The sequence below is a fragment of the Niveibacterium microcysteis genome, from assembly GCF_017161445.1.
GTDB lineage: Bacteria > Pseudomonadota > Gammaproteobacteria > Burkholderiales > Rhodocyclaceae > Niveibacterium > Niveibacterium microcysteis.
In genome coordinates this window covers 1,832,687-2,063,372 of sequence record NZ_CP071060.1, presented here as the reverse complement: position 1 = coordinate 2,063,372, position 230,686 = coordinate 1,832,687, and the positions used below count along the sequence as shown (strand labels likewise).

The following is a 230,686-nucleotide window of genomic DNA, read 5'->3' as shown; positions in this document are numbered from 1 at the left end:
GATGTTGATCTAACCCAAGCCCCGCACCCCCACAAAACGCACTAGCCATTGATTAATAAAGACTTTTCAAAATCCTGCCTCGGCATTTTTTTGTTGCTACAAAGCAACACCTCTTGACCACTAAGCGCTGCCGCACCATCCGAGTGATCAGCGCACCAAGGCAGTTCCTTGAAAGCTTGTAGTTTTACTTCTTATACTTTCGCAAACATTGCAACGCCTTCTTCGTCGCGCAGCGCGAACGAGCTCAGGCAAAAGGACCGAACACATGTCTCAGATTCCAGCGCTTGACGTAGTGCTCTTCGGCGCGACCGGGGATCTGGTGATGCGGAAACTCGTCCCCGCGCTCTATCACCTCCATCAAGATGGTGTGCTGTCGCCGGACGTCCGCATCATCGGTGTTGCTCGCAGTGCGTTAACACGCGACGGATTCCGTGAGCGCATGCATTCGCAGGCCAGCGCATTTCTCGGCAGCGCTTACGATGAGGCAACCTGGCAGACATTTGCGGAGCGCATCGACTATCGTTCGGCCGACGCCACCCAACCGGATTCGTTCAAGGGACTGGCCGAGCTGATCGGGAAGTCGGCTCGGCCGTGCGTCTACTATCTATCCACCGCACCCCAGCTTTTCACCCCCACCTGTCGCAACCTTGCCGATGCAGGCCTGATCACGCCTGAAAGCCGCGTCATCCTCGAAAAGCCACTCGGAACGGATCTGGCCTCCAACAAGGCCATCAACGACGAGGTGGGCCAGTACTTCGGTGAGAAGCAGATCTTTCGCATTGACCATTACTTGGGCAAGGAACCGGTTCAGAACCTGCTTGCGCTGCGCTTCGGAAACGTATTGCTGGAGCCGCTATGGCGCGGCCAGTGGGTGCGCGACGTGCAGATCACAGTGGCCGAGCAGCTGGGCGTGGAATCGCGTGGCGAGTTCTACGAGAAGACCGGCGCAATGCGTGACATGGTGCAGAACCATCTGCTGCAGTTGCTCTGCATCACCGCCATGGAGCCACCGGCCTCACTTGAGCCGGACGCAGTACGTGACGAAAAGCTCAAGGTGCTCCGTGCGCTGAAGCCCATTACCGGCGCGGCGGTGGCCAATAACACCGTGCGAGGGCAATACCGCGCGGGAGCGGTGGGCGGTCAACCGGTGAAGGGCTATCTCGAAGAGTCGGGTATCGCTGCAGACAGCAGCATGGAGACCTTCGTCGCAATCAAGGCTGAGATCGGATCTTGGCGTTGGGCGGGCGTGCCCTTCTACCTCAGGACCGGCAAGCGAATGCAGGAGAAGCTTGCAGAGATCGTCATCAATTTCAAGCCGATCCCTCACTGCATTTTCGACACCTGCTACGTCGGCCGACCGGTAAATCGCCTGGTTATCCAGATGCAGCCCGACGAGACAGTGCATCTGCATCTGCTGGCCAAACAACCCGGCAACACCATGCGGCTGGGTGAGGTCGCGCTGGACATGGACTTCTCGGAAACGTTCAAGACGCGTCAACTTGAGGCCTATGAGCGCCTACTTATGGATGCAATGTTGGGCAACCTAACCCTGTTTGTACGACGCGACGAACAGGAGGCCGCTTGGCGTTGGGTGGAGCCGATCATCAACGCATGGGCCGAGAGCGGCGAAAAACCCAAGTCCTACACTGCTGGAACATGGGGCCCGGCGGCTTCAAGCGCCTTGCTTGGACGTAACGGCCATGCCTGGCACGAGGAGATCTGATGGCGCTACAAGTCCACGCCCATCAATCAGCAAATGCTCTTGACGCCACGCTCGCACGTTGGGTTGGCGCACGCCTGTCTGATGGGATCTCCCAACGCGGCCACGCGAGCATGGTTGTATCCGGCGGCAAGACGCCGCTCGGATTCTTTGAGCAACTCCGGACTCTTGATCTCGACTGGAACAAGGTCACCGTCACGCTTGCAGACGAGCGCTGGGTTGCGACGGACCATGCCGACAGCAACGAACTTCTCGTGCGTAAGCACCTCCTTGCCGACAAGGCCAGCGTGGCACGCTTCATCCCGCTCAAGTTCGAGGCGGACACCCCATCTGTCGGAGCGCGACTCGCCAGCAGGGCGTTAGCGGCACTGGACTGCCCGTTCGACGTTGTCATTCTCGGAATGGGCGAAGACGGCCACACCGCGTCGCTGTTCCCCGGCTCACCGCAGATCGCCGCAGGCTTATTCGATGCCTCCGGTGACGCCTGCCTTGCAACCGAAAACACCAGCAAGGCGCCGCGGTGGCGTATCACGCTTACAGCGCCGCGTCTCCTCCGCGCTCATAACATTGCAGTCCACATTACCGGTGCCGCCAAATGGTCACTGCTCGGCGACGCGCTCGCCGGCCACGACGTGGAACGGCTGCCAATTCGATTCGCACTTAACCAGGAAAGGGTCCCCTGTCATGTCTTCTGGTGCCGCTAGCACCTATCCTCGCCTCCTCGGCGACATTGGTGGCACAAACGCTCGCTTTGCGCTGATCCGCTCTGAGGGCGGGCCGATTGAGGACATTCGCACCCTGCCCGGCGCGAACTACGCTGGCCCGGCGGAGGCAATCGAGGCCTATCTCGCAGAGGTCGGCGGAGACCGCCCGACCTCAGGTGCGATCGGTATTGCAAACCCGATCGACGGCGATCGGATCAAGATGACCAACCACACTTGGGCATTCTCGATCGACGCCGTGCGCCAGCAACTCGGATTCACCCGACTTGTCTTCATCAACGATTTCACGGCGCTCGCGCTGTCCCTGCCCTTCTTGCCCGACAACGAGTTGCATCAGGTTGGCGGCGGCAAGCGCGAAGAGAACCGCGCCATTGCCGTGCTGGGCCCAGGTACCGGCCTGGGCGTATCCGGTTTGGTGCCATCCGCCGAAGGCTACCTGCCGCTTGAGGGTGAAGGCGGGCATGTAACGATGGTGGGCACAAATGCGGAGGAGACCGCTGTGATCGCCAAGGCGCGCGAGACTTTCCCGCACGTTTCCGCCGAGCGCCTGATCTCTGGCCCGGGCTTGGTCACGCTGCACGAATCGCTCGCTGCCGTTCGCGGCCTCCCCTCGCCAGGGCTGGACGCACCTGCGATCACCAACGGCGCCCTGGACGGCTCCAATGCACTCGCTTTGGATTCGGTCAACATGTTCTGCGGCATGTTGGGCACAATTGCGGGCAATCTTGCGCTGACGCTGGGTGCCAAGGGAGGCGTGTTCATCGGTGGCGGTATCATTCCGCGACTGGGTGACTTCTTCGACCGTTCGCCGTTCCGCAGCCGGTTCGAAGACAAAGGACGATTCCGGCCTTATCTGGAAACCGTGCCCGTATTTGTCATCCACTCCGCCTACCCTGCCTTTACCGGCGCCGCGGTAGCGCTTGAGCGCGCGCTGGCTCAGCACTGATCTGCTCAGCCAGGACGGCGCGTCGGCCCTGGTCGACGCGCCGTATCATTTTTGTGGGCGGTCGCAGTACCGGCCCAGCAGCAATCTCCCCCTAATCAATAAGGAGTTGTCCATGAATCCCTCTTCGACCGGCGCGTGGAAAGCGCTCGCGCAACACGCTGAACAGTGGAAGAAACTGCATCTGCGTGAAGTGTTCTCGGAAGATCCGGAACGTGCCCAGCGTTATGTTGCCGACGCATGCGGGATTCAGCTCGACTACTCCAAGAATCGTGTCAGCGACGAAACGCTGGCGCTGCTGCGTCAGCTTGCCGACGAAACCGGCGTGCAAGCCCGCCGCGATGCCATGTTCCGTGGCGAGAAGATCAACAGCACCGAAAACCGCGCGGTGCTTCACGTCGCGCTGCGCAATCGCAGCAACACCCCGATCACGGTCGATGGTGAGAACGTCATGCCGGGCGTGAACGAAGTGCTCGAGCGGATGTTTGCGTTCGCTGACACCGTCCGCAGCGGCGCGTGGAAAGGTCGCACCGGAGAATCGATTACCGACGTCGTCAACATCGGCATCGGCGGTTCCGACCTCGGCCCGCTGATGGTCTGCGAAGCGCTGAAGCCCTATGCGCACGACAGCATCAAGATGCACTTCGTGTCGAACGTCGATGGCGCGCAGATCGCTCAGACGCTGCGCAAGCTGAATCCGGCCACGACGCTGTTCATTATCGCGTCCAAGACGTTTACCACGATCGAGACGCTGACCAACGCACACACGGCACGCGACTGGTTCCTCGCGTCGGGCGCGTCCGAAGCAGATATCGCCAAGCACTTCGTCGCAGTGTCGACCAACGGTGCTGCGGTGAGCAAATTCGGGATCTCGACCGACAACATGTTCGGTTTCTGGGACTGGGTCGGCGGCCGTTACTCACTGTGGTCCGCAATCGGCCTGCCTATCGTGCTGTCGATCGGTCCGGACAATTTCAAGGCATTGCTGGGTGGCGCCCATGCGATGGATGAGCATTTCCGCACTGCGCCTGCCGAGAAGAATCTGCCGATGCTGCTCGGTCTGATCGGCGTCTGGTACGCGAACTTCCTCGGCTCGCCCTCTGTCGTGATCGCGCCGTACAACCAGAACCTGCATCGCCTGCCCGCCTACCTGCAGCAGCTCGACATGGAGTCGAACGGCAAGGGTGTGCGCAGCGAAGGCGACAAGGTTGACTACGCAACCGGCCCCATCATCTGGGGCGAGCCGGGCATCAACGGCCAACACGCCTACTTCCAGCTGCTGCACCAGGGCACGCACCTGATCCCGCTCGATTTCATCCTTGCGCTGGAGCAGAGCGACATGGACCCGAAGCATCACGCGGTGTTGATCGCGAGCTGCTTTGCGCAAGCCGCAGCGCTGATGCGTGGCAAGACCCCGGACGAAGTGCGTGCAGAGCTCGATAAGGCCGGCGTCACCGGCGAACGCGCTGACATGCTGGTCAAGCACCGCACCTTCGACGGTAATCGCCCGAGCAACATGATGCTGCTGGACAAGCTGGACCCGGCGCATCTTGGCGCGTTGATTGCGCTCTACGAGCACAAGGTGTTCGTACAGGGTGCCGTTTGGGGTATCAACTCCTACGACCAGTGGGGTGTGGAACTCGGCAAACAGCTCGCCAGCGGCATCGAGCGCGCGCTCAAGGGCGGCGGCGGTGAGCTAGACTACGACGCTTCGACCCAGCGCCTGATCGGCACCGCGCGTTCGCGCCTGTCGCTCGACCGCTGACCCCAGCGCAGCCCTTTGCATGGTGCGAAGGGCTGCCTGAAGCCTGAACTGGAGGAGTTTCACACGATGCAACACAAGCGCATGAAGTCGCGCTTCCTGGCGACACTTGCACTGGCGATGACCGCCACTCTTGTAACCCCGACAGTTCAGGCTGGCTGGTTTGACCAGTCTTTGTTCGGCCCGAGCGATGAAAAGCGGCTCAACGAGTGGGCCAAGAGCCCTGAGAAGAAAATGACTTGGGGCGAATGGGATTTCATTCGCCTTGCGACCCGCGGAGACGGCTCAAAACCTAACGCCCACCCGGTGCAACTGAACGTCAAGCAAGTTGCAGCTGCGCTCGCGTCGATCCAGGGGATGCCGTTCAAAGATGTGAAGTCCCTGTTCTCGGACAGCGAAGTTGAACGGCTGTCGCAGGCAGTGGTAGCCGGCCTTAAGAACGCCACTCCTGACCAAGAGCTGGTGTTCGTTAGCACGGGACAACATGCATGGACCGGGCTAGTTGCGCCTGTAGTGGGTAACTGCGGCAGAATATTCTTCGCCGACGGTAAATTGAACGTCTTGCTTGGCATGCACCATGCGGATTTCGTGGCCGACAAACAGAACGGTTCGCGCCTAGATCCCAAGTTCGACTTCGGCTCACGTACTCTGCCAGCGAAGAACGTAAACCTAACCGGTGTCACTGAAGGGCAAGCAACCTTGGTGCGCAATGACTGGATCGCGCTGACGCTCCAGCCGGACAACACTCCCGCCGCGGCAAGCGCGACGCCCAGCACCGCCCCGGCTGCCACAGCAGCCCCCATTGGCGACAGCTTCTACACAAAGCAGGAGAGCCGCCTTAAAGCCCTGCAACGTCTTCGCGATCAGGGCCTGATCACGGAAGCGGAGTTCCAGGCGAAGCGCGCCCAGATCATCAAGGATCTGTAAGGCTGAGGACGGCACCGACCGGTGCCCTTCGTAAAAAAAAACGACGCCAATCGGCGTCGTTTTTGTTTGTGCGGTGCGGATCAGTTGCATCACACCTGCATGTTCAGCAGTTACTTTGGAAAAACGTAAAGTGTTTTCTTGTTCAGAGACCAAACCAACGCATTGATTTTACGGCTTTCTTGTCGATATTTGTCCAATAGCGTCCAGCAGCATCCAACACTGCGAGACGGTACACTTGACGGTATACTGCGCAATACCGTCATCCGCACTCCGCTCTCATGCCGCTCTCCGACACAAAGCTCAGGTCCGCAAAACCCGCCGAGAAGCCCTACAAGTTAGGTGACAGCGATGGGCTGTACGCGTATGTAGCCGCAAGCGGACGAATCTCGTTCCGATACGACTACCGGCTCCACGGTCGCAGAGAGACCGTCACTTATGGCCGTTACCCCGATGTTTCACTGGCGGAAGCTAGAGAGCTGCACCGGGGGGCTCGTCGACTCGTGGCGGCGGGCAAGAGCCCCGCCAATGAGAAGCAACTCGCGAAGGAAGAGCATGCGAAAGCAGAAACGCTCAAGGAATTTGCTGCGCTTTGGCTTAACGAGAATCAGGTCAGTGAAGGCTGGCGAACTTGTCAGCTTCAGTGGTTGGAACGCGACGTATATCCGAAGATTGGCGCACTGAAGCTCCGCGAAATCGAGCCGCGCGACATCCTCAATTTAGTGGACGACATTAAGAATCGTCGCAATGCGCCCCATTCAGCGTTTCGCGTACGCGGCATACTGAACCAGATCTTTGACTACGCCGTCGCACGCCAAGCGACCACATACAACCCAGTGAAGGCCATTCCGGCGCGAATCATCGTTAAGCCTCAGGCGAGGACACGCGTTTTGGCCCCCAGCGAAATTCGCAACTTCATCGAGAAACTGGACACGACGGGCACCACACCGACAGTCAAGATCCTGTTCCGCTTACTGTTCCTAACGATGGTGCGGGTATCAGAGCTGCGATCAGCTCGATGGAACGAATTCGACCTCGATCGAGCGATATGGGAAATCCCAGCCGAGAAGATGAAGATGAAACGCCCCCATATCGTCTTTCTCTCTCGCCAAGCCACCGCCCTGCTCCGCGAACTCAGGGCACTCACCGGCAGATCCGAACAGTGCTTTCCAGGCAGAACCAGCACCCGAATGCCAGTCGGCAAACCGACCCTGAACTCTGTACTTTACGCACTTGAGGAACGGGCAGAGCGAACCGGAGAAGCCTGGGAGCACTTCACAATCCACGACATCCGCCGGACTGTTGCGACAATGCTGCATGAAGCTGGCTGGAGCTCTGACGTAGTCGAAAAAGCTCTTGCGCACGAAGTCGGGAAATCGAAGAGCGCGATTCCGTACAACCGTGCCGAATACAGTGAGCAGCGCAAAGCGATGATGCAGGCGCTGGCAGACATGCTGGACGAAATCAGCCCAAAACTCGCACGCCCCCCCCTTTCCCCGCTATTTTTGTCTAGGTAAAGCCGACTACCTCATTTTTCGTCATGCTGAAGAGTGCATCACGTCGACTGTAAAAAATCTACGTTACCGCAAAAACACTTTTTGGGGGACATCAGCCCACAATGCAAGACTCCAGTGGTAGTCTCATCAATACGGCAAAAATCGAAAGCCTCGCGTGGATCGCCAGTTCGGACAGCCCTTTAACTCCATCCAGCATAAGCAACGTTTTGGGTCGCAAGAGCTACTGAACTAACCACCGACACTCTAGAACATCAAGTTTTCAGTCCGCCAGCCAACACTTCCCGACAACCTCCCGCATAACGCTCCACCGTACGACAACACCGATGACCATAGCGATTCTTCATCTTACGGACATTCACATTAAGCACGCGGACGATGCAATTCTCTCACGCAGCAAACAAGTTGCGGCGGCCATTAAACGGCATCTAGAGGAAGCATCAAAGGTCATATTCTTGCTCTCCGGAGACATAGCTCAAGCTGGCCTGAAGACCGAATATGACCTAGCGGAGAATTTCTTAACTGCCATAAAGTCAGAAATTGAATCTGAATTCCATGACAAGGACATCGTATTTGTCATTGCCCCGGGAAATCACGATTGCGACTTTTCAAAAGCCAACCCGGTTCGGGAGGCCGTACTTAAAAGCATTGAGGACAGCCTTCCCGAATTGCCGGATGACTTTATAGATATCTGCACAAGCAGCCAGAGAAACTTTGAAGACTTTCGCGAGCGAATGAGCTCCGACGTTCCAAAATCGCGCGCAGACAAGCTCTGGCAGACCTACGACGTTGAAAGCGAAGGAAAGCATATCTACTTCGATGTGCTGAACGCATCTTGGATGTCCTCTCGTCACGAACAACAAGGGGGCCTTATCTTCCCCTTTGAACGCTACGAAGGCCTCAACGCAGGAGATGCAGACCTCCGCATCTGCGTTTTGCATCACCCATATGGCTGGTACAGTCAAAAGAATCAACTCAAGTTCCGCGCGTTTTTGCAGGGACTAAGCGACATAATCTTTACCGGCCACGAACATGAGAGCAACGCGCGCGTCGCGGAAGACCTAGTTAACGGCGAGTGCGCGTACGTGGAAGGCTCAGCTCTATTTGAACGGGGAACTGGCCAATCAGGCTTCAATGTAGTCGTGCTAGACCTCGCCAACGAACAGTTTCAGTACGTTGTGTACGGATGGTCGCGCGGGCGATATGAGCCTACTGACACACACAATTGGCGTGAATATCGCGCCATGCCTAAGCGCGCCTCAGGGGAATTCGACTTCTCTGAGGCATTTCAACGAGAGCTCACCGACGTAGGGGCGACACTTAGGCATCCTAGCGGTCGAGAACTCGCGCTGGACGACATTTACGTATTCCCAGACCTTGACAGCCGAAGCGAAGTCAGATCAGAGAGGAAGCGAGTCACGTCGGCCTTGAAGCCAAATTCCCGCCAATTGGTCCAGCAACCCAAGTCCGGAAAGAGCGTGCTAATCGAAGGAGAAGAGAATGCCGGAAAAACCCGTCTCCTATACCAGCTTGCACGCAGGTATCACCTCCAGGGCCTCGTTCCAATCTACCTGAAGGGAGATCGACTACGCGGCGGGGTAACAGAGACTCAGATCGACGGATTTATTAGGACCGCATTACAGTTGCAGTATAGACTCAAAGCTTATGAGTCCTTCTTGCAGCTTGAGCGCGACAAGAAGGTACTTTTGCTCGACGACTTCGACGCTTGTCGGATAAAGGGCGAGCACCGCTCGCATTTGCTCGAAAGACTGCTGGCTAGATTCTCATTCGCAGTCGTAACAGTAGGGGAGGATTATGAACTCTCCGAGATGTTGAGCTCTAGCGAGATGACAGTATTCAGCGGCTTTGATACATATCGCATCTCACCTTTCGGGTATCAGCGCCGGGGTGAGCTCATTAGAAAATGGGTGGCTCTTGGCGCAACTGAAGAGACCGGAAGGAACGAACTGTTAAGGATTGAAGATCATGCAGCGAAGCTCATCGAAGCAGCAAGGCTTCAGCATGTTGCTTCGACAGCCCCGATCTTTATCCTCTCGTTACTGCAAGGCTGGGCATCAGGGCTATCTACCGAACTGCAGAATTCATCGTTCGCGAGCTACTATCACTTTCTGATTGTTGGGGCACTTGAGAAAGCGAAGGTATCGCGTGATGCCATGCAATCGTATATAGCCGCGTGCACGCATCTGAGTTGGTTCGTAAAGCGCCATGGTATAGATAGGAGCATTACCGAATTCGAATTTCGACGCTTTGTTGAGGATTACTCAAAAACCTGGACCGCCACAAATGCGGACAAACTACTGGATGTACTGGTCGGAGCCAGAATACTAAACAAAGAAGGCGATAACATCAGCTTCGCTTATCCGTATGCCTACTACTACTTTCTTGGCAATTACGCCAAGATTTCTATTGGCACTGAAGAAGTAAGAGACTATTTGCAGTACTGCATGCAACACCTCTACGTCCGGGAGTGCGCGAACACACTACTTTTTTTGGCTCATCACACTGGAACAAGCGCGGTCTTAGATCACCTCGTTGAAAGCCTAAAACGCCATTTCTCAAATGTTGCCGCTGCGACGTTTTCAAAAGATGATGTCGCCAAAGTTCGTGAACTAGTTTCTGCCGCCCCTCGCTTGAAATATACCGAGAAACGGCCTGAAGAGTACCGTGAAGATCAAGCAAAGTGGCGAGACGAGAACGACAGCGGATCGGACGGTCTTCGCGACAAACCCCGCACAGACGCAGTCGGACAAGACTTTCCTGACGAGATCGTTAGCCTCACCAAGTCGATCGAGATTGCTGGCGCGCTCTTGTCGCACCAATTCCCGAACTACACTCGGGACACCAAGGAAGTCGCAATCAAGGAGCTTTTTGATGCCGCAATGCGTGCAGTACGCACCTTCTTTGGAATCTTCGAGCATGGAGAGGCAGAGCAGCTAGTGCAGGCGATGGTTGGTAGAATTGCCAAGAAGGAGGATGACACCAACCGCGCAAAGATCGAGAAACAGATACGACTCGTCGTCGGCTGGGGCCTCAGAGCCATTGCCACAGGTTTTGTATATCGAGCCGGAACTATCTTGACAGCCCCGGAACTAGAGGACAACGTAACAGCGGTTATCGCAGCAAATCCAACCAATGCGAACCGGTTGATACGTTTAGCACGAATCCTGTCAACGCCGGCTCCTTTGCCAAAGGTCGAGATCGAATTGCTTGTGAAGGAGGAGTCTGACAACGTCTGCGTGATGGGAGTACTGCAGAGCCTCCTGCTGCATCGCATCTACATGTACGAGACGAAGCATTCAGACCGCGACTGGGCATTTAGCGTGTTCGAGCTAGGGGGACACTCGAAGGCTATCGAGCTACGACACCTTAATCGCCCCGGCAACCCCAAATAGTCTTCTCTGGTCAAGCGAGAGTTTTGTGCGAACTCACCCCTCTCAGCACCTAACCATCTTGGCCAGAGTCATGTCTGCGTCAGCTCACCAGGCGCCTTCCGCCAGATTCCGCGATTAGTGACACGGCACATCATCGTAAGTCACGGGGAAACATATGAATGGCAGGTCACACGTACAACTTAGGTAGCAGCCTTCGGCCGACTACTTGACTGGACGACCTCTTGAGAACTCAACAACCTCTCTAAGCGCCCGGAACAATGTTTCATCTTTGACTTTCTTTCGTCCCCCAGGAACTAGATTCCTATCAATGCCCGGCATCACGTCCCTCAAAGCCATTAACAAATCGCTCTGACGAATTGCGCAATAGAATGGCCGTTCACTTGCACTAGGCTGACGAATCAAGAATTTGTCACGGGCATTCCGATCAGACTCACAAAGCGTCGACAATGCAACTCTCAACCTCTCCAGCCGATCCCTTCCAACAACGGCAGTCGCAGATCTTAACCGACCCCTCTCTGGAGCGCCAACCCAGCGATATTGGCCGTCAATTAGGTGGTCAAAATTCATTGGTTGAACCATAAACTCGATTGCAGATCTAATAGCTTCAACGCCATCAGGCCCGCATTTTCCTATATAGCAGCGATCACCACGCCGGCATAGCCAATCGAATAATTTAGATTTGAATCTAGGAGAGATCAGATCCCAAGCCAACTCCGTGGCTATTTTCGCCCAAACGACTGGATGCCGCCGCATCATTAACGAGGGTCCATCGTGGAGATGCATTACTAGCTTAGGCAAAGCAAGACGAATATTTTGACTCCATTCTCCATCTAGATCGCTGGCAAGTCCTCCGCGCTTTAGCACGTCTTGCACTTCGCCCATCCACAGCTTGCGGTCTCGTTCATTGCTAGTCGCGTAATTTCCAAAGATTCGAACGATCGCATATTTCGGGCTCCAATCGTCCCGCTCCTGCACCACATCACCATTCTTTCGTTTCACTCGCTCCTCCAACCTGTCATCACTCCGGTGGCGTAGCGTCCAATGTACGCAGAGCTAGACGTCGCCTCCAATCGTTCGCCCCCCGCCGAAGTGCGAACGGCCACATCGCCCCCCCGGATTATTCCCCCGATATCAGAGTATCAAGACGAACATCAGCATTTTCCCCCGATTTTGTCCCCCGAGATCTGCTGCATTCTGTGCCAACCCCTGCTGTCCGTGCCGCCCCCCCCGATTATTCCCCCGACTTCTGGCGAAACAAATCGCAGCTGTAAATGAGGGAGAGACGACGCAACCGCGAGTCTCATCAGACGAGGTGAAAGCCATGCACGACACACCAACCAAAGACGACTTGACGCAGCTAACTCAGGATCAACGCACGCTTCGCAAAGACACCCACACCGCCAACCAAGCCAACAGAGTAATTGAAGTGGTCACGATCCGCGAACTGGCTGCAGCTCTCAAGCGAAGTAGATCAAGTATCTACAACGACATCACACTCGGGCGCGTCCCGCACCCGATCAAGATCGGTCGCAGCACAGTTTTCATACGCACAGAGGTCGAGACGTGGCTTAAGGACAAAGCTACACAACGCAGGCATAGCGACATCTCATAACGCAGCTCACAGAAGAGCTGATGGGAAACAGCGTTTAGCTGTTCTCTTTAACTTTTACAATGGTGATCAAAATGATCAATTTCGAACGTAAAGCGACCTATCATCCCAATAGAACTGTCGTCGACGAAGTGCACTTCTCTTTGCCAGCGACAATCAAGACGAGGACCTCGACCGCCGTACTCTATGACGAGAATGGCTCGCAGCGTTGGTTCGCACAAAACTATGCCGTAGCGCCAGGCAAATTCGTCAAGAAACATCGGCTCTGTTATCGCATCATCGGCGGAACCAAACTCCAAGCACATGCAAGCATCAAAGTCCTCCACGGCCATAACATTTATGGAAGCGACGATCTAATTCTCACAACCAGGAAGCTCGCAAAACTACTTGAGGAGCATATTCAAAATAGCATTGACCCTACATGGCGGTTGCCCAGCTCACGCACGTGCAGAATCAATCAGGTCAGCATCGTTCGCCACGTACGCTTGGCAATGGAAGCAGACGTAAGTAACGCCATCAACGAGATAGCACTACGCACACAAGCACAAAAGCTATTTACGTACATCTATCCAGACGAATCAGTCCGCTTTTCCACCAACGAGCGGGACTATACGATCACCGCCTACGACAAATTCATTGAGTACAGCAAAGACAAGACCAGCAGTAAGCGATACAACCAAGACAAGCTACTCGATGCGACTCGGGGACTTCTGCGATTCGAGATACGCGTCAAGTATCCAACGCTAAAGAGGCTTGGGCTGACAATGCGCTCAGACTGGAGTCCAGAGACCGCCGATCTCGTATTCAGCGATCTATTCGCTCCGTTTGAACGCATACTAGGACTCCAACCGATCGTGGTCGGGCAAGAACCAGAACTACCAATATCGGCGTCGCCGAGCCTGCGCCGCGCCGTTAGCTACGCGGCGCATGGTGGATTGTTGCGCTCAGTCTATTCGGACGCCTCGATTCGGCGACTGCAAAAAGAGGCTAGTACTCTCGGCATCAATTTGTCAGACATAAGGAATGCTATCAAAGAGAGGGTCTGCCTTTCGTTCTCAAAAGAACCATGGGAAGTCGGCGTACCCAAGAGCGTAAGCCATTTATCCGGCTGCAAACTAAGAAAGTGATCAACGCCTCGCCATACGAGATCTCGTATGGCGAGGCGTTTTCAGTCTATACCATTCATTAAACGCCATCAGACGAGCGCGGACTTAATTATTGAGAATGCGACTAGCGTTCTGAGCGAAATGCATCAATTCAAACGACGATATCAATTGCATTGAATTAATCTGCAATTTGATATATAATTAACACGCGGTCTTTATTGCATCGCAATTCATCTCTCGGCTAGTTCGGCCAATTATAAATCGTCGCTACTTTGATCCGGCCTCCACTCGGAGGACTTCTCACGCCTATCGCTCGGAGATTTGTCATGAACGCCTTTCTGTTACCGCAACCACTATTTCCGCTCGGCCGAACATTAATCACACCGGGAGCACTTGATCTGCTGGCCAATTTCAATCAGTCACCATCCAGCCTGCTTTTCCGGCATGCGTCCGGAGACTGGGGCTGCGTTTGCGAAGAAGACGCGACAGCGAACACCTCTGCTGTAAATGACGGCTCAAGAATTCTCTCCGCGTTCTCTGTTGGCGGCTTCACAACTGTATGGATCATCACGGAAGCAGATCGCTCGTCCACCACGATTCTTCTTCCCGAAGAGTACTAATGATGAGTGATATTCTGCGTCATGAATTTGTCGGATCGCTAGTGCCCGGCGCAACTCTCCGCGCAGTGCGCGCGAACGGTGGGACCAGCAGGGTTTTCTACGGCCAGGGCGAATTGGACGGAGCCTGCGGAATTTACTGCCTGCTCACTGCGGCTAGAGCACACGGTTCCTCGGTTTCTTTTGAAAAGTGCAGACGCGCTCGCGACTCCGAACGCCGCAGCTTCTACGAGGCGAGCCGAGAACACTTTTTCGATGGCACCACCCTCAGCGACCTTGTACGTCTTGCAACGCAGCTCAATGTCTTCGGGTCAGTACAGCGCATCAGCGGCACGCCGCGGATACTGATCGAACGAACGATCAAAGCGCTCGAAAAAGGCAGCGTCGTAGCGCTCGCTTTCAAGAATCGTAGAGGCGAGGCGCATTGGACTTTGGCGGTCGGCGTCGAACATCGCCGGCTAAATGCTGGCGATCAGCCAACAGCGATTCTTTGCATCGACTCCGGGCAGGTTTCGCCAACACTTACACCGCACAACGCGCGAATCGAGCTCGCGTTGCGTGGTCAGTTCCTCCGCCCGACTGACTACGTCGCTGACGGTGGAGTGAATCGCCGCATTCATCTGTATGGCGCGGTCAAGCTGGCAGCGAGTTCAGAGACAAAACCAGTCGTGTAGTCACGCTAATCATGACTTAGCGCGACTAATTTCAAGCACCAATTCACAGCGGAGAAACAATGTGACCAAGTCATCGAGCGGAAACGATGCGCTAAGTCTATGTATTGCAGCATCGCTGTCCAACACTACGCGGCGCGCATACGAGTCCGATATGCGTCACTTCGTAGCATTCGGCGGTACAGTCCCGGCCTCAGGCAGCGTTGTAGCAAATTACATCGCAGAGTTTGCCGGATGGCACACCATTGCGACTATTCAGCGCCGATTGAATGCGATTCGCCATGCACACGCCGAGCTAGGACTACCCTCCCCCACCGACTCGGCCGAAGTACGTGCTGCATTACGGGGTGCAAAGCGGCGGTTTGGCTCGGCACAACGACAAGCGGAACCGGTCACGAGGACGCTCTTGTCACGGATCATCAAAACCATGGCGCGCACGCCGCTCGACTACCGCGATCGCGCACTGCTATTGCTGGGATTCGCCGGAGCGTTCCGGCGGTCGGAACTGGAGGCGCTGTGCGTAGCAGACTTGAAGCGCACTCCGGAGGGTATTCTCATCCGGCTGAAACGCAGCAAAACAGACCAAGAGCAGATAGGACGCTCGATTCCTGTCCCTGCGACGGGCGGCAGCCTTTGCCCCGTCAGAGCACTCGAATCATGGCTCAAACTGGCGAAGATTGACGCCGGACCTGTCTTTAGACGTCTTGCGCGCTCAGGCCGCGTGCGCGAACAGCGACTATCCGCGGCGTACATCTCTGAGATCGTCAAACAGCGCGTTTCAAGCGTTGGCGAAGATCCAGACAAGTACTCCGCGCACAGTTTACGCGCCGGACTCGTCACAGAAGCTGCACGAGCCGGCGTTCCGTCATGGAAGATCCGTCAAATAACGGGACACAGAAGCGACGCAATGCTATCGCGCTACATTCGCGACGCGGAACTTTGGCAAAACAACGCGGCAACCAAGGTACTAGGTGCGGCACGTTAGATCGCAGTTGTGTCTTCGAGATCCCGGACCTCTTCAGCATCCAGAAGAACACTTGGCGCGACATCAAGCGCTCGCGATCCGTTCGTTCAATGTTGTCGATGGAGATGTTCCTACGGCAGCGCTCTACGGAGCTGATGCCGTGCTGGCGGCACAGGTGTCCCGCCAGCAGCCCCGCTTCTCCGTCAAATGAGCTTACAGGTTTGCCGACCTGTCTGAATGATGTAAAAAACTCCTCGCGCAAGGGCAATGGGCTCGCGCCGCACTCCGTGCTCCGAATGCCTGAGCCCGTCGCAATCGTCGACCGCTTCAAGGAGGGCTTCCCGGATCTGGATGCGGGCAAGCTCTGGACTGACGCATAGTCGCCTGTATCGCTGCCATCAACTCCGCCCTCGTAGCGGAGTTGTCGTATGTGACTGGTGTAGGTTTTTGGTCGGGAGTGAAGGTTGGTTAAGGGGCTACACCAGGGCTGCGAGCCTTGCGCAGCAGGTCGCCCAAGTTCTCACCCGATGCTGCTACCCAGTGATCAGCGTTTTGATTCTGGCCCGCGATCACCGATGCCGCTGCCGACGCCGAGGAAAAGAACTGGTCCTGCATGAAGACGTAATGTGCGCCGTGTACTTGCAGAACACCGGACTCGATCAGCTCCCGTCGCTTGGCTGCGTAGCTGGCGCCGTGAATCTCGAAGTGCTGCTTCACCTCAAGCGTTGCTTGGCTGCCCTTGCGCACGATGACACCTGAATCAACCAGCTCCAACTCCGCCTTCGCTTCTGCAGTACTCTTGAAGGTGAAGCACATGCCACGCGGCAACGATGAGTACAGGTTGGCGCGCTTACCCAGTCGAACGCTGGCGACCTTCTGCTCTGCTTCTTCCTGAAAGGCTGCTTCGGTCTCTTCCTCGCTGTCATCATCGAACTGCCAGAACCCCAGCAGTGGCAGCATGATCAAAATTTCGCGCAGGAAATTTTCGGCAGAGGCGTATTCCTCTTCGCTCAGTGCCGGGATTGCGGGCTGGTTGCCGTTCTCCAGTTCCGCCAGCCCTGCATCCTTGGCGAGCGCGCACAGTCGGCTTTCCAAGTGTTGCACATGGGCCTTGTTGAGCCTGCCGCCTTCAGCGGTGAAGAAGATCGCTTTCTTCCAGAACGGTTTCTTCCGGGCATGGTCGTCCAGCCTGTCGCCTACCGGATCGCCTTCGCCGATATACAAGCGCTTACCACCTGAGAGCAGATACACGCCTGGCTGCTGGTACTCACGGCGCCCCTTCACTTCACCGAGCAGTTCGCGTGGAAAGACGATGGCCTTGCCGGGCCAGTCATCGCGCAGCACAACGCGAACACCTTCCGGGTCACCAGAGGGGACGAAAATCTTGATGGAAAATGGACGCATGACGGGATGCTAGTTGCTCTGAGCGAGTAGTGAGGAGAGGGCTGATTGCGCGGCAGGGAATTCCTTGATCAGCTTTTCAACCAAGAAGGCTTGGATGGCTTTTCGATCCGAGCCAAAGTGTGCTTCGCGGTGATCATTTGCGCAGATTGCCGCGACGTTCCACTCGGCGTCCGGGCCTTTTTCGGAAAGCGGGATTACGTGGTGAGTTTCCAGAAAAATCGATCCATCCTTCATCTTGAAGCCCATTGACCCGCAGCATTCACATTTCCCCTTCGCACGGTTCAAGACCGCTTTTCGCACCTCGCTTGAACGTGGGTAGGTAGTTCCTGATGTGCTGGTTTTTTCGGCCGGTTCCGGAATATCGAATTGGTCGACGAACTCCGGTTCGCTAGCTATTGAGGTTACGGCGGACTCTTGTGCCAGTGTCTGACGTCCGCGAATCAATCTGAACGAACCGGTGTTCATCTCGTATGAGTGGGCGTACCAAGCCTCGGGATCCAAGAGCCTGAAGTCGACTTCGGACGCATCAGTTCCCGGGGCTTTATCGTCACGAGTCTCTCCGGCAAGCAAGATGGCTCGAATCACCTTCGAGCCTTGGTAGGCCTTCCTGACTTGCGAGTCGAATTCACGAGCCCTCTTGGCTTGATTTCTTGCCCTGTTTCGGACGTCTGTTGGATTTCTACGGTCGATGGCGATAGGGTCTAGCGTCAAGGCAAGAGCGCGCAGATTTCCGTCGAAGACGATCTGCTCATCAACGATTGTCAGATGCTCGTGCCAAATGCATAGCGCTACGGGTTCATCCTCGCCGCCGAAGGTCCACTCATAGCAGAAGCTTGGGTTGGCGCGAGGTCTCGCGACTGGAGATCCGTCTGCCTTTGTATGCCATGGAGTGGTATCAATTCCTGCTTGATCCAGTAAATCCATCACAGCCGCAGCTTGCCGGGGCTGAAGAGTAGTAAGAATTCCTTGAGGTGTGAGCTTTGTTGTCATGGTGTTGGAACGTCTTTAAGCAGCGCTAGACTCTAAATGTCTTGTTCGAGTAGATTGCCGAACGACTGCAACCACATCTTCGCCTTTTCCATCGTCGGCGCTTGTGCCTTCACGATGTTCCAGAATCGCGGGGTGTGATTCTGTTCGATCAAGTGAGCTAATTCGTGGACGACAACATAGTCGATCACGAACATGGGCGCTTTGATCAATCTCCAGTTGAAGATCACATTGTCATTGGGTGTGCAGGAACCCCAGCGATACTTTCCGTCGCCAATCTTCGCTTCCTTGTATTCGACGCCTAGATTCTTCGCGTGGATGGCGACCCGGGGAAGAATCTTTTCTTCGGCTCTCGCCATGAGCCAAGTCCGGAACAAACTCGGTTTGCTTGCGACTGAACGTGGCACGAGAAATTTCTGTGCGAACTGGATGTGATTGCTATCGTCCACCAGCTCAATGCGATATTGCCGACCCAGATAGAGCAGTGACTCTCCTGTGACCAGCTCTTTGCCGGGGGCGTGTGGTAGCGGGTTGTATTTCTGAGCGTGTCGAGTCTTCTCGTAGAGCCACAGCTTGCGGGACTCCACTACCTGACGCACTTTCTCCAGTGAGGTGCCTTCGGGTGCCGTCACCACCACAGACCTGTCGCGCTCAACCGTAATGGTGAGCGTTTTGCGTTTGGCGAAGACGACCTTGTAATCCAGTTCCATCTCAGCTCGCGTAGAGAATGCGGTCGTTGTTCTTCTCGGCGATCTCCATCACGCGCGAAATGATCTGGTTGCGGTTGGCGATTACGTTCGGCAGCGCCTGGAAGGTTGCTGAAACCAGTATCTGCTGTATCTCCGCCTTCAGCTTGTTACGCGCCGGGATGCTCTCCCAGAAGCTCGTCAGCTTCAGCTCGCGCTCTACCGCCAGAAACACCTGTTGAGTCAAATCCACGAGCTGGCTGATCTGATCGTCGGAGAGTGGCGCCGCTCCAAAAATCTCGGTCTTGAACATGCGGAAGAATGGCATCTGCTTCTTCTTGTGCAGGCCATAAGTGGGTTCGTTCGACGCCTCGATGATGCGCTTGCGGAGCTTCTCCAGTTCATCGTGAATTTTCTGCCAGTTGTTCTTGAACTCCAGCAGGATCGCAGCGAGCGCTGCCGAGAACGAGGCCTGTAGCTCAGGGTCGTCATCCAGTTCGATGTCGAGGTGATGCCGGATGGCATGCTCCACTTCAGCCGCCTTGGTCTTCACGCGTTTGCGCTTGGCGACCTTGTTCTCGAAGTCCTCGTCCAGAATCGATATCGGTTTGACCTTCTGATCGATGCCTTTGGATTCGAGGTACTGGTCGGTGATTGCACGCAGTTTGGGTGGAATCCCCGCCATGCTCATGCGCTGGTCGTTGAGATGCCGCCCTGCCATCACATTGACCTCGGTGAGGGCGTTGTACGTCGAGAGGTAGTCCAAGGCTTCCTTGGCGGGGAAAACCAGATCCAGGCTGCGCGTGAGCTTCTTATAGGCCAGCATGAACTCGAAACGGATGTCTTCGTCGTAGAACAGATCGAAGAATGCGTCGTGGTCGAACAGGTCTGTCAGACCGTGTTTTTCCAGCAGGGCCATGATGGCTTTGAAATCTGCCTCCAGTTCGCGGATTTCGTCTTCCGGGAAGCTGAGAGTGTCGAGCACTTCCTTCTGCTCGCGCTCGTCGTAGTTGTCGATCGCCTTCTTGAGGTGATGGCCGATCCCGACGTAATCGACGATGAAGCCCTTCTCCTTCGCGGCACCGCCAACACGATTCACACGAGCGATGGCCTGCAACAAGTTGTGCGCGATGATGACCTTGTCCAGATACATCACCTGCTCAATGGGGGCGTCGAAGCCCGTAAGCAGCATGTTGTTCACTACGACGATCCCAATCTCACCGCTGACGCCTTCATCCTCTGCGTCGAAGGGCAGCTTGAAGCTCTTAATCGTGCGCCCGTGGCGGCCGCTGTCTGTGTACTCCTTAATGTGTGGCAAGTCGTTGTGGTTGCCAGAGATCACCACGTCAGTCTTGAGCTTCTTGAGACGCGGCAGATTGATGTTCAGTGGATTGGCTTGCGCAAGCTTCTCAATCGCTTTGGTGAGCGCATCATCAATTGCGGTTTTGTAACGCACGGCGGCTTCACGTGAGGTCGCTACTACCTGTGCCTTGAATCCGTTCGGAAACACGTGCTCCAAGTAGTGCGCCACCATATCGGTCGCTTTGGCGTCGATGGTGGTCTTTGCTTCCAGATAGGCATCGCGGGAGCCGTAGCCCAGAATTTGCAATCGCTGCTCAAGGTTGTATTCGCTGAATACATCTGCGAATGCTTTGTCCATCCCGGACTGGTTTGCCACCTCCGCGTTGTGCGTGCGGCCTTCATAGACGATTTCGAGCGTCACACCATCCTCGATGGCCTGACGCATGGTGTATTTGTCGATGTAGTCACCGAACACAGTTTCGGTCTTGTCGATCGGGGTGCCGGTGTAGCCGATGCGCGCGGAATTGGGAATCGCCTTGTCCAGATTGGCCCCGAGCAAGGAGTATTGCGAACGATGCGCTTCGTCCGTCATCACCAGAATACTCGGGCTCGTGTTCAGCTCCGGGAAGGTTTCGGCGAGGTCGGTTTCGCGGAACTTGTGGATCATCGCCATCACAAGGTCTGACGAATCGCTGCGCAGCAAATCCTTCAGCTTCGCAATGCTATCTGCAGCCTTTACGGTGAAGCCAATGCTTCCGCCTGTTTCGCCGAGTTGCTGTTCGAGTTGAGCGCGGTCGGTGATGAACACTACTTTCCACTTGGAGAGCTGAGCGTGCTGATACATCTCGCGCACCATGAACATCATGGTCAGCGATTTGCCCGAGCCCTGCGTATGCCAGACGATGCCGCTGCGTGCGCGGGGTGTTGTTCCGTTCAGCAAGCGTTGAACCGCCAACTTCACAGCACGAAATTGCTGATAGCGACCGACGATCTTGATTAGTTCGCCCTTATCTGATTCGGAGAAGATGGTGAAGGTGCGAATGATGTCGAGCAGGTTCTGCCGATCCAGCATGCCTGCTACAAGGCGCTGCTGGTCGTTGGGGCTGGTTCCCCCGTGGCTGAGATCCTCCACGGTGCGAGGATAGGGGTCTGACCAGCGATAGAAATGCTTTTCGATGTGAGTGGTAATCGTGCCGAACTTTGCTTGGTTGCGGCAGGTCGCGATCACGAATTGGTTGAAGTAGAACAGCGGCGCGCTACCTTCACCCTTGGCTCCCCGTTGCTCGCTGTAACGCAGCATCTGGTCGATAGCCTCAGGGATCGGCTCCTTCACCTTGGGCGACTTGCATTCGATCAAGGCAACCGGCAAGCCGTTCAGGAAGAGCACGATGTCGGGGATGATGTGGTGCTCGGTGCCAAGGATGCGCACCTTGAATTGGCAGATCGCAATAAAGCGGTTGTTCTTCAGGTTCGAAAAATCAATGTAGCGCACGGTCGGGCTTTTCTCGCCCGTCTTGCGGTTCTCTGAGACGCTGGTGTTCTCCAGCAGCAGATTCAGCACATAGCGGTTGTTCTCAAGCAGGTTGTTGCCCGAAAAGCTCGCCGTGATCCGCTTTGCCACCTCTTCAACCTGATCGTCTTCCAGCCAAGGGTTGACTACCCTAAGCTGCTCACGCAGCACCGGCCCCAGCACCACCTCCGCAAAGCTCTCTCGGAAGCTTTGCTTCGGCTCCTGCTTTAGCTCCAGGTCGAAGACCTCCCACTGGAGTTCCGCCAACTGAGCGAGCAGCGGCTTCTCGACGTGGTTGCGTTCGTCTAGGCGGATGTGGGCTGGAGTTTTGTCCTGGTAGGCCATGCGGGTGTCCTTGTTATTGTTGGACGGCTTGAGAAAGGAGCGGTGTTACGCGGCGCTCACCTGTGAGCATGTCGTGCATCAGCCCGGCCTTCAAATAGGCAAACTTTCTTTGACTATTTGATGCATCTTTCAAGGCAATAGCTACTCCATTTAGTACCGATGCGATGCTCTCCTGTTCCTTAACATCAATTGGGTGCGGAATAGGAAGTGTACGAATGTCACCCACTCGGATGTGGCCAACAGTCGAGCCGCCAGCCAGTTCGAGTAGCTTCTTTTGCACGCGATCAGATTGGATTGCATAGACAAAATAATCTGCGCGAACCTTGTTTGCAGAAGGCCGATACATCATCATCCTTTGGCCAAGGCAAGGTGCAAACAGGTTCTCTGGAATAATGCATGCCTCGCCAAATGGCGCTTCCCGCGTAATTACAACATCACCAGCCCTTGGTTGGCCCCTGGCCGTCCAAGTTTCATATGAAGCTGAGTCCGTAAATGCGAGGTCCGTCCAGACAAACTCGCCGTTCCGCACATTGGGGGTACGAATTACAGGATGGCCCTCTGCTGCTTCTGGGGGGGTTCGATTCTTGCAATCAATTACAGCTTCACAAAGACTGTCTGCGGGCGAAACATCCCACTCCTGCGGAATCCGCCCCAGCGGAGAGTCCTTGAAGGCGTGGGTGGCTTCGGAGCGGATGTTGCCGTGTTTGTCGATGCCCTTGGTGAGCAAGTCTTGCATCAACCCCGTCTTGATGCGCTGCTGCTTAGCGATGAGTGCTTCGGTTTGCTCGATGGCCTGATCAAGTGTTTTAAGTATGTTTGCAACAAGCGATTGCTCATCCGAAGGCAGAAGTAAGATTTCGAGCTTACCCAATACCTCTTTATCGACGTGCGGAATACCTGAGCCGGATGTTTGGCCCTTGAGATACGACTCCCAGCGTTTGGTCGCATAGCAGAAGTATTCCGGTTCAAATTCCTTGCTGTGTCCGAGATGGGTCATTGTGGAGGCCAGCAAGCCTTGACGCCCCCGGAAAAACTCGCCAGCGTTCGACCCGTCCCACAACAGAACGGTATCGCCGTCTTTCACTCTTACCGCATTGGCAGCAGGTTTCGCTGGCTCAGCGTTACCTCGACGACGCAAGTACTCCGGGCTGAGATAGGGCTCAGCGCCATCGCCGAAATACGGCATTTCCGCCGGGGGCTTGCCTTTGGTCGGAGTAATGCAGCTAGAAAGACTCACCATCTTCGCAGTCATTGCGCCTGCTCCAAGTAGCGCAGCCCAGTGAGGAAGCCGTTGAGCTCGGCCAGAGTGCGTTCCCGCTTAGCTTCCATTGTCTGGCTCGACACCGAGTACTTGTCCCACAGGTTCTCAACAATGGCGAGTAGTGAGCGTTTCTCTGCGTTGAGGTAGTGCAGCAGTTCCATGTTGGCGAGGTCGTGCAGCTTTTTCAGAATCAGGCGCTTGGCATCTGCTTCGTTCAATTGGCCGCCGATGGACTTGAGCAGATCATCAATGCGCGCCAGGCGAATCTCCAGCGTGGCCCTGTCCTTATTCAGCGCGTTGAGTTTTTTCTTCTCTTCCTTCACCGTCGAGTTCAAGCCTTCCATGGCGGCTGTAGCCTGTGCGATCAAGTCGTTTGTTTCAGCCTTGGTTTCATCACCGCCGACGCGCTTGAGTCGCAGCTTCAGCTCTAGCTCGTCCTGCTTGGTTTTCAGCACTGCTTTGTGGGTCTTGATGCGGGTCTCGATGGCGCCGATACCGTCGCGCAGGTCTTCGTATTTCTTGTGTTCGCTCTTGCCTGAGTCGCTCTTGGCATCGGCCAGATCGTCGATTAGGGCCTTGAGGTATTTTTTGAGCGCAGCAGCGGTGATCTTGGCTTCACCTTCTTCACCCTCTTCCGCTTCTGGCTCGAAGCTGGAGGCTTCAGCGGCAGCCTCGATCGCCTCGACCAGTTCGCCTTGCGCTTCGTTGACCGTGCACTCCTGTGCTTCGATTTCGTTGGCCTCGGCCTGGAAGTATTCAGTGATCAGGTAGTTGTCCGGAATCAGGGTATGGTGCCAGCCGGTGGAGATGACAGTCTTTAAGTCGTAGCGAATGGTTTGCCACCAGTTGACGAATACGCCCGCACTTTTGAATTCATCGAGCACTGCAAGGGGTTGCAGCTTCCGCTTGAGGGTGGTGAGCAGTTCGCTGCGCACTTCGGGCAGCTTGCGCCCTTCGCGTAGTTGGGCAAAGTCATGCTGGGCGACGTGCCACCAGTCGTCAAGCGCTGTGTGATGGGCTGCGAGCCTGGCCTGCAAGTTTGCATCGGCATCCAGCGTCGTCTTGATTGCCGGTTTGGCTTCGATTTCTGCGCGGAAAGCAAAATAGTTGGGGCGGAGTGGTGCGAAAAAGACCTCCGGCTTGACGCCGAACTTGGCAAACTCGGCATGCTTGGCACTGACTTCCGGCTCGGGGATACCGCCGATCAAGTGAGCCTGTACATCTTCCGGTTCGGGAGCTGGAGTGTTGTCCACATAGCGGCGAATAAAAAGGTTGTAGTCGTGTTGGCCGACGATCTCGTCCTTGTCTACGAGGCGGCTGTATTTGTCGATGGTAAGTTTGTGCGTGAAGACGTGGTCGATCTTTTCGATGTCTTCAGGGCGTAGTTTGTTCTGGTTCTTGCCTTCAGCGAATTCCCGGTCGGCGTTGATGAATAGCACCTTGTTCGTGAGCGCGTCGGGTTTGCTCTTGTTGACCACGAGTACGCAGGCGGCGATGCCTGTGCCGTAGAACAGGCCGGGCGGCAGACTGATGATCGCCTCGATGATGTCGTCTTCAATCAGCAGTTCGCGGATGAGCTTTTCCTTGCCTCCCCGAAACAGCACGCCATGCGGCATGACCGTCGCCATGTGGCCATCAGGCTTCAGGCTGGCAATCATGTGTTGCACAAACATCAGGTCGGCCTTTTTGCCTGTCTCCGGGCAGAACTCGCGGAAACGGCTGGTGAAGGTCATCGTCGCGCGGCTGTAATTCTGTGAGAAAGGCGGATTCGCCAGCACGCGGTCGAACTTGCGGGGCTGGTTGTTTTCCAGAATCTGCGGGTCTTCCAAAGTATCCCCGTTTTCGATGGTGAAACGGGTGATGTTGTGGAGGATCATGTTCATGTTGCAGATCGACCAGACTGTGCCGTTCGAGTCTTGCCCGTAGAGGGCGAGATCGTTCGAGTCTTGGCCTTGTTCTTCCACATACTGGTGAGCCTGGATCAGGAAGCCGCCAGAGCCCGCCGTGGGGTCGTATACGGTGTTCCCCGCTTGAGGCTTGGTCAGTTGCACCAACAAGCGCACAACTTCGGCAGGCGTGTAGAACTCGCCGCCTTTTTTGCCTGCGCTGTCTGCGAAATACTTGATCAAGTATTCGTACGCGGCGCCGAGCAAGTCGGGAAACTCGAAGTTGTCATTGACCAAGAGGAAGTGAGGCTGGTTGAAGTGATCCAGCAGGTCTTTCCATTTCTGGTCCGGAATCTTGGTCTTGCCTTTGACGGCGTTGAAGTCGATGTTGTTCTTCAGTACCCCCGCGAGCGCGTCATTCGCATCTTCAACAGCCGCAATAGCCTTGTTTAGCATGTTGCCAATGTCATGCTTCAGGTGCTTGATCGGCGGCACTTCGTTGCCGTCTTCGTCGATCCAACCCTCGTGCCAACGTGCGCGTGGGGGTACGAAGAAGGTGTCTCCGTAGGAGGTTTTGTCGTTCAACAGCTCTTCGATGAGTTCGGGCTGGTCCTTCAAATGTGCGAACGCGGTGTCGCGTAGCACTACGCGCTTGCGATCGAACTCATCCGAAAGGCGCTTGATGAAAAGCATGCCGAAGATGAATTCTTTGAACTCGCTGGCGTCCATCTTGCCGCGCAGGATGTCAGCGGACTTGAAGAGGAAGCCTTCGAGTTGCGACAGGGTGATTTTTTCAGTGGTTGCCATGTTTTATCTGTAATTGGGTGGTGAGCTGTGGTCTTGATTGCGAGCAGATCACAGCGTTTTCATTTCGCCGCCTTGTTCTTCGATGGCCGAGCGAACGATGTCGCGCACAGCCTTCATAAAGACGAGTGCGGGCTCGGAATTGACGGTTCCGGGGACGGGTGCAGCTAGTTCGTAAATGGCCCGGATATCTACCGCGCGGCGATCAGCAGAGCCTTTGCCCTTGTAGTCGTTGCCGCGCCGCCAATCGACGAGATGCTCGTCAACAAGGCGCGTTATTGCCAGAGTATGCAATTCACGGAAGACAGCTTGGCGAATCGGCGCAATGGCCTCCTGTGCTTCAGTGTCATCCGTTGGCGTGCGAGTCCAGCGCACGGGGTGATCCAGGAAGTTGGAGATTTCCTCTGTGATCCTGCCCACGAAGTCGGCAACAGGGCGCAGGGAGTCATATTCAATATCCAACTCATTGGCGATACGGCGATTCAAGGCTTTTACGCGCGTCCAATGCTCTTTGCTGATTTCTGCGCTGGCAGCGAAACCGAGGCGATATTTCCAAGCGCGTTGGAAACTATCGGCAGCTCGCTGCACCGCAAAGCCCAAACCAGCAGGGTCGTAAGAGGGTTTAGCGTCCGGTAGTGGTGGTGGCGTGATGGAGCGTTCAAACTGTTCGAGCAATTGCTCTAGTTGATTCTTAACACCGCCAGGCAATTTTTCCGAGGCGGCATCCAATCCGCCCAGCATGAAGCACTGGCTTTCGATGGTGCGTTCCATGGCGGTGACGATGGGCCCGTTCAGTACTTCGCGAAGGCGCGCGAGGTAGTTATGAACGGATGCCAAAACGTGGGCGCGCTTTGCGGCGAAGCTCGGCAAGTTCAGCCCTTTCACCTGATCGAAGTGGGTGAAGGTGATCGCGAGCTTGCCGTAGTTGCCGCTGGCTGCGACTGCTCTCAACACGGCCTGCGCAGCTGCCTGAATGGGTTGCTCTGCGTTATCGACCAGCATAATGGTGTCTACGTCAGCGAACCGTTGGGTCACGTGTGTCGTGACGCTACTGGACGAGTCGGGCGTATGCCCCAAACCTTGGCCATCGAGATATACGACTTTGGCGCGACGGTCGGTAAATACTGGGTGCAGAGGACCGCGCACACGAATGCCATCAACTAACGGAGTGAGTAGGCGGCCGAATGCTGGTGCGTAGTTGCTCGAAAACCAGCGAACGTGGCGCAAAAAATCGTCACGGTCATCTGTCTCGTAGGACCAGAGCTCGGGCCAGCGCGCGGTCTTGCTGCGTTTGGAAAGAGCTCCTACGTTCAGCGTGTCGAATCGCAGCTGGATGTCTTCCATGATGTCTAGGACCAAGTCGCGGAAGGCTTCATCTTCGAACAGCTCACTCTGGAAAATCTCTAGCGCGGCCTGCAAGTCTTCGGCCTGTGCTGTGGAAGGTTCGGGAAGAAGCTCAGCCTTGATTGTTGCGGCCTTCGCAGCAGCGATGGTCTTTGTGCGCTCGACATAGCTTGCGAGCTTTGCTTGTAATGCGGCAGCTTCCGCAGCAGGCACGGTTTCACGGTCATCACTTACGACGTTGGACCGCTGCACGTCAGCGCCTTCGAAGTCCCAGTCGTCATCGGCCGCATCGTCGCTCGTTTGCCAAGCGCCAAGAAGGTAGCTCAAGCGAAAGCGTTGATCTGCATGGTGAAGCAGCTTGTCGGCGATCTTCTCCTCACTCATTCCGTCCCATTCGGCCGAGCAAGCAGCAATCACACAGTCTTCGACGTTCGCTCGAATGGCGTGCTCTGAAAAAAAGGTGACGGCAGCTCGATAGGGGCCATCGTCAGGAATCACTTCAATATCAGATACCGTAGTTTTTGCGGTTGAAGTGGAGGGGAAGCGGTCCTTGTCTGGATCGGAGCCAATCAAGTGTCGGAGCAGCGAGGTTTTGCCTGCACCGGTTGTGCCAACGAACAGCACACGCGCATAGCCATCTTCTCGGCCCGGCAAGGGAATGATGTTATCGCGGAGCGCAACGGGGTTGGCTACGCTGGCTTGCAAGCCGTCGAAGAAAGCGTCCACGATGATCGGATCGAATGTTTGCAGAGCATCGTTGTAACGGCCGGCATTCCACCAGGACTCGTCGGCCAAGAGTTCGTTCATTTGAGCGACTAGGGCATCAGCCTCCTCAGGGTTGGCTGTTCCGAGACCTCGGCGAACTTTCAGTCCGGGCTTGCCTTTGGAGTCGGATCGACAAGGATGCCGAAAGCTAATACTGAAGCCCGGCCGATCTTTGGTTGGGGACTTCGACGCCGTATAACTCATAGACCCTCCTGTTGTTCCGTGATGTACCAAACTGTAGCGAGCGAAAAACTGGCCGTCAAGGTTTTTCTGGAACAACATGGAACAACATTTATGACTTGGCGAGACGCGAAGGAAAAAGAGCGAGCCTGCTTCCAAGGGATTGGTTTTACTGTTCTTCACGTTGTTGCGTATGGGATGGAGTGCGGGTCTTGGAGTGGGTTTCCCAAGACCACCTTGCCGAGGATGGGGCGAAAGCACGAAAAACTTGTGGATTGCTTGGTAGTGCTGCGACTGACTGCAACCAGAAATCGACCAGAAACGAAAAAGCCAAGCTCGGTAGCTTGGCTTTCTTTCATGCTCAATCGCTTTCGTGCAATTGATGTGGAGCGGACAAAGGGAATCGAACTCGCAGGTTTCCGAGTGAAAACTCGTTGACGCTCCCGATCTGCGACCGTCTGTACTGTGAGCAATGCAGGCTCTCCCAGACAGGCAAGCGATCGACCTTATTGGCCGATGCGCTTCCGTGGCCATCGGGCAGCTTTCAGTGTTGACTTGGCTTTCGAAGATCGTCCATCAGGCTGGGGTGGTGCTCGCGGTCCTCGCCGAGGGGCGCCAGGGCCAGTCCATCGGCGACCAAGAGCTGTGCAGGCAACCGTTATCGACCGTTGATCAACGGCACCAGCGTCCGCAGGATGGAGCCAAACCGTCGCGGGATCTGCAAACTCCGCATGACACATTGGCCCCTAACATGACAACCACTGCACTTGCAGGCCGCTACGTGGTTAGCGGAAGCACAGACGCCACTTCGAATTCGAAGTGGCGTCTGTGTCATGCGTAAGTACTGACTTAGTTGGCCGCACCAGCTCGTTGCGCCAACAGATTATGCGAGACGGTATTATTGTCGGTACACCAAAACAAAAAACCGCCAAGGCATTGATTACAAAGACAGTCAAACCTGCATGTTCATGATGTCCTGGTAAGCCGTAACCAGGCGATTGCGGACCTGGACCATTTGCTGGAACGAGAGGTTGGCCTTCTGCAGGTTGACCATCACGTCCTGCAGATTGACGTTTGGATCTCCGGCAGAGAACTGCTCGGACATCGCCTTGGCATCGTTCTGGGCTTGGCTGACCTGCTGAAGCGCGCCCTGCAGCACTTGCGAGAAATCGACACCTTCGCCGCCCTCGACGGACGCAGGCTTGCCCGCCGCTGCTTCTGCAGTGGCGCGCATCTGGCCAATCATCTGTTCAATGCCGCGCGTATCCATGGCTGTTCCTTTCCGTCACCTGATCCAGCAAGCTACATGCCAGATTCAGATGTCCGCCCCCTCCGCCCGATATTGCTGAAGCTTGTAGCGCAGGGTTCGCTCGGAGATGCCGAGCTTCTCCACGGCCAGTTTGCGCGAGCCGCCGACTGATTTCAAGGTATCCAGGATGTGCTGCCTCTCCAGATCCCGCATGTTGCTGGGCTTTTCGTCCGATGCGGGGGGCGAATCGGTCATCACCACCACCGCGTCAGAGGGCGGTGCGGCACTCGCCTGCGGCAGGCACAAGCGCATGTCCGCCGCTTCAACGACCTCGCCTCGCGCGAGAATCGCGGCGCGCTGCAATGTGTTTTCCAACTCCCGAACGTTGCCCGGCCAATGCCATGCGGCAAGAATTGCCGCCGCCTCCGGCGACAGGCGCGCGAGCTTGCCGATCCGCTCGCCATGGCGATGCAGGAAATGGTTTGCGAGCGCTGCCACGTCGCGGGGGCGCTCACGCAAGCTCGGGATTGCGATCGGGAAGACGTTGAGGCGGTAGTAGAGATCTTCGCGGAAGCGGCAGCTCTGGACTTCGCGCAGCATGTCGCGGTTGCTGGTCGCCAGCACGCGGATATCCAGCGACACCGGCTTCTTGCCGCCAACGCGCTCAACCTCGCGCTCCTGCAGTACGCGCAGCAATTTGGCCTGCAGCGGCAAGGGCATTTCAGAGATTTCGTCGAGCAGCAGCGTGCCGCCATCCGCCTGCTCAAACTTGCCTGCCTGCGAGGTCTGCGCGCCAGTAAACGCGCCCTTCTCGTAACCGAATAATGTGGCTTCGAGCAGCGTTTCCGGGATTGCGGCGCAGTTGATCGCGACGAATGGGCCGTTGGCCCGGCGGGAGTGACGGTGGATGTAGCGCGCAAAGACTTCCTTGCCGGTACCGGACTCGCCGGTGAGCAACACCGTTGCATCCGTCTCGGCCACCCGCGCGGCCAGCGCCAGCACATCGCGGGTCCGCGGGTCTTCGGCCACCATTTCGGACTCGTCCGGCGTGGCGGTAGCGTAGCGGCGCACTTGATCGAGCAGCACCGCAGGCTCGAAGGGCTTCAGAAGGAAGTCGCAGGCGCCCGCGCGCATCGCCGCGACCGCTGTACCCACGTCGCCGTAGGCGGTCATCAGCATGACCGGTAGCTGCGGATGCCCGGCACGGATGGCATCAAGCAGTTGCAAGCCGTCCATTGGTTGCATGCGCAGGTCGCTGACGACGAGGTTGAACGCGTCGCGATCCAGTGCAGCCAGCGCCGCCGGGCCGTCACCCACGGCAGTGACCGTGTGGCCCGCTGTCTCCAGCGTAAATGCGACGGCGTCGCGGATATCCGGGTCATCTTCGACCACCAGGATGTGCAGGGTTTCAATCATGCCGCGTCCTCCCGAACCGGCAGAGGTAGATCGAGCACAAACGTGCTGCCCTCTCCCGGGTTCGATCGTAGTGTGATGTCGCCACCGTGCGCGCGCGCCACGCCACGGGCGATCGCCAAGCCCAGGCCGGTGCCATCGGCGCGGGTGGTGAAGAAGGGTTCAAACAGTCGCGCCTGGAGTGCGGCATCGATACCGCGGCCATTGTCCTCGACGACAAAACGCACACGACCATCGGCGTTCGATGCGAGAAGGCTGATCTGGCCACCCTCACCCACTGCCTGCAAGGCGTTTTCCAGCAGGTTGGTCAGTGCCCCGGCGATGTCCTTGCGATGCCCAGCGAAACGTACGCCGGGGCACGCACAGCGGCTCGTGAAGCGCACCGCGCGACGTGCGGCGACGGGCTCGATCGTGTGTTCGAGTTCGGCCACCAGTTCGCACACATCGAAGTCTTCGGTGCCGAGCGCCTCGCCACGGGCGAAGCTGAGCATGTCGCGAATCAGGCGTTCCAGGTGACGCAAGCGGTCCAGTGTACGTTCAGCGCACCGCGCACGATCGGCCGGCGCGAGGCTCGGTTCGGCGAGATTGCCGGCATACAACAAAGCCGCCGCAAGCGGTGTGCGCAACTGGTGAGCCAGACCGGCGACCATCTCGCCCATTGCCGCCAACCGTTCGTTCCGCGCGACGTTACGGCGCATCAGCCACGCCTCGGTCACGTCGTGCAGCAAAACGATGCGGCCACCGGCGGAGTCTTCCGCCGTTTGAGACAGCGAGAGCCGGCGCAGCGAATCTGCCGCGCCACGTTCGAACTCGGCTGGCGCTTCGGTGGGGGTGAGCAAGGTGTCGCACACAGCCTGCCAGTCCTGCCCGACCAGGCCGTCGTCTAGCATCGCTCTGCCGGCTGCGTTCACCTGCTCGATGCGCCCCTGCGCATCAAGTAGCACGACGCCGGCGGGCAGCGCCGCGAGCAGCCCGGTCAGGCGCTCGTTCAGGCGTTCAACCTGGCGTTCCAGCCCGGAATAGGCCTGTGTGAGCTGTGCGGAGGCCTCCGAGAACTGGCGGAAGGCCTCGGCGAGCTGTGCGGCATCGAGCGGCGGCTGGATCGTCTCTTGCATGATCTGGTTGAGCGTCTCGGACCCTTTTTCCGGCCCTGCTCGCAGATTAATGGCAGGCGACCGGCAACAAGCGGCGAATAGGCGGCAAAAACTGCCGCTTAAACGGACTTTGCACTTGCGGCAGCGGCAAGACAATGCACCCATCCAGAAAAGGGCCTTTGCGCCCAAGAGGTCAAGATCATGGCCGAAGCCGAACTGACTGCCGACCAGCCCGCGCCGCCCACATCGCCGCTTGAGCTGATCCGCGACAACTTCAACCGCCTCACCGCGCGCCAGAAAATTGCCGGTGCAGCGGCGATTGCCGTTTCGATCGCACTGCTCACCGGCGTCTGGCTGTGGAGCAAGCAACCGAACTACGCGGTGCTGTTCTCCGGGCTGGCCGAGAAGGACGGCGGCGCCATCATTACGGCGCTGCAGGCGCAGAACGTGCCGTTCAAGGTCACCGACAACGGTTCGGCGATCCTGGTGCCGGCGCAGCAAGCCGCGGAATTGCGCCTGCGCATGGCCAGCCAGGGCCTGCCGAAAGGCGGTTCGGTTGGCTTTGAGCTGATGGAAGGCAACCGCATCGGCATTTCGCAGTTCCTCGAACAGGTTAACTACCAGCGCGCCCTCGAAGGCGAACTGGGCCGCACCATCGGCTCGATCAATGCGGTGCAGAACGCGCGTGTGCATCTGGCGATTCCGAAACAGACCGCCTTCCTGCGCGATGAGCAGAAGCCCTCGGCCTCAGTCGTGCTCACGCTGCATGCTGGTCGCGCGCTGGACAACGGCCAGATCGCCGGCATCGTCAATCTGATCTCGGCATCGGTGCCGCAACTGACCGCCTCGGCCGTCAGCGTCATCGATCAGAACGGCAACCTGCTGACGACCAAGGCCGACCCAAGCGGGCTCGATGCCACGCAGATCAAGTATGTACGCGAACTCGAAGATCGCTTCGTGCGCCGCATCGAGAGCATCCTGGAACCGATCGTTGGTCAGGCCAACCTGCGCGCCCAGGTCACCGCGGACGTGGATTTCGATCAGCAGGAACAGACGGCGGAAAGCTACAAGCCGAATCCGAGCCCCAACCAGGCGATCCGCAGCCAGCAGCTCTCGGATAACACCACGATGCAGCCGGCGCCGGCCGGCGTGCCTGGCGCGCTGAGCAACCAACCGCCTGTGCCGGCGACTGCGCCGATCACGACGCCCGCCGCCCCGGGCACACCGGGTGCCGCCAACCAGGCGCAGCCGCTTTCGTCGAGCAAGAACTCGACGACAAACTACGAACTCGACAAGACGGTGCAGCACACCAAGCGCGCGCTGGGCCAGGTTCGTCGCCTCTCGGTCGCGGTGGTCGTGAACCACCGCAGCGAGCGCGACGCCAAAGGCAACGTTCGCACCGTGCCGCTGTCTGAAGCCGAGATGAAGCAGGTCAACGACCTCGTGCGCGAAGCTGTCGGTTACAACGAAACACGCGGCGACACGGTCAACGTGGCCAATGCGCCCTTCACCGAATCGCTGCGCAAGGGCGACGAAGTGCCGTGGTGGAAGGATCCGGAACTGCGCGCGATGGCGCTGGATCTGGCACGCTGGCTCCTGTTGGGCCTGGTTGCAGCCTTCCTGTGGCTGCGCGTGCTGCGGCCGCTGGTCCGTACCGTCGCACCGCCGCCGGTGGTGGCCGAAGGCGCCGAAGCAGGCGAAGAAGGCGGCGAAGAAGAGGAGGAAGGCTACGTGGTCACGCTCAACGAGCAAGGCGAAGTGCCGGACGACCAGTTGCTGCCGCCGGAAGTGCGGATGGAAGAGATCGCGCGCATGAGCTTCGATCGCAAGATCGCGAAGGTGCGCGAGATCGCGGTGAAGAATCCGAAGGTGATCGCAACGCTGATGAAGGAATGGATGGGGAGCCAGCCGAATGAGCGACGCTGAAGAGGGAATCAACAAGGCCGCGTTGCTCCTGCTCACGCTGGGGCCGGACGAGGCGGCGGACATCCTCAAGCACATGTCGCCGCGTGAGGTGCAGAAGCTGGGCCTCGCAATGACCCGGCTGACGCCGCAAGGCCGCGAAGTGATCGAGGCCTTGATCAACGAGGTTGCGATCTACGCCGCGAAGAGTTCGCCGGTGCAGGCCGATGACGAGAAGATCCGCATCATGCTGACCAAGGCACTCGGCGACGAGCGCGCCGCCAACCTGCTCTCGCGCGTGCTGCAGGGCTCGGACACGGCGGGTATCGAGTCGCTCAAGTGGATGGATGCGGCGACTGCGGCTGACCTGATCAAGAACGAACACCCGCAGATCATCGCGACGATCCTGGTGCACCTTGAGTTCGACCACGCTGGCGAGATCCTCAAGCATTTCTCCGAGCGCCAACGCAACGACGTGCTGCTGCGCATCGCAACGCTCGACGGTGTGCAGCCGACTGCGCTGAAGGAACTGAACGAAGCACTCACCCGCGTGCTGTCGGGCTCGACGCAGCTGAAGAAGACGTCGATCGGCGGTGTACGCCATGCGGCGGACATCCTCAACTTTGTCGGCAGTGCGGCGGAGACCGCGATCCTCGACAACGTGCGCGAGTACGACCCGGATCTGGCCCAGCGCATCCTCGACGAAATGTTCGTCTTCGATAACCTGATGGACGTCGACGACCGCGGCATCCAGACGATTCTGCGCGAAGTGCAGTCCGACCAGCTGGTCATCGCACTCAAGGGCGCCAACCCGGAGATGCGCGAGAAGGTGTTCAAGAACATGTCGCAACGTGCGGCGGAAATGCTGCGCGAGGACCTGGAATCGAAGGGCCCAGTTCGCCTCTCGGAGGTCGAAGCCTCGCAGAAGGAAATCCTCAAAATCGCCCGCCGCCTTGCCGAGGAAGGCCAGATCGTCATCGGCGGCAAGGGTGGCGACGACTTCGTCTAAGGCGGAACCGCATAAGCCATGGCAAACGAACTCGTCATCCGCGCCAATCAGGCCACCGGCGCCTACCGCCGCGTGCAGTTCGAGGATTTTGCGGCGCCGCAGGTTCTCGACGAGCCCGAACCAGCGATCGACATGGCGTCAGCGCCGGAGCCCGTCGCCGAGCCGATCATCGAACCGGAGCCGGAGCTTCCCACCGGCCCGATCGAGATCGCACCCGGCGTCCACTTGCCGACGGCCGATGAGGTCGACCAGATTCATCAGGAAGCCTACAAGGCCGGCTACGACATCGGTTACGAAGAAGGCAGCGCACGCGGGCGACTGGAGGCCGCTGAACTGCACCAGTTGCTGGGTCAGTTCAAGGACACGCTTGATCATCTCGACGAGTCGATCGGCGCGGAGATCCTTGCGCTGTCGCTTGAAGTGGCGCGTTTGGTAGTGCGGGAGCAGATCAAGCAAAGGCCCGAGAGCCTGCTGGTCGTGATTCGCGAAGCGCTGGCGCAGTTGCCGCAGCAGCATGCGGTGCTGCATGTGAATTCGGCGGACGATGCGCTGGTACGGCAATACCTCGGCGAACAGCACGCCCACGCGGGTCACCGCATCGTGGAGGACGACTCGGTCGAGCGCGGTGGCTGCCGCATCGAAGTTGCAGGCACGCTGCTCGACGCAACGGTCGCAACGCGCTGGCGCCGGGTGGTCGAGAACCTCTCGCGCGAACATCCGTGGGAGGATGAGTGATGCCGCGCCTCGCCGACTCCTGGCGTGATTATCTGGAAGACTGCCGCAAGATGGCGGCGGTCGCCTCCCCCTACCAGGTCGCCGGCCGCCTGACACGGATCAACGGCCTCGTCATGGAGGCCTCGGGGCTGAAGCTACCACTTGGGTCCGGTTGCCGAATCCTGATCCCGGGCGGCGGGTCGGTGGAAGCCGAAGTCGTCGGCTTTACGGGCGACAAGCTGTACATGATGCCGACCGACGATGTGTTCGGCCTCGCGCCCGGCGCGCAAGTGGTACCCAACGATCCGGCACAGCCCAAGCTGAGCACCTCAGAACGCGTCGAACCCCGGCGCCGCGCGTCGGACCGGGCGAAGCATCTGCCGGTGGGCAATGAACTGCTCGGCCGCGTCGTCGACGGCGCCGGCCGGCCGCTCGATGGTCTCGGGCCGCTCGAAGTGAAGCACACCCGTTCGCTGCAGAGCCGGCCGTTCAACCCGCTGCTCCGCGCCCCGATAGCAGCAAGTCTCGACGTCGGAATCCGCACCATCAACGCGCTGCTGACGATCGGGCGTGGTCAGCGGATGGGTCTGTTCGCAGGCTCTGGCGTCGGCAAATCGGTGCTGATCGGCATGATGGCGCGCTACACCGAGGCCGAAGTCATCGTCGTCGGGCTGATTGGCGAACGGGGCCGCGAGGTCAAGGAGTTCATCGAGCAGAACCTCGGGCCAGAGGGGCGCGCGCGCTCGGTTGTCGTGGCCGCACCGGCAGACACCAGTCCGCTGATGCGGCTGCAAGGGGCGGCCTATGCCACCACGGTGGCAGAACACTTCCGCGATCAGGGCAAGCAAGTGCTCCTGATCATGGACTCGCTGACCCGCTACGCGATGGCACAACGCGAAATCGCGCTGGCGATCGGCGAACCGCCTGTGACGCGCGGCTACCCGCCGTCGGTCTTCGCGCGCTTGCCGGCGTTGGTCGAGCGCGCCGGTAACGGGCCAGAGGGGGGCGGGTCCATCACGGCCTTCTACACCGTGCTGGCCGAAGGCGACGACCAGCAGGATCCGATTGCCGACTCGGCCCGCGCGATCCTCGACGGCCACATCGTGTTGTCCCGCGCACTGGCGGATCAAGGGCACTACCCCGCGATCGACATGGAGCAGTCCATTTCGCGGGCGATGCACAACCTCATCAAGCCTTCGCATTTCGAGCTGGTAAGGCGCTTCAAGCAACTGTTCTCGCGCTATCAGCGCTCGCGCGACCTGATCGCCGTCGGTGCCTATCAAGCCGGGTCGGATGTGCTGCTCGACGAGGCTGTGCGCGCCTATCCGCAGTTGGAAGCCTTCCTCCAGCAAGGCATCAACGAGCGCGCCGGCTATGAGCAAAGCCTGGCTGCCCTGCACACGCTGTTCGGTGTCGAAACCTGATCGCCCGTGATAGCCGGATCAGGTCAAACCGATGCGTGCTTTTGCGCGCGCGGCCTTGTCGGCGTATATATTGAAAGCCGGCACCCCGCCGGATTCGCTGCATCCCGCGCATGTCCAACGCACTGCAAACGCTGATCGAACTTGCCCAGAGCCGCATGGACGATGCGGCCAAGCGCCTTGGCGCACTGCTCGCAAGCGGCCAGGCGCATGAGCAGAAGCTCGAAATCCTCGTCCAGTACCGCGAGGAGTACCACAACCGCTTCCGCGCCGCCGCGCAGACCGGCATCTCGCCCGAAGCCTGGCGCAACTACTCCACCTTCATTGCAAAGCTCGACGAAGCGGTGTTCGAGCAGGAACAGATCGTCGCGCGCGCCCGCGAGCAGGTCGTGGCCGGCAAGCAAGCCTGGGTGGACGAACGCAACCGCAAGAAGGCCTTTGACACCCTCGCCACACGCCAGCAAGCAGTTGCCCTTCGCAAGGAATCGCGGGCCGAACAACGCATTACCGACGAGCATTCGGCCAAGCTCTTTCGAACCAAGCAGGAAGAAGCCCAGGACGATTCCGACAGTACACCGGGCAACGGCTCGATCACGCCCGAAGGGCCCGCGGACCCGACCTGAGCCGCTGGCACGCGCCTTGCTGAAAGCTGGCTGACACAGCCGGCGGCAACCGCCCCGAGGAGCAGAACATGCCAGCAATGAACGTGAGCCCAAGCCCAATGCCCGCCCCGGTGAGCAACACCGCGCCGGCGCAGGCGAATCTGCCGGCAAATGCCGCCGAATCAAGCACCGACAACGGCAAGCCGGCGAACTTCGCCAATGCGCTGGATGGCGCCAAAGCCAAGACGCAAAAGGCGGAGAGCGACAAGGCGAGCGACCGCTCAGACACCGATGCGACGGCGGCCACCGACGATCCGGCGCGGCTCGCGCAAATCGCCGCTGCATTGCTTTCGTCTTTAGCACCGTCGTCAGCCAGTCAAACTGTCGACTCTTCTAACCAGCCCGCGCTTACCGAGGCGGCAGCGAACGGGGTCATAACGTCCGTGGAAGGGCGCTTTCTTCCGCGGCAGAACCAAGTACCAAGCAACGAGGATTCAGTCACACGCGTGAATAGGCTCTCTGGTTCTCCAGGATCAGCGACAGCCGTTGACAGTTTGCCGCTGGACGGCAAAGCGCTGCCGGCTGCGGCAGTTCCTGCCGCGCAAGGCAGCAATGGCGAAACCTCGGCTGACACATCGGACAAGGCCGCTGCGGCGAATGCACTTTTGGCCCAGACCAGCAATCGCACGGCCGCGACAGCGAGCGACGAAAAGCCCAACCCCGCCTTGACCGCGCTTGGCGATTCGGCCAAGCAGCCCATCGCAGCGGTTGTCGCGGAAGCAAGCGGCAAAGCGGCGCAAACCAAGGCTGTCATCGTGGACACGGCAGCTCAGGCAAGTGCCCCGACGCAACCGACGGTGTCACCTTGGGCGGATACGCTCGCCAACCGTACGGCGGAGGCCGCACGCACCGAAGCCCCGCAGTTCCCTGTCCGCACGCCGGTTTCGCAAAGCGGCTGGGCAGACGACGTGGGCAACCGAATGGTGTGGATGGCCGGCAAGGAACTTGGCCGCGCGGAGTTGATCCTCACGCCGCCACACTTGGGCCGCGTCGAGATCACGCTGAACGTAAACGGCGACCAGACCACGGCGCATTTCGTTACTGCTACGCCAGCAGCACGCGAGGCGATCGAACAATCGATCCCACGACTGCGCGAATTGATGACCGACGCTGGGCTCAACCTGGGCCAGGTCAACGTGAGTGCGAACGGCACCAACGATCCGTCGCAGGAACAACGCAGCTGGGGTGGCCCCCAACGCGGCGCGCGCCAGGTCGCGGCGGACGACACGGCCGAGGTTGTAGGCTTGGCCCGCCCGGCCTGGTCGCAGTCAGGCCGCGGCATGGTTGATACGTTTGCCTGAATTACCGGTCCGGAAGGCCTCAGTTCGGCGCTTTGATGGCCGTAGACAGAGGGAATAATCATCCCTAGCGGTACCTCAGTCCGGAAACACTCAGGTACCGTCAGGCCTCACCGACTGATCGAGAAGGATTTCTGTAATGTCCAGCAAGCCCGCCAAACCTGCAGCCGAAGGCGAAGCCGCCCCGAAGAAGAGCAAGAAGATGCTGATCATCATCGTCGCGGCGGTGGTGGGGCTCGCGCTTGCCGGAGGCGGTGCTTTCCTCCTGCTGGGCAAGAAGAAGAAGGCTGCGGCCGAAGGTGAAGAAGCTCAAGCCGACGAGGAAAAACCCGCTGCCCATGCCGATCCGAAGGCACCGCCGGTGTTCGTGCCGCTGGAACCCTTCGTCGTAAACCTGCAGCCGGAAAACGGCGAGCAGTACCTGCAGGTGGTGCTCTCGTTCCGCGTGGCGGACACACACACCGGCGACCAGATCAAGCTGCTGATGCCCGAAATTCGCCATCGCATCCTGATGCTGCTGTCGGGCAAGAAAGCGTCCGAGATCGCCAACCCCGAAGGGCGCGAGGCCCTCGCCGCGGAGATCCGTACGGAGGCGAACACCTCGCTGGGCTATGAGCCGCCCAAGAAGAAGAAAAAAGGCGCTGATCACGACGAGGGCGGGCCGATCGTGTCCGTGCTCTTTACTTCTTTCATCGTCCAGTAAGGACAATACGGGACAGACCGGGACTCGACCATGGCTCAAGACTTTCTCTCGCAGGAAGAGGTCGATGCGCTACTCCGTGGCGTCACCGGTGAAACCGATGAAGTCGACCAGGGCGACACCGACACCAGCGGCATACGCAACTACAACCTTGCGACGCAGGAACGGATTGTTCGTGGGCGCATGCCCACGATGGAGCTCATCAACGAGCGCTTTGCGCGCAACCTGCGCATCGGGCTTTTCAACTACATGCACCGCAACACCGAAGTATCGGTGGGGCCGATCAAGGTGCAGAAGTACAGCGAGTTCGTACGCAACCTGGTGGTGCCGACCAACCTGAACCTGATCATGGTGAAGCCGCTGCGCGGCACCGGCCTGATCGTGTTCGATCCGAACCTGGTGTTCCTCGTGGTGGACAACATGTTCGGCGGCGACGGACGCTTCCACACCCGGGTTGAAGGGCGCGATTTCACTGCGACCGAACAGCGCATCATCCGCGGCTTGTTGCAGGTGGTATTCAGCGAGATGGAAAAGGCCTGGGCGCCGGTGTTCGGCATCCAGTTCGAGTACGTCCGCTCGGAGATGAACCCGCAGTTCGCCAATATCGCGACGCCAAGCGAGATCGTGGTGTCGATGAACTTCGCGCTGGAATTCGGCGGCACGCAGGCGGACATGCACCTGTGCCTGCCCTACTCCACCGTCGAACCGATCCGCGATCTGCTCTACAGCACGATGCAGTCTGACCACCTCACGCAAGACAAGCGGTGGGTTGGCCTGATGACGAAGCAGATCCAGAGCATCGAGCTCGACCTCACGGTGGACCTCGCGAAGACAACGGTCAGGCTCCGCGACGTCGTGCAATTCAAGGTGGGCGACATCATTCCGCTCGACATACCGGAGCTGGTGCAGGGCCATGTGGATGGCGTACCGGCTTTCGAGGGCAAACACGGCATCAGCCACGGCTATCACGCCGTGAGAATCGAACGGCTGGTGCCGCCGGAGGACCGCGAGATCAACCTGATCGCGGCCAAACTGGGAGGCCATGATGGCTGAAGACGAACAAATCAGTGAAGACGACTGGGCAGCCGCAATGCAGGAGCAGGCGGTTGCGGATGCGGCGATGGCCGAACCGCCACCGCCAGAGCCCGCTCGTGCCGCATTTCCGGAATTCGGCGCAGGAGAAAAACCGACGTCGATGAACGACTTCGACATGATTCTGGACATCCCAGTCCAGATCACCGTCGAACTCGGTCGCACGAAACTCTCGATCCGCAACTTGCTGCAGTTGGCCCACGGCTCGGTTGTCGAACTCGATGCGCTGGCGGGCGAACCGATGGATGTGCTGGTCAACGGCACGTTGATCGCGCAGGGCGAAGTGGTCGTGGTCAACGACAAGTTCGGTATCCGTCTCACCGACATCATCACGCCGTCGGAGCGCATGCGTAAGGTTCGCGGCCTCTGACGGTCAGCAAGCAGTCCTGTCCATGATGGGTGCTGGCACGATCTGAACGCCGGCGAACACCCAGGCCAACGGAAAGCGCGCCCGCCAAGCATCGGAATAGGGCCCGCTTTCCCGCGCTAATCCGCGGGCCGGCAATTCTTGCCGGCCGCAAAATGGCATCGCATATCCAGCCGGTGATACCGCGATGTCCAAACCTTCAAGCCTGTCTCTTCCCGCGTTGCTCGCAGCCCTGCTTGCGCCCGCTTCGGCGTCCGCCGCAGTCGCCGATGCAGGTGGCAGTCTGCTGTCGATGCTGTTCGGGCTCGCCGTGGTACTTGCCAGCCTCTACGGCCTGCTGCATGTCGTCAAACGGCTTCAGGCGCGTAGCGGCAGCGGCCAGGCAACGCTGCGCATCATCGGAGGCACCGCGGTCGGGCCACGCGAGCGCGTCGTCTTGGTCGAACTGGGCGAAAAGGTTCTGGTGCTGGGCGTTGCGCCCGGTCGCATCACCGCACTGCAGACACTCGACACCGCCGAGGTCCCTCGCAGTGCGCCGCCTGCCCCGATCGAGGGTGACTTCCAGCGCAAGCTTGCATCCCTGCTGAAAGGGGGTCGCCATGAAGCTTGACCTACGCCGCGCATTGCTCGCGCTGCCCCTTGTTTTCACTGCGCTGCCCGCGCTCGCCCAGGCTTTGCCCGCCTTCAGCAGCACCCCCGGACCGGGCGGCGCGCAGACCTATTCGATCACCGTGCAAACGCTGGTGATGATGACCTCCTTGGTCTTCATCCCCGCGATCGTGCTGATGATGACGAGCTTCACCCGGATCATCATCGTCTTCGCGTTGCTGCGTCACGCGCTCGGCACCCAGACCTCGCCGCCGAACCAGGTGATCATGGGGCTGTCGCTGTTCCTCACGTTCTTCATCATGAGCCCGGTTGCGGACCGGGTCTATGAGGACGCCTACAAGCCACTGGCCGAGGGGCGCATCGAGTTCGACGTTGCCTTGCAGCGGGCCTCGGTGCCGGTGAAGGGCTTCATGCTCAAGCAGATGCGGGAGGCGGATCTTTCCCTCTTCGCGCAACTTGCCAAGACACCCAAGGTGAACAAGGCCGAAGAACTGCCGATGCGCGTGATCATCCCGGCCTTCGTTACCAGCGAGCTGAAGACTGCATTCCAGATTGGCTTCATCGTGTTCCTGCCCTTCCTCATCATCGACATGGTGGTCGCGTCGGTGCTGATGTCCATGGGCATGATGATGATGTCGCCTGTGATCGTCTCGCTGCCATTCAAGTTAATGCTGTTCGTGCTGGTCGATGGCTGGAATCTGGTCGTCGCAACACTCGTCAATAGTTTCGCGTAGGGGAAGAACATGACACCCACGACCGTGATCGCCCTCGGGCGCGACGCAATCGAAATCGTGTTGATGGTCTCTGCGCCACCACTGCTGTGCGCGCTGGTGGTTGGCCTGGTGCTGTCAATCTTTCAGGCGGCCACGCAGATCAACGAGATGACGCTGACCTTCGTACCAAAGGTGATGGCGATGTTCGTGACACTGCTGATCGCCGGCCCCTGGATGCTGACCACGATCACCGACTACATCCGGCGGCTGTACGCGTCGATCCCCGGCCTGATCGGATAGCACTTCAGGCATGTTCACCTTCACCAGCACGGACTGGGCGGGCTGGCTCGCGATGTACGCGTACCCGGCGTTCCGTATCCTGGCCATGCTGACAAGCGCACCGATCTTCAACAACGTCGGCATGCCTCGGCATATCCGGCTCGTCACCGGATTGGCAATCACCATGGCGATCGCCCCGGTTTTGCCGCCCTCGCCCGCCGTTGCGCCCGGTTCCTTTCTGGTCGTTGGCGCAATCGCCACCGAGATGATGATCGGCTTCGCAATCGGCTTCACGATTCGGCTTGTCTTCGTCGCCATCGACCTCGCGGGCGACTTGATCGGTCTGCAGATGGGCCTGTCGTTTGCGATGTTCTACGATCCGCAATCAGCCGGCCAGACCACGGTGATTGCTCAGTTCCTCGGCCTGATCGCGTCGCTGATCTTCCTTGCGCTCAACGGGCATTTGCTGGTGATTGAAACGGTGGTGCGCAGCTTCGAATGGCTGCCGGCAGGTGGCGTTGGTTTTCCTGGCGACGCAGCCAAGATCATCGTGCGCAGCGGCGGCAGCATCTTCGTCACCGGGCTGATGCTCGCACTCCCGGCGGTCACAACGCTGTTGATCACCAACATCGCACTCGGCGTGCTCACGCGAGCCGCGCCGCAACTGAACCTGTTCGCACTCGGATTTCCGATCACGCTGACGGTCGGCGTAGTGGCGCTGGCAGCCTGCCTGCCAATGCTCGCCGGCGTACTTCAATCGCTGTATGAGCGCGGGTTCGACACCGTCGGGATGTTCTTGAAGATCGCCGCCGGCCACTGATCCGCGGAGAGGCTTCAACGCCTGAGGATCAGATCACCGCTGGCAACGCGCTCGGAAATCCAGTTGGACTCCTGCCCTTCCTCGTAGCGGGCAATCGTGTAGCTGCTGTAGCCCTGCGCCCGCACCATGTCTTCGGCCTGACGCTTGAAGAGCTGCATCGCCTCACCCTCGCCGCCCATGTGAAAGCGCTTCATGCGCATCGCGATGCGGTAGCGGTCTTCGTCGAGCCGCACGGCGCGCAGCGTCCAGTTCGGCGCCAGCGGATCGATCACGTAGTAGGCAACGCCGATCACCGCAGCACCGGCAACAATATCCTCCAGGGCGATGGTCAGCCCGTCCGCAACGTTGATTGCGGCGTTGGGAATCAGCGGTGTGGACGGATAGTCACCCTTGATGCTCGAACAGGCACCGAGCGCGCCAAGCAACAGCACAAGCATTGGCGTACGCATGGCGCTCACCCGATGTAGTTGAAGAGCGACAGGCCCGTGGTCTTGACGAACGCCTGCTGTGCAGCCTGCAAAGCAACCGTCTTCTGCGAGACGTCTGAGCTGGCCTGCGCGTAGTCCAGATCCGTGAGGCGCGAGATCGTGCTTGCGTACTGCAGATCAGCCTGCGAGCCGACTGATTCTGCGGCCTGTACCTCGTTGACACGCGAACCGACCGACGCCGTCACACGCAGCACGTTATCGAGCGCCTTGTCGAGCTTGCCCAGAGTCTGCGTCACCTGCGTATTGAGCGCAGCGCCGCTGGAGTTTTCCAGAGCCCCGACGAAGGTCTTGATCGTATTGAAGATATCGGTATAGCCGCCGGGATCGATGCTGAAGGTATCGCCCGCCGCCGGCGTCCCCGACACCGAAACCTGGATGCCCGCGAAAGCGATCGAGGTGCCGCTGACATAGCTACCGCTGCTGATCGGCCCGCCGCCTGCCGTCACGTCGTACACGTCATAGCTACCGGGGCCGGTGAAGTCGATGCGGTATTGGTTACCGGTGTAGGTGCCGGTGACCGATCCGTCGTCAATCACGGCAGCGCCGGAATTGCTTGCGCCAGCCGATGTGTGGAAGGCGCCGTTCAGGTTCGGGATGTCCATGAACACCTCGTTGCCCGAATTGCTGACCGGGATCACGCGTGAATCGCTGATCTGCAGCGCCCGCGACCCCTGGTCGCCCTGATAGATGACACCGCTGGCAATGCTGCCAACAAAGGGTTGCGTGTCCGTCTGAAAGCCCGCGAAGAGGTAGCCGCCTTGCGGATCGTTGCTGTTGGCAAGACCGACCAACGCATCGAAACGCGCCCGTACGTCAACCGCAATCGACTTGCGGTCAGCTGGGCTGAGCGAGCCATTGCCTGCCTGGATGGTCTTCTCCTTGAGGTAGGCGATCAGGTCGCTAACGCCTGAGAGCTTGCTCTCAACGATCTGCAGCGAGTCCTTCGCCGAGCCGCGGTTGGTTGCCCACTGCTCGTTGACGCCCTTGGCCTGCTGAACGATCAACGCCGACGACGCAGCAATCGGATCATCCGACGGGGCCACGACGCGCCGCCCGGTGGAGATCTGCTGCTGGAGTTTCAGCAAATCGCCGGCGCGATTCTGGAACTGGGTCGTTCCATTGTCATAAATCATTCCGGTTGAAACACGCATGGCTTAGCTCCAGTCAATCATCCACGGCCGATCGCCAAAATCTCGTTAAACAGCGTGCTGGCGACCTGCATGACCTTGCCTGCCGCCTGATACGCCTGCTGGTAGCGGACCAGATTGGCCGCCTCCTCATCGAGGTTCACACCCACCAGTGCCTGCTGAGCATCCTTGGCACGCTCAGCAACCACCTTCTGCGACTCCGAAGTCACCTGTACTTCACGCGTGCGCGAACCGATCTCGCCGACCAGCTGCGCATAGGCAGCTTCGTAGCTCGCTGAATTGCCGATCAGCGTCTTCACCTGCTGAAGCTGGCCCAGCAAGACCGCATTGCGGCTATCCGACACCCCACCAGGGTTGCGTTCCATGGTGAAGCTATCGCCATTCTTCGGTGTGCCGGAAATCGTGAAGGACACACCGCCGAACGCGATCTTGGCGCCATCCGAATATGGAATCGGCCCACCCGCCGGGTAGCTCGTGCTGGTGCCGTTCGGCTGCGTAACCGTGATCGGGAAACCTGCCGGAAAACCGGACAGGTTGCCCGCGTTGTACGTGAAGGTTAGCGGCAAGGTCAGCGCGGGCGGCGGCGCGAGGTTGGTGACATCGCTCACCACACCCTGCGTAATGCTCGCGGAGCCGGTATTCGCATTGGTCGCCAGGGTCCGGATCGGCGCGGCGGCTGCGATCAGGCGCGGATCCTTGATCGCCACCGCAAACTGATCGGCTGCTGCACGGGTCGGCTGAATCGTGAAGCTATCGCCTACAGCTGGCGCGCCGCTCAAGGTCATCGAAAAACCTTGCGATGGCGCAGCCGCGAGCACCGCAGCCAGCGCGGCTGCGGGTGTGGCACCGGAGGCGGTCCACACCTGCGAATCGGAGCGCCGAACCAACTGGAAGGTATTCGCCGCCGTGTAGGTCAGCGAATAGTCACTGGTCGTGAGGTCGGACGCATTCGTGATCGGCACATCAATCTGAGCCGTACCGGTGTTCGACGGGCTGTTCGGATAGATCGTGCGACCGGCCAGCGGCTGGAAATAGTCGCCACCCAGTGCGCCGTCGAGATCCTGGCCAAGGCGATGCTGCGCATTGAAAGTCTGGGTGATGCCGAGGGCCAGGCGTCCGAGACCGTTCTGCACAGAGTCCAGCGATTCGCTACGGAAGTTGAGCAAACCGGAAAGTTTGCCGCCAGAAAATGCCGCATCCGGCAATTCCTGCCCACCGCCGGTCGGCAACTGAATCGCGACGACGATGCGCGACAGGTCGGCACGTGAAGGTTGAGCCGTCAGCGTTGCGACATCGGAACGCACCACCAGAGGCTGACCATTCCCGACGAAAACGTTGATCGAACCGTCTTCGTTCGACATCGTCGTCACGCGTACCTGATCGTTGAGCTGCGACACCAACTGGGCGCGCTCGTCGAGCAGATCGTTCGGCGGTTGGCCGGCGCCGATGTTCGACGCGTAGATGATGCGCTGGTTCAGCTCGCCGATCTGGCCCGCAAGGCTGTTGATCTCGGTAACGGTGCCATTGATCTCGCCGCCAACCAGGTCACGCAACTCGTCGATGCGCGTATTGAGCGTCTGGAAGCGCGCGACCAAAGCCTCGGATTGCGACAGCATCGACTGGCGCGAAGGGATACTGGTAGCGTTTGCCGCCACGCTCTGCACGCCTTTGAAGAAATCCTGAATGGCCGGCGACAAGCCCGCGCTCGGGTCACCGAACAGGTCGTCGATCTGCTTGACCTGCTCGTAGTAGGTGTTCATCTCCTGATAGCGCGAATTGGCCGTCAGCACCTGCTGTTCGAGATAGCTGTTGTAGCTGCGCTTGATCGTCTGGACATTCGTGCCTTGGCCAAAGTAGCCGGCCCCCGAAAACACCGGCTGGTTGGTGCTCTGGACGATTTGCTGGCGGCTATACCCGGCAGTGGAGGCGTTCGAGATGTTGTGGCCGGTCGTGACCAGACCCGCCTGCGCAGCGTTGATGCCTGAGATGCCGATGTTGAGTACGCTGTTGCCCATGACGATTGCCTCGTAATGCCCTTTACGGCACTTCTAAGCAATTCCTTTGCCTGCTTTGCAAACACCTTGAAATACTTGGGTTTGCCCGCGCTATTGCAAAGCGACGACCACGCAGCCGCTCGGCCGCAAACGGTCGCGCCAGTGTCAGTCGGGAGGCGGTTCAGAGACTGTCGGAGGACAGTGCAGTGCGCAGCGTATTGCCGCCGATGATGCGGGTGAGCTTGTCGGCGTACATCGGGTCGGTCGCGTAGCCGCCACGGGTCAGCGCCTGGGCAAAGCCCGCTGCGTCTGCCTGGCCGCTGACCTGCGCGTAGCGCGGATTGGCCGTCAGCAAACGCGCGTAGTCGCGGAACGCCTCATCGTATGAGGCATAGGCGCGGAAACGCTCGGTGCGGCGAGTCGGCACGCCGCCCATGTATTCGATCGTTGAAGCCTCGACGGTGTCGCCCTTCCAGTCCGCACCGGCCTTGATGTTGAACAGGTTGTAGGAGGGCGCGCCGTTGGCCCGCGTGATCTCACCCTTGCCCCAGCCCGTCTCCAGCGCCGCATGCCCCACCACAAACTGCGCCGGTACGCCGAGCGCCTTGGCGGCAGCCTGTGCGTGCGACCAGATCTTGTCGACGAAACCGCTTGAAGTGTTCCCGGCGGTGTTAGCCGCCGGCGAATTCTGCCCGTTCGCCGGCATCGCGGCAGACTTTGCCGCCACCGCCCCTGGCAACACCGCACGCGCCGGCGGTGCCGGGATGTCGTTCGACAAGCCGGTATCGATGCCCATGTTGGCGCCCATCTGGCGCTCGATCGCGCGCGCCAGACCGATACCCCTGCCCTTGGAGAGATTGAGCGCGAGCTGCTGGTCGGCCATGCCACGGTAGAACTGTGCGGTCTCACCGTCGAAACTCGGCCCACCAAACGTGGTGCTCTCGCGCATCTGCTTCATGATCATCTGCACGAACAGCGCTTCGAACTGCTGCGCCACCGCCTTGATCGATTCCGGCGAGCGTTCGCTGGACAGCCGCTTGAGATCGGCCAGCCGGCGTGTATCGAAGATCGAATCCTGGACTGGAGCAGCCATGGGCGCCGCCGTCAGATCACTTCCAGCTCGGCGCGCAGGGCGCCCGCGGCCTTCATTGCCTGCAGGATCGCAATCATGTCCAGCGGATTGGCGCCCACCGCATTGATTGCTTTCACCACATCCGCCAGATTGGCGCCGGCCTTCACGCGGATCAGATTGCCGGGCTCCTGCTTGATGTCGACCTGCGCGTTCTGCACGTTGCGCGTCTGCCCGTTCGAGAATGCGCCCGGCTGGCTGACCTGGTTGTCGGCCGTCACAGTCACCGTCAGGTTGCCGTGCGCGACGGCGCAATCTTGCAGCTGAACCGCGCGGTTCATCACCACCGAGCCGGTACGCGAATTTACGACGACCCGCGCCATGCCTTGCTCGGGCGTCACGTCGAGGTTCTCGATCATGCCGAGGAAGGCGACGCGGCGATCCGGTTCCGCCGGCGCCTTCACCTGGATCCTGCGACCATCCAGCGCAGCCGCCAAGCCGCTGCCGAGGTTGCGGTTGATCGCATCGGCCACTTTCTGCGCGGTGCCGAAATCGGCGTCCTTGAGCTCCACCGACACCGTATCCTCAGCCCCGACCGGCATCAACACCGCTCGCTCCACGGTCGCGCCACCCGGAATGCGGCCCGCAGACAGATGATTCACGGTGACCTTCGAGCCGCCTCCACCGCCGCTCGCACCGCTGATCACAAGGTTGCCTTGCGCCAGCGCGTACACATTGCCATCCGCGCCCTTCAGCGGCGTCATCAGCAGCGTGCCGCCCTTGAGGCTCTTGGCGTTGCCGAGCGACGAGGCGGTCACGTCGATCGCCTGACCCGGCTGCGCGAAGGGCGGCAGCGTGGCGGTCACCATCACCGCGGCGACGTTCTTGAGTTGCAGGCTCACGCCCGGCGGCAACGCGATGCCCATGTTCGACAGCATGTTCACGATGCTCTGCACGGTGAACGGGGTCTGCGTTGTCTGGTCGCCGCTGCCGTCCAAACCCACGACCAGGCCGTAGCCAACCAGCGGGTTGCTGCGCACGCCTGCGAAGTTGGCGATGTCCTTGATGCGCTCCGCACTGGCCGCCACGCTGCCAAGCAGCAGCGCCGCGGCGAGCATTCCCCGAATCCATCTGCGCATGTCGTTTCCTCAGCTTCCTGCGTCCCGGGCCCGCGCCGACAATCAGAACGGCGAAATGACCTGGAAGAAGCGCGTCAGCCAGCCCATCTGCTGCGCATCGTCGATATAGCCGCTGCCCTTGTATTCGATGCGGGCATCGGCCACCTGCGTGGAATTCACCGCATTGGCGGCCGTCACATGCATCGGATTCACGACCCCCGAGAAGCGGATGAATTCGTCGCCCTGGTTGATCGCAACACGTTTCTCGCCCGAAACCAGCAGGTTGCCGTTCGGGTACACGTCGATCACCGTGACGGTAATCGTGCCGGTGAAGTTGTTGTTGGCCGACGATGCGCCCTTGCCAGAGAAGGTGTTACCGGTGCTTGCCGCCAGATCGAGCCCCTGCAGGTACTTGAGCGGCACCTTGGTCATGGTCGGAATGCTCGCGCTGATTTCCGAATCGCGGCTCGCGCTGCTGTTGGCGTTTTTCGTTGCGGCAGTCTTTTCGACCAAATTGATCGTCAACGTGTCGCCGACGAGGCGTGCGCGGCGATCTTCGAACATGCCGCGCTGCGCGGCATTGGTGCTGAACAGCGAACCCGCAATCGGCTCGCTCACCGGGCGCGGTTGCGCCCGTGTCGTCATCGGCTGCTGCACGTTGGTCATCGGCGGCGTCACGCAAGCCGTCAGCAACGCGGCCGACATCAGCATGGTCAGTTGAGCGAGCCGGCACATGATCATCCCCTTCAGAGTTGCGAGAGGCGGCCCAGCATCGCGTCTGCGGTACTCACAACCTTGGAGTTGAATTCGTAGGCACGCTGCGTCTGGATCAGCCCGACTAGCTCTTCCGCCACGTTCACGTTGGAGGTTTCAACGTAGTTCTGATTCAGCACACCCGCACCATTCGTACCGGGCGTCGTCGGCGTCGGCGTGCCGCTCGACGCAGTTTCGAGGAACAGGTTTTCACCAACCGACTGCAATCCTGCCGGATTGACGAACGTAGCCACCTGGATCGTGCCGATCTGCGTCGGCGCTGCAGTGCCGGGCGTCGTGACGCTGACGACGCCGTCCTTGCCAATCGTCACGGACTGGGCGTTCGGCGGGATCGTGATCGACGGATCGAGCGGATAACCGCTCGATGTGACCATCTGACCTGTGTTGTCCTTCTGGAAGGAACCGTCGCGCGTGTAACCGAGCGTGCCATCGGGCAGGAGGATCTGAAAATAGCCTTCGCCCTGGATTGCGACGTCCAGGGTGTTGCCGGTCTGCTGAAGGTTGCCCTGGCTATGGTTCTTGACCGTGGCGACCGGGCGAACACCGGTGCCCAGCTGCAGGCCGGACGGAATCTGTGTCTGCTGCGAGGACTGTGCGCCGGGCTGGCGCAAGGTCTGGTAGAGGAGATCCTCGAACACCGCGCGAGCACGCTTGTAGCCATTGGTGCTGACGTTCGCAAGGTTGTTCGAAATGACGTCCAGCTGTGTTTGCTGGGCATCGAGACCGGTACGGGCCACCCAAAGTGCGGGAACCATGGTGCTTCTCCTTCTACACGCGTGACACCATTGTCGGCGCCCGCATCAAGCGACCTAGCCCGGATAAGCGGGCAAAGCCGGCTTCAATTCATCGTCCTGGTCAGGTTACCGACAGCACCTGATCCGCCGCCTTCGCGTTGGTATCGATCGCGGTCATCATGCGGGTCTGGGTTTCGAACTGGCGTGCGAGCGAGATCATCTGAACCATTTGCTCAACGATGTTCACGTTGCTCGACTCGACGTAACCGCCGGCAACCTTCACCGCTGGGTCGGCTTCGGCCGGCTGCCCGCTGGCGAGGCGGAAGTAGCCATCGTCACCACGCTGGATCTGCGCCTCTTCCGGGTTCACCAGCTTCAGGCGCCCCACCACCTCGGCGTTGTTGCGGCTTCCGGTACGCGGAATCGCACTGATCGTGCCGTCACCGGCAATTTCGTAGCTGTTATCGGGGGGCAACGCGATCGGCCCGCCCTCACCGAGCACCTGCAGGCCACGCTCGTTGACCAGCTCGCCATTGGCGCTCACTTCGAATCGGCCGGCGCGGGTGTAGGCCTCGCCACCGTCCGGCGTTTGCACCGCGAACCAGCCCTTGCCATTGATCGCAACGTCGAGCGCGCGGCCGGTCGATTGCAGTGCGCCAGGGGTGAAGTCGTTGGCCACACTCGCGTCGACAACAAAGGCGCGCGACGGCAAGGCCTGCGTCTGGACCGGCACCGCCCGCAGGCGATGCAGTTCCGAACGGAAGCCGTCGGTGGTGGCGTTGGAGAGGTTGTGTCCAACCGATGCCTGTTGCAGCAAAGTGCTCTTGGCGCCGGTCATCGCTGTATAGATCGCACGGTCCATTTGTGGTTTCCGTTTCCGTTGGCTTGACTGCTTTGGCTACGTGCGGGTCACAACCCCCCCTCAGCCGACCCTTACCGCAGGTTGACCAGGGTCTGCAGAATCTGATCCTGCGTCTTGATCGACTGCGAATTCGCTTGGTAACTGCGCTGCTGGGTGATCAGATCGACCAGTGCTGCGGTCAGATCGACGTTCGATTCCTCCACCGAACCGGCCTGCACCAGGCCAAGGCTGCCGGAGCCCGGGCTACCAACCAGCGGCTGACCCGATTCGGGCGACTCGCCCCACAGGTTCTGGCCGAGCGAGAGCAAGCCATTCGGGTTGGCGAAGCTCGCCAGCACGGTTTGGCCGAGGATCTTCGACTGGCCGTTGCTGTAGCGGCCCTGCAGCGTCCCGTCCTGCGCGATCGTGACGCCCGAAAGACGCCCAGACGCGTAACCGTCTTGCACTTGGCGGTTGATGCCGAACGCGCTGCCGTACTGCGTCGTGCCAGTGAAATCCAGATCAAACGAAATCGGCGAAATGGCACCAAACGACGCTGCAATCGTGGCCGTCATGGCAATTGGCATAACCGTCGTTAGCTTGCCAGAGGAATCGAAAGCAAGCGGCGTTGGCCCTGTTGTAACCGCGCCATCAACCGAAGTGTGCATGTCCCAGTTGCCTCCGCCGGTCTTCACGAAGTACATCGTGTAGATGTGGGAGTTACCGAGCGAATCGAAGATCGATACCGATGTTGACGAGTTGTACGAAAGTGGGTCTGGAAGCGGCGCAGCGGCCGTGCTTGTGAATGGCACCGTAGGGACGGCCTGGCGCGAGTCGAGGTTGATACCCATCTTCACCGACTCGGTCTGCTTCGGTTGAAGGTCCGCCGTGTTCAGAAAAATGTCAGTTGGCGTTGCCGGCAAAATAACGCCAAGAGAGTTGGCTGGGTAGCCTTGTAGGCGATAGCCAGCGGAATTGACGATGTAACCATTTTTGTCGATTTCGAATTGCCCGTTACGGGTGTAGGAGATCGTGCCACCAGGCTGCTGCACCCGGAAGAATCCGTTGCCGTTGATCGCCAGATCAAGCGGGTTGCCGGTCGGCGTTATGTTGCCCTGGTTGAAGAGCTGTGCCACTGCGCCGACGTTCACGCCGATACCCACCTGCACGCCGGCTGCTGAGCCGTTGAGTGCTGCGGCATAGACATCGTTGAACTTGGTCTGCGCGCTCTTGAAGCCGATCGTGCTGGTGTTAGCGACGTTGTTGCTGATGACGTCGATCGCCTTGGATGCGCCGTTAAGCCCGCTGAGGCCTTGCTGGAATGCCATGGTCCTTCTCCTTGCCCGCTCAGGACAGAATCCGCTTGATATCCGACATCGAGAACATGCCGAGCCGGCCTACTTCAATATCCACACCCTTCGCGCCACGCACGATGCTGCTTACCGTGCCCAGCTGCAGAGCCGTGGCCTCGACAGCCTTGTCGCCCTGCACGGCGCTGACCTTGATCGTGTAGTTGCCGGCGGCCGCATCGGCCCCTGCGCTGGTCTTGCCGTCCCAGGTGAAGACATGCGATCCCGCATCGAGATCGCCGAGGTCCAGATTGGCGACCTCTGAGCCGCTCGAATCCACGATCGAAACCTTCACTTTGTCCGCCGCCGAGGCAAGCTCCACGCCACCAAGTGCCTGACCGTTGTAGAGCTGAAGGCCCTTTCCATCGACCAGCACGCCACGGCCGACCATTGCTGCCGCCTGCATCGTCTCGTTGGTCTGGAAGGTGCCCAGCATCGACTCGAGTGTGCTGTTCACCTTCTTCAAACCATCCACCGTGCTGATCTGCGCAAGCTGCGAAGTCATCTGCGAGTTGTCCAGCGGATTCATCGGATCCTGATTCTTCAGCTGGGTCGTCAGCATGGTCAGGAATCGATCCTCTGAGACTGCATCGGTGCTCGTGCTGCTCTTCTTCGTCGTGCCGTTGAGGCTGTTGAGCAGATCCGAACTGACGACGCCTGCGCCACTCGTGGTGTTATTCGAGATAAACATCTGTCAGCTCCTGCTTAGCCCTGACCGATTTGCAGCGTCCGCTGCATCAAGGTCTTGGCGGTATTCATCACTTCGGTGTTGGTCTGGTATGAGCGCGAGGCCGACAGCATGTTGACCATCTCTTCAACCACGTCGACGTTCGGCAACTGCACATAACCTTCCGGGCTCGCAGCCGGGTTCTTCGGGTCGTACACCATGCGGGACGGCGCAGCCGACTCCACCATCTGCTTTACGTGCACACCCATTGCGCCGTTGCCGCCCATCGGCGTCGCCTCAAAGATCACTTGTTTGGCGCGATAGGGCTGGCCGTCGGACTTCACGACGCTCTCAGCGTTGGCGAGGTTGCTCGCGACCGCGTTGAGGCGTACCGACTGGGCGCTGAGGGCGGATCCTGCGACGTTGAAGACGTTGAGCATGCTCATGATGGCCGCCCGCGCTTACTGGTTCTGGATCGCTTGCTGCATCGAACGCAGCAGGCCGTTGATGAAGGTCAGGCTCGCTTCGTACTGCACGGCGTTCTCTGCAAACGCGGAGCGTTCGACATCCATATCCACCGTGTTGCCATCGACCGCCGACTGCTCTTCCTGGCGATACTTGACGAACGGCGCGAGCGGCGCCTTGGCGCCACCCTCGATATGCCGCTGCGCGGTTGTCGTCAGCGCGAGCGGTTTGACCTTGCCATCCAGTGCGCCCATGAGCGCCTCCTTGAAATCAATGTCCCGCGCCTTGTAGTGCGGGGTATCGGCGTTTGCGATGTTGGCCGCGAGCAACTCCTGGCGATACGCCCGCGTGTTCAGCGCGGCTTGCTGGAACCCAAGGTGGCGGTCTAGAGCGGTCATGGTCATCGCAAATCTCCTGGTGGCCCGGTCTGCGGGAAGCGGTCCGAAACACCCGCCTATCCCTTTGCAGCTTCCGTGCCAGCATTCTCAGCGCAGCCGCCTCGCGGCCTTGCGCCGAAAAGACCCCGATTCAGGCGGCAATTCGTGCGCATGCTGCCGCCGCTGCCGGCAAGCCTTGCCGCCATCACGGCAAACGCGACCCGTGTGACAATCGCGCCATGCTCGCGAAGCCAGTCCGAACCATCCTGCTCACCGCCTTGCTGCTGCTCGCTTCACCGGCCCGAACGGATACACCGTCAAGCGCTGCGCAGGCGGCCCTGCGCGAAGCGGTGACCCAGTTTCTGATGCGCGAGGCATCGCGCAACAGCGGCGCCGTGACAGTCGAGATCGCCGACGCTGCGATCCCCCGCAACGCGAAACCCTGCGATGCGCCGCAAGCCTTCTTGCCGAGCGGCCAGCGCGCCTGGGGACACACCACCGTGGGCGTGCGCTGTCCACAGCCGGCCTGGACGCTGTTCATTCCCGCGCGGGTGCGGGTTGAGGACGACTACCTGGTTGCGGCCCACCCGCTTGCCGCCGGCAGCGTACTCGGCGCCCAGGACTGGGAAGTTCGTCGCGGCGACGTCGCGGCTTTGCCGCCAGGCACCCTCACCCGCCCGGACCAAGCGGTCGGGCGGACGTTGCGGCAGGCGGTACCCGGTGGCACTGCGCTACGCAGCAACCAGCTTCTGGTGGTGCAAGCAGTGGAACGCGGCCAGCGGGTTCAGGTCATATCCCATGGGCCGGGCTTCCAGGTGGGCAACGAAGGCATTGCCCTCACTGCCGCCGCGGACGGGCAGCCGGTTCAGGTCCGGCTCGACTCTGGCCGCGTACTCCAAGGCATCGCTCGCTCGGGCGGCCGGGTCGATGTCGGCCAGTAACACGCAGCGCGTCGGCGCAATGATGAAAAATGGTTAAAGTTCCGTGAGATAGCGCCGTTAAACCTGACAACAAGCCGAAGAAGACCCTGCAAACGGAGCATGCTCCTGCCCGCAAGGTGTTCGAACAGGCGAAAACAGGAGCGACATCATGAAGATCGAAGGTTCGTATAAGTCCGTCGGCAATGCCGGCGACGTGAAGGCGCGAGGCACTCGCGAGAGCGCGGCAAAACCCAGCGCCGACGCGGGTTCCAAGGTCGACGTATCACCCTTGGCATCGCGTTTGCAGCAACTGGAAGGTACGCTCGCCGGCGTGCCTGAAGTCGATGCCGCGAAGGTGAGCGAGCTCAAGCAAGCAATCTCCGACGGCCGTTTCCGTGTCAATCCGGAAAAGGTGGCCGATGGCTTGATCGAAAGCGTCCGTCAGATGCTGCAGTCCCAGCCGCGCCAAGCTTGACGGCGCGCATGACAAGTCTGCATAGCGCTTGAACCCGACCGCCCTGCTCCAAGCCCAGTTTTCCGCTCTGCTGGCTGAAGTTTCCGGCCAGCTGGAGCGGTTTGTGCGCCTGCTGGAAGACGAGCACGAGTTGCTTGTCACCGGCCAGGTCGAAGCCCTGCTGGGCTTGGCGGAAGACAAAACCGCTGCCGTACGTCAGTTGCAACAAGCGGAGAACGCAAGGGCGCTGCTGCTCAGTCGATCCGGCATTGACGCGCGGGCCAGCCAAATGGCCGAATTCACCGCGCAGCTTCCCGAACAAACCCAGCGTGCATGGCGGCACTATCTCGACCTCGCCGCACGTGCGCAGCAACTCAATTTGCGCAATGGCGAGTTCATCCGTGACCAGCTGCGCGCCAACCAGCAAGCGATGAGCGTGCTGCTCGCGAGCACCGGCCCGAGCCTCTACGACGCCGGCGGCATCACCTCAACGCGCCCAGGCGGTCGGCTCTTCGGCCAAGCATGAACCGGCCAGCCAGCCTGCTGACCGGCCTTTCGGCCCTCTGAACGATCAAGTCATTCCGGCAACGTAGCGCCAAGCGCCGCGCCACCCGGATTGGGTGTCACCGGCCCCACCGCCGGCGTTTCGGCGCTGGGCGGCAACATTGATTCCACATGAATGCTGACCCGGCGGTTGCGCTGGCGTCCGTCGGCTGTGCTGTTATCCGCGATCGGTCGCTGATCTGCGTAGCCCGCCACCGTAAGCCGACGCGCGTCGACACCGGTATCGATGAACAAGCGCACCACCGAGCTCGCGCGCACCGACGATAGTTCCCAGTTCGACGCAAACGCTGCGGTCGCGATCGGAATGTTGTCGGAATGCCCCTCGACGCGGATCGGGAAGTCGCCCTGTGCCAAGACCTCACCCACGGCACGCAGCGCACGCACCGCGTCGCTCCCAAGGTAGGCCTCACCCGGATTGAACAGCGCACTGGCATTGATCTCGATCGAGATGCCATGTGCGCCCTCATTCACGGACACCTGGCCGCCGCGCACCAGCGGTTCCAACACGCGCCGGACCTGTTCCGCCATGCTGTGCATCTGCTGACGCGCCTGCACCCGCGCCTCGCTCTCGGCGGGCGACTTTTGCACTTTCGCCTGCTGCGGCACCGCCCCCGCAATCGACGCGCGCGGCACGATCTGCATGCCGTCGGCGTTCGTCGTCACATTACGGAAAGCGCTCACAAGCGAGTTCGAGAGCACCCGGTACTTGCCCTCGTTGATCGAGCTCAACGCGTACATCACCACGAAGAACGCAAAAAGCAGCGTAATGAAATCTGCGTACGAGACGAGCCACCGCTCGTGATTCTCGTGCTCTTCCTCATGCTTGCGACGACCGGCCATGGCTAAGGTCCAAAGTTTCAGTTGTTAGCCAATTAACGGCAGGCCCGCCCGATTCCTGATGCTCGCGAACTCAATGCGCCACAGAAAAACGGGCCGCCAGACGGCGACCCGTTCGATGTCTATTTCCCAAACTCGCTAATTATTTGAGCTGTTTGACCCAATAGACCCGGATACCGGCAATAGGTACGCCGGAGGCGTCGCTCAAGCTGACTCCGATACGATCCATCACCGCGACACCAGAGATGATCTTTCCGAACACCGCATAGCCGTTCGCCACAACTACAGACGGGTCATAGTTGAGGGCAAGGTTATCGGCTGTATTGACGAAGAACTGCGAGGTCGCTGAATTGGGCTGATCAGTCCGAGCCATCGCCAAGGTACCGCGAACATTGCTCAAACCATTGTTGCTCTCCAGCACGATCGGCGCGTAGAGCGGTGCTTTAGCCTTCAGATCGCTGGTGTAGCCGCCACCTTGAAAGACAAACGAAGGCACGATCCGGTGAATCGCCGTATCGGAATAGAAACCCGCCGCCACATACTTCAGGAAATTGTCGACGGTAGCTGGAGCCTTCGCAGGGTAGAGCTCAAACACCATTTCTCCGCTGCTGGTAAGCATACATACAGTCGGAAATGCACTTGAGTTCGAAGCTGCAACCCCGGCGTCACTACAAGACGTTGCGGGCGGAGTTGTGGGCTGGTTCGACGAATTGTCGCCGGCCGAATCCCCTCCGCCCCCACACGCTGACAGGACCGAAAGGAGGAAGAACGCAGAGATTGATTTTGCCAGCGAGAGTTTTGTGGTCATCAGAGTGTTTAACTAAGGTCGGGGACAAGGTCAGGCACCCAGCACACATCGGCACCAGACGGCCATTATCACCCAAAGAAAAGTGCGATCGACCTGCGGTTACGTGCCCGCGACACGACTGCGTGCCAGAACACTCATGCAAATGTTCACGTAACGTAGCCCTGCAAGCGGCTTTCGATAATGCGCGGATTATCGCCATGGGCGATGCCAACCAGGCCATCGACCAGCATTTCGCGCACTGCGACGAGTTGCGCGATGTGCGCCTGAAGCTTTTTCGCGATCGGCAGAAAGATCAGGTTCGCCGAGCCGACGCCATAGATCGTCGCCACGAAGGCCACCGCAATGCCCGCGCCAAGCTTTGAAGGGTCAGAAAGGTTCTCCATCACATGGATGAGACCCATCACCGCACCCAGGATACCGATGGTCGGCGCATAACCACCTGCGGCCTCCCACACCTTGGCACTGGTTTTCATCTGCTGCTCCCAGGCGCCGATTTCGACTTCGAGCACCTCGCGAAGCCGTTCCGGTTCGACACCATCGACGAGCAGCTGTAAGCCCTTGGCGGCAAAGCTGTCTTTCAGCCCCATCGCCTGCCCTTCCAGCGCCAGCAGGCCTTCCTTGCGTGCGATACCACTCCAGGAAACGATTTGCTCGATGACACGGCGAAACGGCGGAACCGGAGGCACGAAGATCCAAGCGCCCATCCGAAGCCCCTGGCGAAACACCGTGAATGGGCTTTGCAGCATCACCGCGCCGAGCGTTCCGCCAATCACGATCAGGAAAGCCGTGGGCTGGACCAGTGAGCCGATGTGGCCGCCTTCGAGCACCTGCCCGCCGACGATAGCCGTCAAGCCGACAAACAGGCCGAGGATGCTGATCTTATCCACGGCGCGCGCTCCGCTCAGATCGACGCGCGGCGTCCGCGCGCACTGGCTGCATGGCTACGCACCTGGCCCGAGATGCGCGAGCGCAGGCGTGCGATCGCCTGGCTGTGCAACTGACAGACGCGCGATTCGGAAACGCCGAGCACTTCGCCAATCTCGCGCAGGTTCAGGTCTTCCTCGTAGTACAGACCCATCACCATCTTCTCGCGCTCGGGCAGATCGTCGATCGCCTTGATCAGCGATTCGCGCATCTTCTTGTCTTCCAGCATGTCGAGCGGATCCGCCTCATTGCCGGCGACATGGCGCTCGAGGAAGTCTTCTTCCTCCTCGTCGCTGAAATCCTCGAAGTAGACCAGTTGATAGCCGCGCGCTTCCTGCAGCATCTTCTGATAGTCGGCCAGCGTCATGCCAAGCGTTTCGGCCAGTTCCTTCTCGGTCGGCTGGCGGCCGTGGCGTTGTTCAAGCTGGTGGATCGCGCCTTCGATGCGGCGCATCTCGCGGCGCAGGCTGCGCGGCAGCCAGTCGTTTTCGCGCAGGCCATCGAGCATGGCGCCGCGGATACGTTGGACCGCATAGGTTTCGAACTGGGCACCCAGGCCCTCTTCGTAACGCCCGATCGCGTCGAGCAAACCCAGCATGCCGTTCTGGATGATGTCTTCAACCTGCACGCTCGCCGGCAGTTTGGCCATCAGGTGATACGCAATTCGCTTCACCAGTGGAACGTACTGCGTGACGAGTTGGTTCTTGTCTAGCGTTCCCGATGCGGTGTACATCGTGTGACTCTCTCTTCTACGGTCTCGTTCGAGGCTTCGGACGAAGCCTCCCTGCCGTCACTACTCACACTATCGGCCGCCTGAGAGGGAAATTGAGCCCTATTTCAGGATTTTTTCTTCTGGCTCACAGCGCCAGCGCCATCGAGGTGCGCTGCCTTCGCCGCGCCAAGCCGAGAACACGATCCAGAAACACGCCGTCCGTCGTAGTGTCAGATGCTGCCGCGGCGGCTGCCGCACAAGCATCCAATCCCTTCACGCGACGCAGCGCGAGGCTCGTTTGCCGATGCCCGACCAGGATCAGGTTGGCCAACAGGGCCTCTGCCTCGTCCTGGTCACGGGGATTTGCCAGAGCCAGGTCGATCTGCGGCCAAGGACCACCATCCAAATGCTTGATCAGCGCGTAGGCTTCGGTGATCGCCCGCGGCGAGCCGTCGACCACGACAACCATCCGGTGCGCCGCACTGGCGAGCGGCGAGAGGCTACGGCGCTCGTCGGCCCGTGCGTGGATCAACCAGAGATCGCAGCCACGCTGCAAGGCGCGGCAGGTTTCGGCGAAACGCTCGCTCAACACCCGGTCGGCGCCATTCAGGGCCCGTGCCAGGCGCGCCGACGAATACAGCGACAGCCCCGGCCCGGCCTCGACGCGCGCAGCCTCAAGCGATACATGGCGCTCCACCGCCTGCAAGAGATCGAAACGCGCCGCAGCGCCGAGCGCGTCGGCGAGGTTGCCGCAGCTTGCCATCTCGTCGAACACCGTTACCTGGCGGCCGCCTTGTGCGCGCGTCAGCGCCTGCCCCGCCAGCCAATGCATCGCACCGGCACCGAAGGCGCTCACCGCGACCACTTGAGGTGGCGCGCGGCGCAGCAGGCGACGCAAGCCAGCAGCCTGATCCTCGAATCCGGGTTTCATGCGCGCGCTCCGTCGTTGTCGCGGTTGCGTGGGGCCGAGCTGAGCAGGCCGGCATCTTCGGGCGTCAGACGGAAAGGCGAATCAGGCGCCAGTTCGCGCAGCGCACGGTGCGTCAGCCACGCACGATTTGGCAGATGCAGGTCTTCCGGCACGCGCTGGCCGTTTGCAATGTAGTAGGCACGCAGTTCGTGGCGGATCACCACGTCAAGCGCCGGCGCCAGCGATGCGGCCTCGTCGGTCTTGCTCAGGATGCAACCGGCGAGATCCGGGCCCTCGTAGGCGCGCACCACATCTTCCAGCGTATCGCCGCGGCTCGTCGCATTCAGCAGCAACAGCCGGCGAACATGGCCAGCGCCCGATAGCATCGCGGCCTGCTCGGCAACCATCTTGTCGCGCTGGCTCATGCCGATCGTGTCGATCAGCACCATGTGCTTGCCCGCGAGATCCTGGAGTGTGCGGCGAAGTTCGGACGCATCGCGCACCGTATGAACTTGCACGCCAAGGATGCGACCGTAAATGCGCAGCTGCTCGTGCGCGCCGATCCGGTAGCCGTCAGTGGTGATCAGCGCAAGGCGATCGGCGCCGTGGCGCACCACGCAGCGTGCGGCAAGCTTGGCTGCGGTCGTCGTCTTGCCCACACCGGTGGGCCCCACGAGCGCATAGACACCGCCGCGCTCGATCAGATCAGCCTCGGATTCGAGCGTCAGCATGCGGCGCCCGATCTGGTTGCGAACCAGGCTGCGCGCCTGATCCGCGCTGACATCGACCGGCACCACCTCGGTCAGCTCGCGTGAGAGCTGTGCGGAAAAACCCGCTTCCAGCAGTTCGCTCATAATCTGCGCGCGCACCGGCGCCCCGCGGGTGAGCTCACCCCAGGCGAACCCGGCCAGCTGGCGTTCGATCATGCCGCGGATCGCACCCATTTCGTCGGCCATCTTGGCGTTGGCAGCTTCCAGCGCACGCACCTTCTCGGCCGCAGCCGCCTCAGCGGCCTGGCGGGCCAGCTCCGCAGCCTGTTCTTCCGCCTGGCGGTCGCGCCGCGCAGCTGGGGCGCTCGCGGGGCGCGTCGGGCGCGGATAACTGTCAGCTGCCTCGGCCCGCAACTCTGCGCGTTGCGCCCAGGGGTTCTCGGGCGGCGTCGTGCGCTCCAGCGGTGGTTCTTCCGGGCGACCGTAGCGGTCAACCCGCGGCGGAATGAAGGGGCGGATCTGGGCGTGCGGATCGCTCACCGCATGTGGCACGCCCTCGGCCAGGCCTTGATTGAGCGATACGTCACCCCCGCCTGCACGGGCGACACGGGTGCTGAGGCTGACTCGGAAATCAGCATCGTCGCTCGCCGGCGCCTGCATGCGCGGCGCAGCGGCGCGCGGTTGCGGCGGCTCGACCCGGATCGGCGCAGCCGTCGGTGCCGGCGCGGGCGGCGCAGCGGCGGCGCGCGTCTGCGCGCGAATACCGGCTTGCACGGCGCCGACCTCTTCGCTCGGCAGCGCCAGGATCTCGACGCCACCATCAACCGCCCGGTTGGAAAGCACCACGGCGTCGTTGCCGAGTTCTTCCTTGACGAGCCGAAGCGCGTCGCGGGCGGTGCGGCCGTAGTAACGCTTGACGTTGATCATCGTGAGCCTCCGGTGCTGCTTGCCTTGCGCGGCAAGGGCCGCGAATCATCTATCCCGTATCAGCAAGTGCCATTCCACCCACGAAGGACGCATCTGGCATTGCCTGGGGCCGATTATTCGCCGCCACACCGGGTAGTGAGCGGCAGAACACGCCGGGAAAAACCGGCCATTTCTGCCGCATGGCTTGCCGCAATGAAAAATGGCGCCCGCAGGCGCCATCGAAAAGCCGAGAATCGGATCACCCCTTACCACCGATGATCGCGGTGACGCGGATGTTGCGCGACTCCGGCACTTCGGAATTGGCGAGCACCCGCATGTTCGGCACCGCACGGCGCAGGAAGCGCGCAAGCAGCCAGCGCAGTTGGTTGGGCACCAGCAGCACCGGCGGCAGGCCGAGATCCTCCTGCCGTTGCGCCGCCCCCGCCGCTTCGCGCATGAGGTTGTCGGCGAGGTTGGGCTCCAACACCCCTTCGCCGCCGCCCGATTGCATGGCCTGCAGCAGCAGGCGTTCGAGCGTCGGGTCCAGCGCCATGACTTGCAGTTCGACGCCTCCGGGGAACATCTGCTGCACGATCGCTCGGCCGAGCGCGGTGCGCACGCGCGCGGCGAGTTCCATCGGGTCCTGGGTGCGGGTAGCCTGCTCCGCCAGCGTCTCGATGATCGTGCGCATGTCGCGGATGTTGACGCCCTCTTCCAGCAGGTACTGCAACACCCGCTGCAGCACATGCAGCGGCATGAGCTTGGGCACCAGATCCTCGACCAGCTTGGGCGAATCCTTTGCGATGTGATCGAGTAGCGACTGCGTCTCCGTCCGCCCGAGCAGATCTGCCGAATGGCCAATGATCACGTGGTTCAGATGCGTCGCGACAACCGTGCTGGCGTCCACCACGGTGTAGCCCATCGCGTGCGCCTGTTCGCGCAGCCCCGCCTCGATCCAGATCGCGGGCAGGCCGAACGCCGGGTCGCGCGTCTGGTTGCCAGGCAGCGGGCCGCTGACCCGACCAGGGTTGATCGCCAGATACATGCCGGGGTAGGCATCGCCAGTGCCGATCTCGACCCCCTTGAGAGTGATTCGATAAGCGTTGGGGCGCAGCTCCAGGTTGTCGCGGATGTGCACCGGCGCAGCCAGGAAGCCGACGTCCTGTGCAAACTTCTTGCGCAAACCGCGGATGCGGCGCAGCAGTTCGCCGTCCTGCCCCTTGTCGACCATCGGGATCAAGCGGTAGCCCACTTCGAGCCCCAGCACGTCAACCGGCGTTACGTCGGCCCAGCTTGCCTCGTTGGATTCGGTCGGCGCAGTCGGCGTCGGGGCTGCGAACGATTCGGCCGCCTCGGCATCCGCCTTGGCCTTCTTGGTCAGGTGCCAAGCGCCCCAGCCGAAGGCGGAGGCAAGCAGCAGGAAGACGAAGTTCGGCATGCCCGGAATCAGGCCCATCAGGCCCAGGATGGCCGCGGTCAGCACCATCACCGTCGGGTTGGTGAAGACCTGCCCGACGACTTGGGCACCAACGTCCTGGTCGTCACCCACGCGCGACACCACCATACCGGCGGCAACCGAGATCACCAGCGCTGGCAACTGGGCGACGAGGCCATCACCGATCGCCAGCAGCGTGTAGACCTTGCCGGCCTCGGCGGCCGACAAATCGTGCTGAACGATGCCGACGATGAGGCCACCGAACACGTTGATCACCATGATCAGGATGCCGGCGACCGCGTCGCCGCGAACAAACTTGGACGCACCGTCCATCGCACCGTAGAAATCCGCCTCCTGGCTGATTTCAGAGCGACGACGTTTCGCTTCCTTGTCGTCGATCAGGCCGGCATTCAGATCGGCGTCGATCGCCATCTGCTTGCCCGGCATCGCATCAAGGGTGAAGCGTGCCCCCACCTCGGCGATCCGCCCGGCGCCCTTGGTGATCACGACAAAGTTGATCACCGTGAGGATGATGAACACGATGATGCCCACGGCCGTGTTGCCGCCAACCAGGAAGTGACCAAACGCCTCGATCACCTTGCCGGCGGCGTCCGGGCCGGTATGCCCTTCCAGCAGCACGACCCGCGTTGACGCAACGTTCAAGGAAAGTCGCAGCAAGGTGGTGGTAAGCAGCACCGTTGGAAAGGCCGAGAAATCCAAGGGCTTGCGGGTGTACATGCCGACCAGCAGCACCATCACCGCGACGGCCAGGTTGAAGGTAAACAACAGATCGAGCAGGAAGGCTGGCAGCGGCAGCACCATCATCGCCAGCACCATCACGATCAGGATGGGGGCGGCGAGCTGCCGGATATTGGCCAGCGAGAAGATCTCCCGCAGGTCTACGACGTTGGTGTTACTCGCCATGCTTCGGCTCCTTCAACGCGGCGACCGCAGCGCGATGCGCGGCGGTCATCCGGACAAATCGGTTTTGCGCAGTCATTGCGGCGCCCCTGCGACACCGTGCGCCGGGTCAAGCTTCGGCGGCACCGGCAGGTGGGAGGGTTCCGCGGGCGGTGTAGCCCCATGCGCCGCTGCATGGCGCAAGGTGAAGACCCACGCCATCACCTCGGCCACCGCGGTGTAGAGCGCCGCAGGTACTTCGTCGCCAATCTCGGTGTGGCGGTACAGCGCACGGGCCAGCGGCGGGGCTTCGAGCAGTGGCACCTGGTTCGCCCGCGCCACCTCGCGGATCTGCTGGGCCACGAGGTCGCTGCCCTTAGCGACCACCCTCGGGGCGCGCATCGAAGCACCGTCGTAGCGAATCGCCACTGCGTAGTGGGTCGGGTTGGTCACCACCACGTCCGCCTTGGGCACCTCTTGCATCATGCGGCGGCGAGCCATCTCGCGCTGACGCTGGCGGATGCGACCTTTGATCTGCGGGTCGCCCTCCTGCTGCTTGAATTCCTGCTTGAGCTCATCCTTGGTCATGCGCAGCTTGCTGTAGTACTGCCAGAGCTGGAAAGGCACATCAACCAGTGCGATCAACACCAAACCGGACACCAATGTGAGGGTCGAGGCCAGGAGCATCTGCGCGAACTCGTACAGCCCCGGCTCGACCGCCATCACCATCAGGTGCAGCGACTGTTCGCCACGCGCCTTCATCACCGAGTAGCCGATCGAGCCGATCAGGATCGCCTTGAGCAGCGCCTTCACAAGCTCCGACAAGCCGTGCATCGAAAACAGCCGCATCAGGCCCGCAACCGGGTTCAGCCTTGAGGCCTGGAACGAGAATGCCTTGGTAGACACATTGAACCCGCCCACCGCGATCGGCCCCGCCACGGAGGCGATCACCAGCACCAGAAACAGCGGCAGCAAGGTCGTCAGCCCGTCGGTGAACAGATCGGACAGGGCATGGATCATCAGCGCCGGGTCGCGCGTCTGCGCGGGCTCGAGCGAAAGCCCCGCCCGGGTGAGCATCGCCATCCGCTGATACAGCCAGCCCCCCAGCACCCACATCGTCGCTACGCCGCCGAGCAGCACAACCAGACTCCCAAGCTCGCGTGAACGGGGGACATTGCCCTCCTCGCGGGCCTGCTCAAGCCGTCGGCCTGATGCTGGTTCTGTACGTTCGAGATCGCTGTCTTCAGCCATGGCGCATGAACTCCGTGTGGCTGATTATCGGCAAGCAGGTCACGCACGAGGCCCCGATAAGGCGGGGTTAACGCCCGCTATTCGGCCAGGTACAACGGACTTCCGGCATGGGGCCGATGCGGCGGCCCCCAAAGCCATCCCGCCCGGTCGATTCGGGGCGCTTCACGATCAGGAACCATGCAGCGCAAAGCCTCCAGCAGATTCCGATGAAACGCAGGACACGTCACCGGCAAGCACTAAGGTCTTTCGGGCGCCCTCAGGAACCATCAGCAAAGCCTGTATTCACGCCACCCAAAGGCGCTCAGCAAAAGAAAAGGCCGCCCCGTGGGACGGCCTTCAAGGAGAGAGTCGATGCGTGGGAACCACCCCACGATTTAGTTAACGAACCGAATCTCTCCCAACTTTAGGGCTAAACGAACAAATATCAGCCCTTGGAGCCCTTCTCGATGCCGGCCATGATCTCGCCGATTGCATCTTCCAGTCCGCCCCAGCCAAGCACCTTGACCCACTTGCCCGGCTCCAGATCCTTGTAGTGCTCGAAGAAGTGCACGATCTGGCTGCGCAGCAGCTCGGGCAGGTCGTCCAGGCTCTTGACGCGGTCGTACAGCGACGTGGTCTTGCTGATCGGCACAGCGATCAGCTTGGCGTCCTCGCCGCCCTCGTCCTGCATCTTGAGCATGCCGATCGCGCGGCAGCGCACCACGATACCCGGCAGCAGCGGGAACGGTGTTACGACCAGCACGTCGACCGGGTCGCCGTCACCGGCGATCGTGCAAGGGATATAGCCGTAGTTGCACGGGTAGTGCATCGAAGTACCCATGAACCGGTCGACAAACATCGCGCCGGTTTCTTTGTCGACTTCGTATTTGATCGGATCGGCGTGGGCCGGGATCTCGATGATGACGTTGAATTCGCCCGGGGCCTTGCTGCCCGGCGTGACGTTGTGAAGGCTCATGTCGGTCTCTCTGTGTGATTTGGGAACGCGCAGGGCCGAATTTTAACATCCCAAGCTTACGGGTTGCTGCACCGCACCCAAACTCGCGGACTTGCGCTGGATCAGACGCGCCGCGCCGCGCGTTGCGTTGGGGGACGAGCGTCCATTAGGATGCCGCAGCGCCCGCGATCGCGGAGTTCTACGACACGGACGCCAAGAGAGTCGCTTCAGGCAGTTTGACCTTACAAAACAAAGGAGTTGCCCATATGTCGACGACCATGGCGTTGTATCTCGCCTTGGCCTGTGGCCTTGCTGCCGTTCTATACGGCTTCATTTCACGCAGCTGGATTCTTTCGCAAGACCCCGGAAACGCTCGCATGCAAGAAATTGCCGGCGCGATCCAACAAGGGGCTGCGGCTTACCTCGCAAGGCAGTACAGGACAATCGCCATCGTCGGCGTGGTCCTTGCAGTGCTGATCGGTATTTTCCTTGACCTCACAACCGCAGGCGGCTTTGTCGTCGGCGCCATCCTTTCCGGCGCTTGCGGCTTCATCGGCATGAACGTGTCGGTCCGCGCCAACGTGCGCACCGCACAGGCAGCCACCAAGGGCATCGGCCCGGCGCTCAACGTTGCCTTCCGCGGCGGCGCGATCACCGGCATGTTGGTTGTTGGTCTTGGCCTGCTGGGTGTCGGCCTGTTCTTCCTCTACGTCAGCAAGGGCGCAACGGTGGCCGATTCGGCCACGCTGAAGCCGCTGCTCGGCTTCGCTTTCGGTTCCTCGCTGATTTCGATCTTCGCCCGTCTGGGCGGCGGCATCTTCACGAAGGGTGCAGACGTTGGCGCCGACCTGGTGGGTAAGGTCGAAGCCGGCATCCCGGAAGATGACCCGCGCAACCCGGCCGTGATTGCCGACAACGTTGGCGACAACGTTGGCGACTGCGCGGGCATGGCTGCCGACCTGTTCGAAACCTATGCGGTGACACTGATCGCAACGATGGCGCTTGGCGCGTTGATGGTCGCGGGCGCCCCGCTCAATGCCGTGATCTACCCGCTGCTGCTGGGCGGCGTATCGATCATCGCGTCGATCATCGGTTGCAGCTTCGTCAAGGCCAGCCCCGGCATGAAGAACGTGATGCCCGCGCTCTACCGCGGCCTCGCAGTCGCCGGCGTGTTGTCGCTGATCGCGTTTTACTTCGTGACCACAGCGCTGTTCCCGCAACCGGTTCAACTGGTTGGCGGCGCCACGATCACTGCGTTGTCGCTGTTCGGCGCCTGCGTGGTCGGCCTCGTGCTGACGGCCGCGATGGTCTGGATCACCGAGTACTACACCGGCACCGACTACAAGCCCGTGCAGCACATCGCCCAGGCATCGACCACCGGCCACGGCACCAACATCATCGCGGGCCTCGGTGTATCGATGAAGTCCACCGCTTGGCCGGTGCTCTTCGTGTGCGTCGCGATCTTCGTTGCCTACTGGCTCGCGGGCCTGTTTGGCATCGCCGTTGCGGCGACATCGATGCTCAGCATGGCGGGCATTGTCGTTGCGCTCGACGCCTATGGCCCGATCACCGACAACGCTGGTGGCATCGCCGAAATGGCAGAACTGCCTGACAGCGTTCGCGACATCACCGATCCGCTGGATGCCGTCGGCAACACCACCAAGGCCGTGACCAAGGGTTACGCGATCGGTTCGGCTGGCTTGGCCGCACTGGTGCTGTTCGCCGATTACACCCACGCGCTCGAGACCAAGGGGCTGCATGTCAGCTTCGATCTCTCCAACCACATGGTCATCATCGGCCTCTTCATCGGCGGCCTGATTCCCTATCTGTTTGGCGCCATGGCGATGGAAGCGGTCGGCCGCGCTGCCGGCTCCGTGGTTGAAGAGGTTCGCCGTCAGTTCCGCGAGATCAAAGGCATCATGGAAGGCACCGGAAAGCCGGAATACGGCCGCGCCGTGGACATGCTGACCAGCGCCGCGATCAAGGAAATGATCATCCCGTCGCTGCTGCCGGTGGTGGTGCCGATTCTCGTTGGCCTGCTGCTTGGGCCGGCTGCACTGGGCGGCCTGCTGATGGGCACGATCGTGACGGGCCTCTTTGTTGCCATCTCCATGTGTACCGGTGGCGGCGCATGGGACAACGCGAAGAAGTACATTGAGGACGGTCACTTCGGTGGCAAGGGCTCGGAAGCGCACAAAGCTGCCGTAACCGGCGACACCGTGGGCGACCCGTACAAGGACACCGCGGGCCCGGCGGTCAACCCGCTGATCAAGATCATCAACATCGTCGCACTGTTAATCGTTCCGCTGCTCTAACCGCAAGCGAAACACAACAAAACGGCCGCTTACGCGGCCGTTTTCATTTGCGGCCCCGAACCATATCGGCAGCCACGTCAGCCAAAACGTTCAGTCGGCTTCAAACCCCGCGTCGCGGATCGCGGCCTTGAGGGTTTCAATCGAGACGCGCTGCGGATCAAAGCACACGCTCGCCTCCTTCAACTCTAGCGACACCTGCGCTTGGCTCACGCCGTCCTGAGCATTCAACACGCGTTCCACCGAACGAACGCACCCTTGGCAGCTCATGCCACCCACCGAAATCTTCGCCGTATCCATAACACTCACCTCGCCACCATCACCGGGCAATGCGCCAGTTGCACCACGCGGGCCGCCACCGAGCCAATCAACACCTTCTCAAGCACGCTGTGCCCACGTGCCCCCAGCCAGATCCAGTCGCAACCGCGATCGACAGCGAACGCCACAATCGTTTCGGCAGGGTGTCCGATCAACACCTGCTCATCAAAGGCCAACCCCGCCGCGCGCAGGCGGCTCGCGGCCGGCGCCATCGCGATCCGCCCCTCGTCGCTGTAGTAGCGATCCAAGGCGCTGGTTTCGACATGGCGCGTGGCGAAGGTCATCGGCACCGGGTTGTGTACCGTTACCAGAACGATAGCGGGCGGCGCGGCGAAGAACTTTACGGCGCGCAGCAGCGCATCCACCGCGGCAAGCGAAGCCGCAGAACCGTCAGTAGCGAGCAGGATTTTCATCGCGATCCCTTTCTTATACGTGGCAGATGACGCCTTGCCACAACTTGCCACCCAGCGTGGCAGCGTTGGCGAGCCCAAACACCCCAAAGCCAAGCACGACAAGCCCGGCGCCGAACCGGAGCCACGTCCGTTGCAGCCAGCTCCGCAAGCGGGCGGCAAACAGGCCGGCGAGCATCAGGTTGGGCAAGGTCCCCAAACCGAATGACAACATCAGCATCGCACCGCGCGCGGCGGAGCCTGACACCAAAGCCGTCGCAAGGATGCTGTAGACGAGGCCGCAAGGGACGAATCCCCAAACCAGCCCGAGCGGATAGGCGTTGAGTGGCGTCCGGGCGGGGATGAATCGCGCCCCATACGGCCGTAACCTTGCCCACAAGCGGCCGCCGAGCCGCTCGATGGGTGCGAGGGGCGCGGTGACGCCCGCCAAGTAAAGCCCTAACAGCACCAGCAAAAGGTTCGCCAGCACGTAGAACGTAATCTGGATGGGCAGCAGGCGATTCAGCAGGAAACCAGTCGAACCGATCGCGCCCAGCAGCGCACCGGCGAGGGTATAGCTGGTGATGCGGCCCAGGTTGTAGGCCAAATGGATCGGCCAAATGCGTCGCGACTGCCCAGGCGCATTGACGGTAAGCGCAGCAACCAGCCCTCCGCACATGCCCACGCAGTGGGTTCCACCCAGCAGACCGATCAGCGTCGCGGCAAGGTATCCCGCTTCAGGCATCACACAACATCCCGGTGCAGCCCATTCAGGGCAATCCGCAAGTGTAGCGGCCGGCCGAGGCTCAAATCACCTTGGAGTAGCGGACGACTTCGCGATCACCGCGCAAATGCGCGTCAAACGCCATGGCCAATACGCGCGCCAGCATGCGACCCGGCGTCGTTACCTCGACCCCCTTCTTGCCAACGATGCACAGGCCATCACGCTCATGGGCCCGCAGCGCTTCGATCTCGTCGGCAAAATACTCGGAGAACGTGATGCCCCAGGCCTGCTCAAACGCCGCGTAATCCAGCGAGAAGTGGCACATCAGACTCTGAATAACCGCGTAACGAAGCTGATCGTCGAACATCATCTCGTAGCCACGGACGACAGGGAGCTCGTCACGATCGAGCATCTCGTAGTAGGCCTCAAGCGTCTTCGCACTCTGTGCGTAGGCCGGGCCTACCTTGCCAATGGAGGAAACGCCGAAGCCCAACAGATCGCAGTCCGAGTGCGTTGAATAGCCCTGGAAGTTGCGATACAAACGCCCGTTGCGCTGAGCCACGGCCATCTCGTCGTCCGGCCGCGCGAAGTGGTCCATGCCGATGAACACGTAGCCCGCGTCAGTCAGCTTCGAAATCGCCATGCCCAGGATCTCGAGTTTCTGGTCCGCACTCGGCAAGTCGCCCGCATTGATCCGCCGTTGCGGCATGAAGCGCGTCGGCAGGTGGGCATAGTTGTAGAGTGCAAGACGGTCCGGGGCGATCTCCAGCACGCGATCCAGCGTCTGGCTGACGCGCTCGACGCTCTGGAACGGCAATCCGTAGATCAGATCGATACTGACCGAACGGAAACCATTCGCGCGCGCGGCCGCGATGACCGCCGCGGTTTCCTCAACAGACTGGATGCGGTTGACGGCTTTCTGGACGATCGGGTCAAAATCCTGAACACCGACGCTCATCCGGTTGAAGCCCTCGGCCCCAAGCAGCGCAACGGTTTCAGCGGAAACGCGGCGCGGGTCTACCTCGATCGAGTACTCGCCACCGGGCGTCAGGTTGAAATGCCGGCGGATCGAACGAAACAATTCGCGGATCTCGCTGTCCGACAGGAAGGTCGGTGTGCCGCCGCCCCAGTGCATTTGTGAAACATCGTGCGAGCCGGCGAGCTGTCCGGCGACCAAACCCATTTCTTTGTCAAGATAGCGCAGGTAGCGCTCCGCCCTGCTACGGTCCTTCGTGACAATCTTGTTGCACGCGCAGTAGAAGCAAACCGTATCGCAGAATGGAATGTGGAAATATAATGAGAGGGGTTTTTTGAGGCCGCCCTGCGCGCGCAGACCTAGATGTCTTGCGTAGTCGCTGCGCCCAAAGCCCTCGTGAAACCTGTCCGCGGTCGGATACGACGTGTAGCGCGGGCCGGAAACGTCGAAACGCTGGATGAGATCGCGGTCGAAGACCGGCGTCTGCTCATTCTGATTCATTGTTTGTTTTTTTCTCTCTGTGGATGCCGGAAGGTGTCATGAACTCGGTCGGAGCCGTTTGATTGCCATCAACTAGCCCACTTGGAGCACCCGCCTTGGAAAAACCCGCCACGATTCCGCTGACGGCCGTCAATCTTCGCACCGCGTGCACCCAATGCAACCTCAAGGAGCTTTGCCTTCCCGTTGGTCTTGACGACGTCGATCTTGAAAGGATCGACGGCCTCATCACTGCACGCAAGAAGGTCAAGCGGCAGCAGCATTTATACCGTGCTGGGGAGCCTTTCGAAGCAATCTATGCGATTCGCACCGGTTTCTTCAAGACCGACATCCTGACCGAAGACGGCCGGGATCAGGTCACCGGTTTCCAGATGGCCGGAGAGATCCTCGGACTCGACGGCATCTCGACGGATCGGCATGTCTGCAATGCGGTTGCACTTGAGGATTCAGACGTCTGCATGATTCCGTTCGAACGGCTCGAAGAACTCTCGCGCCGCATCGAACCCCTGCAGCGCCAGTTCCACAAGTTCATGAGCCGCGAGATCGTCCGCGAGCAAGGCATCATGATGCTGCTCGGGTCGATGCGCGCTGAAGAACGTCTGGCTGCATTCCTGATCAACCTATCGCAACGCATGCGCCTTCGTGGGTACTCCGCTTCGGAGTTCCACCTTCGCATGACGCGCGAGGAGATAGGCTCTTACCTCGGTCTGAAACTGGAGACAGTGAGCCGGGCGTTCTCCAAATTCCAGGATGACGGCTTGATCAGCGTCCACCAGAAGCACATCCAGATTCTGGATGCGGATGGACTGCGCCGACTGATTGGCCGCGCGAACGTGTAGTTACCACCATGGCGTCGGTCGTCTTGTCAGCGCGACCGACACGATGTAAGCCAGCACCAACAAAGCGGCCACAAATGTGGCCGCTTTTGCTTGGCGTGTGCGCCCGCGCTTGAGCGCGTAAGACCCCAGAACGATGTAGCCAAGCAAGCCAAGCACCTTCGCGGTCAACCAGTCGTCACGAAACGGCGCTACGCGAAGGGTCCAGGCCAAGGCGACGGCCGAGGCGAGCAATCCGGTATCGACGATATGCGGAACCACCCTCGCCCAACGCTGGCGCACCCAAGGCGCATCAATCAGGACGCCGATACCTCTGGCGATGAATCCAGTGGCAGATAGCACCACGAAGCCGACATGAAGACATTTGAGCAGCAGGTAATCCATCGGCCTCGTTAGCGTTCCATGACGTAGTCACCGGGAGCAGCGGCAAGCGGAGGAAAGGCATCGTTGCTCACGGGTGGCGGCGCGACACGCTCACCGCAACGCTCGTCCAGCCACCTGAACCAATCGTCCCACCAACTTCCGGCGTGGTGGTCGGCGCGCTCACGCCAACCATGCGCGCTGTCGGTCCGGTGCGCCGTACCGATCCAGTACTCGCGTTTCGGCGGCTGTACGGGTGGATTGACGATCCCGAGGATATGACCGCTGGACGAGAGTACGAAGCGCTTGTCTCCACGCACGAAATTGGCGACCCTAAATGCCTGCCGCCACGGGGCAATATGATCGTCTTCGGCCGCAACGGCATACAGCGGTTGGGTGATCCGCCCAAGATCGAGCGACTCGCCGGCGACGGTCAGCGCATCGGCCTCAATCAGGCGATTTTTGAGGTAGAGCTCTCGCAAGTACCACGCATGCATGGCATAGGGCATGCGCGTGGTATCCATGTTCCAGTAGAGCACGTCAAACGACGGCGGCTTTTCGCCCATCAGGTAGCCCTGAACCACGTATTGCCAGATCAACGGGTTCGAGCGCAGCAAGCGGAACGATGTAGCCATGTCGCGGCCGTCGAGGTAACCGCGCTGCTCCATGGCCCGCGTCAGGTAGCGAACGCTCCCTTCATCGATGAAGACTTCCACGTCGCCCGGCTTGGCGAAGTCCACCAAAGTCGTAAATAGCGTCCAGTGTGCAACCGGCATCTCATCCGGCGTGTAGTGGCGATTCGCCCATGCCATGTACATCGACAAGGCCGTACCTCCGATGCAGTACCCGACCGCATGTACTTTGTCCGCCCCGGATAGTTGGCGAGCGACCTGAACTATCGCATCCACCCCCTCCTGCAGGTAATCATCGAAACGAACGTCGCGGAGCGCTGCATCGGGGTTCTTCCACGAAGTGATGTACACGTCGAAGCCCGCATCGCGCAAATGCCGCACCAGACTCTTCTTCGACGTCAGATCAAGGATGTAGAACTTGTTGATCCATGGCGTCACGATCACGATCGGGGTTTGTCGAACCGTATCCGCCGTCGGGGTGTAGTGGATGACCTCCACCAGGCGGGTGCGGGCAACGACTTCGCCCGGCGTCGTCGCAAGGTTCTTCCCAACCTTGAAATCGGCGGGATCAGCCATTCGGATATCCCCGGCCCGCAGGTCATCGAGGAAATTCTGCCAGCCGGACCGAAGCGTTTGACCCTGGCTGGCGACCGCCGCACGTTGTGCGACCGGGTTGAGTGCCAAGTAATTTGTCGGCGCCACGGCATTGAGCCATTGCCGCCACCAGAACGCCGCGCGGCGGCGCTCCGTCCCCGATAGCCCGGGCGTCGCGTAGAGCATGTCCTGCGCATGCCGCGTTGACAGCAAGTACCACTGCTTCAAGGCGGCCCAGGACGGACTTTGAGACCACACCGGGTCGGCAAACCGGGTGTCATCGGCTTGAGGTCGCACAACATCCGGGACATGTGCCCCAACCGCTCGCGCAAGACCGTTGCACGCAAGCGCCCAGGCGTCAGCCGAGAAGCGGCTCCAGCGCTCGGCAAACTCCAGAGGATGCAAGCACCAAGCGATTTGCGCGTGCATCACTGGCGCAACGATGCCCAAGGGGTCTACGCTTGCAGCCATCTGTTGCCGAACCACACCAAGCGACAGCTTATGCTCGGTGGATCGCGCCTCACCACCGACAGCTACGTTTTCGACGGTTTCCATGGTGCCTCCCATCCGAACCACCCAGATTCATGTTACTCAGCGCTTGGGCGACGGTCATTGCAGTGCAGCACGCGATTGACCGGTGTCAACGCCACCGCTTGGTTGCCGCCTAAGATCAAATTGCCGTATATCGCCGGAGGTCAGAAGATGTTCAAACACATTCTTGTTCCAACGGACGGGTCGGAATTGTCCAGCAGCACCGTTACCCGGGCGATCGAGTTCGCCAAAGAAGCCGGGGCGCGCATCACGTTCTTCTTTGCGCAGCAGGAGTACCCGATACCCCTGTACGGCGAAGGGGCCCTGCTGGTCCCGGTGACGCCGGATCAGTTTGTCGACGCAACGAAGAAAGAGGCCGAACGGATACTGGCGCTTGCACGCGCAGAGGCAGAGAAGGCCGGCGTCGTCGCGAACTGCGACACGTCGGTAAGCGACCTACCCTACGAAGCGATCATCGATGCGGCAAAAACGCATGGCTGCGACTTGATCTTCATGGCGTCGCATGGCCGCAAGGGCGTCGCAGGCTTCCTGCTTGGCAGCGAAACCCAAAAGGTGCTCACCCACACGACGGTGCCAGTGCTGGTCTACCGCTGAACGACCAAGCGATGCGCCGCCACACGGCGCATCGCTCAATGAAGATGCGCGCTATGGTGCGGTCGCGGCGGCAGGTGGTTGATTTCCTGCGGCGTACGCATGTAGAACAAAGTCGCGAAACTCGACGCCGCACAGATCGCCCAGAAGCCTACAAAGCCAATCGAATACGTCGCGATGGGTGAGAAGTCGACCTGCGCACCGAACAAGTAGAACTCTGCCGGGTCGATGACAGTGAAGAACAGGGCCTCCGCCACCACCGCAACCCAGAACGACGGCCAAAGTACGAGAACCAGTTTCTGCATCGTCCGCCTCCTACGTCGCACGCACTGAACGACAGCGCGCCGACCGACTTTCCGCTACAGATCCGTCCCATCGTTGTCGATACGGGGCGGCGCCGCGCTCGCAGTCAGGACTACGAGCGACCCATTATCGCCGCCAGTCAGTTTCGCTTGTCAAGCGCCAGGCACCAAAGTCAGCGGCGCCGTGGTGGGCATCTTCGCGCTCACAGCGATCCGCCACGTCTGGGCCTCATCTTCGACAAGGAATTGCCAGTGCCCTGCTTCAAGCGGATGCATCACGCCACGGAAGACTCCCTCCGTGCGAACAAGGCTGACCACTTGATCCTGCCCCGCAATCGTCGGATGAGCGATACGAAGTCGAAGCTGGTTCGGCAAGACGTAAGCGTCGTTTGCCTTCAAGACAAGTGACACGCCCCCCCCTTCGACAGCAAGCGAACCCGAAAGCCCGAGCTTTCGCGCGGCCTCCTGCCGCCGGAGGGTCCGGTTGATCGCGAGACCCTCCTTGTAATAGTCGTCAACGACCAGGCCGTCCGTGTTGTGAGCCGCGAGGTAGAAGGTGATGAAGCCTGCCACCACGACGGTGCCGGGCAGGCCCATCAGGATCCAGGGCCAAGGCTCCCGATACCATGGGCGGGCGGGACTTGCAGAGCGTGTTGTCGAGTTCATGGCATCAAAAAGGTTGATTTTTCGCGCAGCACAACTTCGTTGTCCGTCGTACGCAGCTCAAAGTAGATTTTGTGCGCCCCCTTCGGCGCAACCTCCGGCGGTACGCGCACCTGAACCGTCACGGATTTCGTTGCGGCGGGGTCCATCGCCACTCTCGTATCGCCAAGCACGCGGATACCCTCCATTCCGGTGACCGAAATCTCAGCCGTCCGCGTGGTCTCGGCCACGTTCATCAGCTGAAGCGTGTAGGCATTCTCGATAAGGCCATCTTCGACCTCGCGCGCCATCACCGAACGGTCGCGGATGATGTCCATCCGAACTGGTTGCCGCGACGCAATGCCCCACACCAGCGCAATACAGATGCAGCAGAGCACGGCGCTGTAGATTAACGTCCGCGGTCTCATCACGTGAGCAATGATTTCCTTGCGCCCCCAGTGTTTCCGGACTGCGTTCTCGGTCGAGTAACGGATCAGGCCGCGCGGATAGTTCATCTTGTCCATCACCTGGTCGCAGGCGTCGATACATGCCGCGCATCCGATGCACTCGTACTGCAAGCCGTCCCGGATATCGATGCCGGTCGGGCAGACCTGCACGCAGATACCGCAATCGACGCAGTCACCCAAGCCCTGCGCTTTGTAGTCGGTGGCCTTACGGCGCGAACCGCGCGGATCACCGCGCTCTTGGTCGTAGGTGATGACAAGCGTATCGGGGTCGAACATGACCCCCTGGAAACGCGCGTACGGGCACATGTACTTGCATACCTGCTCGCGCATGACCCCCGCCATGAGGTAGGTGAAGCCACCGTAGAAGGCGATCCAGAACATCTCCCAGCCGCCAAGAAGCCCGCGCACGAATGCGGGAATCAGCTCTTTGATCGGCGTGAAGTAGCCGACGAAACTGATCCCGGTCCAAAGCGCGAGTGCCCCCCAAACGAAGTACTTGGCCGTCTTCTTGGCCGTCTTGCTCACCCCCCAAGGCTCCGCGTCCAGCTTGATCTGCTGGTTCCGATTACCTTCGATCTTCTGCTCAATCCAGAGGAACATCTGGGTGTAGACGGTCTGCGGGCAAGCAAAGCCACACCACAAACGCCCCGCAATCGCCGTGAACAAAAACAATGCGTAGGCGCAGATGATCAGAAGGATCGCGAGGTAGAAAACATCCTGAGGCGAGAAAACAAGACCAAAGATGTAGAACTTGCGATGAGTGAGATCGAACAGGATTGCTTGCCTGCCGTTCCACTCCAGCCAGCATCCACCGTAGAACACCAACTGGGTCACCCACACCAGAATCCAGCGCCAGGTCGCAAATACCCCAGTCACGGCTCGGGGATAGACCTTCTTGCGGACCTCGTAGAGATCCTCTTCCTGCGACTCAATCGGACGAATCGGGATGGTCTTGGGTTTGACCTTGGGTTTTGGCGTGTGTCCGTCTGCAGGACGCTGCACAGGATCGTTCATGGCCCCTCAGCCCACAAAACTAGCGATGCAGAAAAAAGACACCCGAGCACGGGCTCGGGTGATCTTGGCTTGCTCTGGACGGCGCCGCACTTAGCGGCACCGATAGATCGAGGCGTTACTGCTTGCCCGACTCCGAATGGCTTAGCCCATACACGTAAGCGGCGAGCAGTTTGATCTTCTTTTCGCCCAAGAGTTCGTTGAACGACGGCATCCGACCATTCCGACCCTTGGTGACTGTCTCGATGATCGTCGCTTCCGACGAGCCATAGAGCCAGACCTTGTCGGTCAGGTTCGGAGCACCCATCGCCTGATTGCCCTTGCCGTCGGCGCCGTGACACGCCACGCAGTTCTGCGCGAACACGTCCTTGCCACGCTGCGCGCGGATCGAGTCATTTGCCAGGCCGGACAGCGAACGCACGTAGTTCGCGACGTCCTTGATGTTGTCCGCGCCCAAGGAAGCCCAGACAGGCATGGCGGCTTGACGCCCGCCGGTTACCGTCTCGACGATCTTGTCCGGCTCGCCACCGTAGAGCCAATCGGTATCAGTCAGGTTCGGGAAGCCCTTGGCACCTTTTGCGTCCGAACCGTGGCACTGCTGGCAGTACGTCAGGAAGAGGCGCTTACCCATTTCGCGAGCTTCGGGATCGGCCGCAATCGCTTTCACGTCCATCTGCGCAAAACGCGAAAACTTGTCGTCGAACGCCTTATCAGCTTTTGCCTTCTCAAGATCGTACTGACCATGAGCGGTCCAGCCGAACTTGCCGCCGAACGAACCGAAGCCCGGGAACAGCAGGAAGTAGCCGAGTGCAAAGAAGATCGTGATCCAGAACAGATACATCCACCACCGCGGCAGCGGGTTGTTCCATTCCTGTAGGTTCTCATCCCACACATGACCGTGCAGCTCGACGGGGCCAGCCTGCTTCTTGGTCATGTTCTGCGAGAGCACAAACGCGCAGAACAGCAGACTCAGCGAGACCAGCACCGTGACGTAGTAGCCCCAGAACGGGGAAATGAAATCACTCATGATGCGTCATCCTTTGTTGGAGTCCGAGGCGGCAACATGCACGTCGCCCTCCTCGTCGTCGAACGGAATCCGGGCAGCTTCATCGAAGCGGCGCTTCGAATGCCCGCTATAGGCCCACCAGCAGATCCCGATGAACAGGATGAAGCTGACTAGCGTAGAGAGCGAGTGAATCGTCGTCGCATCCATGGCTGCCCCCTCCGTCACTTCACACTCTTCAGCGCGGTGCCCATGCCTTGCAGATACGCAACCAGCGCATCCAGCTCGGTCACACCCTCAAGCTGCTTGCGGGCGCCAGCGATCTCGGCATCGGTGTAAGGCACGCCAACCGTACGCAGCGCAGACATCTTCTTCTCGATGTCGTCCGACTTGACGGGCCGATCCAGCCAGGTGAAGGCAGGCATGTTCGATTCCGGCACCACATCGCGCGGATTGCGCAGATGCACCTTGTGCCAGTCATCCGAATAGCGACCACCCACGCGCGCCAGATCCGGGCCGGTGCGCTTGGAACCCCACTGGAACGGGTGGTCGTACACAAACTCACCTGCCACCGAGTAGTGACCATAGCGCTCGGTTTCTGCGCGGAACGGACGAATCATCTGCGAGTGGCAGTTGTAGCAGCCTTCGCGGATGTAGATGTCACGGCCGACCAGACGGACCGGGTCGTAGGGCTTCACGCCCTCGACGGGCGTGGTCGTTGATTTCTGGAAGAACAGCGGAACGATCTCGACCAGACCGCCAACACTGACGGTCAGGATGGTCAGAACGATGAGCCAGCCGAGGTTCTTTTCGACCAGTTCGTGATTCATTGCCATGATTCAGGTCTCCTGGCTCAGTGTGCGGCTGCCGGTGCGATCACCGGAGCGTTGTAGGCTTTCTGGCCGGCAATCGTGCGCACCATGTTGTAGAACATAATGAACATGCCTGCGAGGAAGAGCGTGCCGCCGAGCAGACGGATCTGCCAGAAGGGATAGCTCGCCTTCACACCTTCGACAAACGCATAAGTGAGCGTGCCATCGGAGTTCGTTGCGCGCCACATCAGGCCCTGCATCACACCCGCCACCCACATCGAGGCGATGTAGAGCACGACACCGATCGTCGACACCCAGAAGTGCAGCGTAACCAGCGGCGTCGAATACATCTCGTTGCGGCCCCACAGTTTCGGCAGCAGGTAGTAGATCGAACCGATCGACACCATGGCCACCCAACCCAGTGCGCCAGAGTGCACGTGGCCAATCGTCCAGTCGGTGTAGTGAGACAGCGCATTCACGGTCTTGATCGACATCATCGGACCTTCGAAGGTCGACATGCCGTAGAAGGCCAGCGAGGTGACGAGGAACTTCAGGATTGGATCGTCGCGCAGCTTATGCCATGCGCCCGAGAGGGTCATGATGCCGTTGATCATGCCGCCCCAACTCGGCGCCAGCAGGATCAGCGAGAAAGCCATACCCAGCGACTGGGTCCAGTCAGGCAACGCCGTGTAGTGCAGGTGGTGCGGACCCGCCCACATGTACGTGAAGATCAGCGCCCAGAAGTGCACCACCGACAGGCGGTAGGAATACACCGGCCGGCCGGCCTGCTTCGGAACGAAGTAGTACATCATTCCGAGAAAGCCCGCGGTCAGGAAGAAGCCGACTGCGTTATGGCCATACCACCACTGCACCATCGCGTCCTGCACACCGGCGTAAGCGGAGTAGGACTTGAACAGGGTGACCGGGATTTCAGCCGAGTTCACCACGTGCAGCAGCGCCACTGTGAGGATGAAGCCACCGTAGAACCAGTTGGCAACGTAGATATGCGAGGTCTTGCGCTTGGCAACGGTGCCGAAGAACACGATCGCGTAGGACACCCAGACCAGCGTGATCAGAATGTCAATCGGCCACTCCAGCTCCGCGTACTCTTTGCCCGAGGTGATGCCGAGCGGAAGCGTAATCGCAGCCAGAACGATCACCAGCTGCCAACCCCAGAAGGTGAAGGAAGCCAGCGCGGGCGCAAACAAGGTTGTGTGACAGGTACGCTGCACAACGTAGTAAGACGTCGCAAACAGCGCGCATCCGCCAAACGCAAAAATCACGGCGTTTGTATGAAGCGGACGCAAACGGCCGAAATGGAACCACTCGGCAAAATTCAATTCCGGCCAGACCAGTTGGGCAGCAATGATGACCCCAACCAGCATGCCGACTATCCCCCAAACCACGGTCATGACGGCAAACTGCCGCACGACTCCATAGTTGTAAGTCGCTTGCGATTGCATCTTGGATTTCCTCAGCAGCGGAATGTAAGAACGATGCACCACCCCCCTTGAAACTAAACGGGCGCATCGTGCGAGCGATGTTATTGGGAGTTCCCGCCTGTTTCTTGACCACCATCAACTGGCGGTAGTGTTGCACTGCAAATTTTAACAGCGCTGTGGCGGAGGGTCGACAAAAAAAGGGTGCGCAACAGCGCACCCCCAACCCCAACAGAGAGACAGTACCGAGCGGGGACAAGCAAGCCCGACGGGCTTTGCGGCCCCACTCACTCAGTTGCGAACAGTATCCGCGGAGAGCTGCCTCGCTGCATTGACAGAGGTCAACGGGTACCGGCGACTACTGTTGCGTTTGATGCAACGCATCATCTTTCGGGGTTGTTCCTTCGGGTTTCGGAGCCGAATCGTCATCCATCAGCACCCTATAACCGGGGCCCTCCAGGTCATCGAACTGACCCGAACGCACCGACCACCACAAGACGACGCCGATCAAGAAGACCAGCACGACCGACAACGGAATCAGCAAATAGAGAATTTCCACCCGTGCGCCCCTCCCCCGGGCCGTTTCAGTGGTGATGGCTGGTCCGTCGCAGGCGAAGCGCGTTCAACACCACCAAGAGCGAACTCGCCGACATACCGATCCCTGCCATCCAGGGCGTCACCCAACCCGACATCGCCGCAGGGATTGCCAGCACGTTGTACGCGAAGGACCACGCCAGATTCTGCCGGATAACGGCGAGCGTGCGCTTCGCAACGTGCCGCCCGACCAACAGAGGACGAAGCGTCTCGCCAAGCAGGATCAAGTCCGCCTGGGTGCGTGCCAGTTCGGTACCGCTGCCAATCGCAACCGAGACGTGGGCTTGCGCGAGGACCGGCGCATCGTTGATGCCATCACCCACCATCGCCACTGTCCGCCCCCCCGCCTGCCAACTGCGGACGGCCTCGTGCTTATCCTCCGGCAGCAATCCGCCACGAGCATCCGGAAGATTGAGTTGGCGGGCGACGCCACGCACCGCGTCAGGTGAATCCCCGCTGAGCATCGCGAGCGTCGCGCCGTCGGACGCCAGCCCCGCGAGAAGCGCCACCGCATCCGGACGCAACGCGTCGTCGAACGAAAACTGTGCCCGCCAGCCGCGCTCGCCACCCAGGTAGACCGTTGTCAGGGCAGAGTCCAGTTCGACCCAGGACGGCGCTTTGCCTGCAACCTCCTCGACGAAGCCGCGATTGCCGACCCGCAAACGCTCGCCGGCAAGATTGCCTTCCACGCCCCGCCCCGGCACTGAACGGAGACCATCCACGTTCACCGGCTGAGCCCCAGTCGCCGCACGGACGACCGCGCGGCCGATCAAATGCTCTGACGCCTGCTCCAGCGCCGCCGCAACGGCAAGCGCATTCAATTCGCCGGGCGCCTGACGAACACCAGCCAAGGTCAAACGCCCCTGCGTCAGGGTGCCGGTCTTGTCGAATGCAAACAGGTCTGCACGCGCCAGGGTTTCGATGGCATGACCGCGAGTGACCAGCAGGCCAACCCGGGCCAACGCATCGGTCGCAACCGTCAGCGCGACAGGCGTGGCCAGCGACAACGCACACGGACAACTCACCACCAGTACCGAAGCGAAGATCCAGATCGCGCGCGATGGTTCGACGATCCACCAATAAAGCCCGGCGCCGGCGGCCAAAACAATCAGCGCCAGAACAAAGCGCGCAGCAAAGGCGTCTGCCTGTTCGACGATACGAGGGCGCTCCGCGGAAGCACGTTCCATCAAGCGACGGATCGATGCGATTCGCGTTTCCTCACCGACATGCTCGGCACGCAGCACCAACGGCCCGCTGCCGTTGATGCTGCCGCAGGCGACCCGGTCGCCAACGCCCTTCGGCACCGCACGGCTCTCGCCGGTGAGCCAGGATTCATCGGCTTCGCTCTGCCCTTCGACCACCGTGCCGTCGGCCGGAATGGCCTCGCCGGGCTTGATGCGCAACATGTCGCCAGCGGCGAGCGAGATGACCGGAACGTCCTCAGTCTGGCTCGCAGGCCAGTTCGTGAAGCGTGCCGCGAAGGTCGGCACGACACGCCCAAGTTCCTCGGCACCGCGCACTGCGCGTTGGCGCGCCACCATTTCAAGAAAGCGGCCACACAGGAGGAAGAAGACGAACATCGTGACCGAGTCGAAATACACCTCGCCGCCGCCCACCAAGGTGGCCCACAGACTTGCGATAAACGCTGCACCGACGCCTAGCGCCACCGGCACATCCATGCCCAAGCGACGCAGCTTGATGTCGCGCCAGGCGTGCTGGAAGAACGGTGCCGCCGAATACAGCACCACCGGCAGCGTCAGCGCCAGGCTCGCCCACCGCATCAGGAACAGCACGTCGGGCGTCATGTCGCCATCGCGCGCGATGTACACCGGAAAGGCGTACATCATCACCTGCATCATGCCGAGGCCGGCGACCAGCAGGCGCCACAGCGCGGTGCGCCGCTCCTTGACCGCAAGTTGTTCGCTCTTGCGAGCGTCGTAGGGGTGGGCCCGATACCCAATCGAGGCAATCGCGGCCAGCACCTCGGACAACTTGGTCTGCGCCGGGTCCCAGCGCACCCGCGCGCGGCGGGTGGCGTAGTTGACCTGCACTGCCGTCACCCCCGGCTGGCGTGCGAGATGCTGCTCGTTGAGCCACACACACGCGGCACAGGTGATGCCTTCGAGGATCAGATCCGCCTCGCGCTCATGCTCGCCAATCTCGCGCACGAAGCCCTTCTGAAACTCCGCATGGTCAAACAGACCGAGGTTCTTGAGTTCGGCCGGCATCGCCTCGCGGCGGGCCTCCGGCAAGGCATCGCGGTGGCGGTAGTAATCCGCCAGACCACCGGCAACGATGGCGCTCGCCACAGCTTCGCAACCCGCGCAGCACATGGCGCGCGGCACACCGTCGATGGAAACGAAGATCTGCGTCCCCGGCGCAATCGGAAGGCCGCAGTGGTAGCAGGTCTGCGGCTCACTGACAGGGCGATACTCGGTCAAACGTAAGACTCCGGTTCTGGCGGCACGGGCGCGAGCCTAGCAGATCGCCCGTTCGCGGCACCCAGATGATCGGCAACACACGGTTTGGACAAGTAGCCGGGCTCATGCAAAAATAGTTACCAAAGTAACTATCTACCCCAACATGATCCCATTCGACCACTACCAGGCGCGCATCGATGCCGTGCGCGCGCAGCACCCGGATCTGCCGTATCCGGAAGTGATGTTGCTGCGCCTCGTGACGCACCTCGCCCGCGGCATCCAAGAGCATGTGGATGCGCTGATGCACTCGCACGGCCTCAACAGCACCGCGTGGTCGGTGCTGATGTCGATCTACAGCGCGGACGACGCTACCGACAACCCGTCGCGCGTCAGTCAGGCGGTGTGCCTCTCGCGGCCGCACATGACCAGGCTGACCGACGAACTTGTGGCCGGCGGTTGGGTGGAACGCGTCCCTAGCGCGGTCGACCGGCGTTCGATCGATATCCGCATGACGGCGCAGGGCATCGAGCGCGTTCGCGCGATCTTCCCGCAGATCTGGCGCCTCTATGGCGAATTGGTGCCGCCGGCAGGCGGCGGCGATGTCGCTGCGCTCGCGGCGCAACTGCGCAAATGGACACGCCATATGGAACAACTGCCCGGCGCGGACGCCGCTCGCTGCAACGAGGTGCACAAATGAGCCAGCAACAAGGCAACGGCGCCCCGCGAAAGCGCGCCCTGCGCATGGTCGCAGGCCTGTTCGGGCTTGCCGCAATCAGCTTTGCTGCCTACTGGGCGTTGCACGGTCGGTTCTACGTTTCAACGGATAACGCCTACGTCGGCGGCAACTTGGTGCAGATTGCGCCGCAGGTCAGCGGCAGCGTCAGTGCAGTGTTGGCCGACGACACCGACTTCGTGCGGGCCGGGCAACCGCTGGTCCGCCTGGACGATGCGGACGCCCGTGTCGCCCTGCAGGCGGCAGAAGCCGCGCTGGCTGACGCCGTGCGCGGCGTACGCGGCCTTTACCTCGGCGAAAACCAGTCCGCCGCGCAGGTCTCGCAGCGCCGTGCCGATATCGAGCGCATGCGCTACCAGGCCGAACAGGCCCAGATAGCACTGCAGCAGGCACGGGACGAGTACGCGCGGCGCGAGAAGCTGCAACGCGACAAGTTCATCTCGCCGGAAGCACTGCAGGCCGCAAAGACAGCACTGCAAAACGCCGAAGCCGCCCAACTGGCGGCACGCGCGGCGGTGACCGAGGCGGAGTCCGGCCTTGAACAAGCGCAGCAACAGCGCGCCGGCGCTCAGGCGCTGGTCGACAATACCTCGCTCGAAGGGCACCCGCGCGTCGCCGCGGCAGCGGCCAAGGTACGCGATGCGTGGCTTGCGCTGGCACGCACGACGATCGTGGCGCCGGTAAGCGGCCATATCGCGAAGCGTACGGTGCAGGTCGGTGCCCGCGTGGCCGCAGGCGCGCCGATGATGACGATCGTTCCACCGGACCAAATGTGGGTGGAGGCGAACTTCAAGGAGACCGAGCTTGCGGACGTACGCATTGGCCAGCCGGTTACGTTGAAATCCGATCTCTATGGCAGCTCGGTGCAGTTCGAAGGCCACGTGGTCGGCCTCGCGTCAGGCACCGGCGGCGTGTTCAGCGTACTGCCGGCTCAGAACGCGTCCGGCAACTGGATCAAGATCGTGCAGCGCGTACCGGTGCGCATCGCCCTGAACCCCGCCGAGACGGCGGATCACCCGCTTCGAGTCGGGCTGTCGATGCATGCCACGCTCGATACGCATTCGCGCAACGGTGAGGTGCTGGCGCGGGCGGTGCGCAGCGGATCACCGCAGCAGACCGACGTGTTTGCCGCCCAGGCCCGCGAGGCGGATGTCCGCATTGCACGCATCATTGCCGCCAACCGCGCGAGCGACGCACGCAAATGAGTCTGGACGGTCGCAGCGAACCGGCGCCACTGAGCGTCGGCCAGCTGATCCTGGCGACGATCGCACTCGGGCTCGGCTCCTTCATGAACATTCTCGATCTGACGATCGCGAATGTGTCGGTGCCCACCATCGCCGGTGATCTGGGTGTCAGCTACACACAGGCAACTTGGGTAATCACCTCCTACGCGGTGTCGGAGGCGATCCTGTTGCCGATGACGGGCTGGCTCGCGTTGCGTTATGGCCAAGTACGCATGTTCGTCACCGCGACGCTGCTGTTCACTGCAACGTCACTGGTGTGCGGCCTTGCATTCAGCTTCCCGATGCTGGTTGTCGCGCGGGTCGCCCAGGGCGCGTTCGGGGCGGCGATGATCCCGTTGTCACAAACGCTGATGGCGAGCATCTATCCACCGAACCGGCGCGGCATGGCAATGGGGCTCTGGGCGATGACCACCATCCTGGCGCCAATCGTCGGCCCCCTTGCCGGCGGCTGGATCACCGAGCACTACTCGTGGCACTGGGTGTTCCTGATCAACCTGCCCTTCGGGCTGCTGGTCGCTGGCATGTCGTGGAGCTTGCTGCGCAAGCGCGAAACACCACGCATGCAGCTACCGCTCGACCGCATCGGCCTCGCGCTGCTGGTGGTCGGCGTGGGCGCGCTGCAGGTGCTGCTGGATCGGGGCAACGAGCTTGACTGGTTCGAATCGCCCGAGATCATCACGCTCGGACTGATCTCGTTTGTCGCGCTCACCTTCCTCGTCATCTGGGAACTGGGCGAAAAGCACCCGCTGGTCGATCTGCGCATGTTCCGCCATCGCAACTATTCAATCGGCGTTGCCTGCATCACGATCGGCATGGTGGCCTACTTCGGCGTCGTGGTCGTGCAACCGTTGTGGCTGCAAAGCGAGGTCGGCTACACACCGCTGTGGGCTGGCAAGGTGATCGCGTTCTCCGGCGTGTTCGGCGTCATGCTGGGCCCGGTGCTGGGCGCCAACATCCACCGCACCGATGCGCGCTACGTGGTGACCTTCGGCATGCTGGTGTTCGCCGCCAGTTCGGTCTGGAGCGCGCGTTTCACGCCGGATGTTGACTTCTGGACGCTCGGTCTTGCGCGACTCTTCATCGGCCTGGGGATCAGCTGCTTCTTCCTGCCGCTGTTCACGATCAGTCTCTCGGGCATCGCTCCGGCCGACATGGCGGCAGCGTCGGGCCTGCAGAGCTTCATGCGCAACATCGGGTCGAGTTTCGGTACTGCGGTGATGGTGTCGCTGTGGGATCACCGCACCACCCTGCACCACGCCCAGCTGTCGGAGAACTTCAATCCGGGCAACCCGGCAACCGACCTTTACCTGAGTCAGTGGCAAAGCCTGATCGGCGACCGCACCGGAGCGCTGGCTCAGGTCGACCGCGTCGTCACCGGGCAAGCGCATCTGATGGCCACCAACGACCTGATGATGCTGTCCGGCGCGATCATGGGCGCGCTGATCCTCGTGGCATGGATGGCACGGCCGCCCTTCGGCGCACGTGGCGCCTCAGGGCACTGAACCCTCGCACTACTTCGGCGCGAGGCGGATCGCGCCGTCCAGCCGGATCACCTCGCCATTGAGATAGACGTTCTCGACGATATGCCGCGCCAGTGCGGCATATTCGTCGGGGCGCCCGAGGCGCGGCGGATACGGCACCGCGGCGCCGAGTGCATCCTGAACCTCCTGCGACATGCCCGCCATCATCGGCGTCTGCATGATGCCGGGCGCAATCGTGACCACCCGCACGCCGAAGCGCGCCAGCTCGCGCGCGATCGGCAAGGTCATCCCGGCAACCCCCGCTTTGGATGCGGTGTAGGCCGCCTGCCCGATCTGGCCATCAAAGGCCGCAACCGACGCGGTCATCACGATCACACCGCGCTCGCCATCGGCCAGCGGCTCGTTCTTCGACATGGCATCCGCTGCAAGACGCGCAAGATTGAAGCTGCCGATCAGGTTGACCTCGATCACCTTGCGGAACAGCGCCAGATCATGCGGGCCCTCACGCCCCACCACCCGCGCGGCCGGCGCAATGCCGGCGCAATGAACCGCGCCGCGTAGCGGCCCCAACTCGGCAGCCCGCGCCAACGCCGCCTGCATCGCATCGGCGTCGCACACATCGGCCTGCTCGAACGCGGCGAGGCCTTCCGGCAGCACTTCCGGTGCGCGCAAGTCGATCCCGACGACCTTGCCACCCGCCGCTGCAAACGCTTGCGCGACCGCTGCCCCCAGACCAGAAGCCGCGCCGGTTACGACGAATACATTGCCTGCCAACTGCATGAACATCCCCATTCATCGATTGTCCAAGAGTTCCAGCGTAGCTCAGCTGGCCGCGACGAGCTGTCGTCGCGAGGAAAATGCGGAGCAACGCTCGCGGGTGCCGGCATCCCGCTATGCACGATCGCCACTCGGTGGAATACTGCCGCGCATTGCGGCCCGCATGGACACCTCCGGCTTCGGCCGCCGCGACGGAGGATGCGCAAACGATGACCACGCCTTCAGCCAAGCGCCTGCCGAGCCTGCGCCAGCGTCTGACGCGACAGATCGTGCTGCTGGTGCTGCTTTCGGTCACGTCCTTCGCGCTGCTGTTCTACTTCCTCCAGGCGCGGCCGATGCTGATCAACCTCGCATCGTCAGACGCGCAGCGCGCTGGCGCACGCGTTGAAGAGCGCATCAGCGACGCGGTGGCATCGGTCGAACGCAACGTCCTGACGGCGGCGGGCTGGGGCCAGAGCCGCGTAATCAATGCCGCCGATCAGTCCACCTTCAACCGGCTCAATGTGGAAGTCATCCTGCGCCGGCCGCTGATCGGATCGGTTCACATCGCGAGCGAGAACGGCGATGAAATCCTCCTGCTCAAGACACCAAGCGGTTGGAAGAACCGGGTATCACGTATCGCGGAATGGGGCAACCGGCACCTCTGGATTGAATTTGGCCCAACCCTCGATCAGCTTTCGGAAGATTGGGAGCAGTCTGACTACGATCCGCGCAAGCGCCCCTGGTTCCAGAAAGCCATGGCGGCCAAGGACGACATGCAGGTGGTGTGGACCGCCCCCTACCGCTTCCGGACAACTGGCGAACCAGGCATCACGGCGTCGGCTCGCTGGCGCGATCCGGCAACCGGGATTCGTTATGTGTATGCGGTCGACGTCCTGCTGCAGGACTTCTCGCGCCTGACCAGCAGCATGACCGTTGGCACCAACGGCCGTGTGGCCGTGTTGATGGACGACGGTGCGATCATCGGCGCGCCGAACCACCCGGCCGCAAGCGACGACGCAGCGCTGCGTCAGGTTGCGCTGCAACCGATTGCGACGTCCCCGTTCACAGTCCTCGCCGGCGCGTTCAAGCATTGGAAGGAAAGCGGCGGCGTCGACGTGCAACTGAGCCGCTTCCGGCCAAATGGCGTATCGGACGACTGGTTCGCCCGGATGATCCGCATCCACGCGGGCGACCAACGTTTTGTCGCAGTCACCGTGATGCCGGTGTCAGACTTCATCGGCAGCAGCCGGCGCCTGCTCGTCCCCGCACTGCTGATTCTGATCGGCTTGTGGGGACTCGGGTTCGTTGTCGCGCGGCGCATGGCTGCCAACGTGAGCCAGCCACTCGCTGAGCTTTCCAGCGAGGCGGAACGCATCGGACGCTTGGAACTGGCGGACCCCGTCGAAGTTGGCGCGAAGCTATCGGAAGTCGCGCAACTGGCGCAGGCGCAGGAGGCCATGCGCGGCTTGTTGCAGGCGGCCACCGGCGAGCTTGAAGAAGCGAACCGCACGCTTGAAGCCAAGGTGACGCTGCGCACCGCTGAGCTCGCCGAACGCGAGGCCTACTTCCGTGCATTGGTGGAGAACGCCGGAACCGGCATCGCGAGCTGCGATGCCGGCGGCACGATCAAACGCTGCAACCCGGCCTTTGCAGAGGGGCTTGGGCTTCAGCGCGACACGCTGCCGGGCACCAACATCGAAGCGCTGGTCCATGCGGACGATTTCCGTGACTTCGCGTCCCGCTACACCCGGCTGGTGCACGGCGAAACAGCGGTCTTCCGGGTCGTCACGCGCTTCGTCGCGGCGTCCGGTGAGACGCGCTGGGCCGAGCTGGTGGTATCGGCGATCCACGCGCCCGACGGCAGCTTCCTCGACGCCGTGCTGATGGCCAGCGACCTGACCGACCTGAAAGCCGCGCAAGAAAATGTTGAACGCCAGCTTGCGGTAACCCAGGCGCTGATGGATGCGATGCCCAACGCCGTGTTCTACAAGAACGCGGATACCCGCTTCATCGGCTGCAATCGCAACTACGAGCAGACCTTCGGGGTGAAGCGCGAGGCCTTTGTCGGCAAGCGGGTGCTTGAGCTTGACTACATTCCGGAAGCCGCGCGAGTCGAATACCAACGCGAGGACGAGGACATCATCGCCCGCATCGCGCATCAGGAACGCGAAACCTCGATGCAGTTCGCCGACGGGCGGGTACACGACGCGCTCTACTCGACAACCGGTTTTGCGGACGCCGATGGCAAACCGGCCGGCCTCGTCGGCGTCATCGTCGACATCACCCGCATGAAGCAGGCCGAGCGCGCGGTGGCCGAGAACGAAGCCCGGCTGCGCGCGATGCTGGAGGACAGTCCGGCCGGCGTCGGCATCGTCGCCGAGGGCGGCACGGTGCGCTTCTGCAACCGCAAGCTCGCAAGCCTGCTGGGGCTGGAATCGGATACCGCGGTGGGCCGCAGCTTCATCGATTTCTGGGCGCACCCCGAACAACGCCAGTTGCTGCTCGAACGGCTGCGGGACGGCAGCGAGATCCGCGACCAGGAAACGGAACTCCGGCGTACCGATGGTACGAGCTTCTGGGCCCTGATCAGTTCGCGCTTCATCGAGCACGAGGGCGAACGTTGCCTGCTGTCCTGGTTCTACGACGTGACCGAGCGGCGCGCTGCGCTTGAGGCTCAGCGCCGCGCACGCGAGATCGCCGAAGAGGCGACGCAGATGAAGTCCGACTTCCTCGCGAACATGAGCCACGAGATCCGCACGCCGATGAACGCGATCATCGGCATGTCGCATCTGGCGATGAAGACCGAACTCACGCCGCGGCAGCGCGACTACATCAGCAAGATCCAGCAGTCCGGCCAACACCTGCTCGGCGTGATCAACGACATCCTGGATTTCTCGAAGATCGAAGCCGGCAAACTCGGTATCGAGTCGACCAATTTCGAGCTTGAGAAGGTGCTCGACAATGTCGCGAACCTGATCGCCGAGAAGGCCACCGCCAAAGGTCTGGAGCTGGTTTTCGATGTCGACAAGACGGTGCCCGAAACCCTGCGCGGCGACCCATTGCGGGTCAGCCAGATCCTGATCAACTACGCCAACAACGCCGTCAAATTCACCGAGACGGGTGAGATCGACGTCGTCGTGCGGGTGCTCGAGAACACGGAGGACGATGTGCTGCTGCGCTTCGCCGTGCGCGACACCGGCATCGGCCTGAGCGAAGAGCAGCGCGCGCGCCTCTTCCAGTCCTTCCAGCAGGCGGACACCTCCACCACCCGGAAGTACGGTGGCACCGGGCTCGGGCTGGCGATCAGCAAGCGGCTGGCGGAGCTGATGGGTGGCGGCGTCGGCTGCGACAGCGAACCGGGCAAAGGCAGCACTTTCTGGTTCACTGCCCGTTTCCTGAAGGGCGAGGCACAGACGCGCAAGCTCGTGCCGACGCCCGATCTGCGCAACCGCGCAGTGCTGGTTGTCGACGACAACGCCAACGCCCGCGCGGTGCTGTCGGATCTGCTCGAGTCGATGACCTTCCGCGTTGCGCAGGCACCCAGTGGCTTTGAGGCGCTGGACGAGATCAAGGCGGCCGACGAGCGCGGCGACGCGTTCGAGATCGTATTCCTCGACTGGCGCATGCCCGGCATGGATGGCATCGAGACGGCGCGAAAGATACGCGCGATGCCGCTGAACACGACGCCGCATCTGGTCATGGTGACCGCGTATGGCCGCGAGGAAGTGATGCGCGGCGCGGAAGACGCCGGCCTCGACGAGATCCTGATCAAGCCGGTGAACGCCTCGACGCTGTTCGACACCGCCATCCGTACGCTGGGAAGCCATGCCGACGGACCCGGCGACACGAGCTTTGTCCGCGCTCCGGACGAGTTGGTGGTTCAACTCGAAAGCCGCCGTGGCGCCCGCATCCTGCTGGTTGAAGACAACGACCTCAACCAGCAAGTCGCGAGCGAACTCCTGCGCGACGCCGGCTTCATCGTTGATATCGCGGACGATGGCGCGATCGCGATCGATTGTCTCGCCCGCGCGCCCTACGATCTGGTTTTGATGGACATGCAAATGCCGGTGATGGACGGCGTCACCGCCACACGGCGCATTCGCGGCGACGCGCAGTTTGCCGCCATGCCGATCGTGGCCATGACCGCCAATGCGATGCAGGCGGACCGCGAGCGCTGTATCGAGGCGGGCATGAACGACCACATCGCAAAGCCGATCGAGCCAGACGCGCTGTGGGCGACCCTGATCAAGTGGATATCGCCGCGTGACCAGAGTGCCGCGACCGCGAAGCCGACCGACACGCGAGCGCCTGCAGCCGAAGCGGAATCCTTGCCGCTGCCACTGATTGACGGCCTGGACTGCGAAGCCGGCCTGCGCCGCACGCTGGGCAAGCGTGCGCTGTACTTCAACATGCTGCGCAAGTTCATCAAGGGCCAGGCGAACAGTTGCGACGATGTGCGCGCAGCGCTCGCCGCCGGGGACCTGGCCACTGCCGAGCGCATCGCGCACACCACCAAGGGTGTAGCGGGAAACATCGGTGCAACCGCCATTCAGGAACTCGCTGCGGGGCTGGAAGCAGCAATCCACACGCGCGCCGGCGACGAAGCGATCAACGCTGCGCTCGAACGCCTGCGGCACCCGCTCACGAGCCTGGTCGAGCAGCTCCAGGCCGCAGTGCCCGCAGAAGCGTCAGCGACGGCGCAGACGGTCGACACCGAGCAGTTGGGTGCAGTGCTGCGGGAGCTTGCCGCGCTGCTGGCCGACGACGATTCTGAAGCCTGCGACCTGTTCGAGAAGCACTCCGACCTACTGCTCGCCGCGTTCGGCGAAGCAGGTCAAAACCTGGCCGCCCAGATTCGCGGCTTTGACTTTGAAGCTGCCCTCAGCGCGCTGCAGATTGCAGCGGCGCATGCCGGCGTGAGCCTGGACTGAAGCGAGGAACGACATGGACAACACGCTCGACGGGGCAAAGCGCCCCACCCTGCTGGTGGTAGACGACACGCCGGACAACCTCTCGCTGATGAGCGAACTGCTCAAGGACCGCTACAAGGTCAAGATCGCCAACAACGGCGAGAAGGCGTTGAAGATCGCCGAGTCCACCTCACCGCCCGACCTGATCCTGCTCGACATCATGATGCCGGGCATGGACGGCTACGAGGTTTGCCAGCGGCTCAAGGAGCAACCGGCCACGCGCGATATCCCGGTGATCTTCCTCACCGCCAAGACCGATCCCGAAGACGAGAAGAAGGGCCTCGATCTGGGCGCCGTCGACTACATCACCAAACCGATCAGCCCGCCGATCGTGCTGGCACGGGTGCACACGCATCTGGTGGTGAAGGCCAGCGCCGACTTCCTTCGCGACAAGAATGCCTTCCTCGAAGCCGAGGTTCAGCGGCGCACCCGCGAAGTGCAGGCGATCCAGGACGTTACGATCCTTGCGATGGCTTCGCTGGCGGAAACGCGCGACAACGAAACCGGCAACCATATTCGTCGCACGCAGTTCTACGTCGACGCCTTGGCGCGCGAACTGCAATGTCACCCGCGCTTCGCCGCCGAGCTGGACGACCGTACGATCGACGCGCTGTTCAAGTCCGCACCGCTGCACGACATCGGCAAAGTTGGCATCCCGGACCGCATCCTGCTCAAGCCGGGCCGCTTCGAGCCCGATGAGTTCGAGATCATGAAGACGCACACAACGCTCGGGCGCGACGCGATCCTGCATGCGGAACGGCAGCTCGGCATGGAAGTGCCCTTCCTCAAGCACGCCAAGGACATCGCGTACTCACACCAGGAAAAGTGGGACGGCAGTGGCTACCCGGAGGGGTTGAGCGGCGATGCGATTCCGCTTTCCGCGCGGCTGATGGCGGTGGCGGACGTGTATGACGCACTGATCTCGCGCCGCGTCTACAAGGCGGCGATGCCGCACGAGAAAGCGGTTGCCATCATCCAGGATGGCCGTGGCAGCCACTTCGACCCGGATATCGTGGACGCCTTCCTCGCAATCCAGGATCGCTTCCGCGAGATTGCGGCGCGCTTCGTCGACACGGATCACGACATGGCACAGAAGACCGAACAGCTGGCCCGCGCGGTTGGCACCATCATTGAGGTGGCGCCACCTTCGGCACCACCAGCGTAACGGTCGTTCCCTGCCCTTCGGCACTCTGCAACTCAACGGTACCGCCCAGCAAACCGGTGACAATGGTGTGCACGATGTGCATGCCCAGCCCGCTTCCGCCACGCCCGAGTTTGGTCGTGAAAAAGGGGTCGAACACGCGGCGCTGCATCGCCTCGCTCATGCCGATGCCATCGTCGCGAACGGAGATCCGGATCTGGTGCTCGCCATCGGCCCTCGCCTCGATCCGCACTCGGCCCTCGGTGCGCCCGTCGAAGCCGTGAACGATCGCGTTGTTTACAAGGTTTGTCAGCACCTGCCCGAGTGGCCCCGGGAAGCTGTCCATCGACAAGTCCGACTCGATCGTTGTCTCCACCTCGTAGGGCTTGAGCTTCAGGGTCGGCCGCAGCATCAGGAGCGTCTCGTCCATCACTTCGGCTACACGGAAACTGCGCCGGTTCGAACTCGCGCGATCGACCGCCACCTGCTTGAAGCTGGCCACCAGCTCGGCGGCGCGCGACAGGTTGCGCAGCAGGATGTCGCTCGCCTGCTCGGCCGTTACGAGATACTCGTGAAGGGTCGAACGCCGCAGGCCCTCGCGCGCCTCGCGCACCAGCTCGCTGGTGGCCTCGCTCAGGGTCGAGGTAACCGTCAGGCAGTTGCCGATCGGCGTGTTGAGCTCATGCGCCACGCCCGCAACAATACTGCCAAGGGCTGCCATCTTCTCGGACTGCACCAGTTCATCTTTGGCCTGCTCAAGGTGGCTCAGCGCCTCGGATAGATCCCGGTTGGCCCGCGTCAGCTGTGCAGTGCGCTCGCTCACCCGCTGCTCAAGCGTTGCATTGATCTGCCTGACCGCCTGTTCATTGCGACGGCTCGCGGTGACATCGATCAGCGACAGGATCACCAGTGTGCGTTCGCCGTCGCGCATCACACGCGCCGACACGGTGCAGAGGATCTCGCTGCCATCCCGCCGTCGCATCCAGGCTTCGCGATCAGCGCTCTCGCCACGCTGAACCAGATCCTCCAGCAAGGCTTCGCGTTCGGACTCATTCACCCAGAGGTTCAGTTCCAGGCCAGTGTGGCCAACGACCTCCTCGACCGAATAACCGAACTGGTGGCACCACACGTCGTTGCAGTCCAGCAGTTTGTGCCCCGGCATTGCGCTGACCGACAACGCCACCGGCGAGGCATGGAACAACTGGCTGAACAATTGCTGGCTGCGGCGCAGGTCGTCCTCGGCGCGCAAGCGGGCGAACTCCTGACCGATACGCTCGGCCACCATGCGGATCAGCGAGCGCGAGGTCTCCGGATACTCCAGCGCGCGCGGCACGGCCACCAGCAAGGCGTCTGCCCCGCGGGCTTCCGAGGACACCGGGGCGACGATCAGGTGGTAGGCGCGCACACCCAGCAGGGGCGCAAGCGATGCCGCATCGGCCGCGGTCGGCATCCATTCCGCAAAACTCCCGCCCCGCACCGCCACGGCAACCGCGGGCGAGTGAATGCGGCCGAGCAGTTCCTCGCCATCCACGCTGAGCAATCCGGAAAGCTCGACCGCATCGTCGGACACCGCGCACGCTAGCGCCGCAACGGCCCCGGAGCCCACCCCTTCGACCGCCGCGTCGAGCAGACTGCGCAGTGAGCTGCCCCCAGCCACCGCGGCCAGGCCTGCCAAGGCACGCTGCGCACGGCGCACTTCGGTTTCGTCACGCATCACGGCGACCATGCACGACTCACCGCCGATGTTCACCTCGCGTGCACTGACAACCCCCTCGAACACTTCGCCATCGGCACGGCGCATCTCGACCGGAAACCGATCCACCCTGCCGCACGCTGATACCCGCTTGCCGATCTCGGCCCGTTGCTCCGGCCGCACAAAGATGCCCAGCTCAACCGACGTCCGCCCGATGGCGCTTCCGCGCGGAATGCCGGTAATCCGCTCGAAGGCCTCGTTGGCATCGTAGATCGTGCCATCGGACACGCGCGACAAGGTCACGTAGTCCGGCACCGCAAGGAACGCCGCCGAAAAGCGCAGTTCGGAATCACGCAGCGCGCGCTCGGCGGCCACACGCTCGGTCACATCGTGGAAGCACAGCGCCACCACGCCCGCGTGGTGGCGGAAGATCACGAGATCCAGTACCCGCTCGCAGCCCGCAGCGCTGTACTCATAGCCCGGCAGCGCGACGTTGCCACCCTCCTGCACCACACGCTGGCAGGCGTGATCGACAACCGTGTTGTCGAACCCGGGATAAGCGCCCTGCAGCGAATGGCCCAATGTCGCATCAACATCGGTCTGCAGCACCCTGCCGACCAGCGGATTGGCGCCAAGCACAACCAGCCTGCCAGCCGGCTCGACCCGCACCTCGATGACGCCCATCGGCGCGCCTTCCAGCAAGGTGCGCAGTCGCTCTGCGCCGGCGCGCACTTCGCCCTCGCGGCTGCGGAGCCGCTCGAAGATCGTGTCGAGCGAATCGCCGATCTGCGCGAACTCGCTCACCCTCGTCGGCGGCAGTGCGCCAGGCTGCCGGCCGTCAGCAATCGCGCGTCCGCGCGCCGCCACCAGGTTCAGGCGCCCGGCAACGCGGCCCGCCGTGCGGTTGCCCACGTAAAGCAGCAGGCCTGCGGCGAGCAGCATGCCGATCAGCGTGATACCCGCCGCCGCATAAAGCGGCCCCAGCACTTCATCGGTCGGTTGCCCGATCAGCGCCGCCCAACCCAAGGCCGGAATCGGCACAGCGCTACCCAGGTAGTCGCGCCCATCAAGGGTGAAACGCCCGGTGGCAGACTCGCCACGCAGACCCTTTCGCACCAGCTCGATGTCGCTCAGGTTGACCTGCTCGCGCGCCTTGGCGCTATCCGGGTGCGCAATCACCCGGCCGGCCCGGTCCACCAGCACCGCGAGAACGTTGCCGCCCTGCCGCAAAGCCGCAACGCTTTGCGACAAGCGGTCAACATCCACCTCCGCCACCAGTACCTGACCGTCAACCGGTACCGCCAACGCCACCGAGATCTGCCCGCCGACGGGCGAGAGGTAGGTCTCTGACCACACCGGGCGGTTGTCCCGCAAGGCTTTCCGGACGTAGGGCTGGCTACCGAGTGAGAGCCCGATGAAGTTGTCGCGATAGGCCTGCCATCGCTCCGGCAGGCCCACACTCGCGACGCGGCCCTCGAAGTCGATCAGCATCAGCGCGCCGGTCTGGCCGCGCGCTGCCGCCAGCGCATCGAACATGGAGGTGATCTGGCTAAGCGGCAAATCCTTGCGCAACATCGCCGCGCCGGTATCCAGCCCCTGGCTCGGCGCCGCAAGGAAGCTCATCACCTGCTCGGTAATCGCATTGGCGAGCACCTGATCGCGCGCCCGCAGCGTGCGTTCAAACGACGGCAGCAAGTAACCCAGCAGCGCGACGATCACCAGCACCAAGGGCAACAAGCCCGCCGCCGCAAACTGCCAGGAAAGGATGCGCCTGAGCGAAATACGGCGGCTCATGGCGGCAGCACCACTTCGTAGCGCCCGTTACGAATTGCGGTGATGTAGATCGTGCGTTTCGCGTCGCCGAAACGGTCGATCGCCATCGGCCCCTGCGACAACTCGAAGTGCCCCATGCGTAGCAGCGTTTGCTTGAGATCTTCCTGCGGGCGCTGCTCCATCAGCCCGGCGATCACCATCTTCGCCGCGTCGTAGCCGCACACGGCCGCAAAGCCGGGTTCGTCCGAGAAGCGTTCCCGATAGCGCTGTTTGAACGCGATGAAGGCGGCGCGATTGCTGTAGCGATCGTAGTACTGCGACACCAGCATGCCCTCGACCGCGCTGCCACCCATGTCGATCAGCTTTTCGGTGCCGCCCCACTCTGCAGAAGCCAGTTGCACCGTGGGACTACGCTTGCGCACCTGCTGCGCAATCAGGGCCGTATCCACGCCGTTGGCGACGATCACCACGACGTCTGGCGACTTGGCCAACAAGCCTTCCGCCAGGGTGCTGAAATGCAGATCCGGCCGCGAGGTATAGGTCAATGCGCTGACGACTTTGCCGCCGCCCGCTTCAAACGGCGCCACGAAAGCCTTGTACCAGCTCTCGGAATAGGCGCGGTTGTTGAGGTCATAGACCACGGCCGCACGCCGGAACCCACGCGAAAGGTAGTAGCTGGCGTTGCGCGCGGCATTGAATCGGGTGGCAGCGACAACGCGGAAAAAGTAATCATCGCGGCCGCTCAGCTCGTCTGCGGTCGACGTCGGGCTCACCATCACGACATGCTGCTGCGTCACGGTTTCGACCGTCGCAACCGACATGGCGCTGGTCGTATGCCCCACGATCGCGGCCACCTTCAAGCCAATCAGCTCTTCGACGGCACGGCGGGCGTGTGCGGGATCCTGTTCGTCATTGCGATCGACCAGCTCAACGCGGCGGCCATGGATGCCGCCCTGCGCATTGACCTCTTCGACCGCGATCGTCGCGCCGTTGCGACCGTCGATGCCCAGATCGGCGACACGGCCGGAATACCCGCCGACGAAGCCCAGCTTCACCGGTTCCGGCGCGCTGCAGGATGCGACGCCGAGCAGCACGCCGAGTAACGCGACTCGCCACACCCGCCCGGTTATCGCTCGCATCGGCCTCCCCTTCTTACGGCATCCGGCTTTATCTACGGCCGCCGGCGCCCGGACTTGAAGCCGGCTGGGGCCGTTTGCGCCAAAACAAAGCCCTCATGGCGTTATCGGTTCAGCATGCGAGCCATGAACGCGGCGTGCACCCGATCGTGTGGCCGCGCCCAAGCCAGCCTGGAGAAGACACCATGTTCCACAAGATTCTGGTCGCCATCGACGGCAGCGAAGCATCAGCCAAAACGCTCGATGTCGCAGCCGGACTCGCAGTCGCCAATGAAGCACTGCTTATCGTTGCCCACGCCCTCGACGAAGGGCAAATGCCGATCCGCCAGAGCAGCGACCCTTTGCTGCTCTCGCGCACCGATGTCAAACGCGTATGGAAAGCGGAAGGCGAAGCGGTGCTTGCCGAGGCCCGCGCCAAGCTCGATCGGCCCGGCCTGAGAATTGAAACCGTACTGCTCGAATCGGATAACGAACGGGCCGACGATCAGATCGCCCACGCAGTCACCGCCAACGGCGTCGACCTCGTGGTGATCGGCTCCCACGGCAGACGCGGGTTCCAGCGCCTGGTGCTGGGCTCGGTCGCCGAGCGCGTTGCGCGCAAGGTGGATTGTTCGGTGTTCGTGGTCAGGGCGCCCGGCTAACGCCGGATCAAACGACAGCCGCCGCGGCCAGCGGCGATTGCGTCCGCGCCGCGTAAACAAAAACGCGGCGCGCGTAGCCGTCCGAGCCTTGTTGAAGAGGCCTGGCCGGTTCCGCGCGCCGCGCGTCCCGCTTTAGCTGCCCGGCTGTTCGCTCCAGCCGCCGCCAAGCGACTGATAGACGTCGACCAGCGAGGTCAGCCGGTCGCGCCGTGCTGTCACGAGCTGGCGCTCGGATTCCAGCCGTTCGCGCTCCGCATCCAGCAGATCAAGCCGGCTGGTCTGCCCTGCCCCGAAGGTCTTCGCCGCCAGCTCATAGACGCGGGTACGACTGTCGCGCAGGGTTTCGGTCGCCTGCAAGGCTTCACGTGCCCCACGTGCGGACGACAACGCCGACAAGGCATCGGCATAGGCCTGGCGCGCTGCCTGGCGGTAGGTAAGCTCCGCCTGATCACGCTGAGCCTTGGCCTGATCCACATCGGCCGACACGCGTGCAAGCCCCACCAGCGGCTGCGCAATCGCGCCGGCCACGTTCCAGCTGCGCGCCGCGCCCGACAGCAGATCCGACAGCGAGCCGCTTTCGCCACCAAAGAAGCCAGTCAGGCTGATTGACGGGAACCAGCGCGCCCGCGCTGCTTCGACGTTGGCGCTGGACGCAGCGAGCTGCGCTTCGGCCGCACGCACATCCGGGCGACGCTGCAGCAGTTCCGCATGCAGCCCAGCCGGAATCTCCGGCGCGCGCGCCAGCACATCCACCGGACTGCCGCGTTCCGGCAAGCGCTCCGCAAGTTCGCGGGGGCTGCGGCCGAGCAAGAGCGAGAGCGCCACTTCAGCCTGCTCCCGTGCAGCACGGATCTTCGGCAGTGCCGCGGCCACACTGGCACGTTCGGCCTCCACCAGCGCGTAAGCGTAAGCGCCGATCACACCGGCATCGAAGCGGCGTTTCTGCAACGCAAGCAACTCGTCGCGGGTTTTCAGGGTACCGGCGTAGAGCGTCTCGTCGGCATCCAGCGCGCGTAGCGTGAAGTAGGCGCGTGCAGTCTGCGCTGCAATCGCGCTGCGGGTTACCTCCTGGCCGTACTGGCTGGCGGCCAGGTTCTGCGCTGCCACTTCGCGTTCGGCAGCAAGGCGGCCGAACAGGTCGATCTCGTACGCCACCGTGAAGCCGCCAGTGAAGGTGTTGGCAAACTTCGGCTGACCCGGCTGGCGCGTGTCGTCCGCACTGCGCACCCGTGCGCCGGTGACACCTACATCCACCGTCGGCAGCAGGTTGGTGCGCGCCGCGGCCAGCGCACCGCGCGACTGGCGCACGCGGGCGGCGGCCAGTTCGACGTCGCTGTTGTGCGCGAGCGCTTCCGCGACGTAGGCGTCCAGCACCGGGTCGCCGAAGCTGTGCCACCACTCGGTGATCGCGGCGGGTGCGGTTTGCTCGGCCGCCTTGGGCAGTTCCATTTGCGGCGGTGCCTTCGGCGTACCGGCGCAGGCGGCCAGCACCAGGGCGGCACCCAGCGTCAGCGCAAAGCGGCCACGGCGCATTGCGTCAGCGTTGTTGTTTCGTTCAGTCATGGCTCTTCCCTTCCTGCTCCAGTTCGGCGAGCGGGTGATGCGGGGGTGCAATCAGTTCATCGTCCGGCGTCTTCAGGCGGCGGTCGATCACGAGTTTGTAGAACAGCGGCACGAAGAACACCGCGAGGAAGGTGGCCGCCAGCATGCCGCCCATCACCCCGGTACCCACGCTCTGCCGCGCCCCGGCGCCGGCACCGTGCGAGATTGCCAACGGCAGCACACCGAGAATGAAGGCCAGCGAGGTCATGATGATCGGGCGGAAGCGCAGGCGTGCCGCTTCGATCGCTGCCGCGGCGGGCGGGAAGCCCTCCTGGTTCTTCAGCAACGCGTACTCGACGATCAGGATCGCGTTCTTGGCCGCAAGCCCCAGCAGCGTCACGAGACCGATCTGGAAGTACACATCGTTCGTGAAGCCGCGCAGCCACACCGCAGCCAGCGCGCCGAAGGTGCCGAACGGCAGCGCCAGCAGCACCGACAACGGCAGCGACCATTTCTCGTACAGAGCCGACAGGATCAGGAACACCATCACCACCGCCATGCCCAGCGCAAGGCCGGAGGTACCCGAAGACCGCTTCTCCTGGTAGGACGAGCCCGTCCAGTCGTAGCTGAATTCCGGCGGCAGCACTTCCTTCGCGATCCGCTCAACCTCGGCGATGGCCTGGCCCGAGCTGTAGCCCGGTGCGGCATTGCCCAGCAGCTTCACGGCCGGCAGGTTGTTGTAGCGCTCCAGCAGATCCGGGCCCGCGGTGTAGTCGACATGGGCGAAGGCAGACAGCGGCACCATCCCGCCTTTGCTGCTCTTCACGTAGATGCGCCCGATGTCGTCCGGCCGCTTGCGATAGCTCGAATCGGCCGACATCAACACCTGCCAGGCACGCCCCGACTTGTTGAAATCATTGACGTAGTAAGTGCCCATGGACGCTGCGAGCGTATTGAACGCATCGTCGATATTCACGCCCAGCGCCTTGGCCTTGTTGCGATCCACATCCACGTACAGCTGCGGCGAGTTGGCGCGCCACAGCGTCTGCACGCCAGCGAGCACCTTGCTCTGCGAAGCCGCGGCCTGGAACGCGCCAACGACCTCGGCCATCTTCTTCGAGCCACCGTCACCACGGTTCTGGATGTAGAACTCGAAGCCACCGGTGCTGCCCAGGCCAAAGATCGCCGGCGGCGGGAAGGCCAGCACCAGCGCCTCCTTGATGCCCGCGGTCTTGGCATACAGCTCGCCGACCAGGGCGGTCACCGGCACGTTGCGCTCGTCCCAATGCTTCTGGGTGACGAAGAGCGTCGCGGCACTGTTCTTGTAACCGCCACCGATGAAGTCGAAACCCGTGAAGGCCACGACGTCCTGGTTGGCCGGGTTGGATTTCACTGCGTCGATGACCTGCTTGACGACCTTGTCGGTGCGCTCAAGCGATGCGCCGTCCGGCAGGAACACCGCCGAGATGTAGAAGCCCTGGTCCTCGTCCGGCACCAGCGAGCCCGGCGTGAACTTCCACAGCCCCGCCGTCACCGCAACCATGCCGAGGAACAGCGCCGCACCGATGCCCGAGCGACGGATCACCCAGGTCACACCGCCGATGTAGCGGCCGGTGGCACGGTGGAACCAGTCGTTGAAGCGCAGAAAGAACGGGTTGGTCTGCTTGTGCTCGTGCTTGAGAATCAGCACGCACAGCGCCGGCGTCATCGTCAGTGCGATGATGCCCGACAGCGTGACCGAGATCGAAATCGTGATCGCGAACTGACGGAACAACTCGCCAGTCAGGCCACCCAGGAAGGCAATCGGCACGAACACCGAACACAACACCAGCACGATCGCGATGACCGGGCCAGTCACTTCCTTCATCGCCTGGATCGCCGCCTCGCGGGCGTGCAGCCCTTCCTCGTGCATGATCCGTTCGACGTTTTCGAGCACCACGATCGCATCATCGACGACGATACCGATCGACAACACCATGCCGAACAGCGTCAGCGTGTTGATTGAATAGCCGAGCAGATGCAGGCCGGCGAAGGTGCCGATCAGCGATACCGGCACCGCCATCGTCGGGATCAGCGTCGCACGCCAGTTCTGCAGGAACAGGAAGACGACAAGGAACACCAGCACCATTGCTTCGCCAAGCGTCTTGAGCACTTCGCGGATCGAGACTTCGACAAAGCGCGTGGTGTCGTAAGGAACGCTGTAGGTGAAGCCTTGCGGGAAGCGCTCCGACATGCCGGACACGGTTTTCTTCACCTCCGCCGCCACATCCAGTGCATTGGCACCAGGCTGCAGGAAGATGCCGACGAGGGTTGCCGGATGGCCGTTGATGCGGCCGATGAAGTCGTAGTCCTTCGAGCCCAGTTCGACGCGTGCGACATCCTTCAGACGCAGCGAGGAGCCGTCCGGATTGGCGCGCACGATGATGTTTTCGAACTCTTCGACGCTCGACAGCCGGCCCTTGGTGGTCACGGTGTAGACCATTTCCTGCCCGCCACCGGTCGGCGCCTGACCCACCTTGCCGGCCGCGAACTGCGCGTTCTGCTCGTTCAGCGCGGCAGCGATGTCCGCCACCGTCACCTTCAGCTGCGTCATGCGATCCGGGCGGATCCACACGCGCATCGCGTAATCCTTCGCGCCGAAGATCTGCACGTTGGTCGTACCCGGGATGCGCTTCAACGCATCGAGCACGTTCAGGGTGACGTAGTTGGAGGTGTAGAGATCGTCGTAACGGCCATCCGGCGAGTAGAACGCGAGCACCTGCAGGAAGGACGAAGAGCCCTTCTCCACCGTCACGCCCTGGCGTCGTACTTCCAGCGGCAGCTTGGCTTCAACCTGCTTGACGCGGTTATTGACGTTGAGCGCCGCCTGATCGACGTTGGTGCCGATCTCGAAGGTCACTGCAATCGTCATCACGCCGCTGGAGGTCGAGGTCGACTGCATGTACATCATGCCTTCGACGCCGTTGATGGCGTTTTCCAGCGTCGCAGCGACGGTCTGCTCAAGCACGTTGGCCGAGGCGCCGGGGTAAACCGCAGTCACCTGCACTACAGGTGGTGCGATCTCGGGGTATTGCGCAATCGGCAGACTGCGCATGGCCGCCAGGCCCGCCAACACCATGAAGATGGAGATGACGAAGGCGAAGATCGGCCTATCTATGAAGAATCGGGAGAACATGGCTGCTTGCCTCCGGCTCAGTGCTTGCCAGCGGGGGCGGATTGGGCTGCCGGCGCTGCGCCGCCAACCTTGATCGGCGCGCCGGGGAAGAAGATACGGGCGGTGCCATCGACGATGACCTGATCACCCGGCTTGAGGCCGTCGCGGATCACCCAGGCATTGGCCAGGTCACCCTCCAGCTTGACCCACTCGCCCACCTGCACCGGGCGCGGCTGCGCGATCGTCGCGCCTTCCTTGCCCTGGCCCACCACGTAAACGTACTTGCCATTGGGCGAATCCAGCACCGCGCGCTGCGGCAGTACCACGGCCTGCGGCCGCGTCGCGCCACTCAAAATCACGCGCACGAACTGTCCCGGCGCCAGCTTGCCATCAGCGTTCGGCACGCTCGCACGCGCGGCAAAGCTGCCGGTATTCGAATCGGCCTTGTAGTCATGAAAGTCGATGCGACCCACACGATCGAGCATCGAGCCGTCGGAGAGCTTCAGCTTCACCGCGAAACCGTCCTTCGGCAGCACCAGCTTGCCGTTGGCGGCTTCGTCGCGCAGGCGCAGTGCTTCTTCCTCGCCCACGCCGTAGTTCACATGCGCCGGATCGGTCTGCGCCAGCGTCGCGAGCAGGCTGTCGCCGCCAGCAGCAGCAAGACCGCCCTCCACCTTCAGCGCGCGCCCGGCGACACCGCCGAGCGGTGCGCGGACTTCGGTATAGCCAAGGTCGATGCGTGCGGTGGTCAGATCCGCTTCGGCAGATTTCACCGCCGCCCGCGCGAGCTCGAAGGCCGAAGCGGCGTCATCCGCATCCTTCTGGCTCACGGCCTGTTCAGCGGCCAGCGGCTTGATCCGGTTGTACTCGCGTTCCGCCTGCTTCAGGCGCGCCTGCGCCTGCGTCAGCGCCGCTTCGGCAGAAGCCACGCGCGCGCGGAACGGCGCCTGGTCGATCAGGAACATCGGTTGCCCGGCCTTGAGCAGGGTGCCTTCCTCATACAGGCGCTTTTCAATGATGCCGGTCACGCGCGCACGTACCTCGATCTCGCGCGAACCCGCGACCTGGCCGACATACTCGAAATCGACCGGCACATCGCGCAAGGCAACCGTGGTGACGGCTACGTCGGCAGGCGGCATGCCGCCATGTTCCTGCTGGCCACCCTGCTTGCCGCAGGCAACAAGCACGAGCGAAAGCACCGCCAGCGCAAACGCGCTGCGGGCCGATGGGGGAAGAATCGGGGTGGGATGCATGGTGGTGTCCTCTGCAAGGGGAGAAGCGTTGCCGCCGGGCGTACCGGGACAATCCGAATTGACAAGCAAGGCGGATTTTAGATACATACAAGAATGTTTGTAAATCGCGGAACGTGTCGTTGTGTATCAACCGCACATGCTTGACCCGCGTCAGCGCAACGAAGCGCCAAACAAAGCAACGTAGAACAACGAGATCATGGTCAGACGAACCAAAGAACAAGCCGAAGCCACCCGCGCCCAACTGCTGGACGCAGCGGAGGCGCTTTTTTGCGACAAGGGCGTCGCCTCGACCACACTGGACATGATTGCGCGTGCGGCCGGCGTCACCCGTGGCGCCGTCTATTGGCACTTCAAGAACAAAGCGGAGATTTTCGAGGCGGTATGTGACCGCGCGACGTCACCGATGGAAACCATGCTCGACACCCTGGTGGCCGAGCCAGGCGAAGACCCGCTCGGCTCGCTTGAGCGCCAGGCCTGCGAGATCCTTCAACTGATCGCGCGCGACGCACGGATGCGCGCGGTGCTCGAAATCCTCTTCCGCGGCTTCGATGGCGGCCCGGAGTTCGCCGAATACCTCGCACGCGAGGAAGAGAGCAAGCGGGACTGCCGTTGCCAGATCGAGTCCGTGCTTGAAGCCGCTGGAGCGCGCGGCCAATTGCCGCCCGACGTCAGCCCCGCCAAGGCGGCCATCGCGGTGACGGCCTTCGTCGGCGGCCTGATGCACGACTGGGTGCTGGACGGCGACTACGACCTCGCCGACATGGCGCCCTACCTCACGCGAGTGTTCTTCAACGGCCTGCGCAGCACCTGAGCGCTTCAGCCCGGGCGGCTAAGCACCTGATGTCAGTTCCCGCCGCATGACGATCGCGTCTTCGCGGCGGCCGTCCGCCGCGGGGTAGTAGTCGCGCCGACGGCCGATCGGCGCGAAGCCGGCACGTTCGTAAAGCCGCAGAGCCGCCACGTTGGAGGGCCGCACTTCGAGAAACATCTGCCTCGCGCCATGCTCCCAGAGGCCGTGGCCCAGCACATCCAGGAACCAGCGCCCAAGGCCCTGCCCCTGCACCGCCCGCATTACGCTGATGTTGAGCAGATGTGCTTCGTCGACGATCTTCAGGCAGATTGCGTAACCAAGCGGTTCGCCGTCGCGCTCCAGCACGCAGCAGGCGTGGCCGGCCTCAAGCGAGTCGCAGAAATTTCCGCGGGTCCAAGGAAACGCATGCAACACCGATTCGGCCGCGCAGACCCAGTCCAGATCGTCGGCGGTCATCGGGCGAATCCGCAGCACAGCGTTCATGCCTTCAAGGCTTTCGCCACACGTTCTGCCGTCGTCAGCGCGACCTTGTCGCGCACATAGCACGGCGCCAGTGCCTCGGGCGCCACGGCTTCCACCTGCATCGCGGCACGCCAGGTCAGCAATTGCGCAGCGCTCGCAATGGCCGTGATATCGCCAGTGTCGAGCTGCGCCAGCAAGGCCGGCGAGAACTGTTCGCGATACTCGGTGAAACCTGCGCCGCAGACAGTCCAGCGCACATCGTCAGGCACTGCCAGTGCGTCGGGTGCGCAGACGCCCATCGCTTCACGTTGCAGCAAGCCGCCAGCGTCACGGCGGTAGCGCGCCCAGTACACCTCACCCATGCGGGCGTCGAGCACCGCCAGCACCGCGTCAGCGGGCTCCGACTGCGCCACCGCGTCGAGTGACACCACCGGCACCACCGGAATCCCCTTCGCCAACGACAAGCCTTGAGCCACCGAGCAGGCAACACGCACACCCGTAAACGCCCCCGGCCCGACGCCCACCGCAATGCCATCGAGTTGATCGAGCGTCACGCCTGCACGCACGAGCAGCGCAGCAATGCCGGCGAGCACTTCGCCGGAGGCCGGGGCGTTGCCGGTACCCAACACATCCGATTCGATGCGGTCACCCACCTGCAAGGCGATCGACGCGGCGTTTCCTGAGGTTTCTATCGCAAGCCAGTTCATTCCCGAATGATATCAAGCCACCTTCGGCCGGTCCGGACACACCAATGAAAACGGGCGCCCCGCAGGGCGCCCGTTGCGTGTCGGAGACCGACAGCGATTACATCTGCGCGATCATCGCGTCACCGAAGGCCGAGCACGACACTTCGGTCGCGCCGTCCATCAGGCGGGCGAAGTCGTAGGTCACGGTCTTCGCGGCGATCGCGCCTTCCATGCCTTTGATCACGAGGTCTGCCGCTTCCTTCCAGCCCAGATGGCGCAGCATCATTTCGGCCGACAGGATCAGCGAACCCGGGTTCACCTTGTCCTTGCCAGCGTACTTCGGCGCGGTGCCGTGGGTCGCCTCGAAGCAGGCGTACTTGTCGGAGATGTTCGCACCCGGGGCGATACCGATGCCGCCGACCTGTGCGGCCAGCGCGTCGGAAATGTAGTCGCCGTTCAGGTTCAGCGTCGCAATGGTGTCGTATTCGGCCGGGCGCAGCAGGATCTGCTGCAGGAAGGCGTCGGCGATGGCGTCCTTGACGATCACTTCACGACCCGTCTTCGGGTTCGTGAACTTGCACCACGGGCCGCCGTCGATTTCCACCGCGCCGAATTCGTTCTTCGCCAATGCGTAGGCCCAGTCACGGAAGCCACCTTCGGTGAACTTCATGATGTTGCCCTTGTGCACGATCGTCAGCGACTTGCGATCGTTATCGATCACATACTGCAGCGCAGCGCGCACCAGGCGCTCGGTGCCCTGCTTGGAAACCGGCTTGATGCCGATGCCCGAGGTTTCCGGGAAGCGAATCTTCTTGACGCCCATTTCTTCGGTCAGGAACTTGATGACCTTCTTCGCGCCTTCGGACTCAGCCTGCCACTCGATACCGGCGTAGATGTCTTCGGTGTTCTCGCGGAAGATGACCATGTTGGTCAGTTCCGGCTGCTTGAGCGGCGACGGCACGCCCTTGAAGTACTGCACCGGACGCACGCACTGGTACAGATCGAGTTCCTGACGCAGCGCGACGTTCAGCGAACGGATGCCACCGCCGACCGGCGTGGTCATCGGCCCCTTGATCGAGACCGAGTAATCCTTGAGCGCCTGGAAGGTTTCAGCCGGCAGCCACTGATCCGGACCGTACTTTACGGTCGCCTTCTCACCGGCATAGACCTCCATCCAGTGGATCTTCTTCGCGCCGCCGTAGGCCTTGGCCACCGCAGCGTCGATCACCTTGATCATCACCGGGGTGATGTCGACACCGATACCGTCCCCCTCGATGAACGGAATGATCGGGTTGTTGGGAGTCGGCTGACCGGGAATGATTTTCTGGCCGCCGGCCGGGACCGTGATCAAAGACTGGGCGCTCATGACTGTTGCTTCCTCAGGATTGGGTCGTTGGATGTATTGTCGGCAAGGCTGATGCGCGTCGCATTACCGCGTGCTGCACGGCCATGCGTCCCCCCGCGCCACGAACAGCCCCCGCCTTTGAGGGTGGCCGTGGCCTTGCACTGCAGGCCGCGCCACGAACGTCGCGCTGGCCAAGCGCTGAATTATCGCCGATTTCGCGGCACCGCACCAAGGCGTGCTATCCGCGCAACGGCCGGATCGTTACATTGCGAACCAACTCAATTACCGAGAGTCACATCGGCACGCCGTCTGCGCTGGCAAAATGCAATGCCCCGGCGCTTTCCGGGCGTACCTTTTTCGCGACACCGACCCCCATGCACAACAAGAAAATCCTGATCGCGGCGCTTGCCCTGGCAGCCGGCATCGCAGGCTATGCCTATTTCAAACCGGCCCCGACGGCAAACGCCAAGAGTAGCGAACCGACGATCAGCGTGCGCTTCGCCGCGGTCGAGCGCCGCACGGTTCCGGTGATGTTCGAGACCAGCGGTTTCGTCACCCCGGTCAGCACCGTCGAGGTGCGCGCGCAAATCGCGAGCACGATTCGCGAGGTGCTCGTCAAGGAAGGCGACACCGTTGCGGCCGGCACTCCGCTCTTTCGGCTCGATGGTCGCGCGGAACGCGCTGCACTCGACAAACTCAAGGCCCAAGCCCTTCGCGACGAGGCCCTGCTGGCCGATGCCCGGCGCACTCTGGCGCGCAACGTCGAGTTGAAGACTCGCGGGTTTGTATCGCAAGGCGTGGTCGACGGCAGCACCAGCAACGTCGATGCCCTGCAAGCGACTGTGGCGGCCAATCGCGCCGCCGTCGCCGAGGCCCAGGTGGCAGTCGACTACGGCGTGATCGCCGCACCGCAGGCGGGTCGGGTCGGCCTGATCAACGTCCGTGTTGGCAGCCTGGTGCAGCCGAGCAGCGCACAAGCGCTGACGACCCTTACGCAACTCAACCCGATCGATGTCAGTTTCACATTGCCTGAAACGCAACTTGCACGGCTGCGCGCCGCGCAGGCGCGCGGGCCGGTGAGCGTCAGCGCACACGAATCGGGTCGCACGGTGACGGGCCAGCTCAGCTTCATCGACAGCACCGTGGACAGCACATCCGGTGGCATCCGCGTCAAGGCGCGTTTCGATAACGCCGGACAAACGCTATGGCCCGGCGCACAGGTGACCGTCACGCTCACGCTGGACAGCTACGTCGACGCGCCGACGGCGCCCTTGCAGGCGATCCAGGTCGGGCCCGAAGGGCAGTTCGTGTACGTGATGGACGCAACCCAGCGCGCCAAAGCAATCCCGGTGAAGATCCTCTACCAGGACGAGCGGATCGCCGTGATTGATGGCATCGAAGCCGGCGCACAGATCGTGCTGGTCGGCGGCCAAAACCTGCGCCCGGGCTCCAAACTGAAGGATGCTGACAAGTCCAGCCCGGCGGCAGGTGCCAAGCGATGAACATTTCGGAGCTTTGCATCCGCAGGCCGGTGATGACCGTCCTGCTGTCGATCTCGGCCGTCGTTGCCGGCCTGCTGGGCTACGCGTATCTGCCGGTTGCGGCGCTGCCCAGCTACGACACGCCGACCATCAGCGTCAGCGCCTCGCTGCCCGGCGCCAGTCCGGAGACCATGGCCACCTCCGTTGCGACGCCGCTCGAGAAGCAGTTCTCGACGATCGCAGGGCTGGTCACGATGAGTTCGAGCAACACCCAGGGCTCAACCTCGATCACGCTCGAATTTGCGCAGAACCGCAACATCGATGCCGCGGCCGGGGATGTGCAGGCGGCCCTGCTGCGAGCGCAGCGCTCGCTCCCGACCGAGATGAGCACGCTGCCTTCCTATCGCAAGGTGAACCCGGCTGATGCGCCGATTCTCATCATGGCGCTGACTGCGCCATCGCTCTCGCTCGCACAGCTCAACGACTACACCGACAACCTCGTCGCGCCAGCGCTCTCGACCATCGAAGGCGTTGCGCAGGTTTCCAACTTCGGTCAGAAGAAATTTGCCGTTCGGGTTCAGGCGGACCCGGACAAGCTCGCCGCCCGCGGCCTCACGCTCGACCAGCTTGCCAGCGCAATCCACGACGCAAACACCAATACGCCGCTTGGCGTACTGCGTGGGCCGGCACAGACGCTGACGATCGACGCCAACCGGCAACTGCGTCACGCGTCGGAGTTCGCGCCGCTCATCATCGCAACCCGCAACGGCCAGCCAGTGCGGCTCTCGGAAGTCGCTACCGTCATCGACAGTGTCGAGACGGCCACCAACGCAAGCTGGGCGGATGGCCAGCGCTCGATCGTGATCGGCGTGCAGAAGCAACCCGACGCAAACACCGTCGCCACGGTCGACGCCATCCGCGCGATGCTCCCACGGCTGCAGGCCCAGATGCCCGCCTCGGTCAGCATCCAGATCATCAACGATCGTTCGCAGTCGGTGCGCGACGCGATCCACGACGTGAAGCTGACGATGCTCGGCACGATCGCGCTGGTCGTACTCGTCATGTTCATCTTCCTGCGCCACGCGGCCGCCACGCTGATTCCGTCGGTCACGCTGCCGATCTCGCTGGTTGGCACGCTGGGCCTGATGTACGTGCTGGGCTACAGCCTCGACAACATCTCGCTGTTGGGGCTCACGCTGGCGGTTGGCCTCGTCGTGGACGACGCGATCGTGGTGCTCGAGAACATCGTCCGTCACATCGAAGATGGCATGGCACCACTGCAGGCGGCCATCACCGGCGCGCGCGAAGTGAGCTTCACGATCGTGTCGATATCGATTTCGCTGGTGGCGGTATTCATCCCGATCTTCTTCATGCCTGGCGTGATCGGCCTGCTCTTCCACGAGTTCGCCGTCGTCGTGTCGCTCGCAGTGCTGGTCTCCGCGGTCGTGTCATTGACGCTGATTCCGCTGATGGGTGCGCGCTTCATGCGGCGGGAATCGGAGCAAACGCAGCATGCTTGGCTCAATGCCTTCGAACACGCGTTCGAGCGGGTGCTCGCCAGCTATCGCCGCGGGTTGGATCGCGCACTGGCGCATCGCAAGCTGGTGCTGCTCGGCGCACTTGCCACGCTGATCGCAAGCGTCTGGCTGTTCGCCGCGAGCCCCAAAGGCTTCTTCCCGCAGGAAGACACCGGTCTGGTGATGGTCAACGCGGACGCCGCCACCGACGCATCGTTCGAAGCGCTGCTCAAACATGGCGAAACCTTGATGAAGACGATCGGCGGCGACGCGGCCGTCGAGGGCTATTCAGCCGCCGTCAGCGAGTCTGGCGCCCGCATGTGGCTGCGGCTCAAACCGCGCGGTGAGCGTGAAGCGATGCCGGCGGTTATCGAACGCCTGCGGCAAAAGGTGCGAGGAATTCCGGGGGTCGATGTTTACTTCACGCCGATCCAGAACCTGCGCCTGGGCGGACGCCAGTCGCGCAGCCAGTTCCAGTACGTCATGCAGAGTGTCGGGGGCGAGGAGCTCACCGCCTGGGCGGACCGCCTGAAACAGGCCTTGATGGCCGATCCATTGTTCCGCGACGTCACGACAGACTCGCAGCTCAAGGGCCTCAATGCGCAGGTCGAAATCAACCGCGAGCGAGCGAACCTCTACGGCGTAGCCCTCGCGGACGTGCGCACCACGCTCTACAGCGCGTTCGGCGAGCGGCAGGTTTCGACGATCTACACATCTTCGGGCGACTACAAGGTGATCCTCGAACTCGCACAGGCCTTCCGGCAGGACGAGCGCACGTTGGGAAGGCTGCAAGTCAGGAACAGCGCGGGCGCAATGGTGCCGATGGCCAACCTGATCGAGGTCAAGCGGGTCGCTGGCCCGACCTCGGTCAACCATCAGGGCCAGATGCAGGCGGTAACCGTGTCGTTCAACCTTGCCCCGGGCGCGGCGCTGGGTGAAGCGACGCGCCACATTCGCGACGCCGAGCACCGCATCGGCCTGCCATCGGGCATCCTGACCTCGTTCGCCGGTGACGCGGCGGCCTTCCAGCAGTCGCAAGGCGCACAGGTGGTGCTGATCGGCGCGGCGATCCTTGTCATCTACGTGTTGCTGGGCGTGCTGTACGAAAGCTACATCCACCCGATCACGATTCTCGCCGGGCTGCCTTCAGCCGCCGTCGGTGCGCTGCTCACCCTGCGGCTGTTCGGCATGGAGCTGACGATCATCGCCAGTATCGGCATCGTGCTGCTGATCGGTATCGTGAAGAAGAATGCGATCATGATGATCGACTTTGCCCTTGAGGCTCAGCGCGCCGGTGCCTCGCCGCTGGAGGCGATCCGGCAAGCGTGCGCGCTCCGCTTCCGGCCGATCACGATGACCACGCTCGCGGCAATGGCCGGCGCACTGCCGATCGCACTCGGGATCGGTGCCGGCGCTGAACTGCGTCAGCCGCTCGGCGTCTCCGTGGTGGGCGGCCTGGTCTTTTCACAGCTGATCACGCTGTTCATCACGCCGGTGATCTACCTCGGCTTCGAAGACCTGCGCGCGCGTTTCGCCAAACCCAGGCCCGCACACGCGTGATTCGGCGCGCAATGCGAATGGCATCACGGGGGCGTGCATCGGCATGACATTAGAATCTCCGGGACTACCCGGAGATTCGACCCATGAGCGCACCACTCGACCACGCCGCCCTGTTGGCCCCGCTGCTTGCCCCCCTGCCGGGCCATAGCAGCACCGGCGAGGACATGTCCTTTTCCACGGAATTCGACGCCCTCGACGAGGCCCGCCGGGAAGACGATCCGTCCCTGGATCAGGGGGAATGGGTCACCACACTGAAAGTCGCAGACTGGCGCCGCGTCATCGATATCGCCACCAACCTGCTGACCCAACGTACCAAGGATCTGCGCGTAGCCGCCCGTTACGCCGAAGCGAATGGCCGCCTGCAGGGTTTTGGCGGGCTCGCCGAAGGCCTGCAACTCGCGGCCGGCCTGCTCGACGCCTATCCCGACACGCTGCACCCGCTACCCGAAGGCGGGGATGCCGAAGAACGTGCCGGCGCACTCGGCTGGCTGATCCAGCGCGCACTCGATGTGCTCAAGACCGCGCCCCTGCTGCAAGGCGACGGTGGCGCGCTCAGTTGGGACGACCACGAACGTGCCCGTGCCGCAGGCGCACGCGGTGAAGACAGCGAGCCACACGAACACGCGGCCCTGGCCGTCGCTTGGGACGCTGCGGCGCGCAGCACGCCGCTTTCCCGCCTTGATGCGACGCGCGACGCACTCGATGCGCTCGACCAGGCGATCCGCGCGCTGGATCGCGCCGCCGATACCGTGTTGGGTGCCGACGCGCCGTCATTCCGCCTGTTGCGCGAACTGCATGAGCGCATCCACCACCTGGTCAGCCGTCTGATCCTTGAGCGCGGCGGCAACACCGGCGCCCTCGTCAGCCAAGCGCCCGCCAACGACGCACCGGCGCATACGGCACACGCACCAGTGGCCCACCACGCCCCGCGGCAAGCGGGCGCGATGACGCGCGCCGACGCGGTCGTGATGCTCACGCAGGTGGCCGAGTACTTCCGGCAGACCGAACCGCACAGCCCGGTCGCCTACCTGGCCGACAAGGCCGCCAGTTGGGCCAACATGCCACTGCACGATTGGCTGCGCCAAGTCGTGAAGGACGACTCGGCGCTCGCGCATATCGACGAACTGCTGGGCGTTGCCCGCTGAGCACACCACCCGATACATAACGACATCCAGCCAGCGCGCGCCTGTCGTAGCATTGCCCCCTTGCCGCCGGCGCAGCCCGCGCCGAGCCATCCCACAAGGAGAGACGATGCGACACCACGCCCTCGCTGCCGCGCTGATCGCGCTGCCCGCCCTCTCGTTCGCCGCTGCACCGGCAACGCCACAGATCCCCGTCACCGACGTCTATCACGGCGTGACCGTCGTCGATCCGTATCGCTGGATGGAGGACATGAAGTCGCCGGAGTTCCAGACCTGGCTCAAGGCGCAGGCCGACTACGCCAACGGCGTGCTGACCAAGATCCCTGGCCGCGACGCGCTGCGCAAGCGCCTCGGCGAACTGGCTGATCTCGGCGAAATCACCGGCGGCTATGAGCAAGCTGCCGGCAAGGTCTTCTACCTGAAGCGGGCACCCGGCGAAAACGCCCGCAAGCTTTGGGTGCGCAAGGGTAGCGACGGCGCCGAGCGCCTGCTGCTTGACCCGGATTCAATGCCGGGCGAAGGTGGCCATCACGCAATCGACTGGTACAGCGCATCGCCCGACGGCAAGCTGCTTGCCGTGGGCATTTCGATGGGTGGCTCGGAGAACAGCGTACTGCGCATCATCGATGTCGCAACCGGCAAGCTGCTCGGCGACGCGATCGACCGCGCCGGCCTCAACGAGCCGGGCATTGCCTGGCTACCGGATGGCAAGAGCTTCTACTACAACCGCCACCCCGCCGACGAGCGTTACAACAAGAGCGCCGTCTTCCTGCACCACCTGGGCAACGATCCGGCCAAGGATGTGGCCGTGTTCGGCTGGGGCGCCACGCCGTCGCGCGAATTCGGCCTTGCCGACCTTCCGTATCTGAGTACTTCGAAGGGGTCGAAGTGGGTGCTGGCCGAGGTATTGCATGGCGACTCGGTCAATCGCTCCTACTGGATCGCCCCGCTTGAGACGGTGAAAACCGGCGACACACCATGGCGCCGCATCATCGGCCCGGACGACAAGGTCACCCATGCCGTGCTGTCGGGCTCCTCGGTCTATGCGGTCACGCAGAAACGGGCTTCGCGCCGCGAATTGCTCAAGTTCGATCTCGCCAGCGGCAAGGCCACGGTTGCGATGCCCGCGAGCGACGCCGTGCTGCAAGCCCCGATCGCCGCCAAGGACGCCGTCTTCGTGAAAGCCCTGGATGGTGGCGTGAGCCGCCTGTTCAAAGTGGACAAGTCCGGCAAGGTCAGCAGCGTCGCACTTCCCTTCGACGGCACGGTGCGTGAGATCAGCCCCGGGAACGACGGCAGCGTGCTTGTGCGCCTGGAAGGCTGGACGCGCCCGGCTCAAGTCTTGAAGATCACGGGCAAACGCGCAGAATCGACCAGCTTGCAGAAGCCGCTCAAGGTCGATACCTCGGGCGTCGAAGCCCAGCGCGTAATGGTCAAGAGCCATGACGGCACGATGGTGCCGCTGTCGATCCTGTCGCAGAAGAACGTCGCGCATGACGGCAAGCGCCCGACCATCCTGTCTGGTTACGGCGCCTACGGTATCTCGATGGAACCACGCTTCGCCGCTACCCGGCTTGCGTGGTTGGAGCGCGGCGGCGTGCAGGCAGTCTGCCATGTACGCGGCGGCGGCGAACTGGGCGAAGACTGGCACCAGGGCGGCTACATCCAGACCAAGCAGAACACCGTCAGCGACTTCATCGCCTGCGCGGAATGGCTGATCGCGAACCACTACACCTCACCCGCAACGCTGGCGGGCGTTGGTGGCAGCGCCGGCGGCATCACGATTGGCGGCACTATCACACAACGCCCGGATCTGCTGGCCGCGGCGCAGAGCGCAGTGGGCATTTCAGACATGCTGCGGATGGAAACCACGCCGAATGGCCCGCCCAACATCGAAGAGTTCGGCACCGTCAAGAACCCGGACCACTTCAAGTCGATGTATGCGATCAGCCCGTACCACCGCGTGAAGGATGGTGTGGCTTACCCGGCCGTCATCGTCACCACCGGTGCGAACGATCCACGCGTTGACGCATGGCTGCCCGGAAAATTCGCCGCACGGCTGCAAACCGCCAACCCGAACGGGAAACCGGTGATTCTGCGCGTCGATTACGACGCCGGCCACGGCATCGGCTCGAACGTCGGGCAGGCGCTCGATGAAACGGCGGACGTGTGGTCGTTCTTCCTCTGGCAGATGGGCGATCCGGCCTTCCAGCCGACACGCTGAGTGCCCTGCGGCAGGCGAGCCTTCAAGGATTTTGGCTCGCCTGCCGTAATCGTGGCTGTGCGGGGTGGAATATCGCCCCAGCCACCCCACCGGAGCCCGCGTGAAAGTACTTGTCGCCGACCCTTCGCGCTTCATGCGCAACGTGTTCGGATCGATCTTCCTGGCGCGAAACATCGAGGTGCAGACCGTTGAGAACGGTTGCCAAGCCTTGATCGCACTGGAACGCGAAGACTTCGACCTCGCCTGTGTCGCGCTCGAACTCGGCGACATGCACGCCACCGAGCTTTTGATGTGCGCCCGGGCCCGCCAGAGGTCAAACGTAGTGAGCTTCGTCGCCATCACGTCCGACCGCGAAAAGGCCCATATCGACGCTGCGCTCGCCGCCGGTTTCTCGGCCTGTTTTCACAAGTCGAACCAAGCGGCCTTTGAAGCGTACGTCGATACATGGACAGCGAGCGCAACCCGGCGGCTCAACGGCAGCGTGCTGCTGGTCGAGGACAATGAAGCGACCGCCCGGTTCTGCCGCGAAATCATGCAACACATGGGTTTGACGGTCGAGGTCAAGGCTTCGGCCGAAGCCGCCGTCGATGCGCTTCGCCATCGCAGCTTCAGTGTGGTTGTCACCGACTTCGTTCTGGCCGGCCTGCAAACGGGCCTCGACCTGATCCACTTCATACGCGCGCGCCCCGGCGCCGCGGGGCGCACGCCGATTCTTGCCCTGTCCGCGAGCGACAACGCGGGCCAGCGGATCGAGATACTGCGCGCCGGCGCCAACGACTTCGCGCACAAGCCGGTACTGCCCGAGGAACTCGAAGTCCGGCTTCGCAACCTGATTACGTTGTCCGATCTGTTTGCGAGCCTCGATGCGCAGCATCAGATGGTGAAGGACATGGCCCAGCGCGACCGCCTGACCGGGCTCTACAACCGCCACCGCCTAGAGGAACTCGCGCCCGAACTCATGGCAGAAAGCCGCCGCACGCACAAGCCGCTGTCCTTGGTGCTGATCGACCTCGACCATTTCAAGCGTATCAACGACACCTTTGGCCATGCCGCGGGCGACAAGGTGCTGATCGCCGTGGCCAGCGTGCTGCGCAACGGCGCAAGATCCGAGGATGTTGCCGTTCGCTACGGCGGCGAAGAGTTGCTGTTGCTGCTGCCAGGCCTCGACGTCAAGCAAGCGGCGCTTGGCGCCGACCGCATGCGGCGGCACATCGAAGGGCTCCGCCCGAGCGACATCCCGGTTACCTGCAGCATGGGCGTGGCGGCTTTGAAACCCGACGAAGACTTCGAGGCCCTCTTCCGGCGCGCGGACGCCGCTGCCTACCAGGCCAAGCAGCATGGCCGCAATCAGGTGATCGCGCACCAGTAGCGCGGGAAACCACGCATCCCCGAGCCCATGCGCAGCGGGCTAGAATCCCCTTGTGTGCAGAGCACAAACGGACACCACCGGGGGAGACGGCATGGACGTTCCGGCAGCGGACAACAACACCGCGCTGGCCATTGCGCAAGCGCTTATCGACGGCTTCAACCGCCACTACCGCATCTTCAGCGAGACCTCTCGCAGCGCAAAACAGCGCTTCGAACAGGCCGACTGGCAGGGTGAGTTGCGGGCGGTACGGGAACGGGTGCAGTTCTACGACGATCGCGTGAACGAGACGGTGATGCGCATGCACGCCGAATTCCATGCCGATCGCATCGACGATCGCACCTGGCAGCAAGCCAAACTGCTGTACATCGGCTTTCTGATCAACCACAAGCAGCCCGAGCTGGCCGAGACCTTCTTCAACTCGGTGTGCTGCAAGATCCTGCACCGCACCTACTTTCACAACGACTACATCTTCGCGCGGCCGGCGATTTCGACGGAGTACATCCAGTCGTACCCACCCACCTACTCAAGCTATTACCCCCACGAAGGGGGGATGCGGGCCAGCGTCAAACGCATCATCGAAGACTTTGCGTGGCAGGTGCCATTCGAAGATCTCGACCGCGACGTCGAGCACATTCTTCGCACCGTTGAGGCGCATCTAGGCGAATGGCCTGCGCGCGAGGTGAACAGCCAGATTCAGGTGCTCTACTCGCCGTTCTACCGGAACAAGGCCGCCTACATCATCGGCAAGGCGATCAACGGCTATGTCGAAACCCCCTTCGCCGTGGTCGTGCGCCACAACCCCGAAGGGCGGCTGTACATCGATACGATCCTGCTCGAACCGTGGCGGATCTCGCTCTTGTTCTCGTTGTCACGCGCGTACTTCCTGGTCGACATGGAAGTGCCCTCCGGCTATGTGCACTTCCTGCGCTCGATCATGCCGAACAAGCCGCGCAGCGAGCTCTACACGATGCTGGGCCTCGGCAAGCAGGGCAAGACGATGTTCTTCCGCGATCTGATCGCGCACCTGCTGCATTCGAACGACCAGTTCATCGTCGCGCCTGGTATCCGCGGCATGGTGATGGCGGTATTCACGCTGCCCTCATACCCGTACGTGTTCAAGATCATCAAGGACCAGCGCGCAATCCAGAAGGAAATGGACCGCGCCACCGTCAAACGCAAGTATCAGATGGTGAAGCAGGTTGACCGTGTGGGCCGCATGGCGGACACGCTCGAGTTCTCAGACGTCGCGCTACCCCGCCATCGCTTCCATCCGGACCTCGTGGCAGAACTGCGCGACGTTTGCAGCGAAAGTGTCGAGGAAGAAGGCGACACCATCGTCATCAAGCACCTCTACATCGAGCGCCGGCTGACCCCGCTGAATCTGTTCCTGGAGAAAGCCGACGCGGCACAGACCGACCACGCGGTTCAGGAATACGGCAGTGCGATCCGCGAGATGGCGCAGGCCAACATCTTCCCTGGCGACATGCTGTGGAAGAACTTTGGTGTCACCCGGTATGGCCGCGTCGTGTTCTACGACTACGACGAAATCGAGTTCATGACGGACTGCAACTTCCGCCGCATCCCGCCCGCGCCGAACGAGGATATCGAGATGAGTGGCGAGGTGTGGTACTCGGTCGCCCGCAACGACGTATTCCCGGAGGAATTCGGCACCTTCCTGCTCGGCCTGCCCAAGGTTCGGCAAGCCTTCATGAAGTACCACCCGGACCTGCTCGACGCGTCGTTCTGGCAGGACACGCAGCGTAAGATCCGCGAGGGCTACGTCGAGGACTTCTTCCCCTACCCGCAACGCCTGCGCTTCCGCCAGCTCTACGCAACGGAGACGACCAAAGCCCCGGCCGGAGAAGCGGAGCTTCTCGCCGAGGCTGAGGATTGAAACGCTGGACCGAGCCGGCCGCTCAAGCGGCCGGTTCAATCAGCGGGCGGCGTGGCGCCCGCCCTGAAGCTGTCAGGCTTCGAGCTTCGAAAGGATGCTGCGGTCGATGTGACCCGAGGCGACTTCGCGCAGCGCGGTGACGGCAAACTTGTTCTTGCTGCCATCCACCTGCGGGGTGTGGCCACGGGCAAGCTGACGCGCGCGAATGGCGGCAGCGAGGGTCATTTCGAAACGATTCGGAATCGTCTTCAGGCAATCTTCAACCGTGATGCGGGCCATGTCTTTTCCTTGTGATGCTTGCGCGTTACGGCCTTAGCCGCGGACGCGCTGTGATTTCTGCCACTGCAGGCGACGGTAGTCTTCCTCGCAGTCGCTATCGCAGAATTTCTGCCCTTCGGTCAGCGTTTCGCCACAGAAGTGGCACACACCGGTCGCCGCCAACGACGGCTCCTTGCGCTCCAGCGCCAACTTGAGGCTCAGCTCGACTTCCTGCTGGGCAACGTCTGCTTCATCCATCTTCGTACGTCTCCGCAATCTGGAAACGGAGGCAATGCTTGCCACCCGCGAAAGGGGCGGCACTTTACCAAGTTTTGAGGCTGACGTCTCGCCGGGAAGCGGATCGTTCTCCGACAGTGTGCCAGAATAGTCCGTCCTGCGTGTATCCGAGACCCCGATGAGAGCACTCGTACCGATACTGGAGGACATCGCCGCCTCGCCCGACAAACGTTCGGCCGACGCGTTGCTGGAAATCATTGCCAGCCTACGCCCGCGCGAACTTGAAGCCCCCGGCGCGGCCACCCAACGCTTGCGGGCGATGATCTCCGTGCTGCAGACGCGGCCGCACCTGGCCGAAGGGCTGCGCAGCTACCTCTCCGAAGTGTTCGCCACGCGCGTGCAGCGCTCGCTGTTCGCCGACCTCGGCATCCTGACCAACGACAGCATCGTCGGGGCCATCACCAAACGCCTGGTGGCCAAGATCCTGCCGCCGGCACACGACGACACTTACCTGCAGGACCTTTTCGCCGCACTGGTCCGCGAAGCGCGTGACCAACACTGGATCACCGAGCTTCCGGAACAGGTCATCGTTGAACTGCTGCGTGTGATCGGCTTTGGCAGCGCACGCACCGCCAACGAACGCCGGATGGACGGCGAAATGATCGAGGCGCTTCGGATCCTCTCGTTCCGTCTCGCCTCGATTGGCCTCGAGCCCGACTTCCTTCGCTACGACAGCGACGCGGCCTCGCGTGAATCCCCGTTCGTAGCCCAGACCGACGAAGTCCAGGCGCTGTCCGCGGCCGCCTTCGCCGCACTCGCCGACCCGACGCTGCCATGGCCGGATGCAAGCCACCTCGATGTGCTGCTCGATCAATGCGAGAAGCACATTGCGCGGATCCGCAAGCTCGCGCGGCAGGGAGGCGCGAGCATCGCACTGACTTACGACGCGCAGCGCGCCGGCCAAACCATCGATCGCATGCGCACGCTGGTGCGCCTTGCAGCACCCGACAGTTCCGAGGCCCAGCAGCAACGCAAGCTCGCGTTCTTCCGCGAACTGCTGCAACACGAGTCGGAAAAGAACAGCGTACGCGCGGTGCTGGTGCGCGTGACCGACCTGCTCGCTCTGCAGGTCACCGAACACGCCAGCCGCACGGGCGAGCACTACGTCGCCAGCAACGCGGCCGAGCAGAGTCAGCTGTTTCGCGCGGCGGCAGGCGCCGGCTTGATCGTCGCCTTCATGGCAATCATCAAGATCTTCAGCGCCAAGGCGCATCTGCCACCGCTATGGGAAGCCGTGGCATTCAGCCTGAACTACGGGCTGGGTTTCATCGTGGTGCACCTGTTCCATTTCACGATTGCGACCAAGCAGCCGGCCATGACCGCCGCACTGATCGCCGCCACGATGGACGAAGCCAAGGACGGCAAGCCGCCGCTCGATCGCCTGGAGACGCTCATCATCGATGTGCTGCGCAGCCAGTTCATCGCGATCCTTGGCAACGTGATCGTGGCGTTTGCGGTCTGCCTCGGCATCGGCTTCGCCTGGCCCTATCTGTTCGGGCAGCCCATCGTGGACGCCACCAAGGCCAACTCCTTGCTGCACGACCTGCGCCCGGTCATGAGCATGGCCATCCCCCACGCTGCGGTGGCCGGCGTCTGCCTGTTCCTGGCCGGCCTGATCTCGGGCTACTACGACAACAAATGTGTCTATGCGCGGATCCCGCAACGCATCCGCCAGATCCCGCGGCTGCGGCGCTGGCTTGGTGAGTCACGCCTGAACCGCATGGCGGGTTACATCGAAAACAACCTCGGCGCGCTGATGGGTAACTTCCTGTTCGGTTGCATGCTGGGTTGCATGGGCACGATCGGCTTCCTGCTCGGCCTGCCGCTGGATATCCGCCATGTCACGTTCGGCGCCGCCAACTTCGCCTATGGCATCACGGCGCTCGGTTTCGATGTGCCGCTTTACCTGCTGGTCAGCTGCGGTGTCGGCGTTGCGGCGATCGGCCTGACGAACCTGCTGGTCAGCTTCAGCCTTGCCCTCTACACCGCAATGAAATCGCGCAAGGTGCGCTTCGGCTACAGCCGGCAGTTGTTCGGGCGGGTGCTGCGACACATCGCGCAGCGCCCGCATGACCTTCTCGTCGCGCCGAAGCCCATCCGCCAGCCTCCCGGGCAGTAAATCGGACAGCCTCACGCCAACCGTAGCAAGGCCTGCGCGTGTGCCGGGCCTTGCAATGTATAATTTGCGGTTTTTCCGAATTCGTCTGGAGCGCGCCCATGGCCCGGCCCCCACGCTTGCAGCGTGCGCTGCCCCCCAAGGGGGTGCCCGCCTCCTCGAATCGGTTCATCGGAGGCTGATATGGACGCAGAACGCATCAACGCGATCGCCAACAAGCTCGAGGATCTGAAGACCCGCGAGCACGCCCTACGGGGGTATCTTTGACTACGAGACCAAGCATCGCCGTCTCGAAGAAGTCAATCGCGAACTGGAAGACCCGAACGTCTGGAATGACGCCGCGCGGGCTCAGGAACTAGGCAAGGAAAAGAAGACCCTCGAAGGCGTGGTGCTCACGCTCGACGACATCGTCGCGCGCATCACCGACTGCCGTGAGCTGTTCGAGATGGGCCAGGCCGAAGAAGACTGGGACACCGTCGAGGCAGTCGACGCCGATGTCAGCGGTGTCGAAGAGGTCGTGGTCGGCCTCGAATTCCGCCGCATGTTCAACAACCCGATGGATCCTCGCCCCTGCTTCATCGAAATCCAATCCGGCGCGGGCGGCACGGAGGCGCAAGACTGGGCCGGCATGCTCGAACGCATGTACCTGCGCTACTGCGAGCGCAAGGGTTTCACGGTTGAACTGCTGGAAGAATCCGAAGGCGAAGTCGCCGGCATCAAGAGTGCCACGATCAAGGTCAGCGGCGAGTATGCCTACGGCTACCTGCGCACCGAGACCGGCATCCACCGCCTGGTGCGCAAGAGCCCGTTTGATTCCAACGCTCGCCGCCATACGAGCTTCTGCTCGGTGTTCGTGTTCCCGGAAGTGGATGATTCGATCGAGATCGAGATCAACCCGGCCGATGTGCGTACCGACACTTACCGCGCCTCGGGTGCGGGCGGTCAGCACATCAACAAGACCGACTCCGCGGTGCGCCTGACGCACATCCCCAGCGGCATCGTTGTGCAGTGCCAGAACGACCGTTCGCAGCACCGCAACCGCGACGAGGCCTGGCAGATGCTGCGTGCGCGGCTGTACGAGGCCGAACTGCGCAAGCGCCAGAGCGAACAGCAGAAGCTGGAAGACACCAAGTCCGACATCGGCTGGGGTCACCAGATCCGCTCCTATGTGCTCGACCAGTCGCGCATCAAGGATCTGCGCACCAACTACGAAGTCGGCAACACGCAAGCTGTGCTCGATGGCGACCTGGAAGGCTTCATCCAGGCCAGCCTGAAGCAAGGCGTCTAAGGAGACCGGGGCGGCTGTACTGCCCGCCCCGCCCTGCATGCAAGACGCACACATCCACGACCCGGCGCAGCCGCGCAAGACCGCCACTGACATTGGCGGCACGCGCCGTCACGCCACCATGGCGCAGACCGATTCATGGCAGGCCGCGGTGGATGGCGGTGCGCTGGATGACTTTCTCGCTGCCGGCGTCACGCTCGACGATGTGCCGGCGCTGTGGTCGCTGGCCCGCGCGCAGTCACTGATCGCCGCCTTCATCACGCTGTTCCGCGGTGGCGAGGAAGAAGTCTTCATCCGCCTGCACGTGCTGCGCGAGATGGGCGGCCGCGCCGAGACCCCGCGCTGGGGCCCGGACGAACTGCGCCGCCACTTCGCCTACCTCGACCCGATCAAGCTCGAAACCGTGCTCGCGCGCTTGCGCGAAAACGGCCTGATGGTGTTCGGCGAAGACCGCCAGTACCAGCTCACTGATGCCGGCCGTAACGCAATGGCGGCAGTGTCCGTGCTGCTGCGCTTCGGCGAGGACGAAGACGCCGAACTGGGCTTCCTGACCACCCAGCTCGCCGGCATGCAGGTAACGGGCACGGTCACGCCCGAAGTGCTGCAACACCTGCTCGCCAAGCTCAATGCGCTGAGCGAGTCCTTCGAGGAAGCGATCGCCTCCGGTTCCGAATTCCGCATCGTCGAAGCCCGCAGCCGCCTCTCGGCCAATATGCGCTGGCTCGACAAGGGCACCGGCATCCTGCGTTCGCTGCTTGATGTCGAAGAGGTAACGCCCGAGATCGGCCGCGTCGCCCATGCGATCGGCCTCGCACAGAGCAAGCTTGCGCGGGTTGATGCCGCCTTCCAGCGCGCGCTCAACAAGATCGAATCGCAACGCGTCACCTTGGGCGAATCGGGCGTGTCCTCATCGGACGTGATGGTCTGGCTGCGCGGCAAGTCGACCGCCGAGATCGCCGCACTGGCAAACAACGCCCTCGGTGCCGCACCGCAGACGCAATTTGTCGCCGGCGGTCATGAGTTGCTGGACCGTGCCGAAAGCGCGCTGTCCGAAGACGTGCAACGCATGGAAGCGGACAACAGCCTGCCGACGCCGCAGACGGTCGACCAGAACCTCGCGCCCGAATCGGAAGACCTGTCGCTGCTGTGGAAGCTCACCGACCGGCTGATCAACGTCGCCGAAACAGCGCCCGCGCAGCGGCTGGTGCTGGGTGGCGGGTTCGCGCCGGCGAGCTACCGCCTTTCACTGCTGTCTCTGTTGGGTGGTGTGGAAGCCCAGGCCGAAGGCCCGGTTGCCGACCTCACGCAACTCCCCTACGAACTCGTTCTTGAGGATCACCAGATCCCGGTGCATCAGGACGAAGTCGCCACCATGTCGGCGGGCGTGGTCCGCCGCCGCGACAGCTAAGCAGGCCTACCGATGCGCCAAGGCACGATCACCCAATGGCATGACGACAAGGGTTGGGGGCTCATTGCGCCCGACACCCGTGGCGAACCGCTGTTCTTCCATATCAAGGCGTTTGAGCCGCAGACGCGACGACCCCAAGTGGGTTTGGCGGTGATCTACCTCGCCGGCGTCGATGCCAAGGGGCGCGCACGTGCGACCTCGGTCAAGGCGCCCGCGTGGATGGGTTCTGCCGACAACCAGTCGCGCCAGCCGCGCGGCGGCCGCGGAGCACCGACATTCCCTTGGTTGGCAGGCCTGGTTGCGCTGGTCGTGCCGCTGGTGGCCTGGCAGTTGAGCGGCACGATGCTGCTCGGCGCCGCCTATGCGGTGATGAGCGTGATCTCGCTACTCGCCTACAACCTCGACAAAAGCAAAGCAGCAGGCGCGGGGCGACGGACTCCGGAGTCCACATTGCATCTGCTGGACGTGGCATGCGGGTGGCCGGGCGGCCTGCTGGCCCAGCACATGTTCCGCCACAAGAATCGCAAGATGTCCTTCCAGGCTGGCTTCTGGTTGACCGTCGCGCTGAACGTCGCGGCCGTCGCCTACCTCCACCCAGCGCTTTCTGCACTTCACTGACGCGGCATGGAACACGAAATCACAACGCTTACCGCGCGCCTGCTGGCCCATCGCTGGCTGCCCCGAACCGATACGCAGGTCAAGCGCGCGCTGGTCGACGAAACCTTCCGGCATGAACTGGAGCATCGCCTCGCGCAGGTCGGCCTGGTGCTACTGGACAACCCGTTCGCCGCGCATGTCGCGGTCGGCTTGCAGGAAGACATGCTTGATGCCGTGTTCGGCGGGCGTGACTACCAGGCCAGCACGATGGGCCTGACGCGCGACGAGATCGCGCTGCTGATCGTGATCTGGGCGCTGATCATCCTGCCCAAGCGCGAACGCCAGCTCGGGCGCCGCGAACGCGACGACGACGGCCAGAACGACATGTTCGGACAGGACAAACCGATTACCCACGGCGAGGAAGTTTCGGGCGCGATCTCGGAGGCGTCGCTGCTCGCCGATTTCGGCAGCCAGTTGGGCGGCAAGACCAAGGTGCGCAACTTCGCGCTCGGCAAGCTTGCGCGACTGGGCTTCATCGAGCGTCGCAACGGCATGATCCACGAAGGCCCGCTGCTCGACGTGCTGCTCGACTACCGCGTGCTCGCCGACCGCATCGTCAACGGTACCCTGGCCGACGTGCTGGCCGCCGCGGGCCACGCGCTGCCGCAGACCGAAGACATGGATGAGGGCGAGGAAGCGTTCGACGACGCACCAGCCAGCGCCGCGCCCTCTGCGCCCTCCGCCCCCAAAACCGATTCCACGGACGCCTGATCCCGCATGTTCCACATCCGCGAAATCGAACTGGTCCACTGGGACTTCTGGCGCCGCTTCACGGTGCCGCTCGACGCCCAGATCATCACCATCGTCGGCCCCAACGGCTCCGGCAAGACCACGCTGCTGGATGCCCTGCGCACGCTGTTCGCGCTGCGCTGCTCCGGCAAACGCGAGTTCCGCCGCTATGTGCGTCGCGCCAACGCCGGTGTGGCGTGGATCCGCGCGACCGTCGCCAACCGGCCGGGGCCGACCGGCAAGCGCCCATTCTTCCCCTGCCTCAAGGACGACGTCACGCTCGCCTGCCGCATCAAACGCGCCGGCGGCGACTGGACGCGCGAATACACGATCGAGGACGGCATCGTCGCGATCGAGGAACTCGACGAACGTGCGCAATGGGCGGGCCTGCGCGACTACCAGACGCGGCTCGCCTACGCCGGCCTGACCCCCGCCATTGCGAAGGTGCTCGCGCTCGAGCAAGGCGACACTGACAAACTGTGCGAATACTCGCCGCGCGCCCTGCTCGACCTGGTCTTCGATGTGTTCGGCGACAAGGAAGTACTGGACAACTACCAGACCGCTCGCACCGAGCAGCACACCGCGCTGCGCGAACTCGAATCGCTCGCGCTCGATCTTGAAAAGCTCCGTGCCCAGGCCGAGGCCAAACGCCTCGAAGCCGACCGTTACATGGAGTGGCGCGACCTCACGCGCGAAACTCAGGCGCTCGAAGCGGAGATCATTCCGCGACTCGAAGTGGCCGACCTCACGCGCGAAATCGCCGAAGCACGCGGCAAGCTGCGCGGCGCGCGCGTCGATACACGTGAGCGCACCGCGGTCGTTGCCAGCGCCAATGCCCGGCTCGCGGAACTCGACAGCGAACGCGCCCAAGCGCGCGAAGCGCTGGCCAACGCCAAGGCGCTGCTGGCTGAACAGGACGCGTTGTGGCTGACCGCACGCGACCGCCTGCGCGACATCGACCGCCTGCTCGCCGAGCGCGACGCGCTGCGCGAGCGTGTCAGCCGCGAACACGGCGCCGATGCCCTCGCCAGTGAAGAGGAAGCCTCCGCCGCGTTTGCCGCCGCCGACGCCGCACGCAGCGAAGTCCGCTCGCTCAAGGCGCGCTTTGAGGAAGTGACCGAGCAGTTGCGGCAAGCGCGCGACAAGGCCGGCCCGCCGCAGGAAGCGGACGTGCGCCGCTTCCGCAGCCTGCTCAACGACGAAGGTATCGAACACTTCGCCTTGGCCGAACTCACCGAGGTCACCGACCCGGCCTGGCAAGGTGCCGTCGAGGCGATCCTGCGACCCTACCGTTCGTTGCTGCTGCTCGAAGACGAGAACGACCGCCATGCGGCCTGGTCGCTCGGCGAGCAGGAGCGCTTCCGTCACTTCCTCGTCGCCGACCGCTCGCCCTGCCCGGGGGCAATGCCCGGCAGCCTGCTGGAAGTGGTGCGCTTTGCCGGCGACCCACCACGCTGGCTGGCCGACTTGCTCAACCGCATTCAGCGGGTCGAGAACGCCGACTCTGCCAAGCGCCTGCCGAAGGATCAGGACTGGATCACACGCGACGGCTACCACCGCGAGCGCCGCGGCGCCCGGCACTTGGGCGTGCCGCACGAGTTCTGGTTCGGCGCCCTCGCCCGCACCGCGCGGGTCGATGCGCTGAATGCCGAAGTCCGCGACCTGGACGCCCGCCTGCAGGCTGCACAGAAGCAGCAGGACGAAGCCGATGCCCGCCTGCGCGCGTGCCGCGAAAAGCTGCTCGGCCTGCAAGCCGCAGAGCTGATGCTCGCAAGAGCATCCGAATTCGAAGCCGCTGCGCAGGAGCAGACGATTGCGCGAGCCGCCCAGCAGACCGCCGAAGCGCAACGCGAAGCAGCCCGCGCCGAAGTCACCCGTCGCGAAGAGAGCCTGCGCGGCATCGACATCGAAGCCAATCGTCGCAAGGATGAACTGCGCGTTGCACGCGAGGCGCTCGTGCGCCTCAACGCCGACGACAAGCCGCAACGGCTCGAACAGGCAGCGCGCCTGATGCGCCTGCGCGGCAAGCGCCGCGGCATGCCGCGCCACTGGCTGGCACCCGAAACGCTAGCCGGGCTGGCCGAACAGTTCAATGGCCTTGCTGGCGCGCGCAACGAACTGGCACGCCTCAAGCGCCGGCTCAACGAAGGTGACTGGGCGACCGACGATCAGGTGCTGATCGTACGCGACAAGCTCAAGCTCGAACTCGACGCCCGCGAGCGCGACTACCGCGAACGCAGCGGCTACTGCGAACGCACCCGCATCCTGGTGGACGAGGCGCGCGCCGCCTACATCGCGAAGCTGCGCGCCACCGTGCGTCAGTACGCCAAGAACCTGCGCGCCTTGGGCGACCTTGCAGGCATCCACGTCGAATGCCCCACCCCGCTGCTGGAGAACGAAGACGCGACGCTCTCTTCGGCCGGGCTTGAAGTGGCTTTCGATTTCGACCAGAAGGGCGTGCAGACGCTCAACGACGGCGAGGCATCCGGTGGCCAGCAGGTGATGAAATCGCTGATCCTGCTGGTGGGCCTGCTGATGGACGACGCCCGCCCTGGCGGCTTCGTCTTCATCGACGAGCCCTTCGCGCACCTCGACGTTGCCAACATCGACCGGGTTGGTGCCTTCTTGCGTGCAACACGGGCCCAATACCTGATTACGACGCCAGTGACGCATAATGCCAACGTCTTCCAGCCGGCCCAGCTCACCCTGGTGACGCGCAAGAAGAAAGGCGGCGAGGACTGGGCACCCCCAATTGGCGTGCTGAGACGCGAAATCTAGCCCTCAAGCCCTTGCAGCACCTGCCGTTAAGCGACTAACCCACACAGCCTGTGCTGACATGAGCGAAAAAAAGGGTCTTGCCAGTCTTGCCGGAGCACCGGACCAGAGCATGTTCAAGCTGCTTGGTCAGGTACGCGCGATGTCGTCAAGCCGCGATCGCGAGCAGATGACCTTGCGCCTCGTGACCGCGATGCGCGATGTGCTCGGCGCCTCGGAAGTCACGCTCTACGCCGTCAGCGCGTCGCCGAAAGGCCCGGTCGGCGCAATCGTTGCCGTCGCGCGGCCCGACCATGAGCAGGTCGCGAATGAGGACGAAGATCATCCGCCGGTCGCGCTGCATGAAGATGCCTTCCTCGACGGCGCAATTCGCTCCAGCGATGGCGTGGCCGAAAGCAACACGGATGGCATCTACCGGCTGGCACTGGCGATGGGGGACGCGGGCAACCCGCACGCCCTGCTCGTCGCACGTTGCGATGTGGCGCCCGAGGCGCGCGTCCGCGACGCCTTCCTGCATGTTGCGCACTTCTATCAGAACCAGCTCGATCTGCTCGACTACGCCGAGCTCGACACCCTGACGAAGCTGCTCAACCGCAAGACCTTTGACGAAAACTTCGATCGCTTCATCGCCAGCGTCGGCCGCGCACAACAGACCGACCCGGAGCGCCGGCAGCAGGACGATCTGGCTGCACGCCCTTCATGGATGGGCGTGATCGACATCGACAAGTTCAAGCGTATCAACGACACCTTTGGCCACCTGTTCGGCGATGAGGTGTTGCTGCGCGTCGCGGAGGTCATGAAGCACTCGTTTCGCCAGCGTGACAAGCTGTTCCGCTTCGGCGGCGAAGAGTTCGTCGTGCTGCTGCGCAACGTCAGCGAAGCGGATGCCCGCGCGATCTTCGAGCGCTTCCGCACCGCGGTGGAAACACATGAATTCCCGCAGGTTGGCCAGGTCACCGCATCGGCCGGCTTCACCCGCATCGACCCGGTGCTTCCACCCGCCGAAATGCTGGGCCACGCGGACGAAGCCCTGTATTTCTCGAAAGAGAACGGCCGCAACCAGGTGAACTGCTACGAAGATCTCGTCGCACGCGGTTTGCTGGAAGGACCCAAGCAGGCCGACAACACCGGTCTGCAGGCCGATATCGACGCCCTCTTTGACTGAGCTCTGAGCCGGCGCACTCGTGCCGGTATCGCGCCGCCCGCCGCTTCAGCATCCCTGCGCCCCGTCAAAGCCACAGGGGGCGCTGAATATGTCAAAATTCAATACTTTGCACCGCGGGGCGCCCATGCCCCGGACGCCCGGCCTTCGCCGGTCGCCGCGTGCCCTGCCTTGAGCTTCCGCCATGTCCGAAAACAACGAATCGCAAGTCCCTCAGGACGAGAACCACATCATTGCCGAGCGTCGCGCCAAGCTCGCGAAATGGCGGGAATCCGGCAAAGCCTACCCGAACGACTTCCGGCGTGAGAACACGGCCGGCAAGCTCGACGAGCTGTATGGCGACAAGGACAACGAAACGCTCGAAGCGACCCCGGTTGAAGTGAAGGTCGCCGGCCGCGTGATGCTCAAGCGCGTCATGGGCAAGGCCTCGTTCATCACGATCCAGGATCTTTCCGGCCGCATCCAGCTCTACGTCACGCGCGACGCCGTGGGCGAGGATGTGTACGCCGACTTCAAGACCTGGGATCTGGGCGACATCGTCGGCTGCGTCGGCACCCTCTTCAAGACCAAGACCGGCGAACTGTCAGTCAAGGCGAACGAGATCCGCCTGCTGAGCAAGTGCTTGCGTCCGCTGCCGGAAAAGCACAAGGGCCTGACGGACGTCGAAACCAAGTACCGCCAGCGTTATCTGGACCTCATCACCTCGGAAGAGTCGCGCTACACCTTCGTCGCGCGCAGCCGCCTGGTGCAGTCGATCCGCAACTACATGAACGGCCACGGCTTCCTCGAAGTCGAGACGCCGATGATGCACCCGATCCCCGGCGGCGCCTCCGCGAAGCCCTTCGTGACGCATCACAACACGCTGGATATGGAGCTCTTCCTGCGCATCGCGCCGGAGCTTTACCTCAAGCGCCTGGTGGTCGGTGGCTTCGAAAAGGTCTTCGAGATCAACCGCAACTTCCGTAACGAAGGGACGTCCACGCGGCACAACCCCGAGTTCACGATGATGGAGTTCTACGAGGCGTACGCGGACTACACGCTGCTGATGAACTTCACCGAAGGCCTGCTGCGCCACGCCGCACGTGAGGCGCTGGGCACCGAGGTGTTCCAGTACCAGGGCCGCGAGCTGGATCTGTCCAAGCCCTTCCATCGCCTGACGATGGCCGAGGCGATCCACAAGTACCACCCGGGATTCTCGAAGGAGCAGCTCAACGACGCCGCATGGCTGCGCGAAAAGCTGACCGCGATGAAGGTGGACGTCAAGGGCGACGCCGGCCTCGGCACGCTGCAGCTGCTGATGTTCGAAGAGAACACCGAAGCTGAATTGTGGGAACCGACCTTCATCGTCGACTACCCGACCGAGATCAGCCCACTGGCCCGCAAGTCCGACACCCGCCCGGAAATCACCGAACGCTTCGAGCTGTTCATCGTCGGCCGCGAGATCGCCAACGGCTTCTCGGAGCTGAACGATCCGGAAGACCAGGCAGAGCGCTTCCTCGAGCAGGTCAAGGCCAAGGAAGCTGGCGACGACGAAGCGATGTACTACGACGCCGACTACGTGCGCGCACTGGAATTCGGCCTGCCGCCCACCGGCGGCTGCGGCATCGGTATCGACCGCCTCGTCATGCTGCTGACCGACAGCCCGGCGATCCGCGACGTAATCCTGTTCCCGCAAATGCGACCCGAGTGATGTTTGGGCCCGTTCGGGACCGTTTGGAAATCACCCCTGAAACCCGCACAGATATTAGCTGTGCGGGTTTTTTGTTGTCCGGGACTGTTCGGTGAAAAACGGGCCAAGCAATCGAAGTCTGGGGGTACTTTTGGGGGTATCTACAATGTCATATTTCATGCTTTTCGCATAATTGGATGGCACTGACCCACAACGCGGCCTCCAAGACACCCCCACGAGCCGACGGCAAACCCCTCAAGCTCGCCGACGGCGCCGGCCTCTACCTGCTGATCAAGGGCAACGGAAGTCGGTACTGGCGGATGAAGTACCGCTGGGGCGGCAAAGAGAAGTTGCTGGCGCTCGGCGTGTTCCCCGAGGTCTCGCTGAAGGACGCCCGCGACCGCCGCGACGCTGCCCGACGTTTGCTCTCGGAAGGCACCGACCCCGGCGAGCAACGGCGCGTCGACAAGGCGGCCGCCCGGCGCGCGACCGACTTGAGCTTCGAGTCCATCGCGCTTGAGTGGCACAGCACCAAGGCCGCCGAATGGGTGCCCGGCCACGCCAGCAGCGTGCTGGCCACCCTGAAGACCTACCTGTTCCCGGATTTGGGGCGACGCCCGATCGCCGAGATCGAACCGCTCGAACTGCTTGAGGTGCTGCGAAAGGTCGAGCGCGCCGGCAAGATCGACACTGCCAAGCGGCTGCGCGAACGCTGCGACGCAATTTTCCGCCTGGCGGTGATCTCGGGCCGCGCCAAGCACAACCCCGCCGCTGATCTGGCCGAGGCGATGCAGGTCAGCATCGTGAAGCCGCGCCCTGCCCTCACAGCCCAACAGCTCCCGGCCTTCCTCCGCGCCCTGGCGCAGACCGACACCATCACGCTTCAGACCCGCGTGCTCTTCACGCTGCTGCTCACCTGCTTCACTCGCATCGGAGAAACCGTCCGCGCCGAGTGGGAACACATCGACTTCGATCGCGCCCTCTGGGTGATCCCGCCGGAGAACCGCAAGCTCAAGAACAAGCTCAAGCTCACCGCGCCGCCGCACATCATCCCCCTGCCGATCCAAGCCCTCGCCGCGTTGCGAGAGTTGGAGCAGCATCGCAGGCCCGGCCCGTATGTCTTCCCGAGCGTCCGCGGCGTGCGCGCCCACATGAGCGAATCTACACCGCTCAAAGCGCTCGAACGCATGGGCTACGGCGGCAAGAACACCGAGAACGGCAACGTCGTCACGCACGGCTTCCGGGCCACCGCCTCGACGATTCTCAACGAGGCCGGCTTCAACCCCGACGCAGTGGAACGCCAGCTCTCGCACACCGAAGCCAACCAGGTACGCGCCGCATATAACCGCGCGCAGTACATGGAAGAACGCCGTTCGATGCTGCAGTGGTGGGCGAACTACCTCGAAGAAGTCGAACGCTCGACCGAAGGAACCCAAAACGCAGGCCTAACCACCATGCAGAATTACTATTCCTACGAGCCGGACGCTTGAGTGACAGCTTCCAGTGATCCGAGCTAGCTTTGGCCATGGGAGTTGGGCGCCTCGGCCACGGCTGGTTCAAGAGCCCTCGGACCATGCGCAGAGCAGCGAGGAAAAACTTCACTGCATCCCGCGTTCGATCAAGCGGTCACGAGGGCACGCTCGTAAGATACACAATAGGCTGACAGGCGCCGGAGTCTGATCCACTTCGAATCAATGGGTTGCGCTCTTGTGGCCACGCTTCGCTATCAACAGTAGGCTGACGCGGGTGTCAGCCTAATAACTCTTAGGCCGCACAAGTGACGCCATGAACACCAAACTACTTGCAGATCCACAGATCATTGCTGCGCTGCTCACGGTTGCGCTGACCGTAATTGCAGCGGTCTCTGGGTACTTTCTCAGGGAGTGGCTCACGCGCTCCAAGCCATTTGTCTCTGTGATTCGAATCGTGGGATCGTCAAAGCTTGTGTCTGCCCGAGTTCCGGTCCCTGACAGGGCCGTTAAGGCTTCGAAGAAGTCACATCTGTTTGATCCGTTGTCTGAGCGTTCAAGACTCGACGACGTCTCGGCGTCATTGAAGGCTGCAAGGAACGTCGAGGGCCGGGCGCAAGAGGTTATTGAACTGATCGACGCGTTCCGGGCTGCTGTAGCCAAGAACGACAGCGCAATCGCTCAAGGCGTTCTGGAGGAGTTGATGCTCGATGAGGACTTCGATGATTGGATCTGTAGTCTTGTTGGGGAGCGAACTGTGCCGGTTCCGCAGTTTGACGAGAACTTGCCAATCCTTATCGATTTCGTTGAGGAGAGGAACGCAAGGGGCGGCACCTTCGCAATTGGATTTCCGGGGAACACACTCCGTTTTGGTAGCGAGCTAAACACCTTTGTACTCTACAGGAGCAGCATAAAGGCCCTTGTAGAACTGGTAAGTCGCCTAGAGTTTGGCAAGCTCGCGCAAGTGTTTGGGGCAATTGGGCGCGAGTTGTCGACCGAACTCGGACTCGCCAAGGATTTGATTCCCCCCCTTCAGGAAATTGTCGACAAGAATTCGCAGTGGTCCTTTGGGCTGTATGTTGCAAACCTTGGGCATTCGCCATTCTTGATCCAGACTGAAGGCATGGTCGAGATCAAGGATTTGAGCGGCGGTCGCTACACCGAACCATGCTTACTGGTAGTACTAAAGGAAGATGCAGCTCGTGACGTGCGAAGAGTTCGGACGAAGTCACCGCTGGTCACTCAGTCGCAGCGTGACATCACGTTTGATTTTGTAACCACTCGAACACAAGCCGACATGCCTGCTGGGGACACAATTCGTTCCATGTTCAAATCAGGGAGCGCACAGTGCCGCCTGACTTTCGCCATTGAACGACCCGGCCATTCGAGATCTGCACGGGTAACAAGCGCATGGTTCAAGTTTGTTGATACCCGGCCGAGTGCAGCCTAATCCGCGGCCCAAGCGAACAGCCCACGACCGGCTTTGCCGCCCGCGGGCTACCGCTTAGCCGCAACGTTGCCACGAGACGTGAACATCGGCGTCTGCAGAGCGATAGTGAAGCGCTTGTACCGGCGCCGGCCACGGCCGTTGGCCGGGGAACGGCCGCTTGGTCGCGACCCGCAGAGTGGTCAACCGTCACTGGTACCGACGGTCAAACGGGCGGTTTTTGCACCGCAGCCGAATCGCCGTCAGCGAAGCAATCTCGCCGGCCGCCGCAGAAACCCTCGAAACAGCCTGTCCGGCGCCGTAAGCCGAGCCCGCACGCCGGCGGCCGGATTTCGGCCTCTCGACCCAGCCACCCAGCGCATCAACCCGCACGCTTTTTCCGCCTCGGTTTCTTCGCTTCAGCGCCCCGCGCCATAAGGCCGGCAGGCACTTGGGCGACTGCACACTTTCCGACCTCTGAAGGGGGCGGGCGTGGCGGGGTCACGAGCGCGCGCGCAGGGTGCGCGTAGCAGAGCCCTCGCAGGCGCTCGAACGCACGAAACACCCCCGCGTTGGCCGAATCCGGGCCGCTGGCACGTTTAAACGCCCGCGCCCGGCCTCCGAACCCTCCCCGCCACATCGCGGCGCCTGGGGCCGCTATTGCACGCCGCGGGGCATGCCCGGCTAAGTCGCCTAACCGCACCAAACGCCACCACTGCGCAAAGTGCCGCGCCGCCGCCGGTCACTTCGCCCAAGTTTTCCGCACGAAACCGCCCTCACCGAGCGCCGCTTCGCGCCGCCGTCAAAACACCTTGTTGTGGGAGCGCGCCCCACAACAGGCCTCGCGTGACCACACCGCACCGCCTCCCGATACTCGGCCGTGTCTGATGGAACACGGAGGAATAAACATGCTGATCAAGCGGGACGGGCTTACCGCATCCGCGCCGCCGGGGCTTGCCGAAGCGCCGGACAACCCCAACGCCCAGCGGCCCGCCGCCGGCGACCGCTCGCCGGAGCGCTTCATCCGCGTCGGCGAAGTTCAAGGCCTGGTGCCGGTCAGCCGCACCACGCTCTACCAGTGGATCAAGGACGGCTACTTCCCCAAACCGGTACCGCTCGGCGGCGGGCGCGTCGCCTGGCTGCTGAGCGAAGTGCACACCTGGATGGCCACCCGTGTGGCCGAACGACAAACGTAAAGAGGCAACCACCTTGCAGATCAACAACCCCGAAACCCGGGCCCTGCTCGAAGCCAAGCTCACCGAGCTGCAGCAGGCGAAGTCCGACTTCGCCACCGCGAAAGCGCTGTGCGGCCAGATCGCCACGAACCTCGCCACGCTGCGCAAGGCCGGCGAAGCGTCAGAAACCGAAGCGCAAGGCATCCGCGCCAAGCTGCGCGAAGTGCTGCGCGAAACGATGGGCAAACCCTCGAAGAAACTGCACGACCTCTCAGCCGATCAGCGCGCCGCGATCGTGATGCACGAGGAATACACCAGCCTCGCCGCTGAAGCGGAGCGCGAACTCGCACGCGCCACCCTCGAAGCGCAAGCACCGCTGGGCCGCATCGACGCGGTCCGCCGCCAGCTGCGCGACTTGTACGCCGGCGCCGTCATCGACGAAGCCATCGCGGAAATCGCTCCGAAGCTCACTGTCGGCTTGCGGCTGGCCTGCAACGCGTTCGCCGCCGACGGGTTTGACCCACGGCACCGGGTCTTCGACACGCCCGAGGACTTCGCGATGGCGCAAGTCAGCGAGCGGCTGCGCCCGCTGCTGATCGCAGAGCTGGACACCTCATCCGACCCCGTCCTTTCCGCGCTCGTCGCCGCGCGAATGGAAGGCGTGGAACGCATCAGCCACGCGCACATGCACGTCATGCGCAACGGCCTCAGCAAACACCCCCTCACCATCGGAATGGAGCAACCGTCATGACCGTTTCAATCAACTGCCCGCAGTGCAACCAGCCCGCCCAGAAGAAGGCCGAGCAACGCTTCTCGAACACCGGCACCTCGTACCAGTTCGAATGCCAGAACGCGAAGTGCCGGCACAAGTTCGCCGGTGTACTCGAACTGCTGAAGACCCCGCCGTCGCGCGTCGGCAGCTTCAACACCGGCGGCCCGATCGAGCCCACCGACTGCTGATTCGCGGAGCGTGGCACCTATGTCCAGATGGGTTGCATTCGTCCTTGAAGGCACACTGGCGCGCCCGAGCAACGACGCGCAGCAGATCGGCGCGCCGGACGCTGAACTGGTGGCGCGTGCGCAAGCGCTGCGTGCTACCGGCATCGATGTGCGGGTCGTCACCGAGCACGCCGCCGACCCGCACTACGCGAAGCGCGCAGCCCGCTGGTTGGCGGAAGTCGGCCTCGGCGGGCTACCGCTGGAAGCGGGCGTCAGTGACGACACCGCCACCGTTTTTCACCGCCCGAACGCCTACCCGCTCGACCAAGCAGAGCAACCCAAAATCGACGCGCCGTTGCGCATCCGCCGGCCCGCGAAGCCGGCGCCCGGCGCGTCGCGCATGGTGATCATGTGCCCGCACTGCATGGGCGTTGCCACGATCCGCACCAGCCGGCAACTGAGCATGCTGCTGCGTGAGGTTTATTGCCAATGCACCGACGTGGCCTGCAGCTACAGCTTCAGGGCCACGGTGGAGGTGGTCGAAGGCATCTCGCCGAGCGCCAAGCCGAACACCCATGTCGCCGAGCAAATCGATAGCCGCCTGAAGCGCGCCACGCCCTCGCCGTAAGCCCCACACCGAAGGAACTCCATGCCCGCCGTTTTGCGAAACCGCTCGATACGCATGCCCGCCGAAAATGCCCTTGGCATTTTCGGATGCACAGCACCTCGAGACCCGCGCTTGACACTCGCACAGAACCGAGGAAAGAATGCCCACATCGCGGCATCAACCGCGAACGGGTTTGGCGACCCGGAAGAACAAGGCGGACGTAGCCGCCATGCGGCTTTTTTTGCGTCCGTTCACCACAGTTCCGCCCGTTCTACGGTGGGCCGTGGTGGGGAGGCCTTCGGGCCTGCCGGTGCCTTGTTTCCGGTTCGCCAACCCTGCCACGTGCCTGCCACCCTCCGTTTGGCGACGGAACGGCAGGCCTCGACAAACAAGGAGGCCCATATGCCTGTCGCATCGCTACGCGCGTCGCAAACACGCGCCCCGTCGCTCCGCAATTACGCTCCAAACGCCCTGCCGTCGTTCGGCCGCTCCCTCAGCAACGGGAGGCGCCCGTCATGAACGATCGCGCGCGCTTTACCTTGCCGCCCGCGCTGCCGGAACTCGAAGGCCGCCAGCTCGATAGCCTGCGCGCCGCGCTGGCCAGCCTCAACAAGCTCCGCACCGAGATCAACAACCGCTGCGCGCACGGCACCGCCAAACCGCTTGGCGAGATCGCCGAATCCATCACCGGCCTCACCCACCAGACGGTGGGCGTACTGAACAGCGTGCACATCGCGCTGCTGCATGTTTCCGAAGGCCTCACCGGCGTGCTGGAACTGCTCGACCACTGCGACACGAAGCACGTCAGCGCAAGCCGGCTGTGCTGCCTGCTCCAACCCTTTGTCCGTCAGATCGAAAACGCCGCCGCGCATGTCGGCGACCTGGTCGATTGATCGCAGGAGGCCCGAAGATGAAACGTCACCCTTCCCGCCGCGCCTGCCCGGGACAACGCAAAACGCCTCGCGTGCAAGTGGTTACCGCTCCGCGCGAGCCGCTTTCCGTCAATGCTCAGCACGTCGCCGACACGCTGACCGATTGCCTTGCACGTACCGTCGACGGTGAATGCATCGGCGCCGTTGTGGTGTGTATGGACCGCGACGGCCAGCTCACCACGCACCTCGCCGGTAGCTACCGCAAACAGGCGGAGGTGAAAGCATGATCAAGACCGGCACACCCAAGCACAAAGCGCTCACGCGCCGCGGCAACCGGCACGCGCTCACCCGCGCGCAGATCGAACGCCAGGGCGGTGACACACCGGCCGACCGCCGCGTTCATCCGCTTCTTGCCGCCCTGCTCGCGGCTGTTTCGACGCGGGGCACAACGCCCCGCGCGGCGAACTGAGAGGGCGCCATGCGATACAACAACCCCCGTCCGAATCGCCGCCTCTTCTCGAACAGAGATGAGCGCAAGCTCGGCATCCAAACGGTGCTCACGGCCCGCCAGTTTCACGAGAACGCCTACATGGCGGGCCGCGACCAGGCAATCACCATCCTGGATGTGTTCGTGGGCCTGCAGCAGTCGCGCCGGCTGTTCAACGAACACCTGCGCTACGAAGCCGACCGCGAATACATCCGCGGCCTGCTCGATGCGCTGATGCCGATGATGACCGACACGCAGAGCTTCCTGCGCGACAAGCTGAAGCTCGAACGCGAGCTGCGGAACTGCATCTCTGACGACTTCTTCGACTGCGCCGCGGGCTTGCTGCGCCAACTGCGCACCACCTACAAGCACTACGACCCGTCGGAGGCCCACCGATGAGCGCCGCACTATTCCCCAGCTCGGCCGTGGGCGAGTGGTTCGAGCGCCTGAAGGATCAGATCGACCTGCATGACCTGGCCGACCGCTTGGGCCTCAAGCGCAAAGGCAGCAAGGGCAACTACCGCAGCCCGCACCACCCGGACAGCACGCCCTCGCTCTCGATCTTGCCCAACGGCCGCGGATGGAAAGATTGGTCGACCGAGGAAGGCGGCAGTTGCATCGACCTGGTGCTGTATTGCCAGCCCGAACTCGGCACGCCGATGGAAGCCGCCCGCCTGCTCGGCGAGTGGTACGGCATACCGCAGCCGCGGCGCGTGGCCGAAGCGCAGAGCGAGCAGAAGAGCATCGTCGAGTTCATCGCGACCAAGTGCCTGGCCGCACCCGAGCCGGTGGTGGATTACCTCGTCGGCCGCGGTATCGACGAAGCCGTGGTGCGCCGCGCACTGAAGAACCGCGCGATCGGCTGGAACGCATGGAAGAGCGAAAAGGTGCCGGCGGGCGAGCAAGGCCACGGCGGCCCCGCGGCGGCCTTCCTGGTGCGGGCGCACGACACCGCCCGTGTGGTGGCCGTGGACCTGCGCTACGCCGACCCGGCACTCAACGGCGGCGCCAAGACGCAGTGCCAGGGCGAGAAGGAAGCCCACGCCTGGACGAGCGACGCCACCCGCCTGCGGCGCGCGCACACGGTCTACATCGTCGAAAGCCCGATCAATGCGTTGTCGGTTGAAAGCTGCGCGCTGCCCAATGGCACCGCAGCGCTGGCGATTCGCGGAACCGGCAACGCCGACAAACTCGACCTGGCGTTTCTCAAAGGCAAGCGCGTGGTGATCGCGCTGGACCACTGCGACGCGGTGAACGAGCGAACCGGCCAACGGCCCGGCCTTGCGGCGGCGTGGCGATTGTCCGAACGGCTGACGGCCTGCGACATCGCGGCCCTGCTGGTCGACATGCAGGATTGGGAAGAAGGCGAAGACATCAACGACGTGCTGAAGACCCATGGCGCTAGCGAGTTGTTGCAGCGCCTGCGCCGGTTGGAGCCGTGGTTGATACCGGGCATGCCGGGTGGTGGCGAGCGCCTTCAAGGCACGCGCCGCGTCTTCCTGCCCGACTACGACTTCAAGGTGTATTGGCGCTACCGCGCCCGCGAGGACTTCACGCAGTACGTGGATGAATTCCGCGAAGGGGAAGACGGCGAGCGGCAGGAAACCTTGGCGGACTTGTGCTCCTTCCGCATCGCGGCGCTCTCTCGCCTGCGGGTGCAAGGCCACCTGGCCACCATCAACGGCACGCCGGACACGCAGTCCGAAACCGTGTTCGGCATCAGCGCGCAAGCGCCCCGCCACGGCGCGACGCTACAGCGCGAGGTGGTAGATGACCGGATGCTGTTCAACCTGGAATGGTGGCGATCGCGCTTCGGGGCGATCTTCAAGCCGCACCCGTTCATGCGGATGATCAACATCCTCGAACGCTCGGCGGACCTCGGCGCGCGCGACGTGGTGAACTTCGTCGGGCTCGCCTGGCGCGATAGCGAACCGGCCGCACTGGAAGGCAGCGACTGCTACTTCATGGAGCCGGCGAAGCAGTGCCTGTATCACAACATGGCGTTTCCCCGCGGCACTACGCAGGCGGCGCGGGTGTGCATCGAAGCCTTTCAGGCAACGTTCAAGCGCAACGCCGCGGCGATCCCCTTCGTGTGGGCGCTAGGCGCACACCTGAAGGCGGTGCTCGGCTTCTATCCACACTTCCAGATGCAGGCCGAGAAAGGCTCGGGCAAATCGAAGCTGCTCGAATCGATGCAATCCGCGCTGGCGTTTCAGGTGTTGTCGGGCCAGATGCTCAAGACCGACCACCGGCGCCGCGCATCGGTGTCCTACACCTCGCACCCGGTGGGCTGGGACGAGTTCTCGAAACTGCCGAAGACGGTGCTGTCTGAAATCGACGGCCTGCTGCAATCGACCTATCGGTTCGAGTTCACCCGCGTCGGCGCGAGCCTCACGCCCTACCTGATGTGTGCACCGGTGCTGCTCGCCGGCGAAGAGGTGGACGTGGCATCACTGCAATCGAAGATCTGTCGCAGCTCGCTCACGTCGGCCAAACAAGGCCCGCTGATCCCGAACGATCTGCCGCAGTTCCCGGTGTGGCAGTGGCTGCAGTTCCTCGCGCGCGTCGGCGCCGGCCGCATCCTGGAACAGCACAGCGCACGCCTGGCGTTCTGCCGACGCAACTCCCGCGCGCCGGATGCCGACACCACCGCGCGCCGCATGATGGAGAACTACGCCGCCATCCTCACCGCGTGGGACTTGTTGTGCGAGTTCGCCGGACTCGACGCCGCGCTGGCGGGCTTCGCACACGACCTGATGGCCGAGATGAACGAGCACATCGCCGACACCGACGGCGTTCGCCTGCCCTGGGTGTGGATCACCGAAATCCTGCTATCGGAAATCGAAGCCAACCGCTTCGACCACCCCTACTGCTGGGACACCGTGCGCACCGAAGACGGCAAGCCCGAGCCCACCCTGTTCCTGCGCCCGAGCCACGTGATGGACCACCTATCCACCGCGCCGCACCTGCGCACGAAGTTCGACGCCCTACCGATCAAAACCGCCCGCGTGTTCAAGCAACAACTGCTCGCCAGCGGCGTGGTGCTGATCGACGAAGCCGAACGCACGATCCGCGGCCGGCGAATGGCGCACCTGACGGGGCTGAGCGTAGCGAAGCTGGAAAGGCTGGGGCTCTATGCGACGCCGCTGATGACTTGCGATTAGGGACGGTCGGTTGGAGAACCAGCGCCGGATGCAAACAAGGTTTGACCCTAAGACCGTCGCCGGGTAAGCAAGGCCTGCGTCCAAGACTGCCGCGCCCCGGATCCTCCAAGCCGTGCCCGCACTCAGCACGTTCGAACCTCTGCGCACAACAGCAACCGGGACAGCGAGTCCGTCCGAGAGCGTCAAATCGCCCCAAACGCAAAACTTATCACGAATACGCTGACCAAACGCGGGCGGCCAAGAGGAGTAGGAAACCACACAGAGCAAGAGCGTTTCTAGCTCTGTAGTACTGCCAAGCGGCTGTCTTCGCCTTCTCCAAGGGTGGCTGGACAGCTTTCACTATATGAGTAAGCTCTTCGAAGCGCCGTATTGCCTGCTCAGGAGTAAAGAACTGCCCAGTAGCCTCATTGACTAGAGTGCTGCCGTTTTGCATATTTTTTGCCATGCCACCTCTAGCCTCGAGTGCATGAAGTTCTCGGCTGTTGAGAGCTGTAATGATCAGCGTCTGTTCAATGCGCCGAAAGCCGGCAACAACAGAGAACACAAGAACTAGAAGAGCTATAAGCTCGAGCGCCGCTGGATTAAACCCAAGCCTGCCGGGCTTATAGCTTTGCCCAACGAATGCACAGAGTGCCCCAACCACCCCAAGGACAAAGTAGTCGAACTTCTCTGTGGAAGCACGCCAATCAGAATGAAGCTTGTCGCTACGCTCGGTCGCCATTGAAATCTCTGCACATAACAGTGGATACAACCCCACGAAAACACGCGCGGCTCTGCGCGGAATCGGCCAACCCCTATCTCTTTCCTTCAACATCTTCGGCGAGCCACTTGTCAAAGCTTGATCTTTGAACATCGTAAAGCACAAGTTTGAAGTCGTCTCTATTGTGCAGATAGAGGGCATGTCGCAGCTTAGTGAATGGGTTCAATTCATTGCCATGCGAAGACTTCTGATACTTTGCATACTCGTCCACTTTGGCCATATGTGTCTCCAGAACGGTTTTGAACGTAGCCACATCCAGCTTAGAGCTCCACCGATTAATCTCCTGCACAAAGCCATCTGCCTTAAACCCTTGAAACTGGTAGTCGGGAAAGCGAGGCTGAGTCAATGCCAAGAATTCGAAGACGTCAAGCGGTTTTGATGCCGACTGACTTGCAACTCCGATGTCGGCCTGAACGCCTTTCTTGAACCGCTCCGTGACCTCCTTGATATCTGTAAACTCACGATCAGCAATCTCAAATAGCGCCGCAAGCGCATTTATCTTCCGCTTCAACTCATGCGGAATTGACTTCTTGTACTTGATCTTGTGGTCCAGAACGCTCCACGCATCCTGAATAGTCGACCTAACCTGCACCTCAAAACGCAGTCCAAGATACTCCCCGTACTCGGGGAGATTTGCTCTATCTCCATTTACACGCAAATCAAGGTGGTGTCCCTTGTAGCCAAAGACATTATCTTGAGCTTCCAACTCGGCACTCTTATTTGTCTCGCAGACCACTTCAAAGTTCTCACGCAGGACTTTTACAACCCTTGCGATATCGGTTTCGTAGTAGCACACAACCCGAAGCCCCACCAAGTCCGTAATATGATCTCTTATTTCATACTCGGTACTTGTCGATTCCAGACCGGTCTGATACTTGAGCGCGAATTTCTTGATGCACTCCTCTCGATCCTTAATGCGATGAGACACAATCGGCTCTTCAATATCGTCAGAACTCGAAGTCAGAGTTGCGATTAGATTCTCAAGCTGGCTGGCAACACGAGCGAGCACCGTGCGCTTTGAGTCATACCATTCACGAAATGAACTCTTTTCTTTGTCAAAATCTAGAGACGCCACGTCCTCTCCTTGAATAACGAAACTTCCTGCCGACAAGTCGCCGGAACTCGAAGCGCAGAGGATGCCTGCGAACGCAATCGACAAGCGGTCCGGTTGATCCAGTAACTAAAACCCGAAATAGCTCCTTCGCACGACAGCCAGAAGACTGCCGAAGAGAACGAACCCCGCAAGTCCGTAGACAAACCAATCTGCCAGCTTGGAATTTCTATCCGTCGTTGGGCTATCGAAGGCCGTATATGGCCGCAAGCGTTTGCCTGCGATCAAATAGATGAACGTGAGAGCGATGACGAAAGCGCCAACAGCGAAAACGGTCGGCATCACCTTTGCGACTATCGAACTCAAAAGCAACGAGAGTGAACACCCCCCCCACAACGCCCCCTCTAGAAACGGCGACGGATTAAAAAAAACATTTCCATTCTTTGCAGAAAGGATCAGTCGCATAATTCCATCATGCAATCCAGCCACAACCGCCCTAGCGTCGTCGCCGGTGTAGGACACTGTGAGCCGGGAGAACGTGCGGTCTTTGTCGAATCTAACCTCCACCTGCAAAGGGAATGCCAGCTTCCCGTATCTCAGGTCGAGATCTAGAGTCACTTGATTGGTGCTATCCAAGAACTGGCGCCCCGGGACACTCTCCACATTTGAGACTGCCTCAACGCCGAGATCGTCGTGAATGCAGACTCGAAAGTGTCGATCCTCAAGATCTTCGCCACCAGAGAGGGTTTTCGCCTTGGCGAGCAAGTACGTTTCCAGCTCCTTTAGAAGGTCTTTGCTGACGGTGCACGACGGGAGTCGCTTTTCAAGTTTGAACTGAGACATGGTGCGCAGTAGATTTCATCGCTTCAATTGCTCGGCGCCGTCACTAGCTCGCCAGAATGAAGGTAGCCGACGCAGGCCGTTCCCTCTCTATGGAAGGGAACGGCGTCATATTGACGAGGACGTCGCCCGAATGGCCGAAAAGAGGAAAACTTGAGGATCATCCGCCTCATAGCTCTGCCCGGCGACGTTTCTTTCAAAATAGGTTGTTATTTGCTCCTTCTGGCGACGGCAGAAGGTGTCATAAAGCGCGGGAGCCAAAACGATGTTCTCGCACTTCTTCAGGACTAGCTTGGATAGTTCATGGAGCTGGCACTCCTCCCTCGAAGAGAATATTCGATCAAATGCCATCTCGACTTGCTCGGAATGCTCCGGCAGCGAGGAGAACACAGCCAAGGTCTGCCCACGATAAGGAAGAATGTTCAGGCTCACCATTGCAGGAGTATCAGTCTCTTCAGACCAGATGTCAGTGCTGAAGAACGAATTAACTGCCACACCAGGTGGGACATTTAGGTAGAGAGTCGCATGTCGGGTGCGGCTCCACTCGCGCGCCACGAAGGCTTGGTCGTACCTCTCCTTTATTTGGTGCACAAGGTAGCCAGCCACCATTTGCTCGACTGCAGCAACTCCCGGAGCGGATGGTTCATCACGGGGGAACAGACCCGCTTCTACAGCTCTTAGATAGTTTGCCTGCGAGTCGATGCCCGCCTTCAGGGAGGCATGCGCCTCTTTAAGGACGGCTCGATATGCAATCAGGAACAGATGCTGGGCGTTCGATGCATCGAACGCCCTGGATTCGATCGGAGAGAACATCTGATGATCATGCGAACTACACAGCCCCGTAAACGTAGTCGCTTTGTTTCGACCGACCTGTTCGAACTGCACCTTCGGCCCACCGGAAAAACTCCCGCGAAGCCTCGGCATCACAACGTGACCATGCCTATGGAGACGATCAAGCACGTGCGAGTTCTGTACAGAGTGAGCACGAATGGCCCGTTGGGTACATTTGCCGGCCGGCCACATGCAGATATCGAACGGCCTTGCGAGTTGCGTTAGCCCCCCCGCAAACAGTCTCTGTCTGAGCAATCGGCTTTCTTCGGTCATGACGCGCGACGTTGGTGGTAACAAACGCCGGAGCGCATCGGATGAAACCAAATTCCGCAGGAGCTTGGCGCTCCGCTGACTGGCTCGCTAGACCCTGACGCCACAGGCCCCCTCCAGAAGCAGATCATCGAGCTGCCGCCATAGTCTGTTGCACTGCCCTGGCCGGTAAGCCGCAGCTCGAAATGTCGGATGTTCATCACGGTAGACGGCCCACAGCGCGACTCTCCCGTCATTGATGCACGCCCTTACGTTGGCCAGCCGATCGGCCACCTTGACGATCAGGGCAAGCTCTGCAACACCTCTTACCGTCGCCAGTTTCTTGTAGGTCTTGGCCTTGCGCTCCTTGCGATTTGACCCGGGTTCATCCGTCAGCAAGGCGACACATTCGGCCACCAATGGACCAAACTTCTCCGCGATTTCGGCGACCGTAACTGCCGTGTCTTCAACTACGTCGTGCAGATAGCCTACCGTTTCGGCAAGCGGTCCAAACTCCGATAGATTCTCAACAACCCGATCTAGGTGAAACACGTATGGGCGTTCGCCGTACCTTTGATCACCGTGGGCAGCAATTGCGAACTCGCGAGCGGAGATGGTCATTTTGGTAAGCGTTAGGGATTCATTAAGCTGCCAGCGTGTCCATCATGGCACAGCGTTCCTTACCACTGGACTCCAATGGAAACACAGAGGCTCAAGCAAATCGCGGCGCCTGCCCATTATGAACGGCGCGGACGTGTCGTCGGCGACCAGAGCGCTGCCCGCACGTGGAATTCTCCACGCCAGACGACATGACAGCTCCCGCGCTGGCCGTTGCGAGGAGACGGACAGTCATCACTGCCAAGCAGTGCGCTGACACCCTGCCATTGGGTCACTGCTGGACACGATTCGCAATCAGACCGCGCCCAAAATTAGGCACGGCTCCGAGCAACGCCCCTATAGCACCGCGGTGAGCGCCCGAGGGGGATCGCATAGAGAACCTCCCTGTGCGTTCGACGCTCTGCAACTTTGCTTACTCGACGAACGCCTCGGATCTCTTTGCTGCACAGCAGCAATTACTTGGGCTGCAAGCACGAGCGCAATGACGATGGCCACGAAAGTATCCGCGCCGGGGTACAGGCAGATTGGAAAACCCCGTGGAAAATGGGGGCTTGACAGCTGGCCGATCGCCTGAACCCACGTATCTGCGCCCTGAGCGCGATTTACCACTTCCACGGTTTGGTTCCGTTTCTCCACGGAATTGCTCCGTTCTTCCACGGTTTGCCCGTTTTCTTCCACGGCACCGCCTTGGTGCATTTCCGCCCTTTCTTTCTTATTTCTTTTAAAAATCAGAGAGAAAGAGAAGAAGAAGGCCGGAAATCGAGAAAACGTCGATCCACGGGTTCTCCACGCTGCCTCATTTTTAATCCACGGAATTGCGAGGGAAAAACGGGCGAAAGCGTGGAAAAGACCGTTGGCATACCGTTGATTCAATTGGGTTTTTCTCGAACCCGTGGAGCATCCACGGCCAATCCACGACTTCAAAACACCTCAACCTATTGATTTTTCTACGCTTTTCAGCCAATCCACGGTTTCGGGGTGTTTTTTGCCTGTGTGGCCCCTGGCAACAGCTGTGAAGTGCGTGTCGAACTGGTGGCATCGGTACTCGACGTGGGCCAACGCCTCTGCTGCGTCGCAGCATTTTTTATCCGCCTGGCGCGAGCAGAGGGGCGTTATCGCCCCCGTCCCCCGGTTCCTTCCGCGGCACCCCGCCCCCAACGGGCGACCGAGCCCTACGTCCGCCGGCGAACGCAGAGCGTCAATTGGGAATTCGCTGGACACCGGAAAAAGCTGGGGGTACTTTTGGGGGTATCTCGTGCGGAGATTTCTATATTTCTTGTTTTACATCCGACACTTGCAGCGCTTTTCTTCAAGCCGCAAATGCGGCCGGAGTAATCAGCCGGTCTGCTCCGCTCGCCGGATGCACCCGAAACCCGCAGGGCGAGAGCCTTGCGGGTTTTTCATTTGTTCCCGCCTCACCGCTGCGGCGTGAGCCTTCGCGTGGCCGCCGCAAGTATCGCTGTGTCAGCGCCGCCCAGCACCGCAGCGGCGCGCTGCGCGCCAAAGGCGTTCACTCCGCTCACTCGATCGGGATGTACAGATCGGTGATGAGCTGCTCCGGCGCCACTTCGCGCGGATCATTGACGTAGTGCTCGCAGGGCATCGCGTCGCGCAGCGTGCAACCGGAATGCGGTATCCAGTCGCGATACACGCTGGTCCAGGCCTGCCACAAGGTGGTGTAAGGCCCGACATGGCGGAACACGGCCCAGCGCCCTGCGGGCAGCGTTTCGCAATGCAGCCCGTCGGCCAGCGCCGGCATCTCGCCCTCGATCACGTAACCAGCAATGAAGCGCTGATCCGGGTCGTCAGGGCCGCGTGGGCAGTCCGGTGCCATCGCGATTGCGCGCTGGACCCGTGGCATCACTTCCATCGCCTGCGCACCGGCCATCAGCCGGGCAAACGCGCGCCGCGCAGCGACACCCATATCGTTGTTCACGCGTCCGCGTTCAGTCGCGCAAAGCACCTGTTGTTCCGGCAGGGTCGTGATCTCAGGCGTCAGCATGGGCAGTTCCTTTCTTCGTCGTGGATAGGTACGTTCGCCGACCAGGCCAAGTCGCGGATCAACCGCGCTACCGCGGATTTCGCTTGCAGTCATGCCGAAATGACGGCGCAACGCCTTCGCAAGTGCGGGCCCACCCTCAAAGCCGACCTCAAGGGCGATCCGGGTGATCGGGTCGCGGCCCTTGCGCAAGCGCTCCACGGCACGCGACATGCGCGCGAGAAACACATATTCGGCCGGCGTAAGCCCCGTCATCGCAGCAAAGACGCGATGGAAATGAAAGCGCGACATCGACGCAACACTCGCGAGCTCGCCACCATCCAGAGGGTTATCGAGATGCTGGCCAACATGGGCAATGACAAGGTTGATGCGGCGACGATAGGAGAGTTCAACGGGTTTGCGCATGGTGACTTGGTCTGATCGAGGCGCCAGTCTAGGTTCCTTTGCGCAGACGCACGTCTCCGCGATTGCTCACTTTCGGCACACGATGCGCTTCAGGGCGCTCCGCGATGGATTCCGCGGCGCGGCTAACGCGGCTCAGTTGTGCTGGCAACACTGCACAGCGATTTGACATCACTTCACAGTCAGAACGAGGCATCCGTAAGCTTCGCGCGCTAGATTTCGCCCCCTCGATTCGCCTGATGGAGCGCGCCCATGAACCAGCTCAGACCGGACCGGAACTTCGCGGCCCTGCCGCGGCCCGTCATCGAAGCAGCACTCGCTGCGCCGACCGGCGACAACCCGATCGCTTGGGAAGTCGCGCGGCTTATCGAAGCGTATTCCTCACTGGCACTGAAGCTGATCGACAGCGGCAAAACGGCATGGGTGCTGCAACACACCTCGCCCGAGACCGCTGTTGAGCAAATCGCCCGCGAAATCAGCGCAGAGCAGGTACGCGGGATCATCGCGGCGCGTCGCCGCGGCGTTTGCGTGTGAGCAGGCCATTCGCTTGAACCGCCGTTCATAGCGCCAACCGCCATCAATGCAGGGTGGGCCGTCCGTCTGGCAGGGGCGGCGCAACGGCCGCAAACGGCTCGAAGGCGGATAGAATTGCCCCGACGGTGCAATTCGTTGGGGCAAGCTCTGGGGTCTTCGTCAGCCTGGGGCACGCCTCGGCAGCTTCATCGCTTTGCAGACAATGCTTCCGGGCCGCAGACACGCCCGGAGCAATCTGACTCCAATCCCCTCCAAGACAGAGCCAGCACGCGTGAGTACCGATTACCGCCCCCTCGAAACCGCCAGTCTTCAGTTCGGCGAAGACGGCACGCCGTACTCGATCAAGTACGACGACGTCTATCACCCGCACGCAGGGGCGATGGGCCAGGCACGGCATGTGTTCCTCGGTGGCTGCGGGCTGCCGTCCGGCTGGCAAGGGCAGGAAGACTACGTCATTCTTGAAACCGGTTTCGGTTTGGGCCACAACTTCCTCGCGACCTGGGAAGCCTGGCGGGCGGACCCGAAACGCTGCAAGCGGCTGCATTTCATCTCGGTCGAGAAACACCCGTTCCCGGTCAGCGATCTGGCCGAAGCCCACGCCGCGTCGGGCGCGCCGCCGGACCTTGCCGCGAAGCTTCGGGCTCAATGGCCATTGGCGATGCCCGGCTTCCACCGCATGCATTTCGACGAGGATCGCGTCACGCTGACACTGCTGTTCGGCGAAGCACACATGATGCTGCCCGAACTGCACGCGCAGGCCGATGCGATCTACCTGGACGGCTTCGCCCCCGGCAAGAACCCGGACATGTGGTCGCCGGCTGTCTTCGAGGCACTCGCGGAACGCTCGCACTCGGACACCCGCATCGCCACGTGGTCGGTCTCAGCCTGGGTGCGCACGGCACTGGCCGAGGCTGGCTTCCTGACGGACAAGCAGGCCGGCTTTGCCGGCAAGCGCGAGATGCTATGCGGACGCGCAACGACCATCTCGGAGCGCCGCCTGAATCCGACCGATCGTCGCGCCATCGTCATCGGGGCGGGCCTCGCCGGCACATCGATGGCGGAGCGGCTCGCCTCACGCGGCTGGGATGTCCAGTTGCTGGAATCCGCTTCGCAGCCGGCCCAAGGGGCTTCCGGCAACCTCGCAGGCGCCTTCCGGCCCCTGCCGTCGGCCGATGATGGGCGCCTGTTCCAGATGACGCGTGCCGGCTTCCTCTACGGCCTGCGCCACCTCAAGGGCCTGCAGGCGGAAGAGCTCAAGGTCCGCTGGGCGCCGTGCGGCGTGCTACACCTTGCGCGCGATGCCGAGCAGGAAGAAAAGCAGCGCGCCATCGTCGACGCGATCCAGGCACCGCAGGATTTCGTGCGTTTCGTCGACCGACGTCACGCCGAGCGCATCGCAGGCGCGCCGGTCGCATACGGTGGCTGGTTCTTCCAGCTTGGCGGCTGGATCAACCCACCCAGCCTGTGCGTGGCCAACCTGGCGCGCTTTCCGGGGCGCATTACCGGCCGCTACAGCTCACCGGTCGCACGTCTACAACGGGTCGGCAAGATGTGGCGCGCAGTGGCCGCTGACGGCCAGCTGCTCGCCGAGGCACCGGTCGTGGTGCTGGCGAACGCCGCCGACGCCAAACGCCTTGCGCTGGCCGACTGGATGCCGCTGCGCGTCGCGCGCGGGCAGGTTTCGCATCTGCCAGAAGATGCGATTCCCGCACTCAAGACGGTCGTTTGTGGCCAGGGCTATGCAACCCCGGCCATCGATGGCGTGACCTGCGCCGGTGCGACCTTTTTCGCCGACGACGAGTCGACCCATGTGCGGCTTGGCGACCATCTGGAAAACCTCGACAAGCTGCAGAAGATGCTGCCCGGTTTCGCCAAGAACGTGCCGATGGATCGCCTCAGCGGCCGCGTCGGGCAGCGCCCGGTCTCGCTCGACCGGATGCCGATCGCGGGCGAGATGCCTTCAGTGATGAGTGGCCGCGGTTTCGACATGGCCACCGTACCGCGCCACGCCGGGCTGTACATGCTGTCGGGTTTCGGCGCTCGAGGGTTGGTGTGGTGCTCACTGTTGGCGGAATACGTTGCGAGCCAGATCACCAACGAGCCCTCGCCGCTGCCTGACTCGCTGGCCGATCGCGTGGATCCGGCGCGCTTCCTGTTCCGCAAGATCCGCAGCGCTCCGGTCGCCGAAATCTGAACCGTTCCGGCGGCGCGCGCCCTGCCGTGCCGCCCGGATACAGATGTAAGCGCAGGTAAGACCGGTCCTCCAAACGCGAGGCCCAGCGTTATCTTGACTGTACCCCCAACTCAGGAGGCCAGTCATGTCAGCAGTCAGCCCGCAAACGCCCCGCATGCACCCAATGATGTGGATTGCCGCGGGGTCCGTCACCTTATTCAGTTTGGCCGGCATCGGCGCAATGCTTGGCGTGCTGCCGGTGCAGCACAGCACCGCACCGGCCAGTGAAACGATCAAGGCAGAGCAGCCTGCCCCCGTCGTGGCACCTCCGGCCGCGCCGGTCGCCAGCGCATCGGCCCCGGTTGTCGCGAGCGCGGAAGCTGCCGCGGAGAAGCCCGCCCCTGACGCCAAACCTGCAGTAAAACCGGCCCACAAGCCGGCTGCAAGCAAACCACAGGCGCACCACACCACGGCCGCCGCCCCGCAGAACAATGAACACGCGGAAGCTCCGCAAGCGGCGGCTGGTGGTATTCCGACGCATACGCCGGATGCCGCGCCGCGTACCACCCGCGTTGCGCGCTGCGACGATTGCGGTGTGGTCGAGAGCGTCCGGGCCGTCGAGCAAGCCGGCGAAGGCACCGGCCTCGGTGCGATCGGCGGCGCGGTGCTTGGCGGTGTGCTGGGCCATCAGGTCGGCGAAGGCACCGGCAAGCAGATCGCGCGGATCGGCGGCGCCATTCTCGGTGGCTTTGCAGGCAACGAGGCTGAGAAGCGGATGCGCAGCAACAGCCACTACGAAATCACCGTGCGCATGGATGACGGCACCCGTCGCACGATCAAGCAAAGCAGCGCACCCGCATGGCATAGCGGCGACAAGGTTCGTGTCGAAAACGGCGTACTCGTGAGCCGCGACGAATCGTCGTCGTCCCCGACCATGCTCTGATCGATTGGTGCGACTGACGCACTAGCGGGACCACATGCTTTGAGGCGCGCCCTTGCAAACACAATGACGGGTTGCTCAAACTTTGAGCAACCCGTCATTTTTCTTTCATATCAAGGCGCTAGCCCTTGAATACAGCAGCAATCCACAGCTTCGCCCCCAGTCTGTGGGGACATCTTCACCAGTTTGGCGCGCGCCGTGCCCAATAATTAGGCACGACAACATTCTCCTTTCGCACCAGTCACTTGTGGCACCTGCCCTGACGATATCCACAGGCTGATCCCCAGAAGCTGGGGATTCAACCCTTCAGCAAAACGTCCTCCGAATCGCGCACCGCGACGTTGACTTCAAAACCATCTCGAACGCTCTGCGTAACAACGCAGAAGTCCTCAAACTGTGCCAGCACACGATCAAGGTGCTCGAATGCGGCGCCGGGTTTGCCAAGCTTGATGGCGACATCGACGGCGCCGACGCGCAGGCGCTTGGCCTCGTTACGAGTCATCTGGACGTCGACTTCAACGGTCACCGGGTCGGGCTCGTTCTTGAACTTCTTCAGCGCGAACATCAGGCTCGCCGCAAGGCAGTTCGCCACCGCCGCGGCCAGCATGCGTGAAGGATTGGGGCCGGCGTTTTCACCCAGCGGCGGCGGCTCGTCGGTCGTGATCGGCGGAATCTCGGTGTCGAGGAATTCCACCAAAAACTGAAAGTTGGCTTGCTGCGTAAGGCGTAGCTTGAAGCCGGTATCACTCATGGTTGACTCCGTTTAAGCACATTCAAGCCGCGGCGGCGGCGGCGCGGGCCCAGCGCACGATCTCTGCAGCCGGGCGTGCGCCGGCCTCGCGTGCGATCTCCTGCCCGCCCTTCACCAAAGACAGCGTTGGAATGCTGCGCACATTGAACATGCCGGCAATGCGCTGCTGGGCTTCGGTGTCGAGCTTGGCGAGAACCACCTCGCCGGCAAGCTCCTTTGCCGCCAGTGCGAACTGCGGCGCCATCATCCGGCACGGCCCACACCAAGCCGCCCAGAAGTCGATCAGCACCGGCAAGTCGCTCTTGGTCGCAAAGGCTTCGAAGTTGGATTCGGTCAGTTCGACCGGCTCGCCAGTCAGCAGGGCCGCTTTGCATTGACCGCACACCGGCCCGTCCTTGAGCCGTTCTTCCGGCACACGGTTCAAGGTGGTGCAGTGGGGGCAAACGAGTTGCATGGGTTTCTCCGTAGGGTAGCGACGGGCTACGGCTTCAGATATGGGGACGCTCCGGGCGAACGAAAGTTCAGCCGTGAATGCCGCCGCGTTTTACGCCGAGCTTGCTGAGAATGTCTTCCATCAGGCACCAGCGCGTGATGCCACTTTGGAACAGGTTCAGGCCGACAAACGCGGTGAATGCCAGGAACCACTGGCTGACGAAGATCGGGCTGCCGGGAATGCCCAGCGCGAGCGAGAGCATCACAAAGGCGCCAGCGATGATGCGGATGAGGCGTTCGGTGGTCATGGTTGTATCTCCTTCAAATCAGGCAAAGCGGCGCTGGTTGAGCGCGTAGTACAGGATGGGGATCACCACCAGGGTGAGCAGGGTGGACACCGCGATGCCAAACAGCAGCGACACCGCGAGCCCGTTGAAGATCGGGTCGTCGAGGATGAACAGCGCGCCGAGCATCGCCGCCACGGCGGTCAGCACGATCGGTTGCGCACGCACACCGGCCGAGCGGATCACCGCCTCGCGGAAAGGCAGACCTTGCTCGACCTGAAGGTTGATGAAGTCGACCAGCAAGATCGAGTTGCGCACGATGATGCCGGCCAGCGCGATCATCCCGATCATCGAGGTGGCGGTGTATTGCGCGCCAAGCAGTGCATGACCGGGCATTACGCCGACAATGGTCAGCGGAATCGGCGCCATGATCACCAGCGGTGTCATGTAGCTCTTGAACTGCGCCACCACCAGCAGGTAGATCAGGATCAGGCCGACCGCGTAGGCCGCACCCATGTCGCGGAAGGTCTCGTAGGTGACTTGCCACTCGCCGTCCCACTTCAGCGCATAGCCCTGCCAGGCGTCGTCCGGCTGGCGGATGAAGGTCTGCCCGAGCGTGCCGCCTTGCTCCAACTTCAGGCCGTTGAGCTTGGCGCGAATGCCGAACATGCCGTAAAGCGGGCTGTCCAGTTTGCCGGCCATGTCGCCCACCACATAGGTCACCGGCATCAGGTCCTTGTGGTAGATCACGCGGTCGCGCTCGCCCTGGACAACGTCCACGAGATCGGCGAGCGGCACGGTGCGGCCGTCCGCAGTGTTGAGCGGCAGCTTCAGCAGCGCGTCAAGGTTAGACAGCTTCTCCGGCGGCAACTCCAGCCGCACCGGCACCGCGTACTTGCTCTGCCCATCGTGCAGGTAGGTGGCGTCCGCGCCCTGCCCTGCGGCATATAGTGCTTGCGCGATCTGCGCTTGGTTAACGCCCAATTGCGCGGCCTTGCCCTGCTTCACGCGCAATGTGAGCTGCGGCGATGCGGCCGTGTCGGTGGAATCCGTGTCCACGATGTCGGCGGTGCCATCGAACGCTGCGAGCACTTGCTTGGTCACCGCGCGGCGACCCGCGTCGTCCGGGCCATACACTTCGGCAACGATCGGGCTCAGCACCGGCGGCCCCGGCGGCACTTCCACTACTTTCACCCGCGCACCGTGGCGCTTCGCGATCGCCTGCAGCTCAGGCCGCACGGCAAGCGCAATCTCATGGCTCTTGCGGCTGCGATGGTGCTTGTCGACCAGGTTCACCTGGATGTCGCCCAACTCGGTCGAGGCGCGCAGGTAGTACTGGCGCACCAGGCCGTTGAAGTTGATCGGGCTCGCGGTGCCAGCGTAGGCCTGGTAGTCAGTTACCTCCGGCACCTTGGCGATCGCTGCGCCCATTTCGCGCAGCACGGCCGCGGTGTCTTCGACCGGCGTGCCGGGCGGCATGTCGACCACCACCTGGAATTCGCTCTTGTTGTCGAAGGGCAGCATCTTCAAGACCACCCACTCCATCACCGGCAGCGCGAGCGAGATCACGATCGCGCCGCCAACGCCCGCCCACAGCTTGCGCCGTGCCGACTTGCCCGACTGCGGGTCGAGGAAGGGCCCGAGCACCTTGCGGGCAAGCGCCATCACCTTGCCCTCGCGCGCTTCCTCGCTATGCGCCTCGCCCGCGCCGCCGTGGTGGGCGCCTAACCATTTGTTTGCGAGCCAGGGCGTAACGATGAAGGCGATCGCGAGCGAGAGCAGCATGCCCATGCTGGAGTTGATCGGAATCGGGCTCATGTACGGCCCCATCAGACCGCTGACGAAGGCCATCGGCAACAGTGCGGCGATCACGGTGAGCGTCGCGAGAATGGTCGGGCCGCCTACTTCATCGACGGCACCAGGAATCACCTCCCACAACGGTTTGTCAGGTTCCAATGCGCGGTGACGGTGGATGTTTTCGACCACCACAATCGCGTCATCGACCAGGATGCCAATCGAGAAGATCAGTGCGAACAGCGACACGCGGTTGAGCGTAAAACCCCAGGCCCAGCTCGCGAACAGCGTCGCGGCGAGCGTCAGGATCACCGCTGCGCCGACGATTGCCGCCTCGCGCCGCCCCAGCGCGAACCAGACCAAAGCGATGACCGAGGCGGTTGCGAAAGCCAGTTTCTGGATCAGCTTGGTCGCTTTGTCGTTGGCTGTCTGGCCGTAGTTGCGGGTGACGCTCAGCTCAACGTTCGCAGGTACAAGTTGGTTTTGCAGCGCGCCCACACGCTCGATCACCGCTGCCGCCACATCGACCGCGTTTTCACCCGCCTTCTTCGTAACCTGCAGCGTCACCGCCGGATATTCGGCCTTCACGCTGCCCGCCACGCCATGCCATACATAGCGGCCGGGCATCGGCGCACCGGCTTCGACACGCGCTACATCCGAGAGGTACACCGGCCGGCCATTCCGGCTGCCGATCACGACGTCAGCGACCTCGCGTGCATCCGCCAGGTACGTGCCCACCTCGACGCGCACCAAGCGATTGTCAGAGGCCAGCTCACCGCCAGGCAGCACCAGGTTGCGCGCTTGCAGTGCCTGCGTCACCTGGCCGACAGACATCCCCACGGCAGCGAGCCGATCGGCATCCAGCCACACGTTCACCGCGTTGCCGGGGCCACCGATCGTGCTGACCTCGCGCGTGCCTTTCACGCGCTTGATCTCCGCCTCCAGCGCGTGCGCCACGCGCTCGAGTTCGAACGCGCTCGCATCCGGATCCTTTGTCCACAGCGTCAGCGCGACGATTGGCACGTCGTCGATGCCCTTCGGTTTGACGATGGGCTCGAGCACACCCAATCCGGCTGGCAGCCAGTCGCGATTGCTGTGCAACGTGTCGTACAGACGCACCAGTGCTTCGGTGCGCGGCACACCCACCTTGAACTGCACGGTCAGGATCGCCAGCCCGGGGCGCGATACCGAGAAGGTGTGCTCCACGCCTGCAATCTGATCGAGCACCTGTTCGGCCGGGCCGGCGACAAGGCGTTCGACATCGGTGCTCGATGCCCCCGGGAAGGGAATCAGCACGTTGGCCATCGTCACGTTGATCTGCGGCTCTTCTTCGCGCGGCGTGATACCGGCAGCAAAGACGCCGAGCAGGAACAGCACCAGCGCCAGCAGCGGCGTGATCGCGTTGCGCTGGAACAGCGCAGCGATGCGCCCCGAAACACCCAATCGATTATCGCTGTGAGCCATTGATCGACCTCACTTGGACGCGGCAGCGATCGCCGCCTTGATGGGGTCGAGCGCAACCGACTCACCCGCCTTAAGGCCTGCCAGCACCTCGACGCGGCCATCGCTCAAACGCTCGCCAACACGGATCTGGCGCTGCTGAAAGCGGCCATCGGCGGTTTTCACATAGGCTGCAGTCAGCTCGCCGCGCTTGAGTACGGTAGCCTGCGGGATCGCCAGGCGCTGTGCTTCGCCCACCGCAAAGCGCGCTCGCGCGAACTGGCCGGGCGCCGCTACCGCTGATGCAGGCAGGTCGATGCGGACTTCCGTGGTGCGTGTAGTCGGGTCGGCCGCCGGTAGCACCGTGGTGCGTACGCCTGCCACCACCTTCCCGCCGATTTCCACTTCCGGCATGGTGTTTCTGGCCAGCGCCACCTGCACGGCAGCCAGCTGCGCCTCGGGCAAGTAGGCCACCGCTCGCAGCGCGCCCGGCTGAAAAACGGTCACGATCGGCTTGCCCGGCATCGCCATGTCGCCCGCCTCCAGGTGCGTGGCCGCAACAAGGCCGTCGTACGGTGCAGTCACCACCGTGTGACTGCGGCTCGCGCTGGCCGCGCCAGCGCCTGCACGCAGCGCCTCGACCCGCGCGCGCAGCGCCTTCACCTGGGCATCGTTTTGCTCCACCGCAGATGAGCTGACGAAGTTCTGTTTCGCCAAGGCCTGGCTGCGCTTCAGATCAAACTCAGCCTTGACGAGATTGGCCTGCGCCTCCGCGATTGCGGCTTGGCTGGACGCCTCTGCAGCCCCGAGTTCGCGGTCGTCGATGCGGGCAATCAGCTGCCCGGCTTTGACGCGATCACCAGCTCGCACCGCAAGGTGAAGCACACGGCCCTGAACTTGAGCCGAGAGCACGCTCTGGGTCACCGCCTGGATGGACGCGTCCGCCTGATATGTGCCGGCCGCCGGCGAACGGGTCACGCTGGCCACCGGCAGCACGTCAGCCGCGACACCTGCGAAGCTCACGCCCCACAGCAGCCAAAGCATATTTCGGGTCTTCATTGCAGCTTGTCCTCGTCGAATGCGTTCAAGTCTGCTATCAATATATAACCACATAGCGATTTATTCAAGGCTTGTTCGCTTGATAACCACTGGGATATATTGGAGGCAACAACTAGACAATGGACGCAACCCCAATGGCCCTACCGGAACAAGCTATCGACCGCGTCGCCTTGTACTTCAAGGCGCTGTCCGATCCGACCCGCCTGCGTATCCTGAACGCACTGCGAGAGAACGAGCGCTCGGTCGGCGAGCTGACCGACATCGCGCAATGCAGCCAGGCGAATGTCTCCAAACATCTGCGCGTGCTCTCCGACGCGGGCATCGTCGCACGCACGCCACGCGGCACAACCACGGTGATCAGCGTCGCAGACCCGGCGATCTACGACCTGTGCTCGCTGGTGTGCGACTCGGTAGCGCGGGAGTTGGAGAAGGACCTGGCCTTGCACCAGGCTTTGACGGCAAGTCGCAAGCCGGTGCAATAGCAGCCGCGTCGGCGCAATCCACCAAAGAAAAACGGGCACCCCAGGGTGCCCGTTTTCGTGTTCTGAACCGCTGTCAGACTGCGTAGCGACGCAGACGCTCAGAGAACTCTTCGAGCTGGCGGATACCGCTGGCCTCCGCGCGCGCGCACCAGTCCTGCAGCTGTTTCACGAGTTGTTCGCGCGAAGCGCTGGAGCGTGCCCAGATCGCGACCAGCTCCTGCTTCATCGTCACCAGCTGCTGCAGGCGCGGGCTTTCAGCCACCGCCTTCTCGAACTGCTGCTGCAACTTGGCCGGGAAACCTTCGGTCCGCTCGGCGTTCAGCCAGCGGCGCAGTTGCTTGAGATCGACCTTGCTCTCGCTCTGCGACAGCTTGGCCATTTCCTCGCGGTACACATCCTTGAGACTGTTGGCGTAGCGGCGCATCACGTCGTAGCGATGCGTCACGATGGCCTGCAGCATCTCGAGGTCGACCATCTTCTTTGCCTCGGCAAACTTCGGCTGCGGAATCGTCTTCTTGACCTTCGCGAGGCCCAGCATTTCCATGATGCGGATGTACATCCAGCCGATGTCGAATTCGTACCACTTCGACGAGAGCTTGGCCGAGGTCGCAAAACTGTGATGGTTGTTGTGCAGCTCTTCACCACCAATCAGGATGCCCCAAGGCACGAGGTTCGTCGAAGCATCCACGCAGTCGTAATTGCGGTAGCCCCAGAAGTGCCCCAGACCGTTGATGACGCCGGCCGCCCAGAACGGGATCCAGATCATCTGCACGCCCCAGATCAACGCGCCCGGCACTACGCCGAACAGCGCCATGTCGATCGCCAGCATCAGCACGATGCCAACCTTCTGGCCCGGCGTGTAGATGTTGCGCTCCATCCAGTCATCGGGCGTGCCATGGCCGTAGCGCTCCATGGTGTCCTTGTTGCGCGATTCCTTCACGTAGAGGAACACGCCGCCCCACAACACGCGGTTGATGCCCAGAATCTGCGGGCTGTGCGGGTCTTCCGCGGTTTCGCACTTGGCGTGGTGCTTGCGGTGAATCGCCGCCCACTCCTTGGTGACCATGCCCGTCGTCATCCACAGCCAGAACCGGAAGAAGTGGCTCGGAATGGCGTGCAGATCAAGCGCGCGGTGCGCTTGGTGGCGGTGCAGGAAGATCGTGACCGACGCGATCGTGATATGCGTCAGGCCCAGCACCACCAGCACATAGCCCCACCAGGGCAGGTCGAGAATTCCAGCAAACATCAAACGTTTCCCCTCAGGGTTATGGTTATAACTTATTGATTTTATGCGACCAGCGGGCGCCGCGCCACGCGTGAACGACGCGCCGCCAACATTTCAGAAACCGGTTTAGGCAGCACCCGCCTGCGCGATTGCCGCAGGTGGCACGTCCGCCGGTACCGGCCCAACGACACGCACCTCGCGCTGCGGGAACGGGATCTCGATCCCCTCTTCGCGGAAGCGGCGCCAAATCTCGCGGTTGATGTTCGACTTGATGCCCAGATTGCCCTGCAAGGGGTCGTAGATCCAGACACCCAGCTGCAGATTGATGCCGCTATCGGCAAATGCCACCAGATGCGCGACCGGAGGTGGATCTTTCAGCACCCGTTCTCCGCCCGCCGATGCACATTCGACCAGCAACGCGAGCGCTCGTTCAACATCGCAGCTGTAACTGACCTGCACCGGGATGCCGATCCATACGTTCTTGTCGGCAAAGGTCTCGTTCTGCACCACGGCGCCGATCAAGGTCTCGTTCGGAACGATCACGTTGATCCCCGTCGGTGCCCGCAGCACCGTGTAGCGCGTGGTGATCTGTTGCACCTCGCCACGGTCGGCGCCAACCGAGATCATGTTGCCGATGCGGATCGAGCGATCCAGCAGGATGATGAAGCCCGAAATGTAGTTGGCGGCGATCTTCTGCATGCCGAGGCCGATACCGACGCCCAGTGCGCCAGAAAAGACCGAAAGCGCCGTGAAGTCGAGGCCGACCAGCGACATGGCGGCCATCACGCCGATGAACAGCAGCAACGCACGCGACAGCCGAGCCAGCACCGCCTGGACACTGCTATCCATGCGGCGCGATGCCATCAGGCGATCCTCGATGATGCCTGCCACCCACATCGCGACCACGATGGTTGCAGCGGACGACAATGCACCGTTGATCAGCGTCCACAGCGAGACCTGCTGCTTGCCCATGTGCAGGCGCATGCTGTCGAGCCAGTCGATGAGCTCTGGCAACAGCCCTAGCAGATCCAGCGCCACTACGGCCCAGACGCCGACTGCGATGTAGCGCTCAACGCCCTTGAGCCAGGACGATTTGAAGAACACCTGGCGAAGCGCGACTTCGATCAGCCGCAGCACGCAGAGTGCGAACGCCAACTGCATCGCAATTGCGATTTCCGTACCGCGATACCCCGCCATGCGGAATCCGGCGCGCGCGACCAACAACAACAAAACGGCCGCCAAGGGCCACGCCACGGCGCGAACCAGTCGCGCCATCGTCGTCGGCGCCGAGAAGTGCGCAACGACACGCCGCGAGACAAAACCGGAGGCCACAAGAATCACGGCCACGGTGAGCAACTGCATCTGCGACGCCGTCGTCGACAGCTCCGCAACAACCGCCTGGAAGGCCGCAATCAGGGCGTTCCCGGCCTGTTGTGACGTTTCCTGCGTGCTCATTCGCCGCGCTCCATCGCAACCGCGAAGAATCCGTCCGTGCCATGCTCCAGCGGATCGAGACGCAGCCGCTCGCCGCAGGCCAGGTTGATTCCCTGCGTCGTCAGCACATCCTGCGCGGACACGATGCGGAAGCCCGGATTCGCTGCCAGGAAGGCATCGACGATGGCATCGTTCTCTTCCGGCAACACGCTGCACGTCGCATAGACGAGGCGCCCGCCCTTCTTCAGCAACCGGGCTGCGCCCGACAGAATCGACAGCTGCTTCGCGGTGAGCTCCTGCACCGCCTCAGGCGACTGGCGCCACTTCAGGTCCGGGTTGCGGCGCAGCGTGCCAAGCCCGCTGCACGGCGCATCGACCAGCACGCGATCGATCTTGCCCGCCAGCCGCTTGAGGCGCGCGTCGTTCTCGTGCGCAATGGCCGAGGTATGCACGTTCGAGAGCCCAGACCGCGCTACCCGCGGCTTCAGGCGCGCGAGGCGCCGCTCTGCGGTATCAAACGCATAGAGCCGGCCGGTCGAGCGCATCAGCCCGCCCAGCAACAAGGTCTTGCCGCCGGCGCCGGCGCAGAAATCGGCCACCATCTCGCCACGCTTCGGGGCGACCAGGAAACCGAGTAGCTGGCTGCCTTCGTCCTGCACCTCGATCGACCCATCCAGGAAGAGCGGATGCTTCGCGAGCGAGGGTTTTTCGGCCAGGCGGATGGCGAGCGGCGAATAGACGCCCGCTTCGCAAGCGATGCCATCGGCACGCAACTGCGCGATCACCTCATCACGCTTGGCTTTCAGCGGATTGACTCGCAAGTCGAGCGGCGCCGGGCGGTTGAGCGCTTGCGCCAAGCGCAAGGCACGCTCTTCGCCATGCACCTCGGCCAGACGGCCGGCAAGCCAGTCCGGCAGGTCAGCCTGCTCGGCATAGCTCAGTTGGGGGGCCGCGGCAGCTTGGCGCTCGGCCAGCCAGCGCTGCTCGGTGGCCGACACGACCTCTTCAAGCTGGCGAGACGAGATCCCCTGAACACGAATCAGGGCTGCCAACAGCAAACGGCGGCCGGTCGCGCGATCACCGCACCACGCCTCAAGCCGGCGACGGTTGCGCAGTACCGCATAAACAGTCTCGGCAATCACGCCGCGGTCGCGATGACCGAGCGACTTGTGCTCGCGGAAGAAGCTCGACAGCACGGCGTCCGCCGGGTGCTCGAAGCGCAGCACCTCGGACAGGACTTCGGTTGCCTCGTCGAGGCGGTTCTTGGTGATATGCATCATCAACCCTTGTAGGAATCGTCCACGTCGCGCGAAGGCAGGATATCCGCCTTCACGCCATCCAGTTCAATCTCGCGTGCAATCTCGTCGACCACGTGGCCCTGTTTGCGGTCATCCACCCGGATACGCACCGGCGCATTACGGTGCTGGCGCGAGAGCCACAAGTCCACAACGAATTCGCCGTTGCGTGCCTCGCAGTGGAAGTGGCGCGTTTCAATGCTGCCCCACGGCAAGCGCAACAACTCGTTGGCCACCTGGCTTAGCGTTGCTTCCGCCCCCCAGCGCCCGCCGACAACATAGAGCGACATGCTGGTTACGCCATCCGGCTGAAACGCCAGATGATGCGCGAGGCTCAGAATGTCCTCGGCCATGCCGTCAAACGCCACCTCGCGAACACGGTCCGGGCGCGACAGAAACACCTTGCGCTGCGCCCAGTCGAACACCGCATGCGACTGCTTGCCGTTCAAATCCTCCTGAAACCCCGTCGGCGCCAGCCCTTCCGGCCCGACCCGCCCCTGGCTCTGCTGCACGCCGTTGAAACGTTTGATGAGTCGCGCAAGCCCCACGGTCGCGGCTTCGCTTCGCATCGTGTAGCGCTCCCCATCGTGCGACCAGGTATGGATCATTTCGCCAACCTCGATCGTCTCGCCGTAGCGCACCTGAAAGCGAATCCGCCCTTCGCGCGGCCAGGCTTGCGTGGCAGCCGGGTCCACCGACACCGGAATCGGGTCTTTCGGGGCCGCAGCCACCTCAGACGCTGCAGGCACTTCCGTTGCCGAACTGGCACCCGGGGAGGGCTCCGGCGATTCGACTGGCGCCTGCGTGACTGGCACCGTAGCCTCAACCCCCTGCTCGCGCGGCACGGCCAACGTGCGTTGCGGCCGCCCGCCGCCTTTGGGCGTCGCGCTCGGACGAGGCGTCAGATCAGGCGGCTTCGGCGCTTCGGTACGCGTGACCGAGGTCTGCTGCACCGGCGGCAGTTGCAGGGTCGCCTCGATGCGCACCGGCTCGGCGACCACCGACAGATCCCACCCCGGCGCGGACAGCATCAGCAAGTGAAACAGCAGCGATAAGGCGATCGCCACCGGTAGCGGTCGCAACCAGCGCTGTCGCCACCTCTGGAATCGGTTTGGGCCGTCAGGCATCCGGCAGCGGCACCATCCACCCGTCCGAGGGCAGATCGGCATCGATCACGGTGACGCGGTTTCCCTCCACACGCAGCCGCCCTTCCACAAACCAGCGCACTGCCTGCGGGTAGATGACATGCTCCTGCACCAGCACCTTCGCAGCCAGCGACGCCTCGGTGTCATCCGCGCCGACTGGAACCGCCGCCTGCGCAATGATCGGACCGCAGTCGAGCGTCGGCGTGACGAAATGCACCGTGGCACCATGCAAGCGCACACCGGATTCGATTGCTTTGCGGTGCGTATGCAGGCCGGGAAAGCTCGGCAACAGCGACGGATGAATGTTGATCATCCGGCCTTCGTAGCGCCGCACGAAGGCGTCACCCAGGACACGCATGAAACCCGCCAATACGACAAGATCGGGTTCGTGGCGGTCGATAGCGATCGCCAACGCGTTGTCGAAGGCGTCGCGGTCAGCGTAGGCCGTGTGGTCGACCACCTCGGCCTCAATGCCGTGCGCACGAGCGAAAGCCAGCCCGGCTGCCGTCGGCTTGTTGGCGATCACCGCCGCGATCTTTGCCCCCGGAATCGCGGCACGGACAATGGCCTCCATATTGGAGCCGCGTCCAGAAATTAGGATGACGAGTTTCTTCATGTCAGAAATGAAAAGGCCGGCCGGGTTTGCCGGTCGGCCTCCTAGTTTAACCCGCCTGGGCGGGACACAGTTCAGGCGACGGCGCGACCAGCCAGGCGCCCCTTGATGTAACCAATGGCCAGCGGCATCAGCGAGATGCCGATGATGCCGACAATCACCAGGCTCAGGTTGGCCTTCACCCACGCAAGGTTACCGAACCAGTAGCCGGCCAGCGTCAGCGAGAAGATCCACAAGCCGCCGCCAAGGATGTCCAAGGGCAGGAAACGGCGGTAAGTCATGCGCGCCACACCGGCTACGAACGGTGCAAACGTCCGCGCCAGCGGCATGAAGCGGGCGATGATGATCGTTTTGCCGCCGTGCGTTTCGAAGAACGCGTGGGTTGTATCAAAGGCTTTGCGGTTGAAGACGCGCGAATTTTCCCAGCGGAACACCCGCGGCCCGATCCAGCGCCCGATCCAGTAGTTGCAGTTATCGCCCAACACTGCGGCTGCGAACAGCGATCCGGATAGCACCGCGATGTCCATGCCGCCGGTCGCGGCAAGCGCGCCAGCCACAAACAGCAGCGAGTCCCCCGGCAGGAAAGGCGTGACCACCAACCCCGTCTCGCAGAACACGATCAGAAAGAGAATCGCGTAGATCCAGGTGCCGTACTGGGCAACGAGGATCGCCAGGTGCTTGTCGAGGTGCAAAACGATATCGAAGAACTGAACGAGCAAATCCATGCAAACTCCAGACCATCAGGGGGAAAGCCGCACCACAAGCGCAGTGGGCGAGGCGCAGGGTAGCACACCAAAAATGCGCTCAGTGCAGGCGGCCAAGTTGCCGCACGCCGGCCGACGTTTTACCCAGACTGCAAATCTTCGTGTCATACGCAAAGCACCGATACCCGCGACGCGAACGCAGGAATAGAATTTTGCGCCATGAAACGCGCCACCCATATCCACGACCACGAAACCGTCATGCCGGCCCCTACGTCGGAGACTGTGGATACTGGCACCCCCGCCCGCCTCAAGATGCCGCCGCGGTGGATACGCGCCGATCGGCACTGGTGGCTGCACCTCGATCACGGCGGTGTCGCGCGGGAACGCGATGGCACCTGGTTTGGCTACCCGCTCGGTTGGTCCGATGCGCGCCGCCTTGGCCCGTACGCGAACGCACTACTCGCAGCGCAAGCCGTCGAAGCCGCTGAACCCGAAGAACAAACGTCCGGCCATCGCACGAAGCCCTGAGGGGCCCTGGGCCAGAGGCCTCAGACCACAAGAAGGGCGTCCGCGGCCCGAATCGAGCTTTACGTCACGCGCCGCGAAACACCCCAGACCAAGCGAACCTTGCTCTGCCCTACCCGCGGCAGTTGCCTTGGCGCAGTCATCACAAGCATGTTGTGGGGGCAGTGATAGGTCGAACCGCCCAGCAAGCCCGCTTGCTCGATTGTCACGTCGCGCGCCTTGAGTGCTTCGGCGGCCAAGATACGGTGACGCCGGCCAACGCTTCTACGCGCTCACACCTGCGCGCCGATGCGCCTCATCGACGCACTCACGCCTGCTGGATCCGTTGAGCGCGGAGCACCGGGGAACTGCAAGCCCCCTGCCAGGGGGCTTGCGTCAGTCGCCAAGCGGCATGAAGAGTTCGACCGTCACGGGGTCCTTGTTCTGCAATTCCCCACGCTGGTAGTGCTCGAAGAACGCTGCCTCGCCAAGACCACGACCGCTGCTGGGTAGCCAATCGTCGAGCATCTTCAACCATGCATCGCCGATACCGCTGCGTGGACCAACATACAAGAGGCTGGCGTAGAGGCCTCCGACCATCACCTTGCGCGAGATCCGTTCGCCGCGGACGTCCCAGCCCGCAGGCAATTCGACGCAGGCATCGTAGCGGCAACGGTCGGGCGGCGTGATCCGCGGATCATCGAGCGCCATGCCGAAACACGGCTGGTCGTTAAGACCATGCTGATCCATCCACTCAAGGCATCTCGTCCAAGCCTCCAGCGAAGTAGTCCGATAGTCTCCACCGACCCGAAAATAGACCACCGTCCGCACCGGCTCGACACGGATGCGAACCTCAAACCCATCCTCCCCCGGCTCGCCAGCCGCTTTGCCCACGACCGGATCCCACTGCCGGTAGCCACCCAGACGCCACGCGCTCGGGCGCATTCCGAAATGCTGTGAGAACGCCCGCGAAAACGCCTCCGAAGAATTGAAGCCAGAGAGCTGGCTGATCGTCTGGACTGTCATCGACGGGTTGTGCACCAATTGCCCTGCCGCCTTCTCCAGCCGGCGCTGCCTGATGAAGTCCTGAAGCGTCTCGCCAGTCCACGCCCGGAAGATGCGGTGAAAGTGAAATGGCGAAAAGGCAGCCACTGCAGCCACAGCTTCCAGTCGCAGGGGTTCGGCTTCGGCGAGATGGCTGTCGATGTAATCAATGACGCGGTTCATCCGCTGCGCGAACGCCTCTGCCTTCTCCGGACGTTTCAGTTCAGCACGCGCCATCAGCGCCCCCTGCGGTCACGAGGAAGTCTTGATCGTTCAACTCAGAATCTCCGCATGGCCCTCGACTTGTCTCCAACATTCATTCCTCCCTTTTATCAACACGCTTCCGCTCTCTACGGATCGGTCGCCCCTTCTAACACGCCTTAGCGACGAGACCTTGCTATTTGCTGCCAGCTTGGTCGCGAGAATCGCATGTCTAGTGACGTTCTCCTCTCACTCGTCAGCCAATGTTTGCAGCACCTGCGCCAGCTAATGACTGAATCGCCCCGGACTCCTTAGACTCATTCTTGCCTCACACTGAGGCCTACAAGGAGGTGTCATGGGTACGGCGCGTTACACAGAAGAGTTCAAGGTTGAAGCGGTGAAGCTGGTCACCGATCGAGGGCATGCCGTTGCGGAGGTGGCGGCGCGGCTGGGGGTCTCCACACACAGCCTGTACCAATGGATCAAGCGCTATAGTGCGCCCGCGCCGGAGCGGGCGAAGGCGGATGCCGATAGTGCGGAGATCCGTCGTTTGGAGAGCGAACTCAAACGCGTCACCGAAGAGCGCGACATCCTAAAAAAGGCCGCCGCGTACTTTGCCAAGCAGTCCGGGTGAAGTACGCGTTCATCCAGGCCCATCAAAGCGAGTTCGTGGTGCGACGGATGTGCAAGGTCATTGGCGTCCATCCAAGCGGGTTCTATGCGTGGAGTCGATGCCACGAAAGTCCTAGGAGCCGCGAGGATCGTCGGCTCCTGGGGCTGATCAAGCACGCGTGGCTTGAGTCGGGCGCCGTGTATGGCTATCGCAAGATCCATGATGATCTGCGCGAGATGGGCGAACAATGCGGCAAGCATCGGGTGGCTCGGCTGATGCGGGTCGAAGGGCTGCGTGCGCAAACAGGCTATTCGCGCCGGCGCGGCCACTATGGCGGACGACCGGCAATCGTCCATCCGAATGCGCTCGACCGCCAGTTCTCACCCACGGCGCCTAACAAGGCATGGGTCACCGACATCACCTACATCCGGACCTTCGAAGGTTGGCTTTACCTTGCGGTGGTGCTCGACCTGTTCTCGCGCCAAGTTATTGGATGGTCGATGGGGCCGCGTATGCATCGGGATCTGGCACTCAATGCGTTGCTGATGGCCGTCTGGCGACGCAAGCCGGACACCTCCGTCATCGTGCACTCGGACCAAGGTAGCCAGTTCTCCAGTTACGACTGGCAGGACTTCCTAAGGCACCACAATCTTGTGGGGAGCATGAGCCGGCGCGGCAACTGCCACGACAATGCAGTCGCAGAGAGCTTCTTCCAACTACTCAAACGAGAACGGATTCGCCAAAAGATCTACGCGACCCGAGAGGACGCTCGGCGCGATGTCTTCGACTACATCGAGTTGTTCTACAACCCGAAACGTCGGCATAGTCACGCCGAGAACATGTCTCCGGTCGAGTTCGAACAGCGGTATTTCAACAAGCAGAAAACTGTCTAGGGAAGTCGGGGCGATTCAGACAAACGGCAGCGACCGGACGAGTGGAAGAGCTGGCAGGACGATCGTAGCCTCATGGGGCCGATCAAACGGGCGGGGCCGGGTTTTGGCGCGGGCACAGCCAGTGAAAATCACGATGCCACGCGAACGTTGACGGGCGGAGAGCCTGGCGACTAGTAGCCCTCCCTGCAAGCCTATTTCGACAAACGTGAGTTCAGTTCGTCGATAACACCCGCCCAATCGGCATCGAGAATGATCTGCTCTTTCAGGAACACCCTCTGTGCCTCAGACCAGAATGGCGCGCATTCAACGGTGATGCCACCGCCGAGAGGGCGGCTGGCTGAAATGAAGCGCTCGATGTCGGCGGGCTCTGCGGGCAACCCTAGTTGGGAAAACAGGTTAGCCATCGAATGAATGTGGGATTCCATTGGTTCTCCTGTTCTGCGCCGTCGTTGTCGATATGAGCGTCATCGCGGTCGGTTTGCCGCCCGGTGGCACACAGCCGTGGAAGCCGCGTGTTCGTCCAACGCGACATCCGGCTGAAACCAGTGCCTAGTTGGCGGTCATCTGCGCTAGGCGATGGGGCCGTCATCCCGCGAAATCTGCAGAACGCAATCGCATCCATGTGTTCAGCGCTTGAGGGGCTGCTGCTGCAATCGGTAGCGACCTGCGACTACGCGGACAGCGTTTGCGCGTCACTCACCCGCCGTTACTTTTGACAACCGATGCTGGACTGCGTTCGGACGTTGCGCAATTCGCGCGTGGGCTGCGGGCGACCGACACTTGTCCAGCGTTTAGGAGCCACGCGCGTGACACTCAGCGGGCAAAGCTGCCGACTAGGCCACGCTGGGCCCGGTCGGCAGGTGGTTCAGGAAAGCGGCGTTTCGAGCGGCGGCTTCGCGTCGTAGTAGGAGCGGATGCCTTGTTCCCACTTTGCATCAGCCATGTCCGGCCACTGGTCCTTGTTGAATCCCGGCGCCGTCTTGAGGCGGTCTTTGTCTACCCGCAGCACAAAACGCTGGTTCTCGGTATCCAGTTTGAGCGCCTCCCACGGTACGGCAAACAGCTTGTCGCCCATCCCCAGGAAGCCTCCGAAGGCCAGTACCGCGTAGCTGACCTGGCCAGTTCGCATGTCGAGCATGATCTCCTTGATGTCACCCAGGTCTTCACCGTCAACGTTGTAGACATCGTTGCCGACAAGTGTATTGGCTCCCATTAGATACGGGCCGGGACCGCGGCGCACGCTGGGGCCAACTCCATTGCTCATTGATCTTTTGTACATGCCAAGCGCATCGCGTTCTTCGTAGTTCATCGTCGACTCCAGGCGGCAGCAGATGGTCGGGGTCGGCGCCATGCTGACCGGGTGACGCCGAGTACTGAGGCTAACCGGCGCTGCGTCACGGGTCTGTTCGTTAGCGCACTCCGCGATCGGCCCGTTCAGCGTTTCTTGCCGCCAATCACGAGCAGTACAAGCCCGGTCGCAATGGCTGTTCCCCCCAGCCACGCAGGGATATTGACGGTCTGCTGCTCCTTGACCGACAGCTCAAGCGGCCCAATCCTGGTCTGGTGGGTTTCCTTCGTGTAGCTGAAGCCGCCGTAGATCGCGCTGAGTACGCCGCCCACAACGAGTACGAGACCAAGCCATCTGATGGCGTTCATGTTGGTACCTCCAATGAACCGCGAAGGCGGCTCGATACGCGGTGGATGCCCGCACGATAAAGCGATGCGCGCTCACTCAAAATGGTTTGCGACTAAACGCGGCGACCGCCAATCAAACGGACCAGGATCACGACAACCGCGATAACCAGAAGGATGTGAATGAATCCACCCATGGTGTAGGACGTGACCAGCCCGAGGAGCCACATCACGACGAGTACGACTGCAATCATTTCAAGCATTTTGCTTTTCCTTCTTCGGTGATCTCGCGTTGCTTGCTGGGCCTGCCGGCGTGGTTTGCCGCGGCGCCGAGCGCCCCCGCGCTGAGGTGTCGATCGCGCTGCGCCCTCATTCAAGTGCAACGCTGGTGGAACGCCGCCCGGTGATGCCGGCGGTACCTTGGTTCTAGCCCTGCTGCACCGTGTCGTCGGTGCGCTAGCGCACCCAGTGGTGGAGCTCAGTGCTTGCATGCAGCTCGCCACGATGCGCAGCGGAGGCAACGACATTCGTCGCCGTCCGCTTCGGGGTTGCCAAAGCTCAAGGGCGATTCGCGGGATCGCTGTGTTCGTCCAGTGCCGCCAGCACCCGCTCTGGATTCATGGACTTTTGCAGCGCGGCGGCATCCGGGTCATGGCGATCTCGCACATTGGGCAAGTCGCGCCGCAGTTCTTCGATCAGATCGATCAGCTTGGCCGCTTTCTGCTCAGTGAGCAGCGTGACTTTGAGGTCCAGGTGCGCGCGCTGAGCGGCAAGCTTCTCGAGTCGATTCTGCTTGGTCAGAACAACGGTCGCCGTCAGTAACGCCGTGAGGCCGACGATGCCCTGCAGGTAAATGTATGGGGCCGGATCAAACTGCACCACGTTAAGCGCACTGAGCATCGAGTTCAAACACGCCCAGAGCAAGACAAACGTGAGGATGACGGCTAGGAAGATCGGCTGCCCTACGAAACGGCCGAAACGCTCAAGGGCGCGCTGGGAGAGGCTGATGTTCTCTTCCTCACGTGTGTAGAACTCAAGTACCGCAGCGATGTTCTGGCTGATCTGGTCACGTTCAGACGACTCCGCTCCGCCAGCGGGAGACTCCGCGATCTTCGGCGGGACGCCGGCGACGGACCTCATCCGGGCAACCGATTGGCGGCTGTTCGTCGCGTACGCCTGCCGACTCCGTCAAGCGACGCCTGGCTCATGTGACGGGAAGCTCGTTGTAGCCACCCACGGCGGCCTTGATCACTTCACGCGCTGCGGTCGTTTGCGCTTCGCTCAGGGTTTCAGCGGTCAACACCACCTGGCCGCTTGCGATGGCATCGCGAATCAACGCGGAAAAGCGCCCGTCCTTGTTTCCTGCGCCGATCGCCGCGCCGAGAAAGCCGCCAAGCGTGGCACCCCAGCCGAGCAGCATGAGTGGCGCGATCAACGGACTGGCGACAAAAAGGCTGAAGCTCCCGGCAACAAGAACGAGCTCAGTCAATGCACCCACGCCCGTACCGACTGCCGCACCAACGGCACCGTCCACAACAAGGTCTTTCAGCACCTCGTTGCTGTCCGATGCGCGGGGTGCAGCGCCGGACCCGCTATCCAGGATATGAATTCCTTCCGGTGAGACACCCAGCCGGGTCAGTTCGGTACGGGCATTCTCGGCGTCCGCACGATGAGCAAAGAAGCCGGAAACATGATGAGGGTAGTCGTCCATGAGCGCTCTCCAAAGCGGGATCTCGGACTCAGGACGCTAGCGGTCGCCCGCAGCTGTGTCGGTGCGCCGTCGCACAGAAAGCGATTGCCGCTCGGAGCAAACGGAATCCACCACTCGTAGCGGGGCGCCGCGGCCAGCCATAGAGGGACTGGGAGCAACGATGCGCACTCTGTGCGGCATCGAACACACAGCGCGACGGCAGGCTTCTGGAGTCCGACAGCCATCCCGCTGAGACCGGATTGCACCGCCGGCGCTCATATGGCCGTGATCCAGACGGCGCCAGCGATGACCATTCCCGAACCTCTCGGGCCGTGGAGCGCGACCCCACCAAACGCCACTGATGCCAGATCTGAGGGGGCAGGCGCACCGACCTCGCGGCGTGCTGAGCGCACCGCGCTGCCGGTTACAGAAGATCGCCTGCAAACATACCGTCCCCGACTTCACGAACGCGTGTGCGACAGCGTACAGACGCCCTGAGGGCACAACGCGCAGTGTGCGGGCCAAGCGAACGTGAATGGTTCGGTGCAGCGCGGGTACGGCTCATATGCGTATGGATTGCCGCGCAACCACCAACAAACGAGAACTGAAACATTCGGAAGGCGGGGCCCTGGCCGGAACGCCTTCACAGATCCACCCGGTGTTCGCATGGCTGCGACGCTGACTCTCCCTGGCTGATCACCGCGCTGTCTGCGGCTCGCGTTAGCCAGTCCGAACGCTCATTCAGTGAGAAAGACCATGAACTCGACAAACACATCAGTGCGGATCGCACCTGCGATCCTGTTGCTCGGCTGCGCCGTCTCCTGCGGAGTCCTCGCGCAAACGGCCGCCTACACCGATACGGTTGGCTACAACCCATCGTGGTACCTCGCACCCAGCATGAATGGGTTCGACCCGGATAGCGACTTCGGCACCGACCACCGTGGCGTTGGCGCCGGTGTGCGACTTGGTAAACCGCTCTCGCCTGCCTGGGACATCCAGTTCGGCACAACGTACTCGCGCTCGCACGAGGGCGACACTCAGTATCGTCAGAACACATTGGGTGCGGACGCGCTCTACCTGTTCTCGCGTTCGAATTTCAGGCCCTTCGTGATGCTCGGAACCGGGTTTGAATTCGACAAGGTCAACTCCCCCACCTTGCACGCAGGCCATACGTCGCCCTACATCGATGCGGGTCTTGGCTTCCAGTATCTCTACAACGCCCAGTGGGGGCTGCAAGCCGATTTGCGCCGCCAGCATGCCTGGTTGCACCAGGATGACTTCGGCTTTGGCCACGCCGACACCAACATCGCAACCGTCGCGCTGCTGTATGTGTTTGATCGCCCGGCCAGCCCCGCCCCCGCGCCGCGGACTGCGCCGGCACCGGTCGCGGCGGTCACGCCACCACCGGCAGCGCCGCCGGCCCCGGCCCCACGCTTCGAGCGCTACACCTTGTCGTCGACCGAGTTGTTCAACTTCGACAGTGCGGAGCTTCGCCAACCGCAGCCCAAACTGGACGAAATCGCGATGGTGCTGAACAACAACCCGCAGGTGGAGAAGGTCGTGATCACGGGCTACACCGACCGAATCGGCAGCGATCGCTATAACCAGCGGCTCTCCGAGCGCCGCGCCAGTGCGGTGAAGGACTACCTTGTCTCCAAGGGTCTGGCAGCGGACCGACTCAATGCAGTCGGCCGGGGCGAAAGCAACCCCGTCGTGAACTGCACCGAGACCAAGCGCGCAGCATTGATCGTGTGCCTGGAACCCAACCGCCGGGTTGAGGTTGATGAGTTCGCCGTACAGCGCCGCGCCCCGTAAAGCAGTCACAACACAAGACAGCCGGCCACAAGGTCGGCTTCTTTTTTTGTTTTGCACACGGGCGCCACGCATGCGCTCCGCCCTGATCGCGCCCAATTGGGGTGCCACACCTCAACGGGCAAGTGGTCAAACGTTACGCCGGCAGATGCCGACTCGCGTCAGTAGCGATTCCGTTTTGCGTCGTCAAGCCGTTCGGGTGCACCGGGCGGTATCGGGCGTTTGCTTCGCCTTGCCGCGGTTTGGTCTGGCGGCGGCGCAGAATGTTCGCCCTCATTGACGAAACTCTCATTCGCGCGCTCGCCGCCCTGCTTTTGATATCGCCTGACTGTTCGGCTCATGGTCTCTTCATCCATTGATGACGGGCGCAACCAAGGGCCTGCGCCATGGCCCGGGTCTTCACGCTGCGTGGTCATGCAGGGCACGGTAGGCGTTGTAGAGCACCTTCGGATCGAACTTGCCTTGATAGACCGGAGGCGGATCCTGCTCAAGCGCAAGAAGCCGGTACACCGCGGTTTGCGCGGAGCGAATCGAATACTCGACGGTGAACACCACATCGTCAGGCTGTTCGCAAAATTGGCCGATGAAGGCAAAGTTGCGCGCGCCAGCCGGCACGATGTCGGGACGGTCGCCAGGCTCTCGGGGAAGAAACTGGCTGGTGATGAACGGCATCATGCAAGGAACGCATAGCGCGCTCTCAAGTATCTTCCAGGCGTCCGCCTCCATCCCGAGGTGACCCAACAGCTCGGTCATGATCTCGCGGCCGCTGCAGGCTGCCATGGGTTGCGACACGAAATTGCCGGGCTCACCAACCGTCAGCCCGTAGCCCCAGAACACCGCCACATCGTCCGGCTGACCGATGAAATGCGGCTGATGGGGCACCACGATCGACAGCATCCACGCGGAGTCCGGGAAGGTAATCAGTCCCCCTTCGCCGGGTAGGTTGCCAGTCAGCTCGATAAGTGAGCGCAGGAAGTCCGGCGCATACAGCGTGGTGGTAAACGACACCCAACGCGATTGGTCGACATGGTCAGCGAAGGTTGCGGGGTGCCCGAAATCGCCGCGGCGGGTGGCAAGCTTCGCCCACAGCGCCCAGGCGCCACCATCGTTCTTGCCCAGGATCGGCGGCGCCAGATCCATCGCGCCGAGGCTTGAGGCCTCGGTCATTGAACCAAGCGTGACCAGGACACGATCCTCGGGACGCACGCTGATTTCGCCCGCCACACCATCGCGCAGGTAGTGGATACGTTCTACGTGCTGCTCGCTCGTGGCGGTGTTGATGTCGAGGTCTACCACCCGAGTTCCGCGAACGAAGCTGACGCCACGTCGGCTGAGCCATTTGAGCACTGGGCGCACCATTGAATCGTATTGGTTGTAGACCGTTCGCAAAATGCCATGCAGCTGGTTGAACCCGGCCACCATATGTACGAATCGCACAAGGTAGCGTTTGAACTCGACCGCGCTGTGCCACGGCTGAAACGCAAACGTGGTGGACCACATGATCCAGAAGTTGGTCTTGAAGAAGCTGGCGTGAAACTGCTCATCGATCCGGCTTCGCCCGAGCATCGACTCGGGTTCCACCGCGAGGCGTTCGATCGTGAGGATATGGCGTTCGCTGAGGCCGAAAAGCGGCGCGGTCTCGCGCTCCGCACGCCGTATCAGGCGCGCGTTCGACGAGGTCTTCATCGTTTCGTTCCAGTCGAGAATCTCCTGCGTCACCGTCTTGCTGTCATCCAGCGTAGGGATCGAAGCAAACAAGTCGAATGTGCAGACGTAGTGGCGCTCAAACATGCGCCCCCCACGTGCCACATAGCCTTCCTGCGGGGACCCGCCAGCGTCCAGCGCACCGCCGAGTTGCTCGCTCTCCTCGAACAGCGTGATCTGCTGCCCCTGAACACCGCCATCGCGAATCAGGAACGCCGCGGCTGCGAGCGACGCAATACCGGCGCCTACGAGATAGAACTGCGCGCCAGCATGCTCTGCAGGGCCCGCGCGCAGCCCGGAATCGGCGGTGAAACGATCGCTGCTGGTATCACCTGACATGGGGTGCTCCTGAGTCAGACACACGGGGCGGTGGAGGGCAAGGCACGGATCGGCGTTGACGTGATCAAGGCTTGCGCCAGCCTGCTGTCGAACAACGGACGACGTCTGTGCGCTGCCGAACAAAGACCGGCCGGACTCAGCCGGCCACCGCACGTCTAGAGTGCTGCCACTGCCTGTGTGCGCGAGCGAACGGTAATGCGGCGCGGCTTTCTGCAACATGAGCCAGTGGTCGCCTCAGCGCCGCACCGGCTCGGATTCCGCGTCGGGATTGCCGCGGCGCAGCACGATTGCCGCGAGGCCTCGGCCTCGATACAGGAGGACTCCCATGCGCACACTGGTTCTTGCGTGCTCGATCGCGCTGATCCCGCTTCCCGTCGCTTACGCCGAGCTGAGTATCGGCATCGCGATGCCCGGTATCAGCATCGGCCTCAACATGCCCTCGTATCCGCAGCTCGAACGCGTGCCGGGCTACCCGGTCTACTACGCGCCCAGCGCGGAGGCGAATTTCTTCTTCTATGACGGCCTCTACTGGGTCTATCAGTCGGACGACTGGTATGCGAGCAGCTGGTACAACGGCCCATGGCGCAGAATTGCCCCAACGGCGGTGCCGCTCTATGTGCTTCGCGTACCGGTTCGCTACTACCGCCATCCGCCGCCGCACTTTGAAGGCTGGCGACGCGACGCCCCACCGCGCTGGGGCGAGCACTGGGGACCCGATTGGGAAGATCAGCATCGCGACTGGGACCGCTGGGACAGATCTGCCACACCGCGCCCTGCTCCGTTGCCCACATACCAACGCGGCTATTCGGGCGATCGTTATCCGCGCAACGTGGTGGAGCAGCGCGATGTGCAGGCAAGGCACTACCGCTACCAACCCGTGGAGCCCGTCGAGTTGAGAACGGGTTCCCCCCGCCCAGCCGACAGATGGGGCCATGAGACCCGAGCGCAGTCATCGCAGCAGCCGCGGCAAGTGACCACCCAGGATCAACAGTACGGACCCGCCGAGCCCGAACACCGCAGGCAGAACAAAGGCAACGACGGCGACAACCGGGACGATGGCCCCGGAAATGGCAAGGGTGAAGGGCGAGGCAAAGACCATCGCTGAGACCCACCGTGATGTCGGCGCCCGGCGCCGACATCACACCTGTCGAGATCTCCAGACGATGCGATCCGACGATCGGGTGCTCACCCCACGACGACGCGCATCAGAAACGCCCGCTTCGCGAGGGCACCCAGACTTGGCGCGGCAGCACGTCAGATCATCCGTTCCGGCCGCACCCAGTCGTCGAAATCCGATGGGCTGACATAGCCCGACGCAATGGCAGCGGCGCGCAGCGTGGTACCGCGCACGAATGCCGTGCGGGCGATTTCCGCGGCGTGGTCGTAGCCGATGTGGGGGCTCAGCGCGGTGGCCAGCATGAGCGAGTGCTCAAGGTGTTCAGCGATGCGCGTCGGGCGCGCAGCGAGGCCTTGTGCGCAGTGGCGGTCGAAGCTGCGCACCGCGTCCGCCAGCAGGCGCGCACTTTGCAAGAAGTTATGCGCGATCAGCGGCTTGAATGCATTGAGCTCGAAGTTCCCCGATGCCCCGCCAAACCCCAGCGCAACGTCGTTGCCAAACACCTGGCAGCACACCATCGCCATCGCTTCGCACTGCGTCGGGTTCACCTTGCCCGGCATGATCGAGCTGCCGGGCTCATTCTCGGGCAACTGGAGTTCGCCAAGCCCGCAGCGCGGGCCGGACGCGAGCCAACGCACGTCGTTGGCGATCTTCATCAGCGCTGCCGCCAACGTCCGCAAGGCGCCGTGGGCACTCAGCAGCGGATCATGTGATGCCAGCGCGGCGAAGCGATTCGGCGCGCAGTGGTAGGCGGTGCCGCTCAGTTTCGCCAAGCGCTGCGCAACGCGAGCGCCAAATTCGGCGTGCGTGTTGAGGCCCGTACCCACGGCCGTGCCGCCCACCGCCAAGGCGCGCAACGGCGCCAAACAGTTCGCGATGCCCTCGATCGCATGGTCGAGCTGCGCACCCCAGCCCGACACCTCCTGCCCCAGCGTCAGCGGCACCGCATCCTGCAGATGCGTGCGCCCGATCTTCACCAGCCCGGCAAACGCTTCGGCCTTGCCGGCGAGCGTGCAACGCAGCTCGCGCAAGGCAGGCAGCAAGCCGGATTCGATGGCCGCTACGGCGGCGACATGCAGTGCAGTCGGGAAGATATCGTTGGTCGATTGGCCAAGGTTTACGTGGTCGTTCGGATGCACGCGCCGTGGCGCCGCGGGTGTGTCGGCCAACAGGGCGGTGGCGCGGTTGGCCAGCACTTCGTTCATGTTCATGTTGGTCTGGGTGCCCGATCCGCTTTGCCACACTGCAAGCGGGAAGGCGTCGGTATGGTCGCCCGCCAGCACCTCGTCACAGGCCGCGACGATGGCGTGGGCGGTGTCCGCATCGAGCAGACCAAGCTCTGCATTCACCTCCGCCGCGCAGCGTTTTACGAGGGCCAGTGCGAGGATCAGCTCGGGCGCCATGCGCTCGGTCGAAATGCTGAAATGCGCCAGCGCGCGCTGGGTCTGGGCGCCCCAGAGGGCTGTTGCAGGCACCGCCACTTCGCCGTGCGAGTCGCGTTCGATACGGGTATCCAGCTCGGTCATGTCAGCCCCCTGTAGCCGCGGGCAACAGCCCGCTGCGGTGACTTGAAAAGTGGTAGAAGGCGCGCTTGGCAAGCTCCACCGCGACCAGATAGACCGCGACCATGGCGCCAAGGATCAGGTAGAACCGCAGCGGCGGCGGCACAAAACCAAAGTGGCTGGCGAGCGGCGTGTAGGGCAGCACCAAGGACAGCGCCACCACGGCCAGCGAGGTTGCCGTGAGCACCCCGCTTGCGCGGCTACGCAGCGGGTTGCCGCGGGTGCGGATGATGAAGATCACCAGCACCTGGGTGCACAGCGACTCGACGAACCAGCCGGTCTGGAACAGTGCGGCGTCGGCGTTGAGCACCTTGAGCATCACGTAGAACGTGAGGAAGTCGAACAAGGAACTGATCGGCCCGATCACCAACATGAAGTTGCGGATGAAGGAAAGATCGAGCACCCGCGGCGCGGCAAGATCCACCGCATCGACTTCGTCGAGCGGGATCGCCACTTCTGAGATGTCGTAGAGGATGTTGTTGAGCAGGATCTGCGTCGGCAACATCGGCAGGAAGGGCAGGAAAAGCGATGCGCCCGCCATGCTGAACATGTTCCCGAAGTTCGAGCTGGTGCCCATCATGATGTACTTCATGATGTTGCCGAAGGTGCGACGCCCCTCCACCACGCCGGCGTGCAGCACATGCAGGTCTTGCTCCAGCAGGATCATGTCCGCAGCCTCCTTGGCCACGTCCACCGCCGATTCAACCGACAGGCCCACGTCGGCGGAATGCAGCGACGGCGCGTCGTTGATGCCGTCGCCCAGGTAGCCGACCACATGGCCGCGTGCGCGCAGCGCTTCGATCACGCGGTTCTTCTGCGCCGGATTCACGCGGCAGAACAGGTTGCTCTGCTCAACGCGGATGCGCAGCGCCTGGTCATCAAGCGTGGCGATCTCGGCGCCGCTGACAACACCCGACACCGGAATACCGAGCTCACCGCACACATGCCGGGTCACGCGGTCGCTATCCCCAGTGACGATCTTGATCGCGATGCCATCCTTGCGCAGGGCCTCCAGCGCTTCAGCCGCACTGGCCTTGGGCGGATCGAGGAAGGCGCCGAAGCCGGCCAGCACCAGGCCCGTTTCGTCGCCCACCACGGCATGCGGGTGATCGCGCCCCACTTCGCGCCAGGCAATGCCCAGCACGCGAAAGCCGTCGTCTTCGAGTGCGTGGCAACTGGCCCTGGCGGTCGTTGCGGCCGCGGCGTCAAACGGCATCTGATGTGCGTCCTCGCCCATCTCGACATGGGTGCAGAGGCGCATGATTTCGTCCGGCGCGCCCTTGACGACCAGCCAGCGCGTTTGCCCATCGTCGATCAGCACCGACACGCAGCGGCGCTCGAAGTCGAACGGCACTTCGTCGATCTTCTGCCAGGCGCCGACGGCCTGCCCGGCGGAGTCGAGAATCGCCTCGTCGAGCGGCGTCTTGAGTCCGCTCTCGAAGAAACTGTTGAGCCAGGCCAGGTGCAATACCCGCTCGCTCGATGTGCCCTGTGCATCCACATGGCGCACCATGCGGATCTTCGCCTCGGTCAGCGTGCCGGTCTTGTCGGTACACAGCACGTCCATCGAACCGAGATCCTGGATCGCAGAGAGGCGCTTCACGATCATCTTGGCCCGCGCCATGCGTGCCGCGCCGCGTGCAAGGGTCACCGACACCACCATCGGCAGTAGCTCAGGCGTGAGGCCAACGGCGAGCGCCACGGCGAACAGGAATGATTCGAGCCAGGGGCGGTGCTGCAAGGCATTCACCAGCAGCACGAACATCACCATCAGCACAGTCAGGCGCATGATCAACATGCCGAAGCGCCGCGTGCCCACCTCGAACGAACTGGGCGTTGCCGGGCGCGAGATGGTGTCGGCGATCTCGCCGATCGCCGTCGCCAGCCCCGTCTTCACCACGCGCATGCTGGCACTGCCGCTGATGGCCGAGGTACCCATGAACACCGCGTTGGCGGCGTCCTGCATGTCGGTTGCGGTATCCGGCAAACGGCCTGCATGTTTCTCGACCGGGTACGCCTCGCCGGTCAGCAGCGCCTGTTTGACGAAGAAATCCTTCGCCGCGATCAGCAACCCATCGGCCGGGATCAGGTCACCCGCTGCGAGCATGGCTACGTCGCCGGGCACGATATCCGCAATCGGCAGCGCTACCGCCACGCCGTCGCGCACCACCGATGCGCGCACGGCAACCGACTGCCGCAGCTTGTCCGCCGCGGCGTTGGCGCGGTACTCCTGAACAAAATCGAGCGTGATGCTCATCAACACGATCAAGGTGATGATGATGAAGTTCGTCACCTCACCCGAGAGGGCCGACACGCCCCCTGCGATCAGCAGGATCAGCACCAGCGGATTGCCGAATCGGGCGACGAACTGCCTCAAAGGTGACTTCTGGTCGTGCGTTCGAAACTCGTTTGGCCCTGCGGCATCAAGCCGACTCTTGGCCTCGGATGCGGTCAGACCAAGCGCAGCAGAAGCCGCAGCGGCGGCGTCCTGCTCGGCAGCATCGAGCCACCATGGCTTCGTATCCGCGGCCATCACCTACTCCCGGCACCGCACCGCATCGGCCTGGCGTGGCGATCGGCAAGCCGAGTGCGGTGTTCGCGTCGCTGCGTACTTCTGATGCCGCACGCGTTCATGCTGTTGCACGCCTAGTGCATGCCGGCGGCGTAGGTTGCGCAGTCCGCTGCGTAGCAAGTGCACGCCGCGGCTTCCAGCCCAACCCGGTCAAGAACCGTGATCTCACCCCGCGCGTAGTGGATCAGTTTGCGCTTTTGCAGGGCGCCGGCAGCCTTCGTTACGCCGACCCGCCGCACGCCAAGCATCCAGGCGAGGAATTCCTGTGTGACATGAAGGCCGTCGGCATGCGTGCGGTCGTGGGTCATCAACAGCCAGCGCGCGAGCCGAGCCTCGACCACATGGAATCGGTTACACGCAGCCGTTTGCGCCAGCTGCTGCATCAGCACATACATGTAGCGGAAGAGCACCCGGTGCAGCGCACTGCCGACTGCAGCGGCGCTCAGGAAGCTCTCTCGGCTCATCGACAACGCGGTTCCCTGCCCTTGCACCAATGCGTGCAATGGCGCGGCATCGACACCCATCAGCAATGTAGCGCCAAGCATGCCCTCGTCACCGATCAGCCCCACTTCCAACCCGGAATGCGGCCCGATCGCCGTGGTCAGCGAAATGATGCTTCGCACCGGAAACAGGACCCGGCGGATCGCGCTACCCGGCTCCGCAACGACATCGGCGAAAACAAGGTCTACCTCCACGCAGGATGTCATGACCTTTGAGAGTTCCCGACGCGGCAAACGCGCGAGTAGCTGATTGCTTGATGGTGTCGCCGTTCTGGTTTGCACGTTTGGCCCCTGCCGCGAAACTGGCGTTGGCCGCGGGCGGATGCGCCGCGGCTTATCAGGCCCCCAGCCTGCGTTTGGCGGATTGGGTTGTCTGGACGCTGGCGCACATAGGTTGGCCGTGGGTCCCGCTGCGCGATCCGCCTAGCGTCACATCGGAATCAAACCGGCGTATCTGGCAGAAGACGATCACACTCCCGCTTCACCACCGCATAGCACTCGCAGGAACGCGCCTCTAGGCCAGCCCGGTTGATCACCGTGATATGCCCACGGTGGTACTCGATCAGCCCCGCCTTTTGCAAGTTTCCGGCCGCTTCGGTCACCCCTTCGCGCCGCACCCCAAGCATGTTCGCGATCAACTCCTGGGTCATGACCAGTTTGTTGCTCGGCAAGCGGTCGAGGCTCAGCAGGAGCCAACGGCAGAGCTGCTGATCGAGCGAGTGATGGCGGTTGCACACTGCGGTCTGCGCCATCTGCGTGAGCAAGGCCTGCGTGTAGCGCAACAAGAGGCGTTGCAGGGTATCGGCACGTTCGAATTCGTCCTTCAAAACGGGCCCCTTCATCCGATACGCATGGCCTGCGCTCTGCACCACGGCGCGGCTCGGCGTCGTTTCCCCGCCCATGAAGAGTGATACGCCGACGATGCCTTCGTTGCCGACCACGGCAATCTCGGCCGAGGCGCCGTCTTCCATTACATAGAGCAGCGAAACAATCGATGTGGTCGGGAAGAACACATTGCGCATCGGAATGCCGGGTTCGTATAACACGTCACCGAGCGGCATCGCCACCAGTTCAAGTGCGGGTGCAATACGCGCCATCTGATCATCCGGCAGGGCGGAAAGCAGATGGTTTTGCAGCGGGGAATGGGTCGTTTCCATGCGGGGTCTCCGGCCTTGGGCGCCACCGAGCCAAACGTGGCCGGATCGGCGACCAATGCAAGTCGCATTTCCAGTATAGGTCGCCAAAATCCCTCCATATGTGCGCTAGCGAACATACGGAAGGAGGCTGTTGATGTAGCGCCTGCCTGCGGGCCGAAGTGCACCGTTGCCAGATTCAGACCCCAATGGCGGTTGGTCGCAGACCACCCCCGCCACTGCTCCGGTTGCAGCCAGTTCAGGGTGCGTCAGCGAACAGACGCGCCCCAGCCCAAGCCCTAGCCTCCAAACATCCGAGTGCCGCCAAGCACAAGCTGACCCGGCGGGGCCAATACCCCATCTCTTCGGATCTGTTACGCGGCAGCAGCCAACAAGGGCCCGCAATGCCAAGCCCGCTGAACCGCCCCCAACCCCACACTTGAGGTCACACCATGAAGCACATCCACACCATCATCGCCATGTCGTTCTTTCTTGCGTTCGCCCCGATCGGCCTTGCACAGGCCATGACCAAGACTGACTACCGAACCCAGCAAGACAAGATCGACGCCGACTACAAACTCGGCAAAGCGGCCTGCGAGAACATGTCTGGCCAGCAAAACAAGCTCTGCATGGCCCAGGCGAAGGCTGCACAGAAGATCTCCGAGGCCGACCTGGAAGCGAGCTATACCCCCACTCGCAAGACCCACTACAAGGCTCGTGTCGCGAAGGCCGAAGCTGACTACTCGGTCGCCCGCGAGCGTTGCAACGACAAGGCGGACAACGCCAAGGATGTCTGCATCAAGGAGGCTAAGGCCGCAGAGACCAGCGCCAAGGCCGACGCAACTGTGCAGTTGAAGAGTTCTGACGCGGCAGCAACGGCAAACGAGAAGACGGCCGTGGCAAAGAGCGACGCGAAGACAGCAACCACGGACGCTCGCACCGACGCCACCGTGGAGAAACGCGACGCACGCTATGCCGTCGAGAAAGAGAAGTGCGATGCGATGGCCGGCGCCGCAAAGGACCGTTGCCTCGCCCAAGCAAAAACGACGTTCGGCAAATAAGCCTCCGCATGGCCGGTGCGCCGCACCGGTCATCGACAGCGCATAAGGACAAGGTCACATCATGAGAGTCAATCGAAGTAATACCCGCTACGCATTGGCCATTGCGCTGATCGTAGGCGTCACCGGCTGTGCCGGCATGTCACGCCAGGACAAGGGAACGCTGATCGGCGCGGGCGCCGGCGCGGTGGGCGGATCGGTACTCACCGGAGGCAGCCCAGTCGGCACGATCGGCGGGGCCGCCGTGGGCGGCATCATCGGGCACGAAATCGAGAAGCCCGCCAAGAAGTGAATCGAGACACGCGCTGAGCGCCGTCCAACCGAGCAAAGAGCCGCCACCTGTGTGCGGTGCCGAACAGACGTCGGATACGCCTTGGCACACGATTCACATTGAAGAGCCGGCTCGCAGACGCACCGCACTGCAGACGTGGGGCCTAACGGCCTGACGACACTGCGAGCGGGTTCTTCACCGAGCACACCTCCGGGCACCACGCCCTGCATGGGAGGCCGTCATGTTGAGATGGGCCCTGATCTTCTTTCTGGTTTCAATCGTCGCTGCGGTTTTCGGTTTCACCGGCGTTGCCGCAGGTACCGCTGAGATCGCGCGAATCCTCTTCTACATCTTCGTAGTCATCTTTGTCGTAACCCTGCTCTTCGGGCTCGGTCGGGGGTAGCCCCGCACCGCTCGCGAATCAAACCGACAAGCCAAGGAGACACCATGAACACCGAAATGAACCCGCTACCCGGCATGGGAAGCAAGGATCGACTGGCGACAGACCTGAAGAACGTCGCCGCCGACACGAGCGGCCTGATCCAGGAAATCGCCGCGGCGACGGCCAGCGATCTGGCGCAAGTTCAAACGAAGGTTGAGCAGTCCTTCGACGACGCAAAGACCTACGCCATCAACAGCAAGCTTGCGCTGGGTGAAAAGGTGCGTGGCGCGGCGATCGCAACCGATGGCTATGTGCGGACCAACCCCTGGAAGACCGTTGGTGCAACTGCCCTGGCGGGACTCGTCATCGGCTTCATGTTCAGCCGTCGCTGACGAACACCACCAAGGGCGCGTGCAGTCTCAGGATGATTCGGTGCGCGCCCGCCACCAAGCCCGCACCCCCAACGCTTCCCCCTCGTGACACCGGAACGCCCGCGCATCTGCCGGGGGCGTGCCAGTGCCCCTTCCCCGCGGCTGGTTCGCTATGTCGCCACACCAGGAGGCCACCATGAGCCTTGGAACATTGCTACTGATCGTGCTGATCGTTCTTCTGATCGCCGCGATACCCACGTGGCCTCACAGCCGCAGTTGGGGCTACCTGCCGAGCGGCGGGCTGGGCCTGGTGGTGGTCGTCATCATCGCGCTGCTGTTGATGGGCCGACTATGACAAACGCCCCACCACGCGTACCGACTGATCACCCGCCCCCGTGCTTGGCACCCACTCGCGGGTGGGTGTCATTGGTCCCCACGACCAACCAGGGAGGCAATACACCGTGTCCATCGTAAAAGGCTTGCTGCTCCCACTCTCGCTGCTGACGGCTTTTGCGGCAGTAAACCTCGTGGTGACGGTGCTGCTCCGGCGCTACGGCCGAGAGGTGGCGCCATCGGCGGCCCCGCAACCCGCGGAGCCGAACGTCGCAGGAGACCGGCACGCAGGCCAGACTGCGCCGGCGCTGGCATGTTGAACCCGCGCGAGAACGTGCCGCATGTGCGCGAACCTGCTCACGCTTGTGTCGTAAGCCGAGTTCAAGCGGCACATCTGGCGCCCGGCCACCGCTGCCCGCTCTGCGCGAGCCCGATCTACCGAATCCGACGAAGGGTGCTCGACCGGCTGCTGAGTTGGTTCACGCCGGTCCATCGGTACCAGTGCAGCGCCATGCACTGCCGCTGGGAGGGCAACCTGCTCGAACAACAGACCACTGCCAACGCGCCGCAAGCAGGCGCGCCTCTGAAAAACTGAACCGCCTGCAGCGAAAGCCCAGGATGCGCCCGCTACGGGTACGAAAGGTGCAAACGATGTCGACCATGGGTTATCAGGAGCCGGTTCACGAATTACCGCATGAAGCGCGCGACATGCACCGTGCGCTCATTTCGCTCGCCGAGGAGCTGGAGGCGATCGACGCCTACAACCAGCGCGCAAATGCCTGTCATGACGAGGCGCTGAGATCGATCCTGGAGCACAACCGCGACGACGAGAAGGAACACGCTGCAATGCTGCTCGAATGGATACGGCGCACCGACGACACCTTTGGCACCCAGGTGCGCAAGTTTCTCGCTGCCAACGGCAGCGTAGCCGACTGATGAGTATCGCCGCCCGCATCGTCGAATTCAATCCCCGCACTCAGGATCAGTGATGCGCATGACACCACCGCCAACCAAACTCCTCCTCGTTGAAGCGGACCGCCTGGTCGCCGAACGGGTAACGCATGCGCTGTCCGCCTCGGGCGATGGCATGTTCCGCGTGCGATGGGTAACGCGCCTCGCCGATGCGCTCGACTGGTTGCACCGGCACGCCGAATCAAGCGTGCTGCTGAACCTGAGCCTGCCCGATCAGCAAGGCCTCGCGGTCTTTCTGCAGGTGAGCGAAGCGGCGCCTGACGCCGCGATACTCGTGCTGAGTTCCGGTAGCGATGACGCACTCGCGCGCGAAGCGGTCGCGCTCGGCGCGCAAGGCTATATCTCGACCGAGAGTTTCGACGCCAGCGCCCTCCCCCTGCTCTGTACGCATGTGATCGAGACGCAAGCCGCCAAGCACGCGTTGATGGATAGTGAAGCGCGCTTTCGCGCGATCAGCGATGCATCGCCGCTGGGGATACTGGTGGCCGATTCGGAAGACCGCTGCGTCTATGCCAATGCGGTGTACCACGCCATCGTAGGCAAAGGCCCGGCCGCTGCGGTGGGCTCGTCGTGGTTCGGCACCGTCCATGCGGGCGACCAGAAACGGGTGCGCTCGGAATGGCGCCACGCAATTCATCACGACCAACGGTTTCAATCGGAATTGCGCTTCAGCCGCCCCGGCGAACCAGAGCTCTGGGTGCGGGTGCACAGTGCTGCGCTGCCCGGTCGCCACGCCCCGCGCGGGCATGTGCTGACCTTCGAGGACATTACCGGCCGCAAGGCGAACGAGGTGGTGCTTCGCGCCGCGGAGGACGCGCTGTTCGACGAGAAGGAGCGCGCCCAGGTCACGCTCAATTCGATCGGCGACGCAGTGCTTGCCACCGATGTGGAGGGCAACGTCAGCTACCTCAACATCGTGGCGGAACGGCTTACTGGCTGGCCTAAAGCGGAGGCGCTCGGACGCCCCTTGGGCGAAGTGTTCCGCACCATCGACGGTGAAGACCGGACCGAAGCGGAGAACCCCGCACTGATGGCGATACGGGAGAACCGTACGGTTGCCCTGGCGGCCGGCAGCATGCTGGTCCGGCGCGACGGTTCCGAGGCTGCGATCGAAGATTCCGCGGCGCCGATCCACAACCGCGCCGGCAAGGTCGTCGGCGCAGTCATCGTGTTTCACGACGTCAGCGAATCGCGGGCGATGACGCTGAAGATGGCGCACCTCGCGCAGCACGACTTCCTGACGGATCTGCCCAATCGCGTGCTCCTGACCGAACGCCTGTCGCAGGCGATCCGCTTCGCGGTACGGCACCGCAAGCAGGCCGCATTGCTTTTCCTCGATCTCGACTACTTCAAGCACATCAACGATTCGCTCGGTCACACCGTCGGCGATCAACTGCTCAAATCCGTTGCCGACCGTCTGCGCACATGCGTGCGGGCGACAGACACGGTGTGCCGCCAGGGCGGCGACGAGTTCGTGATCCTGCTTGCCGAGATCGAGCGCCGGGACGATGCGGCGCAGATATCCGACAAGATCCTCGCTGCCTTTGGGCCCCCGCACCACATCGGTGGCCACGAGCTTCATGTCACCTTGAGCATCGGCATCAGCGTGTATCCCGACGACGCACCGACCCTCGATTCCATGTTGCAGAACGCGGATGCCGCGATGTATCACGCAAAGGCATCCGGTCGAAACAACTACCAGTTTTTCAAGGCGAACATGCATGCCGAGGCGGGCCACCGGATGTTCGTGGAAAACGGCCTGCGCCGTGCGTTGAAGCGCGGTGAGTTCGTGCTGCACTATCAGCCCAAGGTCGATATCGCCTCGGGCGCGATGACCGGTGCCGAGGCCCTGCTGCGTTGGCATGAACCGACACTGGGCTTGATTGGTCCCGCCCAGTTCATACCGATTGCAGAGCAGTGCGGGCTGATCGTACCGATCGGCCGCTGGGTATTGCGACAGGCCTGCGAACAGGTGATGAGCTGGCAGCGCGCGGGCCTCGCGGTAGTGCCCGTGTCGGTAAACATCTCGGCGCTGGAGTTCCGGCATCCGCTCTTCATCGACGAGGTTTCCAAGATCCTCACAGAGACCGGGATCGACCCAAGCCATCTTGAGCTTGAACTGACCGAAAGCGTGCTGATGCACGACGCCGAGAGTTCGGCCACCGCGCTTGAAGCGCTCAAACGCATGGGCATACAACTGGCCATCGACGATTTTGGTACCGGCTATTCCAGCCTCAGCTACCTGAGGCGCTTTCCGATCAACACGCTGAAGATCGATCAATCCTTCGTGCGCGACATCGAGACCGATGTCGACAACGCCACCATCGTCGGCGCGGTGATCGGCATGGGGCGCAACCTCAAGCAGCGCGTGATTGCAGAGGGCGTTGAAACGGCACTACAGCTGTCGTTCCTCCGCCGCGAACACTGCGACGAAGGCCAAGGCTTCCTGTTCAGCTATCCCTTGCTGCCGGATGCGCTCGCACGGCTGCTGAAGATGCCGCACGCAGCAGTCGTCGCCTGACACCGCTTCGCGCTGGCTTGGCGCCGCCGGCCTTATTCACTGCGGGGCGACAACGCCAACAGCATATTTGTCCCCGCCCAATGTACGGCAGCGCACCGACGCCCGGGCGCCGACCCGCTACGCTGCACCTGAGGTTTCCGCCGGGTGATCGGGCAGCGTTGAACAGTTTCACTCAACGTGCCGGGAGCACTCCGGATCGCCCGCCTCATTGGAGGCACTCATGTCACTACTTGGATGGATCGTCATCGGCCTGGTCATCGGCTTCTTCGCCAGCATGCGCATGCACAGCTCGGAGCGCACGACCCTGATCGACGTTGGCATCGGCACCATCGGCGCCGTCATGGGCGGCAGCATCATCACCACCTTCGGCCACAACGACGTTGCCGGCATCAACCTGCCGAGCCAAGTGCTCGCCGTCGTCGGCGCTGCAGCCCTGCTGCTCGCCTACCACGCAACCTTTCGCGTGGTTCGCTAATGCTCGCGGACCTCGCACTCCAACGCGCAGCGGAGTTGCGTCGGCACGCCGCGCGTGCCCGCAAGAACCGCGACGCGAACACGTAACGCCGAGCGTGCGACTGCAAAACGCCGTCGCCGCCTCAGCGCTGCGCCCTCTCTCAATTCGAATTTCAGGAGCTCCATCATGGGCAAGACACGCAACTACCTCTCCAGCTTCCTCATCGCCGCATCGTTGTTCTCGGTCGTCGGCTGTGCTTCGACCGCCCGGAATGAAGGCACCGGCGAATACGTCGACGACACCGTCATCACGAGCAAGGTCAAGGGCGCAATCTTCAACGAGCCGAGTCTCAAGTCGGCCGAGATCAATGTCGAGACCTTCAAGGGGGTCGTTCAGCTCAGCGGCTTCGTAACGTCGCAGAGCGCCATCAACAAGGCCATCGAAGTCACCCGCGGTGTTGGTGGTGTGAAGTCGGTGAAGGACGACATGCGTATCAAGTGAGAAACGGCTTGCCCATGATCGCCCCCGCGGCACCGCCGCGGGGGCGACCGACAGTGTGCACACCCAGCCCCCCAACCCCCGCACGTTTCGCTGCGCCAACGCGATCGGCCCCCTTCCGCCGCAACAAGGGCCTCTGACATGCCCAAGGAAAACGGCTTCATCTCCGACCTGTTCTGGACGCCGCTCCGCGCATCACTGCGCGGCTTGATGCGGCACCGTGAGGTTCGCACCGACGAGCCGCCGCTGCGCGCCGAGTTGTTCAGCGCCAAACAGATGGCGCAACACGGCAAGCGGCTAGCCGCCATGCATGCGGTGGTACACGCGCACGACGCCGATCACCTTTTGCTGCGTTTGGCTGACAACGAGCGCATGCTCATCGAAGTCTGCCGAACGCTCAACGACAGCCCAGCGGGAAGCCGTCGCTTCACGCCAGCGGGCGAGTGGCTGCTCGACAACTTCTACCTGATCGAAGAGCAGATTCGCAACGCAAAACGGCATCTACCGAAGGGCTACAGCCGCGGCTTGCCTCGACTGAAGGCCACCTACGGGCCTGCCCTGCCACGCGTCTATGACATCGCGCTGGAGATCGTTTCGCATGGCGATGGCCGTATCGATCCGCATGGGCTGAGCCAGTTCGTTTCCGCCTACCAGACCGTCACGCCCTTGCGGCTGGGCGAGTTGTGGGCGACGCCGATCATGCTGCGCCTGGCGGTGATCGAGAACCTGCGGCGCGTCGCAATCCGTATCGAGAGCAGTTGGTCAGACCGAAAGCTGGCGGGCGCCTGGGCTGACCAGATGACCACCGCCGTGGAGTCAGACCCGAAGAGCCTGATTCTGGTGATCGCGGACATGGCGCGATCCAACCCACCGATGACCACCGCCTTCGTCGCCGAGCTCGCGCGACGCTTGCAGGGCCGGGGCCCTTCCCTCGCACTGCCGCTGACCTGGATCGAACAGCATCTTGCGGAAGCTGCGCTGACGATTGAACAGCAGGTTCAGGCCGAGAACCAGCAACAGGCGGCGGATCAGGTATCGATCAGCAACAGCATTGGCAGCCTGCGCGTGATCGGCGCGATCGAATGGCGTGAGTTCGTCGAGGCGCACAGCATCGTTGAAGAGACGCTGCGCGAAGACCCGGACGGCCACTATGCCCGCATGGACTTCGCCACCCGCGATCGCTATCGCCACGTGACCGAAGACCTGGCCAAACACGGGCCGCTGAGCGAGGGTGAGGTGGCACGCGCGGCGGTCACGCTGGCTCAGGCGCGAGCCACCGCAGCATCCGCCGCGGATACACCAGCCCGCCACGTCGGCTACTACCTGATCGGCGATGGCCGCATCGAGCTTGAGCGCGTGGCTCAGGTGAGGCCGCCCTTGCTCACGCGCGTGTCGCGCGCAGCGGGCCGATCGCCGCTGCTGCTCTATCTGGGCGCGATCGTGCTCATCACCCTGGGCGTCAATACCGCGCTGCTCGCACAGGCGCGCTCGCCCCTGCTGGAGCCCTGGACGCTGCTTGTGATCGGCATCACATCCTTGCTCGCGGCCAGTCGGCTGGGCGTGGCCATGGTGAACTGGCTGACGAGCCTGATGGTGAAGCCACAGCTGCTGCCGAAAATGGACTTCTCGACCGGCCTGCCGGCAGAGATGCGCACCCTGGTCGTGGTGCCCACGATGCTGACGTCGCAGGCGGGGCTCGCCGCCCTGATCGAAGCCCTGGAAATCCGCTACCTCGCCAATCAGGATCCGAACCTTCACTTCGGCCTTCTGACCGACTTCTGCGACGCGCCGACCGAGACGCTGCCGGGCGATGCCGCCCTGCTGCTGGCAGCCAAACGCCAGGTCGACGCGCTCAATCAAAAATACCCCGGCGCACCCGGCGAAGACCGCTTCTGCCTGTTCCATCGACCACGGTTATGGAACGCCCACGACCATATCTGGATGGGCTTCGAACGCAAACGCGGCAAGCTGGCCGATCTGAACAAGCTGCTCCGCGGCGCAGCGCCCGGGGCCTTCTCGCTGATCGTGGGCCAGTTCGGTCCGCTTGGCGGCGTGAAGTACGTGATCACGCTGGACACCGACACGCTGCTGCCGCGCGATAGCGCCCGCCAGTTGATCGGCACCATGGCGCACCCGCTCAACCGGCCGCATTTCGACGCAACCCTCGGTCGCGTCGTATCCGGCTACGGCATCCTGCAACCGCGGGTAGCCAGTACCCTGCCGGGCAACAATCGTTCGCGCTATGCGCACATGGCGGGCGGCGTGCCAGGCATCGACCCCTACACACGCGCGGTGTCCGACGTGTACCAGGATCTGTTCGGCGAGGGCTCGTTCACCGGCAAGGGCATCTACGACGTCGATGCCTTCGAACAGGCTCTGGGCGACTGCATGCCCGACAACCGCATCCTCAGCCACGACCTGCTTGAAGGCTGTTATGCGCGCGCCGGGCTGCTGAGCGACGTGCTGCTGTACGAGGACTATCCGTCGAGCTACCGGGCCGATGTGCGGCGCCGGCATCGCTGGGTCCGCGGCGATTGGCAATTGTTCGGCTGGCTGCTGCGCCGGGCCCCTGCGGCAAGCCCAGCCGCAACGCGGCCGCGCAACCCGCTCTCGCGGCTCTCGCATTGGAAGCTGCTCGACAACCTTCGCCGCAGCCTGGTGCCGAGCGCGCTGGTGGCGATGTTGCTGATCGACTGGGTACTGCTTGCGTCGCCCGGCTACTGGACGCTCGCGGTGCTCGCCATCCTGAGCCTGCCCACCTTGTGTGCGGCGCTCGTCGCGCTGCTCAACAAGCCGGCCGAGGTGTTGCCACACCAGCACCTGGCAAGCGCTGCCCAGGCGCTCACACGCCGCATCGCACAGCTGATCTTCGAGCTGGCGTGCTTGCCGCATGAGGCCTTCTACACCCTTGGCGCGATCCTGCGGACCACCTGGCGCCTGATGCGGCGGCGCGGGCACATGCTGGAGTGGAACGCATCGAGCGACGTGGAACACAAGGCCGCGACCGAGAACCTCGACGGGCTTCCCGCCACGCTGCGCATGATGGCGGCAGCACCGCTGCTCGCCGGCATCGTTGCAATCGGCCTCGCAACCTACGCGCCGGCAAGGCTGATGCTGGCGGCGCCGATTCTCGCGCTGTGGCTTTGTGCCCCACTGATCGCATGGTGGGTGAGCCAGCTGCGGCATGAACACGTTCAGCCCCTGTCGGCGGTGCAAACGCGCTTCCTGCGCGTTATCGCCCGCAAGACCTGGGCGTTCTTCGAGCGCTTCGTCGGGCCGGACGATCACTGGCTGCCGCCCGACAACTGCCAGCACTACCGCGCAGCCGCAATCGCGCACCGTACCTCGCCAACCAACATCGGGCTCGCATTGCTGGCGAATCTGAGCGCCTTTGATTTCGGCTATATCCAGGGCGGACGCCTGCTCGAACGATGCGCGGCGACGCTGGCGACAATGGGGCAACTGGAACGCTACCGCGGCCACTTCTACAACTGGTACGACACGCAAACATTGCAGCCGCTCAATCCGCGCTACGTCTCGACGGTTGATAGCGGCAACCTCGCAGGTCACCTGCTGGTGCTCCGCGCCGGCCTGCTCAAGCTCGATCTGGAGCTGATTGCCGGGCCACAGCGCCTGGAGGGCTTACGTGACACCCTTGGCGTCGCCGCCGAGGCCGCGACCGGCCCGCTCTCTTCACAGCTCGCGGCAATGGATCAGCGGATTGCGGCAGTGATCGCAGCGCGAACCGATTCGCTGGAACCCTTCCATTGCGTACTGGAAGCGATCGTATCCGACGCCGAGCGCATCTTCGAAGGCGCAGCGCCGACCAACCCATCAGAGGCTCCCAGCCTGTGGGTGGACGCCCCGCTGGCCGCGCCGGGCGGCAACGCGCTGCGTACCCTCTGCGATGCGTGCCGCGAGCTGGCTGCGGAGCTGACCGAGCTCGCCCCGTGGCTACTGCTCCCGCCCGCCCCGGCCGGGCTCCAGGCGCCGCTGCGCAGCATCAAGGCGATTGCAGAAGCGCGAAGCATCAGCGACATCGCGCGGCTTGAATCGATGGCGGGCCCATCGATCTACGCCTGGCTTGCACGCGTAAGCGCCCCCGACGAGCGGGCCTGGCTCACGCAGCTTGCTGCGTCGATCGTGCTGGGGAGCCAGCGTGCGCACGCGCGGCAAACGCTCGCTGCCGATCTGGCACGCAAGGCCGAACAAATGGCCGAGATGGACTACGAGTTCCTCTACGACGCAAGCCGGCATCTGCTGTGCATCGGCTACAACGTTGCCGACCGGCGCCCGGACGCCAGCTACTACGACCTGCTCGCCTCGGAAGCACGCCTCGGATGCTTCGTCGCGATCGCGCAAGGCCGCATCCCGCAGAAGAGCTGGTTCGCACTCGGTCGCCTGCTCACCGGCATTGGCGCCGCACCGGTTCTGCTGTCGTGGAGCGGATCGATGTTCGAGTATCTGATGCCATTGCTGGTGATGCCCAGCTACGACAACTGCCTGCTCGACCAGACCTGCAAGGCCGCAGTGGCCCGCCAGATCGAATACGGCAAACAGCGTGGCGTGCCGTGGGGCATATCGGAGTCCGGCTACAACACCGTCGATGTGCAGCTCAACTACCAGTACCGTGCGTTCGGTGTGCCCGGCCTGGGCCTCAAGCGCGGCCTTGCGGACGATCTCGTGATCGCGCCCTACGCCTCGGTGATGGCACTGATGGTGGCGCCAGAACCCGCCTGCCGCAACCTGCAGCGCTTGGCGAGCGAGGGCTTCGTCGGCGAATTCGGCCTATTCGAGGCAATCGACTACACACCGGTGCGGCAGCGTCGCGGCCAGACCAAGGTGGCAATCAAAGCCTTCATGGCGCACCACCAGGGCATGAGCCTGCTCTCGCTTGCTTACCTGTTGCTCGGCCGACCAATGCAGCGGCGCTTCGAGGCCGAACCACTGTTCCAGGCAGTGCTGCTACTGCTGCAGGAACGCATTCCGCCCCCGACCGAGCGCTTCGTGATGCGGACACTGCCCTTCGACACCGGCGGTTCGGATCCGGTTACCGAACTGCCGCTGCGCACCTACCCAGGCGTGCTGACGGCTACGCCGGAAGTGCAGTTGTTATCCAACGGCCGCTACCACGTGATGGTGACCAACGCGGGGGGTGGCTACAGCCTTTGGCGCGACATCGCGGTGACACGCTGGCGCGAGGATGGCACGCGCGACAACTGGGGCAGCTTCTGTTACCTGCTCGATGTGGCCAGCGGCGAGTTCTGGTCCAACACCTACCAGCCGACGCTCGCGGTGCCGACTCGCTATGAAGCAAGCTTCTCCGAAGGCCGTGCTGAGTTCCGCCGACACGACGAGCTGGATGGCGGGCGGGCGGCATTCGACACGCAGACCGAGATCGTCGTCTCGCCGGAAGATGACATTGAATTGCGGCGAATCCGCATCACCAATCGTGGCCGTCGCAGCCGCGATGTGGAGATCACCAGCTACGCAGAAGTCGTCATCGCGTCCGCCGCCGCAGATGCCATGCACCCGGCGTTCAGCAATCTGTTCGTGCAGACCGAGATCCTGCCTGGGCGCAGCGCGATCCTGTGTTCGCGCAGGCCTCGGGCAGCCGACGAAGCGGTGCCGTGGATGCTGCATGCCATGACGGTGCACGGTGCAAAGACCAACGAGGTGTCGTGCGAGACCGATCGGGCCCGCTTCATCGGCCGCTGCCGCAGCACCGCATCGCCGCTCGCGATGAGCGAGGCCAACGCGCTTTCGGGCACCGCGGGCTCGGTGCTCGACCCGATCGTTGCGGTGCGTTACCGGATCACGCTCGAACCCGAACAGTCGGTGGTTGTCGACATCGTGACCGGCATGGCAGAGACCCGCGCTGCGGCGCTGACTCTGGTCGAGAAGTACCGCGATCGCCACCTCGCCGACCGCGTCTTCGAACTTGCCTGGACCCACAGCCAGGTCGTGCTGCGGCAGCTCAACGCCAACGAGAGCGAAGCGCAGTTGTATGCCCGCCTCGCAGGCGCCGTCATCCACGCCGAGGCGCGCCTGCGCGCCGACCCGTCGGTGATGCTGCGCAACCGGCGCGGTCAGTCGGGGCTGTGGGGCTATGCGGTGTCGGGCGACCTGCCGATCGTGTTGCTGCAGATTGGCGACGCAGCGAACATCGGCCTCGTGCAGCAATTGATCCAGGCGCACGCGTACTGGCGGCTCAAGGGCCTGCAGGTTGATCTGGTGATCTGGAACGAAGACCACGCTGGGTACCGCCAACGCCTGCAGGAACAGATCATCGGCCTGATTGCTTCGGGCATTGGCGCCAGCCTGCTCGATCGCCCCGGCGGCATCTTCGTGCGCCCTGCCGAACAGATTTCGAACGAAGACCGCACGCTCTTCCAATCCGTCGCACGCGTCATCCTCAGCGACAGTCGTGGCACGCTCGAAGAGCAGCTCGATCAGCGCCCGCCGCGCGAACCACGCCCCGCGCAGTTTGTCGCCGCTCGCCAGGATCGCCCCGCCCCTGCCGCCACACCGACAGCCGCCGACCGCAATCTGCTGATGTTCAACGGCCGCGGCGGCTACACGCAAGACGGGCGCGAGTACGTGATCCTGCTGGCACCGGGCGAGACCACGCCGGCCCCTTGGGTCAACGTGCTGGCGAATCCAGCATTTGGCACGGTGATATCGGAAACCGGCGGCGCCTACACCTGGGTCGAGAATGCGCACGAGATGCGCCTCACGCCTTGGCATAACGACCCGGTGTGTGACCCAAGCGGCGAGGCGATCTACCTGCGCGACGAAGAGAGCGGCCACGTCTGGTCGCCCACACCGCAGCCCGCCCATGCCGCCATGCCTTGCGTGGTGCGCCACGGATTCGGTTACAGCGTGTTCGAGAAACACTCGGGCGGCATCCACTCCGAGCTGTGCGTATTCGTCGCGACCGATGCGCCGGTGAAGTTCTCGGTGCTTCGCGTACGCAACGACTCTGGACGCGCCTGTCGCTTATCCGCAACGGGTTACGTCGAATGGGTGTTGGGCGATCTGCGCGCGCGTTCGGCAATGCACGTCAGCACCGAGGTTGCCGCGCAGAGCGGCGCTCTTTATGCGCGCAACCCGTACAGCGCGGAGTTTGGCTCGCGCGTGGCGTTCTTCGATGTGGACGACCCGACCCGCAACCTCACCGGCGATCGCAACGAGTTCATCGGCCGCAACCGCACGCTCGAACGCCCCGCTGCGATGGAGCGCGTGCGACTCTCCGGCAAGGTCGGCGCAGCGCTCGACCCCTGCGCCGCAATCCAGGTTTGTTTCGAGCTGGCCGAGGACGAAGAGCGCGTGATCGTATTCAGGCTCGGTGTCGGCCGTGATGCCGACGATGCCGCAGCGCTGGTCAGGCGCTTCCGCGGCACGCAAGCCGCGGATGAAGCGCTCGACGCGGTACACCGGCAGTGGCGCCAGAGCCTGGGCGCCGTGCAGATTGAAACGCCCGACCCGGCCATCAACGTGCTTGCAAACGGCTGGCTGCTGTACCAGACGCTCGCCTGCCGCCTGTGGGCGCGTAGCGGTTACTACCAGTCGGGTGGCGCATTCGGCTTCCGCGACCAACTGCAGGATGTGATGGCTCTGGTGCATGCCGAGCCCGAGCTGGTACGGGCGCATCTGCTGCTGTGCGCCAGCCGGCAATTCGAAGAAGGCGATGTGCAACACTGGTGGCATCCGCCTGCAGGGCGTGGCGTGCGCACGCATTGTTCGGACGATTACCTCTGGCTGCCGCTGGCGGTCGCCCGCTACGTCCAATGCACCGGCGACACGGCCGTGCTTGACGTTGAAGTCACCGGCCTGGAGGGGCGCCCGGTCAGTCCATCCGACGAGGCGTACTTCGATCTGCCGAGCCGGGCCACCACGTCAGCAACGCTCTATCAACACTGCCTTCGCGCGATCGACCACGGCCTGCGTTTCGGGCGGCATGGCCTGCCGCTGATCGGATCGGGCGATTGGAACGATGGCATGAACCTGGTCGGGGCCGGCGGCGAAGGAGAGAGTGTCTGGCTCGGATTCTTCCTATGCGAGGTGTTGCAGCAGTTCGCGGGCATTGCAGCGGACCATGCCGACCCAGCCAGTGCAGCCCGTTTCACGGCCCAGCGCACGCAATTGCACACGCAGCTCGAACAGCACGGCTGGGATGGCCACTGGTATCGCCGCGCCTACTTCGACGACGGCAGCCCGCTTGGCTCAGCAGGCAACGAGGAATGCCAGATCGACTCGATCGCGCAAAGCTGGTCGGTGCTATCGCACACCGCGGCCCCCACACGCGCCGCCGATGCCATGGAGTCCTTGCACCGCCGCCTCGTCCGCCCGGACGATGGCCTGGTGCAATTGCTCGACCCACCCTTCGACCACTCACCGATGAACCCGGGCTATATCCGGGGCTATGTGCCGGGCGTGCGGGAGAACGGCGGCCAATACACCCATGGCGCCATCTGGGCGGCAATGGCCTTTGCGGAACTGGGGGACAGCGAGCGGGCATGGGCGCTGACCGATCTCATTAACCCGGCCCAGCACAGCCGCACCGCAGAAGACATCGCGCGCTACCGCGTCGAGCCCTACGTCATGGCCGCCGACGTTTACGGCAGCCCGCCCCATGTGGGCCGTGGCGGCTGGACCTGGTACACCGGCTCCGCCGGGTGGATGTATCGGCTGATCACCGAATCCCTGCTTGGACTGCACCGTACCGGCGACACCCTGCACTTCGAGCCATGCATCCCGAAGTCGTGGCCAAGCTGCAGCCTGACCTACCGACACCGAGACACGAGCTATTCGATTACCCTGATCAATGCCATCGCCAGCGTTGAGAACACCGCGGTCGACAGCGCCACGGACTCAACCGCCCGCCGCCGCGCGGAGATCAAGCTCACGGACGACGGCCTCCCTCACCACGTTGACGTAATCACCACCGCGCAGCCCTGACGGCCAATCCCGCCACGGCCCATGTGCACCGCGTGGTGCGGAATTGCGCCCAAACACGAATGGAACATCGCCCCGAACCACCAATCGTGGCACGCCATCGTTTCCCGCCGAACGACCAGTTGAATCCGCCGCCTTGAGCGGTTTTCCAGAACTGCAAAATGATTGACAGCTTGTGGCCGACGTGCCGTCGCAGCGCTGACGAGTGGAATGACTGCTCGACTCGGTCACCAGCCCTTCGATGGTCGAAGCGACGAACGGCGGGAGTGGGTCGTATCCAAACGGCAACAGGCTTTCGGAGCTGACATTCGCAAGCTCAGCGCTTGCTGGCGCATGAATGTCAGCTAAGGCCGAGAATCCGACGACAAGCAGTAGCCCGCTCTGCCCGCTTTAAGCCTGGAGCGGCTATGAGTCACGACAGGCTGCTTCGCAGCGGTAGCGGTCCTTGGTGCCGAGCCGCCGCGCGTCTCCTTTCGTCCATCTACCCGTCGTTGGCTATTTCACCGAATCGTGGCGCGTGGCCGACGCTGGATGGTCGGTTCGCCGCGACGAACCCAACGTTAAGTCAGCGCCAAAGACGCACCGCTGTATGAGCACGCTGCGGGGCAGCGCCAAGACCGAGCCATTAGGTTTGCTCCGTCAGTGCATCGGGTCGGTCGCGATCGTCTGACGACCGTCTCAAAACCTCCACCGTGCAACCGCATAGCCGCTCCCCTAAGGCGCTGCGGGGGACCACTCGCGCTTGAGAAGTCCATATAGAACTGAGTCGGAGATCTCTTCGCCAACAATCCAACGCTCACGCAACAAACCTTCGCGTGCGAATCCCAATCGCTCGAGGCCACGGGCAGACCCTTCGTTTCGAGGGTCAATATCGGCCTCAAGGCGATGAAGCCCCAGCTCGCCAAATGCAAAGGTGATCAAGGCGCTTACAGCCTCGACCATGTAACCCCGACGCCAGTGGGCACGTGCGATTCCGTATCCGACCTCGCCTCGCCGAGATCCTTCGTTCAAGTTAAACAGAGAACACGTCCCGATCAGCTCACTTTGGTCGCGCAAATAAACGCCTAATCGTAGGTGCTCACCGGCGGCCAGTTCGCGTCGGTCATTTTCGATCAGCGCAGTTGCTTGATCGATGTGCGTCCATGGCTTCGAGCTCCAGTAGCGCATGAACTCCGAATCGGAATAGATGCCAAGGAGTTGCTCTGCGTCGCCCAGGGATAGCGGTCGTAGCGCAAGGCGCTCCGTGAGAAGTCTGACGTGTGTGAATGCTTGCATGTGTTCCACTCCTTCCGCAGACAATGCCGAGCAGCGCTGCGACATGCAGCGCCGCGTAGTTCCAGCTTGGACCGGGCGAGGCCCGGTTTGAACTGCGACGTCGCCTCAGCCAGGTTGTTTGCGGAACGCAATGGCAAAACGGTTCCACGCGTTGATCGCATTTACCAGGAAGGTCAGATCGACCATTTCAGTCGCGGAGAAGTGCGGACTCACTCGCGCCCACACGTCATCGGGCACACGGGTGTCCGCCACTCGGGTCACGGACTCGGTCCACTCCAATGCAGCGCGCTCGCGATCATTGAAAAACGGCGTCTCGCGCCAAACGGCCAGGGTCGCCAGGCGTCGCTCGCTTTCGCCCGCCTTTCGCGCATCCGCGGTATGGACGTCAATGCAATAGGCGCAGCCATTGATCTGTGACGCGCGCAAGCGCACCAGCTCCACCAACGGCTTTTCGATGCTCGCTTGCGCGATATGCGCCTCGAGGCTGCTCATGGCCTTCATTGCGTCCGGGCCCGATTTGTAAAAATTGAGACGTGGCTCCATGTCTTGCTCCTTGTTTGCCTTGCATTTCACAGTCAGCGCTTGGCCGCGGTGTCACCGCCGGCGCGCTTGGGGTTCGCGCTGCGGCCCGTGGCAGGCAGCAGTCGAGTCATCAATTGGTCTGTGCGCCACCTCGCTCTAGTAACGGAAGGTCGCGCCCACGTAGGCGTAGGTACCGGCGGGGCGCTGTACGCCCTTAAGCACCGCCCCCGGGGTCAGATGTTCGTAGTTGAGAAACACGGTCAGTTGGCTGCAAACGGACCAGCTACCGATGACGCGAAACAGGCCACCAATTTCACGGCCAGGCACGTTTTGGGTGCCCGCGTAGGGCCGCATCCCGCCGGCATAGGCGGCATCGCGCTCCTGCAGCCGGCGTGCGAACCCGTACTCGACGGAAAGATCGGTCTCGGCGGTCGGCGAGATAGCCACACCTGGGGCGACCATCAGCAGGTTGCTCAGGCTGAGAAACTGCCCCTCCCCGAGGTAGCCGGAGCTCGCGTAGAGCTGGTTGACGTTCTTCAACTTGCCTGCGCCGTATGCCCCTCCCCCAGACGCCAAATCAATGTGCGCCGTAAGCCGTGGCCGCCAGCCTTGATTGCTCAGCGCCACGCTTTGCACTGTGAACAAGGCCCAGGCATCGACCTCGCGATCCATGAACCGGCCCGTTTGCCGCGCGAGTGTCCAGTCGAAGCGGACGTCGTCGCGCCGCCCCCAGAAGCGCACGCCAAGCGTGTCGCGATCATCCTCACCAATCCCGTTGCCTACGCGGAAGCTCGGGTTCTCGCTGTGGAACCAAAACGGATCCACGTAGGCGTCGGTCGTACCATCTGCTATCGCGACGATGCTGGCGTTGAGCCCGCTGAGGCGCTCCGCGGAGTTGATCTCTTCATCAAACGCACCCCGCTGCGGCCGCGTCACCCGCAAGTCAAAGGCACCCGCACGAATCCGTTGGTCATGGGCATAGAGTCGAACGCCGTTCCAGGTGCGGTGGATGTTCGGACCATCGCTGAGGCTGATCAATTGCCTCGGGCCATCAGCAAACTCCTGGCGTCCAAACATTGCGCCAAGCAGGCTGTTACCGACATGGCCACGCACATCGACGAACAACTGCTGCAGCGAGGCGTCGTTCTGCATGCTTGCCGACGCTGCGCCGCGCCGCCCGCTCACCTGACCCGTGGCGACTTCACCATAGACACGCAGATTCGGATCGAAGCGCAGATCCACACCAAGAACGCCGCGGAACAGTCCCTGTTCATAATCGTTCTGACCGATCAATTGCCCGTTGTCATACGTATTGAAGCGCCAGCGGGCCTCAGCACTCAGGGTCAGGGAAGCCGTGCCACCGAGGGACATTGCCTTGAGCGGCGGCGCCAGTCCGGCGTTCCGCATGGCTGTCCAGTCCTCCGCCCAACGGCTGGCAAACCGTCCGCGGCCCAGCTCCGGGCCCCAGCCGGCCGCACTGACCGGATAGGGATCGTTGGGTGTAGGGAGGCTCGCGTTCGGCACCCCAGTTAGCGTTGTGACGCGGAGCGTCGTTTCCGCGCCAACCGGGCCCGAGCTGCTTAAGACAAGCACGGCGCTCGCGCCAACAGCGAAGAAGAAGCCAAGTTGCATGTGTCGGCTCCCGCTCACTGCAAGGGTGCAGCCTGGCGCTGCGAACGCGAGCGGCCAAACAATGCGATCGTGATCGCCACGAGCATCAAGAACGCACCCACAACAAAGGTCGTTCGCATGCCGGCGGCAACGGCCTCGGGGCCGGCAATCGAAACGTTGGCGGAGCCTGACCCCAGAGTGAAGACCGCCCCCATCACAGAAGCCCCTGTGACAAGTCCGAGGTTCCTCGACAGGTTGAGAACGCCAGAGATCACGCCACGCTGGTCGGCACGAATGCCGGCCATCACCGCAGTGTTGTTCGCAGCCTGGAACAACGCGTATCCGGCCGTAACGACGACGAGCGGTGCCACATAGCCCGGTATGCCAAGACGCGTGGGCAGGAACGGCAACAGTGCCGAGCCGAGAGCCATTGCAATAAGCCCGGTCAGACTCATGCGATACGCCCCAAACCGGTCGACAAGGTGGCCCGCAGGCACGCCCGACAATGCAGCGACGACGGGGCCGACTGACATGACGAGCCCAACCCGCGCAGGATCCAGCCCAAGCGCCTTGGCAAGGTAGAACGGGCCAACGACCAGCGTTGCCATCACGACCGTCGTGACCAGCGCGCTTGTTGCGAACCCTGTGCTCAGCACTGGACTACGGAAGATGGACAGTTGAATCAAGGGCGCGGCAACGCTCTTTTGCGCCACAACAAAAAGGCCAAAACCAACCGCCGCTGAACACAACAACAGCAGATTGAGCGCCCCGAACTGGCCACGACCCAACGTCATGGCGAGCGCATACGCGGTAAGCGTCAGCACGAGCAGCAATGAACCGGCGACATCGAAACCGCGGCGCGGCCCTACTCCGGCCTGGTCAGCAGGCAGGAAACGATAGGCAAGCAGAATTGCGACAACACCCAAGGGCAGATTGAGAATAAAGATGGCGCGCCATCCGAGACCCGAAATGAGCACACCGCCCAGCGTGGGGCCGAGCGCTGTGCCAACGGCCGACATGGTGCCGAGCAGCCCCATGGCACGGCCCGTCTTTTCCTTGGGCACGGCCTCACCGACGAACGCCATTGTCAGCGCCATCATGGCGGCGGCACCGAGCCCTTGCGCGATGCGAGCGCCAATCAGGAACCACAACTCAGTGGCAACACCGCACAGCACCGAGGCGACGGTGAAGAGCGAGATGCCGATGAGCATGAGTCGGCGGCGACCGACGATATCGCCGAGACGCCCGACGCTCACGATCAACGCGGTAACGGCCAGCAGATAGGCCAGCACGACCCACTGAACATCCTGAAAGGACGCGCTGAATGCCTTGGCAAACGTCGGCAAAGCCACATTGGCGATGCTGGTGCCAAGCGAAGAGAGCAGCATGGTCAGTGAGAGACCGAGCAGGACCCACATGGACGATTTTTCAGCCTGGCCGCTGGCCGGCGCGTCACGCTTTGAGGGATTGGTCACGGTTGCGTCCTTCGGCGGGAGGGTTGGTGGCGCCACGCATGCAACGCAATTCGCGTCGCGCGTGGCGTGTCGAATGGTGCGAGCCGATGCGGCTGGCGCGCGGGGACTTGAGTTCTTCAGCATGGGCGATCCAGTCTTTGAGCGCCCTTTCACTTGGCCCGATGAGCACGGACGAGACAATCGACCGCCACCTTGATGCCATCTGAGGTGCGGACCGGCCGCTGAACCTGGCCAGCCTTTTCGATCGTCAGTTCATTTCCCATGGCAGCCAGGACGTGCTCAGCCGTGTAGAGCATGTCCGGATGCCGCGGCCCGCCGTATCCGTGCTCCCGGTTCGCCGCATCGTGTGCGACAAGCACAAACGTGCCACCGGGCGCCACGGCGGCGGCGGCCCTTGCGATGACGGTGGCGAGCGCCGGCTGCGGAATCTGGAGGTACACGATTGCAACCAGATCGAAACGTCTGCGCTCCGGTTCGTAGGTCCGCAGATCCGCAACAACGAAATCGACCTTGTCGGCAACCTGATGTGCGCTCGCCAACATGGCGCCCTTCGCCGCAGCGACCTCAGAGAAATCCACCGCACGCACCGTCCAACCCAGTTCGGCAAGACGCACTGCATTGCGTCCCTCGCCCGACGCGAGGTCCAAGGCGGTACCCGCCGGAAGGTTCGCCACCTCAGCCATCAGAAAGCGGTTCGCTTCAGCCGTCCAGATGAGTTCTTCCGCGGCATAACGTCGATTCCAGTCGTCCGCTTCCGTCATTGGAAGCTCCCGTGTGGCGCCCACGCTCTTCGTATCCGTCGTGCACTCGCCGGGAGTGGTTCGGTGACCGCTGGATTGTGTTGATGTGTCGTTCATGGTTTGCACCCCGAGATGTCGATGTCGGCATCCTAGTGAGCGACCAAATATGGCGGAAGCCGCACCATTTGCATTCCATTAGTGCACGTGACGCCATATATCCTGCGTGCTAGGGTAAGCACATGACGACACCGGACCTCAATCTGCTTCTCGCCCTGGATGTGTTGCTGGCCGAAGGCAACGTTGCGCGTGCTGCGCAACGCCTGCAGCTGAGTGCTTCCGCAATGAGTCGTGCGCTGGCGCGCTTAAGGGAGACCACTGGCGACCCCCTGTTGGTTCGAGCGGGACGCGGCCTTGTCCCGACGCCACGGGCCCTAGAGCTTCGCGAAAAGGTTGCGCAACTGGTGCAAGATGCACAGGCCGCACTGAGCCCCACCGAAACCATCGACCTATCACGCCCGGAACGGACGTTCACACTGCGCACCAGTGACGGTTTTGTTGAGAACTTCGCGCCGCATCTGATTGCGCGCATTGCTCAGGAAGCGCCGCGTGTCCGCCTGCGCTTCGTACAGAAGATCAACCGCGATAGCACCGAGCTAAGAGACGGGCGTATCGATCTGGAAACAGGTGTCATCGGTGAATCCACCAGCCCGGAACTACGCGTGCAGGCGCTGTTCCGGGACCGCTTCATCGGTGTGGTTCGCCCAGATCATCCGCTGTCCCAGGGGGAGATGACGGCGGCGCGCTATGCGTCGGGCAGGCACATCCTGGTCACGCGAAGAGGTGCTGACAGAGGGCCGATTGATGAGCGGCTCGGTCTGATTGGGCTCACACGGGAAATCACCACGATGGTTGGGGGCTTCTCAACCGCACTGGCCTTGGCGCGCGCGTCAGACTTGATTGCCAGCGTGCCCGAACGACACACCGGGAATCTGCGGGCCGGCATGTTCAGCTTTGCGCTACCGCTGCCGCCCATTGAGTTCACGGTGTCGCTGATATGGCATCCCCGCCTGCAGGCCGACCCGGCTCACCGTTGGCTGCGCGGCTGTGTTCGGGAGATCTGCGCTGGTAAAGCCCCACAAAAGAAAGAACGGCTGGACCAATACACGGACGGGGCAAACGCTCACAACCAACCCACGTGACGGACACCGTTTTTGTTGCAGGCGCTACGGGAGCGACTGCCACACCGCTCGTCAAATTGCTGGCAAAGCAGGCAGGCGGAACTTTGGGAGCACGCGACACACCAAACGCGTTGGATCCCTCAATTAAGCGCGCAGCAGAACGTTGATCATCGACCTGTTTGACGCGCAAGCGCTAACCGCGGCGATCGCACCTGCGCGACCGGACGTCGTCGCGCACCGGCTCTGCGACCAGCCGTCGGACCGAACGCCAAACTCAATGTCTCGTGCCCGCGCGCAGTTCGGTTGCGGCCACCCTCCTCTTTGAGTGCCGCCGAACGGCGGTACGGAGTACGACACGGGCCTATGCCCCTGACTGGTCGCCCCATAAAGAAAACGATCCACTGGACGCCTCAGTGAGCGAAGAGCGACCGTCAGCGTCCACACCGTAGTCGACCAGGAGTCCCTCGTACTGAACATTCCCTAGCTTGATAGATTAGTGATGCGCCGTGGACACCGCCATGGCCCTCGCTCTCGGTCGGACGGACCCGACACCAAAGAGCCTCGGCACGCCGAGAGTGTTGCCGATACCGAGTTGTGCACCATCGATCGGGCCCACGTCACGGGGATTTTCAACGTGCGCGTGCCCTGCCCCCCCGGTTGTCAGTCGACAAAGCGCGGCCGATACTGGGATGGGCCACTAGGGTGCGATCAGCGTTGCGACATTCGCCCCAATTTCTCACGGAGTACCGGTAACGCCCGTCAAGAGTAACCGCGGGCCGGCAAGACACATGGTTCTTAAACGCGCGTACTCGCAGCTCAAAATAGAAAGGAGGATCCATTGATCCTGCAAATTCTCGCCAACACGCCGGCTTGGGTCTTCGCGCTGTTCTTCTTCCTACTTGGGCTCGGTCTCATGCAAACACGGACGCGGACGGTCCGAAGATTTCCCGCGTTGATACTTCCGGCCGGGATGGTTGTACTTTCGCTCGCCGGAATTAACTCCAGCTTCGGCCTCAAACCATTGCCCCTGTTGTGCTGGGCAAGTACGCTGGTCATCGCTTCCCTTGTCGGGCACCACGTTTTTCGCGACGCGAGGGTGACGTACAACGCGACAACGCACGCGTTTGTCGTTCCTGGAAGTTGGGTTCCGCTTACGGTAATCATGGCGATCTTCTTCGCCAAGTACGTCTATGCGGTCATGCACGCCCTTAATGCCGCTGTGCTCAACACGACACCATTGATCGTCGCGCTGTCCGCGCTCTACGGACTACTCAGTGGCTACTTCACGGCAAAGGCTTTGAATTTGATCCACCTGGTACGCAAGGCCTGAATGCGGCAAAAGTAGCAACGCCATTGGCGCCCCCCCACCGCTGCAGCGCCCAGATACTTGTCCGCCCGCGTCCCAGACGAGGTTCGCGCACTCCGTTCGCCGGGACGCAAGTATCCACGTCCATCGGGCAATGGTCTGAAGAGTCGTTCGCTCGCAAACCGGCGTACACGCCCCTCTTGCCAAAGAACGGAAGTGCTTGATCGTGAGCTGCAGACGCCACTACGGCAAGTGATGGTCTGTTTCGGATTCACAGATCACGAATCTGCTTTCGGCGCAGACGTAGTCAGACTGGACGTGCCCGTGGGAGTCGGCGCTGATCCAGCGGCGGCTGGCGGGCTCGCCACCACGCTGCTGGCAACTAGCCTGTACTCGCACACCGAGCGGGCGCCACGCCGATGCTCTGGCTTCCAGTGGAGCACATGACCACCAGCGTTCAGTTGTGGCTGCACGTTGCAGGGCTCCCGGCTGCCATCATTCAACTCGAGGTAGGTCTGCGCGATTTCGATCCGGTACCCGCTAGGCGAGATAAGCGAGACCTCGGCACTCGTCTCGAATGCCGAGTGATCGTAAAAGATCTTGGACCCCGCGGCGGTGAAAGCACTCGCCTCGGATCTTGGAATCCTGACCTTGTAGACGAAATCAACGAAGTGCCCCTTGGTCTGGATCGGCGGCGCAATCGCGTACCGCCAGTCATATCGGTAGTTGCGGCTACCGCCCACCACGGCCTCAGAAGTGTCGACGTACCTCGGATGCAAAGTGGTCTTCGGATTGGATGCTGTCTGCAAGACAGCCACTGGCGGAATGTCGTGTATTGGCGCTTCAGAGAACACAACTTCGTTCTTGGTGAATGCGAGACCGGCGCCGTCGCGGGTAGCTTCCACGCGAACGCGCTTCTCCATCTCCACATCCCCTTGAACGTTCTCGATCGTGACCACCATCGAGGTGTCCGAGCGCGCGTTAGTCACCAAGGCCAACGCGCCCTGTACCTGACGAAGCCTGAGGACCAGACGACGCACATAGATGCCCATTACGGCGATCAGCAATGGCGATATCGCGAACAAGTTAGCCACCGCGCTGCCACCACCGCCCTGCGCAAAAAAGGCGGTAACGGATAGCGCGACCCCAACAACGCCAAGCAGTGCTTCGAATTGCGAGGGCTTGTTCAATTTATGCGCCTCCGAGTGTCAGAGCTTACCGAAACGTGTCGCCAAGCAGACCGCGAGGGAATCGTAGTTCCGCAGGCGTTGTGGGGCAAGCACACGCGGCAGGCCTTTCAGCCAAACGGCCGCGTCGAGTCGATTCAAACCGACCTGTTGGAGCTATGAAGCCCCACTCGGCGTTCCGTGTCCCTGTGTGTGCGAGCGCACAGACTCGACCGGTTTCGTCGGCGCATGTTGCCAAGGCCGAGACCCGGTGCTTCTGTGTCGGCGGTGGCCTGCAGAGGCGAGTGCAAGGGCGCCCACAGCGTGGCGTTGGGTTGCCAAATCAGGGGAGAAAAACATGGAAATGCATGCAGATATTCCAGACGAAGATGACGTGTTGGTCTGGCCGGACGGCTTCTGGTGTTTTCGGGCCGAGAACAGTGCGGAGTTTCTGCGCAGTAACGACTTTCGCGAGGTGAGGTGCGGGACCGCCGAATGGAAATTGTGGGTGCATCGCAATAAAGACGCCGTTACACCGTACCAGGGTAGCAGTCACCTTTGATTGATGTTCCAGTGCTCAGGCGCCGTTTTTCCTCTTCGGAAAGGTCACAAACAGCATCGGGTCTAGCGCAGAGGCGACCTGAAATTCTCATCTAACCGCTCTTAGCGTGAAGCGTCCCTCGGCGACCACTGCCTGCTTCGCTGAGGTAGCAGTCATCGCTACCGCCCTACCCTCACCAGCTTCCGGCGTATCGCTGGCATTGGCCTGCTGACTGTGCGCGGGGCGCGTCGGCCCGGGCTAGCAGTCCTTGAAACGAAATGGGTGGCGGAGACCCCAGCTCACGGAGGTATCAGGGCGCCGGTACGAGCTTGTCGCGTTGGCTTAGGCGCCTATCTTGCGCACAACATGGCGAGCGAAGTTATTGAGGATGGCTTGCCAGCCTGAACGTTGCTGCTCTTCCGAGTGCGTCTGCTCCGCGTCAAACGTCTCGCGCACCATTACGCCGTCAGGCCCGGGAATAAATTCCACCCGCAAGGTTCGTTCGCCGAACACGCATTCAATGCGTTGATGGGTCACGACTTCGGTGTACGTGCCGGCAAAGTCGAACCCCATGCTTCCGTCTTTGGCCTCCATCCGAGAGGAGAACATGCCTCCGACCCGAAGATCTACCGATGCCTGCGTAGTGTGCCAATCGTCTGACGCGGCGTTCCATTGTTTGATGTCGTCCGGTGTCGTCCAAGCTTTCCAGACGACTTCGATCGGCGCCGCAATGTTTGCTTCAATGGTTATTTTCATTCGTCACCACCAAGTTAGTCGATTCGTTTGGCGCGAGCCAGGGCGACTCGGATCATAACTAATCATCTGCGTCTCCCCGAACCCCGCGTTCTGTGGGCTCTCCGCCGGCACTGCGGGGGCTTCACAGGCCCTACGAGGGCGGCATGTTCGAGTAGCGTGCCGCTGTGACATTCTCCGCTCAAGGGTCTGACTGACCGGACGTTGACACACGGACGCAACGACAAGTCAGCGGCTGAGTTCACGACCGCAGTGGGTGCCGCCCAATTGCGCACGCACAACACGAAGACAGGATGAGGTGAAAGCGTGACAACAGCACTCGGTCCCTTTGTCGCCGTGGAGGAATTCCACCGCATCATCCGTGAGCAGGCGATGGACCGACGCATCGATGACGCCGCAGTGATTGTCGTCTTGCAAGTACATCTGGCCGAACCCGCCGCTGCCGCACCGGCGCTGCCGACAGGCTCACTATCGGCGGGCATGATGGCAACGCTCGCCAACAGCATACGACTCTCCGACGTCGCCACGGAGCTCGCTCCCTGGCGATTTGCCGTGCTGTTTCGCATGAAAGCGCAGCAGCATCTGCCTGCGCTGCTCGATCGACTTCTACCCCTCGTCCAGCGGATCTTCGATGACCAAGAAACGCTCGCCAAGCGTCTGCTGATCGACGTTTCACACGCCTTCTTGAGCCCAGGCAGTTCAGGCAGTGATTGGCTCCAGCAGGCCGCAGCGGGCGTGCAACACCGCAGCGCAGACAACATCCAGAGCGCGTAATGGCACAGATTAATCAGACTATACGGTTACGTGTCTGCCTCGTACTCGGGACGCTCACTTTGGCGGCAACGGTAACTCATGCGGAAGAGCCAATTTCGCTGCTCTATAACCCACGCGTGCCGTACTCGTACATCGACCACGGAGTAGTCACGGGGACCATCGTGACACCGGTATCCCACGCGCTCACGCGAGCCGGGATTCCTTTCGTGTGGGTCGAGACGCCTTTTCGCAGGCAACTGGCGATCGTGCGCGCAAATACCGGGCGCGACTGTATGGCCGCAGCGTTCCGAGATCCAGAACGGGAAACCTACGGCCGCTTCTCGCAGCCGATCCTGCAGAACGAACAGATGGCGCTCGTGGTGCCCAAGACCGCAGAGGCCAAGTTTCGGCGGTACGGGAGTCTGTCGTCGGCGCTTGCTGATCGAACCATGCGACTGCTCATCAAGGAGGGCTATTCATACGGCGCCGCCATCAACGCTTCCCTCGCGACGCGCGCAGAAGCCAACGTGGCAGCCTACGACGAGGCACAGTCGATTGTGCGGATGCTTCATGAGGGCATGGCCGACGCCCTATTGATGACCACACAAGAGGCGAAGCAGACGTTCATGCAAAAGGGTCTGAGTCCCGAGGATTTTGCGTACGTCATCTACCCCGACACCCCGCCTGGCGAGTGGCGCCACCTGTTCTGCAGTTTCAAGGTTCCTGCCCACGCCATTGACGCCATCAACGAACAGATCAGGGCGAGGGCCGACACCTCCGGCCACTCCACGCGAGGCGGCACCGTTGACGACCTGTCCGAGGCTGCGCATTCGCCGTGACGCCATGAATGCGTGCGAATCGGCATGCTCGGGCCGCAGACCGTTTCCGCGTTTAGCCGGCGACACAACGCTTCCCAGCCACAGCAAACCTGATCTGTCTCGGTTATCGAACCAGATGCACAGAAACATCAGATGTCCGCACTCGCGGCATTCGTTATCAAAAGAATGCTATGACTAAGGCCCGCACCCTGATCCTGATCCTGCTCCTGCTCCTCCATCTCCCCGCGATCGCTATTGCGGCCCCTGCCGAGCGTGTGATCAAAGTCTGTGCCGATCCCGATCCGCCGCCTTGGACTTACTGGGTACGCGATGCCAGCGGTAAGAAAACCGACCAGTTCACAGGGGCGTCCGTCGATCTCGTCAGGACGATCTTCAACCGCCTCGGTGTGCAGGTCGATTTCATTGGGAATGTCCCTTGGGTGCGCTGCCTGAAGTTGGTTGAGACCGGTGAGTTCGACTTCGCGATGGATGCGTACGCCGACGCCGAGCGTGCCAAGCGGTTCGCCTATTCGGCCCACTACAACACGCTCACACCACAGGTCTTCTTCCGACGCGATAAACCGCTCGACATTCGCTCGATTGCCGATCTCAAACGCTATCAAGGCTGCGGCATGATCGGCGCAAGCTACGCCCACTATGGGCTGACACCCGACGACCTCGATCTAGGAGTGACAACCTACGAGGCAATGATCCGCAAGCTCAAAGCAGGCCGCTGCGACTACTTTGTCGAAGAGCTGGAAGTGATCAGTGGCTACAAGTACCTCGCGCAGGACTACTTGCGCGACCCGGCGTTAGCCCACGCCTCCGTTGCCGACGCCAACCCACCAGCAAAGCACCTGATCGCGGCAATTGGCAGCCCCGCTTCGAAGCTGTTGCCCAAGTTCAACAAGGAGCTCGCGGCATTCATTAAGTCAGGGGCTGCCGCAGAAATCTGGCAGCGCCACGCGCCCGACTTGCCTTACAGACCTTAGCGCCGCAGCAGTCGCCGATACCTTGGACGCCTGGTCCAGTCCGTTACTGCCCCCGTCGTCCAACCAGCCGAGAGCTACGATCCGCGATAGCGGGCAGTGCAGCGTCAGTTGCGGTTCGATGGTCAAGCCCGACCGGTAGGAATAAGCCTGCAGAAGTCATGGCCTACTGTTTCTTGCACCATTTTCAGACTCGCTCACGGCGGATCGACGGAGAGTCGATATCCCACGCCTGTCTCCGTTTTGATGTAGATCGGGCGCAATGGGTCAGGCTCGAGCTTCTTGCGCAGGTTGGCAACGAACACACGCAGGTAGTGGCCGTCTTCGGTGTGCCCTGGCCCCCAGACGTCCTTCAGTAACTGCCGCTGCGTCAGCACCCGCCCAGCGTTCGCAGCGAGCAATGCCAGCAAGCGATACTCAATCGGCGTCAGATGCACCGGCTCGCCGGCGCGCTTTACCTCGCGCAGGACCAGGTCGATGACCACGTCACCAAAACGGATCTCCGCCAGTTCCGGCTGCGCGGGCCGAACGATGCGGCGCTGCAGGGCACGAATTCTGGCGAGTAATTCGGGTACGCCGAACGGCTTGGTCAGGTAGTCATCTGCACCTGCATCAAGCGCGGCAACCTTGTCGGCTTCGTCCGTACGTGCCGAGAGCACCAGAATGGGCGTGCTCGACCAGGTGCGCAACTCGCGGATCACGTCCACCCCGTCGCGGTCGGGCAGACCGAGGTCCAGAATCAAAAGATCTGGGCGACGCGTCGCTGCGTCGATTAACCCACGCAGCGCCGAGTCAGATTCGGCCACCTGCAGCCCCTCGGTCTCCAGCGCAGCCCGCACGAAGCGACGGATCAGTGAGTCGTCTTCGATGATCAACACCAATGTTGGTGGGGTGTATTCGATCTCAGGCATGGGGAATCTCGGTTAGATCCGGTGGAGTTCCAGCCGGCAGCGTCACGGTGAAACAGGCGCCGCCCTGTGGCCGGTTCTCGGCGTGCACCTTGCCGCCATGGGCATCGACAATCGCGCGCACGATGGCCAATCCAAGGCCAACGCCGGAAACAGCTGACTCTTCCGAGCCACGCGTAAACTTTTCGAACAGCCACGCCTCGCGTCCAACGGGAATACCAGGACCGTTGTCTGCAACGCAGAGTTCAACCGTGCGTCCGATTGCAACGTCGTCGGACAGCGCGGCGGAAACGGTGATTTCGCTGCCATGCGGAGTGTATTTTGCGGCGTTCTCGAACAGGTTCGTGAAGACCCGCTCCATCAAGACCGCGTCGATCTCGACGAAGGGGAAGTCCTCGGGTACGGCGATACGGACCGTGTGTCCGCGCAGCATTTCGGCACGCGAATCGAGCGCGGATGCAATGACCTCGGTGATTGGCTGCCATTGCTTGCGTAGCCGTACGCCGCCGGCCTGCAACTTGGCCATGTCGAGCAGGTTCTCAACGAGCGTGCTGGTGCGGTGAGCCCGTTCGCGAATTGCGCGCTCGATCGAGGCGCGTTCGGCAGCATCCTCTGGGGGGTTCAATGCCAGCGTGTCGGATAAGCCGACCAGCGCCGTCAGCGGCGTGCGCAGGTCGTGCGACAGCGCAGCCAGCAGCGAGTTACGCATCCGTTCAGACTCCATGTGAACCAACGCCTGCTGCGCAACGTCGATGTAGTGGATGCGTTCGATCGCAATCGCGATCAGCGCTGCGCTGGTGACCACCAGTTGCCGTTGTTCCGGTGAAAGATTCCAGCCGGCCTCGCGAGGCCGCACCGCCATGACGCCTCTGACCCGCATCGGAGCGCGCAGCGGCACATAAAGCGCACGGTTCGCCGGCAGGGTGTTCGTGCCCAAGCCGGCCTCTTCACCATGATCCAAAGCCCACTGAGCAACGCCATCGTCGAGTCCGCGCGCGAGCGCCTCGGCGTCGAGCCGGATGCGCTCATCCTTGTCCGGCAACAGCAGTGCCACTTCCCCCTCGCTGGCGCGCTCCAGATAGCGCTTCGCAATCTCGGTGATCTGCTCGGCGGACAGCGCTGCGGTCAGTTCGCGCGCCATCTCGTACAGCGCCCGAGAGCGCGCCTCGCGGCTCTCCGCGACGTTAGCCTGGAAGCGAAGCCCGGCTGCGAGCTGACCGCTGATCAGACCAGTGGCCAGCAGCACACCAAACGTCAGCAGGTACTGCACGTCGCTGACCGCGAAGGATAGACGTGGCGGCACGAAGAAGAAGTCGAAGCAGGCCACCGACAACAGCGCTGCCAGCGCAGCCGGGCCTCGCCCGAGTCGTACCCCGGCGAAAAGCACAGCGAGCAGGAACAGCATGACGATATTCGCAAGATCCAGAACGTCGCGCAGCGGCGTCGCAAGCGCAGTCACAAAGACGACTACAGCGGTCGTCAGCGCATAGCGGCGAACCTGTTCCGGACTAGCAACGCGGCGCGTGACCAACGGAGCCTTCCGCTCGGTTCCATCTCGGCGCGTCTCACGCCCCAGCTGCAGCAAGTCGATCTCCGGCGCCTTGTCCGCAAGGCGCTCACCGAACCCCGCACGCCACAGCCCGCGATGCTGGCTGCGGCGTCCGACGACGATGCGGCCGATGTTCTCCTGGCGCGCGTACTGCGCGGCGGCTACCGCCGCGTCTTCGCCGGCCAGCACCGCCACCCGGGCACCGAGCGACTCGGCCTGGTTCAGCACCTTCAGGATACGATCGCGTTCGCTGGGCGCCAGGCGCTGGAGTGTCGGGGTCTCGACATAGATCGCGTGCCAGTTCGCCTCAAGCTCGGCCGCCATGCGCGCCGTGGTTCGGATCAGGCGCTCACCGACACCGTCTGCGCCAATGCAGACCAACAGCGCATCGCCGGTCTTCCACACACGGGATACCGCGCGCTCTCGGCGATAGTCGCGAACTTCCTCGTCGACGCGGTCGGCGGTACGGCGCAGCGCAAGCTCGCGCAGCGCGAGCAGGTTGCCCTTGCGGAAGAAGTTTTGAATCGCGCGCTCGGCCTGCTGTGGCAGGTAGACCTTGCCCTCACGCATCCGCGTCAGCAGCTCATCGGGCGTCAGGTCGACCAGCACGATCTCGTCGGCACTGTCGAACACGTGATCCGGTACCGTTTCGAACACTCGGATCCCGGTGATGCCGCCAACCACGTCGCTGATACTGTCGAGGTGCTGCACGTTGACAGTCGAGAACACGTCGATGCCGGCGTCGAGCAGTTCCTGCACGTCCTGCCAGCGTTTCGGGTGTCGCGAACCAGGCGCGTTGGTGTGCGCGAGCTCGTCTACCAACACGAGGTCGGGCCTACGTGCGAGCGCTGCGTCGAGATCGAATTCCGCCAACGCATGACCACGGTAATCGATGTTACGGCGCGGCAGCATCTCCAGCCCCTGAAGCAGGCGCGCCGTCTCGTCGCGCCCGTGCGTTTCCACCACGCCCACGATCACATCAACACCCTGGGCCTGCAGATGGCGGGCGGCCGACAGCATCGCAAAGGTCTTGCCGACGCCTGGACTGGCACCGAAGAAGATGCGTAGCCTGCCGCGGCGAGCGCGCTCCGCTTCTGCCTCTAGGCTTGCCAACAGTTCATCGGGGTTTGGGCGATCTTCACTCATCGCGAGCGCGTTCCTCCTTCGTCATTATCGGCACCCGCAGTGGGCCTGCACAGGCGCACTGCGGGGATCGTCCGCTCAGAGGGTCTTGCTGACACTGAACAACACGCGGCCGGCCCCCAGATCCTTGTCGTAGGCGTTGTGATAGAACTCGCCCACGTCGCCCTTGGCGTTGGTGCCGCTGTAGAACAGGCCGAAGGTCAGGCCCAGCGCATCGGCCGTACCACCCAGCTTGTAATCGGTGTACGAAGCATCATCTAAACCTTTGACGCTCTGGTAGCCGACATGGGCGATCAGGTTGTAGCCCTCGGCGACCGGGAAGCTGCCGTTGGCCTCAAGGTAGTAGCTGCCGCTGGTCTTGTCGCCGTTTGGTGCCTTCGCGCCGAACAGATTCGTGAAAGCGTAGGAACCCTTCAGCGTAATCCACTTGTAGCCGCCGGCCACGTAGCCTTCCAGCGTGTTCGGGCTGGTGAAGCCATCCGGGTAGGTGCCCGGGTAGTAGTACTGCAGCAGGCCAAAGTCGTAACCGAAGTCACCCGCCGTACCCTTGTAGCCACCGTAGAAGTCCGTCTCGATCGGGGCGCTGATGCCACCAGAATCGGACAGCCAGCTGATGTTCGACGCCCAGGTGCCGAGGTAGATGCCGCTCTCGTGCGCAAAGTCGACGCCGCCCTGAATAGCGGGTTTGTGGTTGGTCTGGGCGATACCGCGGTAGAGGTACTCCGAGGCCAGCATCACGTTGCCCGTCAGTGTGTACGGCGCCTTGGCGTCCTCGGCACGGGCGAGGCCGGGTGCGGCGACAGCGGCGGCGATCAGGGCGGGAAGGGTCGTGGCAGTAACAAACTTCATGTTGGTTTCTCGTCTTTCGGGTTGAGCGCGGCCCCGCGCAGGGGCACGCGTTGAATCGTTCATTCGGATCGGACCGCGGCGCGCGGCATGTGCGTCGCGGGATTGGCGTCGGCCTCAGCGGCTTGCTGCGGCGTCCAGCGCGAGGTTCAGCGCCATCACGTTGACCCGCGGCTCGCCGAGCACGCCGAGCTGGCGGCCTTCGGTGTGCTGCGCGATCAGCGCCTCGACGCGGTCTTTCGGCAGGCCCCGTTCGCGTGCGACGCGCGGGGCCTGCCAGCGCGCGGCAGCCGGGCTGATGTGCGGATCTAGACCACTGGCCGACGCAGTGACGAGGTCCACGGGGATCGGTGCCGTCTGATTCGGGTCGGACGCCTTCAGTGTTTCGATACGACCCCTAATGGCATCAGCCAGCACTGGATTCAGCGGCCCCTGATTCGAGCCGCTGGACGCTGCCGCGTTATGCGGCATCGGTCCTGTTGCTGACGGGCGCGGCCAGAAGTACTTCGGTGAAGTGAAGCTCTGGCCAATCAGCCGCGAGCCAACCGGTTTGCCATCGCGAACCGCAAGACTGCCCTCGGCCTGCTGTGGGAACAGCCCGCGTGCAATGCCGGTAACTGCAGCCGGGTAGATCGCACCGGTGATCAACGTGAAGGCGCCAAGCATCACCAGCGCGGGGCGGAGTTCTTTGGGCATGTTCTCTCTCCTCAGGCGAGGTGCAGACCAACCAGAATCAGGTCGATGGCCTTGATGCCGATGAAGGGCAGCACGAGGCCGCCAAGACCGTAGACCAGCAGGTTGCGGCGCAGCAGCGTGGCAGCGCCGAGCGGACGGTAGGTGACGCCCTTCAGCGCGAGCGGAATCAGCGCGATGATGATCAGCGCGTTGAAGATCACCGCCGACAGGATCGCGGAGTTCGGCGTCGCGAGTCCCATCACATTGAGCGCGCCCAATTGCGGATAGGTCGCGACGAACAGTGCGGGGATGATCGCGAAGTACTTCGCGACGTCGTTGGCGATCGAGAAGGTCGTCAGCGAGCCGCGCGTCATCAGCATCTGTTTGCCGGTTTCGACGATCTCGATCAACTTGGTCGGGTTCGAGTCAAGGTCGACCATGTTGCCGGCCTCTTTCGCTGCCTGCGTGCCGCTGTTCATCGCCACCGCAACATCCGCTTGTGCCAGCGCCGGCGCATCGTTGGTGCCGTCACCCGTCATGGCAACGAGGCGACCCTCCTTCTGGTACTCGCGGATCAGCTTGAGCTTGGCTTCCGGTGTGGCTTCGGCGAGAAAGTCGTCGACGCCCGCCTCGGCGGCGATGGCCGCCGCGGTGAGCCGGTTGTCGCCGGTGATCATCACCGTCTTGATGCCCATCTGGCGCAGTTCGGCAAAGCGTTCCTTGATGCCGCCCTTGACGATGTCCTTGAGCTCCACAACCCCCAACACCCGCGTTCCTTCGGTCACCACCAGCGGCGTCGAGCCACGGCGCGAGACATCCTCGACCGCGTTCGTCACTTCGCGCGGCATCGTCGCGCCGAGCGCTTCGACATGAGCGCGCACCGCTTCGGCCGCGCCCTTGCGGATCGAGCGGCCGTTCCAGTCGATACCGCTCATGCGGGTATGAGCCGAGAAATGGACAAAGCTTGCCCCATCGGCGGTGATGTCGCGGCCGCGGGTGTGCAGCTTCTCCTTCGCCAGCGCAACGATGGAACGGCCCTCGGGCGTCTCATCTGCCAGCGAACTCATCAGCGCCGCTTCGGCGAGCTGCTTGTCGGTGATGCCGGGCGCAGTTACGAAGGCGCTGGCCTGGCGGTTTCCGAGCGTGATCGTGCCGGTCTTGTCGAGCAGCAGGACGTCAACGTCGCCCGCGGCTTCAACCGCGCGACCGGAGGTGGCGATGACCTTCTTCGCCATCATGCGCCCCATGCCAGCGACGCCAATGGCAGACAGCAGGCCGCCGATGGTGGTCGGTATCAGGCAGACCAGTAGCGCAGTCAGCGCCGTCACGGTGACCACCTTGCCGGCACCGGTGGCTTCGACGGAGAACACCGAGAACGGCAGCAGGGTCGCAACGGCGAGCAGGAATATCAGCGTAAAGAACACCAGCAGGATCGTCAGCGCGATCTCGTTCGGTGTCTTCTTGCGCTGCGCCCCTTCAACCATCGCGATCATGCGGTCGAGGAAGGTCTCGCCGGGGTTCACCTCGATGCGAATCACCAACCAGTCCGACAGCACGCGGGTGCCACCGGTGACGGCCGAAAAGTCGCCGCCGGATTCGCGGATCACCGGTGCGGATTCACCGGTGATGGCCGATTCATCTACCGAGGCGACGCCCTCGATGACCACGCCGTCACCGGGAATCGTCTCGCCGGCCGTGACCAAGACCACGTCGCCGCGGCGCAGGTCTTCGGACGGGCGAACATGCGATTGCGCGCCGTAGCGGGGTTCGAGCAGCTTCTTTGCCCATACCGTTTTGCGCAGCCCGCGCAAGGCTGCGGCCTGCGCCTTGCCGCGGCCTTCGGCAATCGCCTCAGCGAAGTTCGCGAACAGCACGGTGAACCACAGCCACAGCGTTACCGCGAAGATGAAGCCGGTCGGTGCCTCGCCCTGACCGCGCAGCGCCTGCACGAAGAGCCCTGTGGTCAGCACGCTGCCGAGCCACACGACGAACATCACCGGATTGCGCAACTGGTGGCGGGGGCTGAGGCGCTTGAAGGATTCCAGCACCGCATCGAGCACCAGTTGGCGGTTGAACATCGAAAGGATTTCATTCATGTCAGTTTCTCCCGCTCAGTGCGCCAGCATCTGCAGGTGTTCGGCGATGGGACCGAGCGCGAGCGAAGGCAGGAAGGTCAGCGCGCCGACCACCACCACGGTAGCGATCAAGAGGCCAACGAACATAGGGCCGTGTGTCGGCAGCGTGCCGCTGGAGACTGGAATACTCTTCTTCGCCGCCAGCGCACCGGCAATCGCCAGCACCGGCACGATGACCCAGTAGCGCGCGACCAACATCGCTAGACCAAGCGCGAGGTTGTAGAAGAAGTTGTTGGTGCCCAGCCCGGCGAAGGCGCTGCCGTTGTTGTTGGCGGCGGACGAGAAGGCGTAGAGGATTTCGGAGAAGCCATGCGTGCCGGGATTGGCGACGACGGACTTGCCGGGGTCGACCAGCACCGCGATCGCCGCGCCGACCAGCACCGCTGCAGACGGGGCAAGCAATGCGACGGCAGACATTTTGACCTCGTAGGCCTCGATCTTCTTGCCGAGATATTCCGGCGTGCGACCGATCATCAACCCGGCGATGAACACCGCGACGATCGCGAACACCAGCATGCCGTAGAGGCCCGAGCCGACACCGCCGAAGATCACTTCGCCGAGTTGCATCAGCCACATCGGCACCAGCCCGCCCAGCGGCGTGAAGGAATCGTGCATCGCGTTCACCGAACCGTTGGAGGCCGCCGTGGTGACGGTCGCCCAGATCGCGGAATCGACGATGCCGAAGCGCGTTTCCTTGCCTTCCATGTTGCCGCCGGCCTGGAGGTCGGACGACGCGGTTGCAAGCCCGGCCTTGTCGAACATCGGGTTGCCCGCCTGCTCGGCGCCGATGCAGACCGCCATCAGCGCAACCAGCACGATCGTCATCGCGGCGAGGATCGCCACCCCTTGGCGGTCGTCGCGCACCATGCGGCCGAAGGTAATACACAGTGCCGCGGGAATGAGCAGGATCGCCAGCATTTCGAGGAAGTTCGACAGCGGCGTCGGGTTCTCAAAGGGATGCGCAGAGTTCACGCCGAAGAAGCCGCCGCCGTTGGTGCCCAACTGCTTGATCGCGACCTGCGAGGCGGCCGGGCCGAGCGCCAGCGTCTGCGTAGTCGCAGAAGCCGGCTTCGTGGCGGGCTTGCCCTCCTTGTCCAGCACCGGGTTGCCGGCCGCGTCGACGACTGGCTCGTCATAGGCGACCGCCTCGACACGCGCGACGTCCTGGTACGGCGAGAAGGTCTGCACGACGCCCTGGCCGACCAGCACGACGGCGAGGATCAGCGACAGCGGCAGCAGCACGTAGAGCGTCGAGCGCGTCATGTCCGCCCAGAAGTTGCCGACGCCACCCGCCTCGCGCCGCGTGAAGCCGCGCACCAGCGCCAGCAGCACCGCAATGCCGGTCGCCGCGGAAACGAAGTTCTGCACCGTCAGCGCGAACATCTGCGTGAAGTACGACAGCACCACCTCGCCGCTGTAGCTCTGCCAGTTGGTGTTGGTCACAAAGCTAACCGCGGTGTTGAAGGCGAGATCCGCCGGCACATTGGCGAGCCCCTGCGGGTTCAACGGCAACCACAGTTGCAGACGCTGCAACGCATAGACCGCGACGAAACCGGCCGCATTGAAGAGCAGCACGGCCAGCGTGTAACGGCGCCAGCCCATATCCTCGTCCGGGTCGGTGCCGGCCAGCCGGTAAAGCCCGTGTTCCAGCGGCGCGAGCCAGCGCACGAACACCGGCAGGCGGCCGTCGAACACGCGGGCCATGTAGAGCCCGAGTGGCCAGGCCAAGCCCAGCAGCACGAACACGTAGAGGCCTGCCTGAACGTAAGCATTGGAGGTCATGAGAAATCCTCCGGATTGAACAGCACCAGCAACAGGTAGATCACGAGTGCGATCACCAGGCCCAGTGCGATGAAGTGGAGTGCGCTCACTTGCGCCTCCCGATGCGATCAAAGGCCGCGGCCATCGCGACGCAAGCGCCGAAGAACACCGACAAGACAGCGACAAAAAGCAGGTCCATGAAATCTCCGTACAGGGTGAATCGGACAATTCAACTGTAGGGATCGGCGTGCAAAGACGGGGATAAGAACGCAGGCTGTGTTGTTAAGAATGCGTAAAGATCCGACCCACTAGCGTCTCGCCGGCTCGTAGCGCACGCTATATGACCCATCAACTCGATGGGAGACCATCATGGAAACCACAGGTAGTGACCTGCATCGCGAACCGTGGAACAAGGGCAAGGTCGTCGGACAAAAGGCGCCGTTCAAACTCAGGGACATCTGGGCACTCCGCGTCCGTCTTCAGATGGAAGGCCGTGTTCGCGAACTCGCGCTCTTCAATCTGGGCATCGACAGCAAACTGCGCGGATGTGATCTCGTAGCGCTTAAGGTGCGGGACGTGTGCCACGGTGATCAGGTCGCGTCTCGCGCCATCGTGATGCAGCGAAAGACCCAACGGCCGGTGCAGTTCGAGATCACGCAGGCTGCACGGGAAGCCGTGCAGGCCTGGATCAAGCAAGCGGCGCTTAAACCGGAGGACTTTCTTTTCCCTAGTCGCCTCCACGACTCCCCGCATCTCGGGACCCGACAGTACGCCCGGATTCTTGGGCACTGGGTCGATGAACTGGGATTGAACCGCGCCGACTACGGAACGCATTCAATGCGCAGAACCAAGGCCACGCTAATCTACCGACGCACCAAGAATTTGCGCGCCGTTCAACTGCTGCTCGGGCACTCCAAACTGGAATCGACGGTGAGATACCTCGGCATCGAGGTCGACGATGCGCTCGAGCTCTCCGAGCAGACTGAGATCTGACGTCTTCAACTGCGACGCTTCGGTGGTCTTGCCGAAGCGTCGCAATCAGTGGTGCCCAACTGGTCAATGGGCGAACCTACGCGCCCGGCAAGAGGCCGCCGCTAGCAATGATGAGACGGCAGTTGGCTGCCCCCTGCCGGATGACGATGGCTCACAATTTCCGCCTTAGCGGACGCTAGGCTCCGCTGTCGTCGGCTCGCGAACGTCAGCTAACGACAGTCGAGGCTCCTATCGGCAACCGGCCACGAGCAGTCGTTCATGCGAGCAAGAACCTCCACTCATGCGCCCCCGAAGCGCACATCCCGCGCGCGACTTCATGAGGAGTCAAGCGTGCTCAGGGCGCCAACAACACCCGGGCCATTCCGGCAAGTCCTTGCGGGCCACGCGTGACGCTAAGCCCCGTTTCAAGTTGGGGCCGGCTGGTCCGGCAACTATTGACCTTGTCGGCGAACAGATCAGGAGAGGCCATGAGGGGATTCTGTGACAGTGATCCCTTGTGGCTGCCGGCCAGGCCTTAGGACGCATGGCACGCGCCAGGTCATACCCCTATGCCCGTCCCACTAACGAGACAGCGCCGAATTCCATCTTCGAAAGACGCATCAGGGGGATCCGAATCGTCGAGCGCAATGCTGCGGCCATAGTCGCGCCGAACGCGCACCCTTGGGCCTGTGACAGGATTTCACAGGAATACTGAGGCATTAGTAAGGATCACAAACTAGATTGCTTCCATCAGTTCGACCGATGGAATGTGAGCCGATGAACCAACTCAAGCCGGATCCACGTTACGCCGACTTGTCCCTGCAAGCAGTAGAAGCGGCACTCGCCGACCCGGAGGGCGACAACCCGATCGCCTGCGAAGTCGGTCGCCTGATTAGCGTCTACTCATCACTGGCGTTGCAGTTGATTGACCGTGGAAAGACCGCCTGGGTGCTGCACCATACGTCGCCCCAAACGCCAGTTGAGCAGATCGCCCGCGAGATCAGCGCGGAGCAAGTGCGAGCAATGATTGCAGCGCGCCGGCGTGGGGTTAGTGTCTGATGGGTTCTAGGCCAGCAACCCGGTAGATTTTGCAGAGTGCCATATCCAAAACCAGCTACCCGAAGCGGTATTCGAGCTCCTGGTCGCCGTATTTATCGACTCGCCCGGTTGGGCGCCAACCCAGGTGCCGGTAGAAGCCGAACGACCGAACCTCAGGGCGATTGCTACACCCGAGAAACAGCCTAACGTGGCCAAGGATTTGAAGGCTCAGCATCGTGTGATGGAGTAGCGCTCGCCCAACGCCCCTCCCCTCGAACTCAGGCCGCAGAGCAAGTACTACGATTTCACCCGTCGAAACATCTCCAAAGCAGTAGCCCGCCACACGCTCAACCGGCTCGAAAACGTACCCCAGCAGCGCTCCCGACGCGACCTGCTCGCCCCAAGACGCCACGGTAATGCCGAGCTCAGACAACCGAGCTTCGGAGATAGCGTTCTCGCGAGTCATTCCCCGGATTGCGATGCACGTCGGGATATCCGACGCGCGGGCCGGGCGGATGAACGCTGAAGATAAGCGGCACTGGAGCGCCAGTGGAGGGAACCCCGATTGCTTGGCAGCCGGCATGTCCGGTCCTCGGGACTACGGGTTGGCAAGTGGGAGGGCTTAAGGATTCGGGCAGGTCGAGCTCCAGCTCTGTACCCGTAACTCTGACAACTCTTCCCCAGTTGTGATCACGCGAAGGCAACGCTTATCGCGCTTGTAGTTGAAAATGCAGAGAGGTCTGTCGACTGCACAGCTCTCGACTTCCAGAATCTGCGCCGTCAGTAGTTCAGACTCCAACCCGATGGGCTCAAATGCCTCCCCCGTGTGAGTATCGACGGGACGCCATCCCTGCTTGACCAACTGCGCTCGTGCGTCTGAAAAAAAGGCACCTTTCTTCAGCCCACCGGCGTAAGCACACGGCAGCGCCAAGCTGAAGATCAATACAAAGGCAATGGCATCACGTCGGACTGTTCGAGTCACTTTGCAGTACCTCCGAGTCGCTTGTAGGCCGAGATGAATTCGTCGTAGGGCATGTAGGGCTGGTCATAGCGCCCGCCTAGTTTGGGTCCTTGTGGCAATGCGGCCCAACGCCGCGACGCCGCCTTCAAGGCAGCATTAACGTCACCCGCAACAATATCGTCAATGACGTGGATGGTTCGCAGGATTTCCACTGCAAGCAGGTCTTGGGTGGCCGGGGAAAAGTCCGTAAGGCCCATCTTGCCCCCCATCTCCTTCCAGGTGCTCTTGTTAATCTGGTACATGCCGGCAGCCGTCGTTTTTCCGTCCGACCCGACTCCCGGATGCGTTCCGTAGTCGGTGAACTGCCACTTGTCGTTCTTCTTGCCCTTCACGCCACCGAACTTCAGGTTGTAGTCACCTCCCTCTGCAGCGGCGATGGCGCCGATGAAGGCCTTCACGTTGGCATTTCTCAGGTACTCGGTGTTTTCGTTCAAACGGGTCTGAGCGACCGCGCTCCCCTTGGTTGAAGCTCCACCCGGAGCCGGCGCCACACCGACAGGGCCCGGCAACGGAGACGGGGCTCGAACCAACGTCCCGTCATTCAGGTCAGGGGCCTCCCCTGAAATACCAAGCGGACCAGGCGTGCGCGAACCAGCCATGTCAGAGTCTCCGTAGTTTCTAGCGACGGCGCTTGGGCCACACACCGTTTCAAGGTGTCGCCACCACACTTCTCGGCGCATCGCAGCATGTCAGCACAGTTGTGATGATCAAAACGTAGACACAACGTCGTCGCGTGCGGGGTACATCACACCCGTGTTGAGTCTGTGACGCGCAAAACCCCTACGCCGCACGGCGGCTAGCTAGTGCGTTCTGTTGATTGCATCGCAGGAAGCGAGGCCGTCAGCCGGCTCAGAACCGCCTCGCGGAGCGACGCCGGCCCGATAACCTGCACGTCGCGCAGATGCCGCACGACAGCCATGGTCGGTTCCTTGGAGGAACTGTAGGGTAGCGATCATGATCACGTACTGTGGCGGGCAGAAATCGGCCATAAGCCGCCGCTCGCCATAACTAGACAAGCAGTCAATGAAGGCTGAATGCGGTCGCATGAACACTTGGTGCCATGGACAGGGTTCCAGCCTGAACGGCCTTCCCGGCGAGACGTCCTTCAACGATGCCGGCACAGCCACGCTAGGCCTATTGAGCAGACAATTCCACTCCCCCGTCGTTAGCTAACATCAATAGCGCCAGGGGCGAGGTCTTAGTCTGGCTGACAGCGTTGCTAAAAAGGCGCCGACTGGCGCCTGTTGCGGATTGCATTAGCGGATCGCCCTACGCCTCCGAGCGGTGCCGAGTATGGCCACCAAACCAACCAACAGCATTGCGCAAGACTCGGGCTCCGGAACAGCAGATACAGTGACTGGCGACGGCGCCCCCGCGATATCTCGCGCAAAGGTCTCAACACCGACACCCCCGCCTGGCGCGAGTTGAAAGCGCAGCACATCGCCGGCGCTGTCAGTGGTCAGCTGCGAGCTGGAAGCCCCGCCGTCCCACAGCTTCAGTGAGAACGTGTTGCCGCTGCCGTTCGTCGCGGTTTGCCAAGCACCGCCGAAGTCGACCGTGAACTGAAGGCTGCTACCGAACTGCCACGACTGAAACACCGCGTTGAAGGCGCCATCATTACCGAGCCGCCAGCCATGCGGGTCAACGAGCGCAGCGCCATCGAGCAACGGAGCGCCTAGCGCGAATCCACCGCTCAGTGCGTGAACAAAACTGGTCGCTGCGGGCGAATCGGCTAGCCCGGCGAATCCGAAGTCGAGGTAGCCGCTGCTGCCCGACAGGGACGAGGTGTCGACCGACACTTGATATGTCGCAGCCGACGCAGGAAGCGCCAGACAGAAGCCCATCGCAGCGACGACGAAAGATCGAGTGAGTGCGTTCATGCGTTTTTGACTCCTTTCGGACCTCCAACGGCGGCTTGCAGCCAGAGGTCGAATTAATGGCAAACGCGCCGGGTCAGAGCCCGCCGAAGACATGTACCGTGTAGCCAATCTTCGCGGTACCGGAGTTTCGGAACTGCACCGGTACCGTGATGCTTTGGCCAGCCGAAACAGGACCGTTGATCCGGATCGCGGGCTTGCCCGATACCGTCGTCGTCGCGTTGGTCAGCGTGACACCCGCGGGCAGATCACCGAGCGCCATCGCAATTGCCGACGCCACAGGGGCCTTGGCGACGAGCGTGACGTTGCCGCTGTAGAGCCCAGTCGCACGGTTGTAGCTCAGACCGGATGCGTACCAAGTGAAGTTGCTCGAGAGGTTGATCGTCTTGGCCGGGAGATTCAGTCGGGCGACTTCGGGGTCGTGGTCACTGCTTTGATCTGCGAACTCGCTGTTCACATGCACCACGTCGTATTCCGCCCTACCCGCCAGCGAGGGGCTTACAAGGATGTGATCCAACACCTGTGAGTTCCCCTCAAACACGTAGGTGTAGCGCTCGGCGGCTGGCAGGGTCTCTACCAGATCGCCCATGCCGGCGGATTTGAGTTGACCTACTGAGTCAGCGAACTCGAAGTCATTCAGATCACCCAACACCACCACGTTAGCAGCGGGTTCTGCATTCAAGATCGACTTCACGAACCCCGCCACGACGGCGGCCTGCTGGTTGCGCTGCACTTCCGAACTGCGCTGGGGCGGCTGGAAACGACCGTACAGAGGTTGATCCCCCCCCTTGGAGTTCCAGTGATTGGCGATCACGAAGAGCTTGTTGCCGTTGAATCGGAACTCACCGGCCAAGGGCTTCCGGCTAGACGCGAAGGCGCTGTTGGCAGGGTCAATTCGGCCCGGGCTCGCGGAAAGCGCCACGCCGTCAGGCGTCCCGAGCAGATTGATCCCCACGTTCGTGGCGCCGCCGGCGCGATCCACAAAGGTGACACGCGCAGGATTGAACAGGAACCCCTGACGGATGTTGCCACCCGGAGCGCCGCCATCCTGATTATTCGCCGGATCGATCGAACGGTATTGGTAGCTCGGCCCGCCTGCGCGTTGAATCGCTGCGATCAGCTGAGCGAAGGTGACGCTCGCGTCGACAACGCCATTGTCCGTGGTGCCGTTGTTGTCCTGGATTTCCATGAGGCCAATCACGTCAGGCGACTGCAGGTTGCCAACGATCTGGTTCGCAAGGCGGTCGAACTTTGCTTGCGGATCAGAGGGTGCGAGGTTCTCTACGTTAAACGACGCTACAGCAAGTTCATTGGCAGCCTGTTTGCGTGTCACCTCGGGCGCCAGGCCGCCCGCCGTGAAGCCAGACAGCTCCGTCGCAAGGACTTTGAAGTTCCCAAAGCTATAGTCGACCACGCCAGTCACACGACTGAAACTATCGCCAACGTTCGCAGTCGGCGTCACAACCGCGCCTTTGCTGACGATCAGACGTTCAGGGTTGTAGTCATCGCTGGCGATGACGATGCCGCCGCGAGTCGTTCGCGTGCCCGCCCAGCTGCCCGCGTCGGCGAGTACCGGCATGTCACCATATTGATTTGTCGGCCCCACCACCACGGCTGCGTTGATCTGAACACGCATGCCCTCCAGGCTTTCAAGGAAATCCATCCCGTTCGCGCCCGGGTTGAGAGCACCTAAGGTCTCAACGTCACCGACCCCTGTGCTGTAGATGGATTTGGTCGGTGGGGTCCGCCCGCCGGCGCCAATCACGATCGGGGCCGGCAAGGTGTTGCCACTGGAGACTCGCGCCACAATCGGCGTCGAGATCTCCGTGATGCTCAGGTTGGCGGTACCGCCAGTGCCGCCAGGCCGATATTCCGTCACGACACCACTTACTCGGACCGCGTCGCCGACTGCGACAGAGGGCGCACTGCTCGTGAAAACGAAGATCCCCTCCGAGGTTCTTGGGTCCGTATCCGGCACGTCATCCTGCATGTAGAAGCCGTTGCCAACGATTGCAGTGACGATCCCAGGAACGTTAGCAACGCTCTGACCAGCAAGTGGCGAACGATGGGTCGTTCCTTGGATATCGTGAATGCGCGCAGCGATACCGCCACCAGTACCACCGCCGGTGCCACCCCCACTGTCGCCACACGCAAGCGGTGTAGTCGCGCCGTTACGCGGCGCGGGGGTCGCAGTCGAGAAGTCCGCCGCATTGCTGTTGCTGTCAGTACAGCCGCCCCCCTTGCGAACGATCGCCAGCGTATTGGACGGCGCACTCGCCGCCGAACCCTCGGCGTTGTTGGCACTGCCGTAACCTACAAAATCGACGACACCTGCAGCGCCGGCACAAGCGCTGCCGCAGGTCAGTGCAGCCCCTTGGCTCACCAGCGCGAGCTTGCCCGCTGACGCGCTCATCGCAATGGTGCCGATCGCATCAGCGGCAGGCAGCGCCTCGCTGCCGCCCGCCCCAGGCGCTTCTTGGACCAAGTAGTATTGGCCAGGACCGATGGCCCCACTGAGCGCCGTGACTTGCCATGTTCCGCCGCTAGCCGACGCGTATTGAAGGCTCCATCCGGTCAGTGAGACCGGCGTGCTGCCCGGATTGAAAAGCTCAACGAAATCATTCTTGAGCGTGGCGCCCGAGTTGCCGCCGCCGCCATAGACCTGACTGATCACCACAGGCGCCGCAACGGCCGGGAGACATAGCCCAGCTGCGACGAGTGCGCTCGTGACGCGATGGAGTTTCATGTTCATGTCTGCCTCATGCAGTGCGCTCTGGGCGGAGCCGGATTGACCCTGTCGCCGGGTGGCGGCGAAAAGGTGAAGAGCTTTGCCAGTCGATGTTTCAACGGCATTGAGGGGATATTTCGACTTTGTGGCAGGACTGACCCAAGCCGAGGCTGCTCGTGTCCAACCCCAGGCCGCTTCTCGCTTGCCCTGGATCAAGCCGGAAGCTCGTCGGCTTCCGCAGTGCAACCTTGCGGTAACGCCCCGCGCGTAGAAACAGGTTTTTAACGACGGCCACATAGAATGCCGGCAGGATTGACCATGAACGCAGCAACCCCAATCCGCGCCATCGATGGCGAGGAGCTACGCAACGAGCTCGATCGCGTGATCCAGATCGGCGACTTCGCGACGCATTTCCAGCCGCTTGTCGACCTCAGAACCTCGACCGTTTTCGGCTACGAAGCGCTGACCCGTGGCCCATCGGATTCCCCGCTCCATGCACCTATTGCACTGCTTGAGGTCGCCGCACGATTCGGCCGCCTCGTCGAGCTCGAAAGGCTGCTGCTGCGCCTGATCGTTCAACGCTTCAGCGAGCAGGGGTTGCCTGGGCGACTGTTCGTGAACGTCTCTGCCGACACGCTAGTTGCTGTCAAAGGCCGGTTGGATATCCTGCGCCGCACGCTCCAGCAGATCGCCTTGCCACCTGAACGCATCGTGGTGGAGCTGACCGAGACCCGCCCGATTCTTGCTCCCGACGATCTGCATGCCGCGATCGAAGGACTACGCGGGCTGGGCATCGTGATGGCGCTCGACGATCTGGGCGAAGGGTTCTCAAGCTTGCGCCGTTGGTCAGAGATGCGCCCTGAGTATGTGAAGCTCGATCGGCATTTCGTTGACGGTCTGCACAACGATCCCATCAAGCAGCAGTTCGTGCGTTCGGTGCTGAGCATGGCGGCGATGGCAGGCGCCACCGTCATCGCCGAGGGACTGGAAGAGGAATCCGACTTGCGGGTGCTCCAGGATCTGGGGGTCCCCATTGGCCAGGGATACCTGCTTGGAAAGCCCACGCCCACGCCGCGCACCTCGGTACGCCCAGATTTGAGTGGAACGATCGGACCGCGCACCGGCGCGATGCGCCGCGAACAGGCGATGCGCGAGTTCTATGGAAAGCCGACCACGGCTGGGCAACTTGCCAGTAGAGGGCAAACGCTCAGTGAGCAAACAACCTGCGCAGAAGTTGTGGCGCTCTTTTCGGCATCGCCCCATCTCATATCGGTCCCGGTGCTGGATCAGCAGGAGCGGCCGATCGGGCTGCTCCGGGCGATGGATGTATTGCGCCACGGCAGCGAGCGCTACTACCTCGATCTGTATGGCAAGAAACCGTGTACGGCACTGATGGACGCCAAACCAATGGTGTTCGACTATGCAACGACGCTGCGCACGATGTCCGAGGAAATGTCGAGCGGACACGAGCGAATTCTCCTCGATGGCTTCGTCGTGACCCGCGAGGGTTACTACTATGGCACCGGACGGGTGTCGGACCTGCTGAGAGCGATCTCAGATCTCCAGGTGTTCTCGGCACGCTACGCCAACCCGCTGACGCTGCTGCCGGGCAACGTACCCATCGACACCCAGATTGAAGCGTTACTGGAACAACGGGTGCCTTTTGTTG

At 62.3% G+C, this 230,686-nt stretch carries 196 protein-coding genes and 1 pseudogene (1 of these 197 only partly in view); 91 read left to right on the top strand and 106 right to left on the bottom strand.

Translation table 11 applies throughout. The annotated features are described in order from the left end of the window. Nucleotides 1–292 precede the first annotated feature (292 nt). The 7 genes from zwf (at nt 293) to JY500_RS09345 (ending at nt 10,998) form a co-directional block, all read left to right on the top strand. Nucleotides 293–1,723 carry a glucose-6-phosphate dehydrogenase gene (gene zwf / locus JY500_RS09375; protein WP_246479852.1) on the top strand — a complete coding sequence of 477 codons (1,431 nt, stop codon included), beginning with the start codon at nt 293–295 and terminating at the stop codon, nt 1,721–1,723. Beyond that, complete coding sequence (gene pgl, locus JY500_RS09370; RefSeq protein ID WP_206256160.1) at nt 1,723–2,424, top strand: 6-phosphogluconolactonase; 702 nt, start codon at nt 1,723–1,725, stop codon at nt 2,422–2,424. The genes zwf and pgl overlap by 1 nt, the downstream gene beginning before the upstream one ends. Beyond that, entirely contained in the window at nt 2,405–3,388 is a 984-nt protein-coding gene (locus JY500_RS09365; RefSeq protein ID WP_206256159.1) for a glucokinase, read from the top strand. The genes pgl and JY500_RS09365 overlap by 20 nt, the downstream gene beginning before the upstream one ends. A 112-nt stretch (nt 3,389–3,500) precedes the next feature. Then, complete coding sequence (gene pgi, locus JY500_RS09360) at nt 3,501–5,150, top strand: glucose-6-phosphate isomerase (RefSeq protein ID WP_206256158.1); 1,650 nt, start codon at nt 3,501–3,503, stop codon at nt 5,148–5,150. Between the two features lie 66 nt (nt 5,151–5,216). Then, nucleotides 5,217–6,074, top strand: a complete 858-nt coding sequence (locus tag JY500_RS09355; RefSeq protein ID WP_206256157.1) for an SHOCT domain-containing protein — start codon at nt 5,217–5,219, stop codon at nt 6,072–6,074. 278 nt (nt 6,075–6,352) lie between these two features. Beyond that, on the top strand, nt 6,353–7,588 hold the full coding sequence (locus tag JY500_RS09350) for a tyrosine-type recombinase/integrase (protein WP_206256156.1): 1,236 nt from the start codon (nt 6,353–6,355) through the stop codon (nt 7,586–7,588). A gap of 323 nt (nt 7,589–7,911) precedes the next feature. After that, entirely contained in the window at nt 7,912–10,998 is a 3,087-nt protein-coding gene (locus tag JY500_RS09345) for an anti-phage protein (RefSeq protein WP_206256155.1), read from the top strand. A gap of 201 nt (nt 10,999–11,199) precedes the next feature. Here JY500_RS09345 and JY500_RS09340 read toward each other — a convergent pair whose 3' ends face one another. Beyond that, nucleotides 11,200–11,997 (bottom strand): hypothetical protein, encoded by a 798-nt coding sequence (locus JY500_RS09340; protein WP_206256154.1) that lies wholly within the window; start codon nt 11,995–11,997, stop codon nt 11,200–11,202. Between the two features lie 322 nt (nt 11,998–12,319). Between JY500_RS09340 and JY500_RS22415 the strand changes: the two genes are divergently transcribed. The 5 genes from JY500_RS22415 (at nt 12,320) to JY500_RS09315 (ending at nt 15,986) form a co-directional block, all read left to right on the top strand. Then, on the top strand, nt 12,320–12,610 hold the full coding sequence (locus tag JY500_RS22415; protein WP_206256153.1) for a helix-turn-helix transcriptional regulator: 291 nt from the start codon (nt 12,320–12,322) through the stop codon (nt 12,608–12,610). 71 nt (nt 12,611–12,681) lie between these two features. After that, on the top strand, nt 12,682–13,734 hold the full coding sequence (locus JY500_RS09330; protein ID WP_206256152.1) for a phage/plasmid replication protein, II/X family: 1,053 nt from the start codon (nt 12,682–12,684) through the stop codon (nt 13,732–13,734). Nucleotides 13,735–14,039: 305 nt separating this feature from the next. Continuing rightward, complete coding sequence (locus tag JY500_RS09325) at nt 14,040–14,333, top strand: hypothetical protein (protein ID WP_206256151.1); 294 nt, start codon at nt 14,040–14,042, stop codon at nt 14,331–14,333. 2 nt (nt 14,334–14,335) lie between these two features. Next, nucleotides 14,336–15,004, top strand: a complete 669-nt coding sequence (locus tag JY500_RS09320; RefSeq protein ID WP_206256150.1) for a cysteine peptidase family C39 domain-containing protein — start codon at nt 14,336–14,338, stop codon at nt 15,002–15,004. A 151-nt stretch (nt 15,005–15,155) separates the two neighbouring features. Next, nucleotides 15,156–15,986, top strand: a complete 831-nt coding sequence (locus JY500_RS09315) for a site-specific integrase (protein WP_206256149.1) — start codon at nt 15,156–15,158, stop codon at nt 15,984–15,986. A gap of 447 nt (nt 15,987–16,433) precedes the next feature. On the opposite strand, the gene JY500_RS09310 is transcribed toward JY500_RS09315, so the two are convergent. The 7 genes from JY500_RS09310 to JY500_RS09280 are packed head-to-tail and all read right to left on the bottom strand — an operon-like array spanning nt 16,434 to nt 28,463. After that, nucleotides 16,434–17,369, bottom strand: coding sequence for a GIY-YIG nuclease family protein (locus JY500_RS09310; RefSeq protein ID WP_206256148.1), 936 nt, complete (start codon nt 17,367–17,369; stop codon nt 16,434–16,436). Nucleotides 17,370–17,378: 9 nt separating this feature from the next. Next, nucleotides 17,379–18,359 (bottom strand): HNH endonuclease, encoded by a 981-nt coding sequence (locus JY500_RS09305; RefSeq protein ID WP_206256147.1) that lies wholly within the window; start codon nt 18,357–18,359, stop codon nt 17,379–17,381. 32 nt (nt 18,360–18,391) lie between these two features. Further along, nucleotides 18,392–19,066 (bottom strand): M48 family metallopeptidase, encoded by a 675-nt coding sequence (locus JY500_RS09300; RefSeq protein WP_206256146.1) that lies wholly within the window; start codon nt 19,064–19,066, stop codon nt 18,392–18,394. 1 nt (nt 19,067) lies between these two features. Then, a complete protein-coding gene (locus tag JY500_RS09295) occupies nt 19,068–22,199 on the bottom strand; it encodes a type I restriction endonuclease subunit R (protein WP_206256145.1) in 3,132 nt (1,043 codons plus the stop codon). Nucleotides 22,200–22,212: 13 nt separating this feature from the next. Beyond that, on the bottom strand, nt 22,213–23,451 hold the full coding sequence (locus tag JY500_RS09290) for a restriction endonuclease subunit S (RefSeq protein ID WP_206256144.1): 1,239 nt from the start codon (nt 23,449–23,451) through the stop codon (nt 22,213–22,215). After that, entirely contained in the window at nt 23,448–26,153 is a 2,706-nt protein-coding gene (locus tag JY500_RS09285; protein ID WP_206256143.1) for a type I restriction-modification system subunit M, read from the bottom strand. The genes JY500_RS09290 and JY500_RS09285 overlap by 4 nt, the downstream gene beginning before the upstream one ends. Nucleotides 26,154–26,201: 48 nt before the next feature. After that, nucleotides 26,202–28,463: a P-loop NTPase family protein gene (locus JY500_RS09280; protein ID WP_206256142.1), complete on the bottom strand. Its 2,262-nt coding sequence runs from the start codon at nt 28,461–28,463 to the stop codon at nt 26,202–26,204. A 21-nt stretch (nt 28,464–28,484) separates the two neighbouring features. On the opposite strand from JY500_RS09280, the gene JY500_RS09275 reads away from it, so the two are divergent. Further along, on the top strand, nt 28,485–28,877 hold the full coding sequence (locus JY500_RS09275) for a hypothetical protein (RefSeq protein WP_206256141.1): 393 nt from the start codon (nt 28,485–28,487) through the stop codon (nt 28,875–28,877). A gap of 514 nt (nt 28,878–29,391) precedes the next feature. Here the strand turns inward: JY500_RS09275 and fliE are convergent. The 3 genes from fliE to JY500_RS09260 are packed head-to-tail and all read right to left on the bottom strand — an operon-like array spanning nt 29,392 to nt 32,216. Next, complete coding sequence (fliE, locus tag JY500_RS09270) at nt 29,392–29,709, bottom strand: flagellar hook-basal body complex protein FliE (protein WP_172202983.1); 318 nt, start codon at nt 29,707–29,709, stop codon at nt 29,392–29,394. A gap of 45 nt (nt 29,710–29,754) precedes the next feature. Continuing rightward, on the bottom strand, nt 29,755–31,104 hold the full coding sequence (locus tag JY500_RS09265) for a sigma-54-dependent transcriptional regulator (protein ID WP_206256140.1): 1,350 nt from the start codon (nt 31,102–31,104) through the stop codon (nt 29,755–29,757). Next, nucleotides 31,101–32,216 (bottom strand): sensor histidine kinase, encoded by a 1,116-nt coding sequence (locus JY500_RS09260; protein ID WP_172202985.1) that lies wholly within the window; start codon nt 32,214–32,216, stop codon nt 31,101–31,103. Before JY500_RS09260 ends, JY500_RS09265 begins: the two co-directional genes overlap by 4 nt. Nucleotides 32,217–32,396: 180 nt before the next feature. Here JY500_RS09260 and fliF point away from each other — a divergent pair, with 180 nt between their 5' ends. From fliF to fliR, 13 genes are all read left to right on the top strand, one after another. Next, nucleotides 32,397–34,121 carry a flagellar basal-body MS-ring/collar protein FliF gene (fliF, locus tag JY500_RS09255; RefSeq protein WP_172202986.1) on the top strand — a complete coding sequence of 575 codons (1,725 nt, stop codon included), beginning with the start codon at nt 32,397–32,399 and terminating at the stop codon, nt 34,119–34,121. After that, nucleotides 34,108–35,106, top strand: a complete 999-nt coding sequence (gene fliG, locus JY500_RS09250) for a flagellar motor switch protein FliG (protein ID WP_172202987.1) — start codon at nt 34,108–34,110, stop codon at nt 35,104–35,106. The genes fliF and fliG overlap by 14 nt, the downstream gene beginning before the upstream one ends. An 18-nt stretch (nt 35,107–35,124) precedes the next feature. After that, nucleotides 35,125–35,841, top strand: a complete 717-nt coding sequence (locus tag JY500_RS09245; protein ID WP_206256139.1) for a FliH/SctL family protein — start codon at nt 35,125–35,127, stop codon at nt 35,839–35,841. Beyond that, nucleotides 35,841–37,244: a flagellar protein export ATPase FliI gene (fliI, locus tag JY500_RS09240; RefSeq protein WP_172202989.1), complete on the top strand. Its 1,404-nt coding sequence runs from the start codon at nt 35,841–35,843 to the stop codon at nt 37,242–37,244. The genes JY500_RS09245 and fliI overlap by 1 nt, the downstream gene beginning before the upstream one ends. 110 nt (nt 37,245–37,354) lie before the next feature. Further along, entirely contained in the window at nt 37,355–37,864 is a 510-nt protein-coding gene (fliJ, locus tag JY500_RS09235) for a flagellar export protein FliJ (RefSeq protein ID WP_172202990.1), read from the top strand. 68 nt (nt 37,865–37,932) lie between these two features. Then, the gene (locus tag JY500_RS09230) at nt 37,933–39,204 is read left to right on the top strand and encodes a flagellar hook-length control protein FliK (RefSeq protein ID WP_206256138.1); all 1,272 of its coding nucleotides are present in this window, start codon (nt 37,933–37,935) and stop codon (nt 39,202–39,204) included. A 136-nt stretch (nt 39,205–39,340) separates the two neighbouring features. Continuing rightward, entirely contained in the window at nt 39,341–39,904 is a 564-nt protein-coding gene (locus JY500_RS09225) for a flagellar basal body-associated protein FliL (RefSeq protein WP_172202992.1), read from the top strand. Nucleotides 39,905–39,934: 30 nt separating this feature from the next. Further along, complete coding sequence (gene fliM / locus JY500_RS09220) at nt 39,935–40,954, top strand: flagellar motor switch protein FliM (protein ID WP_172202993.1); 1,020 nt, start codon at nt 39,935–39,937, stop codon at nt 40,952–40,954. Continuing rightward, nucleotides 40,947–41,363 (top strand): flagellar motor switch protein FliN, encoded by a 417-nt coding sequence (gene fliN, locus JY500_RS09215; RefSeq protein WP_172202994.1) that lies wholly within the window; start codon nt 40,947–40,949, stop codon nt 41,361–41,363. The genes fliM and fliN overlap by 8 nt, the downstream gene beginning before the upstream one ends. A 184-nt stretch (nt 41,364–41,547) precedes the next feature. Then, entirely contained in the window at nt 41,548–41,970 is a 423-nt protein-coding gene (fliO, locus tag JY500_RS09210) for a flagellar biosynthetic protein FliO (protein ID WP_246479851.1), read from the top strand. Then, complete coding sequence (gene fliP / locus JY500_RS09205; protein WP_172202995.1) at nt 41,960–42,703, top strand: flagellar type III secretion system pore protein FliP; 744 nt, start codon at nt 41,960–41,962, stop codon at nt 42,701–42,703. Before fliO ends, fliP begins: the two co-directional genes overlap by 11 nt. A 9-nt stretch (nt 42,704–42,712) precedes the next feature. Then, a complete protein-coding gene (gene fliQ / locus JY500_RS09200; RefSeq protein WP_206256137.1) occupies nt 42,713–42,982 on the top strand; it encodes a flagellar biosynthesis protein FliQ in 270 nt (89 codons plus the stop codon). 10 nt (nt 42,983–42,992) lie between these two features. After that, nucleotides 42,993–43,781: a flagellar biosynthetic protein FliR gene (fliR, locus tag JY500_RS09195; protein ID WP_172202997.1), complete on the top strand. Its 789-nt coding sequence runs from the start codon at nt 42,993–42,995 to the stop codon at nt 43,779–43,781. A gap of 14 nt (nt 43,782–43,795) precedes the next feature. Here fliR and JY500_RS09190 read toward each other — a convergent pair whose 3' ends face one another. From JY500_RS09190 to flgB, 12 genes are all read right to left on the bottom strand, one after another. After that, entirely contained in the window at nt 43,796–44,230 is a 435-nt protein-coding gene (locus tag JY500_RS09190) for a hypothetical protein (protein WP_206256136.1), read from the bottom strand. Between the two features lie 5 nt (nt 44,231–44,235). Continuing rightward, nucleotides 44,236–45,420, bottom strand: coding sequence for a flagellar hook-associated protein FlgL (flgL, locus tag JY500_RS09185; RefSeq protein ID WP_172202999.1), 1,185 nt, complete (start codon nt 45,418–45,420; stop codon nt 44,236–44,238). A gap of 17 nt (nt 45,421–45,437) precedes the next feature. Further along, on the bottom strand, nt 45,438–47,432 hold the full coding sequence (gene flgK, locus JY500_RS09180) for a flagellar hook-associated protein FlgK (protein WP_206256135.1): 1,995 nt from the start codon (nt 47,430–47,432) through the stop codon (nt 45,438–45,440). A 160-nt stretch (nt 47,433–47,592) separates the two neighbouring features. Continuing rightward, nucleotides 47,593–48,504: a flagellar assembly peptidoglycan hydrolase FlgJ gene (gene flgJ, locus JY500_RS09175; protein ID WP_206256134.1), complete on the bottom strand. Its 912-nt coding sequence runs from the start codon at nt 48,502–48,504 to the stop codon at nt 47,593–47,595. Between the two features lie 11 nt (nt 48,505–48,515). Next, on the bottom strand, nt 48,516–49,619 hold the full coding sequence (locus tag JY500_RS09170; protein WP_206256133.1) for a flagellar basal body P-ring protein FlgI: 1,104 nt from the start codon (nt 49,617–49,619) through the stop codon (nt 48,516–48,518). Nucleotides 49,620–49,661: 42 nt separating this feature from the next. Then, on the bottom strand, nt 49,662–50,333 hold the full coding sequence (locus tag JY500_RS09165; RefSeq protein ID WP_206256132.1) for a flagellar basal body L-ring protein FlgH: 672 nt from the start codon (nt 50,331–50,333) through the stop codon (nt 49,662–49,664). Nucleotides 50,334–50,344: 11 nt separating this feature from the next. After that, nucleotides 50,345–51,127: a flagellar basal-body rod protein FlgG gene (flgG, locus tag JY500_RS09160; RefSeq protein WP_172203003.1), complete on the bottom strand. Its 783-nt coding sequence runs from the start codon at nt 51,125–51,127 to the stop codon at nt 50,345–50,347. A gap of 100 nt (nt 51,128–51,227) precedes the next feature. Continuing rightward, nucleotides 51,228–51,968 carry a flagellar basal-body rod protein FlgF gene (gene flgF / locus JY500_RS09155; RefSeq protein ID WP_172203004.1) on the bottom strand — a complete coding sequence of 247 codons (741 nt, stop codon included), beginning with the start codon at nt 51,966–51,968 and terminating at the stop codon, nt 51,228–51,230. A 71-nt stretch (nt 51,969–52,039) separates the two neighbouring features. After that, nucleotides 52,040–53,275 carry a flagellar hook protein FlgE gene (gene flgE / locus JY500_RS09150; RefSeq protein WP_206256131.1) on the bottom strand — a complete coding sequence of 412 codons (1,236 nt, stop codon included), beginning with the start codon at nt 53,273–53,275 and terminating at the stop codon, nt 52,040–52,042. A gap of 19 nt (nt 53,276–53,294) precedes the next feature. Further along, on the bottom strand, nt 53,295–53,987 hold the full coding sequence (locus JY500_RS09145; protein ID WP_172203006.1) for a flagellar hook assembly protein FlgD: 693 nt from the start codon (nt 53,985–53,987) through the stop codon (nt 53,295–53,297). A 14-nt stretch (nt 53,988–54,001) separates the two neighbouring features. After that, nucleotides 54,002–54,409, bottom strand: a complete 408-nt coding sequence (flgC, locus tag JY500_RS09140; RefSeq protein WP_206256130.1) for a flagellar basal body rod protein FlgC — start codon at nt 54,407–54,409, stop codon at nt 54,002–54,004. Between the two features lie 15 nt (nt 54,410–54,424). Beyond that, nucleotides 54,425–54,832, bottom strand: a complete 408-nt coding sequence (flgB, locus tag JY500_RS09135; RefSeq protein WP_246479849.1) for a flagellar basal body rod protein FlgB — start codon at nt 54,830–54,832, stop codon at nt 54,425–54,427. Nucleotides 54,833–55,044: 212 nt separating this feature from the next. On the opposite strand from flgB, the gene flgA reads away from it, so the two are divergent. The 3 genes from flgA to JY500_RS09120 all read left to right on the top strand — a co-directional run bounded on the left by flgA (nt 55,045) and on the right by JY500_RS09120 (nt 56,705). Continuing rightward, nucleotides 55,045–55,746, top strand: coding sequence for a flagellar basal body P-ring formation chaperone FlgA (gene flgA / locus JY500_RS09130; protein WP_206256129.1), 702 nt, complete (start codon nt 55,045–55,047; stop codon nt 55,744–55,746). 148 nt (nt 55,747–55,894) lie between these two features. Beyond that, nucleotides 55,895–56,200 carry a flagellar biosynthesis anti-sigma factor FlgM gene (flgM, locus tag JY500_RS09125; RefSeq protein ID WP_206256128.1) on the top strand — a complete coding sequence of 102 codons (306 nt, stop codon included), beginning with the start codon at nt 55,895–55,897 and terminating at the stop codon, nt 56,198–56,200. A 28-nt stretch (nt 56,201–56,228) separates the two neighbouring features. After that, nucleotides 56,229–56,705 (top strand): flagella synthesis protein FlgN, encoded by a 477-nt coding sequence (locus JY500_RS09120; RefSeq protein ID WP_206256127.1) that lies wholly within the window; start codon nt 56,229–56,231, stop codon nt 56,703–56,705. A 50-nt stretch (nt 56,706–56,755) separates the two neighbouring features. Here the strand turns inward: JY500_RS09120 and motD are convergent, their stop codons facing one another. The 9 genes from motD to ppa all read right to left on the bottom strand — a co-directional run bounded on the left by motD (nt 56,756) and on the right by ppa (nt 67,091). Further along, nucleotides 56,756–57,583, bottom strand: a complete 828-nt coding sequence (gene motD / locus JY500_RS09115; RefSeq protein WP_206256126.1) for a flagellar motor protein MotD — start codon at nt 57,581–57,583, stop codon at nt 56,756–56,758. A gap of 139 nt (nt 57,584–57,722) precedes the next feature. After that, entirely contained in the window at nt 57,723–58,199 is a 477-nt protein-coding gene (locus JY500_RS09110) for a peptidylprolyl isomerase (protein WP_281391254.1), read from the bottom strand. Between the two features lie 335 nt (nt 58,200–58,534). After that, entirely contained in the window at nt 58,535–59,275 is a 741-nt protein-coding gene (locus JY500_RS09105) for a flagellar motor protein (RefSeq protein ID WP_172203011.1), read from the bottom strand. Between the two features lie 14 nt (nt 59,276–59,289). After that, the gene (locus tag JY500_RS09100; RefSeq protein ID WP_172203012.1) at nt 59,290–60,045 is read right to left on the bottom strand and encodes an RNA polymerase sigma factor FliA; all 756 of its coding nucleotides are present in this window, start codon (nt 60,043–60,045) and stop codon (nt 59,290–59,292) included. A 124-nt stretch (nt 60,046–60,169) separates the two neighbouring features. Beyond that, nucleotides 60,170–60,955: a MinD/ParA family ATP-binding protein gene (locus JY500_RS09095; RefSeq protein ID WP_206256124.1), complete on the bottom strand. Its 786-nt coding sequence runs from the start codon at nt 60,953–60,955 to the stop codon at nt 60,170–60,172. Continuing rightward, nucleotides 60,952–62,571 (bottom strand): flagellar biosynthesis GTPase FlhF, encoded by a 1,620-nt coding sequence (gene flhF / locus JY500_RS09090; protein WP_216661925.1) that lies wholly within the window; start codon nt 62,569–62,571, stop codon nt 60,952–60,954. The genes JY500_RS09095 and flhF overlap by 4 nt, the downstream gene beginning before the upstream one ends. Before the next feature lie 238 nt (nt 62,572–62,809). Further along, a complete protein-coding gene (gene flhA, locus JY500_RS09085) occupies nt 62,810–64,909 on the bottom strand; it encodes a flagellar biosynthesis protein FlhA (protein WP_206256123.1) in 2,100 nt (699 codons plus the stop codon). A gap of 72 nt (nt 64,910–64,981) precedes the next feature. Beyond that, nucleotides 64,982–66,136 carry a flagellar biosynthesis protein FlhB gene (gene flhB, locus JY500_RS09080; protein ID WP_206256122.1) on the bottom strand — a complete coding sequence of 385 codons (1,155 nt, stop codon included), beginning with the start codon at nt 66,134–66,136 and terminating at the stop codon, nt 64,982–64,984. 424 nt (nt 66,137–66,560) lie between these two features. Further along, entirely contained in the window at nt 66,561–67,091 is a 531-nt protein-coding gene (gene ppa / locus JY500_RS09075) for an inorganic diphosphatase (RefSeq protein WP_172203016.1), read from the bottom strand. A 245-nt stretch (nt 67,092–67,336) separates the two neighbouring features. Here ppa and JY500_RS09070 point away from each other — a divergent pair, with 245 nt between their 5' ends. After that, on the top strand, nt 67,337–69,385 hold the full coding sequence (locus JY500_RS09070; RefSeq protein WP_172203017.1) for a sodium-translocating pyrophosphatase: 2,049 nt from the start codon (nt 67,337–67,339) through the stop codon (nt 69,383–69,385). Nucleotides 69,386–69,475: 90 nt separating this feature from the next. Here JY500_RS09070 and JY500_RS09065 read toward each other — a convergent pair whose 3' ends face one another. The 4 genes from JY500_RS09065 to hemN form a co-directional block, all read right to left on the bottom strand. Beyond that, complete coding sequence (locus JY500_RS09065) at nt 69,476–69,682, bottom strand: heavy-metal-associated domain-containing protein (protein WP_206256121.1); 207 nt, start codon at nt 69,680–69,682, stop codon at nt 69,476–69,478. Nucleotides 69,683–69,687: 5 nt separating this feature from the next. Beyond that, entirely contained in the window at nt 69,688–70,113 is a 426-nt protein-coding gene (locus JY500_RS09060) for a universal stress protein (protein ID WP_206256120.1), read from the bottom strand. Nucleotides 70,114–70,126: 13 nt separating this feature from the next. Next, entirely contained in the window at nt 70,127–70,834 is a 708-nt protein-coding gene (locus JY500_RS09055; protein ID WP_206256119.1) for a sulfite exporter TauE/SafE family protein, read from the bottom strand. 61 nt (nt 70,835–70,895) lie between these two features. Then, nucleotides 70,896–72,290, bottom strand: a complete 1,395-nt coding sequence (hemN, locus tag JY500_RS09050) for an oxygen-independent coproporphyrinogen III oxidase (protein ID WP_206256118.1) — start codon at nt 72,288–72,290, stop codon at nt 70,896–70,898. Between the two features lie 95 nt (nt 72,291–72,385). On the opposite strand from hemN, the gene fnr reads away from it, so the two are divergent. After that, nucleotides 72,386–73,126 (top strand): fumarate/nitrate reduction transcriptional regulator Fnr, encoded by a 741-nt coding sequence (fnr, locus tag JY500_RS09045; protein WP_172203022.1) that lies wholly within the window; start codon nt 72,386–72,388, stop codon nt 73,124–73,126. On the opposite strand, the gene JY500_RS09040 is transcribed toward fnr, so the two are convergent. After that, the gene (locus JY500_RS09040) at nt 73,127–73,507 is read right to left on the bottom strand and encodes a SirB2 family protein (RefSeq protein ID WP_206256117.1); all 381 of its coding nucleotides are present in this window, start codon (nt 73,505–73,507) and stop codon (nt 73,127–73,129) included. Nucleotides 73,508–73,515: 8 nt separating this feature from the next. Next, a complete protein-coding gene (locus tag JY500_RS09035; RefSeq protein WP_206256446.1) occupies nt 73,516–75,180 on the bottom strand; it encodes a PHA/PHB synthase family protein in 1,665 nt (554 codons plus the stop codon). A 231-nt stretch (nt 75,181–75,411) separates the two neighbouring features. On the opposite strand from JY500_RS09035, the gene JY500_RS09030 reads away from it, so the two are divergent. Beyond that, nucleotides 75,412–75,855 (top strand): universal stress protein, encoded by a 444-nt coding sequence (locus JY500_RS09030; protein WP_172203155.1) that lies wholly within the window; start codon nt 75,412–75,414, stop codon nt 75,853–75,855. Between the two features lie 35 nt (nt 75,856–75,890). Here the strand turns inward: JY500_RS09030 and JY500_RS09025 are convergent, their stop codons facing one another. From JY500_RS09025 to JY500_RS08985, 9 genes are all read right to left on the bottom strand, one after another. After that, a complete protein-coding gene (locus JY500_RS09025; protein WP_206256116.1) occupies nt 75,891–76,157 on the bottom strand; it encodes a hypothetical protein in 267 nt (88 codons plus the stop codon). A gap of 150 nt (nt 76,158–76,307) precedes the next feature. Then, nucleotides 76,308–76,820 (bottom strand): FixH family protein, encoded by a 513-nt coding sequence (locus JY500_RS09020; RefSeq protein ID WP_281391253.1) that lies wholly within the window; start codon nt 76,818–76,820, stop codon nt 76,308–76,310. After that, nucleotides 76,817–78,277, bottom strand: a complete 1,461-nt coding sequence (ccoG, locus tag JY500_RS09015) for a cytochrome c oxidase accessory protein CcoG (protein ID WP_206256114.1) — start codon at nt 78,275–78,277, stop codon at nt 76,817–76,819. The genes JY500_RS09020 and ccoG overlap by 4 nt, the downstream gene beginning before the upstream one ends. A gap of 115 nt (nt 78,278–78,392) precedes the next feature. Then, nucleotides 78,393–79,301 (bottom strand): cytochrome-c oxidase, cbb3-type subunit III, encoded by a 909-nt coding sequence (gene ccoP / locus JY500_RS09010; protein ID WP_172203028.1) that lies wholly within the window; start codon nt 79,299–79,301, stop codon nt 78,393–78,395. Between the two features lie 6 nt (nt 79,302–79,307). Next, nucleotides 79,308–79,487, bottom strand: a complete 180-nt coding sequence (locus JY500_RS09005) for a cbb3-type cytochrome oxidase subunit 3 (RefSeq protein ID WP_172203029.1) — start codon at nt 79,485–79,487, stop codon at nt 79,308–79,310. Nucleotides 79,488–79,501: 14 nt separating this feature from the next. Further along, nucleotides 79,502–80,113: a cytochrome-c oxidase, cbb3-type subunit II gene (ccoO, locus tag JY500_RS09000; protein WP_172203030.1), complete on the bottom strand. Its 612-nt coding sequence runs from the start codon at nt 80,111–80,113 to the stop codon at nt 79,502–79,504. A 17-nt stretch (nt 80,114–80,130) separates the two neighbouring features. Next, a complete protein-coding gene (gene ccoN, locus JY500_RS08995) occupies nt 80,131–81,552 on the bottom strand; it encodes a cytochrome-c oxidase, cbb3-type subunit I (RefSeq protein WP_172203031.1) in 1,422 nt (473 codons plus the stop codon). 334 nt (nt 81,553–81,886) lie between these two features. Next, a complete protein-coding gene (ccoS, locus tag JY500_RS08990; protein ID WP_172203032.1) occupies nt 81,887–82,087 on the bottom strand; it encodes a cbb3-type cytochrome oxidase assembly protein CcoS in 201 nt (66 codons plus the stop codon). 25 nt (nt 82,088–82,112) lie between these two features. Beyond that, nucleotides 82,113–84,563: a heavy metal translocating P-type ATPase gene (locus tag JY500_RS08985; protein ID WP_246479848.1), complete on the bottom strand. Its 2,451-nt coding sequence runs from the start codon at nt 84,561–84,563 to the stop codon at nt 82,113–82,115. Nucleotides 84,564–84,705: 142 nt separating this feature from the next. On the opposite strand from JY500_RS08985, the gene JY500_RS08980 reads away from it, so the two are divergent. From JY500_RS08980 to JY500_RS08970, 3 genes are read left to right on the top strand one after another with little or no spacing between them, the layout of a single operon-like run. Beyond that, nucleotides 84,706–85,239 carry a MarR family winged helix-turn-helix transcriptional regulator gene (locus JY500_RS08980; RefSeq protein ID WP_206256113.1) on the top strand — a complete coding sequence of 178 codons (534 nt, stop codon included), beginning with the start codon at nt 84,706–84,708 and terminating at the stop codon, nt 85,237–85,239. Continuing rightward, complete coding sequence (locus JY500_RS08975) at nt 85,236–86,480, top strand: HlyD/EmrA/EmrK family protein (protein ID WP_206256112.1); 1,245 nt, start codon at nt 85,236–85,238, stop codon at nt 86,478–86,480. Before JY500_RS08980 ends, JY500_RS08975 begins: the two co-directional genes overlap by 4 nt. Next, nucleotides 86,477–88,021, top strand: coding sequence for a DHA2 family efflux MFS transporter permease subunit (locus JY500_RS08970; RefSeq protein WP_206256111.1), 1,545 nt, complete (start codon nt 86,477–86,479; stop codon nt 88,019–88,021). The genes JY500_RS08975 and JY500_RS08970 overlap by 4 nt, the downstream gene beginning before the upstream one ends. A gap of 9 nt (nt 88,022–88,030) precedes the next feature. Here the strand turns inward: JY500_RS08970 and JY500_RS08965 are convergent, their stop codons facing one another. Further along, nucleotides 88,031–88,780, bottom strand: coding sequence for an SDR family NAD(P)-dependent oxidoreductase (locus JY500_RS08965; RefSeq protein WP_206256444.1), 750 nt, complete (start codon nt 88,778–88,780; stop codon nt 88,031–88,033). Nucleotides 88,781–88,986: 206 nt separating this feature from the next. Here JY500_RS08965 and JY500_RS08960 point away from each other — a divergent pair, with 206 nt between their 5' ends. Continuing rightward, a complete protein-coding gene (locus tag JY500_RS08960; RefSeq protein WP_206256110.1) occupies nt 88,987–93,690 on the top strand; it encodes a PAS domain S-box protein in 4,704 nt (1,567 codons plus the stop codon). A 13-nt stretch (nt 93,691–93,703) separates the two neighbouring features. Further along, on the top strand, nt 93,704–94,894 hold the full coding sequence (locus tag JY500_RS08955; RefSeq protein ID WP_172203037.1) for a response regulator: 1,191 nt from the start codon (nt 93,704–93,706) through the stop codon (nt 94,892–94,894). Here the strand turns inward: JY500_RS08955 and JY500_RS08950 are convergent. Continuing rightward, the gene (locus JY500_RS08950; protein ID WP_206256109.1) at nt 94,857–98,357 is read right to left on the bottom strand and encodes a PAS domain S-box protein; all 3,501 of its coding nucleotides are present in this window, start codon (nt 98,355–98,357) and stop codon (nt 94,857–94,859) included. The genes JY500_RS08955 and JY500_RS08950 overlap by 38 nt on opposite strands. Then, nucleotides 98,354–99,475 (bottom strand): ABC transporter substrate-binding protein, encoded by a 1,122-nt coding sequence (locus JY500_RS08945; RefSeq protein WP_206256108.1) that lies wholly within the window; start codon nt 99,473–99,475, stop codon nt 98,354–98,356. The genes JY500_RS08950 and JY500_RS08945 overlap by 4 nt, the downstream gene beginning before the upstream one ends. Before the next feature lie 182 nt (nt 99,476–99,657). On the opposite strand from JY500_RS08945, the gene JY500_RS08940 reads away from it, so the two are divergent. After that, a complete protein-coding gene (locus JY500_RS08940) occupies nt 99,658–100,113 on the top strand; it encodes a universal stress protein (protein ID WP_206256107.1) in 456 nt (151 codons plus the stop codon). Nucleotides 100,114–100,245: 132 nt separating this feature from the next. On the opposite strand, the gene JY500_RS08935 is transcribed toward JY500_RS08940, so the two are convergent. The 3 genes from JY500_RS08935 to JY500_RS08925 are packed head-to-tail and all read right to left on the bottom strand — an operon-like array spanning nt 100,246 to nt 106,062. Then, the gene (locus JY500_RS08935) at nt 100,246–101,676 is read right to left on the bottom strand and encodes an efflux transporter outer membrane subunit (protein WP_206256106.1); all 1,431 of its coding nucleotides are present in this window, start codon (nt 101,674–101,676) and stop codon (nt 100,246–100,248) included. Beyond that, complete coding sequence (locus tag JY500_RS08930) at nt 101,669–104,830, bottom strand: efflux RND transporter permease subunit (protein WP_206256105.1); 3,162 nt, start codon at nt 104,828–104,830, stop codon at nt 101,669–101,671. Before JY500_RS08930 ends, JY500_RS08935 begins: the two co-directional genes overlap by 8 nt. A 17-nt stretch (nt 104,831–104,847) precedes the next feature. Then, entirely contained in the window at nt 104,848–106,062 is a 1,215-nt protein-coding gene (locus JY500_RS08925; protein WP_206256104.1) for an efflux RND transporter periplasmic adaptor subunit, read from the bottom strand. Between the two features lie 196 nt (nt 106,063–106,258). Here JY500_RS08925 and JY500_RS08920 point away from each other — a divergent pair, with 196 nt between their 5' ends. Then, entirely contained in the window at nt 106,259–106,873 is a 615-nt protein-coding gene (locus JY500_RS08920) for a TetR family transcriptional regulator (RefSeq protein WP_172203043.1), read from the top strand. An 18-nt stretch (nt 106,874–106,891) separates the two neighbouring features. Here JY500_RS08920 and rimI read toward each other — a convergent pair whose 3' ends face one another. The 3 genes from rimI to icd all read right to left on the bottom strand — a co-directional run bounded on the left by rimI (nt 106,892) and on the right by icd (nt 109,387). Continuing rightward, on the bottom strand, nt 106,892–107,356 hold the full coding sequence (rimI, locus tag JY500_RS08915; RefSeq protein WP_206256103.1) for a ribosomal protein S18-alanine N-acetyltransferase: 465 nt from the start codon (nt 107,354–107,356) through the stop codon (nt 106,892–106,894). Beyond that, complete coding sequence (tsaB, locus tag JY500_RS08910; RefSeq protein WP_206256102.1) at nt 107,353–108,042, bottom strand: tRNA (adenosine(37)-N6)-threonylcarbamoyltransferase complex dimerization subunit type 1 TsaB; 690 nt, start codon at nt 108,040–108,042, stop codon at nt 107,353–107,355. Before tsaB ends, rimI begins: the two co-directional genes overlap by 4 nt. Nucleotides 108,043–108,139: 97 nt before the next feature. Then, nucleotides 108,140–109,387 carry an NADP-dependent isocitrate dehydrogenase gene (gene icd, locus JY500_RS08905; protein WP_172203046.1) on the bottom strand — a complete coding sequence of 416 codons (1,248 nt, stop codon included), beginning with the start codon at nt 109,385–109,387 and terminating at the stop codon, nt 108,140–108,142. Nucleotides 109,388–109,740: 353 nt separating this feature from the next. On the opposite strand from icd, the gene JY500_RS08900 reads away from it, so the two are divergent. From JY500_RS08900 to aceK, 6 genes are all read left to right on the top strand, one after another. Further along, nucleotides 109,741–110,868 carry an efflux RND transporter periplasmic adaptor subunit gene (locus JY500_RS08900; protein WP_206256101.1) on the top strand — a complete coding sequence of 376 codons (1,128 nt, stop codon included), beginning with the start codon at nt 109,741–109,743 and terminating at the stop codon, nt 110,866–110,868. Beyond that, complete coding sequence (locus tag JY500_RS08895) at nt 110,865–113,924, top strand: efflux RND transporter permease subunit (protein WP_206256100.1); 3,060 nt, start codon at nt 110,865–110,867, stop codon at nt 113,922–113,924. Before JY500_RS08900 ends, JY500_RS08895 begins: the two co-directional genes overlap by 4 nt. Before the next feature lie 83 nt (nt 113,925–114,007). Then, nucleotides 114,008–115,069, top strand: coding sequence for a type VI secretion system protein TssA (tssA, locus tag JY500_RS08890; protein ID WP_206256099.1), 1,062 nt, complete (start codon nt 114,008–114,010; stop codon nt 115,067–115,069). A gap of 106 nt (nt 115,070–115,175) precedes the next feature. After that, the gene (locus JY500_RS08885) at nt 115,176–117,290 is read left to right on the top strand and encodes a prolyl oligopeptidase family serine peptidase (RefSeq protein ID WP_206256098.1); all 2,115 of its coding nucleotides are present in this window, start codon (nt 115,176–115,178) and stop codon (nt 117,288–117,290) included. Between the two features lie 100 nt (nt 117,291–117,390). Continuing rightward, nucleotides 117,391–118,659 (top strand): GGDEF domain-containing protein, encoded by a 1,269-nt coding sequence (locus JY500_RS08880; protein ID WP_206256097.1) that lies wholly within the window; start codon nt 117,391–117,393, stop codon nt 118,657–118,659. Nucleotides 118,660–118,750: 91 nt separating this feature from the next. Beyond that, nucleotides 118,751–120,553: a bifunctional isocitrate dehydrogenase kinase/phosphatase gene (gene aceK, locus JY500_RS08875; RefSeq protein WP_206256096.1), complete on the top strand. Its 1,803-nt coding sequence runs from the start codon at nt 118,751–118,753 to the stop codon at nt 120,551–120,553. A 72-nt stretch (nt 120,554–120,625) separates the two neighbouring features. Here the strand turns inward: aceK and rpoZ are convergent, their stop codons facing one another. Together rpoZ and JY500_RS08865 are read right to left on the bottom strand one after the other, a co-directional pair. Beyond that, the gene (rpoZ, locus tag JY500_RS08870) at nt 120,626–120,832 is read right to left on the bottom strand and encodes a DNA-directed RNA polymerase subunit omega (protein WP_172203053.1); all 207 of its coding nucleotides are present in this window, start codon (nt 120,830–120,832) and stop codon (nt 120,626–120,628) included. 33 nt (nt 120,833–120,865) lie between these two features. Then, on the bottom strand, nt 120,866–121,069 hold the full coding sequence (locus JY500_RS08865; protein WP_172203054.1) for a DUF2116 family Zn-ribbon domain-containing protein: 204 nt from the start codon (nt 121,067–121,069) through the stop codon (nt 120,866–120,868). Nucleotides 121,070–121,226: 157 nt separating this feature from the next. Between JY500_RS08865 and JY500_RS08860 the strand changes: the two genes are divergently transcribed. The 19 genes from JY500_RS08860 to JY500_RS08770 all read left to right on the top strand — a co-directional run bounded on the left by JY500_RS08860 (nt 121,227) and on the right by JY500_RS08770 (nt 143,048). After that, complete coding sequence (locus tag JY500_RS08860) at nt 121,227–123,227, top strand: site-specific recombinase (RefSeq protein ID WP_206256095.1); 2,001 nt, start codon at nt 121,227–121,229, stop codon at nt 123,225–123,227. A gap of 180 nt (nt 123,228–123,407) precedes the next feature. Further along, a protein-coding gene (prfB, locus tag JY500_RS08855) for a peptide chain release factor 2 (protein ID WP_172203056.1) occupies nt 123,408–124,512 on the top strand; the annotation gives its coding sequence in 2 pieces (ribosomal slippage) (nt 123,408–123,488 and nt 123,490–124,512; 1,104 coding nt in all). Between the two features lie 37 nt (nt 124,513–124,549). Continuing rightward, nucleotides 124,550–125,917 carry a hypothetical protein gene (locus JY500_RS08850; RefSeq protein ID WP_343073464.1) on the top strand — a complete coding sequence of 456 codons (1,368 nt, stop codon included), beginning with the start codon at nt 124,550–124,552 and terminating at the stop codon, nt 125,915–125,917. Between the two features lie 12 nt (nt 125,918–125,929). Next, nucleotides 125,930–126,535, top strand: coding sequence for a DUF1294 domain-containing protein (locus JY500_RS08845; protein WP_206256094.1), 606 nt, complete (start codon nt 125,930–125,932; stop codon nt 126,533–126,535). A gap of 6 nt (nt 126,536–126,541) precedes the next feature. Further along, entirely contained in the window at nt 126,542–127,285 is a 744-nt protein-coding gene (locus tag JY500_RS08840) for a hypothetical protein (RefSeq protein WP_246479846.1), read from the top strand. 6 nt (nt 127,286–127,291) lie between these two features. Further along, complete coding sequence (locus tag JY500_RS08835; RefSeq protein WP_206256093.1) at nt 127,292–130,081, top strand: AAA family ATPase; 2,790 nt, start codon at nt 127,292–127,294, stop codon at nt 130,079–130,081. 58 nt (nt 130,082–130,139) lie between these two features. After that, nucleotides 130,140–131,243, top strand: a complete 1,104-nt coding sequence (locus tag JY500_RS08830) for a GGDEF domain-containing protein (RefSeq protein WP_172203059.1) — start codon at nt 130,140–130,142, stop codon at nt 131,241–131,243. 181 nt (nt 131,244–131,424) lie between these two features. Continuing rightward, the gene (gene lysS / locus JY500_RS08825; protein ID WP_206256092.1) at nt 131,425–132,930 is read left to right on the top strand and encodes a lysine--tRNA ligase; all 1,506 of its coding nucleotides are present in this window, start codon (nt 131,425–131,427) and stop codon (nt 132,928–132,930) included. A gap of 176 nt (nt 132,931–133,106) precedes the next feature. Next, nucleotides 133,107–134,399: a tyrosine-type recombinase/integrase gene (locus tag JY500_RS08820; RefSeq protein WP_206256091.1), complete on the top strand. Its 1,293-nt coding sequence runs from the start codon at nt 133,107–133,109 to the stop codon at nt 134,397–134,399. Between the two features lie 295 nt (nt 134,400–134,694). Continuing rightward, complete coding sequence (locus JY500_RS08815; protein WP_206256090.1) at nt 134,695–135,828, top strand: hypothetical protein; 1,134 nt, start codon at nt 134,695–134,697, stop codon at nt 135,826–135,828. A gap of 884 nt (nt 135,829–136,712) precedes the next feature. Next, nucleotides 136,713–137,000 carry a helix-turn-helix transcriptional regulator gene (locus JY500_RS08810; protein WP_206256089.1) on the top strand — a complete coding sequence of 96 codons (288 nt, stop codon included), beginning with the start codon at nt 136,713–136,715 and terminating at the stop codon, nt 136,998–137,000. Then, nucleotides 136,978–137,730 (top strand): hypothetical protein, encoded by a 753-nt coding sequence (locus JY500_RS08805; RefSeq protein ID WP_206256088.1) that lies wholly within the window; start codon nt 136,978–136,980, stop codon nt 137,728–137,730. Before JY500_RS08810 ends, JY500_RS08805 begins: the two co-directional genes overlap by 23 nt. Further along, a complete protein-coding gene (locus tag JY500_RS08800) occupies nt 137,727–137,939 on the top strand; it encodes an ogr/Delta-like zinc finger family protein (RefSeq protein ID WP_206256087.1) in 213 nt (70 codons plus the stop codon). The genes JY500_RS08805 and JY500_RS08800 overlap by 4 nt, the downstream gene beginning before the upstream one ends. A gap of 19 nt (nt 137,940–137,958) precedes the next feature. Next, nucleotides 137,959–138,546: an Ogr/Delta-like zinc finger protein gene (locus tag JY500_RS08795; RefSeq protein WP_206256086.1), complete on the top strand. Its 588-nt coding sequence runs from the start codon at nt 137,959–137,961 to the stop codon at nt 138,544–138,546. Between the two features lie 494 nt (nt 138,547–139,040). After that, nucleotides 139,041–139,418, top strand: coding sequence for a DUF1484 family protein (locus JY500_RS08790; protein WP_206256085.1), 378 nt, complete (start codon nt 139,041–139,043; stop codon nt 139,416–139,418). A 17-nt stretch (nt 139,419–139,435) separates the two neighbouring features. Further along, nucleotides 139,436–139,684, top strand: a complete 249-nt coding sequence (locus JY500_RS08785) for a hypothetical protein (RefSeq protein WP_206256084.1) — start codon at nt 139,436–139,438, stop codon at nt 139,682–139,684. Continuing rightward, entirely contained in the window at nt 139,681–139,866 is a 186-nt protein-coding gene (locus JY500_RS08780; RefSeq protein WP_206256083.1) for a hypothetical protein, read from the top strand. Before JY500_RS08785 ends, JY500_RS08780 begins: the two co-directional genes overlap by 4 nt. Nucleotides 139,867–139,875: 9 nt before the next feature. After that, the gene (locus JY500_RS08775) at nt 139,876–140,283 is read left to right on the top strand and encodes a hypothetical protein (protein WP_206256082.1); all 408 of its coding nucleotides are present in this window, start codon (nt 139,876–139,878) and stop codon (nt 140,281–140,283) included. Continuing rightward, entirely contained in the window at nt 140,280–143,048 is a 2,769-nt protein-coding gene (locus JY500_RS08770; RefSeq protein WP_206256081.1) for a toprim domain-containing protein, read from the top strand. The genes JY500_RS08775 and JY500_RS08770 overlap by 4 nt, the downstream gene beginning before the upstream one ends. A 208-nt stretch (nt 143,049–143,256) precedes the next feature. Here JY500_RS08770 and JY500_RS08765 read toward each other — a convergent pair whose 3' ends face one another. From JY500_RS08765 to JY500_RS08740, 6 genes are all read right to left on the bottom strand, one after another. Beyond that, nucleotides 143,257–143,769: a hypothetical protein gene (locus tag JY500_RS08765; RefSeq protein ID WP_206256080.1), complete on the bottom strand. Its 513-nt coding sequence runs from the start codon at nt 143,767–143,769 to the stop codon at nt 143,257–143,259. Nucleotides 143,770–143,842: 73 nt separating this feature from the next. Next, the gene (locus JY500_RS08760; protein ID WP_206256079.1) at nt 143,843–144,967 is read right to left on the bottom strand and encodes a GTP pyrophosphokinase; all 1,125 of its coding nucleotides are present in this window, start codon (nt 144,965–144,967) and stop codon (nt 143,843–143,845) included. Nucleotides 144,968–144,988: 21 nt separating this feature from the next. Then, nucleotides 144,989–145,702 (bottom strand): hypothetical protein, encoded by a 714-nt coding sequence (locus tag JY500_RS08755; protein ID WP_206256078.1) that lies wholly within the window; start codon nt 145,700–145,702, stop codon nt 144,989–144,991. Between the two features lie 105 nt (nt 145,703–145,807). Beyond that, the gene (locus tag JY500_RS08750) at nt 145,808–146,512 is read right to left on the bottom strand and encodes a hypothetical protein (RefSeq protein WP_206256077.1); all 705 of its coding nucleotides are present in this window, start codon (nt 146,510–146,512) and stop codon (nt 145,808–145,810) included. A gap of 378 nt (nt 146,513–146,890) precedes the next feature. Then, the gene (locus JY500_RS08745; RefSeq protein ID WP_206256076.1) at nt 146,891–147,400 is read right to left on the bottom strand and encodes an HD domain-containing protein; all 510 of its coding nucleotides are present in this window, start codon (nt 147,398–147,400) and stop codon (nt 146,891–146,893) included. A 1,516-nt stretch (nt 147,401–148,916) separates the two neighbouring features. Further along, on the bottom strand, nt 148,917–149,801 hold the full coding sequence (locus JY500_RS08740; RefSeq protein WP_206256075.1) for an AraC family transcriptional regulator: 885 nt from the start codon (nt 149,799–149,801) through the stop codon (nt 148,917–148,919). 249 nt (nt 149,802–150,050) lie between these two features. Between JY500_RS08740 and JY500_RS08735 the strand changes: the two genes are divergently transcribed. The 3 genes from JY500_RS08735 (at nt 150,051) to JY500_RS08725 (ending at nt 153,448) form a co-directional block, all read left to right on the top strand. Further along, nucleotides 150,051–150,332: a hypothetical protein gene (locus tag JY500_RS08735; RefSeq protein ID WP_206256074.1), complete on the top strand. Its 282-nt coding sequence runs from the start codon at nt 150,051–150,053 to the stop codon at nt 150,330–150,332. Between the two features lie 271 nt (nt 150,333–150,603). After that, nucleotides 150,604–152,526 (top strand): bifunctional tRNA (5-methylaminomethyl-2-thiouridine)(34)-methyltransferase MnmC2/FAD-dependent 5-carboxymethylaminomethyl-2-thiouridine(34) oxidoreductase MnmC1, encoded by a 1,923-nt coding sequence (gene mnmC, locus JY500_RS08730; RefSeq protein ID WP_246479845.1) that lies wholly within the window; start codon nt 150,604–150,606, stop codon nt 152,524–152,526. Between the two features lie 124 nt (nt 152,527–152,650). Then, a complete protein-coding gene (locus JY500_RS08725; protein WP_206256072.1) occupies nt 152,651–153,448 on the top strand; it encodes an outer membrane lipoprotein in 798 nt (265 codons plus the stop codon). A 295-nt stretch (nt 153,449–153,743) separates the two neighbouring features. On the opposite strand, the gene JY500_RS08720 is transcribed toward JY500_RS08725, so the two are convergent. The 5 genes from JY500_RS08720 to JY500_RS08700 form a co-directional block, all read right to left on the bottom strand. After that, the gene (locus JY500_RS08720) at nt 153,744–154,196 is read right to left on the bottom strand and encodes an OsmC family protein (protein ID WP_172203065.1); all 453 of its coding nucleotides are present in this window, start codon (nt 154,194–154,196) and stop codon (nt 153,744–153,746) included. A gap of 22 nt (nt 154,197–154,218) precedes the next feature. Continuing rightward, nucleotides 154,219–154,650: a thioredoxin TrxC gene (gene trxC, locus JY500_RS08715; RefSeq protein ID WP_206256071.1), complete on the bottom strand. Its 432-nt coding sequence runs from the start codon at nt 154,648–154,650 to the stop codon at nt 154,219–154,221. 67 nt (nt 154,651–154,717) lie between these two features. Then, nucleotides 154,718–154,936: a YgaP family membrane protein gene (locus JY500_RS08710; protein ID WP_172203067.1), complete on the bottom strand. Its 219-nt coding sequence runs from the start codon at nt 154,934–154,936 to the stop codon at nt 154,718–154,720. A gap of 18 nt (nt 154,937–154,954) precedes the next feature. After that, nucleotides 154,955–158,170, bottom strand: coding sequence for an efflux RND transporter permease subunit (locus JY500_RS08705; protein ID WP_206256070.1), 3,216 nt, complete (start codon nt 158,168–158,170; stop codon nt 154,955–154,957). A gap of 9 nt (nt 158,171–158,179) precedes the next feature. After that, on the bottom strand, nt 158,180–159,205 hold the full coding sequence (locus JY500_RS08700; RefSeq protein WP_206256069.1) for an efflux RND transporter periplasmic adaptor subunit: 1,026 nt from the start codon (nt 159,203–159,205) through the stop codon (nt 158,180–158,182). Nucleotides 159,206–159,324: 119 nt separating this feature from the next. Between JY500_RS08700 and JY500_RS08695 the strand changes: the two genes are divergently transcribed. Continuing rightward, nucleotides 159,325–159,687, top strand: a complete 363-nt coding sequence (locus tag JY500_RS08695; protein ID WP_246479844.1) for an ArsR/SmtB family transcription factor — start codon at nt 159,325–159,327, stop codon at nt 159,685–159,687. Nucleotides 159,688–159,760: 73 nt separating this feature from the next. Here the strand turns inward: JY500_RS08695 and JY500_RS08690 are convergent, their stop codons facing one another. The 6 genes from JY500_RS08690 to JY500_RS08665 form a co-directional block, all read right to left on the bottom strand. Beyond that, on the bottom strand, nt 159,761–160,933 hold the full coding sequence (locus tag JY500_RS08690) for a DesA family fatty acid desaturase (RefSeq protein WP_206256068.1): 1,173 nt from the start codon (nt 160,931–160,933) through the stop codon (nt 159,761–159,763). A gap of 105 nt (nt 160,934–161,038) precedes the next feature. Further along, the gene (locus JY500_RS08685) at nt 161,039–162,367 is read right to left on the bottom strand and encodes a mechanosensitive ion channel family protein (RefSeq protein WP_172203072.1); all 1,329 of its coding nucleotides are present in this window, start codon (nt 162,365–162,367) and stop codon (nt 161,039–161,041) included. Next, nucleotides 162,364–163,626: an RsmB/NOP family class I SAM-dependent RNA methyltransferase gene (locus JY500_RS08680; RefSeq protein ID WP_172203073.1), complete on the bottom strand. Its 1,263-nt coding sequence runs from the start codon at nt 163,624–163,626 to the stop codon at nt 162,364–162,366. Before JY500_RS08680 ends, JY500_RS08685 begins: the two co-directional genes overlap by 4 nt. Further along, complete coding sequence (locus JY500_RS08675) at nt 163,626–164,708, bottom strand: DUF3108 domain-containing protein (protein ID WP_206256067.1); 1,083 nt, start codon at nt 164,706–164,708, stop codon at nt 163,626–163,628. Before JY500_RS08675 ends, JY500_RS08680 begins: the two co-directional genes overlap by 1 nt. A gap of 52 nt (nt 164,709–164,760) precedes the next feature. Continuing rightward, on the bottom strand, nt 164,761–165,402 hold the full coding sequence (gene purN, locus JY500_RS08670) for a phosphoribosylglycinamide formyltransferase (protein ID WP_206256066.1): 642 nt from the start codon (nt 165,400–165,402) through the stop codon (nt 164,761–164,763). A gap of 71 nt (nt 165,403–165,473) precedes the next feature. Continuing rightward, nucleotides 165,474–166,124: a DedA family protein gene (locus JY500_RS08665; RefSeq protein ID WP_172203076.1), complete on the bottom strand. Its 651-nt coding sequence runs from the start codon at nt 166,122–166,124 to the stop codon at nt 165,474–165,476. Between the two features lie 198 nt (nt 166,125–166,322). Here JY500_RS08665 and JY500_RS08660 point away from each other — a divergent pair, with 198 nt between their 5' ends. Continuing rightward, a complete protein-coding gene (locus JY500_RS08660) occupies nt 166,323–166,631 on the top strand; it encodes a hypothetical protein (protein ID WP_206256065.1) in 309 nt (102 codons plus the stop codon). Between the two features lie 372 nt (nt 166,632–167,003). Here JY500_RS08660 and JY500_RS08655 read toward each other — a convergent pair whose 3' ends face one another. Further along, entirely contained in the window at nt 167,004–167,888 is an 885-nt protein-coding gene (locus JY500_RS08655) for an AraC family transcriptional regulator (protein WP_206256064.1), read from the bottom strand. A gap of 319 nt (nt 167,889–168,207) precedes the next feature. Here JY500_RS08655 and JY500_RS08650 point away from each other — a divergent pair. Continuing rightward, a protein-coding gene (locus JY500_RS08650) for an IS3 family transposase (protein WP_206256063.1) occupies nt 168,208–169,358 on the top strand; the annotation gives its coding sequence in 2 pieces (ribosomal slippage) (nt 168,208–168,445 and nt 168,445–169,358; 1,152 coding nt in all). Nucleotides 169,359–169,549: 191 nt separating this feature from the next. Here JY500_RS08650 and JY500_RS08645 read toward each other — a convergent pair. From JY500_RS08645 to JY500_RS08620, 6 genes are all read right to left on the bottom strand, one after another. After that, nucleotides 169,550–169,783, bottom strand: a complete 234-nt coding sequence (locus JY500_RS08645) for a DUF2789 domain-containing protein (protein WP_206256062.1) — start codon at nt 169,781–169,783, stop codon at nt 169,550–169,552. Nucleotides 169,784–170,223: 440 nt separating this feature from the next. After that, nucleotides 170,224–170,667, bottom strand: coding sequence for a PRC-barrel domain-containing protein (locus tag JY500_RS08640; protein WP_206256061.1), 444 nt, complete (start codon nt 170,665–170,667; stop codon nt 170,224–170,226). Nucleotides 170,668–170,792: 125 nt separating this feature from the next. Continuing rightward, nucleotides 170,793–171,014, bottom strand: a complete 222-nt coding sequence (locus tag JY500_RS08635; protein ID WP_172204318.1) for a hypothetical protein — start codon at nt 171,012–171,014, stop codon at nt 170,793–170,795. 92 nt (nt 171,015–171,106) lie between these two features. After that, on the bottom strand, nt 171,107–171,253 hold the full coding sequence (locus JY500_RS08630; protein ID WP_172204316.1) for a lmo0937 family membrane protein: 147 nt from the start codon (nt 171,251–171,253) through the stop codon (nt 171,107–171,109). 295 nt (nt 171,254–171,548) lie between these two features. Continuing rightward, nucleotides 171,549–172,130, bottom strand: a complete 582-nt coding sequence (locus JY500_RS08625; RefSeq protein ID WP_206256060.1) for a DUF1003 domain-containing protein — start codon at nt 172,128–172,130, stop codon at nt 171,549–171,551. A 64-nt stretch (nt 172,131–172,194) separates the two neighbouring features. Next, on the bottom strand, nt 172,195–172,701 hold the full coding sequence (locus JY500_RS08620; protein WP_206256059.1) for a hypothetical protein: 507 nt from the start codon (nt 172,699–172,701) through the stop codon (nt 172,195–172,197). Between the two features lie 735 nt (nt 172,702–173,436). Between JY500_RS08620 and JY500_RS08615 the strand changes: the two genes are divergently transcribed. Next, nucleotides 173,437–174,495, top strand: coding sequence for an OmpA family protein (locus tag JY500_RS08615; RefSeq protein ID WP_206256058.1), 1,059 nt, complete (start codon nt 173,437–173,439; stop codon nt 174,493–174,495). 396 nt (nt 174,496–174,891) lie between these two features. On the opposite strand, the gene JY500_RS08610 is transcribed toward JY500_RS08615, so the two are convergent. Continuing rightward, on the bottom strand, nt 174,892–176,754 hold the full coding sequence (locus JY500_RS08610) for an oleate hydratase (protein ID WP_206256057.1): 1,863 nt from the start codon (nt 176,752–176,754) through the stop codon (nt 174,892–174,894). A 106-nt stretch (nt 176,755–176,860) separates the two neighbouring features. Here JY500_RS08610 and JY500_RS08605 point away from each other — a divergent pair, with 106 nt between their 5' ends. Further along, nucleotides 176,861–177,640: a chromosomal replication initiator protein DnaA gene (locus JY500_RS08605; protein WP_206256056.1), complete on the top strand. Its 780-nt coding sequence runs from the start codon at nt 176,861–176,863 to the stop codon at nt 177,638–177,640. Between the two features lie 149 nt (nt 177,641–177,789). Here the strand turns inward: JY500_RS08605 and fumC are convergent, their stop codons facing one another. The 4 genes from fumC to JY500_RS08585 all read right to left on the bottom strand — a co-directional run bounded on the left by fumC (nt 177,790) and on the right by JY500_RS08585 (nt 183,443). Next, on the bottom strand, nt 177,790–179,178 hold the full coding sequence (fumC, locus tag JY500_RS08600; RefSeq protein WP_206256055.1) for a class II fumarate hydratase: 1,389 nt from the start codon (nt 179,176–179,178) through the stop codon (nt 177,790–177,792). A gap of 1 nt (nt 179,179) precedes the next feature. Continuing rightward, the gene (gene mgtA, locus JY500_RS08595; RefSeq protein ID WP_206256054.1) at nt 179,180–181,747 is read right to left on the bottom strand and encodes a magnesium-translocating P-type ATPase; all 2,568 of its coding nucleotides are present in this window, start codon (nt 181,745–181,747) and stop codon (nt 179,180–179,182) included. 113 nt (nt 181,748–181,860) lie between these two features. Further along, nucleotides 181,861–182,493 (bottom strand): Crp/Fnr family transcriptional regulator, encoded by a 633-nt coding sequence (locus tag JY500_RS08590; protein ID WP_206256053.1) that lies wholly within the window; start codon nt 182,491–182,493, stop codon nt 181,861–181,863. A gap of 233 nt (nt 182,494–182,726) precedes the next feature. Further along, a complete protein-coding gene (locus tag JY500_RS08585; RefSeq protein ID WP_206256052.1) occupies nt 182,727–183,443 on the bottom strand; it encodes a Crp/Fnr family transcriptional regulator in 717 nt (238 codons plus the stop codon). Between the two features lie 428 nt (nt 183,444–183,871). On the opposite strand from JY500_RS08585, the gene JY500_RS08580 reads away from it, so the two are divergent. From JY500_RS08580 to JY500_RS08535, 10 genes are all read left to right on the top strand, one after another. Continuing rightward, nucleotides 183,872–184,480: a hypothetical protein gene (locus JY500_RS08580; protein ID WP_206256051.1), complete on the top strand. Its 609-nt coding sequence runs from the start codon at nt 183,872–183,874 to the stop codon at nt 184,478–184,480. A 61-nt stretch (nt 184,481–184,541) separates the two neighbouring features. Beyond that, on the top strand, nt 184,542–184,769 hold the full coding sequence (locus JY500_RS08575; protein ID WP_172204296.1) for a glycine zipper 2TM domain-containing protein: 228 nt from the start codon (nt 184,542–184,544) through the stop codon (nt 184,767–184,769). A 220-nt stretch (nt 184,770–184,989) separates the two neighbouring features. Then, entirely contained in the window at nt 184,990–185,151 is a 162-nt protein-coding gene (locus JY500_RS08570) for a DUF1328 domain-containing protein (RefSeq protein WP_172204294.1), read from the top strand. Nucleotides 185,152–185,195: 44 nt separating this feature from the next. Beyond that, complete coding sequence (locus tag JY500_RS08565; protein WP_206256050.1) at nt 185,196–185,522, top strand: ElaB/YgaM/YqjD family protein; 327 nt, start codon at nt 185,196–185,198, stop codon at nt 185,520–185,522. Nucleotides 185,523–185,697: 175 nt separating this feature from the next. Further along, nucleotides 185,698–185,856 carry a DUF3309 domain-containing protein gene (locus JY500_RS08560; protein WP_206256049.1) on the top strand — a complete coding sequence of 53 codons (159 nt, stop codon included), beginning with the start codon at nt 185,698–185,700 and terminating at the stop codon, nt 185,854–185,856. A gap of 629 nt (nt 185,857–186,485) precedes the next feature. Next, nucleotides 186,486–186,770 carry a ferritin family protein gene (locus JY500_RS08555; RefSeq protein ID WP_172204286.1) on the top strand — a complete coding sequence of 95 codons (285 nt, stop codon included), beginning with the start codon at nt 186,486–186,488 and terminating at the stop codon, nt 186,768–186,770. Between the two features lie 58 nt (nt 186,771–186,828). Beyond that, nucleotides 186,829–189,327 carry a bifunctional diguanylate cyclase/phosphodiesterase gene (locus JY500_RS08550; RefSeq protein WP_206256048.1) on the top strand — a complete coding sequence of 833 codons (2,499 nt, stop codon included), beginning with the start codon at nt 186,829–186,831 and terminating at the stop codon, nt 189,325–189,327. 220 nt (nt 189,328–189,547) lie between these two features. After that, nucleotides 189,548–189,802, top strand: a complete 255-nt coding sequence (locus JY500_RS08545; RefSeq protein WP_172204281.1) for a GlsB/YeaQ/YmgE family stress response membrane protein — start codon at nt 189,548–189,550, stop codon at nt 189,800–189,802. Nucleotides 189,803–189,967: 165 nt separating this feature from the next. Next, nucleotides 189,968–190,282: a BON domain-containing protein gene (locus JY500_RS08540; protein ID WP_206256047.1), complete on the top strand. Its 315-nt coding sequence runs from the start codon at nt 189,968–189,970 to the stop codon at nt 190,280–190,282. Nucleotides 190,283–190,420: 138 nt separating this feature from the next. Continuing rightward, nucleotides 190,421–199,240, top strand: coding sequence for a glycoside hydrolase family 94 protein (locus tag JY500_RS08535; RefSeq protein ID WP_246479843.1), 8,820 nt, complete (start codon nt 190,421–190,423; stop codon nt 199,238–199,240). Nucleotides 199,241–199,951: 711 nt separating this feature from the next. Here the strand turns inward: JY500_RS08535 and JY500_RS08530 are convergent. From JY500_RS08530 to JY500_RS08510, 5 genes are all read right to left on the bottom strand, one after another. Next, a complete protein-coding gene (locus JY500_RS08530) occupies nt 199,952–200,512 on the bottom strand; it encodes a GNAT family N-acetyltransferase (RefSeq protein WP_206256046.1) in 561 nt (186 codons plus the stop codon). Between the two features lie 105 nt (nt 200,513–200,617). Beyond that, complete coding sequence (locus JY500_RS08525; protein WP_206256045.1) at nt 200,618–201,055, bottom strand: carboxymuconolactone decarboxylase family protein; 438 nt, start codon at nt 201,053–201,055, stop codon at nt 200,618–200,620. 135 nt (nt 201,056–201,190) lie between these two features. Next, complete coding sequence (locus JY500_RS08520; protein WP_206256044.1) at nt 201,191–202,666, bottom strand: alginate export family protein; 1,476 nt, start codon at nt 202,664–202,666, stop codon at nt 201,191–201,193. Between the two features lie 14 nt (nt 202,667–202,680). Next, nucleotides 202,681–204,120 carry an MFS transporter gene (locus JY500_RS08515; protein WP_246479841.1) on the bottom strand — a complete coding sequence of 480 codons (1,440 nt, stop codon included), beginning with the start codon at nt 204,118–204,120 and terminating at the stop codon, nt 202,681–202,683. Between the two features lie 149 nt (nt 204,121–204,269). Next, nucleotides 204,270–204,977, bottom strand: a complete 708-nt coding sequence (locus tag JY500_RS08510) for a class I SAM-dependent methyltransferase (protein WP_206256043.1) — start codon at nt 204,975–204,977, stop codon at nt 204,270–204,272. Nucleotides 204,978–205,099: 122 nt separating this feature from the next. Here JY500_RS08510 and JY500_RS08505 point away from each other — a divergent pair, with 122 nt between their 5' ends. Then, complete coding sequence (locus tag JY500_RS08505; protein ID WP_206256042.1) at nt 205,100–206,059, top strand: LysR family transcriptional regulator; 960 nt, start codon at nt 205,100–205,102, stop codon at nt 206,057–206,059. Between the two features lie 817 nt (nt 206,060–206,876). After that, entirely contained in the window at nt 206,877–207,368 is a 492-nt protein-coding gene (locus JY500_RS08500) for a DUF6622 family protein (RefSeq protein WP_206256041.1), read from the top strand. Nucleotides 207,369–207,622: 254 nt separating this feature from the next. On the opposite strand, the gene JY500_RS08495 is transcribed toward JY500_RS08500, so the two are convergent. After that, nucleotides 207,623–208,534 (bottom strand): hypothetical protein, encoded by a 912-nt coding sequence (locus JY500_RS08495; RefSeq protein ID WP_206256040.1) that lies wholly within the window; start codon nt 208,532–208,534, stop codon nt 207,623–207,625. A gap of 334 nt (nt 208,535–208,868) precedes the next feature. Between JY500_RS08495 and JY500_RS08490 the strand changes: the two genes are divergently transcribed. After that, nucleotides 208,869–209,072, top strand: coding sequence for a hypothetical protein (locus JY500_RS08490; protein ID WP_206256039.1), 204 nt, complete (start codon nt 208,869–208,871; stop codon nt 209,070–209,072). 321 nt (nt 209,073–209,393) lie between these two features. Here the strand turns inward: JY500_RS08490 and JY500_RS08485 are convergent, their stop codons facing one another. Beyond that, the gene (locus tag JY500_RS08485; protein ID WP_206256038.1) at nt 209,394–209,807 is read right to left on the bottom strand and encodes an SRPBCC family protein; all 414 of its coding nucleotides are present in this window, start codon (nt 209,805–209,807) and stop codon (nt 209,394–209,396) included. Between the two features lie 303 nt (nt 209,808–210,110). On the opposite strand from JY500_RS08485, the gene JY500_RS08480 reads away from it, so the two are divergent. The 3 genes from JY500_RS08480 to JY500_RS08470 all read left to right on the top strand — a co-directional run bounded on the left by JY500_RS08480 (nt 210,111) and on the right by JY500_RS08470 (nt 212,367). Continuing rightward, nucleotides 210,111–210,578: a hypothetical protein gene (locus JY500_RS08480; protein ID WP_206256037.1), complete on the top strand. Its 468-nt coding sequence runs from the start codon at nt 210,111–210,113 to the stop codon at nt 210,576–210,578. After that, nucleotides 210,578–211,396, top strand: coding sequence for a substrate-binding periplasmic protein (locus tag JY500_RS08475; protein WP_206256036.1), 819 nt, complete (start codon nt 210,578–210,580; stop codon nt 211,394–211,396). Before JY500_RS08480 ends, JY500_RS08475 begins: the two co-directional genes overlap by 1 nt. 170 nt (nt 211,397–211,566) lie before the next feature. Beyond that, nucleotides 211,567–212,367: a substrate-binding periplasmic protein gene (locus tag JY500_RS08470; RefSeq protein WP_206256035.1), complete on the top strand. Its 801-nt coding sequence runs from the start codon at nt 211,567–211,569 to the stop codon at nt 212,365–212,367. Nucleotides 212,368–212,561: 194 nt separating this feature from the next. Here JY500_RS08470 and JY500_RS08465 read toward each other — a convergent pair whose 3' ends face one another. The 7 genes from JY500_RS08465 to JY500_RS08435 form a co-directional block, all read right to left on the bottom strand. Beyond that, on the bottom strand, nt 212,562–213,275 hold the full coding sequence (locus JY500_RS08465) for a response regulator (protein ID WP_206256034.1): 714 nt from the start codon (nt 213,273–213,275) through the stop codon (nt 212,562–212,564). Then, a complete protein-coding gene (locus tag JY500_RS08460) occupies nt 213,268–215,967 on the bottom strand; it encodes a DUF4118 domain-containing protein (RefSeq protein WP_206256033.1) in 2,700 nt (899 codons plus the stop codon). Before JY500_RS08460 ends, JY500_RS08465 begins: the two co-directional genes overlap by 8 nt. A 75-nt stretch (nt 215,968–216,042) precedes the next feature. Next, the gene (locus JY500_RS08455; RefSeq protein WP_206256032.1) at nt 216,043–216,813 is read right to left on the bottom strand and encodes a TorF family putative porin; all 771 of its coding nucleotides are present in this window, start codon (nt 216,811–216,813) and stop codon (nt 216,043–216,045) included. 114 nt (nt 216,814–216,927) lie between these two features. Next, nucleotides 216,928–217,506: a potassium-transporting ATPase subunit KdpC gene (kdpC, locus tag JY500_RS08450; RefSeq protein WP_206256031.1), complete on the bottom strand. Its 579-nt coding sequence runs from the start codon at nt 217,504–217,506 to the stop codon at nt 216,928–216,930. Nucleotides 217,507–217,517: 11 nt separating this feature from the next. Beyond that, nucleotides 217,518–219,581 carry a potassium-transporting ATPase subunit KdpB gene (gene kdpB / locus JY500_RS08445; protein WP_218044785.1) on the bottom strand — a complete coding sequence of 688 codons (2,064 nt, stop codon included), beginning with the start codon at nt 219,579–219,581 and terminating at the stop codon, nt 217,518–217,520. Nucleotides 219,582–219,596: 15 nt separating this feature from the next. Beyond that, nucleotides 219,597–221,402, bottom strand: coding sequence for a potassium-transporting ATPase subunit KdpA (gene kdpA / locus JY500_RS08440; protein WP_206256030.1), 1,806 nt, complete (start codon nt 221,400–221,402; stop codon nt 219,597–219,599). Next, a complete protein-coding gene (locus JY500_RS08435) occupies nt 221,399–221,491 on the bottom strand; it encodes a potassium-transporting ATPase subunit F (protein WP_206256017.1) in 93 nt (30 codons plus the stop codon). The genes kdpA and JY500_RS08435 overlap by 4 nt, the downstream gene beginning before the upstream one ends. Nucleotides 221,492–221,750: 259 nt before the next feature. Here JY500_RS08435 and JY500_RS08430 point away from each other — a divergent pair, with 259 nt between their 5' ends. Further along, nucleotides 221,751–222,374, top strand: a complete 624-nt coding sequence (locus tag JY500_RS08430) for a tyrosine-type recombinase/integrase (protein ID WP_206256016.1) — start codon at nt 221,751–221,753, stop codon at nt 222,372–222,374. Between the two features lie 756 nt (nt 222,375–223,130). Continuing rightward, the gene (locus JY500_RS08425) at nt 223,131–223,412 is read left to right on the top strand and encodes a hypothetical protein (RefSeq protein WP_206256014.1); all 282 of its coding nucleotides are present in this window, start codon (nt 223,131–223,133) and stop codon (nt 223,410–223,412) included. Nucleotides 223,413–223,467: 55 nt separating this feature from the next. Here the strand turns inward: JY500_RS08425 and JY500_RS22410 are convergent, their stop codons facing one another. From JY500_RS22410 to JY500_RS08405, 5 genes and pseudogenes are all read right to left on the bottom strand, one after another. Continuing rightward, nucleotides 223,468–223,857 (bottom strand): GNAT family N-acetyltransferase, encoded by a 390-nt coding sequence (locus tag JY500_RS22410; RefSeq protein WP_206256012.1) that lies wholly within the window; start codon nt 223,855–223,857, stop codon nt 223,468–223,470. A 512-nt stretch (nt 223,858–224,369) separates the two neighbouring features. Further along, a complete protein-coding gene (locus JY500_RS08415) occupies nt 224,370–225,011 on the bottom strand; it encodes a glycoside hydrolase family 24 protein (RefSeq protein WP_206256010.1) in 642 nt (213 codons plus the stop codon). A gap of 197 nt (nt 225,012–225,208) precedes the next feature. Next, nucleotides 225,209–225,349 (bottom strand): annotated as a pseudogene (locus JY500_RS22515) (hypothetical protein); the annotation flags it as partial. A 319-nt stretch (nt 225,350–225,668) separates the two neighbouring features. Further along, nucleotides 225,669–226,292: an NF038129 family PEP-CTERM protein gene (locus JY500_RS08410; protein WP_206256009.1), complete on the bottom strand. Its 624-nt coding sequence runs from the start codon at nt 226,290–226,292 to the stop codon at nt 225,669–225,671. A 73-nt stretch (nt 226,293–226,365) separates the two neighbouring features. Beyond that, nucleotides 226,366–229,233: a lamin tail domain-containing protein gene (locus tag JY500_RS08405; RefSeq protein ID WP_206256007.1), complete on the bottom strand. Its 2,868-nt coding sequence runs from the start codon at nt 229,231–229,233 to the stop codon at nt 226,366–226,368. A 102-nt stretch (nt 229,234–229,335) separates the two neighbouring features. Between JY500_RS08405 and JY500_RS08400 the strand changes: the two genes are divergently transcribed. After that, nucleotides 229,336–230,686 carry the 5' portion of a GGDEF domain-containing protein gene (locus JY500_RS08400; protein ID WP_206256005.1) on the top strand. 521 nt of this gene lie beyond the right edge of the window, so only the first 1,351 of its 1,872 coding nucleotides appear in the window; the start codon lies at nt 229,336–229,338; the stop codon falls past the right edge of the window.

Coding starts and splice junctions, on each gene's coding strand:
- JY500_RS09095 (WP_206256124.1), bottom strand. CDS start 60,955: ATGAAACCCGGATTCGAGGATCAGGCTGCTGGCTTGCGTCGCCTGCTG.
- trxC (WP_206256071.1), bottom strand. CDS start 154,650: ATGCAACTCGTTTGCCCCCACTGCACCACCTTGAACCGTGTGCCGGAA.
- flhB (WP_206256122.1), bottom strand. CDS start 66,136: ATGGCTGAAGACAGCGATCTCGAACGTACAGAACCAGCATCAGGCCGA.
- tssA (WP_206256099.1), top strand. CDS start 114,008: ATGAGCGCACCACTCGACCACGCCGCCCTGTTGGCCCCGCTGCTTGCC.
- JY500_RS08645 (WP_206256062.1), bottom strand. CDS start 169,783: ATGGAATCCCACATTCATTCGATGGCTAACCTGTTTTCCCAACTAGGG.
- JY500_RS09310 (WP_206256148.1), bottom strand. CDS start 17,369: ATGCGTCCATTTTCCATCAAGATTTTCGTCCCCTCTGGTGACCCGGAA.
- JY500_RS08795 (WP_206256086.1), top strand. CDS start 137,959: ATGTCCAGATGGGTTGCATTCGTCCTTGAAGGCACACTGGCGCGCCCG.
- JY500_RS08545 (WP_172204281.1), top strand. CDS start 189,548: ATGTCACTACTTGGATGGATCGTCATCGGCCTGGTCATCGGCTTCTTC.
- JY500_RS08980 (WP_206256113.1), top strand. CDS start 84,706: ATGATCCCATTCGACCACTACCAGGCGCGCATCGATGCCGTGCGCGCG.
- flgK (WP_206256135.1), bottom strand. CDS start 47,432: ATGGGCAACAGCGTACTCAACATCGGCATCTCAGGCATCAACGCTGCG.
- JY500_RS09170 (WP_206256133.1), bottom strand. CDS start 49,619: ATGCGCAGATGGATTCGGGGAATGCTCGCCGCGGCGCTGCTGCTTGGC.
- mgtA (WP_206256054.1), bottom strand. CDS start 181,747: ATGGCCGCGGATACGAAGCCATGGTGGCTCGATGCTGCCGAGCAGGAC.
- JY500_RS09330 (WP_206256152.1), top strand. CDS start 12,682: ATGATCAATTTCGAACGTAAAGCGACCTATCATCCCAATAGAACTGTC.
- JY500_RS08470 (WP_206256035.1), top strand. CDS start 211,567: ATGACTAAGGCCCGCACCCTGATCCTGATCCTGCTCCTGCTCCTCCAT.
- aceK (WP_206256096.1), top strand. CDS start 118,751: ATGGACGTTCCGGCAGCGGACAACAACACCGCGCTGGCCATTGCGCAA.
- JY500_RS08740 (WP_206256075.1), bottom strand. CDS start 149,801: ATGCGCAAACCCGTTGAACTCTCCTATCGTCGCCGCATCAACCTTGTC.
- JY500_RS08835 (WP_206256093.1), top strand. CDS start 127,292: ATGTTCCACATCCGCGAAATCGAACTGGTCCACTGGGACTTCTGGCGC.
- JY500_RS09260 (WP_172202985.1), bottom strand. CDS start 32,216: ATGCAAGAGACGATCCAGCCGCCGCTCGATGCCGCACAGCTCGCCGAG.
- purN (WP_206256066.1), bottom strand. CDS start 165,402: ATGAAGAAACTCGTCATCCTAATTTCTGGACGCGGCTCCAATATGGAG.
- JY500_RS08665 (WP_172203076.1), bottom strand. CDS start 166,124: ATGGATTTGCTCGTTCAGTTCTTCGATATCGTTTTGCACCTCGACAAG.
- JY500_RS08810 (WP_206256089.1), top strand. CDS start 136,713: ATGCTGATCAAGCGGGACGGGCTTACCGCATCCGCGCCGCCGGGGCTT.
- JY500_RS08525 (WP_206256045.1), bottom strand. CDS start 201,055: ATGGAGCCACGTCTCAATTTTTACAAATCGGGCCCGGACGCAATGAAG.
- JY500_RS08750 (WP_206256077.1), bottom strand. CDS start 146,512: ATGTTCTCTCCGATCGAATCCAGGGCGTTCGATGCATCGAACGCCCAG.
- JY500_RS09070 (WP_172203017.1), top strand. CDS start 67,337: ATGTCGACGACCATGGCGTTGTATCTCGCCTTGGCCTGTGGCCTTGCT.
- JY500_RS08725 (WP_206256072.1), top strand. CDS start 152,651: ATGTCAGCAGTCAGCCCGCAAACGCCCCGCATGCACCCAATGATGTGG.
- JY500_RS09225 (WP_172202992.1), top strand. CDS start 39,341: ATGTCCAGCAAGCCCGCCAAACCTGCAGCCGAAGGCGAAGCCGCCCCG.
- fliJ (WP_172202990.1), top strand. CDS start 37,355: ATGTCCAACGCACTGCAAACGCTGATCGAACTTGCCCAGAGCCGCATG.
- JY500_RS08680 (WP_172203073.1), bottom strand. CDS start 163,626: ATGATGCATATCACCAAGAACCGCCTCGACGAGGCAACCGAAGTCCTG.
- JY500_RS09265 (WP_206256140.1), bottom strand. CDS start 31,104: ATGATTGAAACCCTGCACATCCTGGTGGTCGAAGATGACCCGGATATC.
- kdpB (WP_218044785.1), bottom strand. CDS start 219,581: ATGAATGAAATCCTTTCGATGTTCAACCGCCAACTGGTGCTCGATGCG.
- JY500_RS08520 (WP_206256044.1), bottom strand. CDS start 202,666: ATGCAACTTGGCTTCTTCTTCGCTGTTGGCGCGAGCGCCGTGCTTGTC.
- JY500_RS08970 (WP_206256111.1), top strand. CDS start 86,477: ATGAGTCTGGACGGTCGCAGCGAACCGGCGCCACTGAGCGTCGGCCAG.
- JY500_RS08755 (WP_206256078.1), bottom strand. CDS start 145,702: ATGTCTCAGTTCAAACTTGAAAAGCGACTCCCGTCGTGCACCGTCAGC.
- fliI (WP_172202989.1), top strand. CDS start 35,841: ATGCCGCGCCTCGCCGACTCCTGGCGTGATTATCTGGAAGACTGCCGC.
- flgL (WP_172202999.1), bottom strand. CDS start 45,420: ATGCGTGTTTCAACCGGAATGATTTATGACAATGGAACGACCCAGTTC.
- JY500_RS09275 (WP_206256141.1), top strand. CDS start 28,485: ATGTACCAAACTGTAGCGAGCGAAAAACTGGCCGTCAAGGTTTTTCTG.
- JY500_RS08950 (WP_206256109.1), bottom strand. CDS start 98,357: ATGAGCCGCCGTATTTCGCTCAGGCGCATCCTTTCCTGGCAGTTTGCG.
- JY500_RS08460 (WP_206256033.1), bottom strand. CDS start 215,967: ATGAGTGAAGATCGCCCAAACCCCGATGAACTGTTGGCAAGCCTAGAG.
- JY500_RS09055 (WP_206256119.1), bottom strand. CDS start 70,834: ATGCCTGAAGCGGGATACCTTGCCGCGACGCTGATCGGTCTGCTGGGT.
- JY500_RS09295 (WP_206256145.1), bottom strand. CDS start 22,199: ATGGCCTACCAGGACAAAACTCCAGCCCACATCCGCCTAGACGAACGC.
- JY500_RS08590 (WP_206256053.1), bottom strand. CDS start 182,493: ATGACATCCTGCGTGGAGGTAGACCTTGTTTTCGCCGATGTCGTTGCG.
- JY500_RS08620 (WP_206256059.1), bottom strand. CDS start 172,701: ATGGACGACTACCCTCATCATGTTTCCGGCTTCTTTGCTCATCGTGCG.
- JY500_RS08955 (WP_172203037.1), top strand. CDS start 93,704: ATGGACAACACGCTCGACGGGGCAAAGCGCCCCACCCTGCTGGTGGTA.
- JY500_RS08530 (WP_206256046.1), bottom strand. CDS start 200,512: ATGCAAGCATTCACACACGTCAGACTTCTCACGGAGCGCCTTGCGCTA.
- ccoG (WP_206256114.1), bottom strand. CDS start 78,277: ATGAACGATCCTGTGCAGCGTCCTGCAGACGGACACACGCCAAAACCC.
- JY500_RS08790 (WP_206256085.1), top strand. CDS start 139,041: ATGAACGATCGCGCGCGCTTTACCTTGCCGCCCGCGCTGCCGGAACTC.
- JY500_RS09305 (WP_206256147.1), bottom strand. CDS start 18,359: ATGACAACAAAGCTCACACCTCAAGGAATTCTTACTACTCTTCAGCCC.
- JY500_RS09005 (WP_172203029.1), bottom strand. CDS start 79,487: ATGGATGCGACGACGATTCACTCGCTCTCTACGCTAGTCAGCTTCATC.
- JY500_RS08830 (WP_172203059.1), top strand. CDS start 130,140: ATGAGCGAAAAAAAGGGTCTTGCCAGTCTTGCCGGAGCACCGGACCAG.
- flgB (WP_246479849.1), bottom strand. CDS start 54,832: ATGACCATGACCGCTCTAGACCGCCACCTTGGGTTCCAGCAAGCCGCG.
- JY500_RS08815 (WP_206256090.1), top strand. CDS start 134,695: ATGAACACCAAACTACTTGCAGATCCACAGATCATTGCTGCGCTGCTC.
- JY500_RS09230 (WP_206256138.1), top strand. CDS start 37,933: ATGCCAGCAATGAACGTGAGCCCAAGCCCAATGCCCGCCCCGGTGAGC.
- JY500_RS08780 (WP_206256083.1), top strand. CDS start 139,681: ATGATCAAGACCGGCACACCCAAGCACAAAGCGCTCACGCGCCGCGGC.
- tsaB (WP_206256102.1), bottom strand. CDS start 108,042: ATGAACTGGCTTGCGATAGAAACCTCAGGAAACGCCGCGTCGATCGCC.
- ccoP (WP_172203028.1), bottom strand. CDS start 79,301: ATGAGTGATTTCATTTCCCCGTTCTGGGGCTACTACGTCACGGTGCTG.
- JY500_RS08800 (WP_206256087.1), top strand. CDS start 137,727: ATGACCGTTTCAATCAACTGCCCGCAGTGCAACCAGCCCGCCCAGAAG.
- JY500_RS08540 (WP_206256047.1), top strand. CDS start 189,968: ATGGGCAAGACACGCAACTACCTCTCCAGCTTCCTCATCGCCGCATCG.
- JY500_RS09325 (WP_206256151.1), top strand. CDS start 14,040: ATGAACGCCTTTCTGTTACCGCAACCACTATTTCCGCTCGGCCGAACA.
- JY500_RS08490 (WP_206256039.1), top strand. CDS start 208,869: ATGGAAATGCATGCAGATATTCCAGACGAAGATGACGTGTTGGTCTGG.
- JY500_RS08710 (WP_172203067.1), bottom strand. CDS start 154,936: ATGACCACCGAACGCCTCATCCGCATCATCGCTGGCGCCTTTGTGATG.
- fliQ (WP_206256137.1), top strand. CDS start 42,713: ATGACACCCACGACCGTGATCGCCCTCGGGCGCGACGCAATCGAAATC.
- JY500_RS09315 (WP_206256149.1), top strand. CDS start 15,156: ATGCGTCACTTCGTAGCATTCGGCGGTACAGTCCCGGCCTCAGGCAGC.
- JY500_RS08415 (WP_206256010.1), bottom strand. CDS start 225,011: ATGGCTGGTTCGCGCACGCCTGGTCCGCTTGGTATTTCAGGGGAGGCC.
- JY500_RS08510 (WP_206256043.1), bottom strand. CDS start 204,977: ATGAACGACACATCAACACAATCCAGCGGTCACCGAACCACTCCCGGC.
- JY500_RS08570 (WP_172204294.1), top strand. CDS start 184,990: ATGTTGAGATGGGCCCTGATCTTCTTTCTGGTTTCAATCGTCGCTGCG.
- JY500_RS08745 (WP_206256076.1), bottom strand. CDS start 147,400: ATGACCATCTCCGCTCGCGAGTTCGCAATTGCTGCCCACGGTGATCAA.
- hemN (WP_206256118.1), bottom strand. CDS start 72,290: ATGAATCAGAATGAGCAGACGCCGGTCTTCGACCGCGATCTCATCCAG.
- rpoZ (WP_172203053.1), bottom strand. CDS start 120,832: ATGGCCCGCATCACGGTTGAAGATTGCCTGAAGACGATTCCGAATCGT.
- fliG (WP_172202987.1), top strand. CDS start 34,108: ATGAGCGACGCTGAAGAGGGAATCAACAAGGCCGCGTTGCTCCTGCTC.
- JY500_RS08895 (WP_206256100.1), top strand. CDS start 110,865: ATGAACATTTCGGAGCTTTGCATCCGCAGGCCGGTGATGACCGTCCTG.
- flgC (WP_206256130.1), bottom strand. CDS start 54,409: ATGAGCATGCTCAACGTCTTCAACGTCGCAGGATCCGCCCTCAGCGCC.
- JY500_RS22415 (WP_206256153.1), top strand. CDS start 12,320: ATGCACGACACACCAACCAAAGACGACTTGACGCAGCTAACTCAGGAT.
- JY500_RS09020 (WP_281391253.1), bottom strand. CDS start 76,820: ATGAACTCGACAACACGCTCTGCAAGTCCCGCCCGCCCATGGTATCGG.
- JY500_RS08690 (WP_206256068.1), bottom strand. CDS start 160,933: ATGTTTGCTGGAATTCTCGACCTGCCCTGGTGGGGCTATGTGCTGGTG.
- JY500_RS08860 (WP_206256095.1), top strand. CDS start 121,227: ATGAGAGCACTCGTACCGATACTGGAGGACATCGCCGCCTCGCCCGAC.
- JY500_RS08555 (WP_172204286.1), top strand. CDS start 186,486: ATGTCGACCATGGGTTATCAGGAGCCGGTTCACGAATTACCGCATGAA.
- JY500_RS09030 (WP_172203155.1), top strand. CDS start 75,412: ATGTTCAAACACATTCTTGTTCCAACGGACGGGTCGGAATTGTCCAGC.
- JY500_RS08625 (WP_206256060.1), bottom strand. CDS start 172,130: ATGAGGTCCGTCGCCGGCGTCCCGCCGAAGATCGCGGAGTCTCCCGCT.
- JY500_RS08575 (WP_172204296.1), top strand. CDS start 184,542: ATGAGAGTCAATCGAAGTAATACCCGCTACGCATTGGCCATTGCGCTG.
- ccoN (WP_172203031.1), bottom strand. CDS start 81,552: ATGCAATCGCAAGCGACTTACAACTATGGAGTCGTGCGGCAGTTTGCC.
- JY500_RS09025 (WP_206256116.1), bottom strand. CDS start 76,157: ATGCAGAAACTGGTTCTCGTACTTTGGCCGTCGTTCTGGGTTGCGGTG.
- JY500_RS09355 (WP_206256157.1), top strand. CDS start 5,217: ATGCAACACAAGCGCATGAAGTCGCGCTTCCTGGCGACACTTGCACTG.
- JY500_RS08430 (WP_206256016.1), top strand. CDS start 221,751: ATGGAAACCACAGGTAGTGACCTGCATCGCGAACCGTGGAACAAGGGC.
- pgi (WP_206256158.1), top strand. CDS start 3,501: ATGAATCCCTCTTCGACCGGCGCGTGGAAAGCGCTCGCGCAACACGCT.
- fliR (WP_172202997.1), top strand. CDS start 42,993: ATGTTCACCTTCACCAGCACGGACTGGGCGGGCTGGCTCGCGATGTAC.
- JY500_RS09285 (WP_206256143.1), bottom strand. CDS start 26,153: ATGGCAACCACTGAAAAAATCACCCTGTCGCAACTCGAAGGCTTCCTC.
- JY500_RS08695 (WP_246479844.1), top strand. CDS start 159,325: ATGGACGCAACCCCAATGGCCCTACCGGAACAAGCTATCGACCGCGTC.
- JY500_RS08410 (WP_206256009.1), bottom strand. CDS start 226,292: ATGAACGCACTCACTCGATCTTTCGTCGTCGCTGCGATGGGCTTCTGT.
- flhF (WP_216661925.1), bottom strand. CDS start 62,571: ATGATCAACGTCAAGCGTTACTACGGCCGCACCGCCCGCGACGCGCTT.
- rimI (WP_206256103.1), bottom strand. CDS start 107,356: ATGAACGCTGTGCTGCGGATTCGCCCGATGACCGCCGACGATCTGGAC.
- ccoO (WP_172203030.1), bottom strand. CDS start 80,113: ATGGCAATGAATCACGAACTGGTCGAAAAGAACCTCGGCTGGCTCATC.
- JY500_RS08885 (WP_206256098.1), top strand. CDS start 115,176: ATGCGACACCACGCCCTCGCTGCCGCGCTGATCGCGCTGCCCGCCCTC.
- kdpC (WP_206256031.1), bottom strand. CDS start 217,506: ATGCCCAAAGAACTCCGCCCCGCGCTGGTGATGCTTGGCGCCTTCACG.
- lysS (WP_206256092.1), top strand. CDS start 131,425: ATGTCCGAAAACAACGAATCGCAAGTCCCTCAGGACGAGAACCACATC.
- JY500_RS08425 (WP_206256014.1), top strand. CDS start 223,131: ATGAACCAACTCAAGCCGGATCCACGTTACGCCGACTTGTCCCTGCAA.
- JY500_RS08735 (WP_206256074.1), top strand. CDS start 150,051: ATGAACCAGCTCAGACCGGACCGGAACTTCGCGGCCCTGCCGCGGCCC.
- JY500_RS09300 (WP_206256146.1), bottom strand. CDS start 19,066: ATGGAACTGGATTACAAGGTCGTCTTCGCCAAACGCAAAACGCTCACC.
- JY500_RS08655 (WP_206256064.1), bottom strand. CDS start 167,888: ATGGCGCGTGCTGAACTGAAACGTCCGGAGAAGGCAGAGGCGTTCGCG.
- JY500_RS08560 (WP_206256049.1), top strand. CDS start 185,698: ATGAGCCTTGGAACATTGCTACTGATCGTGCTGATCGTTCTTCTGATC.
- fliM (WP_172202993.1), top strand. CDS start 39,935: ATGGCTCAAGACTTTCTCTCGCAGGAAGAGGTCGATGCGCTACTCCGT.
- JY500_RS08700 (WP_206256069.1), bottom strand. CDS start 159,205: ATGAAGACCCGAAATATGCTTTGGCTGCTGTGGGGCGTGAGCTTCGCA.
- fliN (WP_172202994.1), top strand. CDS start 40,947: ATGGCTGAAGACGAACAAATCAGTGAAGACGACTGGGCAGCCGCAATG.
- JY500_RS08785 (WP_206256084.1), top strand. CDS start 139,436: ATGAAACGTCACCCTTCCCGCCGCGCCTGCCCGGGACAACGCAAAACG.
- JY500_RS09040 (WP_206256117.1), bottom strand. CDS start 73,507: ATGGATTACCTGCTGCTCAAATGTCTTCATGTCGGCTTCGTGGTGCTA.
- JY500_RS08775 (WP_206256082.1), top strand. CDS start 139,876: ATGCGATACAACAACCCCCGTCCGAATCGCCGCCTCTTCTCGAACAGA.
- JY500_RS08770 (WP_206256081.1), top strand. CDS start 140,280: ATGAGCGCCGCACTATTCCCCAGCTCGGCCGTGGGCGAGTGGTTCGAG.
- JY500_RS08945 (WP_206256108.1), bottom strand. CDS start 99,475: ATGCGAGCGATAACCGGGCGGGTGTGGCGAGTCGCGTTACTCGGCGTG.
- JY500_RS08505 (WP_206256042.1), top strand. CDS start 205,100: ATGACGACACCGGACCTCAATCTGCTTCTCGCCCTGGATGTGTTGCTG.
- JY500_RS09280 (WP_206256142.1), bottom strand. CDS start 28,463: ATGAGTTATACGGCGTCGAAGTCCCCAACCAAAGATCGGCCGGGCTTC.
- JY500_RS09290 (WP_206256144.1), bottom strand. CDS start 23,451: ATGACTGCGAAGATGGTGAGTCTTTCTAGCTGCATTACTCCGACCAAA.
- JY500_RS08845 (WP_206256094.1), top strand. CDS start 125,930: ATGCGCCAAGGCACGATCACCCAATGGCATGACGACAAGGGTTGGGGG.
- JY500_RS09065 (WP_206256121.1), bottom strand. CDS start 69,682: ATGGATACGGCGAAGATTTCGGTGGGTGGCATGAGCTGCCAAGGGTGC.
- flgF (WP_172203004.1), bottom strand. CDS start 51,968: ATGGACCGTGCGATCTATACAGCGATGACCGGCGCCAAGAGCACTTTG.
- JY500_RS08640 (WP_206256061.1), bottom strand. CDS start 170,667: ATGAACTACGAAGAACGCGATGCGCTTGGCATGTACAAAAGATCAATG.
- JY500_RS08840 (WP_246479846.1), top strand. CDS start 126,542: ATGGAACACGAAATCACAACGCTTACCGCGCGCCTGCTGGCCCATCGC.
- JY500_RS08615 (WP_206256058.1), top strand. CDS start 173,437: ATGAACTCGACAAACACATCAGTGCGGATCGCACCTGCGATCCTGTTG.
- JY500_RS08765 (WP_206256080.1), bottom strand. CDS start 143,769: ATGGCGACCGAGCGTAGCGACAAGCTTCATTCTGATTGGCGTGCTTCC.
- JY500_RS08965 (WP_206256444.1), bottom strand. CDS start 88,780: ATGCAGTTGGCAGGCAATGTATTCGTCGTAACCGGCGCGGCTTCTGGT.
- JY500_RS09060 (WP_206256120.1), bottom strand. CDS start 70,113: ATGAAAATCCTGCTCGCTACTGACGGTTCTGCGGCTTCGCTTGCCGCG.
- icd (WP_172203046.1), bottom strand. CDS start 109,387: ATGAGCGCCCAGTCTTTGATCACGGTCCCGGCCGGCGGCCAGAAAATC.
- flgJ (WP_206256134.1), bottom strand. CDS start 48,504: ATGGCTGCTCCAGTCCAGGATTCGATCTTCGATACACGCCGGCTGGCC.
- ppa (WP_172203016.1), bottom strand. CDS start 67,091: ATGAGCCTTCACAACGTCACGCCGGGCAGCAAGGCCCCGGGCGAATTC.
- JY500_RS08630 (WP_172204316.1), bottom strand. CDS start 171,253: ATGCTTGAAATGATTGCAGTCGTACTCGTCGTGATGTGGCTCCTCGGG.
- fliO (WP_246479851.1), top strand. CDS start 41,548: ATGTCCAAACCTTCAAGCCTGTCTCTTCCCGCGTTGCTCGCAGCCCTG.
- JY500_RS08925 (WP_206256104.1), bottom strand. CDS start 106,062: ATGCATCCCACCCCGATTCTTCCCCCATCGGCCCGCAGCGCGTTTGCG.
- JY500_RS09035 (WP_206256446.1), bottom strand. CDS start 75,180: ATGGCTGCAAGCGTAGACCCCTTGGGCATCGTTGCGCCAGTGATGCAC.
- JY500_RS08960 (WP_206256110.1), top strand. CDS start 88,987: ATGACCACGCCTTCAGCCAAGCGCCTGCCGAGCCTGCGCCAGCGTCTG.
- pgl (WP_206256160.1), top strand. CDS start 1,723: ATGGCGCTACAAGTCCACGCCCATCAATCAGCAAATGCTCTTGACGCC.
- JY500_RS08535 (WP_246479843.1), top strand. CDS start 190,421: ATGCCCAAGGAAAACGGCTTCATCTCCGACCTGTTCTGGACGCCGCTC.
- JY500_RS08660 (WP_206256065.1), top strand. CDS start 166,323: ATGAAACGCGCCACCCATATCCACGACCACGAAACCGTCATGCCGGCC.
- flgG (WP_172203003.1), bottom strand. CDS start 51,127: ATGGTTCCCGCACTTTGGGTGGCCCGTACCGGTCTCGATGCCCAGCAA.
- JY500_RS08635 (WP_172204318.1), bottom strand. CDS start 171,014: ATGAACGCCATCAGATGGCTTGGTCTCGTACTCGTTGTGGGCGGCGTA.
- JY500_RS08850 (WP_343073464.1), top strand. CDS start 124,550: ATGCAAGACGCACACATCCACGACCCGGCGCAGCCGCGCAAGACCGCC.
- JY500_RS08935 (WP_206256106.1), bottom strand. CDS start 101,676: ATGACTGAACGAAACAACAACGCTGACGCAATGCGCCGTGGCCGCTTT.
- JY500_RS09320 (WP_206256150.1), top strand. CDS start 14,336: ATGAGTGATATTCTGCGTCATGAATTTGTCGGATCGCTAGTGCCCGGC.
- JY500_RS08605 (WP_206256056.1), top strand. CDS start 176,861: ATGCGCACACTGGTTCTTGCGTGCTCGATCGCGCTGATCCCGCTTCCC.
- JY500_RS08580 (WP_206256051.1), top strand. CDS start 183,872: ATGAAGCACATCCACACCATCATCGCCATGTCGTTCTTTCTTGCGTTC.
- JY500_RS08920 (WP_172203043.1), top strand. CDS start 106,259: ATGGTCAGACGAACCAAAGAACAAGCCGAAGCCACCCGCGCCCAACTG.
- JY500_RS08975 (WP_206256112.1), top strand. CDS start 85,236: ATGAGCCAGCAACAAGGCAACGGCGCCCCGCGAAAGCGCGCCCTGCGC.
- kdpA (WP_206256030.1), bottom strand. CDS start 221,402: ATGACCTCCAATGCTTACGTTCAGGCAGGCCTCTACGTGTTCGTGCTG.
- JY500_RS09165 (WP_206256132.1), bottom strand. CDS start 50,333: ATGTGCCGGCTCGCTCAACTGACCATGCTGATGTCGGCCGCGTTGCTG.
- flgA (WP_206256129.1), top strand. CDS start 55,045: ATGCTCGCGAAGCCAGTCCGAACCATCCTGCTCACCGCCTTGCTGCTG.
- JY500_RS09245 (WP_206256139.1), top strand. CDS start 35,125: ATGGCAAACGAACTCGTCATCCGCGCCAATCAGGCCACCGGCGCCTAC.
- JY500_RS08685 (WP_172203072.1), bottom strand. CDS start 162,367: ATGAGCACGCAGGAAACGTCACAACAGGCCGGGAACGCCCTGATTGCG.
- JY500_RS09145 (WP_172203006.1), bottom strand. CDS start 53,987: ATGTTTATCTCGAATAACACCACGAGTGGCGCAGGCGTCGTCAGTTCG.
- fliF (WP_172202986.1), top strand. CDS start 32,397: ATGGCCGAAGCCGAACTGACTGCCGACCAGCCCGCGCCGCCCACATCG.
- JY500_RS08705 (WP_206256070.1), bottom strand. CDS start 158,170: ATGGCTCACAGCGATAATCGATTGGGTGTTTCGGGGCGCATCGCTGCG.
- fumC (WP_206256055.1), bottom strand. CDS start 179,178: ATGACCGAGCTGGATACCCGTATCGAACGCGACTCGCACGGCGAAGTG.
- JY500_RS09345 (WP_206256155.1), top strand. CDS start 7,912: ATGACCATAGCGATTCTTCATCTTACGGACATTCACATTAAGCACGCG.
- JY500_RS09365 (WP_206256159.1), top strand. CDS start 2,405: ATGTCTTCTGGTGCCGCTAGCACCTATCCTCGCCTCCTCGGCGACATT.
- JY500_RS08550 (WP_206256048.1), top strand. CDS start 186,829: ATGACACCACCGCCAACCAAACTCCTCCTCGTTGAAGCGGACCGCCTG.
- JY500_RS08565 (WP_206256050.1), top strand. CDS start 185,196: ATGAACACCGAAATGAACCCGCTACCCGGCATGGGAAGCAAGGATCGA.
- JY500_RS08455 (WP_206256032.1), bottom strand. CDS start 216,813: ATGAAGTTTGTTACTGCCACGACCCTTCCCGCCCTGATCGCCGCCGCT.
- JY500_RS09100 (WP_172203012.1), bottom strand. CDS start 60,045: ATGTACACCGCATCGGGAACGCTAGACAAGAACCAACTCGTCACGCAG.
- JY500_RS08475 (WP_206256036.1), top strand. CDS start 210,578: ATGGCACAGATTAATCAGACTATACGGTTACGTGTCTGCCTCGTACTC.
- JY500_RS09110 (WP_281391254.1), bottom strand. CDS start 58,199: ATGCTTACCAGCAGCGGAGAAATGGTGTTTGAGCTCTACCCTGCGAAG.
- JY500_RS08465 (WP_206256034.1), bottom strand. CDS start 213,275: ATGCCTGAGATCGAATACACCCCACCAACATTGGTGTTGATCATCGAA.
- JY500_RS22410 (WP_206256012.1), bottom strand. CDS start 223,857: ATGACTCGCGAGAACGCTATCTCCGAAGCTCGGTTGTCTGAGCTCGGC.
- JY500_RS08585 (WP_206256052.1), bottom strand. CDS start 183,443: ATGGAAACGACCCATTCCCCGCTGCAAAACCATCTGCTTTCCGCCCTG.
- JY500_RS08940 (WP_206256107.1), top strand. CDS start 99,658: ATGTTCCACAAGATTCTGGTCGCCATCGACGGCAGCGAAGCATCAGCC.
- JY500_RS08485 (WP_206256038.1), bottom strand. CDS start 209,807: ATGAAAATAACCATTGAAGCAAACATTGCGGCGCCGATCGAAGTCGTC.
- flgE (WP_206256131.1), bottom strand. CDS start 53,275: ATGGCATTCCAGCAAGGCCTCAGCGGGCTTAACGGCGCATCCAAGGCG.
- JY500_RS08720 (WP_172203065.1), bottom strand. CDS start 154,196: ATGAGTGATACCGGCTTCAAGCTACGCCTTACGCAGCAAGCCAACTTT.
- flhA (WP_206256123.1), bottom strand. CDS start 64,909: ATGGCGAGTAACACCAACGTCGTAGACCTGCGGGAGATCTTCTCGCTG.
- JY500_RS08865 (WP_172203054.1), bottom strand. CDS start 121,069: ATGGATGAAGCAGACGTTGCCCAGCAGGAAGTCGAGCTGAGCCTCAAG.
- fliP (WP_172202995.1), top strand. CDS start 41,960: ATGAAGCTTGACCTACGCCGCGCATTGCTCGCGCTGCCCCTTGTTTTC.
- JY500_RS09190 (WP_206256136.1), bottom strand. CDS start 44,230: ATGCGTACGCCAATGCTTGTGCTGTTGCTTGGCGCGCTCGGTGCCTGT.
- motD (WP_206256126.1), bottom strand. CDS start 57,583: ATGGCCGGTCGTCGCAAGCATGAGGAAGAGCACGAGAATCACGAGCGG.
- flgM (WP_206256128.1), top strand. CDS start 55,895: ATGAAGATCGAAGGTTCGTATAAGTCCGTCGGCAATGCCGGCGACGTG.
- JY500_RS09350 (WP_206256156.1), top strand. CDS start 6,353: ATGCCGCTCTCCGACACAAAGCTCAGGTCCGCAAAACCCGCCGAGAAG.
- JY500_RS08930 (WP_206256105.1), bottom strand. CDS start 104,830: ATGTTCTCCCGATTCTTCATAGATAGGCCGATCTTCGCCTTCGTCATC.
- JY500_RS08610 (WP_206256057.1), bottom strand. CDS start 176,754: ATGTTGCAGAAAGCCGCGCCGCATTACCGTTCGCTCGCGCACACAGGC.
- JY500_RS08820 (WP_206256091.1), top strand. CDS start 133,107: ATGGCACTGACCCACAACGCGGCCTCCAAGACACCCCCACGAGCCGAC.
- JY500_RS08900 (WP_206256101.1), top strand. CDS start 109,741: ATGCACAACAAGAAAATCCTGATCGCGGCGCTTGCCCTGGCAGCCGGC.
- fliE (WP_172202983.1), bottom strand. CDS start 29,709: ATGGATACGCGCGGCATTGAACAGATGATTGGCCAGATGCGCGCCACT.